Annotated in this window: 205 protein-coding genes and 1 pseudogene (1 of these 206 cut by a window edge); 154 read left to right on the top strand and 52 right to left on the bottom strand. The window is 53.4% G+C overall.

Annotated elements, in window-relative coordinates:
* Window positions 1-913, bottom strand: a 913-nt coding sequence (locus NXT00_RS00005; protein WP_310470050.1) for a biotin/lipoyl-containing protein, incomplete at its 3' end; no start/stop codon positions are given.
* Between the two features lie 142 nt (window positions 914-1,055).
* Here NXT00_RS00005 and NXT00_RS00010 point away from each other — a divergent pair.
* On the top strand, window positions 1,056-1,442 hold the full coding sequence (locus tag NXT00_RS00010) for an oxidoreductase (RefSeq protein ID WP_259075997.1): 387 nt from the start codon (window positions 1,056-1,058) through the stop codon (window positions 1,440-1,442).
* A gap of 36 nt (window positions 1,443-1,478) precedes the next feature.
* Here NXT00_RS00010 and NXT00_RS00015 read toward each other — a convergent pair whose 3' ends face one another.
* Window positions 1,479-2,972, bottom strand: coding sequence for a leucyl aminopeptidase (locus tag NXT00_RS00015; RefSeq protein ID WP_259076000.1), 1,494 nt, complete (start codon window positions 2,970-2,972; stop codon window positions 1,479-1,481).
* Between the two features lie 121 nt (window positions 2,973-3,093).
* Between NXT00_RS00015 and NXT00_RS00020 the strand changes: the two genes are divergently transcribed.
* The gene (locus NXT00_RS00020; protein ID WP_259157614.1) at window positions 3,094-4,203 is read left to right on the top strand and encodes a branched-chain amino acid aminotransferase; all 1,110 of its coding nucleotides are present in this window, start codon (window positions 3,094-3,096) and stop codon (window positions 4,201-4,203) included.
* Here NXT00_RS00020 and NXT00_RS00025 read toward each other — a convergent pair.
* The 4 genes from NXT00_RS00025 to NXT00_RS00040 are packed head-to-tail and all read right to left on the bottom strand — an operon-like array spanning window position 4,200 to window position 7,328.
* Window positions 4,200-5,000 (bottom strand): adenosylcobinamide-GDP ribazoletransferase, encoded by an 801-nt coding sequence (locus tag NXT00_RS00025; RefSeq protein WP_259157615.1) that lies wholly within the window; start codon window positions 4,998-5,000, stop codon window positions 4,200-4,202. The two genes, NXT00_RS00020 and NXT00_RS00025, sit on opposite strands and share 4 nt — an antisense overlap.
* Window positions 5,001-5,003: 3 nt before the next feature.
* A complete protein-coding gene (gene cobT, locus NXT00_RS00030) occupies window positions 5,004-6,077 on the bottom strand; it encodes a nicotinate-nucleotide--dimethylbenzimidazole phosphoribosyltransferase (RefSeq protein WP_259076018.1) in 1,074 nt (357 codons plus the stop codon).
* A gap of 13 nt (window positions 6,078-6,090) precedes the next feature.
* Window positions 6,091-6,660 carry a bifunctional adenosylcobinamide kinase/adenosylcobinamide-phosphate guanylyltransferase gene (locus tag NXT00_RS00035; protein ID WP_259076020.1) on the bottom strand — a complete coding sequence of 190 codons (570 nt, stop codon included), beginning with the start codon at window positions 6,658-6,660 and terminating at the stop codon, window positions 6,091-6,093.
* A 5-nt stretch (window positions 6,661-6,665) separates the two neighbouring features.
* Window positions 6,666-7,328, bottom strand: a complete 663-nt coding sequence (locus tag NXT00_RS00040) for a DUF3043 domain-containing protein (protein ID WP_259157616.1) — start codon at window positions 7,326-7,328, stop codon at window positions 6,666-6,668.
* Between the two features lie 217 nt (window positions 7,329-7,545).
* Between NXT00_RS00040 and NXT00_RS00045 the strand changes: the two genes are divergently transcribed.
* Window positions 7,546-7,896 carry an iron-sulfur cluster assembly accessory protein gene (locus tag NXT00_RS00045; protein WP_259076025.1) on the top strand — a complete coding sequence of 117 codons (351 nt, stop codon included), beginning with the start codon at window positions 7,546-7,548 and terminating at the stop codon, window positions 7,894-7,896.
* 79 nt (window positions 7,897-7,975) lie between these two features.
* Here the strand turns inward: NXT00_RS00045 and asnB are convergent, their stop codons facing one another.
* A complete protein-coding gene (gene asnB, locus NXT00_RS00050) occupies window positions 7,976-9,898 on the bottom strand; it encodes an asparagine synthase (glutamine-hydrolyzing) (protein ID WP_259157617.1) in 1,923 nt (640 codons plus the stop codon).
* 425 nt (window positions 9,899-10,323) lie between these two features.
* On the opposite strand from asnB, the gene NXT00_RS00055 reads away from it, so the two are divergent.
* The 15 genes from NXT00_RS00055 to NXT00_RS00125 all read left to right on the top strand — a co-directional run bounded on the left by NXT00_RS00055 (window position 10,324) and on the right by NXT00_RS00125 (window position 25,984).
* The gene (locus NXT00_RS00055) at window positions 10,324-11,409 is read left to right on the top strand and encodes a cytochrome c oxidase subunit II (protein ID WP_259157618.1); all 1,086 of its coding nucleotides are present in this window, start codon (window positions 10,324-10,326) and stop codon (window positions 11,407-11,409) included.
* Between the two features lie 19 nt (window positions 11,410-11,428).
* Entirely contained in the window at window positions 11,429-11,881 is a 453-nt protein-coding gene (locus NXT00_RS00060) for a cytochrome c oxidase subunit 4 (RefSeq protein ID WP_259076034.1), read from the top strand.
* 451 nt (window positions 11,882-12,332) lie between these two features.
* On the top strand, window positions 12,333-12,950 hold the full coding sequence (locus NXT00_RS00065) for a heme-copper oxidase subunit III (protein ID WP_259076036.1): 618 nt from the start codon (window positions 12,333-12,335) through the stop codon (window positions 12,948-12,950).
* A gap of 84 nt (window positions 12,951-13,034) precedes the next feature.
* Complete coding sequence (locus tag NXT00_RS00070) at window positions 13,035-13,931, top strand: c-type cytochrome (RefSeq protein WP_396124677.1); 897 nt, start codon at window positions 13,035-13,037, stop codon at window positions 13,929-13,931.
* Window positions 13,928-15,148 carry a ubiquinol-cytochrome c reductase iron-sulfur subunit gene (locus NXT00_RS00075; protein ID WP_259157619.1) on the top strand — a complete coding sequence of 407 codons (1,221 nt, stop codon included), beginning with the start codon at window positions 13,928-13,930 and terminating at the stop codon, window positions 15,146-15,148. The genes NXT00_RS00070 and NXT00_RS00075 overlap by 4 nt, the downstream gene beginning before the upstream one ends.
* Window positions 15,148-16,773: a cytochrome bc complex cytochrome b subunit gene (locus tag NXT00_RS00080; protein WP_259157620.1), complete on the top strand. Its 1,626-nt coding sequence runs from the start codon at window positions 15,148-15,150 to the stop codon at window positions 16,771-16,773. Before NXT00_RS00075 ends, NXT00_RS00080 begins: the two co-directional genes overlap by 1 nt.
* 1,305 nt (window positions 16,774-18,078) lie before the next feature.
* Complete coding sequence (locus NXT00_RS00085; RefSeq protein ID WP_259157621.1) at window positions 18,079-18,705, top strand: C40 family peptidase; 627 nt, start codon at window positions 18,079-18,081, stop codon at window positions 18,703-18,705.
* A 141-nt stretch (window positions 18,706-18,846) separates the two neighbouring features.
* A complete protein-coding gene (locus NXT00_RS00090) occupies window positions 18,847-19,869 on the top strand; it encodes a C40 family peptidase (protein ID WP_259157622.1) in 1,023 nt (340 codons plus the stop codon).
* Window positions 19,866-20,963 (top strand): glycosyltransferase family 4 protein, encoded by a 1,098-nt coding sequence (locus NXT00_RS00095; protein WP_259157842.1) that lies wholly within the window; start codon window positions 19,866-19,868, stop codon window positions 20,961-20,963. The genes NXT00_RS00090 and NXT00_RS00095 overlap by 4 nt, the downstream gene beginning before the upstream one ends.
* Before the next feature lie 80 nt (window positions 20,964-21,043).
* Window positions 21,044-21,994 carry an ROK family protein gene (locus NXT00_RS00100; RefSeq protein WP_259076051.1) on the top strand — a complete coding sequence of 317 codons (951 nt, stop codon included), beginning with the start codon at window positions 21,044-21,046 and terminating at the stop codon, window positions 21,992-21,994.
* 26 nt (window positions 21,995-22,020) lie between these two features.
* Window positions 22,021-22,761 carry a 1-acyl-sn-glycerol-3-phosphate acyltransferase gene (locus NXT00_RS00105; protein WP_259157623.1) on the top strand — a complete coding sequence of 247 codons (741 nt, stop codon included), beginning with the start codon at window positions 22,021-22,023 and terminating at the stop codon, window positions 22,759-22,761.
* Window positions 22,762-22,857: 96 nt separating this feature from the next.
* Entirely contained in the window at window positions 22,858-23,892 is a 1,035-nt protein-coding gene (locus tag NXT00_RS00110) for an acyltransferase family protein (protein WP_259157624.1), read from the top strand.
* Window positions 23,889-24,035 (top strand): hypothetical protein, encoded by a 147-nt coding sequence (locus tag NXT00_RS00115; protein ID WP_259076057.1) that lies wholly within the window; start codon window positions 23,889-23,891, stop codon window positions 24,033-24,035. The genes NXT00_RS00110 and NXT00_RS00115 overlap by 4 nt, the downstream gene beginning before the upstream one ends.
* Before the next feature lies 1 nt (window position 24,036).
* Complete coding sequence (locus NXT00_RS00120) at window positions 24,037-24,561, top strand: polyadenylate-specific 3'-exoribonuclease AS (protein ID WP_259157625.1); 525 nt, start codon at window positions 24,037-24,039, stop codon at window positions 24,559-24,561.
* Between the two features lie 34 nt (window positions 24,562-24,595).
* Window positions 24,596-25,984, top strand: coding sequence for a class II 3-deoxy-7-phosphoheptulonate synthase (locus NXT00_RS00125; RefSeq protein WP_259076062.1), 1,389 nt, complete (start codon window positions 24,596-24,598; stop codon window positions 25,982-25,984).
* Between the two features lie 34 nt (window positions 25,985-26,018).
* On the opposite strand, the gene pknB is transcribed toward NXT00_RS00125, so the two are convergent.
* Window positions 26,019-28,226 carry a Stk1 family PASTA domain-containing Ser/Thr kinase gene (gene pknB / locus NXT00_RS00130; RefSeq protein ID WP_259157626.1) on the bottom strand — a complete coding sequence of 736 codons (2,208 nt, stop codon included), beginning with the start codon at window positions 28,224-28,226 and terminating at the stop codon, window positions 26,019-26,021.
* A 74-nt stretch (window positions 28,227-28,300) separates the two neighbouring features.
* On the opposite strand from pknB, the gene NXT00_RS00135 reads away from it, so the two are divergent.
* On the top strand, window positions 28,301-28,669 hold the full coding sequence (locus tag NXT00_RS00135; RefSeq protein WP_259076066.1) for an Rv2175c family DNA-binding protein: 369 nt from the start codon (window positions 28,301-28,303) through the stop codon (window positions 28,667-28,669).
* Here the strand turns inward: NXT00_RS00135 and NXT00_RS00140 are convergent.
* The 3 genes from NXT00_RS00140 to NXT00_RS00150 form a co-directional block, all read right to left on the bottom strand.
* A complete protein-coding gene (locus NXT00_RS00140; RefSeq protein ID WP_259157627.1) occupies window positions 28,666-30,111 on the bottom strand; it encodes an alpha-(1->6)-mannopyranosyltransferase A in 1,446 nt (481 codons plus the stop codon). The two genes, NXT00_RS00135 and NXT00_RS00140, sit on opposite strands and share 4 nt — an antisense overlap.
* An 8-nt stretch (window positions 30,112-30,119) precedes the next feature.
* Entirely contained in the window at window positions 30,120-31,190 is a 1,071-nt protein-coding gene (locus tag NXT00_RS00145; protein WP_259076070.1) for a polyprenyl synthetase family protein, read from the bottom strand.
* A 158-nt stretch (window positions 31,191-31,348) separates the two neighbouring features.
* Window positions 31,349-31,894, bottom strand: coding sequence for a GNAT family N-acetyltransferase (locus NXT00_RS00150; RefSeq protein ID WP_259076073.1), 546 nt, complete (start codon window positions 31,892-31,894; stop codon window positions 31,349-31,351).
* Between the two features lie 207 nt (window positions 31,895-32,101).
* Between NXT00_RS00150 and NXT00_RS00155 the strand changes: the two genes are divergently transcribed.
* The 20 genes from NXT00_RS00155 (at window position 32,102) to ileS (ending at window position 55,998) form a co-directional block, all read left to right on the top strand.
* Complete coding sequence (locus NXT00_RS00155) at window positions 32,102-32,530, top strand: SAV_6107 family HEPN domain-containing protein (RefSeq protein ID WP_259076075.1); 429 nt, start codon at window positions 32,102-32,104, stop codon at window positions 32,528-32,530.
* A gap of 188 nt (window positions 32,531-32,718) precedes the next feature.
* Entirely contained in the window at window positions 32,719-33,093 is a 375-nt protein-coding gene (locus tag NXT00_RS00160; protein WP_259076077.1) for a DUF3040 domain-containing protein, read from the top strand.
* A 480-nt stretch (window positions 33,094-33,573) separates the two neighbouring features.
* Window positions 33,574-34,005 carry a division/cell wall cluster transcriptional repressor MraZ gene (gene mraZ, locus NXT00_RS00165; protein WP_259076079.1) on the top strand — a complete coding sequence of 144 codons (432 nt, stop codon included), beginning with the start codon at window positions 33,574-33,576 and terminating at the stop codon, window positions 34,003-34,005.
* 171 nt (window positions 34,006-34,176) lie between these two features.
* Window positions 34,177-35,199, top strand: a complete 1,023-nt coding sequence (gene rsmH / locus NXT00_RS00170) for a 16S rRNA (cytosine(1402)-N(4))-methyltransferase RsmH (RefSeq protein WP_259076081.1) — start codon at window positions 34,177-34,179, stop codon at window positions 35,197-35,199.
* A complete protein-coding gene (locus NXT00_RS00175) occupies window positions 35,196-35,870 on the top strand; it encodes a hypothetical protein (RefSeq protein WP_259076084.1) in 675 nt (224 codons plus the stop codon). Before rsmH ends, NXT00_RS00175 begins: the two co-directional genes overlap by 4 nt.
* A 146-nt stretch (window positions 35,871-36,016) precedes the next feature.
* A complete protein-coding gene (locus NXT00_RS00180) occupies window positions 36,017-37,882 on the top strand; it encodes a penicillin-binding protein 2 (protein ID WP_259076086.1) in 1,866 nt (621 codons plus the stop codon).
* Between the two features lie 69 nt (window positions 37,883-37,951).
* Entirely contained in the window at window positions 37,952-39,460 is a 1,509-nt protein-coding gene (locus NXT00_RS00185; RefSeq protein ID WP_259157628.1) for a UDP-N-acetylmuramoyl-L-alanyl-D-glutamate--2,6-diaminopimelate ligase, read from the top strand.
* Window positions 39,457-40,929 (top strand): UDP-N-acetylmuramoyl-tripeptide--D-alanyl-D-alanine ligase, encoded by a 1,473-nt coding sequence (murF, locus tag NXT00_RS00190; RefSeq protein ID WP_259157629.1) that lies wholly within the window; start codon window positions 39,457-39,459, stop codon window positions 40,927-40,929. Before NXT00_RS00185 ends, murF begins: the two co-directional genes overlap by 4 nt.
* Window positions 40,930-40,932: 3 nt before the next feature.
* Window positions 40,933-42,030, top strand: coding sequence for a phospho-N-acetylmuramoyl-pentapeptide-transferase (gene mraY, locus NXT00_RS00195; protein ID WP_259076093.1), 1,098 nt, complete (start codon window positions 40,933-40,935; stop codon window positions 42,028-42,030).
* Entirely contained in the window at window positions 42,031-43,404 is a 1,374-nt protein-coding gene (murD, locus tag NXT00_RS00200) for a UDP-N-acetylmuramoyl-L-alanine--D-glutamate ligase (protein ID WP_259157630.1), read from the top strand.
* Window positions 43,405-43,420: 16 nt separating this feature from the next.
* Window positions 43,421-44,875, top strand: a complete 1,455-nt coding sequence (locus tag NXT00_RS00205) for a putative peptidoglycan glycosyltransferase FtsW (RefSeq protein ID WP_259157631.1) — start codon at window positions 43,421-43,423, stop codon at window positions 44,873-44,875.
* Window positions 44,876-44,956: 81 nt separating this feature from the next.
* Window positions 44,957-46,033, top strand: a complete 1,077-nt coding sequence (gene murG, locus NXT00_RS00210) for an undecaprenyldiphospho-muramoylpentapeptide beta-N-acetylglucosaminyltransferase (protein ID WP_259157632.1) — start codon at window positions 44,957-44,959, stop codon at window positions 46,031-46,033.
* Window positions 46,034-46,059: 26 nt separating this feature from the next.
* On the top strand, window positions 46,060-47,481 hold the full coding sequence (murC, locus tag NXT00_RS00215) for a UDP-N-acetylmuramate--L-alanine ligase (RefSeq protein WP_259157633.1): 1,422 nt from the start codon (window positions 46,060-46,062) through the stop codon (window positions 47,479-47,481).
* Window positions 47,482-47,506: 25 nt separating this feature from the next.
* Window positions 47,507-48,163, top strand: coding sequence for a cell division protein FtsQ/DivIB (locus NXT00_RS00220; protein ID WP_259076126.1), 657 nt, complete (start codon window positions 47,507-47,509; stop codon window positions 48,161-48,163).
* Window positions 48,164-48,375: 212 nt separating this feature from the next.
* On the top strand, window positions 48,376-49,581 hold the full coding sequence (ftsZ, locus tag NXT00_RS00225) for a cell division protein FtsZ (RefSeq protein WP_259076128.1): 1,206 nt from the start codon (window positions 48,376-48,378) through the stop codon (window positions 49,579-49,581).
* Between the two features lie 5 nt (window positions 49,582-49,586).
* Complete coding sequence (gene pgeF, locus NXT00_RS00230) at window positions 49,587-50,333, top strand: peptidoglycan editing factor PgeF (RefSeq protein ID WP_259076130.1); 747 nt, start codon at window positions 49,587-49,589, stop codon at window positions 50,331-50,333.
* Window positions 50,334-50,466: 133 nt separating this feature from the next.
* Window positions 50,467-50,892, top strand: a complete 426-nt coding sequence (locus NXT00_RS00235) for a cell division protein SepF (RefSeq protein ID WP_259076131.1) — start codon at window positions 50,467-50,469, stop codon at window positions 50,890-50,892.
* 122 nt (window positions 50,893-51,014) lie between these two features.
* Window positions 51,015-51,302 carry a YggT family protein gene (locus NXT00_RS00240; protein ID WP_259076133.1) on the top strand — a complete coding sequence of 96 codons (288 nt, stop codon included), beginning with the start codon at window positions 51,015-51,017 and terminating at the stop codon, window positions 51,300-51,302.
* Between the two features lie 324 nt (window positions 51,303-51,626).
* Window positions 51,627-52,532, top strand: a complete 906-nt coding sequence (locus NXT00_RS00245; protein WP_259076135.1) for a DivIVA domain-containing protein — start codon at window positions 51,627-51,629, stop codon at window positions 52,530-52,532.
* A 307-nt stretch (window positions 52,533-52,839) separates the two neighbouring features.
* On the top strand, window positions 52,840-55,998 hold the full coding sequence (ileS, locus tag NXT00_RS00250; RefSeq protein ID WP_259076138.1) for an isoleucine--tRNA ligase: 3,159 nt from the start codon (window positions 52,840-52,842) through the stop codon (window positions 55,996-55,998).
* 46 nt (window positions 55,999-56,044) lie between these two features.
* Here the strand turns inward: ileS and NXT00_RS00255 are convergent, their stop codons facing one another.
* The gene (locus tag NXT00_RS00255; protein ID WP_259076139.1) at window positions 56,045-56,932 is read right to left on the bottom strand and encodes an SGNH/GDSL hydrolase family protein; all 888 of its coding nucleotides are present in this window, start codon (window positions 56,930-56,932) and stop codon (window positions 56,045-56,047) included.
* 98 nt (window positions 56,933-57,030) lie between these two features.
* Between NXT00_RS00255 and NXT00_RS00260 the strand changes: the two genes are divergently transcribed.
* Window positions 57,031-58,416, top strand: a complete 1,386-nt coding sequence (locus NXT00_RS00260) for a DNA polymerase IV (protein WP_259076142.1) — start codon at window positions 57,031-57,033, stop codon at window positions 58,414-58,416.
* Here NXT00_RS00260 and NXT00_RS00265 read toward each other — a convergent pair.
* Window positions 58,413-59,354: an asparaginase gene (locus NXT00_RS00265; protein WP_396124697.1), complete on the bottom strand. Its 942-nt coding sequence runs from the start codon at window positions 59,352-59,354 to the stop codon at window positions 58,413-58,415. The two genes, NXT00_RS00260 and NXT00_RS00265, sit on opposite strands and share 4 nt — an antisense overlap.
* A gap of 108 nt (window positions 59,355-59,462) precedes the next feature.
* Here NXT00_RS00265 and NXT00_RS00270 point away from each other — a divergent pair, with 108 nt between their 5' ends.
* Window positions 59,463-60,065 (top strand): hypothetical protein, encoded by a 603-nt coding sequence (locus NXT00_RS00270; RefSeq protein ID WP_259076146.1) that lies wholly within the window; start codon window positions 59,463-59,465, stop codon window positions 60,063-60,065.
* A 42-nt stretch (window positions 60,066-60,107) separates the two neighbouring features.
* Window positions 60,108-60,806, top strand: coding sequence for a peptidylprolyl isomerase (locus NXT00_RS00275; protein WP_259076148.1), 699 nt, complete (start codon window positions 60,108-60,110; stop codon window positions 60,804-60,806).
* Between the two features lie 580 nt (window positions 60,807-61,386).
* On the opposite strand, the gene NXT00_RS00280 is transcribed toward NXT00_RS00275, so the two are convergent.
* Window positions 61,387-62,316, bottom strand: coding sequence for a hypothetical protein (locus NXT00_RS00280; RefSeq protein WP_259076150.1), 930 nt, complete (start codon window positions 62,314-62,316; stop codon window positions 61,387-61,389).
* Window positions 62,317-62,418: 102 nt separating this feature from the next.
* Here NXT00_RS00280 and lspA point away from each other — a divergent pair, with 102 nt between their 5' ends.
* Genes lspA through NXT00_RS00295 form a run of 3 tightly spaced genes read left to right on the top strand, consistent with a single transcriptional unit; the run spans window position 62,419 to window position 64,333 of the window.
* Window positions 62,419-62,871 (top strand): signal peptidase II, encoded by a 453-nt coding sequence (gene lspA, locus NXT00_RS00285; protein ID WP_259157634.1) that lies wholly within the window; start codon window positions 62,419-62,421, stop codon window positions 62,869-62,871.
* A 41-nt stretch (window positions 62,872-62,912) separates the two neighbouring features.
* A complete protein-coding gene (locus NXT00_RS00290; protein WP_259077082.1) occupies window positions 62,913-63,800 on the top strand; it encodes an RluA family pseudouridine synthase in 888 nt (295 codons plus the stop codon).
* 5 nt (window positions 63,801-63,805) lie between these two features.
* Window positions 63,806-64,333, top strand: coding sequence for a hypothetical protein (locus NXT00_RS00295; RefSeq protein ID WP_259076154.1), 528 nt, complete (start codon window positions 63,806-63,808; stop codon window positions 64,331-64,333).
* On the opposite strand, the gene rarD is transcribed toward NXT00_RS00295, so the two are convergent.
* Complete coding sequence (gene rarD, locus NXT00_RS00300; protein ID WP_259076156.1) at window positions 64,308-65,207, bottom strand: EamA family transporter RarD; 900 nt, start codon at window positions 65,205-65,207, stop codon at window positions 64,308-64,310. The two genes, NXT00_RS00295 and rarD, sit on opposite strands and share 26 nt — an antisense overlap.
* Window positions 65,208-65,305: 98 nt before the next feature.
* Here rarD and dnaE point away from each other — a divergent pair, with 98 nt between their 5' ends.
* Window positions 65,306-68,869, top strand: coding sequence for a DNA polymerase III subunit alpha (gene dnaE, locus NXT00_RS00305; protein WP_259157636.1), 3,564 nt, complete (start codon window positions 65,306-65,308; stop codon window positions 68,867-68,869).
* Between the two features lie 37 nt (window positions 68,870-68,906).
* Here dnaE and NXT00_RS00310 read toward each other — a convergent pair whose 3' ends face one another.
* Together NXT00_RS00310 and NXT00_RS00315 are read right to left on the bottom strand one after the other, a co-directional pair.
* On the bottom strand, window positions 68,907-69,230 hold the full coding sequence (locus NXT00_RS00310) for a hypothetical protein (RefSeq protein ID WP_259157637.1): 324 nt from the start codon (window positions 69,228-69,230) through the stop codon (window positions 68,907-68,909).
* Between the two features lie 29 nt (window positions 69,231-69,259).
* Window positions 69,260-69,670, bottom strand: coding sequence for a hypothetical protein (locus NXT00_RS00315; RefSeq protein ID WP_259157638.1), 411 nt, complete (start codon window positions 69,668-69,670; stop codon window positions 69,260-69,262).
* A 206-nt stretch (window positions 69,671-69,876) separates the two neighbouring features.
* Between NXT00_RS00315 and ilvA the strand changes: the two genes are divergently transcribed.
* From ilvA to NXT00_RS00335, 4 genes are read left to right on the top strand one after another with little or no spacing between them, the layout of a single operon-like run.
* Window positions 69,877-71,175, top strand: a complete 1,299-nt coding sequence (ilvA, locus tag NXT00_RS00320) for a threonine ammonia-lyase IlvA (RefSeq protein ID WP_259076166.1) — start codon at window positions 69,877-69,879, stop codon at window positions 71,173-71,175.
* 3 nt (window positions 71,176-71,178) lie between these two features.
* Window positions 71,179-71,823, top strand: coding sequence for a YigZ family protein (locus NXT00_RS00325; RefSeq protein ID WP_259076169.1), 645 nt, complete (start codon window positions 71,179-71,181; stop codon window positions 71,821-71,823).
* Window positions 71,820-72,044 carry a hypothetical protein gene (locus NXT00_RS00330; protein ID WP_259076171.1) on the top strand — a complete coding sequence of 75 codons (225 nt, stop codon included), beginning with the start codon at window positions 71,820-71,822 and terminating at the stop codon, window positions 72,042-72,044. The genes NXT00_RS00325 and NXT00_RS00330 overlap by 4 nt, the downstream gene beginning before the upstream one ends.
* Window positions 72,038-72,412, top strand: coding sequence for an RNA-binding S4 domain-containing protein (locus tag NXT00_RS00335; protein WP_259157639.1), 375 nt, complete (start codon window positions 72,038-72,040; stop codon window positions 72,410-72,412). Before NXT00_RS00330 ends, NXT00_RS00335 begins: the two co-directional genes overlap by 7 nt.
* Here NXT00_RS00335 and NXT00_RS00340 read toward each other — a convergent pair.
* From NXT00_RS00340 to NXT00_RS00355, 4 genes are all read right to left on the bottom strand, one after another.
* Entirely contained in the window at window positions 72,409-73,398 is a 990-nt protein-coding gene (locus NXT00_RS00340; protein ID WP_259157640.1) for a GTP pyrophosphokinase family protein, read from the bottom strand. The two genes, NXT00_RS00335 and NXT00_RS00340, sit on opposite strands and share 4 nt — an antisense overlap.
* A 699-nt stretch (window positions 73,399-74,097) precedes the next feature.
* Window positions 74,098-75,357 (bottom strand): exonuclease domain-containing protein, encoded by a 1,260-nt coding sequence (locus tag NXT00_RS00345; protein ID WP_259157641.1) that lies wholly within the window; start codon window positions 75,355-75,357, stop codon window positions 74,098-74,100.
* Between the two features lie 70 nt (window positions 75,358-75,427).
* Window positions 75,428-77,671, bottom strand: coding sequence for a glycogen debranching protein GlgX (gene glgX / locus NXT00_RS00350; protein WP_259076185.1), 2,244 nt, complete (start codon window positions 77,669-77,671; stop codon window positions 75,428-75,430).
* A gap of 11 nt (window positions 77,672-77,682) precedes the next feature.
* Window positions 77,683-78,198, bottom strand: coding sequence for a TetR family transcriptional regulator (locus NXT00_RS00355; RefSeq protein WP_259157642.1), 516 nt, complete (start codon window positions 78,196-78,198; stop codon window positions 77,683-77,685).
* Window positions 78,199-78,382: 184 nt separating this feature from the next.
* Here NXT00_RS00355 and NXT00_RS00360 point away from each other — a divergent pair, with 184 nt between their 5' ends.
* From NXT00_RS00360 to pyk, 11 genes are all read left to right on the top strand, one after another.
* A complete protein-coding gene (locus tag NXT00_RS00360; RefSeq protein WP_259076200.1) occupies window positions 78,383-79,039 on the top strand; it encodes a nuclear transport factor 2 family protein in 657 nt (218 codons plus the stop codon).
* Window positions 79,040-79,106: 67 nt separating this feature from the next.
* Window positions 79,107-79,673 (top strand): hypothetical protein, encoded by a 567-nt coding sequence (locus NXT00_RS00365; RefSeq protein WP_259076203.1) that lies wholly within the window; start codon window positions 79,107-79,109, stop codon window positions 79,671-79,673.
* A 35-nt stretch (window positions 79,674-79,708) separates the two neighbouring features.
* Window positions 79,709-80,224 carry a hypothetical protein gene (locus tag NXT00_RS00370; protein ID WP_259157643.1) on the top strand — a complete coding sequence of 172 codons (516 nt, stop codon included), beginning with the start codon at window positions 79,709-79,711 and terminating at the stop codon, window positions 80,222-80,224.
* 86 nt (window positions 80,225-80,310) lie between these two features.
* On the top strand, window positions 80,311-81,507 hold the full coding sequence (locus NXT00_RS00375) for an MFS transporter (protein ID WP_259157644.1): 1,197 nt from the start codon (window positions 80,311-80,313) through the stop codon (window positions 81,505-81,507).
* Window positions 81,501-81,698, top strand: coding sequence for a hypothetical protein (locus NXT00_RS00380; RefSeq protein ID WP_259076209.1), 198 nt, complete (start codon window positions 81,501-81,503; stop codon window positions 81,696-81,698). Before NXT00_RS00375 ends, NXT00_RS00380 begins: the two co-directional genes overlap by 7 nt.
* Window positions 81,699-81,725: 27 nt before the next feature.
* Window positions 81,726-82,286, top strand: coding sequence for a hypothetical protein (locus NXT00_RS00385; protein ID WP_259076211.1), 561 nt, complete (start codon window positions 81,726-81,728; stop codon window positions 82,284-82,286).
* Window positions 82,283-83,062, top strand: a complete 780-nt coding sequence (locus tag NXT00_RS00390) for an inositol monophosphatase family protein (protein ID WP_259076213.1) — start codon at window positions 82,283-82,285, stop codon at window positions 83,060-83,062. The genes NXT00_RS00385 and NXT00_RS00390 overlap by 4 nt, the downstream gene beginning before the upstream one ends.
* Window position 83,063: 1 nt before the next feature.
* Window positions 83,064-83,522 (top strand): Trp biosynthesis-associated membrane protein, encoded by a 459-nt coding sequence (locus tag NXT00_RS00395; RefSeq protein ID WP_259076215.1) that lies wholly within the window; start codon window positions 83,064-83,066, stop codon window positions 83,520-83,522.
* 113 nt (window positions 83,523-83,635) lie between these two features.
* The gene (locus NXT00_RS00400) at window positions 83,636-84,448 is read left to right on the top strand and encodes an indole-3-glycerol-phosphate synthase (RefSeq protein ID WP_259076217.1); all 813 of its coding nucleotides are present in this window, start codon (window positions 83,636-83,638) and stop codon (window positions 84,446-84,448) included.
* A 61-nt stretch (window positions 84,449-84,509) separates the two neighbouring features.
* Window positions 84,510-85,379: a prolipoprotein diacylglyceryl transferase gene (gene lgt, locus NXT00_RS00405; RefSeq protein WP_396124680.1), complete on the top strand. Its 870-nt coding sequence runs from the start codon at window positions 84,510-84,512 to the stop codon at window positions 85,377-85,379.
* Window positions 85,380-85,517: 138 nt separating this feature from the next.
* Window positions 85,518-86,951 (top strand): pyruvate kinase, encoded by a 1,434-nt coding sequence (gene pyk, locus NXT00_RS00410; protein WP_259076221.1) that lies wholly within the window; start codon window positions 85,518-85,520, stop codon window positions 86,949-86,951.
* A 198-nt stretch (window positions 86,952-87,149) separates the two neighbouring features.
* Here the strand turns inward: pyk and NXT00_RS00415 are convergent, their stop codons facing one another.
* From NXT00_RS00415 to NXT00_RS00435, 5 genes are all read right to left on the bottom strand, one after another.
* Window positions 87,150-88,481, bottom strand: coding sequence for an ABC transporter substrate-binding protein (locus tag NXT00_RS00415; RefSeq protein ID WP_259076223.1), 1,332 nt, complete (start codon window positions 88,479-88,481; stop codon window positions 87,150-87,152).
* Window positions 88,482-88,870: 389 nt separating this feature from the next.
* Window positions 88,871-91,258, bottom strand: coding sequence for a glycogen/starch/alpha-glucan phosphorylase (locus NXT00_RS00420; protein WP_259157645.1), 2,388 nt, complete (start codon window positions 91,256-91,258; stop codon window positions 88,871-88,873).
* Between the two features lie 336 nt (window positions 91,259-91,594).
* The gene (locus NXT00_RS00425) at window positions 91,595-92,812 is read right to left on the bottom strand and encodes an amidohydrolase (RefSeq protein WP_259076228.1); all 1,218 of its coding nucleotides are present in this window, start codon (window positions 92,810-92,812) and stop codon (window positions 91,595-91,597) included.
* A gap of 39 nt (window positions 92,813-92,851) precedes the next feature.
* Complete coding sequence (locus tag NXT00_RS00430) at window positions 92,852-94,180, bottom strand: DUF4921 family protein (RefSeq protein ID WP_259157646.1); 1,329 nt, start codon at window positions 94,178-94,180, stop codon at window positions 92,852-92,854.
* A 63-nt stretch (window positions 94,181-94,243) separates the two neighbouring features.
* Window positions 94,244-95,362, bottom strand: coding sequence for a glycerate kinase (locus NXT00_RS00435; protein WP_259157647.1), 1,119 nt, complete (start codon window positions 95,360-95,362; stop codon window positions 94,244-94,246).
* 380 nt (window positions 95,363-95,742) lie between these two features.
* Here NXT00_RS00435 and gdhA point away from each other — a divergent pair, with 380 nt between their 5' ends.
* The 15 genes from gdhA to NXT00_RS00510 all read left to right on the top strand — a co-directional run bounded on the left by gdhA (window position 95,743) and on the right by NXT00_RS00510 (window position 118,916).
* Window positions 95,743-97,089, top strand: a complete 1,347-nt coding sequence (gdhA, locus tag NXT00_RS00440) for an NADP-specific glutamate dehydrogenase (protein WP_259076236.1) — start codon at window positions 95,743-95,745, stop codon at window positions 97,087-97,089.
* Between the two features lie 72 nt (window positions 97,090-97,161).
* Window positions 97,162-97,872, top strand: a complete 711-nt coding sequence (locus tag NXT00_RS00445; RefSeq protein ID WP_259076238.1) for a DivIVA domain-containing protein — start codon at window positions 97,162-97,164, stop codon at window positions 97,870-97,872.
* 100 nt (window positions 97,873-97,972) lie between these two features.
* Window positions 97,973-98,506 carry a DUF177 domain-containing protein gene (locus NXT00_RS00450; protein WP_259076240.1) on the top strand — a complete coding sequence of 178 codons (534 nt, stop codon included), beginning with the start codon at window positions 97,973-97,975 and terminating at the stop codon, window positions 98,504-98,506.
* Window positions 98,503-99,282 carry a ribonuclease III gene (rnc, locus tag NXT00_RS00455; RefSeq protein WP_259076243.1) on the top strand — a complete coding sequence of 260 codons (780 nt, stop codon included), beginning with the start codon at window positions 98,503-98,505 and terminating at the stop codon, window positions 99,280-99,282. Before NXT00_RS00450 ends, rnc begins: the two co-directional genes overlap by 4 nt.
* A complete protein-coding gene (mutM, locus tag NXT00_RS00460) occupies window positions 99,261-100,133 on the top strand; it encodes a bifunctional DNA-formamidopyrimidine glycosylase/DNA-(apurinic or apyrimidinic site) lyase (RefSeq protein WP_259157648.1) in 873 nt (290 codons plus the stop codon). Before rnc ends, mutM begins: the two co-directional genes overlap by 22 nt.
* Window positions 100,134-100,373: 240 nt before the next feature.
* Window positions 100,374-100,685, top strand: a complete 312-nt coding sequence (locus NXT00_RS00465) for a hypothetical protein (RefSeq protein ID WP_259076248.1) — start codon at window positions 100,374-100,376, stop codon at window positions 100,683-100,685.
* A 265-nt stretch (window positions 100,686-100,950) separates the two neighbouring features.
* On the top strand, window positions 100,951-102,411 hold the full coding sequence (locus tag NXT00_RS00470; RefSeq protein WP_259076251.1) for a sodium:alanine symporter family protein: 1,461 nt from the start codon (window positions 100,951-100,953) through the stop codon (window positions 102,409-102,411).
* Window positions 102,412-103,590: 1,179 nt separating this feature from the next.
* Entirely contained in the window at window positions 103,591-107,106 is a 3,516-nt protein-coding gene (gene smc / locus NXT00_RS00475) for a chromosome segregation protein SMC (RefSeq protein ID WP_259157649.1), read from the top strand.
* A 67-nt stretch (window positions 107,107-107,173) separates the two neighbouring features.
* The gene (locus NXT00_RS00480) at window positions 107,174-110,596 is read left to right on the top strand and encodes a hypothetical protein (protein ID WP_259076264.1); all 3,423 of its coding nucleotides are present in this window, start codon (window positions 107,174-107,176) and stop codon (window positions 110,594-110,596) included.
* A 106-nt stretch (window positions 110,597-110,702) separates the two neighbouring features.
* Window positions 110,703-112,295: a signal recognition particle-docking protein FtsY gene (ftsY, locus tag NXT00_RS00485; RefSeq protein WP_259157650.1), complete on the top strand. Its 1,593-nt coding sequence runs from the start codon at window positions 110,703-110,705 to the stop codon at window positions 112,293-112,295.
* A gap of 140 nt (window positions 112,296-112,435) precedes the next feature.
* Window positions 112,436-112,774 (top strand): P-II family nitrogen regulator, encoded by a 339-nt coding sequence (locus NXT00_RS00490; RefSeq protein WP_259076267.1) that lies wholly within the window; start codon window positions 112,436-112,438, stop codon window positions 112,772-112,774.
* On the top strand, window positions 112,728-114,872 hold the full coding sequence (locus NXT00_RS00495) for a [protein-PII] uridylyltransferase (RefSeq protein WP_259157651.1): 2,145 nt from the start codon (window positions 112,728-112,730) through the stop codon (window positions 114,870-114,872). Before NXT00_RS00490 ends, NXT00_RS00495 begins: the two co-directional genes overlap by 47 nt.
* A gap of 75 nt (window positions 114,873-114,947) precedes the next feature.
* On the top strand, window positions 114,948-116,507 hold the full coding sequence (ffh, locus tag NXT00_RS00500; protein WP_259077084.1) for a signal recognition particle protein: 1,560 nt from the start codon (window positions 114,948-114,950) through the stop codon (window positions 116,505-116,507).
* Between the two features lie 196 nt (window positions 116,508-116,703).
* Window positions 116,704-117,183, top strand: a complete 480-nt coding sequence (rpsP, locus tag NXT00_RS00505) for a 30S ribosomal protein S16 (RefSeq protein ID WP_259076271.1) — start codon at window positions 116,704-116,706, stop codon at window positions 117,181-117,183.
* A gap of 107 nt (window positions 117,184-117,290) precedes the next feature.
* Window positions 117,291-118,916: a hypothetical protein gene (locus tag NXT00_RS00510; RefSeq protein ID WP_259157652.1), complete on the top strand. Its 1,626-nt coding sequence runs from the start codon at window positions 117,291-117,293 to the stop codon at window positions 118,914-118,916.
* Here the strand turns inward: NXT00_RS00510 and NXT00_RS00515 are convergent, their stop codons facing one another.
* Window positions 118,917-119,309 (bottom strand): cupin domain-containing protein, encoded by a 393-nt coding sequence (locus tag NXT00_RS00515; protein WP_259157653.1) that lies wholly within the window; start codon window positions 119,307-119,309, stop codon window positions 118,917-118,919.
* Between the two features lie 78 nt (window positions 119,310-119,387).
* On the opposite strand from NXT00_RS00515, the gene rimM reads away from it, so the two are divergent.
* The 15 genes from rimM to NXT00_RS00590 all read left to right on the top strand — a co-directional run bounded on the left by rimM (window position 119,388) and on the right by NXT00_RS00590 (window position 132,678).
* Entirely contained in the window at window positions 119,388-119,903 is a 516-nt protein-coding gene (gene rimM / locus NXT00_RS00520) for a ribosome maturation factor RimM (protein WP_396124681.1), read from the top strand.
* A complete protein-coding gene (gene trmD, locus NXT00_RS00525; protein ID WP_259157654.1) occupies window positions 119,903-120,790 on the top strand; it encodes a tRNA (guanosine(37)-N1)-methyltransferase TrmD in 888 nt (295 codons plus the stop codon). Before rimM ends, trmD begins: the two co-directional genes overlap by 1 nt.
* On the top strand, window positions 120,783-121,163 hold the full coding sequence (locus NXT00_RS00530) for a hypothetical protein (protein ID WP_259157655.1): 381 nt from the start codon (window positions 120,783-120,785) through the stop codon (window positions 121,161-121,163). The genes trmD and NXT00_RS00530 overlap by 8 nt, the downstream gene beginning before the upstream one ends.
* 154 nt (window positions 121,164-121,317) lie before the next feature.
* Window positions 121,318-122,436, top strand: coding sequence for a CE1758 family FMN-dependent luciferase-like monooxygenase (locus NXT00_RS00535; RefSeq protein WP_259157656.1), 1,119 nt, complete (start codon window positions 121,318-121,320; stop codon window positions 122,434-122,436).
* A 6-nt stretch (window positions 122,437-122,442) separates the two neighbouring features.
* Window positions 122,443-123,093, top strand: coding sequence for an FMN reductase (locus tag NXT00_RS00540; protein WP_259157657.1), 651 nt, complete (start codon window positions 122,443-122,445; stop codon window positions 123,091-123,093).
* 93 nt (window positions 123,094-123,186) lie between these two features.
* Entirely contained in the window at window positions 123,187-125,460 is a 2,274-nt protein-coding gene (locus tag NXT00_RS00545; protein WP_259157659.1) for a Tex family protein, read from the top strand.
* Window positions 125,461-125,467: 7 nt separating this feature from the next.
* Window positions 125,468-126,031 carry a methylated-DNA--[protein]-cysteine S-methyltransferase gene (locus tag NXT00_RS00550; protein ID WP_259157660.1) on the top strand — a complete coding sequence of 188 codons (564 nt, stop codon included), beginning with the start codon at window positions 125,468-125,470 and terminating at the stop codon, window positions 126,029-126,031.
* 161 nt (window positions 126,032-126,192) lie between these two features.
* On the top strand, window positions 126,193-126,534 hold the full coding sequence (gene rplS / locus NXT00_RS00555) for a 50S ribosomal protein L19 (protein WP_259076284.1): 342 nt from the start codon (window positions 126,193-126,195) through the stop codon (window positions 126,532-126,534).
* A 123-nt stretch (window positions 126,535-126,657) separates the two neighbouring features.
* Entirely contained in the window at window positions 126,658-127,449 is a 792-nt protein-coding gene (gene lepB / locus NXT00_RS00560; RefSeq protein ID WP_396124884.1) for a signal peptidase I, read from the top strand.
* A 15-nt stretch (window positions 127,450-127,464) separates the two neighbouring features.
* Window positions 127,465-128,145, top strand: coding sequence for a ribonuclease HII (locus tag NXT00_RS00565; RefSeq protein ID WP_259157661.1), 681 nt, complete (start codon window positions 127,465-127,467; stop codon window positions 128,143-128,145).
* Entirely contained in the window at window positions 128,135-128,440 is a 306-nt protein-coding gene (locus NXT00_RS00570; protein WP_259076287.1) for a DUF2469 domain-containing protein, read from the top strand. The genes NXT00_RS00565 and NXT00_RS00570 overlap by 11 nt, the downstream gene beginning before the upstream one ends.
* A gap of 211 nt (window positions 128,441-128,651) precedes the next feature.
* Complete coding sequence (locus NXT00_RS00575; RefSeq protein ID WP_259157662.1) at window positions 128,652-129,050, top strand: YraN family protein; 399 nt, start codon at window positions 128,652-128,654, stop codon at window positions 129,048-129,050.
* Window positions 129,040-130,572 (top strand): YifB family Mg chelatase-like AAA ATPase, encoded by a 1,533-nt coding sequence (locus NXT00_RS00580; RefSeq protein ID WP_259076289.1) that lies wholly within the window; start codon window positions 129,040-129,042, stop codon window positions 130,570-130,572. The genes NXT00_RS00575 and NXT00_RS00580 overlap by 11 nt, the downstream gene beginning before the upstream one ends.
* Window positions 130,559-131,734 (top strand): DNA-processing protein DprA, encoded by a 1,176-nt coding sequence (locus tag NXT00_RS00585; RefSeq protein ID WP_259157663.1) that lies wholly within the window; start codon window positions 130,559-130,561, stop codon window positions 131,732-131,734. The genes NXT00_RS00580 and NXT00_RS00585 overlap by 14 nt, the downstream gene beginning before the upstream one ends.
* Window positions 131,735-131,778: 44 nt before the next feature.
* Window positions 131,779-132,678, top strand: a complete 900-nt coding sequence (locus tag NXT00_RS00590; protein WP_259076291.1) for a tyrosine recombinase XerC — start codon at window positions 131,779-131,781, stop codon at window positions 132,676-132,678.
* A gap of 42 nt (window positions 132,679-132,720) precedes the next feature.
* On the opposite strand, the gene NXT00_RS00595 is transcribed toward NXT00_RS00590, so the two are convergent.
* The gene (locus tag NXT00_RS00595; RefSeq protein ID WP_259076292.1) at window positions 132,721-133,260 is read right to left on the bottom strand and encodes a M23 family metallopeptidase; all 540 of its coding nucleotides are present in this window, start codon (window positions 133,258-133,260) and stop codon (window positions 132,721-132,723) included.
* Between the two features lie 413 nt (window positions 133,261-133,673).
* Between NXT00_RS00595 and rpsB the strand changes: the two genes are divergently transcribed.
* The 5 genes from rpsB (at window position 133,674) to NXT00_RS00620 (ending at window position 138,369) form a co-directional block, all read left to right on the top strand.
* Complete coding sequence (gene rpsB / locus NXT00_RS00600; protein WP_259157664.1) at window positions 133,674-134,498, top strand: 30S ribosomal protein S2; 825 nt, start codon at window positions 133,674-133,676, stop codon at window positions 134,496-134,498.
* Window positions 134,499-134,779: 281 nt separating this feature from the next.
* Window positions 134,780-135,607, top strand: a complete 828-nt coding sequence (gene tsf / locus NXT00_RS00605; protein ID WP_259076294.1) for a translation elongation factor Ts — start codon at window positions 134,780-134,782, stop codon at window positions 135,605-135,607.
* Between the two features lie 319 nt (window positions 135,608-135,926).
* The gene (gene pyrH / locus NXT00_RS00610) at window positions 135,927-136,661 is read left to right on the top strand and encodes a UMP kinase (RefSeq protein WP_259076295.1); all 735 of its coding nucleotides are present in this window, start codon (window positions 135,927-135,929) and stop codon (window positions 136,659-136,661) included.
* Between the two features lie 151 nt (window positions 136,662-136,812).
* Complete coding sequence (frr, locus tag NXT00_RS00615) at window positions 136,813-137,370, top strand: ribosome recycling factor (protein WP_259076296.1); 558 nt, start codon at window positions 136,813-136,815, stop codon at window positions 137,368-137,370.
* Window positions 137,371-137,499: 129 nt separating this feature from the next.
* Entirely contained in the window at window positions 137,500-138,369 is an 870-nt protein-coding gene (locus NXT00_RS00620; protein ID WP_259076297.1) for a phosphatidate cytidylyltransferase, read from the top strand.
* Window positions 138,370-138,436: 67 nt separating this feature from the next.
* Here the strand turns inward: NXT00_RS00620 and NXT00_RS00625 are convergent, their stop codons facing one another.
* Window positions 138,437-138,865 (bottom strand): lipopolysaccharide assembly LapA domain-containing protein, encoded by a 429-nt coding sequence (locus NXT00_RS00625; RefSeq protein ID WP_259076298.1) that lies wholly within the window; start codon window positions 138,863-138,865, stop codon window positions 138,437-138,439.
* 487 nt (window positions 138,866-139,352) lie between these two features.
* Between NXT00_RS00625 and rlmN the strand changes: the two genes are divergently transcribed.
* Entirely contained in the window at window positions 139,353-140,465 is a 1,113-nt protein-coding gene (gene rlmN, locus NXT00_RS00630) for a 23S rRNA (adenine(2503)-C(2))-methyltransferase RlmN (protein ID WP_259157665.1), read from the top strand.
* Between the two features lie 57 nt (window positions 140,466-140,522).
* Here rlmN and NXT00_RS00635 read toward each other — a convergent pair whose 3' ends face one another.
* Window positions 140,523-140,945, bottom strand: coding sequence for a DUF2631 domain-containing protein (locus NXT00_RS00635; protein ID WP_259157667.1), 423 nt, complete (start codon window positions 140,943-140,945; stop codon window positions 140,523-140,525).
* 338 nt (window positions 140,946-141,283) lie between these two features.
* Here NXT00_RS00635 and dxr point away from each other — a divergent pair, with 338 nt between their 5' ends.
* The 6 genes from dxr to NXT00_RS00665 all read left to right on the top strand — a co-directional run bounded on the left by dxr (window position 141,284) and on the right by NXT00_RS00665 (window position 149,383).
* Window positions 141,284-142,447 (top strand): 1-deoxy-D-xylulose-5-phosphate reductoisomerase, encoded by a 1,164-nt coding sequence (gene dxr, locus NXT00_RS00640; RefSeq protein WP_396124886.1) that lies wholly within the window; start codon window positions 141,284-141,286, stop codon window positions 142,445-142,447.
* Window positions 142,448-142,469: 22 nt separating this feature from the next.
* Window positions 142,470-143,675 (top strand): RIP metalloprotease, encoded by a 1,206-nt coding sequence (locus NXT00_RS00645; RefSeq protein WP_259157669.1) that lies wholly within the window; start codon window positions 142,470-142,472, stop codon window positions 143,673-143,675.
* Between the two features lie 165 nt (window positions 143,676-143,840).
* A complete protein-coding gene (gene ispG / locus NXT00_RS00650) occupies window positions 143,841-145,031 on the top strand; it encodes a flavodoxin-dependent (E)-4-hydroxy-3-methylbut-2-enyl-diphosphate synthase (protein WP_259076302.1) in 1,191 nt (396 codons plus the stop codon).
* A gap of 118 nt (window positions 145,032-145,149) precedes the next feature.
* Window positions 145,150-146,985, top strand: a complete 1,836-nt coding sequence (locus tag NXT00_RS00655; protein ID WP_259076304.1) for a penicillin-binding transpeptidase domain-containing protein — start codon at window positions 145,150-145,152, stop codon at window positions 146,983-146,985.
* A gap of 62 nt (window positions 146,986-147,047) precedes the next feature.
* Window positions 147,048-147,920, top strand: a complete 873-nt coding sequence (map, locus tag NXT00_RS00660; RefSeq protein WP_259076306.1) for a type I methionyl aminopeptidase — start codon at window positions 147,048-147,050, stop codon at window positions 147,918-147,920.
* 23 nt (window positions 147,921-147,943) lie between these two features.
* On the top strand, window positions 147,944-149,383 hold the full coding sequence (locus NXT00_RS00665) for a cobyric acid synthase (protein WP_259157671.1): 1,440 nt from the start codon (window positions 147,944-147,946) through the stop codon (window positions 149,381-149,383).
* A gap of 48 nt (window positions 149,384-149,431) precedes the next feature.
* Here NXT00_RS00665 and mtr read toward each other — a convergent pair whose 3' ends face one another.
* Together mtr and NXT00_RS00675 are read right to left on the bottom strand one after the other, a co-directional pair.
* Window positions 149,432-150,820 carry a mycothione reductase gene (gene mtr, locus NXT00_RS00670; protein WP_259157674.1) on the bottom strand — a complete coding sequence of 463 codons (1,389 nt, stop codon included), beginning with the start codon at window positions 150,818-150,820 and terminating at the stop codon, window positions 149,432-149,434.
* A 21-nt stretch (window positions 150,821-150,841) separates the two neighbouring features.
* On the bottom strand, window positions 150,842-151,900 hold the full coding sequence (locus tag NXT00_RS00675) for an alpha/beta hydrolase (RefSeq protein WP_259076312.1): 1,059 nt from the start codon (window positions 151,898-151,900) through the stop codon (window positions 150,842-150,844).
* Window positions 151,901-152,307: 407 nt separating this feature from the next.
* Here NXT00_RS00675 and mqo point away from each other — a divergent pair, with 407 nt between their 5' ends.
* The 5 genes from mqo (at window position 152,308) to NXT00_RS00700 (ending at window position 157,865) form a co-directional block, all read left to right on the top strand.
* Window positions 152,308-153,807, top strand: a complete 1,500-nt coding sequence (gene mqo, locus NXT00_RS00680) for a malate dehydrogenase (quinone) (RefSeq protein ID WP_259157848.1) — start codon at window positions 152,308-152,310, stop codon at window positions 153,805-153,807.
* A 137-nt stretch (window positions 153,808-153,944) separates the two neighbouring features.
* Window positions 153,945-155,027, top strand: coding sequence for an ATP-binding protein (locus NXT00_RS00685; protein WP_259157675.1), 1,083 nt, complete (start codon window positions 153,945-153,947; stop codon window positions 155,025-155,027).
* A 70-nt stretch (window positions 155,028-155,097) separates the two neighbouring features.
* Window positions 155,098-155,784, top strand: a complete 687-nt coding sequence (locus tag NXT00_RS00690; RefSeq protein WP_259157849.1) for a VWA domain-containing protein — start codon at window positions 155,098-155,100, stop codon at window positions 155,782-155,784.
* A gap of 78 nt (window positions 155,785-155,862) precedes the next feature.
* Entirely contained in the window at window positions 155,863-156,483 is a 621-nt protein-coding gene (gene cobO / locus NXT00_RS00695) for a cob(I)yrinic acid a,c-diamide adenosyltransferase (protein WP_259076315.1), read from the top strand.
* Window positions 156,477-157,865, top strand: a complete 1,389-nt coding sequence (locus NXT00_RS00700) for a cobyrinate a,c-diamide synthase (RefSeq protein WP_259157677.1) — start codon at window positions 156,477-156,479, stop codon at window positions 157,863-157,865. Before cobO ends, NXT00_RS00700 begins: the two co-directional genes overlap by 7 nt.
* On the opposite strand, the gene NXT00_RS00705 is transcribed toward NXT00_RS00700, so the two are convergent.
* Entirely contained in the window at window positions 157,862-159,232 is a 1,371-nt protein-coding gene (locus tag NXT00_RS00705) for a protein adenylyltransferase SelO family protein (RefSeq protein ID WP_259157678.1), read from the bottom strand. The two genes, NXT00_RS00700 and NXT00_RS00705, sit on opposite strands and share 4 nt — an antisense overlap.
* 35 nt (window positions 159,233-159,267) lie before the next feature.
* Between NXT00_RS00705 and cobA the strand changes: the two genes are divergently transcribed.
* Complete coding sequence (cobA, locus tag NXT00_RS00710; RefSeq protein WP_259076321.1) at window positions 159,268-160,005, top strand: uroporphyrinogen-III C-methyltransferase; 738 nt, start codon at window positions 159,268-159,270, stop codon at window positions 160,003-160,005.
* A 2-nt stretch (window positions 160,006-160,007) separates the two neighbouring features.
* On the opposite strand, the gene yaaA is transcribed toward cobA, so the two are convergent.
* Entirely contained in the window at window positions 160,008-160,772 is a 765-nt protein-coding gene (gene yaaA, locus NXT00_RS00715; protein WP_259076322.1) for a peroxide stress protein YaaA, read from the bottom strand.
* Between the two features lie 214 nt (window positions 160,773-160,986).
* Between yaaA and NXT00_RS00720 the strand changes: the two genes are divergently transcribed.
* From NXT00_RS00720 to NXT00_RS00730, 3 genes are all read left to right on the top strand, one after another.
* On the top strand, window positions 160,987-163,209 hold the full coding sequence (locus NXT00_RS00720) for an acyltransferase family protein (protein ID WP_259157679.1): 2,223 nt from the start codon (window positions 160,987-160,989) through the stop codon (window positions 163,207-163,209).
* An 87-nt stretch (window positions 163,210-163,296) separates the two neighbouring features.
* Window positions 163,297-164,010, top strand: a complete 714-nt coding sequence (locus NXT00_RS00725; protein ID WP_259076326.1) for a copper homeostasis protein CutC — start codon at window positions 163,297-163,299, stop codon at window positions 164,008-164,010.
* 11 nt (window positions 164,011-164,021) lie between these two features.
* Window positions 164,022-165,779, top strand: a complete 1,758-nt coding sequence (locus NXT00_RS00730; protein WP_259076328.1) for a proline--tRNA ligase — start codon at window positions 164,022-164,024, stop codon at window positions 165,777-165,779.
* Window positions 165,780-165,838: 59 nt separating this feature from the next.
* Here the strand turns inward: NXT00_RS00730 and NXT00_RS00735 are convergent, their stop codons facing one another.
* Window positions 165,839-166,681 carry a DUF4439 domain-containing protein gene (locus tag NXT00_RS00735; protein ID WP_259076329.1) on the bottom strand — a complete coding sequence of 281 codons (843 nt, stop codon included), beginning with the start codon at window positions 166,679-166,681 and terminating at the stop codon, window positions 165,839-165,841.
* A gap of 28 nt (window positions 166,682-166,709) precedes the next feature.
* Between NXT00_RS00735 and rimP the strand changes: the two genes are divergently transcribed.
* The 8 genes from rimP (at window position 166,710) to NXT00_RS00775 (ending at window position 175,486) form a co-directional block, all read left to right on the top strand.
* Window positions 166,710-167,249, top strand: a complete 540-nt coding sequence (gene rimP / locus NXT00_RS00740; RefSeq protein WP_259076337.1) for a ribosome maturation factor RimP — start codon at window positions 166,710-166,712, stop codon at window positions 167,247-167,249.
* A gap of 48 nt (window positions 167,250-167,297) precedes the next feature.
* Window positions 167,298-168,296, top strand: a complete 999-nt coding sequence (gene nusA / locus NXT00_RS00745; protein ID WP_259157682.1) for a transcription termination factor NusA — start codon at window positions 167,298-167,300, stop codon at window positions 168,294-168,296.
* Window positions 168,297-168,590: 294 nt separating this feature from the next.
* Complete coding sequence (locus NXT00_RS00750) at window positions 168,591-168,947, top strand: YlxR family protein (RefSeq protein ID WP_259076340.1); 357 nt, start codon at window positions 168,591-168,593, stop codon at window positions 168,945-168,947.
* Between the two features lie 121 nt (window positions 168,948-169,068).
* The gene (gene infB / locus NXT00_RS00755; RefSeq protein WP_259157685.1) at window positions 169,069-171,972 is read left to right on the top strand and encodes a translation initiation factor IF-2; all 2,904 of its coding nucleotides are present in this window, start codon (window positions 169,069-169,071) and stop codon (window positions 171,970-171,972) included.
* 187 nt (window positions 171,973-172,159) lie between these two features.
* Window positions 172,160-172,585: a 30S ribosome-binding factor RbfA gene (gene rbfA, locus NXT00_RS00760; protein WP_259076344.1), complete on the top strand. Its 426-nt coding sequence runs from the start codon at window positions 172,160-172,162 to the stop codon at window positions 172,583-172,585.
* 26 nt (window positions 172,586-172,611) lie between these two features.
* A complete protein-coding gene (locus NXT00_RS00765; protein ID WP_259157686.1) occupies window positions 172,612-173,976 on the top strand; it encodes an MATE family efflux transporter in 1,365 nt (454 codons plus the stop codon).
* A 40-nt stretch (window positions 173,977-174,016) separates the two neighbouring features.
* Window positions 174,017-174,814 carry a metallophosphoesterase gene (locus NXT00_RS00770; protein ID WP_259076349.1) on the top strand — a complete coding sequence of 266 codons (798 nt, stop codon included), beginning with the start codon at window positions 174,017-174,019 and terminating at the stop codon, window positions 174,812-174,814.
* Window positions 174,815-174,817: 3 nt separating this feature from the next.
* Window positions 174,818-175,486 carry a 4'-phosphopantetheinyl transferase gene (locus NXT00_RS00775; RefSeq protein WP_259157687.1) on the top strand — a complete coding sequence of 223 codons (669 nt, stop codon included), beginning with the start codon at window positions 174,818-174,820 and terminating at the stop codon, window positions 175,484-175,486.
* Here the strand turns inward: NXT00_RS00775 and truB are convergent.
* Window positions 175,483-176,400, bottom strand: coding sequence for a tRNA pseudouridine(55) synthase TruB (gene truB, locus NXT00_RS00780; protein WP_259157690.1), 918 nt, complete (start codon window positions 176,398-176,400; stop codon window positions 175,483-175,485). The genes NXT00_RS00775 and truB overlap by 4 nt on opposite strands.
* A gap of 59 nt (window positions 176,401-176,459) precedes the next feature.
* On the opposite strand from truB, the gene NXT00_RS00785 reads away from it, so the two are divergent.
* The 16 genes from NXT00_RS00785 to NXT00_RS00860 all read left to right on the top strand — a co-directional run bounded on the left by NXT00_RS00785 (window position 176,460) and on the right by NXT00_RS00860 (window position 196,830).
* A complete protein-coding gene (locus NXT00_RS00785; protein ID WP_259076367.1) occupies window positions 176,460-177,428 on the top strand; it encodes a bifunctional riboflavin kinase/FAD synthetase in 969 nt (322 codons plus the stop codon).
* 35 nt (window positions 177,429-177,463) lie between these two features.
* Window positions 177,464-178,423: a nucleoside hydrolase gene (locus tag NXT00_RS00790; protein WP_259157692.1), complete on the top strand. Its 960-nt coding sequence runs from the start codon at window positions 177,464-177,466 to the stop codon at window positions 178,421-178,423.
* A gap of 134 nt (window positions 178,424-178,557) precedes the next feature.
* A complete protein-coding gene (gene rpsO, locus NXT00_RS00795; protein WP_259076371.1) occupies window positions 178,558-178,827 on the top strand; it encodes a 30S ribosomal protein S15 in 270 nt (89 codons plus the stop codon).
* A 196-nt stretch (window positions 178,828-179,023) separates the two neighbouring features.
* Window positions 179,024-181,303 (top strand): polyribonucleotide nucleotidyltransferase, encoded by a 2,280-nt coding sequence (locus NXT00_RS00800; protein ID WP_259157693.1) that lies wholly within the window; start codon window positions 179,024-179,026, stop codon window positions 181,301-181,303.
* Between the two features lie 777 nt (window positions 181,304-182,080).
* On the top strand, window positions 182,081-183,037 hold the full coding sequence (locus NXT00_RS00805; RefSeq protein ID WP_259076383.1) for an aldose 1-epimerase family protein: 957 nt from the start codon (window positions 182,081-182,083) through the stop codon (window positions 183,035-183,037).
* Window positions 183,038-183,118: 81 nt separating this feature from the next.
* Entirely contained in the window at window positions 183,119-184,780 is a 1,662-nt protein-coding gene (locus NXT00_RS00810; RefSeq protein WP_259076385.1) for a sodium:solute symporter family protein, read from the top strand.
* A 22-nt stretch (window positions 184,781-184,802) separates the two neighbouring features.
* On the top strand, window positions 184,803-185,054 hold the full coding sequence (locus NXT00_RS00815; RefSeq protein ID WP_259157694.1) for a cell wall anchor protein: 252 nt from the start codon (window positions 184,803-184,805) through the stop codon (window positions 185,052-185,054).
* A gap of 5 nt (window positions 185,055-185,059) precedes the next feature.
* Window positions 185,060-186,205: a galactose-1-phosphate uridylyltransferase gene (gene galT, locus NXT00_RS00820; RefSeq protein WP_259076389.1), complete on the top strand. Its 1,146-nt coding sequence runs from the start codon at window positions 185,060-185,062 to the stop codon at window positions 186,203-186,205.
* Entirely contained in the window at window positions 186,195-187,436 is a 1,242-nt protein-coding gene (gene galK / locus NXT00_RS00825) for a galactokinase (RefSeq protein WP_259157696.1), read from the top strand. The genes galT and galK overlap by 11 nt, the downstream gene beginning before the upstream one ends.
* Window positions 187,437-187,533: 97 nt before the next feature.
* Complete coding sequence (gene dapB / locus NXT00_RS00830) at window positions 187,534-188,289, top strand: 4-hydroxy-tetrahydrodipicolinate reductase (RefSeq protein ID WP_259157697.1); 756 nt, start codon at window positions 187,534-187,536, stop codon at window positions 188,287-188,289.
* Window positions 188,282-189,040: an FAD-dependent thymidylate synthase gene (gene thyX, locus NXT00_RS00835; protein WP_259076395.1), complete on the top strand. Its 759-nt coding sequence runs from the start codon at window positions 188,282-188,284 to the stop codon at window positions 189,038-189,040. The genes dapB and thyX overlap by 8 nt, the downstream gene beginning before the upstream one ends.
* Window positions 189,041-189,108: 68 nt before the next feature.
* Window positions 189,109-190,023 (top strand): 4-hydroxy-tetrahydrodipicolinate synthase, encoded by a 915-nt coding sequence (gene dapA, locus NXT00_RS00840; protein ID WP_259157698.1) that lies wholly within the window; start codon window positions 189,109-189,111, stop codon window positions 190,021-190,023.
* Window positions 190,016-192,013, top strand: coding sequence for a ribonuclease J (locus NXT00_RS00845; protein ID WP_259076399.1), 1,998 nt, complete (start codon window positions 190,016-190,018; stop codon window positions 192,011-192,013). The genes dapA and NXT00_RS00845 overlap by 8 nt, the downstream gene beginning before the upstream one ends.
* 83 nt (window positions 192,014-192,096) lie before the next feature.
* Complete coding sequence (locus NXT00_RS00850; RefSeq protein ID WP_259076401.1) at window positions 192,097-192,729, top strand: TIGR03085 family metal-binding protein; 633 nt, start codon at window positions 192,097-192,099, stop codon at window positions 192,727-192,729.
* Between the two features lie 76 nt (window positions 192,730-192,805).
* Window positions 192,806-195,622, top strand: coding sequence for a DNA translocase FtsK (locus tag NXT00_RS00855; protein WP_259157700.1), 2,817 nt, complete (start codon window positions 192,806-192,808; stop codon window positions 195,620-195,622).
* A 212-nt stretch (window positions 195,623-195,834) separates the two neighbouring features.
* Window positions 195,835-196,830, top strand: a complete 996-nt coding sequence (locus NXT00_RS00860; protein WP_259076412.1) for a TerC family protein — start codon at window positions 195,835-195,837, stop codon at window positions 196,828-196,830.
* Between the two features lie 75 nt (window positions 196,831-196,905).
* Here NXT00_RS00860 and NXT00_RS00865 read toward each other — a convergent pair whose 3' ends face one another.
* Window positions 196,906-197,202, bottom strand: a complete 297-nt coding sequence (locus NXT00_RS00865) for a YciI family protein (RefSeq protein ID WP_259076414.1) — start codon at window positions 197,200-197,202, stop codon at window positions 196,906-196,908.
* A 61-nt stretch (window positions 197,203-197,263) separates the two neighbouring features.
* Here NXT00_RS00865 and pgsA point away from each other — a divergent pair, with 61 nt between their 5' ends.
* The 4 genes from pgsA to NXT00_RS00885 all read left to right on the top strand — a co-directional run bounded on the left by pgsA (window position 197,264) and on the right by NXT00_RS00885 (window position 199,561).
* Entirely contained in the window at window positions 197,264-197,845 is a 582-nt protein-coding gene (pgsA, locus tag NXT00_RS00870; RefSeq protein ID WP_259157701.1) for a CDP-diacylglycerol--glycerol-3-phosphate 3-phosphatidyltransferase, read from the top strand.
* A complete protein-coding gene (locus NXT00_RS00875; RefSeq protein WP_259157702.1) occupies window positions 197,842-198,372 on the top strand; it encodes a CinA family protein in 531 nt (176 codons plus the stop codon). Before pgsA ends, NXT00_RS00875 begins: the two co-directional genes overlap by 4 nt.
* Window positions 198,372-198,680 carry a helix-turn-helix domain-containing protein gene (locus NXT00_RS00880; RefSeq protein ID WP_259077089.1) on the top strand — a complete coding sequence of 103 codons (309 nt, stop codon included), beginning with the start codon at window positions 198,372-198,374 and terminating at the stop codon, window positions 198,678-198,680. Before NXT00_RS00875 ends, NXT00_RS00880 begins: the two co-directional genes overlap by 1 nt.
* A gap of 92 nt (window positions 198,681-198,772) precedes the next feature.
* Complete coding sequence (locus NXT00_RS00885) at window positions 198,773-199,561, top strand: PspA/IM30 family protein (protein WP_259076426.1); 789 nt, start codon at window positions 198,773-198,775, stop codon at window positions 199,559-199,561.
* A gap of 45 nt (window positions 199,562-199,606) precedes the next feature.
* Here NXT00_RS00885 and NXT00_RS00890 read toward each other — a convergent pair whose 3' ends face one another.
* The 3 genes from NXT00_RS00890 to NXT00_RS00900 all read right to left on the bottom strand — a co-directional run bounded on the left by NXT00_RS00890 (window position 199,607) and on the right by NXT00_RS00900 (window position 201,545).
* Window positions 199,607-200,221, bottom strand: a complete 615-nt coding sequence (locus NXT00_RS00890; protein WP_259076428.1) for an energy-coupling factor transporter transmembrane protein EcfT — start codon at window positions 200,219-200,221, stop codon at window positions 199,607-199,609.
* Window positions 200,218-200,910 (bottom strand): energy-coupling factor ABC transporter ATP-binding protein, encoded by a 693-nt coding sequence (locus NXT00_RS00895; protein ID WP_259157705.1) that lies wholly within the window; start codon window positions 200,908-200,910, stop codon window positions 200,218-200,220. Before NXT00_RS00895 ends, NXT00_RS00890 begins: the two co-directional genes overlap by 4 nt.
* Before the next feature lie 65 nt (window positions 200,911-200,975).
* Complete coding sequence (locus NXT00_RS00900; RefSeq protein WP_259077090.1) at window positions 200,976-201,545, bottom strand: biotin transporter BioY; 570 nt, start codon at window positions 201,543-201,545, stop codon at window positions 200,976-200,978.
* 68 nt (window positions 201,546-201,613) lie between these two features.
* Between NXT00_RS00900 and NXT00_RS00905 the strand changes: the two genes are divergently transcribed.
* The 3 genes from NXT00_RS00905 (at window position 201,614) to NXT00_RS00915 (ending at window position 203,731) form a co-directional block, all read left to right on the top strand.
* The gene (locus tag NXT00_RS00905) at window positions 201,614-201,820 is read left to right on the top strand and encodes a DUF3046 domain-containing protein (RefSeq protein ID WP_259157707.1); all 207 of its coding nucleotides are present in this window, start codon (window positions 201,614-201,616) and stop codon (window positions 201,818-201,820) included.
* Between the two features lie 195 nt (window positions 201,821-202,015).
* On the top strand, window positions 202,016-203,119 hold the full coding sequence (gene recA / locus NXT00_RS00910) for a recombinase RecA (RefSeq protein WP_259076434.1): 1,104 nt from the start codon (window positions 202,016-202,018) through the stop codon (window positions 203,117-203,119).
* Between the two features lie 12 nt (window positions 203,120-203,131).
* Complete coding sequence (locus NXT00_RS00915; protein ID WP_259157709.1) at window positions 203,132-203,731, top strand: regulatory protein RecX; 600 nt, start codon at window positions 203,132-203,134, stop codon at window positions 203,729-203,731.
* Between the two features lie 7 nt (window positions 203,732-203,738).
* Here the strand turns inward: NXT00_RS00915 and NXT00_RS00920 are convergent, their stop codons facing one another.
* From NXT00_RS00920 to NXT00_RS00935, 4 genes are all read right to left on the bottom strand, one after another.
* Window positions 203,739-204,680: an amino acid ABC transporter permease gene (locus NXT00_RS00920; RefSeq protein ID WP_259157712.1), complete on the bottom strand. Its 942-nt coding sequence runs from the start codon at window positions 204,678-204,680 to the stop codon at window positions 203,739-203,741.
* Complete coding sequence (locus NXT00_RS00925; RefSeq protein ID WP_259157713.1) at window positions 204,680-205,366, bottom strand: amino acid ABC transporter permease; 687 nt, start codon at window positions 205,364-205,366, stop codon at window positions 204,680-204,682. Before NXT00_RS00925 ends, NXT00_RS00920 begins: the two co-directional genes overlap by 1 nt.
* Before the next feature lie 97 nt (window positions 205,367-205,463).
* Window positions 205,464-206,345, bottom strand: a complete 882-nt coding sequence (locus NXT00_RS00930; RefSeq protein WP_259157715.1) for a glutamate ABC transporter substrate-binding protein — start codon at window positions 206,343-206,345, stop codon at window positions 205,464-205,466.
* Between the two features lie 31 nt (window positions 206,346-206,376).
* Window positions 206,377-207,105, bottom strand: coding sequence for an amino acid ABC transporter ATP-binding protein (locus NXT00_RS00935; RefSeq protein ID WP_259157850.1), 729 nt, complete (start codon window positions 207,103-207,105; stop codon window positions 206,377-206,379).
* 234 nt (window positions 207,106-207,339) lie between these two features.
* Between NXT00_RS00935 and miaB the strand changes: the two genes are divergently transcribed.
* Together miaB and NXT00_RS00945 are read left to right on the top strand one after the other, a co-directional pair.
* Window positions 207,340-208,890: a tRNA (N6-isopentenyl adenosine(37)-C2)-methylthiotransferase MiaB gene (miaB, locus tag NXT00_RS00940; RefSeq protein WP_259076443.1), complete on the top strand. Its 1,551-nt coding sequence runs from the start codon at window positions 207,340-207,342 to the stop codon at window positions 208,888-208,890.
* A gap of 51 nt (window positions 208,891-208,941) precedes the next feature.
* Window positions 208,942-209,586 (top strand): hypothetical protein, encoded by a 645-nt coding sequence (locus NXT00_RS00945; protein ID WP_259076445.1) that lies wholly within the window; start codon window positions 208,942-208,944, stop codon window positions 209,584-209,586.
* A gap of 37 nt (window positions 209,587-209,623) precedes the next feature.
* On the opposite strand, the gene NXT00_RS00950 is transcribed toward NXT00_RS00945, so the two are convergent.
* Window positions 209,624-210,934, bottom strand: a complete 1,311-nt coding sequence (locus tag NXT00_RS00950; protein ID WP_259076446.1) for a DUF349 domain-containing protein — start codon at window positions 210,932-210,934, stop codon at window positions 209,624-209,626.
* A 256-nt stretch (window positions 210,935-211,190) separates the two neighbouring features.
* On the opposite strand from NXT00_RS00950, the gene NXT00_RS00955 reads away from it, so the two are divergent.
* Genes NXT00_RS00955 through dapF form a run of 3 tightly spaced genes read left to right on the top strand, consistent with a single transcriptional unit; the run spans window position 211,191 to window position 213,686 of the window.
* Window positions 211,191-211,823: a hypothetical protein gene (locus NXT00_RS00955; protein WP_259076448.1), complete on the top strand. Its 633-nt coding sequence runs from the start codon at window positions 211,191-211,193 to the stop codon at window positions 211,821-211,823.
* A 30-nt stretch (window positions 211,824-211,853) separates the two neighbouring features.
* The gene (gene miaA, locus NXT00_RS00960; RefSeq protein WP_396124889.1) at window positions 211,854-212,783 is read left to right on the top strand and encodes a tRNA (adenosine(37)-N6)-dimethylallyltransferase MiaA; all 930 of its coding nucleotides are present in this window, start codon (window positions 211,854-211,856) and stop codon (window positions 212,781-212,783) included.
* Between the two features lie 18 nt (window positions 212,784-212,801).
* Window positions 212,802-213,686: a diaminopimelate epimerase gene (gene dapF, locus NXT00_RS00965; protein ID WP_259076450.1), complete on the top strand. Its 885-nt coding sequence runs from the start codon at window positions 212,802-212,804 to the stop codon at window positions 213,684-213,686.
* On the opposite strand, the gene NXT00_RS00970 is transcribed toward dapF, so the two are convergent.
* The gene (locus NXT00_RS00970) at window positions 213,683-214,219 is read right to left on the bottom strand and encodes a hypothetical protein (protein WP_259076452.1); all 537 of its coding nucleotides are present in this window, start codon (window positions 214,217-214,219) and stop codon (window positions 213,683-213,685) included. The genes dapF and NXT00_RS00970 overlap by 4 nt on opposite strands.
* A gap of 43 nt (window positions 214,220-214,262) precedes the next feature.
* Window positions 214,263-215,015 (bottom strand): hypothetical protein, encoded by a 753-nt coding sequence (locus NXT00_RS00975; RefSeq protein ID WP_259076454.1) that lies wholly within the window; start codon window positions 215,013-215,015, stop codon window positions 214,263-214,265.
* A 100-nt stretch (window positions 215,016-215,115) separates the two neighbouring features.
* Between NXT00_RS00975 and hflX the strand changes: the two genes are divergently transcribed.
* From hflX to NXT00_RS00990, 3 genes are all read left to right on the top strand, one after another.
* Entirely contained in the window at window positions 215,116-216,654 is a 1,539-nt protein-coding gene (gene hflX, locus NXT00_RS00980) for a GTPase HflX (protein WP_259157722.1), read from the top strand.
* Window positions 216,655-216,711: 57 nt separating this feature from the next.
* Window positions 216,712-217,998: a uracil-xanthine permease family protein gene (locus NXT00_RS00985; RefSeq protein WP_259157725.1), complete on the top strand. Its 1,287-nt coding sequence runs from the start codon at window positions 216,712-216,714 to the stop codon at window positions 217,996-217,998.
* A 632-nt stretch (window positions 217,999-218,630) separates the two neighbouring features.
* Window positions 218,631-220,379 (top strand): hypothetical protein, encoded by a 1,749-nt coding sequence (locus tag NXT00_RS00990; RefSeq protein WP_259157728.1) that lies wholly within the window; start codon window positions 218,631-218,633, stop codon window positions 220,377-220,379.
* A gap of 41 nt (window positions 220,380-220,420) precedes the next feature.
* On the opposite strand, the pseudogene NXT00_RS00995 reads toward NXT00_RS00990, so the two are convergent.
* Both NXT00_RS00995 and NXT00_RS01000 read right to left on the bottom strand, forming a co-directional pair.
* Window positions 220,421-220,683 (bottom strand): annotated as a pseudogene (locus tag NXT00_RS00995) (HPr family phosphocarrier protein).
* A 172-nt stretch (window positions 220,684-220,855) separates the two neighbouring features.
* A complete protein-coding gene (locus tag NXT00_RS01000) occupies window positions 220,856-221,821 on the bottom strand; it encodes a 1-phosphofructokinase family hexose kinase (protein ID WP_259076464.1) in 966 nt (321 codons plus the stop codon).
* 394 nt (window positions 221,822-222,215) lie between these two features.
* Between NXT00_RS01000 and ptsP the strand changes: the two genes are divergently transcribed.
* Complete coding sequence (gene ptsP, locus NXT00_RS01005) at window positions 222,216-223,901, top strand: phosphoenolpyruvate--protein phosphotransferase (RefSeq protein WP_396124890.1); 1,686 nt, start codon at window positions 222,216-222,218, stop codon at window positions 223,899-223,901.
* A 44-nt stretch (window positions 223,902-223,945) separates the two neighbouring features.
* Here the strand turns inward: ptsP and NXT00_RS01010 are convergent, their stop codons facing one another.
* Both NXT00_RS01010 and lexA read right to left on the bottom strand, forming a co-directional pair.
* A complete protein-coding gene (locus tag NXT00_RS01010; RefSeq protein ID WP_259157729.1) occupies window positions 223,946-224,725 on the bottom strand; it encodes a DeoR/GlpR family DNA-binding transcription regulator in 780 nt (259 codons plus the stop codon).
* Between the two features lie 333 nt (window positions 224,726-225,058).
* Window positions 225,059-225,772: a transcriptional repressor LexA gene (gene lexA / locus NXT00_RS01015; RefSeq protein ID WP_259076468.1), complete on the bottom strand. Its 714-nt coding sequence runs from the start codon at window positions 225,770-225,772 to the stop codon at window positions 225,059-225,061.
* 378 nt (window positions 225,773-226,150) lie between these two features.
* Between lexA and NXT00_RS01020 the strand changes: the two genes are divergently transcribed.
* A complete protein-coding gene (locus NXT00_RS01020) occupies window positions 226,151-226,516 on the top strand; it encodes a hypothetical protein (RefSeq protein ID WP_259076470.1) in 366 nt (121 codons plus the stop codon).
* 62 nt (window positions 226,517-226,578) lie between these two features.
* Entirely contained in the window at window positions 226,579-227,043 is a 465-nt protein-coding gene (nrdR, locus tag NXT00_RS01025; protein WP_259077094.1) for a transcriptional regulator NrdR, read from the top strand.
* A gap of 45 nt (window positions 227,044-227,088) precedes the next feature.
* Here nrdR and hrpA read toward each other — a convergent pair whose 3' ends face one another.
* On the bottom strand, window positions 227,089-230,686 hold the 3' portion of the coding sequence (hrpA, locus tag NXT00_RS01030) for an ATP-dependent RNA helicase HrpA (RefSeq protein ID WP_259157731.1). The gene runs 440 nt beyond the window's last position; the window shows 3,598 of its 4,038 coding nt (coding positions 441-4,038); its start codon lies off the right edge, out of view; it ends in the stop codon at window positions 227,089-227,091.

Genomic DNA, 230,686 nt, shown 5'->3' on the forward strand with positions numbered 1-230,686 from the left:
CCTGAACGGCATCGGGGTCGCCGATGCGCACAATGACGTCACCGACGTCAACGGTATCGTCTTCCTCGAACAGGATCTCCACGATCGTGCCGGCCACGGGGGAGGGGACCTCGGTGTCTACTTTGTCAGTGGAGACCTCGAGGAGGGCCTCGTCGACCTCGACGGTATCGCCTACGGCTTTCAGCCACTGGGTAATGGTGCCTTCGGAGACTGATTCTCCCAGTTCCGGCATCACCACATCAACGGCGCCAGCAGATGAGTGTGCTTGTGGCTTGGCTTCAGCTTTAGGCTCTGGTTTAGCCTCAGGCTCTGGCTCAGGCTTGGTCTCTTCCTGAACGGCATCGGGGTCGCCGATGCGCACAATGACGTCACCGACGTCAACGGTATCGTCTTCCTCGAACAGGATCTCCACGATCGTGCCGGCCACGGGGGAGGGGACCTCGGTGTCTACTTTGTCTGTGGAGACCTCGAGGAGGGCCTCGTCGACCTCGACGGTATCGCCGACGGCCTTGAGCCACTGGGTAATGGTGCCTTCGGAGACCGATTCTCCTAGTTCCGGCATCACCACATCAACGGCGCCAGCAGATGATGTCGCAGAGGAATCTTTTTGAGGAGCCTTTTCCGCTGCGGGGGCAGCTTCTTTTTCATCGTCTTGGTTGTCAGCTGGAGCTTCATCGGGGTCGCCGATGACGGCGATTACTTCACCGACGTCCACGGTATCGTCCTCGTTGACCTTGATCTCCAACAAGACACCAGCAACGGGGGAGGGGACCTCGGTGTCTACCTTGTCAGTGGAGACCTCGAGCAGGGCCTCATCGACCTCGACGGTATCGCCTACGGCCTTGAGCCACTGGGTAATCGTGCCTTCAGTTACTGATTCGCCCAGCTCGGGCATGATAACGGAGTGCGCCATGGTTAATTTAGCTCCTATGAATTTAACGTGTGATTGCAGTAGTCACAAAAGGTCTTAATACCCCTAGAGCGTACCCGTTTTATGGCAGAAATGTGACACGGATGTCCGCAAGTTCTTATTTTTCCCCCTACAATTGTTCCTTGTGTTCAATATATTTGGCCGCAAAGGCGCGAAATCAAATCTGAAGCCACCCCGCGCTCCCGGGGATACTATCCGCAGCAATGACCTGGCCTACCTCAAAGGGTGGGTGGCATCGCGGCTGTTAGTCGAGGGTTTTATCGAGCCAGAAACCCTGGTTAACGAAATGAGTGTGTGCCTTGTCGATGAATCGGGTGATTTTACCCGCCGTCGCATCGGCGGTCCTAAGGGTATTGATGTGGTGGCCAAAGAACTAGGTATTGCCCTCTATGATGTTGAGGAAACTGGTTACCCCCAACGCATGCGTGAGCGTATTGAGAGAGAGCGAATTTTGCGCAAGCGCCGCGAGCAAAAAGAACGCCGCGAACGTTTCGAACGCGGCGAGTATTAGGGTGCTGCAGGTACTTACGTGACCTGCAGCATCAGTTTAAGAAAGGCTATCGAGGAAGGCTAGGAAGGTGCGCACCGGCACTCCAGTGGCGCGCTTCGCGGTGAATCCATATGGGCTACCAGAATTAAATGATGGGCCAGCTATATCCACGTGAGCCCATGGAATATTGTCGCCGACAAATTCTCTTAGGAAACATCCGGCGGAAAGCATCCCGCCCGCCCGCGAATTAGTCACATTGCGCAGGTCTGCGACCTCTGATTTTACGGCTTCAGCCAACTCCTCCGGTAGAGGCATTGGCCAAGCCCCTTCGCCCACCACGTTGCCCAGCTCGGCGAGTGTCGTAATGAGCTCGGTATCTCCCATGATTCCCATGGTGCGATCGCCTAAGGCAACGATCTGGGCACCGGTGAGGGTAGCGGTATCGATGAGGTAATCGGGATTATCCTCGGAGGCTAAGACTATAGCGTCAGCCATGACGAGGCGGCCCTCAGCATCAGTATTGAGTACCTCAGTGGTTTTTCCGCCGTAGTGGGTAATCACATCACCGGGGCGGTAGGCATTGCCACCAGGCATATTTTCAGCCAAAGAGACAGTGGTTGTGATATTGACATTTAAGCCTAATCGAGCAGCAGCGATCGTTGTGGCGATAACGGCAGCAGAGCCACCCATATCGGTGATCATGAGATCCATATTGGCCCCGGGCTTGATGGAAATACCACCGGTATCGAATGTAATACCCTTGCCCACGAAGGAAATATGTTTAGTGTCTTCGTGCCCTTGAGGTGCGCGGTATTTCAATTGCACCAAGCGCGGCTTGCGGCTCGAACCCTGGCCCACGGCTAGGATGCCACCGAAGCCCTCTGCGGCGAGCTGGTGTTCATCGCGAATGCTCACCTCAAGACCGTAGCTCTGAGCCAGCGAGTCGATGATGTTCGCGTAGCTTTCGGGGAAGAGGTGTGAGGAAGGAGCATTGACGAGATCGCGGGCCAGAGTAACCGCCTGAGCGGCAATAAGGCCGCGGTCGAAGTCATCCCGTGCGTCCTCGCGGGTACTGATGATGGTGACATTTTCGACAGGGGTGGTGAGGGAGGACGTTTTAAGGCCGTCATAATGGTAAGCGCCTAGGACGATGCCCTCGACTGTTTCTCGAATTCCAAAGATGCCTAAGGTGGTGGCTACATATTCGAGCCCTTTGACCGAGCGAGCTGCGACTCCGGCCGCCTGCCGCAAAATATCCGCGTCAAAAGCGTCATTATCGCCAAGACCCACAGCCACCACGATATCGGCGGCGATACCTTCGATGGCGGGGATTTTAGTAATCTCCATCTTCTTGCCCGTCGCACCCAGCGCGGTGAGAAGTTCGAGAAGGTCTGCCTCGATCTCGTCGTCGAAAAGCCCAGATGCTGCTAACTCAAGACCGTCCTCACCAGCGAAAGCGGGGATGATCAAAGCCTCGGTATTATTGGGCAGTGAGTGTTCTAAATGCACGCGAGTCCGCGCACCAGTAATGAGCGACGATAATTCGTTCATCGATGACTCCTTTATTCAAGCACAATAGCTGAGATTTTCTCGGCCAATCCCCAACCTTAACCAAAATTCCGCTGGATTAGGTATTGAGCTGATCGTCGATGAAGCGGTGTACATTAAAAATATGAGTAGCCTAGAATTCCGCATCAATAAAACTTCCGAGCCAACCGCCGCAGAGCGCATCGCCGAAATCCACAAAAACCCCAGATTTGGTCAGTATTTCACCGACCACATGGTCACGATCTCCTGGACTGAGGAGGCCGGCTGGCATGACGCCACGGTGACCCCATACGCCCCTTTGCACCTCGACCCTTCGACGTCGGTTTTCCACTACGGTCAAGCCATTTTCGAGGGGATCAAGGCTTATCGGCATAAGGACGGCAGTATCAAAACCTTCCGCCCCGATGCCAATGCTGCCCGCTTCCAGTCCTCCGCCGCCCGACTGGCTATGCCGGAACTTCCCAAGGATCTTTTTATTGAAGCCCTCACTCAATTGGTCACGGTGGATCAGCAGTGGGTACCAGCCTACGAAGGTGAGGAATCGCTTTATCTGCGTCCCTTCCTCATAGCCACCGAATCCACCCTGGGCGTACATCCATCATCCTCCTATATCTTTGTGCTCATTGCTTCCCCCGCTGGCGCCTATTTTCAAGGCGGAATCAAACCAGTATCTGTTTGGTTATGCGAGGACTATGTGCGTGCCGTGAAAGGTGGCACCGGCTTTGCCAAATGTGCCGGCAACTATGCCGCTTCTTTGCTTGCCCAAGCTCAAGCAGCAGACAAGGGGTGCGACCAGGTGGTGTGGCTTGATGCTCACGAGCACCGATACGTTGAGGAGATGGGCGGAATGAACCTTTTCTTTGTCTACGACGGTGACAAGGCCCCGAAGATTGTCACTCCACAACTCACTGGCTCTTTATTGCCGGGTATTACTCGAGCTTCTTTGCTCGAACTCGCAAGCGATATGGGCTACGAGGTCGAAGAGCGCCTGATTAGCACCGATGAATGGGAGCGCGATGCAAAGAGCGGGATGATGACGGAAACCTTCGCCTGCGGAACCGCTGCGGTCATCACACCTGTGGGCACAGTGCGCTCCCGGCACGGAGATTTTGCCGTTAATGAAGGTCGGCCGGGTTCGATCACTATGAAGCTGCGTGAGCACCTCACGGGAATCCAGCGGGGCGATCTCACTGATACCCATCAGTGGCTGCACACACTCGTAGCCGCGCCTTAAATGAGGCTTAATCCCAGGCTCGTGATCAGGAGAAAACTTGCCTGGGATACCTGTTGGATAAAGCCGCACGCATCGCCATTGAGCCCAGCCAAACGATGGTCACAGTAGCGCGACAAAACGTAGCTGATTCCTATACTTCCTCCGTAAGCCAGCATAATAACCCAGCTCGGTTGGATACATAGTGCCACAAGAACAAAGATCAGTGACCATAACGCGAGGGCGAGTGGCTTAATCGTTCCAATTATCAGGCCACCGAAACCCGTGGGGCGAATCGGGCTGAACCTCGTCAAACAAGGCACCATGGTGCATATCCGGCTGGCCCACGGCGCTAATCCCAGTAGTAAAGGGTAGCTAAGTTCGAGCATCGTCGACATCGCTGCAACCTCGGTCATAAAGACCAACACAATCGCAGCAGCCCCCATGGAGCCGGTATGAGGGTCATCCAAGATCAAACGAGCTTTGGCGCTATCGGCATAGGAACCCAAAGCATCTGCCATATCGCTTAAACCATCGAGATGCATGAAGCGATTGGCTAATTCCCACCCCAATAGAATAATAACCGCGCCTAAAAGCGAGCTGACCCCCAGAGCTGAAAAGGCTAGAGCCAAAAGAGCCGAAATACACCCGAAAAGGGCTCCCACGAGAGGCAAACTCAGCATGACTCGAGTGCCTGTGACCCTGTCATAGACATCCGCACCGCGAATGGGGAGAACCGTCAGCCAGCTGAGGGCAGTAAGTGGGCCCTCGATGAGCGGGTGTTGATGCTCGCCTGAGGTGAAGTGAGCTTTTCCGGACATCTATCAGTGAGTGTTGGAGAAGCGATCGGCGGGGACGGCATCGGCGCCAGCAACATGGGACTGCTCGAAGGTCGCCATATCATTGAGAATATGACAGGCCATTTTGACCAGCGGGTAGGCGGCGGCCGCCCCAGACCCTTCACCTAGCCGCATACCTAGATTCACGAGAGGTGAAAGGCCCAGATATTTTAAGGCGAAGGTGTGGGCTGGCTCGGCGGATTGATGTCCAGCGAGCATCCATGCCCGAGCTCCAGGGGCGAGACGGTCAGCGAGGATGGCAGCAGAACCAACCACCACACCGTCGAGCAAGATAGGGGTGCGGCGCACCGCGGACTGAGCTATAAACGCTGCCATAGCTACCAGGTCGGGAGAGGTAACCTTACGCATAACGGTCAGAATATCGCCCTTGTCGCGCCGCGCACGGAACATGGCATCGCGCACGACGCTGACTTTATTCTTCCACGCTTCATCATCACAGCCGGCGCCACGGCCGGTAACTTCAACAGGCTCGTGATTAGTGAGTAAACCAATAATGGTAGAGGAGATCGTGGTATTTCCGATTCCAGCATCGCCAGCCATGATGAGGTCGCAACCGCTATCGATTTCCTGATCGGCAATACGCTTACCAATCTCGATGGCGCGCACTAATTGCTCTTCGCTCATCGCATCTTCGATATCGATCATTCCACTCGAGCGAGAGACTCGCTCCTCGCCCCACACATCATGGTTGAGCGAAATATCTACCACACGGATCCCGATACCGGAAGCATTAGCAATGGCATTGACCCCAGCACCACCATTGCGAATATTATCGGCAATCTGTGCGGAGGCCTCTTGCGGGTAGGCCGAGACATGACGAGCTGCGATACCGTGATCACCGGCGAAGACCACCAGCCGCGGTTGGATAAGGGGACGTGGAGGTAGCTGCGATTGACAGGCCGCAAGAAAAATCCCGATCTCTTCAAGTCGACCCAAAGATCCCGCAGGTTTAGTCAAGGCGAGCTGGTACTCCTCGGCCTGCCGCGCCACCTCGCTATCGGGGGCGTGAACTCGTGGGAAAAAATCAGTTGGATGCATAAGCCTTCAAACCTCAAGCCTTTCTCGGGTCTTTGTCGGTCAGCTGTTTCTTCAAGGGTAACGCTTGGCCTGCTACGACAAAGACTACTTCCTCGCAGATATCTGCTACGAGTTGATTGAGTCGGCCCAATTCATCGCGGAAAAGTCGCCCGGAGTGAAAGTGGGGGATGATCCCCATCCCCACTTCAGGGCTAACAATAACGAGTGGATAATAGTCGGGGAGATCGTCAATCAACGCGCATAATTCCTCAATCTCAGCGTCCACACAGCCACGCGGTGACTCCCAGGCCTCTTTGGCGTCGATAAGCGCACTCAGCCAGGTGCCGAGGTCATCAATAAGAATCGGGGTATGTGGCTTGATCCAGTCCTCGGGGCTGGCGAGAACGGATCGGATATCCGCGCGGTCCTCGGTTATCCAGGTCAAGGGGCGTCGGCGTTGATGCTCATAGATTCGGGCGCGAAAATCCTCGTCCCCATCAGCTCCACGAGCAGTCGCTATATACAGGCACGGGCCCGAACCAGCCAGGCCTTCAGCGAAAGCCGATTTACCGGAACGAGCCCCTCCCACTATTAGAGTACGCATGTGTACTACTTCTTCTTCTTGCCGCCAATATAATCGCCCGCTGCAACCTTAGGCTTCGGGGTGCGCCAGCGCCGAGGTTGAGAGGCGCGGCCGAAAGCATAGAAGCCCAAGGCGAGGCCAGATTCGGCGGTGGCTGGGAATTTATCGCGCACTGCAGCCACAGCGCCGCGGCCGAGCATGACTCCTTCAACGGCCAAGCCGATCATAACAGCCATGGCAAAGAGACTGATGAAATAGGAGATCTCAGGCCAAGAGGAGGATATCACCATGCCAATGAGCAGGATGAGAGCAAAAGGCATCATAAAAGAATTCATATAGCGGCGCGAGTCAATATAGTCGCGTACATAGGCTCGCTCTGGGCCCTTATCACGTTCGAGGAGGTAGCGTTCTTCGCCGCGATCCATGCCCTCTTTGGTGCGGCGGCTGCGCTCGAGGCGTGCTTCCTTCTCGGCCTTCTTATGAGCCTTCCACTCCTCTTTGGTCATGGAAGCTTTCAGCTCTTTCCGCATCTTGCGGTTGCGGAGGAAGGCTTCATCAGAGGCATAACGCGACTGGAACGTCCCCGGGTGCGCTTGAGCTTCTTTGCGCTTCGGCGTAGGGCGTCCCTTCTTGGGCGTATAAGCCTTGGAACGTGGGGCTTCGGCGGGCTGCTGTTTATCGGAATTCACGATATCAAGACTACTAATATTGCTCCGCTTTTACGAAAGCATCACAAAAAACTTTTGCACCGAGCCTCATTGGGAATCGTATCGGGACCAGAATTCGGCTAGCAGGCCAAAGGCTCAAGGAGGCATAATAGAGGTACGTACCAACAGTGCCGACACTTATGTGATGGCTGCGGTAGAGTTGTATCAGGAATTACCGCGTTAAGGAGTAAAGACTTTCATGACTGCCCCACAGACTCAAAGCAATACCGGAGTTATTTTAAGCGAAGCGGCTGCTGCTAAGGCTAAAGCGTTGCTCGAGCAAGAAAATCGAGATGATTTGGCGCTGCGGATTGCCGTCCAACCAGGCGGATGCGCCGGATTGCGCTACCAACTCTTTTTCGATGACCGTTCACTCGACGGTGACAAGGAAGACGTCATCGGCGGCGTCCGACTCGTGGTGGATAAGATGAGTGTGCCTTATCTTTCGGGAGCTACTATTGACTTCCAAGACACCATCGAGTCCCAGGGGTTCACCATCGATAACCCCAATGCTGGCGGCTCGTGTGCGTGTGGAGATTCTTTTAACTAACGAAAATCAGGCGCTTGGCAGGGTAAAAACCCTGACAGGCGCCCTTTTTGTCGCTCGAATGCCTATAGCTCGAGAATGCCTATAGCTCGACTGGGTATTCGCGCTGCTCGATACCAGGATCGATGCGCTTTTCCACGAAGATTCCATGCCAGACCATAAAGGCGAGGACCGTCCACAGGCGCCTAGAGTGATCGCTGTGACCGTTGCGGTGCTCTGTGAGCATGGCTAGAACCTCATTTTTATCAAATATCTCCGCCGTGTCGGATTCGCGGATGGTGTCCTGAGCCCAGCCAAAGAGCTCATCGCCAGCTAACCAGTGCCTCATAGGGACGGGGAAGCCTAACTTCTTACGGTGCAACACATGCGCTGGGACGATGGATTCCATCGCTTTACGGAGGGCGTATTTAGTGGTCCCATGGCTGATCTTGAGATCGTAGGGGATTGTTTCTGCCACGTGGAAAACTTCCTTATCGAGGAAAGGAACACGCAACTCGAGCGAGTGGGCCATATTGATTTTATCGGCTTTGACCAGAATATCGCCTCGCATCCACGTAAAGAGGTCAAGGTGTTGCATCCTGGCGACGGGGTCCATCTCCTGGGATTGAGCATAAATTCCAGCGGTGACCTCTCGGTGATCCCAGTCTTTGCGGGCCCACGGAATGATACGCTGCATCTGCTCAAAGTTAAAGGAGCGGGCATTACCGTAGTAGCGCTCCTCCATAGTTTGGGAGCCGCGCTCGAGTAGGGATTTACCCTTCATTCCCTCCGGAAGAATGCGCGAGAGCTGCCCCAGACCACGGCGCAGGGGACCCGGAATTTTCTCGAATGGTGCCAGCGAGAGCGGCTCTTTATAGATGGTGTAGCCGCCGAAAAGCTCGTCGGCGCCTTCCCCTGAGAGCACGACCTTGACGTGCTTGCGAGCTTCTTGGGCTACGAAGTAGAGCGGGACGAGGGAGGGGTCCGCCACGGGGTCGTCGAGGTACCACATGATCTTAGGAATGGCGTCGGCGTATTCCTCGGGTGAGACAATTTTGACGATATGCTCAACTCCAATAGCCTCTGCGGACTCTCTGGCCACATCGACTTCGGAATAACCCTCGCGCTCAAATCCAGTGGTAAAAGTGAGTAGATTAGGGTTGTGACGCTTGGCTAGAGCGGCGATAGCAGTGGAATCGATACCACCCGAGAGGAAGGATCCAACGGTGACGTCGGCACGCATATGCTTCTCTACGCTATCTTCCAGGGCGTGGGTGATGCGATCGAAGAGCTCCTGCTCACCAGCGGGACCTACTTTTCGGGCTGGGAATTGGGGACGGAAATAACGTGAGTGCACCAGCTTCTCCCCAGGGCGGACAGTAGCAGTACAACCCGATTCAAGTCGCCTTATCTCCTGATGCAGGCTCTCGGGTTCGGGGACGTATTGCAGGTCCACGTAGTGCTCGATGGCTCTGCGATCAAGGTCGAGACCTAGACCAAGTGCATCGGCCATATCAAGGATGCACTTCTTCTCGGATGCGAAGACGGTACCCTTCTCGGTTGTGGCATAGTAGAGCGGCTTGATTCCAAATTGATCGCGGGCGAGGAAGAGCTGATGGTCCACGCTGTCCCAGATTGCGATGCCAAACATGCCGCGGAGATGCTCAACCACCTTCTCTCCCCAGTGGTGGTAGCCCACTACGATTGGCTCCCCGTCACCAGAAGTATTGAAATGGTAACCGAGAGCTTGTAATTCCTCGCGTAATTCGAGGTAGTTATAGATCTCACCGTTGAAGGTCATGGCATAGCGATTTTCCTGACCTTCGGGCCCCCACTGCAGAGGCTGGTGGGAGTGCGCTAGATCAATAATAGAGAGTCTGTTGAAACCGAAGACGGCGTCATTATCGTGCCACGTACCAGCCTCGTCGGGCCCGCGGTGGTGCATGCACGGGAGCGCACTCTCGATCGCGGAGACAAAGGTCTGCGCTTGGCCGTGGGCGGAGAGGATTCCGAGTAAGCCGCACATAGAAAGTTAAGGACTCCTTCACTCTAAGTATCAGGGTTAGAAAATCTGGTCTCTAAGGTTACTCCATATATCCGGGCTTAGCTCGGTGCGCGTGGTGGGGCGGGCGCTGGCTAAAATGCGGGGGAGAGGTGTGGGGGTAGAGAGCTATCGGTTTAGTGGGCATTCAAAAGGTTGAGTGCGTCAACTGCAGAGTGTGATTCGAGTCACGTGTTTATCGAGGTTAACTAGCTAATTATCCACGTCAATGGGGTAATGAAAATGCCGCTCTCGGCCAAATAAGCAGCACAAATGGACTATGGGGTTCCTAACGGGCGCGCTGGATACGATATTCTGTCAAGATAGGCATAGGAATACTCTCGGCCGCTCGTGGGCGAATGGTACTCCTGCGATGAACTGAACGAATGTGAAAAGGAAGGCAGACACGCGTGGCTAATCAACACAAGCGTGGCTTTGGGCGGGTAGCACTTCTAGCAAGTGTACTGACCTTAGGTGCTGGAACCCTTGCGGGGTGCAATGTCGATGCTCCAGGTGGAGCTCTCGGCTGGTTCCTCGCTATGGGCTGGCCTAAGGGTATTACACCCGAAGCAACCGCAATGTATAACTTCTGGGTATGGGTATGGGTAGCTGCCTGGACGATCGGCGTCATTATGTGGGGCCTGTTCATCTACGGCATGTTCGCCTGGTCGGCAAAGAAGGCCGAAAAAGACGGTAAAGACGAGTTCCCACGTCAGACCCAATATAATATTCCGGTCGAGCTCTTTTTAACCATCGTCCCGGTGGTTATTGTTATGACGCTCTTCTTCTTCACCGTGCAAACCCAAGACAAGGTTACTGCACTGGATAAAGATCCTCAGGTTGTTGTCGATGTCACCGGCTACCAGTGGAACTGGAAGTTCGGCTACCGCGAGGTTGCTGCTGAACTCACCACCGACGGAAAGACTTACGACGGAATCGACACTGAGCGCCAAGAACTAGCCGAGGCTTCTAAGATCGACCCGAGTGGTCATAACCCAATCAACGGGCGCTCGAAGAGCGATATGTCTTATTTGCACTTTGACGAGATAGAGACTTTGGGTACGACCGACGAGGTCCCCGTGTTGGTCCTTCCGAGCAATACACCCATCGAGTTCCAACTCGCTTCCTCGGATGTGAGCCACTCATTCTGGGTTCCAGAGTTCCTCTTCAAGCGCGACGTATACTCCCATCCCGAGGAGAATAAGCAGGAGCGTCGTTTCCAGATCGAGAAGATTGAGAAGGAAGGTGCCTTCGTTGGCCGCTGCGCCGAAATGTGCGGCACCTACCATGCCATGATGAACTTTGAGCTTCGAGTGGTCACGCCTGAAAAGTTCGTTGACTATCTCGACTTCCGCCGCAGCAACCCTGAAGCTCCAAATTCAGCTGCATTAGAGGCAATTGGCGAACCAGGTTATGCAATCACCACGAGCCCATTCAACTCAGGGCGCACTGCAACCCGTGATGGCAATAATGTACGTGAGCTTACGGGCGAATAAAGGACCGAGGTAATACAAAATGCGCGGATCATCACGAATCATGTACTCCATAACCGTCTTCTTGGCGATTATGTCCGTACTTTACTTCCTGGCCACCATGTATGTCGACGATACTGGCAACCGTTTCGTTGCTGATGGAGGCGGCTATAACTTCGAATGGGCGGGTGGTGTCTCCCTGATTTTGGCCACCCTGCTAGCTCTCATGCTGGGTGCCTATCTGCACTTCACCGAAGTGCGCATGGATGTTGTTCCTGAAGACTGGGAGGAAGCTGAGATCTCCGACGGAGCGGGAACACTAGGATTCTTCTCCCCGTCCTCCATTTGGCCGGCTGCTATGTCCGGGGCCATTGCGCTGCTGGGCTTTGGCATCGTCTTTATGCACTACTGGCTCATTGCTTTAGGTGCCGTCGCGTTGATTTATACAACCACGATGTTGAACCTGCAATACGGTTTACCAAAGGAAAAGCACTAAAGATCTGATTCCTCTCCGTTCGTTCTTCTCTCAGACCCCCACCCGAAATAGTCGGGTGGGGGTCTGAGTGTTAGTGGGGTGGTTGTGGTCGGATGAAACTGAAAAAAGTTCCCGGAGATTTTTCAGGGGCAATAAAGGGGGGTAGTCCTTCGATAAAAGTGCAGGTAGGCGTGGGGCATACTTAAGTATGAGTTTTAAGACCCGATCTGAATGAAACATGTGTTTTAGCTCACAATAGTAACTTAGTGGCTATAGACCAGTCGGACGCCGTTGAGTGTTCCCTTGCGGGGGGTAACTGTGGTGACCTGCGCTTATGGCTATTTTTAAGCATAAGCGCATCGGCAAACACAGGGAAAATGCATGATGAGCTGTGTTGTAGAAGGCAATAGACGGAGAAACCGGTCATGCGCGCGAGGTGACGGGCTAACAGAAACAAGCCATACTTATAGATGTGACGAACGCAATTGGAAACCCAGACAAGGCAGCAACGCCGAGAGTAGCCGCACTGAATCGCCCTAATATGGTCAGTGTGGGCACGATCGTGTTCCTGTCTCAAGAGTTGATGTTCTTCGCCGGTTTGTTCGCGATGTATTTCACCTCGCGTGCGAACGGGATCGGTAACGGGTCCTGGCAAGAAGGTGCTGATCACCTTAATGTCCCCTATGCCCTAGCCATCTCGGCCATTCTGGTTTCGAGTTCGGTGACCGCCCAGTACGGCGTTTTTGCAGCAGAAAGGGGAGACGTATTCAAGTTGCGTCGGTGGTATGCACTGACCATCCTTTTAGGTACGATCTTCCTTCTCGGCCAGGCTTATGAGTACTACCACTTGGTAGAGCACGGCCTGACCATCCCTAGCAGTGTCTACGGTTCCGTATTCTTTATTACGACTGGCTTCCACGCAGCCCACGTGCTCGCTGGTGTTCTAGGCTTCGTTGTTATTCTGCTGCGCATCAAGATGTCAAAGTTTACCCCAGCCCAGGCAACTGCAGCGATGGTAGTGTCCTATTATTGGCACTTCGTCGACGTGGTCTGGATTGGATTGTTCATTACTATTTACGTCATTCAGTAGGCCGTAGCGGCCATCTATGGATGATCTGATCATCCACCCCCTGGCCTACAGCCATTCACTTTCCATAATCGAGACATAAGGAAAATGATGGAGACCAACCATACAAACTCCGAGACGGTGAGCTCAACCGACTTGGCCGCCCACGCGAAGAAGGTGCGTGGCAAGCGGAAATTGCGGCGCACCCTCGCTGGTGCCCTTGCACTTGCCTTCGGCCTCACCGGCACCGGCCTATTAGTAAACGCTGCCACCCCAGATCCGCAAGTTGCCACTGCGCAAGCCGATGAGCAGGCTTTGATCCAAGAGGGTAAAGACCTCTACGAGCTAGCCTGTGTGACTTGCCATGGCACCAATTTGCAGGGTGTGGAAGATCGTGGACCATCACTGATCGGTGCTGGATCAGGTGCGGTCTATTTCCAAGTGCACTCCGGCCGTATGCCGATGCTGCGCAATGAAGCCCAAGCCGCTCGCAAGACCCCTCGCTATAATGAAGCGCAATCGCTAGCGATCGCCGCTTATGTAGCCGCCAACGGTGGCGGACCCGAAATCGTCTATAACGAAGACGGTTCGGTAGCCCAAGAATCTCTTCGCGGGCACCAGTTCGACGGCAAAATCAATCCCGCCGACGTAGCGCGCGGATCTGATCTCTTCCGTCTCAACTGTGCATCCTGCCATAACTTCACTGGGCGCGGCGGGGCATTGTCTTCGGGCAAGTACGCTCCGTACCTTGACCCAGCAAATGAGCAAGAGATTTACCAAGCTATGCTCACTGGTCCACAAAATATGCCTAAATTCTCCGATCGGCAGCTATCGGCGGACGAGAAAAAAGACATTATTGCTTTCATTAAGTCTGCGAAGGAAACCCCATCTCCTGGTGGCTGGAGCTTAGGTGGCATCGGCCCCGTTGCTGAAGGCATGTTGATGTGGCTTGTAGGAATCGTGGTCCTCGTGGCCGCCGCTATGTGGATTGGATCGCGCTCATGAGCGAAAATACTTCAAAGAACTTCAGCGACAAAGAGCTCAACGCAATGACCAACGAGGAACTTGCGCGCCTTGGCACGGAGCTCGATGACGTCACCGTTGCCTACCGCAAGGAACGGTTCCCTATTAAAAACGACCCCGCCGAGAAGCGTGCTGTTCGTATTGTGGGCATCTGGCTTGGTCTAGGTATAGTAGCTGCTTTGGCCTTCCTGGCCGTTTATATCGCTTGGCCGTGGCAGTATAAGGGTCATGGCGATGACGGGCTGTGGATGTATACCCTCTTCACCCCGCTTCTTGGCCTCACCGCTGGTCTGGCCATTTTGTCCCTCGGCATGGGCGTGGTCATTTACGTGAAGACCATCGTTCCAGACGAAATCGCGGTGCAGCGCCGCCATGATGGCCCCTCAGATGAAGTCGATCGCCGCACCATCGTAGCCCTACTGAATGACTCATGGCATACCTCGACTCTAGGGCGCCGTAAGGTTATCCAAGGTCTCCTCGGTCTCGGTGGCGTGCTAGCTGGCTTAGTGATCATCGCCCCACTAGGCGGCATGATCAAGAACCCGTGGAAAGCCGGCAAACTCGGCATTCAGGGTGACGGTACACTCTGGACCTCCGGCTGGACACTCTCCGAGCAGGGAGTGAAGCTCTATCTTGGACGTGACACTGGTGCCCTCGCCGAAAGGCATGAAAGCTCCTCCGGTGAGCACTATACGACCCATGGCGTGACCCGCTTGGTTCGCATGCGCCCTGAGGATCTAGTGGCAGCTGGAATGGAGACCGTTTTCCCACTTCCTGCTGACCTCGTCAACGATGGGGACTTGTACGACCCCCAGGCGGACGTCTATGAGAATCAGATGCACTCCATTCATGGCCCTCGCAACGCGGTCATGCTCATTCGCTTGCGCTCCTCGGACGCTGAAAAGGTCATCGAGCGCGCTGGCCAAGAAGATTTCCACTATGGCGATTACTACGCCTATTCCAAGATCTGCACGCACATCGGTTGCCCAACCTCCCTCTACGAAGCGCAAACGAACCGAATCCTGTGCCCGTGCCACCAATCGCAGTTTGATGCTCTGCATTACGGAAAGCCTATTTTCGGGCCAGCCGCACGTGCTCTGCCACAGCTGCCGATTACCGTAGACGAAGAGGGTTACCTCATCGCCGCAGGCGACTTCATTGAGTCTGTCGGCCCGGCATTCTGGGAGCGTAAGTCATAATGACAAACAAACTCGCTGAAATAGGCAATAATATCGATTCCCGCTACACCCTCGCTGGTGGTATGCGGACCCAAATAAATAAGGTCTTCCCGACCCACTGGTCATTTATGCTCGGTGAGATCGCTCTCTACAGCTTTCTCATCCTGCTCCTGACTGGTGTCTATCTGACCCTCTTCTTCGATCCATCGATTACGAAGGTCATCTATGACGGCGCTTATCTCCCACTCAATGGTGTGGAAATGTCGCGCGCCTACGCCACCGCATTAAATATCTCCTTCGAGGTTCGCGGAGGGCTGTTCATTCGACAAATGCACCACTGGGCTGCGCTGATGTTCATGGTCTCAATGACCGTGCACATGCTGCGCATCTTCTTTACTGGTGCTTTCCGACGTCCCCGCGAGGCCAACTGGATCATTGGTTGTGTACTCCTGCTTCTCGGAATGGCCGAAGGTTTCATGGGTTACTCGCTACCTGATGATCTCCTCTCCGGTGTTGGTCTGCGTATTATGTCGGCCATCATTGTGGGACTCCCAATTATTGGAACCTGGTTGCACTGGCTGATCTTCGGAGGAGACTTCCCCTCCGACCTCATGCTCGATCGCTTCTATATCGCCCACGTTCTCATTATCCCTGGCATCCTCCTCGGCCTGATCGCTGCACACTTAGCGCTCGTGTGGTACCAGAAGCACACCCAATTCCCCGGACCAGGTCGTGCTGAAAATAACGTCGTGGGAATTCGTATCCTCCCACTCTTCGGTATCAAGGCAGCCGCCTTCGGCCTTATCACCGCTGGTGTTCTCGCCTTGCTCGCTGGATTGACCACGATCAATGCCATTTGGATGCTGGGCCCATATAATCCATCGCAGGTATCTGCTGGCTCCCAGCCCGATATCTATATGCTGTGGACCGACGGTTTGGCTCGCGTTATGCCGGCTTGGGAGCTGTATATTGGCAACCACACCATACCGAATGCCGTCTGGGTCGGACTCGTCGCGGGTCTAATGGTTGTTTTGCTCATCTCTTATCCATTCATCGAAGCAAAAGTGACAGGCGATAATGCCCATCACAACCTGCTGCAGCGTCCACGCGACGTCCCAGTGCGAACCTCCATCGGAGTTATGGGTATTACCTTCTTCGCGGTACTTACGCTCTCCGGCGGTAACGATCTCTTCGCCTTGCACTTCTATGTATCGCTGAATGCCATGACGTGGTTTGGTCGCATTGGACTTCTCGTATTGCCACCACTGGCCTACTTCATCACGTATCGTCTGTGTATAGCCCTGCAGCGCTCAGATCGTGAAGTTCTAGAGCATGGTATCGAGACCGGCGTTATCAAGCTCATGCCTAATGGCGCCTTTATCGAAGTTCACCAACCTCTAGGACCTGTGGACGAAAATGGACACCCCATCCCACTGCCTTATGCCGGTGCCGCTGTGCCGAAGCAGCTGAACCAGCTGGGATTCGCCGGCGAGCCCGGGCGTGGTAGCTTCTTTACTCCCGACGATGCAGAGATTGCTGCAAAGGCTCGAAAAATCGAAGAAGAAAACCACCACGAACAGGTCGAAATGCTGGAAAATCTCAATGAAGCAAATAGGGCAGAGGATATCGATAACAATCGAATCTAAATAGGCTCTATCAGGTGGTGTCTCCTTATATATAGGGAGACACCACTTTTTTGCTTGCTGTATCAACTTACCCGCAACTCACCAGCTGAGGTTGAATGGCTTTCAGTGGCCTCAATCAAGTGTTGCCGAACCGAAAGTTTGCTGCATCCAGGGGTAGTGGGGAATTGCCCGATGGAATATCCCTCGAAAGATTCGGCTAGCGCCCCGTCTAAGCCTAGTTACGGCGCAGTTGTGGCGCGGGTGAGCCAGATAGAAGGCGCGTTAATTATCTGCGTCAGTTTCTACTACACCCTTAGTAGATTTGGTCTAAATTTGAGTCCTGGTGAATACGATATAGATGCCCGCATGTGAACGAGCCGATCGTATGGGGAGTGCGAGCAGGAGCATGTCTAAAGAGTTGTGGTTGTGGGACCGTCACCACCACGCTATATCGAGGCCTAAGGACGAAGCTCAAGATGACCGTCCTACCTCCTGAGCTATTGGGAGGTAGTAATGGAGTTTGCGATCTAAACCAGCGCGATTTTCAAGTTGTGAATGCAACACGGCCCGGTGGGGATCGTTTAATTATCTCGTCATTTTTTTAACGCCCGAAGATCTCCTGGGAAGATACACCCCGCCCTGGGGCCGTGGAAACGATACGCGTGCTATCTGAGTAGGCCATTTGCGAGAGGTCTCTGGCAGTACCGTAGAGGGGATGTGGACAGCGCACAGTTTGGTGGCAGTGACATCTGTTTCCTGCCAACGATGTGGAAGATAGTGATAGGTAGAGATCTGTGCCGCTTTTTTGAGCAGAGCTGGGGGGATCTGAGGGGTTCTGAAGGGATATATGCTCGTGCGCCGTCTGTACATTTCTGTTACTCGAGTGAACTAGAGAAAAGGCGCGTCTAGCTGCCGTTTAGCGTGAGCATTTCGCACATTTTCGCCGATATACCCCTCAATTCCCGGAATGTGTTATAAATCACATTAACTTTTTACGTTGGTTTTATAACGGGATGACCTCAAAAGTGTAACGGTTTGATAACGCTCCTATGTGCAGGTAGACGGCCTTTCCGGAGAATATACCAACGTCTCATAAACATTCCCTTCATCCTTCTTTGTGCAGGGCACCCCTCCTGAATCCGCTGGTTTTTCACCCAAGGAGTAGACACGACTTGTAATCATTTCGTAACCTTATTGAGACAAATCAAAAAGCATGGGTTGAGAAATTCTTCCTACCTTTGGTCCCACTGAGATCTTCTCGAAGCGACCGCCAGTTTTTAAGGACACTCCTTGGCTGGTTGAGATTTAGTATTGGAGACTGAATTCGTGGCTAAGCACCGCCGTCAAACCAACTCGACTGCTCGCAACGCAGCGGCTGTAACCGCCGTCGCAGCGGCAGCAACCTTGGTTAACCCCGCCGCCCAGGCTGCGCAGGTCGTCGTCCCTGGAACTGATCTTGCAGTGGAAATTCCAGGCATCGAGAATATACCGGGAATCGCTAATATCCCCGGTGTTGAGCAGTGGATCCCATCGCTTGCCGGGCAAGCCTCTGTTCCTAACTACTCAGCCGTCGTCGGATTCCCTGGCGTCGAGCAGCTACAAACCCAAACCCTCGGACAGGCAGTAGTCGATGCAGCTCGCTCTCGTATCGGCTCCCCATATGTATGGGGCGCAACCGGGCCACATGCCTTTGATTGCTCAGGACTAACCACATGGGCCTATTCGCAGGTAGGTAAGAGCATCCCCCGGACGTCATATGCCCAGGCGTCCTCGGGCCAGCCGGTGTCTTACCAGGATCTACAGCCTGGAGATATCGTTGTCTTCTACTCAGGTGCATCCCACGTCGGTATCTACTCCGGCAACGGCATGGTAATACACGCACTCACCGAAGGTGTCCCACTCTCCGAGACTGCAATTTCTACGATGCCCTTCCACTCGGCAGTGCGGTACTAGTCTGTATGCTCCCATTCTCTAAGCCCTGAGCCCTAATAATCATAGGGGCTCGGGGTTTTTCGCTTTGTCCCATCTGGATGAGGGATGGGATAAAATGGCGGTTTAACTTTCATCTGATATGCCTAAAAGGGGTGGAGTATCGTGCACATTCGTGCCGTCGGCATAGTGACCGTGCTTGCTAGCGTGAGTTTGGGGTTGCCAATACTTAATGCCCAAGAACTTCCAGACCGTGATGTGGACAACCTCATCGCGCGTATGGGCGAGATCTCCGCAGAGGCTAATATAAAAAACGAGGAGGTCAAGCAATTAGCTGAGGACCTAAAAGCCGCCGAAGCAGGATTACCTGATTTCGAGCACCGCGCTACAGAGGCCACGGCGCTCGCCGATGACGCTCTGAGAAAGCAACGCGATTACCAACGGAGTGTTAATTCGATTGCTCAGGCGAAATATCGGGGCGCAGTAAAAGATCGAGTCACCCAGGTTATCGGATCGAACAATCCCCAAAACGCCATCGACCGCTCAGCCTATTTTGCAACGTTGACCCATACCACCGAGAAGGTAGTAGAAAGCCTGCAGCAGGCTACACGCGAGGCTAACGAGGCGCGTAACGAAGCCCGTCAGGCCCTGGAGGAAGCAAAATTTAAGCGTAATAACATCATCGCTCGACAAAAAGATCTGGAGCGAGAAAAAGAAGAGCTCAAGACTAGGATCACCGAGGTGATTAACCAGGTTGATGCCCTCAGTCCTGCAGAACGGGCTCGCTGGGTGGAGAAGAATGGTCCGGTAGATTACACATTAGCGGGTATCGAGGGCGATAATCCCTCCGGTATGCAAGCCCTTGAAGTGGGTTTGACTAAGCTCGGCTCTCCCTACGGGTGGGGTTCCGCCGGCCCCGACGCTTTCGACTGCTCGGGACTAGTGGTCTGGTCTTATGCTCAGCAAGGAAAAGTACTTCCCAGAACCTCCCAAGCCCAGATGTCGGGTGGTAAGCCAATTAGCCGAGCAGAATTGCAGCCCGGTGACGTGGTGGGCTTCTACCCAGGGGCCACTCACGTCGGCATCTACGCTGGTAATAACAAAGTCCTCCACGCCAGCGACTATGGTATCCCCGTTCAGGTAGTGAGCATGGACTCCATGCCGTTTTATGGGGCGCGTAGATACTGATGCGGATCCTACTCGTTACTAACGATTTCCCCCCTACCACAGGCGGTATCCAATCATATGTGCGCGATTTTGTAAATACCCTGCCTGCGGGCGATATCGTTGTCTACGCCTCTACCCAAGATCAACACGAAGCGGCACTCTATGACGCTACGGTTAATTACCCGATCATAAGAGACTCCGCGCGAGTGCTGCTTCCCACTCCTCGGGTGCGCCGAAAGATGCAGCAAATAATTCGCACATATTCAGTCGATACCGTGTGGTTCGGGGCAGCAGCTCCCCTCGGACTCTTGGCGGCAGCAGCAAAAGAAGCCGGCGCGACTCGCGTAGTGGCTACCACTCACGGGCATGAAGTGGGCTGGTCCATGCTGCCTGTTGCCCGCTCCCTCCTTGGCACTATAGGAAAACACTCTGACTGCGTCACCTATATCTCTGATTACACCCTGGATCGCTTTGCGTCTGCCTTCGAGCAAAAAGGTTCGTGTCACTTTGCGCATCTGCCTTCAGGCGTGGACCACGACGTATTTAGACCTCGACCCACCCAGCACAGTAAATCTCTGACGGTTGTGTGCATCTCTCGTCTGGTTCCGCGTAAAGGTCAAGATCAACTCATTCAGGTGTGGCCGGAATTTCTCCACGCATATCCTCATGCCCAACTTATTATTGCTGGTAGTGGGAGAGACGAGAAGAGGTTACGCCGGTTAGCAGGTGATGAACCAACTATTACCTTTTCGGGTCGGATCAGTGAAACCGAAAAGGTAGAGCTCATGCAGAGTGCGGATATTTTTGCCATGCCCTGCCGCACGAGGGGAGGCGGACTCGACGTCGAGGGCCTAGGGATTGTCTATCTTGAAGCGCAAGCTTGCCAAGTGCCGGTTATCGCTGGGAACTCAGGGGGTGCCCCGGAAACCATGACCGCTGATAGCGGTCTTGTAGTCCACGATTCGAAGGAGCTCCTTCGAGCCTTGTGCTACCTTGCTGAAGATGCTGAGAGACGTCGTGCCATGGGGGAGGCAGGCCGGAGGAATATCGAGGAAAATTGGACCTGGGATACCATGGGTCGGCGGCTGCGCACAGTTTTGGGTTATGCCGAGTAATTTAGAGCCAAGCTTCAAGACGTTATATCCTTGAATAATTAATCTACGTCAAAGAGTGGGTACAAAGGTTGTCTAAGGTCATGCATGAAATTCTCACCGTCGGTTTCGATATCGGGGGAACCAATCTGCGTGCCGGCGTGGTTGACCACGAGGGACATATCATCGATGCAGTAGCTACTCCCGTCCCGCGCAGTCCTGAAACCCTTGTGCGAGGTATTATCCAGGCGGTAGAGCATCTAAAATCCTCCCATGATATTGCTGCGGTGGGACTTGCAGTTGCGGGGTTCTTAGATCCTGAATGCGAAATCGTGCGCTTTGCTCCGCACCTTTCCTGGCGCGACTATCCTGCCAAGAGAGAACTTGAAAAGGCTCTGAGGTTGCCGGTTCGACTTGAACACGATGCCAATTCGGCAGCGTGGGGCGAAAACCAATTCGGTGCAGCCCGTGGTGTGGACAATTGGGTATTATTCGCCCTCGGCACCGGCATTGGGGCAACTTTGATGGATCGAAACACTATCTATCGCGGGGCCTTCGGCACCGCTCCGGAATTTGGGCACCTTACCGTCGTTCCCGATGGACGTGCCTGCGCCTGCGGGAAAAAGGGCTGTTTGGAGCGCTACTGTTCGGGATCGGCTTTAGAAGAAACCGCGCGAGAATACCTCAATCACCCCCACCATCTCCCCACAGCTTTAACACATAAGACAATCAGCGGCCGCCACATTATGCATCTGGCCCGTGAAGGCGATCCGCTAGCAACCGAGGTGCTCAAGGATTTTACTATCTGGCTGGGCAAGGGTCTGTCCATCGTCGGCGATGTCCTTGACCCCGGTCTTATTCTGCTGGGTGGGGGAGTCTCCCAAGATGCGGACCTTTATCTGGCTACTGCGAAAACGATTATGGCTGAGAATCTGGTGGGCGCCGGCCACCGCCCCGTGGCCGAGGTGAAATGCGCTGAATTGGGCGCTGATGCGGGTATGATAGGCGTAGCTGACTTGGCTCGGCGCTACGTTAACCCATCCCTGCCGGATTAAGACTATTCAGGAGCTTTCAAAGGATTATGACCAGCAAACAATGGTATTGGATATTCAAGTATATTGTGATGGGTCCTTTCCTGAAGCTTTATAACCGTCCCGAGATTACCGGCGCTGAAAATATTCCCCACACAGGTGGCGTCATACTAGCCTCCAATCACCAATCGGTGATGGATTCCTTCTACTTGCCACTGATGATTTCCCGCCATGTGACCTTCTTAGCCAAAAGTGAGTACTTCACCGGTACCGGCGTTATCGGGGCTATTCAGCGGTGGTTTTTTAATGCAGTAGGCCAGGTTCCACTTGATCGTACATCGTCAGACGCCAAGGCAGCTTTAGAGGAAGCCGCGGCGCGAATTCTCACCAATGGGGAAGTCCTGGGTATTTATCCAGAAGGCACTCGCTCTCCAGATGGCCGCATCTATCGCGGTAAGACAGGTATGGCACATATAGCTCTGAAGCTGGGAGTACCTGTGGTGCCGGTGGCTATGATCGGTGCTCGAAAGGCCAACCCCATTGGTTCCTGGATTCTTCGACCACATAAAGTAGGACTACGCATCGGCGAGCCTATTGACGCCCGCGCCTATATAACAGGTCTCGGCTTAGACCCCGAGACTCATGAAGCGAAGAGAGCCTTCACAGACTATTTTATGAAGACCCTGGTTGAGCTGGCACAGGCAGATTATGTCGATATATATGCCAGTACAGTCAAAGAATCCCTAGCCGCAGGAAAAGGTTATCCACGAGGGGCGGAACCGCAAGTTTAAATCCCGATTTTGGGGGCAGAACTACTACTTTGAGCCCGCCCCTTGTTATGCTTAGCCACTTGTAAAAACGATCCCCAGTGGCTGGAGAAAAAGACTGTGAGCACCCCATCGGATAAGGCCCGCCTACCGTGGCCTGATGTGGCGCGCGGCATCTCCATTATCGGCGTCGTAGCCCTCCACGCCACAATAGAGGTCCCCGGCGGGATAGATACCGGCTTAGCACGACTCAATGCCTTCATCGATCCCCTCAGAATGCCCCTTTTCTTCCTCGTTTCGGGCTTTTTTGCCCTGAAAGTCACTCGTTTTACAGCCAAAGAACTCTTCACCCACAGGCTGTGGTACCTATTTGTACCCTATATCCTCTGGACTCCCATATGGGTGCTGTTGACCGAGTACCTCCATCGCGGGCGGATAGTGGGGTTGCGAGAACTAACTGAGCTATTATTTGCTGCACATTCCATGTATTGGTTTTTGTATATGCTCATTCTCTTCACGTGTGTCTTGTGGCTGAGCCGCTCTTGGCGATTATCCCAACAGTTGCTCATCCCGAGTTTAATAATCGCTGTGACGCCACTACTGATCCAGCTCCCCATCCCAAATATTCACCGCTTTTTGTACTACCTACCCCCTTTTCTTCTAGGTGCCTACTTGCGCCCGTGGATAACGCACTTTGCCATGTCAGCTTTCAAGCCGGGCCATCTCCTTGGGGCTGGAGGTTTAGCGGTCGGAGCCTACCAGATTGAATTGATCGAATTCTCTGCCTTCTGGGAGCCGCTACAGTTCGTGGGAATCCGCTTAGCCTACCTACCTCTAGCAGTTATAGCCGCCATGGCACTGAGTAAAATCCCCCTGGTAGGTACTGTGCTCGCTAGTGTTGGGCAACATACTTTAGTGATCTATCTCGGTCACCCCATCGGGCTCAGTCTTGGTCTACTCATCCTGTTGCCATTCGAGCATTTCGGACATACTCACTTCATGGTTGGGGCAGCACTAGGGTGTTCCATTCTCGGGGCATGGGTGATTCATAGAGTGCATCAACTCCCAGGCCTTAGATGGTTGGTCACTCCACCGCCTATTTCGCTACCACTTTGGGGCACCCGCACCCAATCAGTACACTTGGCTTCACGATGAAGATCAAGATTATCGCGACCCTCCTGCTGCTGATCGGCTATGTGATCGTGGGGGCCTTGGATTTCCATAATTCGGTTATCGCCCCTATGGTGTGCGTTGCTGTGGCATTGATCTTTTTCTGGCCCAGTCGAAAGGACAGCTGAGATGAGATTTTTCTATGATACCGAGTTCATCGAGGACGGCACCTCAATTGATCTGGTCTCTATCGGCATTGTGGCGCAAACAGGAGAAGAATTCTATGCCGTATCCACTGATGCAGACCACCGCTTGGCCAATGCGTGGGTTAAAGAACATGTACTCAACCAGCTTCCCAACCCCGCTAGCTCGGTGTGGATGAATAATGAACGCATTGCTGCAGAAGCTTTGAAATTTATGAGCAGTTTCCCCGGATCAATCGAACTCTGGGCTTGGGTCGGGGCCTATGACCACGTGGTCTTTGCTCAATTATGGGGCGATATGCAGGGGATGCCGAAGAATCTGCCACGTTATACTCGAGAACTTAAGCAGTACTGGGAATTAGCTGGTAAACCACAACTTCCTCCTCTTCCAGCAGGAAACCACGATGCTTTAGTCGATGCCAGACATAATCTCGCCAAATTCCAGGTCTGCATGGCCGCTATGCCCCTCAATCAAAGGAATGCGGTCATGACATCGGGTGCTATGGATTAAGTCACTATGTGATTTTCGTGATAAACATAGAGGTGTGAGTTGGACAGTAGATATTCCTAAAGAAGCCCTCCCAGATTTACCGCCGCTACCTGATGGCATTCGCGAAATCTTCGACGACGTCATTGCGCGTCCCGCCCATCAGCAGCCAAACTGGGACCCGCACATCGCAGCGAATGTGCGCAAGATTCTGGAATCGGTGCCGCCGATCGTGGTTGCCCCCGAAATTAGAGAACTTGAAAGCAATCTCCGAGATGTGGCTTTAGGGCGAGCCTTCTTGCTTCAGGGTGGCGACTGCGCCGAAACCTTCGAGTCCAATACTGAACCCCATATTCGCGCCAATATCAAGACCTTGCTGCAAATGGCTGTCGTGCTCACCTACGGTGCGTCAACTCCAGTAGTGAAGGTTGCGCGCATTGCAGGCCAATATGCAAAGCCCCGTTCGAGCGATCTCGACGAAAATGGTCTACCCAACTACCGCGGCGATATTGTTAACGGCGTCGAAGCGCACGCCGAGTCACGCTATCATGATCCAGCTCGTATGATCCGTGCTTATGCAAACTCCTCGGCTGCCATGAATTTGGTTCGTGCCTTGACCGCCTCGGGTACCGCCGATCTCACCCGAGTGATGGAGTGGAATCGCGAATTCGTCTCCACATCTCGAGCCGGCGCCCGCTATGAGGCACTCGCTCAAGAAATCGAGCGCGGACTGGACTTTATGGGAGCGTGCGGAGTCAACGATGATTCACTCCGCCACGCTACGATCTTTGCTTCCCATGAGGCTCTCCTTGTCGATTATGAGCGCGCCCTCCTCCGCCTTGCAACCGATGAAGAGGGTCGTACCTCCTTATACGATCTGTCAGCGCACCAGCTGTGGATAGGCGAGCGTACCCGAGGTATCGATGATTTCCATGTGAACTTCGCCGCCATGATCTCTAATCCCATTGGTTTAAAAATCGGTCCGAGTGTTACCCCGGCTGAAGCTGTAGCCTATGCAGACAAGCTTGACCCGAACTTTAAGCCGGGTCGACTGACTCTGGTGGCGCGAATGGGACACGACAAAGTGCGCTCAGTTCTGCCAGGAATCGTCGAGGCTGTGGAGGAGTCAGGGCACAAGGTCATTTGGCAGTCTGACCCTATGCACGGCAATACCATTACATCGTCGAATGGCTATAAGACGCGTCACTTTGACAAGGTTATCGACGAGGTTCAGGGCTTCTTTGAAGTCCACCGCGAACTAGGCTCGCACCCCGGCGGAATTCATATCGAATTTACCGGAGAGAATGTCACTGAATGCCTAGGAGGTGCTGAGGATATCCAAGACTTGGATCTGCCCGGTCGCTATGAGTCAGCGTGTGATCCCCGTCTGAATACTCAACAGTCTCTTGAACTGGCATTCCTAGTCGCTGAGATGCTAAGAAATTAAAAAAAGAACCCGCCAGATGGCGGGTTCTTTTTTCCTAGGACACGGTGGCAGTTATGCGCTGGCCCGGTTTAACGGATTTACCCGCTTTCGGTGATTGCTTAGTCACAATTGCTCCGTCGTCCGCACTCGACGCTACAACTAAACTGAGTCCAGCGTCTCGAGCGGCGCGCGCGGCATCGGCAACGCTCAAGCCAACAAAATCGGGAACCGATATCCTCGACACTACAATGATGGTGACCTCCGCTGCGTCGGCGTCGATGAGTGTTCCAGGTGGCGGATCGAGTGTGGCTACCGCCTGATCAGAAAAGCCCGCAGCGGTGGCTGAAGATGCTCGTTTAGTGGCTTTAACCTTAACGCCCAGGTCCTCTAATTGGCTGCGAACCTCGGCAGCGTCAAGCCCGACAACCTCGGGCAGAACTACCGCCGTGGACACTGAGATTGTAATATCCTGACCTTTCGCCGCTTGTTCGCCAGCAGGCGGATCACTCTTGATCACTTTGCCATCTGTCATCGTCTCATCGTAGATTTTTTCAATAATGACATTGAAGCCAGCCTCTTCGAGGATGGTGCGCGCCTGTGGGCCTGTCTGGCCCTTAACCTCAGGTACTGTCACCGGCTCGGGCCCCTTGGAGCGATGCACTGTGACTACCGATTGGGTAAGCACCTCCGTGCCGGGTTCCGGTTCCACGCGGCTGATCTCACCCGCTGGGATATCGGAGGAGAATTCTGGTTCTCCCTCCTGAGCCGCCAATGTGTAATTGGCCAGAATCTGAGGGTAGTTAGCGATTCCCCGAAAATCAGGCACCCGTGGACGCCCCTTGGACACCAAAAGGGTGACAACGTCACCCTTAACCTGTCGTCCACCTGCTTGAGGATCGGTGCCAGCAGCAAAACCTACCGGAATATCGTTGGCATAGGCCTCCTGGCTGGTGGTTGAGAAACCGGCTTCACTCAGTACTCGTTCAGCAGCTACTCGCTCCATACCAATGACCTGTGGGATCTCCCCGTAGCGGCCGGAACCAAGCCACCACCCACCGATCGCTACCGCAATGGTGAGAATGAGGGCCAAAATTGTCCACGCAATCAGTCGCCCTTTGCCGCGGTTGTGAGCGGTCACTGGTGGGGTATATGGGATGGTTACTGGCTCCGGGATATAGCGTGGCGCGCTATTTACGGGAGCAAAGGTAGTGGTCTCGTTGAGAGCGTCAAAATCGGGGGCTGATTCTGTGGCAAGAATGGAAGTCTCTTCATTGCTGCCGATTACTGGCAGTACGGTGGTGCTATCCACCGGATTCTCGCTCATCTCTCCAGCAGTTAGCGCCGTTGTGAACATGGCAGAATTGTCGTCTTCGATTATGCCTTCAGCGGCACGCGAGGCCGCACCGTCGCGAGGCACGGGCACCGTGAAATCAGGAAGCTGCAATTCCTCAGCGACGTCTTCGAGTGCGAGTAGAAATTCCGATGCATTATTAAAGCGCTCGCTGGGACTAAAAGAGCACGACGACACTACCAATTCATCGATGAGCTTCGGAACCCCGCTGATTTGAGAGCTGGGAACAGGCACGTCGATATCGAGCCGCGCAAACGCTTTTTCCATATCGGATTCACCCGTAAAGGGTGTTTCTCCGGTGAGCAGTTCGAAGAGCACCAGACCTGCGGAGTACACATCAGACGCTGGGGTGATGGAGGCACCGGAAACCTGTTCTGGTGACAGATAGCTAACCGTACCGACAATTGAGTTCTGATCGCCGTCGTGGGCGGCGGCGCGCACGAGACCAAAGTCGGAGAGCTTAACCTGGTGATGGGACGAGATGAGAATATTATCTGGCTTCAGATCACGGTGGACGAGTCCGGTTTGATGGACGGCATCAAGACCCTTAAGGACCTCGCGCATCACCGCGACGGCGGCATGCGGTGGCATAGGACCGCGCTCAGCGAGTAATTCCCGCAACGTGCCGCCGGTGATCAACTCCATGATGAGGTAGAGGTGTTGCCCCTGCGAGGAGAAATCATAGACGCCGACAAGGTTAGGGTGGTTGATGCGCGCCATCGCCTGGGCTTCGCGGTGGAACCGCTGTCTAAAGACAGGGTCGTTAACGTAGCGTTCGTTCATGACCTTGGCGGCCACGCGCCGACCCAGGCGGGTATCGAGGCAGCGGTAAACCGTGGACATTCCACCTTTCGCAATCGGTGCTTCGATTTTGTACCGGTCTTCGAGGATATCGCCAACGTTTAACTGCATGCTTTCGATTATTCCCTAAAACCTCGGAGTTGCGGAAACTGCGTCAGTGAGAAAAGTCTTGGTATGTTAGCTGTGTGAGTAGTGAAAAAGTTTCAGCTTCGATAATCCCCGCCGATACCGAATTGCTAACAGTGGTTGAATATGCCCAGCGCTTGGGTGTTGCAGTGACCCGAGTATTCGATATGTTGGGCGAGCATAGGCTCATCTGTGTATACGATGGTGCGATCAAAAAAATTCCGGCCGATTTCCTTTCCGCGAAGGGAACAACCAATAAATTCGTCCCAGGTCTTATCGCCCTACTCTCGGACGGTGGCTATACCGATACCGAAATTTTTACCTATCTCTACACTGACGATGACTCCCTTCCTGGTCGTCCTATAGATGCCCTCCACGGGCATCTAGCGCGCGAAGTTATGCGGCGCGCACAGGCTATGGGTCTCTAGATTCTTATAAGCCGTGCTGCGCTGACGGCTACCAGGGCGCAACAGATGACCCAGATCGGATTATAGAGTTGGTGATTGCCCGAACCGTTAAAGCTGGCCGCAATGAAGATGCTGCAAGCTGCGAGCGCCCGGATGAGTAAAGGCCTCTCGCGTAGTCCAACTACCACCGCGCTCAATGGCAGAATACTGGCGTAGTACCACGGTAATACCACTGCATTAAAGCTCAAGACCACGATATACATGACAGCCATAGCGGCCACCGGTTTCGTGCGACCCCACCACCAACAGAGGAGATACCCTCCGACCATGATGACAACGCCCATCTGGCGCATCACTGCCAGAACCTCGTTATACGGGAAGGGCTCGATAAATAGTGACCCAATAACCGCGATCTGGTCACTGATAAGGGTAGGGACGGACAGCGGATTTATAACCTTGGAATTACCCGTGAGCGCTTGGATCCATCCATAGGAAGCACCCGAAGCGGTGGTGATTAACGCTAGAACGGCTACACTAAGAAGTGCTCCGATTGTTGCGTGCAAGAAAAAGGCGCGCACCCGAGCAGCTGTTGAGTTGTGGCGATTGACCGCGATCCAGATCACAAAAGGTAGGACAAAACCCGCCGTTGCCTTTAGCGACATCGCTAATGCAATGAGCACAATACCGCTATAGAATCCCCCAATATTGGGAAAGCGGTAGATGCTCACGAGGCCGACCATCACCAGACCTACCATGATGGCCTCATTATGCAGGCCACCAATAAGATGGATGAGCATGACAGGATTGAGCACGCCTATCCACAGCGCAAAACTTCTGTCTACACCGAATATCAGCGCCAGCCGAACCACACCATAAGCTATGAGTGCACACCCGATCAGCATGACGGCTTTTATGAGGTAGACACCTATGAGCACCTGATCGCCCGCTAGAATCGTGATTCCCTTGCTCAACCATAAATGCAATGGCCCATATGGGGTAGTGGTATTACGCCAATCATGGGAGACCTCGAAGAGGTAATTATTGGGATTAACAGCGGGGCCTTGGGTGTAGGCGTCGAAACCGTCGCGCAACAGAGTACCTTGCATGAGGTAGGAGTAGACATCACGCGACATAAGGGGAGCTGCTGGAATGAGAGGCACCACCCACCACAGCATAACCTTACGCATAAAGGGATAACTTGGTAGGCAGAGTCCGAGAAGAACCCACGCCGCTATCAGACCCATGGTGCCCACCCACACCGCGGTATTAGACAACGTTGCTCCGTGACCAAAGCTGAGAAATTCCCAACCGAGACGCTTGAGTAGCCCGTCGCGCCGCTGGGTTGCACCGCCACCAAAAGAACCTAGCGTAAGCAGGAGAGCAGAGACTGAGCCGAGGATGAGGCCAGCGCGGGCGGGGGAAAGCTGGGTGATGTGCGAATAAAAAGGTGAGCTGGCAGGCATATCAGTGGCTAAAGGGCGCGCGCCGTGGCCTGGGAGGCAATCTGCGAGAGTAACTCAAATACTTCTGGCTTCAGGTTAAGCTGCTCCAGATAGTGAAGTCCTTGTGAGACCATCGTGTCAATTCGCTCTTCGATTGCTTCATCGGCCCCTGTGCTTTTGATATCGGCCGTTAGCTGGCTAATAGCTGCAGCGTCCACGACGTTGCCTATACCAGCTCGAATCCGCTTTTTAGTTGCGGGATCAGCAAGTTTGAGCGCAGTGGCGAGAAGTACCGTTCGTTTACCCTCGCGCAGATCGTCGCCTGCTGGTTTGCCGGTAACCTCAGGATCCCCGAAGACCCCCAATTGATCGTCTCGGAGTTGGAAAGCTATACCGATTTCCCTACCAAAGTGTCGCAAACCGGTGATTCGTTCGGCCGAGGCATCACCGAGTGCAGCTCCGATATGTAAGGGGCGCTCGATGGTATAGGCGGCGGTTTTGAAACGATTGACATTATTGGCTAGGGCGAGATCTTCGCTTGAGCTAGCCTCTAGCGCGATATCAAGTAATTGGCCGCCGATAACCTCCGTTCGCATTCCGCGCCATGCCGGTAGGGCTCTGGTGATGGCAGCGGGGCTTAACCCAGAGGAGTGGAACATATCGTCGGCCCAAACGAGCCCGAGATCGCCCATGAGGATGGCGACTGATTCTCCAAAGTGAGCGCTATCGCGAGACCAGCCGCGCTGTCGGTGTGTGGATTCGATGAGGCGGTGAAAGGTGGGATTGCCGCGTCTCGTATCAGAAGAATCGATAATATCGTCGTGGATGAGAGCACAGGCCTGAATAAATTCGAGCGAAGATATGGCAGTGATAACAGCTTCGACGTCTTCACACTCATGACCAGCTGCCACATAACCTGCCCAGGCGCACAGAGGTCGCATCCTTTTCCCGCCGCTTAGGACAAATGTTTCCAGTTTCCCTACAGCCTCCGAGACAGGGTCTCCGATAGTAGCAATAGCTTCGCGCTGCTCGCTGAAGAAGCGGCGGAGCTTATCTTCAACACGAGCTGGTAGATCCTCGATTGCAGGGTACTGATTCATGATTCCTCGCGCGGGTGAATGAGTTCGAATTATTAACGTATTGCGGCGGATGTCACCAAGTCTTCCTGACTAGTTTACGGTATATCCGCTACCGCGCAGCATTTTTTTAAGCAGCGCACTCTCATCAGGTCTGTAGTGAGCTGAGCGCCTGCACTGGCTTAGGGGCGCAATTGCTTAGAGAGGATGGCAAAGGGGCGGGCATCGCCGCGAAAGTGAAAATCGCGAAGTACATCTTGAAAGCCAAAGTTCCTATACAGGTGGAAGGCTGCATTCTCTTCTGCGTTCACTTCGGGAGTAGATAGTATCGCGTACTCACAGTCCACCTTGTGCAGTAGCTGTTGGAGGAGGGAGTGGCCGATCCCCAGTCCTTGGAGTCGGGGTTCGACGTGAATTTCGGAAATAGTGAAATAATCTCCTAGCACCTCTAAGCGGTGTGACCCATGCTCACGCAAACCGCGCCGAATTTCTTGGTCCCACCACTGGTGGCGGGCTCCGCGGTGGCCAAAACAAAAGCCCAAAAGGTGGCTGGCATCATGCGCGATAACTGATTGAAAATCTTTTTCGAGGGAGGCAATCCGCCACGCTTTCATCGCTGTGTTGTGCACGTCTGTGCCATAACTCATCGCACGGATATAAATACTGACCAGTTGGGGACAGAGCACCGAGAATTCATAAGGGCTCAGGCGTGAGTAGAAGATAGGCACCCTTGTATGGAACCACGTTTTTAAGCAGATAACTTTGTTTAGCGGAAAATACCCCTTTTAATTTTAGAACATATGTTCTAAAATGAGGAGTGTGTAGTCCACCTCATTCGATAATCTGAGCTACAACAAGCAAATCTTCGTTCTAAAAAGGCATAAGCCCCCTGAGTCTCGTCGCTCGAAAGGCGTGAATGATTAAGGAGAAAGATAATGGGAGTCGTCGTTTCGGCTAGTACACGTTTTCAGGCTGGTCAGGGGAGTGCCGCGGGTTTCTTAAACCGTGCTCAGGTGCTCACCCGTGAGGCGGTGCAGGCTCGCGACCACGGTCGTCTCGATATCGCCTTAGAATATGCATACCTGGCATCCATTAAGGTTGCGGCTGCGTGGGTGTCCTGTACCGTCGTGGCGAAGCGTAAACGGAAGCCGCGTTCAGTTTTTGCTCAGTTAGCTATGGTGGGCGGCGAGGCTACGCAGTGGGCGCAGCGTATCGGAGCCTTTTCGCAATTGCGTAGCCGATCTCTATCGGGATTAGAGTGCCAGCTAACCGTGGAGGTCTTAGATGAGCTCATCGAGCTCGTGGCCGAGTTTTATAACGAGGTGGATCGGATTACCGTGGTCTCCTACCCAGCGGCTTCTTAGATGGGGGGGTGACGTGGCTAGAAAAGTGTTCGCTAAGGGAACTTTCGCTTCGGGGTGGCCGTTGTAGTACTAAGAAGGCATAATCTTTGCTATGTCGAGAGCGGTTTCATGCAGCTCCTCCCGATAAAAAGGCATTATGCTGGTTGTATTCACAATATATCGCTGCATTGCGTACCAAGGGAGGCGCCGTGTCACTTTCCGAGCACGAGCAAGAATTACTCAAGGAGATCGAACGGTCGTTGCTGGCGGAGGATCCACACTTCGGTAAGTCGGTCCCGCGAGGCGAAGCTCATAGCGCGCTGAGCTTCAGGGGCTTTGCAGTTATCGTCATTGGCCTTGTGATGTTGGTCGGTGGGGTAGCACTTAGTCAAATCTCCCTATGGCTGGTTGCCCTCAGTATTGTCGGCTTTGTGGTGATGGTGGCTGGCGCTATCTGGATGCTCAGTGGAGATGGTGCTTCTAGTGGTTTAACGAAGAGAGAGAAAACCCTACCACGGCCGGTCAAAGACGACGGCTTGGGGTCGCGTATGGAAGAGAATTTCCGCAAACGCTTCGAAAAATAAACGCTTTTTATCTCAGCCCTCAAGAGAAATCTTGGGGGTTTTTATTGTGCTCCCCACTTCCCCCCACCATCAATGGCTGGGTTTTAAATTTTTTGGATAGTGCTGGAATGGTTCTCGGTTAAGTTGTGGATGATGGTGCAGTTCGCCACAGAAATATGAGGTTTTTGAGGACTGCTGTTAAGTCTTGTGAATGATGGGTGTGTCTTATACTAGCGGTGTACAACGATACCAATGGGGGAGAATCCAGGGGTGAACTGGCTATAGCTAAAATTTTGCCCCACTCATATCTGCGCAGGTAAAAGCATTTTTTGCGCGCAAAAAAAGGGTGGATTCAATGTTTGGCTACAAAAAGTGGGGGATTGTGGGGTAGAGTGGGGCACGTAGTAAACGGGAAACCTTCGCAGATAAGTGGAGGACACACGATTACTGCCCCTTGATTGTCAACCGAGGCTTGGAAAAGAAAGGTGGGTGCCTGCATCCATGTTTCTGGGAACTTATACCCCCAAGCTGGACGATAAGGGCCGCCTGACTCTTCCGGCAAAATTTCGAGAGGAATTAGCCGGCGGTCTCATGGTGACCAAAGGGCAAGACCATTCCCTGGCGGTCTACCCGAAGGATGAATTTGTCAAACGCGCTCGCAAAGCGGCAGAAGTTTCGCGAACGAATCCTGAGGCACGCGCCTTTATCCGTAACCTCGCAGCAAGTGCGGATGAACAAAGGCCAGATGGTCAAGGACGCATCACTTTATCGGCTCCGCACCGTGAGTATGCGGGTCTTGTGAAGGAATGTGTGGTCATAGGATCCATGGATTTCCTTGAAATCTGGGACGCCGAGGCCTGGGCAACGTACCAAGAAGAAACTGAAGCAGCCTTCGCAGCTGCCGATGGTGATATCTTGGGCGGTTTGCTCTAACGCTGCATCGAGTACGCGGAGTGTACATATGAACTCCATTCTTGATCGTCGTTCTGGTGTACTTCCCCGACATCAGAGCCTGGATCTAATCCAGTGGATGAAGAATGGGGCTCTATGTATACCCCACCAACTCGACTGGCATGACGAAGAGTTCAAGGGAAAGAGACGCTTGTGGTTGACAGCACTACTCAGTTTGATCACACCGCGGCCAATCACGGCCACATACCGGTTATGCGAGACAGGATCGTTGAACTTCTCAGTCCCGCTGTCGAGCTCATGGGCGATAACGCCGTCATTATTGATGGCACCCTAGGTGCTGGAGGGCACAGCGAATCCCTTCTGAACACCTTTACAAGCGTGCATATTATCGGCCTCGACCGAGATGAGCGGGCCCTAGACCAGGCCCGTGAGCGTTTAAAACCCTTTGGCTCTAGGTTTATCGCCTTCAATACTCGCTTCGATCGCTTCCTGCCTCTCTTAAGAGCCTCCGATGCCCCTGGGTGTACCTTATTAAAAGAATTCGGACTCACGGGTGCTCTTTTTGACCTGGGAGTGTCATCGATGCAGCTTGATCAGATTGAGCGAGGCTTTGCCTACCGAGTCGATGCACCCCTCGATATGCGTATGGATGGCAATGACGGGCTCACCGCCGCCGATATTCTCAATACTTACTCCCACGGCGACTTGGCACGTCTGCTCAAGACCTACGGCGAAGAACGCTTCGCTGGAAAGATCGCTACGGCCATCGTGAAGGAACGCGAGAAAGCACCATTTGTTACCTCGGCGCGCCTAGTCGAACTTCTCTATGCCACTATTCCCGCCGCGACTCGCCGCACTGGTGGTCACCCCGCAAAAAGGACATTCCAGGCCCTACGCATTGAGGTGAACAAGGAGCTCGAAGCCATCGAGAATGTACTTCCCGTCATCACTGATCTTTTAGCTCCAGGCGGGCGATGTATCTTTATGGCCTATCAGTCTCTTGAGGACAAGATCGTGAAGAATTACTTCAAAAAAATTACGGCGGACACTACACCCTTGGGGCTACCGGTTCATTTGCCTGATGATTCTCCTCGCTTCAAACTTCTGACCCGGGGAGCGGAGAAAGCTTCTGCTACTGAAATTGATACCAATCCGCGTTCCGCCCCTGTTCGGGTTCGGGCTGTGCAAGCAATAAAAGAAGGCATAGGATCATGAATGCAACGACCATCGAGCCCCGCAAGCGCACTGGTCAGTCTCGCGACTTAAGCAAGGGGTCTATGCAGAGCTCTCGACTTAGCACGCTAGCACCTCCTCAGCGCCCCGTGGTTACCCGCACGGTGACTGCCCCTCAAAGGCGCTTCCAACATAAGAGTGGCTCAAAGCAACAGTTCACACACCGTGGTCGCCGAATCGAACGCCCGCAAGCTAATCGACGCGCGGTGTATACGGTTGTAGGCTTCACCCTCCTCATTCTGCTCGGTTTCCTGGCCGCCTCAATTGTCTCTGGTGTGACCACCCAACAAGCCTTCAGGATCACCGAGCTAAGGATCGCGCAGCAGACTTTGGATAACCAGCTCGAGACGCTCAATAGAGACGTGGAGCGAGCCGCAGCGACAGGTCAAATTGCCCGCCAAGCACAGCGCTATGGCATGGTGATTCCAGATCAGCCAGGTGTCTTAGTGCGCAATCCCGATGGCACCGTAGTCGAACAGCGACCCCCTAGTGATCGCACGCGCCCGATCACCGATATCAACGATGAGTATATGACGTCTAATATCCCCACCAGCGATCCGCTCCACACACAGGGTACGATGGATCAACAGACTACGGCGCCCATCGAGGGTCCCGTGGTGGCAGATATCGCTCCCTATACTGCAGGGAACTAGAGTATTTCGAGGTTCTATAAGCCGTGGATAAGCCGAGATCTCAGCGACCGGGACGAGAGGATAGCTCGTCCCGGCTTCGCGGTTACCCGAATCTAGCGCCCGAACGACCTCAGAAAGCGCCACAAAAGACTGCCCCACAAAAAGCAATGCGCCAGCGGATCGCTCTAGTGCGAGTATTAACCGTCGTGATCGCGGTCGTTCTTATCGGGCGAATGGCTTTTATCGATATCGCTTGGGGACCGGAACTAGCCGCCCGCGCCGAACAGCAGCGCACCCGAGTATTCGAGGATCATGCAAAGCGCGGGGAGATTGTTGATAGACAAGGTAAAAAACTCGCATTCACCATGCGATCGAGTATGTTAAGCGTTCACCCGAATCTATTGCGCGACGAGCTTCCCTATGTGATCAAAATGGATCTGATCAAAGAAGGCAAGTGGGGCAGCATAGCCGTTAAAGATCGCGATAGCGTCCTTGAGGGCCTCGTCGATACCTATCTGCGCAATTATGCAACAGAAATAGCTTCCATCATCACCGAGAACGCAGCCTCCCATCATGACGTCTCCGCCAAGGAGATCTATCAGACGCTGACTAGCGACAGTACCTACTCGGTTCTGGTCGCTCGGGTAGACCCAGATATAGCGCAGATGGTTGCCGATAAGTTCTTCGGCATTGTGGTGGAGAATAAATTTTTAAGGGAATACCCTAACGGTGCCATTGCCTCTAATGTCTTAGGCAAAGTAAGCCCCCAGGGTGCGGGGCAGTTCGGCTTCGAAGCCTCGCGAGATTTTCTTCTCGCTGGCCGCGATGGCCAGTACACGTACGATGTTTCAAATGGGGGACCCGTCATCCCGGGTACTCGTCGCGATAAGACCCTGCCCGTCGACGGAGGAAGCGTTACCCTCACCCTCGATTTGGATCTGCAAACCTATGTGCAACAACAACTAGAACAAGCCAAAGCAAATTCTTTAGCACAGAGCGCATCAGCAGTTGTTCTCGACGCCCACACCGGTGAAGTTCTGGCTATGGCTAATACGGACGCCGTTGATAACACCGGTGATCTGCAAAAGCAACTCGACGAAGGCAAGAATTTCGGAAATCCTACGATATCCGAGCCCTTTGAACCTGGATCGGTAGCTAAGATCATTACTGCCGCCGGCGTCATTGAGGATGGTGTGAGCACGCCCGATGAGGTGCTCACCGTCCCAGGATCCATCCACATGGCGGGAGTCAGCGTCAAAGATGCGTGGGACCATGGACCAGTGCCCTATACCACTACTGGGATTTTTGGAAAATCTTCCAATGTAGGAACCCTCATGCTAGCCCAACGTCTTGGCGAGCAGCGCTATGGGGATTTACTCAAGAAATTTGGCATTGGACATCCCACGGGCATTGAATTGCCTGCCGAGTCGGAGGGACTCTTACCGCCGATCGAACAGTGGTCGGGAGGAACCTTCGCTAATCTTCCCATCGGCCAAGGCATGAGCTGGACATTGCTTCAAATGGCTGGAGTTTATCAAACTCTCGCTAATGGCGGTGAGCGTATCGAACCTCGCATTATCGCTGAAGCCCGTGATACTTCAGGCACCGTTATTGAACAACCGGAACCTCGAAGAGTTCGGGTAGTGAGTAAGGAAACGGCGCAAACCGTGGTAGATATGTTCCGCTCTGTCACCCAATCCGATCCCAGTGGACTGCAACAAGGAACCGGTAGCACGGCAGCGATTGCGGGTTACCAAATCGCCGGAAAGACTGGTACCGCACAGCAGGTTGATCCCCTCACCCAGGCCTATTCCAATTCCGCATACTGGATCACTTTCGCCGGTATCGCTCCAGCGGATGACCCCCGCTTCGTTGTGGCCCTTATGTTAGATCGGCCGCAACGTGGTGTTCACGGTGAAGGCGGGCAATCAGCAGCGCCGCTCTTCCACGATATTGCGAGCTGGCTTCTCGATCGCGATAATATTCCGCTGAGTCCCCCCGATTCAGGTCCGATGATCCTGCAGGTTCCTTAGCAACCGGCGAATCCCCCTTATATAGGGCTACCGAGCAAAAAATACAATGTGGAGAGAAGGTTAGTGACAGTGCAGAATCAGCAGCAAGGAATCACCCTATCGATTCTTGCCGACATTGCAGGTGCGACTCTGGTGAACGCAGACGCAGCACGGGGAGGGATCACTGGCATTAGCCTCGACTCGGCGTCGGTGCAGGAAGGTGAAATCTTTGCCGCTTTACCAGGCACCCGTGTCCACGGCGCCCAGTTTGCAGGCTCCACCGCGGCAGCAGCTATTCTCACCGATCGCAAAGGATTGCTCATCCTTGAAGATGAAGGAGAACAGCGCCCCATTTTAGTGGTGGAGGATATTCGTTCCATTCTCGGCCCCGTCGCCAGTTATATATTTTCCGACCCTTCTGCTGATTTAACCGTTATTGGTATCACCGGCACATCTGGAAAGACCACCACAAGCTACCTATTAGAGGCTTGTCTCATGGCAGCGGGGAAAAAGGTTGGCATTATTGGCACCACGGGCACGAGGATTAATGGCGTGAAGGTGCCTACCTCACTTACCACCCCAGAGGCCCCAACTCTGCAAGCCCTTTTCCACCAAATGCTCGATAGCGGTGTGACCCACGTGGTTATGGAGGTATCCTCCCACGCTCTTATGCTAGGGCGTGTCAATGGGGTTCATTTTGATCTCGCAGGGTTTACTAACCTTTCTCAAGACCACCTTGATTTCCACCGCTCCATGGAAGAGTACTTCGAGGCTAAGGCCCTTTTATTCGATCCCCAATCAGCCATCCACGCATCTCGAGCCGTTATCAACACCGACGATGAATGGGGAAAGAAAATACTGCTCAGAGCGGGTTCGCTAGCCCGTGCTTTAAGGACTGTGGACAATTATACGAGCCAGAGCACTCACTATGAGGTCACCGGCATTCGCAGTGCCAAGGCGGGATCTCAGGAGTTTAGCTTTAATTCGGTACCAGTTGTCCTTCCTATGCCAGGGCGTTTTAATAGCGCGAATGCGGGCCTCGCCCTAGCCCTCGTCGATAGTCTCGGACTCGATATATCAGCGGCAGTCAAGGGCTTAGCTACCGTCGGGGTGCCCGGACGCATGGAACGTATCGACGGTGGTCAAGATTTTCTGGCTGTGGTTGATTATGCGCACAAACCAGCAGCAGTACAGGCCATATTAGAGACCGTGAGAGCACAAACTCAGGGTCGTGTGGGCATTGTTCTTGGCTGCGGCGGGGACCGCGATGAATCTAAGCGGGCAGTAATGGGTCAGATAGCTGCAGGGCTTAGCGATCTTTTGGTGGTCACCGATGACAATCCGCGCTCGGAGGATCCAGCACAGATCCGACAGGCCATGCTCACTGGGGCACGGGAAGAAAAGGAGAGCGGTGACGTCATAGAAATCGGGGATCGCAGAAACGCAATAGAATACGCAGTGAATTGGGCTCAGCCTGGTGACTCGATCATTATCGCTGGAAAAGGGCATGAAGTAGGACAGCTGGTCAACGGAGTCAATCACCACTTTGACGATAGGGAAGAACTAGCCCTGGCCATGGAAAAGAGATCCCGCAAATGATCGCCATGAGCTTAAATGAGATCGCCACCGCCGTGGGCGGAATTGTCGTGGACGCCACCGGCTCCGAAATCGTGGATGGGTCAGTGGAATTTGATTCGCGGGCAATCAAACCAGGCGATCTTTTTCTAGCAATACCAGGAGCCCGCGTAGATGGCCATGACTTCGCACAACAAGCACGGAAGCGGGGAGCCCAGGCCGTCATGGGCTTGCGGCCTACGGGCGTACCCACGGTCGTTGTCCCGCATATCGGCCCCGCAGATAGCAATTCATATGCCACAGAGCACGACCAGGACGGTTCGGTAAGCAGTGTGCTCGCCGCTTTAGCCACACTTGCTCACCACCTGATCACCCGTCTTGACCAACTCACCGTGATCGGCGTTACTGGCTCGGCCGGCAAAACAAGTACCAAAGATATCATCGCCAGTATTGCGCGACTCGCGGGAGAAACCGTCGCGCCACCGGGCTCCTTTAATAACGAAATTGGCCACCCCTATACCGCCTTACGCTGCACCGAAAGCACCCGGTATCTTGTCGCAGAACTTAGTGCGCGCGGACTCGGACACATCGCTCACCTAGCTCAGATCGCACCTCCACAGATTGGAGTGGTGCTCAATATAGGAAGCGCCCATATGGGGGAATTTGGGTCGAAAGAAATTATTGCTCGCGCCAAAGGAGAGTTGGTCGAAGCTCTCGACCCTCAAGGGGTAGCCGTGCTCAACGCGGACGACCCCTTAGTCATGCAGATGCGCCAAAGGACATCCGCGCGGATTCTCACCTTCTCCACGAAAAAGCCGGCCGATCTGTGGGCCAGTGATATCAGCCTTGATAAGCTCTCACGGGCCCGGTTCACGTTGCACTACGGTGGCGAAAACGCGGTTATCCACCTCAATATTTTCGGTGCTCATCAGGTTTCTAATGCTCTTGCCGCCGCGGCTGCGGCCGTGGGAGCGGGAATCGCCTTTGCAGATATCGTCGCGGGACTAAATTCTCACCAAGGGACATCAGCTAACCGTATGGATGTCAATATTCGCCCAACGGATAACCTAGTGGTCATCAACGATAGCTACAACGCCAACCCGGAATCTATGCGCTCAGGTATCGATGCAGCTATAACAATGCGCACTCATCGGGTAATCGCAGTGCTCGGGGCCATGGGGGAACTAGGCGATGAAGCACTTGCCGCCCACCGCGAGATTATCGACTACGCCGTCAATCAGGGGATCGATATCGTCATAGCGGTAGGTCAAGACCCAGCTGCGGCAACAATCTATTCTCATGCCCTCACCCGGGGAGTAGAAAGTTACCAAGAAATGACCCCGGACGCCGCGGCAGCACGAGTCGAAGATATCTGCCACGAGTCCGACGTGGTATTTATTAAGGCTTCACATGCATTGGGCCTCTGGGAGGTAGCAGATAGGCTGCTTCCTCATAACCGCATAACGATAAAAGATAACCAGGAAAGTACATAACCCATGACCCAGATTATTATTGCCGCGCTTAGTAGTTTTATCATCGCTATGAGCCTGACCGGGGTCTTAACAAGCAAATTTAGGGCCTCAGGGATCGGCCAAGAGATCCGGGAGGAAGGTCCAGAGTCCCACCAAACAAAGAGGGGTACGCCCACAATGGGTGGCCTTGCCATTGTGGTATCCATCGTACTCGCCTATGCTTTCGCCACGGTCTACGGGGCTCTGAACGGTCATGGCGGTCCGAGTGCCAGTGGCATCATCGCCCTCGCCTTAGTCCTTGCGCTCGGGGGACTGGGTTTTGCCGATGACTATATTAAAATCTTTCGTCAGCGCAATCTAGGTTTAACGAAGACACAAAAATTAGTGATCCAAGCTGTCATCGGAATCTGCTTCGGGATCGCCATCGTTTTGTTCCCTAATGAGGATGGGCTTAGTCCCGGAAGCACTCATCTCAGTTTTGTGCGTGATATAGACACCATCGATCTTGCCTTCGGTGGGGGCTTGGGCATGATCATTTTTGTGCCCTTCATCTACTTGGTGGTGGCCGCATGGTCGAATGCAGTGAATTTGACCGATGGCTTGGACGGGTTAGCGGCGGGCATCTCAGTGCTCGTCTTCTCAGCTTATGCCGTCATCACCTTTTGGCAATATCAAAACTCCTGTAGTGTCGCAGCCGTACCCGGCTGTTATGACGTACGAGACCCCCTCGATCTAGCCATCATCGCCGCCAGCGGCATTGGGGCGAGCCTCGGCTTCTTGTGGTGGAACCGCAACCCTGCCCGAATCTTCATGGGCGATACCGGATCCATGGCGCTCGGCGGCATGGTGATCGCACTTTCGGTTATGAGCCGCACCGAATTACTGGGCATCATCATCGCTTTGATCTGCGTTCTCGAAACCATCTCCGTCATCATTCAGGTCGCAGTTTTCCGCACCACGGGGAAGCGATTCTTCAGAATGTCCCCGCTGCACCATCACTTCGAAAAAGGGGGCTGGCGCGAAATCCATGTGGTGTGGGGCTTCTGGGCCTTCACTCTGCTCAGCGTCGGAGTAGGGCTAGCGATTTTCTTCAGCGAATCTCTCTCCTACGGAGTCAACTAAATGAATATCACTGGACCAATTCTCGTAACCGGAGCCGGCGTATCTGGTACCGCTATGGCACGCCTGCTCAGCAACCAAGGCCATGACGTAACCCTTGTAGACGCCAATGAGACCGCACTCGCCATCGCCCTGGAGCTCACCGGAGTCCCAGGTATTACTCCCGAACGGGCGCACCACGCACTAGCGGATACCGCCCTCATAGTAACGTCACCAGGGTGGCGCCCTGACACTCCACTTTTTGACGCTGCCGCTCAGCGCGGTGTCACAGTCATAGGCGATGTGGAGTTGTGCTTCCGCCTTGATCAGGCTGGCTTCTTTGGACCTCCTCGCACATGGATGGCAGTCACAGGAACTAATGGGAAAACCACCACGACCTCCATGCTCGCTGCAATGATGCGAGAGTCAGGGGCCAAGGCCCAAGCGGTGGGCAATATCGGGGTATCAATCGCGGAGGCCCTGGAGGCGAGCGAGCGAGTCGATATTGTGGTCGCCGAATTATCGAGTTTCCAACTGCACTGGGCTGAGGACCTGAGACCCCATGTGGGTGTATTGCTCAATCTTGCTGAAGATCACCTCGATTGGCATGGCTCCATGCAGGCCTATTGTGAGGATAAAGCCAAAATTCTCACCGCAGAGCACGCGATCGCGGGCGCCGATGACGTCGCTAGTCGTCCCTTCATCTCCAAGGCTACCGTAACCTTTACGGCGGAGGAGCCCCGCAAAGGTCAAATAGGTGTGCGTAATTCTAAGATTTGTGACCGAGCTTTTGCCGAAGAAGAGTATATCGCTCCCATAGCGGGGATTCAGCCACCGGGACCTGCCGGACTTTACGATGCTTTAGCTGCCACCGCCGCTGCACGCGCTGTGGGCGTTGAGCCCCAAGCCATCGCTCGCGCTCTAAAGAATTTTCAAAGCGCTGGCCACCGCGGCCAGGTCATCGCTTACGAGCGAGGCATCCAAGCGATCGATAATTCAAAAGCAACCAATCCTCACGCCGCAGACGCCGCCCTCGCCGGTCACGATTCCATCTTATGGGTTGCCGGTGGACAACTTAAGGGCGCCGATATTGACGGCTTGGTTAAGAAATATGCAGCTCAATTAAAGGCCGTAGCACTTCTTGGTGTCGATCGTGAGACCATCGCCCGTGCTGTGGCACATCATAGGCCTGATATAGAGGTCTATTCCATTGCAGAAAAAGATCCCGTTATCGCGATGGACGACGCTGTCGCCTGGTTAAGTGACAGAGCCTGCGCCGGCGATAGCCTGATTTTGGCGCCCGCCGCTGCAAGCCTAGATATGTACACCGGAATGGGCCAGCGAGGGGATATCTTTAGCCAAGCGGCAAAGAAGTACCTAGCAGAGCATCACCAATGAGAAGAGGGTTCAGACCATGACAGCGAAGTCCACAGCGCGCCCAGGCCTCTGGCACCAGCTCACGATGAGGCTAAAAGACAATAGCGCACGACCCTATTTCGACTATGTCAATATTTTAATAACGGTGGCGCTACTTGCCACCATAGGCCTCATCATGGTCTCAAGTGCGGCCGTGGCAAAATCCGAACGAGAAGCTAATAGCGTGTGGACTCTACCGCTGCACCAGCTCACCATGGTGTCCCTCGGCTTTGTAGCCCTGTGGGCAGCCTTAAAGATCCGCCCTCAGGTAGTAAGGCGACTCAGCTCAGCTATTCTCGCCGTTTCCATCTTGCTACTCATCCTCGTCCTCATTCCCCAGGTCGGAACGGGATTAGCGGAAACGGGCTCGCAGTCATGGATAACCCTAGGGCCGCTGACCATTCAGCCTTCGGAAATCGCTCGCGTTGCCATTGTTATGTGGGGCGCCGATAAACTAGCCGGAAAAAAATTGCGGATGACCTCTATGCACGAACCGCTAGTCCAGTACCTCGTGGTATCCGCAGTGATGGCGATGCTCATCGTCGCCGAGCACGACCTTGGGATGGCAATCAGCTTCATGCTCGTCGTTGTGGTTTTGCTATTCCTCGTGGGTGTGGACATCCGTTTCCTTGGTGCCATGGGGATGCTGTTGGTCATCGGAGTCATCGGACTCTCGCTGTTTTCTACCCAATTCAGAAAAGACCGCATTACGGTATTTCTCAATATCTTCTGGGGCAAATTTGAGGACTCTACCCATTCATCCTTCCAGTCCTATCAAGGTCTACTCTCCATAGCAGAAGGAGGGATCACGGGAGTAGGAATCGGGCAATCACGTGCTAAGTGGTTCTACCTCCCAGAGGCTCATAATGACTTCATCTTCGCCATAGTTGGTGAAGAGATCGGGCTGATCGGTGGAGTTCTTCTCATTTCCTTATTCGCTTGGTTGGGCTATATCGGGCTGCGTATCGCTCAGAAATCTTCCAGCCCTTATCTCAGCCTCCTGTCCTCCACACTTGTCATGGCTGTCGTGCTCCAAGCCTTCATTAATATCGCCTACGTAGTGGCCCTGCTCCCCGTGACGGGTATCCAATTGCCTATGATTTCATCGGGTGGAACCTCGGCGATCATTACTCTGGGCGCCATGGGCCTCGTTGCGAGCGCGGCGCGTCATGAAAGCGATGCAATCTCAGCGATGCAGGCAAATGGCCGGCCCTGGATCGACCGGGTATTGTTGCTCCCTGAACCCCACCTTGAGGGCCTCGACCGCCCAGGCGCTGCACGCCCTCGGACGGGAACAAGGGCAAGCCACACACCAATAACGCGGCAGCTACCTGCGCGCAATCAGCGTCGGACTCCGCCACAGCCAACTCAACCGCGACAGGCTCGTGGGCGCCGTCACATGAACGGGAACTCGCTCAGGCGATCACCGCGCCGAGAATATCCCCGCTCATAGTTCTGAGCAAAAGCCATTTCAGATCAACCTCGGAGCGCATACCAGCGGTTCGATGCGATGGAGACTAAACTGAGAACAATTATGACTACAAAGACAGTGAATATCCTCGTCGCTGGCGGTGGCACCGCCGGGCATATCGAACCGGCACTCGCAGTGGCGGGGGAGTTAAAAAGCCGCGGTTATAACGTCATAGCCTTAGGTAGTCCCAAAGGATTAGAGAAGAACCTCATACCGGCACGCGGCTTCGAGCTGCGCATGATTCCGCCGGTACCCGTACCGCGCCGGGTGAATAAAGACCTGATGAATCTCCCATTCAGGCTCCTGGATACCATTCGGCAGACTCGTCGTATCCTCACTGATAATGACATTGATGTAGTGGTGGGATTCGGGGGGTATGTAGCAGCGCCTGCATATTTAGCGGCGCGCAGTCTAGGTCTGCCCTTTGTGGTTCATGAAGCAAATGCACGGGCTGGCCTAGCCAATAAACTGGGCCAAAAAATTGGTGGCCTAGGGTTGAACGCCGTCGAAGGCTCTGGGATGCCCGGGCGTGTGGTCGGTATCCCTATTCGCTCATCACTTGGTAGTGATAGTGATATTCGTGCGGCTCGTGAGCGTGGACAGTCGCTGTGGAACCTCGATGAAACGCGCCATACTTTACTCGTCACCGGTGGCTCTCAGGGGGCGAAGTCGCTCAATGATGCCATTGAACAGCACGCCGATGAGCTTATCGCTCGCGGATATCAGATCCTCTTGGCACACGGGCCCAATAATCCCGCTCCCACTGCTCGGGAACACCTGGTGAGCGTGCCTTATATCGAAGATATGGCGGCTGCCTACCAGGTTGCAGATCTCATCGTGTGCCGCTCTGGAGCTATGACGGTGGCAGAAATTACCGCCGCAGGAGTCCCCGCGCTCTATGTACCGCTTCCTCATGGCAACGGAGAGCAAGGGCTTAATGCGCGAGCCGTGGTTGATGCAGGTGCTGCCCGCATTATTGCAGATCACGAACTATCCAACCGCCTGGTCGATACGGTGGACGCATTGCTGCGTGACCCCGATGCACTGCAGCGCATGCGTGAGGCCGCAAAGATCTCTGGGGTGGGTAATGCCAGCCATACGATCGCCGATATCGTGGCCGATATCGTTGCTCGATCATAGTCATAGTTAAAGAATTGGAAGATAGCATGGTCACCTCACATGATTTGTCCCGAGTTCACCTAGTGGGAATTGGAGGCGCCGGTATGTCAGGGCTTGCCAGTATCCTTCTTGAACGGGGGCTTGTGGTATCTGGATCGGACATCAAAGAATCTCCGGCTCTTGGTGATTTGCGTACCTTGGGCGCTCATATCGCTGTCGGACACGCCGCTGACAACCTCACCCTCTCAGGTCAGCTCCCTACTGTGGTTGTCACCTCATTCGCCGCGATCCCACCAGATAATCCAGAATTATCGCACGCCAACTCACTTGGTATTCCAGTGATTCGGCGCTCCGATCTCCTGGGAGAATTGATGGCCGATAAAACGCAAATCCTCATCGCCGGAACCCATGGCAAAACCTCGACCACCTCGATGGCCGTCGTAGCGATGCACCACGCGGACATGGATCCCAGCTATGCGATCGGTGGGCAACTCAGCGATTCAGGCAAGAATGCCCATCACGGTCTCAGCCAGTTCTTCATAGCTGAGGCGGATGAATCGGATGCGTCGCTGTTGCGGTATAGCCCCGATATTGCGGTAGTAACCAATATGGAGCCCGATCACCTCGACTATTACGGCTCCAATGATGCGTATATGCAGGTATTTTACGATTTCGCGGAGAGAATAGATTCCGGAGGTACGTTGATTGTCTGCCTCGATGATCCAGCTGCCGCACAGTTGGGAGAGGACTTTAAGGACTTCACGGTGGTATGGGGATATGGCACACCAGAGGCAGCCGCACAGCATCCCGACATTGCTCATACGATCGTTGAATCGATGAGCACCGGCACCGATAACACCACCGCCGTGCTGAAGATGGGGGAGCGGTCGATGCCTATCAGCCTGAGCATTCCAGGCCAGCACATGGTGCTAAATGCTGCGGCCGCCGTGACCGCAGGTGTGGCCGCTGGAGGGGACTTCGCTGCTTTGGTTCGCGGAATTTCTGCCTTCGGTGGGGTGCGCCGTCGTTTTGAATACCGTGGTAGTGCCAACGATATTGATCTCTACGACGATTATGCCCATCACCCCACGGAAGTTGCGGCCGTGCTGCAAGCCGCACGAGAGAGAATAGCCGCTCGAGGCCACGGACGCTTGGTTGCTGTGTTTCAACCCCACTTATATTCCCGTACTCTAGAATTTTCCTCGGAATTCGCCAGCGCCTTATCGCTTGCAGATCGTGCCTATGTCTTGGATATTTATGGCGCCCGCGAGGAAGCTGTAGAGGGAGTGGACTCACAGATTATCACCTCGGCTATGACTATCCCAGCTAGCTTTGTGCCAGATTTTTCCGCAGCCGCAGCCACTATCGCGCCACAGTTGCAACCAGGCGACCTGGTGATCACGATGGGGGCAGGAAGCGTGACCATGTTGGGAGCGTCCCTTTTACACGAGCTAACCACCGGTGCCTAGGACCTGGAAAGGATCGATTTATCTGATGATGGCGAAAAAGATATCACTGACCTTGGTAGGCATAGGGTCAATATGCCTCATTCTCTTCGCCATCGCCTTTTTCTTCCCCGTATTTACGGTTAAGGAGATTATCTCCCAAGGTAGCCAGCACACCCACGCCGAAGATATCCAGAACGTCACCGATCCGCTGATCGGTACGAATACGGTGCGAGTAGATACCCAGGATATTGCTCAGGATCTCGTTGCCTTGCCGTGGGTACTGACGGCCACAGTAAAAACCCAGCTTCCGAGCACCGTGGCAATCGAAATCGTTGAGCACGAGCCAGTGATGTACGAAGCTAAAGAGGACGGGGATCACCTCATCGACCGTCAAGGGCGGGTCTTTGTCGTCGAACCGCACCCCGAGGGGCTCATTGCAGTGACAGGGGTGACCGATGACCAGGGCTACCGCGATATCCTGGGGGTAATCGAGAGTATTGGCGTTGCGGAGCGGTCGGCGATTGCGGAGATCCAAGCACCGTCGGCAAGCAGTATGGCACTCCTTCTTAAGGATGGAAAGCGGGTTTTTTGGGGTAGCAATGAGAATAGTCATGATAAAGCAATCGCTTTGTCGGTAGCGGTGACTCGACCCGAGCAAACCATTGATATCTCAGGTGCGCCGATCGTTTCTGTCGTCCCTTAGAAATATCGAGCCGCAACGCTAAAATCGCATGTCAAAACTCTAAAGTTTAGGTTGAGGGTATCGACACGCCACGAAAATGTACCAAGAATTTTTGGGTTCGTCCGCGAAGATAGAAGCTACAAACCTTCACGCTTTCTGGTTGACCACAGCCCGAAAGGGTGACAGCTAGATTAATACGAGCACAAGAATTTCCAGAAAGGCGAGTCTTCTTTATGACTTCCCCAGATAACTACATCGCCGTAATGAAGGTCGTTGGTGTTGGCGGCGGTGGCGTCAATGCAGTCAACCGCATGATCGAAGAAGGTCTGAAGGGTGTTGAATTTATCGCCGTGAATACCGATTCGCAGGCACTGATGTTCACCGATGCGGACGTCAAGCTCGATATCGGACGCGAGGCCACCCGAGGCCTTGGCGCCGGAGCTAATCCTGAAGTTGGACGCCAATCTGCAGAAGATCACAAAAAAGAAATCGAAGAAACCCTCGAGGGTGCCGATATGGTCTTCGTAACCGCTGGTGAGGGTGGGGGAACCGGAACCGGTGCCGCCCCAGTGGTCGCCTCTATTGCGCGCAAGCAGGGAGCTCTGACAGTGGGTGTGGTGACCCGCCCCTTTAAATTCGAAGGTCGCCGCCGCACCAAGCAGGCCATCGAAGGTATTGAGAAGCTAGCTGAGGTCTGCGATACCCTCATCGTGATCCCTAATGATCGACTCCTCGAATTGGGAGACGAGAACCTCTCCATGATGGAAGCCTTCCGCGCCGCTGACCAAGTGCTCCACAACGGCGTCCAGGGCATCACCAAGCTCATCACTACTCCAGGCGTTATCAACCTTGACTTCAATGATGTCAAAACCGTGATGGCTAATGCGGGAACCGCCTTAATGGGCGTGGGCTCAGCCAGCGGTGAGAACCGTGTGATGGAAGCCGCCCAGCAAGCGATTAACTCCCCGCTGCTCGAATCCACCATGGAAGGCGCTAAGGGTGTGCTGATTTCAGTGGCAGGCGGATCTGATCTGGGACTTATGGAAGTGAATATGGCGGCGTCGATGGTTCAAGAAAAGGCCGACGAAGACGTCAACCTGATCTTCGGCACCATCTTCGATGACAACCTGGGAGACGAAGTTCGGGTAACCGTCATTGCGGCTGGTTTCGATAACACCGGGGACAACAATTCCACCGACTCTCAGCCTGCCATGGCTGCATCACCTACCCCAGAACCATCACCCACGTCTGGGATTATGGGCTCGGGTGAAAGCGGTGAAAGTCAAGAGAGCTATGATGCGCGCCATCGACGCTACGAATTCTCCTCGGATACCTCCAGTGGCAAAGGGGGTTTATTTACATCGCGTATAAGCGAACCGACCCCAAAGCGCCCCGAGGATGACGACGATCTCGACATCCCCGACTTCATGCGTTACTAGATCATATGCCCAAGCCTGAGGGGCCTCAGGGCCCCGATTTCCCTGCGCGCCCTGTGCGCCAGTTCTTCACGTCCAGGCGTGGAGGCGTTTCCCCAAGCCCCTATGATTCCTTCAACCTCGGAGATCACGTGGGTGACCATGAGGACAACGTGCGCGCGAACCGAGCGCGGCTCGCGCGATTAGTCGGGCTCGACGAACAAAATTTGGTGTGGATGGAGCAGATCCACTCACCCAATATCACCGTTGTCGAATATCCAACAGACCAACCTGTGCCGGCAACGGACGCTCTCATAACCGCGACACCGAAGCTGGGTATGTGTGTTCTCGTGGCTGATTGTGTTCCCGTTCTCTTGAGTGATCCGCAGGCTCCGCTCGTGGCCGCGGTACACGCCGGGCGCATGGGGGCTCGAAATGGCATTGTTCGCCGTACTGTCGAGCGCATGGTAGAACTTGGAGCAATTCCGTCTCGGATGCATGCCCTCATAGGCCCTGCGGCCTCGGGCGACTTCTATGAGGTGCCGGAGGCTATGGCTGCCGACGTGGAACGACATCTTAGCGGTGCGCGTACAACAACTCTTAAACAGACCCCGGGCCTGGACCTGCGTGCGGGGATCATAAACCAGTTATACGCTCTCGGAGTACGCTCGATTGACTGTGATCACCGATGCACCATCAGTGATCAACAATTCTTTTCTTATCGTCGGGACGGGAATACCGGACGTCAGGCGGGTGTTATTTATATCACTAGTTAATAGAGGCGCACAATTGGGCGTGTTTGTCTCCATGTCCAGCACTGTTACCCGATAATCTGAGTACTTGACAATACTTCCACCACCGCAGTAGCGCTCGAGAGATCGCGGCGCACACACCCGAAAGGTTCCCACTATGTCCTTGTTTAAATCCACCAAAGAATTCTTCTTCGGCGCTGACCCCGACTCCTTCCCATATGACTCTGAGGATGCCTATTTCGAGGAGCCTCAAAGCTATGATCGGACCCCAAGCTACGCTCGTGAGCGCGAGGATCACTATGCCACTCGTACCCGTGTCGAAGCGTCGGTAGTTTCCGTGAAAATCTACCGCAATAATGATGCCGTGAAGATCGGTGAGCCCTTCCGTGACGGGGATGCCGTCGTATTCGACCTCGCGGCCTTGGATGCCAAGGAAGCCAAAGGAATTGTCGATTTCGCCGCAGGTCTTTGCTATGCGCTGCGTGGTCGAATGGTTAAGCTAGAGAACCGTATTTTCGCTGTTATCCCTGAGCACTGCGATCTTGACAGCGAGCAGTTGAAGAAGGCTGCACATATCCACTAATTTCGGCGCTCGATGGTGGAAGTCATCTTTTTAAACCTTGTCACGGTGCACTAGGCTAACTAGTGTACCGAGACAAGGACTTTTTTTGTCCTGTTTATCTGTGAAAGGGCCCGAAGTTCTCCGTGGAAACTATCAAAATTATCCTGTTGTGGGCGATCGAACTTTATCTCTTCGTCCTTATCGCGCGCATCCTGGTTGAGATGATTGTGACATTCTCTCGAAACTACAGTGCGCCTAGCTGGTTCAACCGGCTCTCGGAGGCTGCCTTCGTGGTCACTGATCCGCCAGTCAAGGCGCTCAGACGAGTGGTTCCTCCGCTCCCACTCGGTGGCGTATCGCTCGACGTTTCCATCCTTATCCTTTTCTTCGCCCTCTCGTTTTCCAAGGTTTTAATAGCGGTTTTGCTCTAAACAGTATGTGAAGGTTCGCAAATCCCCCTCCTAGTCTTGACTTTCGTTGAGGCGCTGGGAGGGTTTTTTCTTGGTAATCGCTCATCATAAGTCACCGTTGGGCAGGCACGGGAGTGCACAAGCAATGGGGTAATAACCTGCAATTTACTTATAGAAATTGGTGCGCATATCAAAATAAGGGGCTAATATAAACGGGAGTCCACTTTTAATTAGTCGTGTCTTCATTACCTTTAGCGACTTTAGTGGGTTATTCTAGGTAAGAAATGTAAGTTCGGCGAGCGACAGAGCACGTCGAAATAGATTGAATCTCGAAGGGAAATTTCCATGCCGCTGACTCCAGCCGATGTGCATAATGTCGCATTCAGCAAGCCGCCGATTGGTAAGCGTGGCTACAACGAGGACGAGGTCGATCAGTTCTTGGATCTGGTTGAGGATACCCTCGCCGAGATTCAAGACGAGAACGACGATCTGCGTAAACAAATCGCCGACTTGCAATCGGGTATCGTTCCTCAGGCTGTACCAAGTGGAGCTAACGAGACAGCTATAAGAGCCGAGGTGGAAAACCAGCTCAAGGCCGAATACGAAAAGAAACTCGTCGAACTAGAGTCGGCTGTGCGCAAGGCTCAGACTGAGGCTCAGTCCGCAAAGGACGAACTTGCTGCCGCCCAGAAATCCGCACCTGCTACCATCGCAGCTCCAAGCGGAGAGGCAGCCTCCGCCGATACCCATATGCAAGCAGCCCGCGTACTTGGTATGGCTCAGGAGATGGCGGACCGCTTGACCTACGAGGCAAAGACCGAGTCCAAGTCGCTTCTTGACGACGCTCGCTCCGCGGCTGAGAAACAAGTAGCCGAAGCTGAGGCTTCCGCTAAGGCTACTTTGGATGACGCTCGCGAGCGCTCCGAAAAGCAGGTCCACGACGCTCATATCACCGCCGAGCGTCTCCTTGAGGAAGCGAAAACCAAGTCCTACCAAGCTCTATCCGAGGCCCAAGCTCAGGCAGATGCACAAATTAAGGCCGCTGAGGACAAGGCTAATGCTCTCCAAGCTGACGCAGAGCGTAAGCACACCGAGACCATGGCTACCATCAAGCAGCAGCAGAATGCTCTGGAAAACCGCATTGCTGAGCTGCGCACCTTCGAGCGCGAATACCGTACCCGCCTGAAGACCCTCCTTGAGTCGCAGCTTGCTGAGCTGGAGTCCCGAACCTCCGCTAAGCCAGCTGAGTAGTTCGGTTAGCTTAATGGCCAGTTTCCACCTCGTGGTGGGAACTGGTCTTTTTTTGTCAGGACGCGCTATAATTTATCTCACTATAGGCAACGATCTCGGCTATCACCGGGGGAGCTTCTCGGAAGAACGGAGAAAACCGCACCGAAGTGCGTTTCCTCTCAGTAGAACTGAGCGGGTGGGACCGTCATATCCTCGCAGCAAGAAAAACGAAGCGGAATGCTGATGGCATTCAAGCAGGGTGGTACCGCGCGACACTAGCGTCCCTGCATCTGGTGGAACCCACAAGTTTTTCTTGAAGGAGCGTTGAATGTCCGAATTCGGCAAAGTTTATCCCAAGGTCGATATGACAGGGGGGTCAACCAGATTCCCCGATATGGAAGAGGCAGTACTGAAATACTGGAAGGAAGATTCCACCTTCCAAGCTTCTATCGACCAGCGAGAGGGGCAGGAGGAATACGTCTTTTATGACGGTCCGCCCTTCGCGAATGGCTTGCCTCACTACGGGCATCTTCTGACAGGCTACGTCAAAGATATTATCCCTCGTTATCGCACCATGCAGGGCAATCTTGTCAGCCGTGTGTTCGGTTGGGACTGCCACGGACTGCCCGCAGAGCTGGAAGCTGAGAAGCAGCTGGGCATCAAGGACAAGGGCGAGATCGAGTCGATGGGCCTGGAAAAATTCAATAAGTTCTGCGCCACCTCGGTTCTTCGTTATACCGAAGAGTGGAAGGACTATGTAACCCGACAAGCCCGCTGGGTGGATTTTGCCAATGGGTATAAGACCATGGATCTCGGCTTTATGGAATCGGTCATGTGGGCTTTTAAGGCTCTCTACGACAAGGGCTTGATCTACCAGGGCTTTAGGGTACTGCCCTATTCCTGGGCCGAGCATACTCCTTTATCTAATCAGGAAACGCGTCTCGACGATTCCTATAAGATGCGCCAAGATCCCACATTAACGGTTACCCTGCCGATCACTGGGTTCCGAAAGGGAAGTAGTGCTAATCCCGATCTTGTTGGAGCGGCTGCGATTGCCTGGACCACCACGCCGTGGACCCTGCCCTCCAACTTGGCACTTGCGGTCAACCCCGACGTTGAATATGTGCGCGTCAAGGTGGGCCCATCGGGAGCAGCGGATTTTGTGGGTCAAGATTTCCTACTAGCCCGAGCCCTCGTGGACTCCTACGCGGCTGAGCTTGGGGACTTTGAGATTATCTCAGTTCACCCCGGTACCGACTTGATCGGACTGACCTATGAGCCGGTTTTCAATTATTTCCTTGACCACCCGCATGCCTTCCAGATCATCGGCGCTGACTATGTCACAACCGAAGACGGCACCGGCATCGTACACCAAGCTCCGGCCTTCGGTGAAGATGATATGATCGCCTGCCAGGCCCATGGAATCGATGTGGTGATTCCGGTGGATATGGATGGAAAATTCACCAGCCTCGTTCCTGAATATGAGGGTTTACTAGTCTTTGATGCCAACAAGGAGATCATCAAAGATCTTAAAAAAGCGCAACGGGTGGTGCGCCATCAAACTATTGAGCACTCCTATCCGCACTCGTGGCGCTCCGGTGAGCCGCTGATCTACATGGCTTTGCCGTCCTGGTTCGTGGCGGTCACTAAAGTCCGCGATCGCATGGTGGAACTCAACCATGAGCAGATCGAATGGATGCCTGCGCATATTCGCGACGGCCAATTCGGCAAATGGCTTGAAGGTGCGCGCGACTGGAATATCTCCCGCAACCGTTACTGGGGATCGCCTATCCCAGTGTGGGTCTCCGACGATGAAAACTATCCACGCATAGACGTCTACGGCTCCCTTGATGAACTTGAGCGCGATTTCGGAGTGCGGCCGACCTCCCTTCACCGCCCGTATATTGATGAGCTCGTGCGTCCGAATCCCGATGATCCGACAGGGGAGTCGATGATGCGGCGCGTTCCGGAGGTTCTTGACTGCTGGTTTGAATCTGGATCGATGCAATTTGCGCAGAAGCATTATCCCTTTGAGAACAAAGAGTGGTTCGACACCCACGCACCAGCAGATTTCATTGTGGAATACTCGGGGCAATCACGTGGCTGGTTCTACACTATGCACGTTCTGGCTACGGCTCTCTTCGACCGCCCAGCGTATAAGAAGGTAGTTGCTCACGGCATCGTACTCGGCGACGACGGTCTGAAGATGAGCAAGTCCAAGGGCAATTACCCGAATGTCAATGAGGTTTTCGATCGAGATGGGTCCGACGCTATGCGCTGGTTCCTCATGTCTTCACCGATCCTGCGTGGCGGCAACCTTATTGTCACCGAGCAAGGCATTCGCGAAGGTGTACGCCAAGCTTTGCTGCCCATGTGGAATGCTTATACTTTCCTCCAACTCTATTCCTCGAAGCCGGCCCAGTGGTCCCTAGATTCCGAGGACGTCCTCGACCGCTATATTCTGGCTAAGCTGCACGATTTGGTGCATAACATCACCACAGCGCTCGATGCAACCGACGTAGCACGGGCCTGTGATGAGGTGCGTTGGTTCTGTGATGCATTGACGAACTGGTATGTGCGTCGCTCCCGTGAGCGTTTCTGGGCGGGCGACGAAGAGCACCCCGAGGCCTTCAACACCCTCTACACCGTGCTTGAGACGCTCACCCGTCTAACCGCGCCACTACTGCCCATGATCTCGGAGGTTATCTGGAGGGCCTTAACCGGAGGTCGCTCTGTGCACTTAACGGACTATCCTCGGGCCAAAGATTTTGCGGCCAATGTGAACTTGGTCGGCGCCATGGATGATATCCGCGGGGTATGCTCGGCGAGCTCCTCTGTGCGAAAGGCTCATAAGCTACGTAATCGATTACCGCTGTCGAAGCTCACGGTGGCTCTTCCTGAGGCAGAACGGCTGGCGGAATTTACTTCGATCATTCGCGACGAAGTGAATGTAAAAAATGTAGAGCTAACTTCGAATGTTGATTCTGTGGGCCGCTTCGAGGCCGTCGTGAATGCCAAGGTAGCTGGTCCTCGCCTCGGCAGGGACGTACAACGGGTGATTAAGGCTGTGAAGGCTGGTAACTACGAAATTCTAGAGACCGGAACCCTGCTTGCCGACGGCATCGAATTGCAACCAGCAGAATTTAGCGAGCGGCTCGTCGCCGCCGATCCAGCCTCGACGGCAGCCATCGAGGGCGTCGGTGGACTGGTGGTATTGGATACGACGCTCTCGGAGGACCTTGAAGCCGAGGGATGGGCCGCTGATATTGTGCGCGGTCTTCAAGACGCCAGAAAGAATAGTGGCTTTGAGGTATCCGATCGCATCAGCGTGGTGCTGTCGGTGCCAGGTGAGAAGGTGGAATGGGCTCAACGCCACCGCGACTTTATCGCTGGCGAAGTATTAGCCACCGAATTCTCTATCGTGAGCAACGAAACCTTGGATCACGAGGTGCTCAGTGGAGTTAGTGCGCACCTGCAGCGCAGCTAGGTTATAAAAAGTTATAAAAAGGAGGCCTTATAGCGAGGCCTCTTTTTTACTGTAGATTCAAATACTCGGCAACCTTGCGAGCCTGGAATTCAGTACCTAATTCGGTGGGGTGTAGCGGCAACATCGGATCGCGCGCCGGAGTATCCACAATGGCTTTGATATAGCGCTGATTCTCAGGTGCACACAAACCGTGCCCAATCGAATCGGTATAGACATCGACGTACTCTACCCCTAAAAGTGGGGCGGCCTCCTGCATTGCGTGATTTAGAGCACGCACGTAGTCGTAGGCACCCACTACAGGTATGGATAGGTGGATCGGAAATCCAAAGCGATCACTACTGATCAAGCAGCCTTGATTATCGGGGCCGACAACTTCGGGATATCCCACCAATAAAATACGCGCCTGCGGAGCTAATTCTTTAATGCGGCTGATCGACTCTTTTATACGAATAATATAATTATCAGTGGTGACAAGGGGCGTTGATCCAGCAAGGCCGTAGTCACGGACACCATTCCAGGATTCATTTCCTCCGATAGTGATGGTGACAATCTGAGTATCGGGGCCGAGAGCTCGAGATGGGGCGGCATTGTTGAGAAGTGTCATCATCGTGGCTTTGACTGGCCGGCCGATATAATCGTCGCGGATGACAGCACCTGAACAGGTGAAATTAGCAAAACTGTTGAAGTATCGAGCAAGCGCTTCTGGGTATGAGATATCCCCATATCGGCAGAATTCATTGGGGTTAAGAATCTCGTAGTGTTCCGTGGTGCTAGGGTTCGCGGCGAAGGAGTCGCCGAGAGCCACGTACTCGGCGCCAGTTCCGGAGCCGATAAGCGTTGTGGAGTGGAGTTTTGCCTGCGCCGGGGTGCAAGTGATGGCGAGCAATATGATGAGTGTGAGGACGTATTTGGTCGATGTTTTTATCGCGTACACATTAATCATATTAGTTGTTTTGACTATCAAATAATAGCCATATTTTCCCTCAAATTTCCGCATTTGCACCTGATAGTGCTTTTAGTACACTTGTTCGCATGGATAAGAGGTGGGTACTGCACATTGATATGGATGCCTTCTTCGCCTCAGTGGAACAGCTCACCAAACCGACCCTCAAGGGACGCCCCGTCCTTGTGGGCGGCACCTCCGGGCGCGGAGTAGTAGCGGGCGCTAGCTATGAAGCGCGTGCCTTTGGTGCCCATTCAGCCATGCCCATGCACCAAGCAAAAAATCTCGTGGGATATAGTGCCGTAGTTATCTCACCCCGGAAAAACGTCTACTCACTAGTATCTCAGCGGGTCTTCCGTATTGTGAAAAATAAAGCGGGTCTCATCGAACAGCTCTCTATCGACGAGGCATTCCTAGAGCCGGAGAACCTACATGGTCAAGAGGCTGAAGAGGTGACAGCGTGGGCTGAAAACTTGCGACAAGCAATCCGCGAAGAAACAGGACTCACGTGCTCTATTGGGTGCGGAAGCGGAAAACAGGCCGCAAAAATCGGGTCTGGTTTGGCGAAACCGGACGGAGTAGCTGTTATTAATCACGAAGATGAGCGCGAAATTCTCGGTGCTCTGCCAGTAGGAAAACTATGGGGAGTCGGACCAGTGGCTTCCCGCCGATTGAAAGATCTAGGGGTTCATACGATTGCCGATTTTGCCGCGCTTGAAGAAAAAGAAGTGGAAATTGCCCTCGGTCGAGCCACAGGGCTAGCTTTGTGGGAGATTGCCCGGGGAAACGACAACCGTCCCGTAGCCCCCCGCGCTATTGCAAAATCTGTGGGCGCCGAATTTACCTACTCAGAAGATTTGATCGCAAAAGACGATGTGGACCAGGCTTTGCAGCGCGCTTTTCGCAGCGCTCACCAACGTTTGCTCAAAGATGGACGAGGAGCGCGCACTGTCAGTGTCAAACTTAAAATGGCCGATCACCACAACGAAACACGCTCCCACTCTTTCCTCTACGCCACCGACGACCAGCAATTATTAGAAAAGACAGCGGAATTGCTCCTCCGCTATCCGCAGGAAGTAGGACCTATTCGCCTCGTCGGCGTATCCTTTTCCAACCTCGAAATGCCGAGCCAGGAGATGCTATTCCCTGAATTGCTGCCCAGTAAACCAGTAGCGTCGGCAGAGTCTGACTACGAGGTCGGAGTCCGTAGCTCGACCCCAGAAATCAGCACCGAGGTTGATATTAGTTCCCACGATAATGGCGGATGGCGCCCCACCCAAGATATCTCCCATCCTGACTATGGTCATGGGTGGATCCAAGGATGTGGACACGGAGTGCTGACCGTCCGTTTTGAAACCCGCGCGACAGGCCCGGGATTTATTAAGACATTCTCAACCGACGATCCCCTCCTAGAGCCGGCTGATCCTATAGCGAGCCTGGCGTGGCCAGACAACCTAGCTGAGGAAGATTTCTAAAAGAGAGTTTCCGGCACACGGCCTGAGGCGATGGCAATCGCGAGGAGCACGCGAGCCTGGGCGCTGCGAAAATAGCGCGAGCCTACGACACCATGGGCCTTGAGAGTACTACCACCGCCCGCCCCGCCGTACAATGCATTCACTTCGCCTCTGGGCACACGCGTGCTTATCACAACGGGAATATTTTTCTCACGGGCGTCGATCAACGCCGCCGCCATCTCAGCACCAACATTTCCGGCCCCCATCGCCTCGACAACAAGACCGTTCGCTCCAGCTGCTAGAGCAGCATCGACAAGAGTGCGCGGAGCCCCAGGATAAGCATAAATAATGTCAACCCGAATATCTTCAAGTGGAACCACCGGCACCGGCTCTGCCCGCTCGGGTTCCTCGGGTGCATTCGTGGCAAAACCGAGGAAGTCTCTGGTATGCCATTTCATCATTCCGCGTGCGGCTAGGACCGCGCGACCGAAGGTGACCAGTACTCCTATATTACGAGCGCTTGAATCTAAAGCGACTATTACAGCATCAGCAAGATTATCGTAGCCGTCATAGTGCTCCGAATCGAACGGTTCCTGGGAGCCAGTAACAACAATCGGGCGAGCGTCGGTGTGGAAGGTATCGAGGGCGATCGCTGTCTCTTCCATCGAATCGGTTCCGTGCGTGACTATGACACCCGTTACCGTGGGATCGCGCAGGGCTTCGTGGCAGACAGTAACGATGGTGTCGATGGTGGCAAAGGTCATGGCGGACGAGTCAATGACGCCAACAGACCTGACCTCAAACGTGCACTGATCATGAAAACGCTGGCGAATCGGGGCGATGAGTTTTTCGCCAGTAATTTCTGGATGGCGAGCGCCGCCGGCATGTGCCACGGAAGCGATGGTTCCGCCGGTGGTCACGACAACAATCTTGGGCAAGGTAGGAGAGCTCATAGATATAGGGTGCCACAGTGGCTGGTGGTGCGAGAATTTTTCGCCCTGAGGATATTCCTGCGATAGTCTAGAGGGATTAGATCCGATCGTGAACCGATAAAGGAGATTTCTTTGATGACCTCGTCGAAAATCGCGGCCCTAGCGCTTGCTGCCACCACCGCATTCAGTTTGAGTGCCTGCTCGACCGATACCGATGCAACCACCGATACGGTGGCCCCTACAGAGACCACGATGAGTCCCACGGAGGCTATGGCCCCCAGTCTGCCTACTGCCGAGGAACTCAATGCACTCTTGGCTCTCGCAGCCGACCCCAACGTGCCAGTGGAAGAGAAGACCAAAACAGTCCAAGGTGGCGAAACTGTACCAGAGCTCTTCCAGGTCATGACCGATTCTAAGTTGGAATCAGGTGCAGAGTTCCAAGTGGTTCAGCCCATTCTTCCCGGTTATACCCCTGACTCAGTACTGGCAACGGTCAATTTCATGCTGCCGGATCGGGAACCTCAACCAGCGGAGAATGTAGAATTCATCTACGAAGATGGGCACTGGAAGCTATCCCAATCCTGGGCCTGTACCCTAATTACCAATACGGTCACTCCCGAACAGGTCCCACCGCTATGTAATGAGACCTTAGGTAATGAGCCTGCTGCTCCTGAGAACCCTGGGGTGCCAGCGTCCCCAGAAGATGCTGAGATGCCACCAGCCCCACCAGCAGCGTAGAAAATATTAACCAGAAAGATACAGGACGGCGACGAAGAATTGATGAAGAGCTTAGCCAAGATAGCCCTGATCACCTTAAGTAGTGGTGCTCTTATCGCAGGGTGCAGTACTGATAACTCATCGACGGCACCAAATGGCGAAGCAGCGCAAGACGCGACAGCGGTTTTCGCCGCTGAGTGTGGTATCACGGCAGAGGGATTCGGTGATATCTCCGAAAAACTCCCGGAAGACAAACTATCTGACCCGGTCTCCTTAGTCTTTGAAACTAACCGCGGCGATATCCCCTTAACCCTTGACCCGCACAAAGCTCCCTGTACCTCGGCGATTATCGCTCACCTGGCGAAGTCCGGCTTCTACACCAATACGGTGTGCCATCGTCTGACTACTGACGGGATCTATGTGCTCCAGTGCGGCGACCCAGAGGGAACCGGACGAGGTGGCCCCGGCTTCCGCTTTGCCGATGAATATCCGGTTGGAGAATCTGCGCAAGGACTCTATATGGCCGGCACTGTAGCCATGGCTAATGCGGGCCCTGATACCAACGGATCTCAGTTCTTCATCAACTACAAAGACTCCCCATTGCCCCCTAACTACACACTCTTTGGAACCGTGGAACCTGAAGGGATGGACGTTCTTAGGGATATCGCTGCTCATGGAGTCAAAGATGGCGCAGTCGATGGCCCACCCGCACAGAGTGTGGAGATCGAAAAAGTTAGCATATCAGCGCCGAAAAAGAAATAACCTAGCAAAGTCACACCCCTTGGGATTCCCAAGGGGTGTTGTGCATGTGGTATCTCGTGCTCGACGAGAAGATGCGCTTAGGCTATAGAGAGCGTTTCAGCAACTCACCACATAAAACCAGCTATACACCAGCGCTGATGGCGCGATCACCACCTATGCCTTACTGCTTTCCGTGCGAGCACGCACTCCAGCGGCCGCCCGGTGTCTCGAGTCCGGCACCCCGCGAAGCAGGGAATGCGGGGACCGCTTGATCCCCTCACCACAGCAGTGGGGGTATCCTATGCTCGATGAGATAGCGCGCTCACGGCGTCCACACCGCCTAGAGTCGTCGATAAGTGCATCATCAATCTGCCTGTGCGCACCGCGTACCTACGCTACACTCCAGAGCTGAAGGTTGCTTTCACTGGCATCTCTGCGAGCAAGCTGCACAATCTTCCCCCTATGATCTTGGCTCAAAGACTCTAATTGCTCAGTGCGACAGGACCTATATACATGTTCGTTCCTATAAATCTATTGACCTCATGACGCCTGTGTGGCCGTGGGCAGGGAGGTGGCTGCACCTAGTATCTCCACTACCTTTTTACTGCGGTGGAACGAACTCCACAACGGTGCTGTTATCTTGTACCACCCGCACCTCATTACCCGCGGCTGCATATATAACTCGCGCGATAACTTTTAAACTACCGGAAACAGGCAGCGGGTGGGAGGTATCAATGACTAACTCGCCTTCGCTTACACTCTCGGCGCTGATAACCTCTAGTTTTTCCCCTTGAGCCTCGATGGCTCCCTGCGAGGGACGTTGCTGAACACTCACTCCTAGTCGCACCACAGATCCAGATCGCTCGAGAAGCTCGAAGGTCATATCCTGTAAGTAGCTGGCGGAAGCACTAGTGATCCGTGATTCAACTGTCCATCTAGCGCCGACCCCAACGGGCTCTTGGGGGAAAATTACCGGTAGCCCCACCAGGGTCAGCAAACTGTCTTCTGTCTGGGCTCGAGCAGCATCTGTGGCCTGAGTGGGAGCAGCAAAATTAACGGAAGAGATCCTCCCGGAATCGTCAGCGAACCATCCAAAACCGAAGCCGCGGGCAGTATCGAGATCGGTATCGGAATTGGCGCTGCGGACCTTGAGAAAAACGCTTCGAGTGGACTCTTCGGATTGCTGAGCAGGGACGCTCTCCGCAGTGACCTTAAGCGTGGTCACCGCAGGTGACGCCGCGTCTAAGGAAGGCTGGGGGCTGAGCGTATCGCCGGTCGATATCTGCTGACTCAGCGAGGACCCGACCTTCACGGTCGCTGCTTGAGTGGGGGTGTTGTGATCCTGAAAGATCAGGGGGTTGCGGGGGCTTTCTCCTTTCTCAATAAGTCGAACTCGTGGGGGCTGTAGCGCTAGACCTACAGCCTGGTCAACCGGTACTTGATCGCGCTCACCGGTGACACTACATCCTGCAATACCTGTCAATATGATGGCTACCGAAAGACTGACAAGGGTACGAGAGAGAGAAAACATGTACGTAGCCTACCTGTTGGTAGCGGGGGCAAGGTAGCGAAAAGAGGGACCTTTTGCAAAGATAAGAGGGTGCAGAGATCGAAAAGCTTATATTTAACTGGCATGATCTGGGGGATCATCGTGATCTTGGCTCTCCTAGACCAAGGCATCAAAGAGTGGATCCTCGCCAATATCGCCCGCGGTGACAGATGGCCGATCGTGGGGGAGTGGCTGAGCATTCGTCTCGCCTTCAATTCTGGTGCCGCCTTCTCCCTGGGCTCGAGTGCGACGTGGCTATTTACGCTCATTAAAACGGTCGTGCTCATTGGCATTCTAGTTTTTTCGTTCCGTGTTAATACGGTGTGGGTCGGTATCGTCCTTGGTCTTGTCGGCGGTGGCACCCTGGGAAACCTTATTGACCGTTTGATACGACCTCCAGGATTCTTTTTTGGGCATGTTGTTGACTATATTTCGGTCTCACGGTTCGCGGTTTTCAACTTTGCCGACGCCTGCCTCACCATAGGAATCGCGATCTATGTGGTACGTTCGCTCCTCGCGGAGAGGAGTGCCCAGTGAGAGAACACCGCACCTTCTCAATCCCCGAAGGTTTAGATGGAATGCGTGTCGACGCTGCCATGTCCAAATTGCTTGGGATTTCACGCACCGTTGCCGCTGAGCTCGCCACTAATGGCGATATATCAGTCGATGGGAAAATCCTGGGAAAGGCAGATAAGATCACCCCAGGTGGCCTTCTCGAAGTGCTTCTTCCTGCGCCACAGGAGCCGCTAGAACCCAAAGCTGAACCTGTTGAGGGCCTCGACATCCTCTATGCTGACGAGGATGTGATAGCGGTAGATAAACCGGTAGGAGTAGCTGCCCACCCCACGGTGGGCTGGGAAGGTCCCACTGTTGTTGGGGGTTTAGCCGCTGCGGGTTTTCGAATATCTACCTCCGGCCCCCCAGAACGCAACGGAATCGTGCAACGTCTAGACGTTGGCACCTCAGGTGTCATGGTAGTGGCGGCGAGCGAGCGCGGTTATGCGATACTCAAGCGCGCCTTTAAGGAGCGGACCGTCAAGAAGACCTATCATGCGCTCGTGCAAGGTCATATGGATCCCTTCCAGGGGACAATTGAGGCCCCCATTGGCCGCCACCCAAGTTCGGGATGGAAGTTCGCGGTGACCACTGACGGTAAATATGCGGTTACCCACTATGAAACCCTAGAAGCTTTCGTGGAGGCTTCGCTTTTAGAAGTACACCTTGAAACTGGGCGGACGCACCAAATTCGCGTGCACACAGCTGCACTGCATCACCCGTGTTGCGGTGATCCGATGTACGGCTCCGATCCGGTTATGGCACAGCGCTTAGGCCTAGAGCGGCAATGGCTGCACGCGGTTAGACTCGGTTTCGAGCACCCCGCCTCGGGTAAATGGATGGAGATCTGCTCACCATATCCACCGGACCTCCGTCATGCGCTCGACGTAGTGCGCGCTGGCAATTCTTAGTAGCCATGGCGGCTGATACTATCCGCGTCGGCCTAGCTGTTGTATCGCTTGCCGTGATGGGCTTGGGTTATAGCTTCTTTGTTGCCGATACTGCCAAGGAACCACCCGTGATCTTTAACGGCGATGTACTAGGGCCAGAACGTGGGGAGACGCGCGCGGATTATCAGCAGCGATCACGTATGAGTAGGCGAGAGCATCATGCCCCCGCTTTTGCCTATATTAGTTTTGTGCGTCCCATCCCCGCCGACCTGGCCGGCGAGATCGTCTTAGCGGTCGAAAGAGTCAATGCGGTGGGGGTAGGCGAAGCTGCGGTCATTGGTATACCCGAAACTATTACTCAACCTCGGGGTGACCATCTAGAGGAACAAATTCGGCTGAAAGGCCTCGATCCCAATGCTGTGACGGGGCTTGTTGTCCACGCCTCACCGACAACTCTTGATCAGGTGGCACAAGCCTCAGAGGTACTCGCTATCGAGGTTCTCCCCTCCGATGCTCGCTGGGGACTGTTTAGCGTTCGACCCGTCTCCTATTAGTCCTATGTGACCGATGGGATCTATGGGATCTGGTGGCGCGAATGAGGGTATCGCTCATATAGATGGCAACAGCGATCCAGATGAGGATAAAACCCATCCACTTCCATGAATCGACGCTCTCGTTGACAACAAAAACTGCCCATAGCAGCTGCATAGTCGGGGTCATATACTGCAACATCCCCACCGTTGACAGTGGTATCATCCGCGCGCCCTTTCCAAAGAGGAGAAGAGGAACAGCAGTAATCACGCCTGTAGCGATCAGAAGGGCACTGTGATGAGGTCCCACGGAGGCGAAACTACCCTGACCGGAGTATTCGAGGTAACCTATCGCCGCTAGAGCGCAAGGAGTGAGCACCAAAGTTTCAGCCGTCAAGGTGAGCGAAGCTGGAAGATTGATTTTTTTCTTAATCAGACCATAGGTACCAAAACTAAATGCCAGACTTAAAGCAATAATTGGGGGCTCACCTGCGAGCACTGTCAGAAATACTACTGCGAGAACCGCAATGCCGATGCTTATAGTCTCGAGAAAACGCAAGCGCTCCTTAAGAAAGATAATTCCGAAAAGAACGTTGACAAGAGGGTTAATAAAATACCCGAGTGCGGCATCGGCCACATGCCCCGAATTAACAGCAATCACATAAATAAGCCAATTCAATGCAATAGCGATACTGGCAAACGACAACCACCCCCACGTTGTGCGGTCGATCTCGCGCAGTCTGCGTGCTGTGCCCGTAAGAGAAATGATGACCAGCATGATAACGGCGGTCCACACAATACGGTGGGCTATAATCTCATAAGGGGAAGCCGCAGCAAGCAGCGGAAAATAAGCAGGGAATAGACCCCACAGAAGATAAGCCGAAACGACATACAGCATAAGCGCTCATCATAGTGCCAGAAGCCTAAAAACCTCGAAAATCTCCCAGCCCACCAGACAGATGCACGGGTGAAGTAAACACACTAGACTCAACACCTATGGCAAAAAAATCTTCCTTCGTACACCTGCATAACCACACGGAATATTCCATGCTCGATGGGATGGCTAAGGTGAATATGCTGGCCGAGGAAGTCTCCCGCCAAGAGATGCCAGCAGTGGGAATTACCGATCACGGCAATATGTTTGGCGCGGACGCCTTTTACCGAGCAATGACCGGCGCCGGCATCAAGCCAATTATCGGCATCGAAGCATATCTAGCCCCCGGTTCTCGTTTCGATCTCAAGCGCCAGCGGTGGGGTGATGAAAGCCAAAAATCCGACGATGTCTCCGCGTCGGGAGCGTATCTACACCAAACAATGGTGGCAGAAACAGCTGAGGGGCTTAAAAACCTCTTTTATCTCTCGTCGATGGCCTCGTATGAAGGTCAACTGGGCAAGTGGCCACGTATGGATGCCGAACTCATTGCTGAGCACGCAACCGGCATTATTGCCACAACTGGGTGTCCCTCCGGCGACGTTCAAACGCGCCTGAGGCTCGGCCAATTTGATAAAGCCTTAGAAGCTGCCGCGATGTGGCAGGACATCTACGGACGAGACAATTATTTTCTCGAGCTCATGGACCACGGCCTCAATATTGAGAACAGAGTTCGCGGCGAATTGCTAGAGATCGGGAAGAAACTCAACCTTCCACCTCTAGTGACCAATGACTGCCATTATGTCTTGGAGTCTCAAGCTCATGCCCACGAAGTCATGCTGTGCGTGCAAACGGGTAAAACAATGCACGACCAAGATCGCTTCAAATTCGACGGCAGCGGCTACTATGTCAAATCTGCCGCACAAATGCGTGAATTATGGGATCATTTGGTTCCGGATGCGTGCGATAACACCCTCTGGATCGCCGAGCGTGTTCAAGACTATGGTCGCCTGTGGGAGCCACATCCCCATGACCGCATGCCCATTGCGGATGTACCGGAAGGACATACTCCGACCTCGTGGCTTCAGCACCAGGTCGCAGAAGGCCTCAAAGAGAGGTTCCCTGGCCAGGAGGTGCCCCAAGAATATCTCGACCGCGCACGATACGAAATCGAAGTAATCGATTTGAAGGGCTACCCCTCGTACTTTTTAATTGTCGCGGAGCTCATCAAATACGCACGTTCGGTGGGTATTCGTGTGGGACCAGGCCGAGGTTCGGCCGCAGGTGCACTCGTAGCCTACGCGCTCACTATCACCAATATCGACCCAATTGAGCATGGATTGCTCTTCGAGCGCTTCCTCAACCCGGAACGCCCCTCGGCCCCCGATATAGATATCGATTTCGATGATCGCCGCCGAGCGGAGATGATCCGCTACGCGGCCGAGCGCTGGGGTGAGGACAAGATCGCCCAAGTGATTACATTCGGCACCGTGAAAACGAAACAAGCGCTGAAAGACGCCGCTCGAACCTTGCACGGCCAGCCAGGATACCAAATTGCCGATCGCATCGCTAAAACCCTCCCGCCTGCGGTAATGGCCAAAGATATCCCGCTATCTGGCATTATGGACCCAGAGCACCCCCGCTACCAAGAAGCCGGTGAGGTTCGCAAACTCATCGAAGCCGACGCAGAAATAAAAAAGATCTACGATACTGCCCGAGGCCTTGAAGGAGTGGTACGGCAGGCGGGTGTTCACGCTTGTGCCGTGATTATGGCCTCAGTTCCACTGCTTGACTGTATTCCCATGTGGAAACGCCCAAATGACGGTGCACTGATCACAGGCTGGCCCTATCCAGCATGTGAAGCCATAGGCTTGTTGAAAATGGACTTCCTAGGGCTCCGCAACTTAACGGTTATCGGCGATGCTATCGAGAATATTAAGATCAATCGCGATACCACCGTGGATCTCGAGAGCCTCGACACCCATGATCCTGAAGTCTATAAATTGCTGAGCCGAGGAGATACCTTGGGTGTCTTCCAGCTCGACTCTGCTGGCATGCAAGAGTTGCTCAAGCGCATGCAGCCAACTGGCTTTAACGATATCGTGGCATCCTTGGCGCTCTACCGCCCAGGGCCTATGGCAGTGGGCGCGCACCATGAATACGCCGACCGGAAAAACGGACGGAAGCCCAAAGAACCCATCCACCCTGAGTTGGCGGATGTCCTTGAAGATATTCTCGCCGAAACTCATGGGCTGATTGTTTACCAAGAGCAAATCATGGCGATCTCTCGCAAGCTGGCCAACTACACCGCGGGTGAAGCAGATGGCTTCCGTAAAGCCATGGGTAAAAAGAAAAAAGAAGTCCTTGAAGCAGAATACGAGAAATTTTCCACTGGCTGCTTCAGCAATGGGTTTTCCAAGGAAGCGGTCGACGCATTGTGGAATGTGATTTTGCCCTTCGCCGGCTACGCTTTCAATAAGTCCCACGCCGCAGGCTATGGACTGGTCTCCTATTGGACCGCCTACCTGAAGGCTAATTTTACAGCTGAGTATATGGCGGCACTGTTAACATCGGTGGCGGACAAAAAAGATAAAATGGCGATCTATCTAGCGGATTGTCGTCACCTCGGGATTTCTGTGCTGTCCCCAGACGTGAATGAATCGCGATTCAACTTCCTCCCTGTGGGTTCCGATATCCGCTTCGGACTCGGAGCGGTGCGAAATGTCGGCGAGGACGTGGTGAATTCGATTGTCAAAGCGCGCGAAGACAAGGGCAGTTATAGAAACTTCTCTGACTATCTCGATAAAATTGACCTCACCGCCTGTAATAAGCGCGTCACAGAATCGCTGATCAAAGCGGGTGCCTTTGATTCTCTCGGACATCCGCGCCGGGGACTTTCACTTATCTCCGATGAGGCCGTTGATGCCGCCACCGGGCCGAAGAGGGCCATGGATAAGGGGCAATTTGATCTTTTCGCAGGTCTCGGCGCCGATTCGGACTCGAGTCCGGCGGAGATTTTCACTATCGACGTCCCTGATCAGGAGTGGGATAAGAAGCACCAATTGGCTCTCGAACGCGAGATGCTCGGCCTGTATGTATCTGCGCATCCTCTCGATGGCTACGAAGATGCCCTTGCCGCTCAAACCAAGACTCCGCTGTCGATCATCGCTTCACAGGACGTCAGTCATGGCCAAGAGGTCGAGATTGGTGGCATCATCTCAGCCGTTGATCGGAGAGTATCGAAAAAAGATGGTACACCGTGGGCCATTGTGACCGTGGAGGACCATGCTGGTGTGCAAGTTGAGGTCCTGGTTTTCTCGAAGACTTATGCCATTGTGGGTCCACATATCGTTGAAGACAATATTGTTCTCATCAAAGCCCATATCAGTATCCGGGAGGATCGGGTTGGAGTTTTCTGCGATGATCTGAAAATACCCGAATTGGGTATAGGAAATGGAACCGGGTTACCAGTTCGTTTGAACCTGCGCACCGATCAATGCACGATGGAGAATCTTGGCAAGCTCAAATCTGTCTTGCTGGCTAATAGCGGGGAATCGGATGTGTATCTCAACCTTGTCGACGGAGATGAATCGCACACAATGATCTTAGGTGAAAGCCTTCGAGTCGAACGGTCAGCTAGCCTTATGGGTGACCTTAAAGCGACCTTGGGCCCTGGGATTCTGGCTTAAAGAATAAAGGCGCTGCTTGGATATGCAGCGCCTTTATTCAGCCGACAAGCACGGTAGATAATTGCTGGGTTCGAGCGATGAAATCATCGATTTGCATACGAAGGCCCACAAGGAAATTATGTGGCCCCTCTGCAATGATGCGGTAGATCAGAGCTGCACCGCCCACTAAGGCCGCCGCAATCATAGTGAGATCGATAGGGGTACTGCCGGTTAAAGAGGAACCAGGTTTGAGCGCCTGCTCATAGAGTGACCCCTCCTGCTGTTCGACGTCGGTGGTCATGAGTTCCGCTGACTGCTGTTTCTGGTTAGTGGGCGCCTCTGCGGCCACTGCGTGCCCGGTTATGAGCGGAAGGGTGAGCATAACCGCTGCTACACTGTGGGTCACCCGCATTAAACGCGCACCCCAGCCTGCTTAAGAGCGTTGTTGAGCATCCCCTGTAGTTCAGGGAAAGCCCGGAATACCGAAGCCCCGAAAACGGCAATAGATGCTAAAAGACCGAATACTGCGCTAATAATGGGAAGGTGCTTTTCCTCGAGGTCGCCCATCCGGACAAGGGCTCCATTCTCGTTGAACTCGAAGAAATCATCCTCGGAAGAAGCTACGCCATCCGCACCCTTGTCACTGCCATAGTGGTCGGGTTTTTTCTCCTCAGTTGTGGGGGCTGCAGTTGTCCCGGTGGTGCCGGTGGTCTCAGTGGTCTCATTGGTTTGGGAACTTTCGGTGGCTCCAGCGGGCACGGCGATCAGAGCCGCGACAGTACCTAGGCTGACCACCAGGGTGCTAATAGAACGAGGGCGCATCGTTTGCTCCTTTATAAATGTAGTGAGTCTTGTAGTGAGCGTGATTCCTTGCGATAATAACGCATTGAAGCAGTGTGATCACCAATAGCAAAGACGTTAGCAGGTTTGACCGCACGGTGCGCGATACCAGATGCACACTAGCTGGTGAGAGCCCGCAGCCGAGGTGATTTTTTCGCTCGAAACCTAAAGCGCTAAGCTAGGTACTCATGAGTACCCCAGCAGATCATTCGCCAGCACAAACTCCGGTTAATATCCACGCAGCGGATATTCAAATTGCGCAGGCTCGAATTTCTGCAACAATCGGCACCACACCTTTACAATTCTGCCCCAGGCTCTCACAATTAACGGGCGCCGAGATCTACCTGAAGCGCGAAGATCTTCAAGATGTTCGTTCCTATAAGATTCGCGGGGCTGTTAACGCTATTTCACAGCTCAGTGATGAGCAGAAAAAGGCTGGAATTGTGGCAGCATCGGCTGGCAATCATGCCCAAGGCGTTGCTTTCGCGTGTCGGACTAAGGGAATCAACGGTCGTATTTTTGTACCCTCAGCTACCCCCAAACAGAAGCGGGATCGCATCATGGTGCACGGTGGCGAGAATATTACCTTGGAGGTCACTGGGGCAAATTTCGATGAGGCAAGTGCTGCAGCTCATCATTATGCCCTGGAGACAGGAGCGACGATCATCGAGCCCTTTGATGCCGCAAATACAGTGATCGGCCAAGGCACGGTGGCGGCAGAAATTCTCTCTCAGTTATCGGCCTTGGGTAAAACCCTTGACACAATTGTGGTCCCCGTGGGCGGGGGCGGATTGATCTCGGGAATCTTAAGTTATTTGGCTGATCTGTCGCCTCGTACCGCAGTGGTGGGGGTCGAACCCAAGGGAGCTCCATCTTTGGAGGCGGCCTTAAAAGCCAACGGCCCTGTGACGCTTCCAGCTGTCGATCCCTTCGTTGACGGAGCAGCTGTGAAGCGTATAGGGGATATTAACTACCAAGTAATTGAACAGAATCTCGGTCGGCTGCACCCGTTGACGGTCAGTGAGGGTGTGGTGTGTACCGAGATGATCGAGCTGTACCAGAACGAAGGAATTATAGCTGAGCCCGCGGGAGCTCTTTCCGTGGCGGCGCTGCGAGATCTGAAATTTGGTGCTGGTGATATCGTCGTGTGCGTGATTTCAGGCGGCAATAACGACGTCCTTCGTTATTCCGAGATCGTCGAGAGATCACTCGTGCAACGCGGACTTAAGCACTATTTCTTAGTCAGTTTCCCCCAGGAGCCCGGACAGCTGCGAAGCTTTCTTAACGACATCCTAGGGCCCGATGACGATATCACTCTATTCGAGTATCTCAAGCGCAATAACCGCGAAACTGGCACTGCATTGGTAGGTCTACAACTAGGGTCTGCTAGCGATATCGACGGGCTCAAAGCGCGGATGGATGCATCCCGAATTACCTGCCGACACCTTGAGCCTGGAACGCCAGAATACGAATTTGTGGTGAGTTAACCGTTGGCAAGAGCATATCGGCGCCCGAGAGCCCATCGAGAATTCTTTAACGAATTTGAGATCAAGCGCAGTAAATTTCTCACCTTCATCGCTCGGGTTGAAGATGAAGAGCAGGCACGCGCGTTTATTGCAGAGATTCGATCCCGTTACCCAGATGCTCGCCATCACTGCAGCGCCTACCTCTACCACGTCGACGGGTCGAACCCAATCGAGCGATCCTCAGATGATGGTGAGCCCTCTGGCACCGCTGGTACCCCGATGCTGGATGTGCTTCGAGGTTCCGGACTCCTAGATATCGCAGCGGTGACCGTACGATATTTTGGTGGCATCAAGTTGGGCGCTGGTGGTCTAGTACATGCCTATTCCGATTCTGTTATGCGCTGCCTTGATCAAGTCGAAAGTGTCAGTCGCGCACGTCAAGATCTTTTTCAAGCCGACTTCAACTACAGTGATGCAGGCAAGATAGAAGCCGAATTACGTGGACGCGGATTTCATGTGACTGAGGTGGAGTACAAGCATCGCGCACATTTTACAATCGCGGTAGACCCGGGTGGAAAAGCGGAGTTAGAAAGCTTTCTAGCGGCACTGACTGCAGGTGGGGCGCGGCTTACTGATGCCGGAAGTACGTGGGTAGAATCAAACCTATGACTCTTCAATCACCACATAGCACCGAACAAAGAAAAATAGCCGTGCGCAGTCACGCCCGCGCCGCCGTCGCTTGGGGCGGTGCTGGGTTGGCCGCTGCCGTGGGAGGGCTTTTAGTTTCGCAGATCGGCATCAGCATCATCGCCGCAGCCGTTAGCTTAGCTGGAGTGGGTGTGAACTACGGGCGAATTCGTGCGATTATCAACTACCGTGATCAATGGTGACCGATAACAGTCCCGTTCGAGTCGACTCCTGGGTATGGGCGGTACGGTTACTTAAGACACGCTCGAAAGCAGCTGATGCCTGCAAGGCAGGCCATATCAAGGTGAATGCGAAAGCAGTGAAGCCTTCGCACCTTGTCGTCCCTGGAGATCGGGTTAGTGTTTGGGCAGATCATCATTTCACCGATGTTGAAGTGACCAAAACCGTGAAAAAACGTGTGGGCGCCAGCATAGCTCGAACGTGCTATATCGATCATTCGCCGCCGCCTCCGCCAAGAGATTTAGGCATCCCACGACGAGATCGTGGTGCGGGCCGCCCGACGAAGAAGGAACGTCGACAGCTCGATCGTTTAATCGGGCGCGACCGTTAAAAGACGTGGGAAACTAACGGGAGACTCCGCTCGAGGCGATGAACGCGCTGTTTAGGGTGCTTTCCACTTGATCCGGTGAGGCGGATATGCTCGCGACCGTATTGTGCAAGGAGAAGATCGTCGATTACTCGCACGTGTCCAGGGCGGAATTTATAATTCATGGCTTCACGGATACGGGTGATATTCCGAGGGCTCAATAATGCTTCCAGTTGGCCAGCAGTACGAATTTCGTGAGCGTGGAGAAGCTCCTCAAGCCACTGGTAGCTGGAGATAGACGACTGAGGGATCTGGTTGCCGTTGATCATGGTGATAATCCCCGGCAAGGTTTCGGCAGTAAATTCCACCCCAGGATCGGCCGCGGAACTTTCGCGAGGTTCCTCGATAGCGGCAATCTGATCAAATTGTTGATCGGCTAGTTCGATCAAGCCTGCAGCAAGGGTAAAAGCCCGATCAACCTGAGGAGACAATTTACGCGATCGACGCTTGTATCGGATATCGTGCTCGAATTCGGCCCAGGCATGCTGCAGAACGGTACGAATCTGCACCTCAAATTCTTGGCCCATATAGTTAGACAACTCGCTGGTTCTACTATCAACTTCCACGATGAGATGGTGAGAACCGTAGCCAAAGGTTCCTGAAATGCGAGCCTGCTCCGCCTTATCCACACTTCGGCGCACCGTGAATTCATCGCTCAAAGCCTCAATGATCTGTGGAATCTCAGTCGAGTGGTAGGTGGTAATACGTACTCCGATGAGATCGTGGATATCACGAATCGGGTTGGGGTAAACAGGGGAGCCATCGGCGTGCTTCTTTTTGATCTTAGCGCGCAAGGAGCGCCACGATTTTATGCGTACGCTGACCCGATCGTAGGCTAAGCCAGCATCTGCTAGCACCCTCTCGATAGCATCACGGAACTCAGGTACAGCATCAGGGTGAGTTTTGATGAAGTCCTGGTGGAAATTATGAAGATCCGAGAGCGAATTCACGATTACCCATCATAGCGAGCGCCGTGCGGGAGCTACGAATTGATCGTGCATTATGGGTCGAGAACGCCGTATACGAGAATTCCATCGGTATTATTTTTTTTAACCACCATTCCTTGGGGCTATGAGGAGGCGAGACGCTGTGGTTCTCTCACTTTTACTCGTTGGGGTTGAGCAAGAGGAGCGCCTTGACTGGGTGAAAATCTAGGCAATAGTGAGATGATGCCTTCATTGAGCCACCGGCGTGTACATTAGCTGAGGACCTGCAGGGGGAGCAGGAAAACCACTACTAAGTATGGGGTATAGAGTCAGAGAGGTTTAGAATCGTTTGGCTTATTGATGGGGTAGCAGTTTAGGGATATCTAGCTTTCCCCGTCGCATCCAAGGAGCGGATGAAACGAGCTTTGTATACAACCTTCATCGCTGGGGTTTAGCGCGATTTGTGCGTTGGTTCTGACGCATACTCGTCGATGATCTCATGGATATGTCAATTTAATATGTGGAGCACACCGGGCACCGAGACAGGTTTTATTATTGCTTCGTCATAAGGGGCGGTATGGATATTTTAAGCTCTCCTTCATATTTCAACGGTGCGGCGAGGACGAGCGAGCCGAAGAAGGATGAGATCGCCCTGGATATAGAGCTGCTGACGTGTTAAGGGAGGCTATACTTCCTACTGCATGAGTCGCAATACCTTCTGGTTTAGAAAGGAGAATTGAGATTGGCGTCTAGGCCAAGAACGTCAAAAAGTTCTTGAGCTGTCCAGAAAGCTATGGCCTGACCCTTGTCGTTCAGATCTTCTGCACGTTTTTGCTTGGTGGTAATGCAGTTCCACGGCCCGATCACTAATAGAGTGGTTTTCTTGGTCACATTCTTGGCCACCGTAGCACCTGCAGCTGCAATTTTTTGCCACAAGAGACCTTTATCGAAGGGATCGAAATCACCGGTGAGGGTCACTACGTGCCCATAAAGAGGATTGCGGGGATCAGCCTCGGTATTAGTATCCGGGACCTTCTCCGGTGTGGCAACCTTAGCCCACGGCTGCGATTTCCTAGGCGTGCTTTCCTTTGGCACCGGTGCACTGGCGAGAGAGGCGCGCAGCACTGGGTAAACCCTATTGCTGTTGAGCGATCCGCGTTCGAAACCAAATGTCATAAAAACCTCCTCAAGGCTCCCACTGGTCCGCTTCAGGCGGGTAAGAGCAGCGAAGATTTCTGCGCAAGCCTTGGCATCGCAGAGAGCATCATGGTGGTGTTCAAGATCAACGTTGAGATGATCTGCGACGACATTAAGTTTATGCGAAGCTATAGGCAGGTGACAGGACCGGGCCGCGGCGAGCGAGCACGCGAAATTCCACTGCGGGGGATCAACCTGTGCTGCGGCTGCGGCTCGGAAGAAGGCTGTCATATCAAATTGAGCATTATGCGCCACTACGTCGTCGTCAGCGACCCACGCAATCACCTCGGGAAGGATCTCTGCAAACGGTGGGGCGGTAGCAACGGTTTTCTCAGTAATGCCGTGGAATTCTTTATTGAATTCGTCGAAACCTGCGATTGCAGGCTGGCACAACCAGGACTTAGTTTCGACCACCAGGCCGTCTCGCACCCGGGCTAAACCAACCTGGCAGATCGACCCCCAGTCACTATTGGCTGTTTCCACATCGATGCCACAGAAATCCAGATTGGCTATAGCGGCCAGTTCTCCCTTCTTAGCAGCCTCTAGAGCTTGGAAGAATAACTCGATCTGATGGTCCGAATTTGGGGGAAAAGTGATCGTGTGCTCGGGGTCATCTCCAATCTGGACGACACCTCCCAGGATCGAGCTGGGGGTGCGGGTAACCCGCGCTGGTCCGAGCGGAAGGGTGAGGGGATGGGCATCAAGTGAGGCGGTCAGGAGAGTGGGGTGAATGGTGATCTCCTGCGCGGTAATGGTGACTTCGCCGCCATGGATGGAAATAGTCATAGAAAGCCTCGTGTCTTGATGAACCCAGCGGGCGGTGCGCTACTCCAGATAGGCACCGCCCCTTTTTGTATTAGCTATCGTATTCTTCTCGCTCAGCATACTCATCGCCAGGGACACTAGCATTGACCGGCGGATCTACCTGCCGGAAGATGAGAATGGAGCGACCCTGAACGGTCATTGAACCCCCGGATTCGATGACCTTACCCTCCAGTGGGTACCCCGTGGGTTCCGTAGTGTCTACGACGAGCTTCCACGAAGACCCGAAGTTCTCTGGTGGCAAGGTAAATTCGATGACGTCATGATAGGCATTGAAGATCATGAGGAAGGATTCATCGATAATCGGGTGCCCGCGACGATCGGGCTCAGCAATAGATGCTCCATTGAGATAGACCATTAAAGCTTTGCCAAAAGCGAATTCCCAATCCGATTGGGTCATGAGCTTGCCGGATGGAACCATCCACGCAATATCGCGATCGGGGGCGTCCTCACCTAGTGGTCCGCCCGCGAGGAAATTACGGCGTCTGAAAACCGGGTGGTTGGCGCGGATACGAATGAGTCGCTTGGTAAAACCTAGTAACTCGTGGTTATCGGCCACCTGGTCCCAGTCCATCCACGCGAGCTCGTTATCCTGGCAGTAGACGTTATTATTGCCAGACTGAGTGCGCGCAATTTCGTCACCGTGAGCCAGCATGGGGGTGCCTTGGCTGAGTAAGAGCGTGGTGAGGAAGTTGCGACGCTGCTGAGCACGCAGTTGATTAATATCGGGATCATCTGTGGGACCCTCGGCGCCACAGTTCCACGAGCGGTTGTGGGACTCGCCATCGCGGTTACCCTCACCATTATCCTCATTGTGCTTTTCGTTGTAGCTGACGAGGTCATTAAGGGTAAAGCCGTCGTGGGCAGTAACGAAGTTGATGGAGGCCGTAGGCCGACGCCCATTATGTGCATAGAGATCCGAGGAACCTGTGAGTCGGGATGCGAACTCGCCCAGCGTGGAGGGCTCGCCTCGCCAGAAGTCCCGAACGGTGTCGCGGTATTTCCCGTTCCACTCGGCCCAGATGGCAGGGAAGTTACCTACCTGATAACCACCCTCGCCCACATCCCACGGTTCAGCAATGAGCTTAACGCGTGAGACTACTGGATCCTGCTGTACGAGATCGAAGAAAGTAGCGAGCTTATCCACGTCATGCAGCTCGCGCGCCAGGGTGGAGGCGAGGTCGAAGCGGAAACCGTCCACGTGCATTTCGGTGACCCAGTAGCGCAGTGAGTCCATGATGAGCTGCAGTGGGTGAGGGTCGCGAACATTAAGGGAGTTTCCGGTTCCCGTATAGTCCATATAGTGGCGTTTGTCGCCATCTACCAGGCGGTAGTAAGCCTCATTATCTATACCTCGGAAGGCGATCGTTGGGCCGAGATGATTTCCTTCGGCTGTATGGTTATAGACAACATCGAGAATCACCTCGATACCAGCTTCGTGGAAGGCGCGAACCATGCCCTTAAACTCGGATACGGCATCGCCTGGGGTCTTAGCGGCTGCATAATCCAGGTGCGGAGCAAAGAAGCCGAAGGTGTTATAGCCCCAGTAGTTGCGCAGTCCCAGATCACGCAACCGGTCATCCTGTAAGAACTGGTGTACTGGGAGCAGTTCAATGGCAGTGATGCCAAGATCCTTGAGATATTCAATAATGGCTGGGTGTGCTAGGCCAGCATAGGTTCCGCGGAGTTCTTCGGGAACGTCAGGGTGGGTCATAGTCATTCCCTTGACATGGGCCTCGTAAATCACCGTGTCATGATAGGGAACCTGGGGCGCGCGGTCTGAGCCCCAGTCGAAGAAGGGATTGACGACGACAGAGAGCATGGTATGCCCGAGGGAATCCTCGGTGTTGCGTGCCTCTGGTTTATCCGGCTGAGTGATGTCGTAGCTGAAGAGGGAAGCATCACCGTCAAATTCGCCATCGAAGGCGCGAGCATAGGGGTCCACGAGCAGCTTCGACGGATCGCAGCGTTTGCCGTCGGCGGGGTTATAGGGGCCATGGACACGGAACCCGTAGCGTTGACCTGGAAGTACGTTGGGTAGATAGCAATGCCAGATATGGGCGTCTACCTCAGTAAGAGAAATGCGCTCCTCGTTATTATCAGCATCGATGAGGCACAGCTCAACTTTTTCAGCAACATGAGAAAAGATAGCAAAATTGGTGCCAGCACCGTCGTATTTGGAGCCGAGTGGGAAAGGATCACCCGGCCAGACCTTGCGGGTGGGTTGATCGTTAACGCTGGAGGGTGAGTGCTCCTCCGCAATCGGTTCTGTAGTCATAGCCCAGTATCTTAGCCCGAAAGAGCTTGAATTCCATTTAAGATGATATCAACGCCGGCTAAAAACTGGTCACGGGCATTGTCCGCATCAAATGAGGCCCCTAGGCGTTGGGCCTGGTTTTGCTCAAATACGCTGGCGCCCACGACATAGTGGACTAGGGTCGCGGCGGCGATCTGTGGTGTGTCAGCAGTGGTGGCCTTACTGAAAATACCTTCAACCTCAGCACGCAGATCATTGCTGATAAGCGCCGTACCAACAAGCTCAGCGCCGTCGGTGATTCCTAGCATCGTGGTACGCAAAAAGAGGGCTGCTTCGCGCAGATCGTGATGGTCTAAAACTAGAAAATCTGTTAAAAGGGTTCGAGCGGTGGCGTCGATCAGAGCTTGTTTATTCTTGATATGCCAGTACAAGGCTCCAGGTGCAACAGCAAGGTGTGTGGCTACGCGTCGCATGGTCATATCCGCTAATCCATAGCTGCTGAGAATATCGATGCTGGCTTGAATGATCGCGCTCTTATTTAACTCCACGCCTAGTATCTTAATACCTCTGCCATAACGATGATGCGCGACCGACAAAGGCGTCGTGGGGAGCGAGGTTTGACAAAGGCTGGGAACTTTCTCATAAAACACTGGGAGGATCTTGATCTCAGTTGATGAGTGTTATAGTGGGTATTTAGACAAGAGATCAACCCTAATAAGGAGTTTTATTACCGTGAGTTTCGTTTATAAGAAGGCGGCAGTGGCCACCGTAGCAGCGAGTTCTCTGCTCTTAGTAGCATGTGGTTCTGACGAGGCGGAGTCTCCCACCACCTCGGTTGCAGTCTCGACCGTTACGAAGGCTCCGGTTACAACAACTGTTGAGAGCGCTGAACCAAGCGCTGCTCCTGAGGATGCTGAGAAGAAGCCAGAGCAGCCACCGCTTCCTCCCGCACCTCCAGCTCCTCCGGCTAATCCCCAAAACCCAGCGGTTCCGACAGAGGTTCCCTTCCCGGTAGCCGAGCATGCGCCTGTCTCTGATGGCGGCCCAGCGACCCCTGAACAGGCTGCTCAGATTGAGGGGCTGATCCGCGGTCTCCAGGATCAAAAGACTTTGCGTAGTTTTATGACCTACGTTCCTAATAATTCCTGCCAACATGTGCGTGACCGCATTTATGCTGAAGCTGGCAACCAATTTGACCTCGTACCTGATGTTCCGCTTAGCGAGGTTCCAGAATTTGCTAATGCCAACTCCCGTGTCGATGCCATTACGGACATCATGGTTAATGGCACCACAGCTTCTGCCAACGTAACCACGAGCTGGTCTGATGGAACATACACCGGTGTCCAGCGCTTTGTTAATGAGAATGGCCGCTGGGTTTTCTGCGACTAAAATATATGTCCAGCCCCCGTCGATTTTTGCGACGGGGGTATTTTTGGCTAGTGGGAGGCGAAGGGGATTGTCCCATCAAGACGCGGTGATTAACCACCACGGTGACGCGGCCGTAAAAGTTACGGTGGACTTGCATGACGGTGGAACATCTAAAGTGCACACCCATCTTAAGTTTTTCGATGAGCTATTACTCCTTTTCGCAGACAGCGCTCGAATCAGCCTTAAAGTGTTGGTGGAGCCCGATCCGCTGGGGGAGCCCCAAAACATCATCGAAGAGACTGGAGTAGCCCTGGGCCAAGCGATTCACACAGCAATCGGCCGTGCGGGCGATTTTCGGTCTTATGGGCATGCGGTCGTTGCCGCTTCCCGGGCGCTAGCGGAAGTAGCGATGGAATATCCTGCTGATCCAGTGAGCGTGGTCAGTGGGGAACCCGAACCGATGGTAACCGCTGTTGTTGATGACCATTATGCCACGATGATGAATGAATACTTCTTCGAAGCTTTTGCTGCGGGGGCACAGATGAATATGCACGTGATAGCCCGCTATGGGAGCAGTCCGCGAGAGATTACGCAGGCTGAATTTAAAGCGACAGGGGCAGCGCTGCAGTCGCTCCTGATGGAACTGTGTACCTAGGATTAATCGAACAAGTTTTCGAAAAACTGGGACGGGTGTCTACTTCCCTCACTACAGTGGGCGATATGAAAAAAATTCCCGATCCCCGTCAGCACCGTCCGATTGTTATGCACCCCACGACACTCGATGAGTTATACAACGATATATCGTCTATTTGGAGCATGATCAAGCATCCGAGATCTCTGGCTCGGGCCACTGGGGCGTGGCGACCTCCCCGAAAAATCGTTGGCGACTACCCAGCAGCCCCCACAGCTATCGTTGCGGTGCGCCGTTACCGGATAGGCGCGAAAGCGAGAGAGGACATTCGGCTATATTCCCCTGGCGCTTCCCCCGCCTATCTCATTAGTCTGCGCTTGAGCTCCCCGGAATCTAAATTTCTTCCCCATAGAAGTGCAGAATGGTGGATTACCCATATAGTAGGTGCGCGCCATCTAGAGTGCGTTCACGAACTCAGTGCCGAATACGCACCAACCTATTGCTGGGTAGTCAATGCCCAGATGGAACCGATCGCATCACCCGCTGCGCTCTTTGCGGAATCTCAGGTGGCTTAGGCGGAGAGAAGGGGACTATCCTTGATGCGGATTGTCGATAGCTGTAAAGGAGTGACGAGAAAGTCCACGCTGGCTTTAGCAACCGCATGAGTGTTGATAGTAATAAGACTTCGCTTTGTTCCATCACCGGATTCGTCCCTATCTTGATAGCAGTGGCGGGAGCCTTCGGAAATCTTTCTCTCCTTCTGCCGCTGATACCTTTAGCCGTGATCCAATCGGGTGGCAGCTTGAGTCTTGCCGGTGCGACGACTGGAGTCTTTATGGCAGCCACTGTCGGGGCGCAAATACTGACTCCTGCAGCCCTAAGGAGATGGGGCTTTACTACAGTCATCATCTTCTCTGCCCTCATGTTAGGGATCCCCTCCCTGGGCTATATATTTAGTGTTGAGACCACTTTTCTGCTTGTGATTTCTGCCGTGCGAGGAATCGGCTTTGGCGCTCTCACAGTCGCTCAAGCCGCGGTTTTAGCGGCCCTAGTCCCCGCGCGCTCCTTGGGAAAAGCGATGGGTCTCATGGGATTTTGGATCGGATTTGCCCAATTAATAATGCTGCCTGCGGGCGTCTACTTAGCCGATCTTTTGAGTTTCCGATGCGTATATATTCTCGCCGCCGCAGTGGCGCTTGCAGCTGCGGCGATGGGACTGCTTATTCCATCTGTGGCGGTGCCGCGCCCTCATCTTAAGGCCACTCGGAGCGATAATATTAGGCTGCTGCAGAAGGTATTCGAACCTGCCGTTGCCATGTCAGCGACTGCCATGGGGTTTGGTGCGCTCTCTGCGCTCCTTCCTGCGGCTATGGATAGGAGTGGGGCTTCGTTGACGCTGTCCACGTTTATGCTAGCTGGACTAGGCGGAGCTCAGATGTTGAGTCGTTATGGTGCTGGTCTTTATGCTGACAGTCGGGGTCGTGCTGGTTATTTGATCCTGCCAGCCTTGGGTCTTGCTGCCAGCGGCTTGGGGCTGGTAGCCGTGACCATATTAGGGCATTGGGATCCCATATTTTTCTTGGTTGCAGCCATTATTTTTGGGTGTGGCTATGGGGCTGTGCAGAACGAAAGCATGGTAAAAATGTTCCAGAGCACCCCTCCCTCGCGTCTGTCCACCGTATCCGCCTTGTGGAATATTAGTTTCGATGGCGGGACGGGTTTGGGTTCATTTATCCTGGGTTATACTGCAAGTATTTTCGCCTACCATGGTGCCTTTATTGCCGCAGTGATAATTATTCTAGGTGCTGGCGCAGTGAGCCTCTACCAAGTCCGACGGAAGAAGGTAAGAATTTGTTGATCACTACCCTCGCACAAGAATCAGAAACTAATTATGTCCTCATCTACGTCCTTATTATGGCGGGCGGTTTTATGCTCGGGGGAGCGTGGTCAGCTTATCGACAGGGCCTACGCATTGTGGCGGTTGCGCTGGCGATCCTGGCCCTTATGGCATTGGTGTCGGCCGGCCTATGGGCATACGGACTTTTTTAAGCTAGCACTACGGCTACACTCAATGACATGACTTTCAGCCTGATTCAACGGTTTGATCTTCCGCCAGCAGACGTAGGCGCAGTGCTCAACCAGGAAGCTGTCGATAACGAGATTTATATCCCGCGAGGCACGGATATTCCAGAGGAGCTCGCAACCTACCAGCACCTAATTTCTCGGGTTTTTGCGGAATACCGTGGCACCTCGGATCAGATGGGCTATATACCAGTTATTGCAGTCAACAGTTTGAGGGAACTTCACCCTTATACCTCTCTGGATCGCATGGCAGCCGAGATCACCGTGCACATGCACGGTGGGGAATGGCGCACTGCCGCCGACGCAGATTTCTGGGAACTCCTCGAAGAGCTCGACGCTCGAGGATTGCAGTGGCTCATTATCATGAGCGAATCACAGGAATCGTTCATCGATCTCATGCGCGATAGCGCGGCTGTGACGAACGCTAAAACTATAGCAGGCAGCGTTGACTCGTCCGCGATGCTAAGCGAACTAATTCGATATGAGTCAGAAGGCATTGCTGGCGCGATTATCCCCAGCACTATGCGTGCACGCATGGGAAAAAATACTTTATGATCAACCTCGAAAGCCTTTACGACCGCGCCGAAGGCGTGGTGAAGAGCGTCGAGCCTCTATTTACTGCAGGCCTTGGAGCAGCGCCGGAAATTGAGAAGTCTCGTGGTGATTTTGCCACTGCCATAGACCTAAAATTGGAAAGAATTATCAGCGCCGAACTTTCCGCCGCTACCGGAATTCCCGTCAGCGGGGAAGAATTTGGGGGACAACACACCGAGGTTTTCTGGATCGTCGATCCAATCGATGGCACCGCAAATTACGCCGCCGGAAATCCCACCTGCGCAATCCTCATGAGCCTCGTGGCATATGGGCGACCCGTTATTGGTTTCAGTAGCATCCCTTTTATGTCACGTAGATACGGTGCCTACGAGGGTTCCCCGCTTTTTATTAATGGCCGAGCGCAACCCCCACTAGAACCCCGCCCCAAAGTGCGTAGCCATATTGGTATCTCGTCCCTTTCTCGAACGGATGATAGTTACGCACGAACAGTCAGAGATATGTGTGCCGACTTCGGGTACAGCTCTCGCCTGATTGGTTCGGTCGGAGTTGATCTCGCTTTTGGGGCTGCTGGTATTTTCGCGGCAGGAGTCAGTCTCAGTCCGCACCTATGGGATAACGCAGCTGGTGTCGTACTCGCCCAAGCATCTGGTGCCATAGTCAGTGACCTCGTAGGCAACCCATGGACTGCAGATTCACACGGTCTTATTATTGGAAGTCAACCCTGTCACGAGCATTTGTGTACAGCGTTCGCAGATCTTAACCAAAAGGAGCGATAGAGTGACATACTCCTATAAGCTCTTTGGTCTCCTTATCGTTATGGCGACGATACTGATCGGTCTAGGTTCTCGGGCAACCGGGGAACCAGCGGCACTCTTGGCTACCTTCGCAGCGGGGCTAAGTGCCTTAGCGGTGCCTTTCACTCCAGCTTTGGGGCGTCGACTAGCGGGGGTAGGCGCCATAATCGCAGGCGTACTCGCTCTCATCTCTAGCAACTACGAACCGTTAGTGATCATCGGGGGACTCACAGCGATCGGTGGCGGTATAGGTATCGGTCTGAGACCGGGTTTGGTGCAGCGAAGCAGCGTATATCAGCGCAAAAGTCAGATCCGTGATCATCTTGTCACCGATCTCGAAGACGATCCCGAGTCTAGTCGGTTGATCTGGGATGCCCTCGATGCAGGTATCGACCCGACCGATGGAGATCAACCGAAAGGTGGAAAGTTCGAGGCTTCTTAGAGGGGGTACCCGTTCTTTTTGTTTTACTCATCAGCCCCATTAGCCTTAGACGTGCACCATGTGCTTTATGCTTGCCGGTATAAAGCTTCCTTTAAGTTAAGGATCGTCTTTCAGTGGCTTCGGTCTTAGAATCCATCATCGCTGGCGTTCGTGAGGATGTCCGCGCCCGTGAGGCTGTCATGTCTTTTCAACAAATGAAGCAACGGTCGCGACTTCATGCTCCCGATATCAGACCGGTGCGGCCGCTTTTTGAACAACGGGGCTGTCGCCTCATCGCTGAGATCAAAAGGGCAGCTCCCACCGTCGGTGAGATCGCTCATATTGATTCCGCCGTGGACTTGGCCCAGCAATTCGAACGTGGCGGTGCCGCCATCATCGCCTGCCATACCGAGCGTCGCCAATTTCATGGCTCCCTAGAAGAGATGGCCGAAGTGCGCAAAGCAGTGGCAACGCCCATTATGTGCCGCGACTTTATTATCGATCCCTACCAGATCCACGAAGCCCGCTACTATGGCGCTGATATGGTCCCTCTTCGGGTAGCCGCCCTCGACCAACCACATCTTGCCGCGCTCATCGACCGCGTTGAATCACTGGGAATGGCTGCGCTTGTAGAAGTGCGGAATCCGCAGGAGGCCTCTCGAGCCTTGGCTGCCGGCGCTAGCATAATCGGGGTTAATGCGAGGGATTTTGAGACAATGACCTTAAATCGTCGTGCCTTCGGTGATATTGCACCAGGCTTGCCGCACAGTATTATAAAAATTGCTTTGTCGGGGGTGCGCACCGCGGCCGAGCTTCTTGATTATGCGGCTTCGGGTGCGGACGCTGTAGTCATGGGACAATCCCTGGTGACTGCCGATTCACCGCAGGAATTTACTAAAAAGCTGGTCTCGGTGGGACTTCATCCCTCCTGTCCGGGGCGCGGTTAAAAGAATATCTTCACCGCACTATCTAAAACGTACCGTCATTATTGGGAGCATATTTGTGATTATGAGTACACTTGCCGCTATTCCGTCGCCTCCGCAAGGGGTGTGGTACTTAGGCTCCTTCCCCTTGCGTGGTTATGCCTTGAGTATCATAGTGGGGATTATTGTGGCGATATGGATCGGTCGCCGCCGATATCACGAGCGTGGTGGCGATCCAGAACTCGTCCTCGACGCGGCTATTATTGCCATTCCCGCTGGGATAATCGGCGGTCGTCTCTATCACGTGATTACCGATAACCATAAATACTTCTGTGATACCTGTAATCCAGTGGACGCACTAAAGATCACCAATGGAGGTCTCGGAATTTGGGGGGCTGTATTCCTTGGCGCAGTGGCAGTATGGGGTTATCTGCGGTGGCGAAAGATTCCCTTTGCGCCCTTTGCTGATGCCCTCATACCCGGCGTCATTTTGGCTCAGGGGATCGGACGACTGGGTAATTGGTTTAATCAAGAACTCTACGGTGCGGAAACTACAGTGCCGTGGGCACTCGAGATTTATTATCGAGTAGACGAGATGGGGCAATACGCGCCAATGACGGGGCGCTCGACGGGCGAAATTATTGCCACAGTGCACCCAACCTTCCTCTACGAGCTGGTGTGGAATGTCGCGGTATTCTTTTTTCTTATCTTTATGGACAGAAAACTCCGACTGGGTCATGGCCGAGTTTTTGCCCTCTATGTGATGAGCTATACCGCGGGTCGGTTCATTATCGAGAATATGCGCACCGATGAGGCCACGCTAATTGAGGGAATCAGGATCAATGCGATCGTCTCCATTGCGGCCTTTGTGATGGCTGGCATCGTTTTCTTTCTCTTGCCACGCGGGCGGGAGTCGGCCGGGGAGATCAGTCCTCACCGAGCGGCAGCCGAATAAGGTCAAAAGTTATTTCTATCACACCTTTTTTCTAGTGAGCTGCGTTTATGCCCGTTTGCATCTTATTTCCTTAGTCCGACGGTGTGACCTAGGGCGGCTTGTTAGCGCATTTGGCTTTGTGCGATTAGTGTTTAAGGCATGGAACGTCGCACTAAGATAGTTTGTACTCTGGGTCCTGCTGTTGCCAGCAAGGACGCTATTTTGAACCTTGTCCGTGATGGTATGAACGTGGCTCGCATGAACTTCTCCCATGGTGACCACGCCGACCATGAGCAAAACTACCGCTGGGTTCGCGAAGCAACCGATGAAACTGGTCGCGCTGTCGGTATTTTGGCCGACCTGCAGGGGCCCAAGATTCGCCTTGGTCGCTTCGCCACCGGCGCCACTGTGTGGGAGAACGGTGAAATCGTTCGGATCACCGTCGACGACGTCGAGGGTACCCACGACCGTGTATCCACCACCTACAAGAACCTAGCCAAGGACGCTAAGCCTGGCGATCGCCTCCTCGTTGATGATGGCAAGGTTGCACTTGTATGTAAGAGCGTCGAAGGCAATGACGTAGTCTGCGAAGTAGTGGAAGGTGGCCCAGTTTCCAATAACAAGGGCGTATCCCTGCCTGGTATGGACATTTCCGTCCCCGCCCTATCCGAAAAAGACATTCGTGACCTGCGTTTCGCCCTCAAACTAGGCGTGGATTTCATTGCTCTCTCCTTCGTCCGCTCAGCGGAAGACGTTGAACTCGTCCACCAGATCATGGACGAGGAAGGGCGCCGCGTCCCGGTCATTGCAAAGCTGGAGAAACCTGAAGCTATTGAAAGCCTCGAAGCTATCGTTCTCGCCTTCGACGGCATTATGGTCGCCCGCGGTGACCTCGGTGTTGAATGCCCACTCGAGCTGGTTCCGCATGTTCAAAAGCGCGCCGTGCAAATCGCGCGTGAGAATGCAAAGCCCGTCATCGTTGCAACTCAGATGCTGGACTCCATGATCACCAACTCCCGTCCGACTCGCGCTGAGGCTTCCGACGTGGCTAATGCTGTCCTCGACGGCGCTGATGCCGTGATGCTTTCCGGTGAGACCTCGGTTGGTGTAGATCCCCACAATACCGTGCGTACCATGGCTCGTATCGTTATGGCCGCTGAGCAAGATGGTGAGGTGCCTCCACTGGCCCATATCCCACGTACCAAGCGTGGCGTTATTTCCTACTCTGCGCGCGATATCGCCGAACGCTTGAATGCCAAGGCATTGGTTGCCTTTACCTCCTCCGGTGATACCGCAAAGCGTGTCGCTCGTTTGCGCACGGATTTACCGCTTCTCGTATTTACTCCGCATGTGGCGGTTCGCAGTGAACTTGCCCTGACCTGGGGCGCCGAGACCTTCCTCACTCCTGATCTGGCAAGCACCGATGAAATGATCGAAGAAATTGATAAGCAGCTGCTGTCCATGGATCGCTATTCTCGCGATGACATGGTAGTTATGGTAGCCGGCACCCCTCCAGGAGTATCTGGTAACACCAATATGATCCAGGTTCATCTCCTGGGTGAAGAGACCGTGGTTAAGCAAATCAAGGCCTAGGAAAAAAAAGAAGCTGTCCATGTAGTGGGCAGCTTCTTTTTTTTATGCACATAAGAAAGACAAAGAGTACTTGCGATATATTCATCTAATCATGGGCCTTGAGGAAGCTGTGAGAAACCGCGATTCCACTAGTTGGGGGCTACAACAACGCATAAACGAACCCGCGTTGGATTCAACTAGAAAAGTCGAGTCCGATGCCTAGGTATTCGCATTCTTTTCAGCTGCCCAGCTCTCGACGAATTGGGACACGACATCAGACCATTCCATTCTGCCAGTTGCATACTGGGTTAAAGCTAAGCCGAAGTCGTCCTTGAACTGTTGTGAAGGAAAATACTGAAAGACCCACGGAATAGTTATTCTGTGCGTATCGGAAAGAGCCACAGCAACTTCACGGGCTAGAGGATTATCGGGGGTATCGTCTTCAGCATATTGCTTGAAAGGGGCTATAAAACCAAGGTCGTCGATCACGTATTTTTTTCCGGCATCGCTGGTGAATAGCCAATTGATAAAATCAATCGACGCCTGCTGATCCTCTTTGGGGGCTTTCGCGTTAACGGCCAGATAGTTCTCAGTGCCAACAGCTAAGCCCTGGTGCGGGTCATCGGACATACCAGTATAAAGCGGTAAGAATTTGACTTTATCTGGCTTTATGATGCTGCCCTCCACCTCAGTGACTTGGCTCCATCCCCACGTACCGTTTTGCACCATAGCCGATTTTCCGAGCGCGAATTCCGTCATGGAATCCGAGACTTGCTGTGTCGGAGTCAAGGTTTTATCTACCGTGGAATTATTAAGGTATAGATCAAAAAGCTTTTTAAAATTCGCGTTGTATTTGAAGACCACGGTGTCGAGATTATGGCTTTGGGCGTCTCTAAACTCGTAATACATAGGGATATTGGCAAGGTGGGTTTGCCAACGCCAATCCTCCCCTGCTTTTAGCGATGTTGAGGAGAATACTCCGTCAATGCCAAGTGTTTCCTTCCTAGACTGCATATCGTCGGCAACCGCTTTGAGCGTCGTATAATCGCGAATATCCGCTGCTGACGTCGCTTGAGCTCCAGGCATAGCGAAGTATCGATCTAGGATTTCCTCGTTGTAGATAATTCCGTAGCCCTCTACTGCAAAGGGCACTCCGTAAACCTTGCCGTCATCACCCCTGAGAGCCTGATTGGGCTGTTTGAGCGCCGCCGTCAGTGCGATATCGGAGAGATCTGCGGTGTAGTGCTGCCACGTTTTCAAGCCTGTAGGGCCATTGAGCTGGAAAAGGGTAGGGGCATCTGGTTGGGACACCTCAGTTTTGAGAGCATTTTCGTAATTTCCTGAAGTAACAGTCTCGATTTTCACGGGAACACCAGTCTGAGCTGTATATGCTGCGGCGATTTTTTGGTAGGCAGACTCCTGCTCCGGTTTGAAATTCAGAAAGTAAACGGAAGGCTGCCCATCATCGCCGGTGCTGCACGCACTAAGACCCGTCAGAACCACGGTACTCACTACGGCGGCTGAGAGTATACGGCACACATGAATTGCCACGATGACCTCCTTCGATTCATATCTGCTTCAGCTACTAAACCTTGCTGCGGGGCTTCACGGAAAGCGAGAGATGGTGGTGGTAGATCACAGCAGTGTAGAGGTTCAATCTAGATCTCAACTCTCGCACCAAAATGAAGTCTACCGCTTCGTGATAGTTGTAGTAAGCATGTGCTCGGTTCAAACGGACTTTCACCACCATATCCTAGAGTGAAACCGCGTAGTTTTTTTAAAGTGTCGGATCTGTACTTGGGTAGAACCCGCCGCGCAAGCGACCCCATTACCGGTTGAACTGATCGGGCAGATACGGGCCCGAGGATGCTGCGAAGCTATGGCGAAAAAAATCCGCGATATGACGGTGGCGCCAAATCGCGGATCTCACTCAGAAGTGATTAGATTTTGGTTTCTTCTAGCTTCCACACTTCGCGAGCGTAGTCACCGATAGTGCGGTCGGAGGAGAAGCGGCCGGACTCGCAAATATTGACCCAGCACATGCGGGCCCAATGTAGGCGATCAGCGTAGAAATCTGCAGCCATCTTATCGCGGGTTTCGCGATAGGCGGCAAAATCGCCGAGAACGTAGTACACGTCTGGGGTCTCCCAGCCGCCCCCATCGAGGAGGGAGGCGCGCAGATCGTGGAAGAGACCAGACTGATTATCGTCCAGATTGCCATCCACGAAGGCATCGAGCACGCGCTTGAGGCCCGGAACGGTCTCGTAAACATGGTAGGGGCTGTAATTGGTCCGCAGTTCCGGCAGTTCCTCAACCTTGGCACCAAAGATATAGGCGTTGTCGTCGCCCACAGAATCCAGAATTTCCACATTGGCACCGTCAAGGGTACCGAGGGTGAGAGCACCGTTCATCATGAACTTCATATTTGAGGTGCCGGAAGCTTCCTTGCCTGCAGTGGAGATCTGCTCAGAGACATCAGAGGCTGGGATGATGTGCTCGGCCGGGGAAACATTGTAATTTTCCACGAAGACTACACGCAGCACCTTTGAGACCTCAGGGTCACTGTTGACGAGGCGACCGATCTCGTTGATGAGCTTAATAATGCCCTTGGCACGTACGTATCCGGGAGCCGCTTTAGCACCAAAGATAAAGGTCCGAGGAGGAACGTTGCTTTCTCCGTCGATCTTGATGCGGAAGTAGAGATCCAAAATATACAAAGCGTTCATAAGCTGGCGCTTGTATTCGTGCAGACGCTTAATCTGAACGTCGTAGATCGACTCTGGATCAATGGCAATGCCTTGGCGATCCTCGATCCACTGGGCGAAGTCGCGCTTATTAGCATCCTTAACATCGAGAAGTTCCTGCATGATGGCATCGTCTTCGCCGTATTTGCGCAGCTTCTTGAGTTCATCAAGGTCGGTGACCCAAGCATCGGAACCAAGCAGGCGAGTGAGGAGGTCAGCCAAGCGCGGGTTGCACATCTTCAACCAGCGGCGTGGGGTCACACCATTGGTCTTGTTATTGAATTTCGCAGGCCAGATCTCGTGCCATTCCTTTAGGGTCTCTGCCTTGATGATCTCGGTGTGGAGGGCAGCGACACCGTTGATGGAGTAAGCGGCATAGCAGGCGATCCACGCCATATGGACCACGCCGTCCTGGACAGGGGCCATATAGTTAATGCGCCCTGCGTCGAGGCCGCGCTGAGCCATATCTTCCCGGAAGCGGCGGTCAATTTCGACCACAATTTCAAAGACGCGGTAGAACAGCTGCTGGAAAATGGTGCACGACCATTGCTCGAGAGCCTCAGCAAGAACCGTGTGGTTAGTGTAGGCGAAGGTTTCGGTAACGATCTTCCATGCTGCATCCCAGCCCAGTCCGTGATCGTCCATGAGCAAACGCATGAGCTCAGGGATGGCGAGCACAGGGTGGGTATCGTTGAGCTGAATCGAGTTGTACTTGCCAAAATCGCTGAGATCCTTGCCGTGCTGTTCGATATAATTATCGATCATTGCCTGCAAGGACGCAGAGCAGAAGAAGTACTGCTGGCGTACGCGCAGGAGTTTGCCAGCGTAGGTGGTGTCGTTCGGGTACAGCACGCGGCATAGATCCATGACACGTTCGCGTTCTACGATCGCATCAGTAAATAGCTGGGAGTTGAAGGCCTCGTAGTCGAATTCCTCCAGTGGCTCTGCTTTCCATAACCGCAGCGTACCCACGTTTTTGGTGCCATAGCCGGTGATTGGCATATCAAAGGGGATTGCGCGAACGACCATATCGTCGAATTTTACGGTCCGCTGCTCTTCCTCGCGACGGACTACGAAGGGGTAGCCGTCTTCCTTCCACGCGTCAGGCTCCTCGGTCTGGAAGCCGTTGTCAAAAATCTGCTTGAACAAACCATAACGGTAGAGGATGCCGTAACCGGTTACTGGATAGTCGTGGGTGACGGCGGAGTCGAGGAAGCAGGCGGCGAGACGGCCGAGGCCGCCATTGCCTAGTGCAGCATCGTTTTCGGCTTCAAGAACATCCGAGAGCTCGTGGCCCAATTCCCTGGTGGCCTTTTCTGCATCCTCAACCAGATCGAGGTTGGTGAGATTATTCAGCAGTGCGCGACCCATAAGGAATTCAGCAGACAGGTAGTGCTGTTGGCGAGTAGCGTTATAGGCCTTGGTGGTCCTCTCCCAGTTATCGGAGAGCTGTTCCATAACGGAGTGCGATAGGCCGAACCAGAACTTGCGGTTGGTTGCGGTAGCTGGGGATGAGCCGGCTACGGCGCGGACGTGGCCTGCAACAGTAGCATCCAGCGCAGGGGTCTTCGTGGAATTCTTCATAATATAGAAGTTCTTCTCCTGTAATCATAGGGGATAGATCGATGGCGAAATGCATCTGAAGCCATCGATCTCTTCTTAGCGCCCCAGTCTAGTAGCCGCGTACTGAAAAGTACTATTGAAAATACCCACGAACCTGTTTTGCCCCCGTTTTTAGCGAAACTACAGCTGCGCTTTACACCGCCTAAATCATTTAATACCGTATCTAGCTGGTTAAATAAAGGTGATTAGCGGTTCAAATTTGGGTGATGTGAGTTTGGACTACATTTGCTGCTTTGAGATTTATCACATCTTAATGGAGATGGATGGGGTTATGGTGCCGTGCTAGTTATGAGCATTTTAATTTTTTGATGAGTGGCCCAGGTAGTGCAGCACCGCCAATAAGGAAGACTCAACGCAAGCAGAGAGTGTGGGAGCGAAATCGGGAAGGAAATCGGGCATGTGGTTTCCTGGCGCACTACTTGGATCGGCCTCCCACACGTATTTGGGCGTTGCTCCAACAAACCAGAAGAAATAGGGGCTGTCCCACGAGCGCGGAATATTCGAAAAATCTTCCGAAGCGGTCCACCGTTCGGCCACCTGTGAGTTGTCACCGAAGTGGGAGTCGAAAACTGGACGTAAATCCTGATAGATTTTCTCCGAGTTATCGGTGAGCGGGGCATGAGCATAGTAGCGAATACTAGGTTCTTCTATAATTCCAGATGCTTGGCACTCCGCTCGCACCACTCGTTCGATTGCGGCATAGAGTGTGTCGCGCACAGAGGAATCATAGCTACGGCAATTGAGCACCAGGCGCGCTGAACCTGGGATCGTATTCGAAGAATGACCGGATTCAAGAGTTCCTACTGAAATAACCGCAAAATCGTGTGGAGAAATTTCGCGACCTACTATGCCCTGTAGTCGCATCACAATGGCTGCAGCGGTAAAGGTGGGGTCGATCGACAAATGTGGCATTGAGCCGTGGGCGGATTTCCCTTCAATAGTGATCTCAATCGTGTCTGCAGTAGTGAGAATGGGGCCCGGGCGGGTGAATACTGTACCTGCAGAGCCGGCAATAATATGCAGTCCCAAGCAGAGATCGGGGCGCGGCAGGATGGCATGAAGCCCAGCGTCGACCATTTTTTGAGCCCCTCGACCGTTTTCTTCACTCGGTTGGAATAGCGCGATGAAGGTGCCCGACCACGCTTGACGGTTCGCATCCAAAATAGCTACGACTGAAAGTAACGAGGTTGCGTGCATATCGTGACCGCAGGCATGCATAACCCCAGGATTCTGTGAAGTGTAGCTCACCTGGGTCTCCTCCGTGACAGGCAGGCCGTCGAAATCCGCGCGCAATAAAACGCATGGTCCGTCGCCATTGCGCAGAGTAGCCACGATGCCAAAACCGCCTATATCTGTAATCACCTCCGCGTCAAAAGGTGCCAGCGCACCAATAATGCTCTTCGCGGTGAACTCCTCATGCTCAGATAGTTCAGGGTGCTGGTGAAGATATTCATAGAGTTCCCGCTGCCAGGAGAGATCTGTGTGGGAAATGAGTTCGTGGATGGAGTTAGTCATTCTTCATACTGTAGTGAGTGCGAACCTTAAGTGGGAGGCTTATAAAGGAAGTAGGCGATTGTATTTGAGACTGTTGCGCTCGATGGTGCATTCGGTAGCGATCCGAATATCTGAGGAGATACTGTTGCTATCTCTTAATTGGAACATCGATGACACCACTCGGTCACGGACATCCCAAGGACTGAGGGTGTTCAGATATACTTTTGTGCCACCTTCGAAACCTGCCAAGGTGGATACGCGCCACTTAATCATCACCCGCCAGGGCATGGGGATGTCTAGGTCAATAGGTTTATGATGCCACTCTTCATTGCTGGGCACATGGGGGCCAACCGCTGCGTGGCAGGCGTGGATCAAGTCACTCATTGAAGCTACTTCTGCTGGAGTTTGCAGCCAGGGCTCAGGGGTGGGGGACTTCGAATAAACCTCTAAGGTGGGGTAACGGTGACCGAAGCCAGCGAAGCAGATAGCATGCTCATTCTCGGCGATCACTAAATTCCGCATCGCGGCATAGTTGACGGCCCATTCGTTGTACATATTGGGATTCTGCCGTAGTTTGGCTACCTCGTTCTCGGCTGCCAGCCCGCGCTCATCGATGCTAACTAGTTGCTTGTGCAAATGATCGAAAGAGGCGCCGGCGGGTTTGAGCCAGTTCTGAAAAACGGCAACATAAGGGGTGTAGCGATTATTGGAGTATAAATCCTGCATGGTGTGGATAGTGAACTGGATAAAGGCTCGGTGCTCCACGACGCTTAAGCTGCCCGCGGAGGCTAGGCCCGTATGGTCATGTGCATGATCGGAAAAATGCCGTCGGCCGATAATGAGGTCATGGCCACCGCCAAAAAAGCTCTCAGCTTCCTTGACCAGGATCTGGCTAGGAAGTTCAGGGTCAAGTCCAGCGGCCTGGCGCTTGGTTTTTACCATCCGCAATATATGGTCGATGCCGCGTGGATCCGATTGGTACTGCTGCATCCATGATCGTTGCGCTGCATTCATTTCGAAGCCGTAGTTGGCCTGCCAGTAGGCGTAACTGACGATCTCGAATAGGTTTGATACCCGCCTAAACTCCGCCTCGGTGCCATCGATTTCGGCAAAGCTGGGTTTTTCTACAATTTCAAAATCGTTTTCGCCGTGACGGATAACCCGCGCCTTTTCTGGTGGTGTTTCGTCTAAGCGAGCACTGCAGAAAGCGCAATAGTTTTTCCGTTCTCCTGGTGTGATTGGGAGAGTATCGCGGGCTGGGTGATCAAGAGGGCGGTGCCCGCGTCCGGGTACCGTCCAAACCTCGGTACCCGAGAAAGGATTAATTTGCTTAATCGTGCCATCGGCCATGGTTTGGATCGGATTAACTCGCGAAAACAGGAAACTCATAGGCACTGATGATAGTCGGTATATCGGTGCCTATTGCCAAACTTTGGGCGAAGGAGGGGAAAATTATTTCCGAGGATCCTCCTGTAATGTCCTCAGAATTTCGTGGGCGATCTTTTTGCCGGCGTCGCGAAGCTGTTCTGGCAAGGGGGCATCGATGAGTGTGTAGGTCCAATCGGCCTGAGGAGTGCCCTCAATTTTCCCCGCCACCACTATCGTGCGCGCCGGGGAGTGTGAGGCTGTATCTAATACTTCAAGGACCACTTTCCCCGCCTCGGATTGGGAGTCAAACTGTCCCTCGCCGGTGATAATCCAGTCCGCTTCGTGGCTTAGATGCATGAGATCGAGGGAGTCGGCAACAACCTTGGCACCGGGGAGTAGATGGATATGATCGCTAGACCCATAGATAAGCCGTGACAGCCAGATGAGTCCTAGGGGTAGAGCACCTGCTGCCCCGAAGCCGACTGTTTGCGGGTCGAGGTCGACGAGACTCGCAAAATCGGTGATGCCGCGCTCGAGAATGTCCTGCTCAGCTGGGGTTGCTCCCTTCTGCGGAGCGAATTGACGGGCGGTGCCGTTTGGGCCCGTGGCTGGGTTGGAGACATCTCGTAGTAGAATCCACTCGAGTTGGGCAGCGCCGATATTGAGGGTGGCGGTATCAAGGCGGTCAATGGAGCTCAGAGAACCCCCACCGTGAGCGACTGGGCGACCGTGAGTATCGACTGGCACCACTCCTAGGGCCGCGAGAATACCCGTGCCCGCATCAGTGGTGGCTGTGCCACCTAATCCCAGGACTATGCGGGTGGCTCCGCGGGCATGAGCATCCGCAATGAGTACACCGGTTCCGAAAGTATCGGCATCAAGAGGTCGTGGATCATCTGCTACGAGTGGGAGGCCAGAGGCTTGAGCGAGATCGATATAGGCCGTGTGGATCTCGGAGTCGAAGGTGTAACTAGCCTCAATCAGGCGCCCATTAGCGTCGATAGACGGAAGAGTGATGCGCTCACCCGTGAAGACTTCACTGGTTCCCTCACCGCCATCGGCCATGGGGCATTGTACAATATCAATCTCCTCTGGAGCCATGTGGTGTAAGAGTTCCGTTTGTATGCTGTGAGCGAGCATGGCGGCGATTTCGGTGGCACTACCAGAGCCCTTGAAGGAGTCGGGGGCGATAACAATGCGCATCGAAGGAACTTCCTATCGTGTGGTACTCGGGGCTAGATTTCTAGCCCCATACTATAGCGAGCGAGGGGCCACGCTGGAGTAATTTACCCCCACGACGAGCCCTTAATGAAAACTATATATAGCGATCCTGACGGTCGGATAATCTGGAAAAACCTCAGATGACATGCATCTATCCCAAAAGGGGGTATTGAATTCGATAGCTGAATAGGTACTAATTTCTATAGCTGTGTAGAATTATGCTGCACACAATAGTCGCCCCGACTCTTCGGCTCGTGAATATAGAGTTTTTATAGGTTTTAATCATCTCTCACTACGGTCGTAGCGGTTGTAGCTCAAGAGTACAAGCGGGGTGCTTTATATGGACTAGGGAAGGAACCACTATGTCTGAAATCAAAAAAACCATCGATACTTATTACGAAACCCTGGTCAAGCGCAACGCCGGCGAGGCTGAATTTCATCAAGCTGTCGACGAGGTTTTTGAGTCCCTGAAAATCGTTGCAGAAAAAGATCCTCAATATCTAGAAGACGGCCTAATCGAGCGCATCTGCGAACCCGATCGGCAGGTTCTCTTCCGGGTGACATGGGTCGACGACCAGGGGCGAGTGCAGACAAACCGCGGTTTCCGTGTCCAATTCAATGCAGCACTGGGGCCCTATAAAGGCGGCCTGCGTTTTCACCCCTCGGTCAACTTGGGCATTGTAAAATTTCTAGGCTTCGAACAGATCTTTAAAAATGCTTTGACGGGCCAGGCCATTGGCGGTGGCAAGGGTGGATCGGACTTTGATCCAAAGGGTAAGTCTGACGCCGAAATCATGCGCTTCTGCCAGGCATTTATGACCGAACTGCGCCGCCATATCGGCCAGTTTACCGATGTGCCTGCCGGTGATATCGGGGTAGGCGGCCGGGAAATCGGTTATCTCTTTGGCCAATATCGACGCCTCGCTAATCAATACGAAGCTGGAGTGCTTACCGGTAAAGGTTTGGGTTGGGGCGGATCGCTGGTGCGAACCGAAGCCACAGGTTATGGTTGCGTCTACTTTACCCAAGAACTAATGAAAACCCACGGAGCCTCCTTCGATGGTGCCACAGTGGTGGTCTCCGGTTCTGGCAATGTCTCGATATATGCCATCGAAAAGGCCCAAGAACTGGGTGCAACGGTGGTTGGTTTTTCGGATTCATCAGGTTGGGTTCATACCCCAGAAGGAGTGGATGTAGAAAAGCTCAAGGAGATCAAGGAAGATCGACGCGAGCGCGTTTCGGTCTACGCCGATGAAGTTGCTGGAACAACCTTCCACCCTGAGGGGTCGATCTGGGATCTGCCATGTGATGTGGCCCTTCCGTGCGCAACCCAAAACGAGCTCGATGGCAATCATGCTCGCACCCTGGCTCAGAATGGCTGTAGATTCGTCGCCGAAGGCGCTAATATGCCGTCGACAGCTGAGGCTATCGATGTCTATCGGGAACTTGGTATCCACTTCGCACCTGGTAAGGCCGCTAATGCTGGTGGTGTAGCCACCTCTGCATTGGAAATGCAACAAAACGCCTCCCGCGAGTCGTGGACTTTTGACTACGCTGATCAGCGCCTGCAAGAAATTATGAGCGATATTTATCGCACCTGCGAGGAAACCGCCCGCGAATACGGTCACGAGGGAGACCTTGTCATCGGAGCAAATATTGCTGGATTTAAGAAGGTTGCCGACGCCATGTTGGCTCACGGAGTTTTCTAAGCAGAAAATTTTCGGGCGGGATGCGTTGTTGCAGACAGCGCATCTCGCTTTTGTGCAGGTATGCTTGGAACTATGTACCGCGTCTTCCAATCCCTTGATGAACTAGTCCGTAACGTTGAACAAGCTTACGGGGTGCCCATGACCGCCAACTGCATGGTGCCTCGCAACGAGATGCTTGCGCTTCTCGATGATTTACGCAATGCGCTACCGATAGAAATAGACGATGCCCAAGACGTCATCGACCAAAAAGATGAGATCATTGGACAGGCTCAGATTGAGGCTCAGAATTTAGTAGACGATGCCCGTGAAGAAGCTCATTCGATGATGAGTCATGCTCAAAGCGACTCTGAAGCTATGCTGGCCGATGCGGAAAACAGGGCTCATGCCACTGTGGCGCGCGCCCAGGATGAAGCTGACGCGCTTTTAGAATCGAGCCGTCGAGAAGCTGAGAGCACCGTTGAGCGCGCGGGGATTGAAGCCAAGCGCCTCATTGACTCCGGTAACGACCAATACCAGCGCAGCATCGACGAGGGGCTTGCTGAGCAGCAGCGGCTTGTCAGCGAATCCGAAGTGGTACGCCGTGCTAATGAAGAAGCCCACCGCATCGTCGACGCCGCACACGCTGATTCGAACCGCCTGCGAACTGAATGTGATCAGTTCGTGGATTCAAAATTAGCTGAATTCGAAGAGGCTCTCTCCGCTACGCTGCGGGTTGTTTCCAAAGATCGCAGCGCACTGCGTAGCGGTGCCGGAGCTTCGGGTGGCGCCCGTTATAGCAAGTAGTTACTGAAACCCTAGGCCCCGAGTAAGCACTCGGGGCTTTTACTTCTGTTGGAAGCCTTAGGCTGCTAGAAGAATAAAAAGGGAGTAGAGTTTCAAAGCGATGAATACCGTAAAGAATAGCGCGCAATCGCCATTTATTTTCAACCTGTCGGAAGTGCTTCGCACCGGCGAAACCACCTTTACCACCCAAACCGGGCCAAGTCCCGAGCGTATTGGCCCGGCCATGATCGCCATCGATAAAGGCACTGAGGTCACCGTCGAAGCCACCATCAGTTCACTCGGCGAGGGCATCATGGTTGACGCGACAGTAAACGCCACCCTTAATGGTCAATGCGTACGCTGCTTAAGCTCCCTGAATCCCGACGCACGAATCCGCATCACGCAAGTCTATGCACTCAGCGATGATTTTATCGGGGGAGAAGACGCTGATGGAGACGATGATGACATTGAAGTTCTCACCGATGATTATGTCGATATCCTGCAAGCCGTCATCGACGAAGCAGGCATCACCCTTCCCTTTAACCCGCAGTGCGCCGATGAGTGTGATACTGAAAACGTACCGGAGCCAGACGGTCTGGCCGATGGCCCCATCAAGGCCGATCCGCGCTGGGCAGGCTTGGAGAAATTCCTGTGAGTAGGAAATCAACCCGATTGAGCGGGGACCTTGCCCTCGACGCAGCGTTTAATGCTCTCGATCTGGAGCCCCTGACCTCGGCGCTTGGCGTCGACATTCCCGAGGAGCTCTTTAAACTAGCGCTCTCGCATCGCTCATTCGCCAACGAAAACGGCCATCTCGCCAATAATGAGCGCCTAGAATATCTGGGCGACGCAGTGCTGAGCCTGTCAGTTGCTGAGAAGCTATACGATATGTATTCTTCTCGTCCCGAAAGTGACTTATCCAAAATGCGAGCCAGCATCGTTTCTCGCTATGGCCTCGCCGATATTGCTCGCGACATTAATCTTGGCGCCTATGTCCTCCTTGGAAAGGGTGAACTGCATACGGATGGGCGTAATAAAGACTCCATTTTGGCCGATACTATGGAGGCTTTACTAGGAGCTATCTACCTCGCGCATGATTTTTATACCGCGCGCGGGGTGGTATGGCGGCTCTTCGCTGAGAAGATCGCGCGTGCAACTGCGGTCGGACTCCACCAAGATTGGAAAACTACATTGCAGGAGCGGCTTGCCGAATATAAACTGCCGATGGCTGATTACCAGTCCACCAGCGAAGGCCCTGAGCACGACCAACTTTTTACTGTTGTTGTTAAGGTTTTCGGGCGGATTATCGGAACGGGCCAAGGGCGCAATAAAAAGCAGGCTGAACAGCAGGCTGCTCATAACGCTTTGGATATTCTCAACGATACCGCAGCGCGAAACGAGCTTCTTTTATGCCGGAACTCCCAGAAGTAGAAGTTGTACGTCAGGGGCTCAACGAGCATATAACGGGCAAAAATATTCTCGAACTTAAGGCCTACCACTCGCGGGCTATCCGACATATAGCCGGTGGGGAAGCGCAGCTGCAGGCAGCCCTTATTGGTCGCCGCATCTCCGCGGTAAACCGACGCGGAAAATTCCTCTGGCTCAGCCTTGAGAATGCAAACCAACCGCTTAAGACCACTGTCATAGTGCACTTGGGTATGAGCGGACAAATGCTCGTCAAGAACAACGAACCTCAAGGTGTGCCCACGCACACGCATCTACGTATCCGCGTTCTCTTCAGCGATAACTCCGAACTCTGGTTTGTCGATCAGCGCACATTTGGATATTGGGATATTAGCACTCTTGAGATGGTGCACGGCCGTGAGGTCCCAGCCCGAATTCGCCATATTGCCCCTGACCTTATGGAAAAGTGCGTCGACCTCGACACGATAGCCGCCCGAATCAAGCACAAAGATATTGAGATTAAGCGTATCTTGCTCAACCAAGAAATTGTCTCCGGTATCGGCAATATATATGCCGACGAGATGCTGTGGCGGGCCCGCGTACACCCGCAGCAGCGCGCATCCAGACTGTCTATCAAACGCATTATCGAGCTTCTTCAAGCAGGGCGCGACGTAATGACGAGTGCGCTTCGAGAGGGCGGGACCAGTTTCGATTCCCAGTATGTGAATGTGAACGGTCAATCAGGGTATTTTTCGCGATCTCTCCACGCCTACGGTCAAACCGGCCTGCCTTGCCAGCGCTGTGGTCAGGTTCTTATCCGACTACACGTAGCAGGGAGATCCAGCCACCTGTGTCCCAACTGCCAGCGCCGGCACTAAAAACGAAGCTGTTCGGTACGCCGATCTGGGATGAGGTGCACATACCTTGAGAGCTAGGGCGGAGCCTTCTCAACTAGGCGTGCCGTTGGCCAGGTCCGTTTCTTGTGCGGGGATCCCTAATATCTTGTATAGTGATCATCTTCGTGGATATTTTCAAGGGTTTCTCGGTGCGCAACCTTCTCGTTTTGTTTGCTTTAAATATTCAAAGTAACGTGAATATAAAAGATCGGAGTTAGTATCATGAGCACAGTTAGCAAACGCATCCTCGCAATAGCTTTGAGTGCGTGCATGTTCAGCACCGCTCATGTGAACGCAACCGAGATGGGCACTTCAGATACCATCGATCAGCCGGGAGCTTCAGCAAGCAGTCTTAGTCAGCCAAGCGATTCCAGAAGGGTCGGTACTCTTGTTTTAGGAACTGGGGCTATTCTCATTGCGATTTCCGCGTTTATTGCAGCAGCATCTCATCTTTGGTCCTCGGTGACAGCCCACCCTTCCCCCGAGTATCCTCAGGTGCAGGGGCCAAAAGGAAAGGCTATCGCTAAATCTTAAGCACCGGAATGCCCAAAAACAAGCGATCTACTCTCATATCTACAGCCCTTTACCTGTTATTTAGTAGGTTCAGATCGTTGGTAGAGGGGCTAATAGCGGGGGGTATCCATGCCGCTATCTGTCATTCATCAATGCCAGCAAGAATTAAAATTTTCGCAGTTTATGTGGCTTTTTTCTCGGATAATAGGGCCTAAAGTCACTCAAATTTTCTCAGTTTTTAGTTGTGATGCGGACGTAGTTCTCTTGCGGCTGTAAGGTAACTCGCATGGGAACCTTCGAATCATTCGTAACCGAATCGGTCAACAATAATATCTGGAAAGTTATTCCTTACCTCCTGATCGCCGCTGGGCTTTATTTTGCAATAGCAACCATCGTGGTGCAGCTTCGGATGCTGCCGGAGATGTTCCGAGCGGTCGTCGACAAAGGAGGCGAAACCCGAGCCGACGCTGAAGGCATTTCCTCGTTTAAGGCCTTCACGATCTCGGCTGCTTCCCGGGTGGGTACCGGCAACGTCGCTGGTGTTGCCGTCGCTATCACCCTCGGCGGTCCGGGTGCAGTCTTCTGGATGTGGATTATCGCATTACTAGGCGGCGCTACCGCCTTTGTAGAAGCAACTCTCGCACAGCTTTGGAAAGAGCGAGAAGGCGATGGCACCTACCGCGGTGGCCCAGCCTACTACCTCACTCGAGGTCTCAATATGCGGTGGTTGGCTATGATCTTCGCAGTGGCCATCACCTTCACCTTTGGTTTTGTCTACAATGCCATTCAGTCCAATTCCATTGCCGAAGCTCTCTCTACTTCCTTTGAAACAGACTCGACCATCTTCAAAGGTGGTATTGGTTTGGTCCTGGCTATACTTACAGGTCTCATCATCTTTGGCGGAGTCAAGCGCATCGCCAACTTTACCCAGGTGGTTGTGCCATTTATGGCGCTGTTGTACTTGACGGTAGGCATAGTGGTTGTGCTCATCAATATCTCCGAAGTTCCCGCAATGGTTGAGAATATCGTCCTGCATGCCCTGGGCTTCCGCGAGATTGCCGGTGCGACTGTGGGTGCAGCCTTCATGAATGGTATGCGTCGCGGTCTTTTCTCCAATGAGGCGGGACAAGGTTCCGCTCCAAACGCCGCGGCCACCGCCACTGTTTCCCACCCAGTCAAGCAGGGTCTCGTTCAAACGCTCGGCGTCTACTTCGATACCCTCTTGGTGTGTTCGATTACCGCCTTCATCATTTTGCTTGGTAACCCCACGATTAGCGGGGAAGTTGAAGGCGCAGCACTGACCCAAGCCTCCTTGGCTAATGAGATTGGTAGCATTGGCATTCACTTTGTCACCTTGATCCTCTTCTTCCTCGCCTTCTCTTCGGTCATTGGAAACTACTATCTGGCCCAAGCCAATTTGGAATACTTCACTCAGTCGAAGCCGGCACTCAATATTTTCCGGGTGGCGGTTATGTGCTTCGTCTTCTTCGGCTCAATCGGATCTGTTCCACTGGTGTGGGCACTCGGCGATACTTTCGCCGCGTTGATGGTGCTTATTAACCTAGTAGCTATTGTCCCACTGGGTGGAGTAGCTGTGAAGTTGTTGAAGAACTACACCCAACAAAAGGCCAAAGGCCTCGATCCAATTTTCCACCGCGATATGCTGCCCGAGCTTAGAAATATCGAAGCGTGGGATGGCTCTGACGCCTGCACGCGACGGGCTGGCAAAGTAGTCACCAGCTTCTAGTCATGACTTACCGCACCGGCCACGCGCTGGTGCGGTTTCTTCGATGGTCAGTCAAACCCGACCAGAATTATCAACGTCTGATATCGGTTTCATATCCCCTGTATGAACGACATAAATAACAAATCTCATTAGTCGACGGATCCTCTGGACTGCCAAGGGAGTGGTTGTAAGATCCGATGGATGCGACCGTGAGCTACTGCAGGCATAGGTCCAAGTGAATACGTTCGCGTCGACCGAGCAAATTGTGCTACCGACAATACAGCCCCGGGTTGCCAGTAGGCACTGAGGCGATTCCTCATCGCGTATAGCTAGCTGCACGCGTTCTCGACGTTCACTAGAAAACTGCTCAGAATATAGCGACCTTAGACCATTAAGGCGGCGCTAAATCCCTACTAGTAGTTCTACCCGCCTCGACAGAGATAGGGCGGGCTGGGTTTCTGTCTCGACCCGGATTGCGACGAAGAACTACTCACACCCGAGCTGATTCACACTAATCCTTATGTGTGCCCATGAGCACCGTACAGAAGCGGACGCTCAATAGTTCTATGGTGACAGCTCAACCCAAATTCTTACCTATCGCATAAGTGAACCCACAACAGTTACAGCACCGCTAATATTGCTGAGCGCCTGCAGAGTCGATGAGGTTGCTGTGGAATAGATGGGTAGCCTGGGTACAAAACGGTGAGTCTTAAAAAATCGAGCGACAGTTCATTGATGGTATCAACTTAGCCTCCAGCCCGATCTCCGGCCGGAAGAACCAAGGTCTTGTACGAGATGATTTCTTCTTCATAGTCTGTCCTTCTGTTGGCATCTCATAGTTGATCGCTCATCGTTTTTACTGTTTGGGCTAACGTTTTATCGTATGCCAAGGGAAGTAGTATCCAAGGGTCCGATGAAATGGGAGGTCGGTAAATGAGAATCGCGCACAAGCATTCACCATGATTTTAGCTCCTAGTTAGGATATTGCGGTCGCGTAAACAGCCCATATCTCCGTGGCACGACTAGGAGTCTAGATTTATACTCAGAAAGCTCCCTGCCACCACGCTGCAGATATACTACCCACTTACCTAGGGTAAGAAAATGCTTGGCACTTTTTTGTCCCCTTCAGATTCAATGGTTTGAATGAGGAGCTAATACAATCAAGGTGCTAGATGCGTCTGATACTAAGGAATGGCTACCGTGCATTTAAAGTCACTGACTCTTAAGGGGTTTAAGTCCTTCGCGTCTGCAACAACTCTGAAATTCGAACCCGGTATATGTGCAGTAGTTGGCCCTAATGGCTCCGGAAAATCCAATGTCGTCGATGCCCTTGTCTGGGTGATGGGTGAGCAGGGTGCGAAGACTCTGCGTGGGGCGAAGATGGACGATGTCATCTTTGCCGGAGCAGGTGATCGTAAACCCTTAGGTCGAGCTGAAGTGACGCTGAGCATTGACAACTCTGACGGCGCACTGGATATAGCCTACTCCGAGGTATCTATCACCCGCCGAATGTTTAGAGACGGAGCTAGTGAGTACGAGATCAATGGTTCAAAGGCCCGTCTCATGGATATTCAGGAACTTCTCAGCGATTCCGGTATCGGGCGAGAAATGCATGTGGTGGTGGGCCAAGGAAGGCTAGCTCAAATTCTGGATTCCAAACCAGAAGATCGTCGCTCCTATATTGAGGAAGCTGCAGGCGTGCTGAAATACCGACGACGCAAAGAAAAAGCAGAGCGAAAAATAGTCCATATGCAGGCAAACCTGGACCGCCTCCAGGACCTCACAGACGAGTTGAAAAAGCAGCTCAAACCTCTAGCCCGTCAGGCCGCGACTGCGCAACGCGCCCGGACTGTCCAGGCAGAGGTCCGGCAGACTCGCCTTGATCTCGGCGTGTACCACATCCGCAGCCGAAGGCGCGCACTGGAAACGAGTGCGCATGCCCATCAGATAGCGGCTGCAGAAGTAGCCGCTATTAGCAACACGCTTGGCGAGGAACGCCAGCGCTTGACAATTATCGAAGAGGAAAATGCACAAGCAGAAGAAGCCGCCCGCCGCGCCCAAGAGATGTGGTTTCAATTCACCAGGTTAAAAGAGCAAGCTACAGCCACTGCGCGCATTGCCAATGATCGGCAACATTCTTTTCAACCCGCCCCTTATTCGGGACGGGACCCAGAGGAATTGAGTAGACGGGCGAATGAGATGGCAATCGAATGCGAGATTGCTGAAGAGAAGATCACCATCGCTACCGACACTCTCGAATCCATTCGCGAGGAAGTAGTCGATAAAGAAGACCAAGCCCGCGAGGCCGAGCACGAATACTACCGCCATGTGCAGGCGCAGGCGGATCGTCGCGAGGGGATTGTCAGACTTCAAGCCCAAGAGCAATCGCAGCGTACCGCTCTAGAAGCAGCTCGTGCTGAGCATGCTCGTATCGTGGAACTAAACACTGATTATGCAGCGCAACTGGATGAGGTTGTCAGCGCTCTCAAGGAAATATCTGACCAGTTACTCGTGGCGCGAGACGAATGCGAACTGCGAGAAGAAGCTCACCGCCAGGCCGAACAGGAACTAGTTGATGCAGAGCAGAGGCTCGATGACTTGCGTCTTAAACAACGCTTTGTAGAGAAGAAGATTGCAGCTTTGGACTCTCGCGTGGGCACGTTACGAGATACCCTGCCCACAGCGCCCGTAGAAGCCCTTTCGGTTATAGCACCTGATCGTGAGGGACTACAGACCTTGGCAGAATTCATTCAGGTGAAACCCGGCAAGGAAAAAGCTCTCGGGGTAGCCCTCGGCTTGTACCAAGAAAGTCTCGCCGGTGGTTTACCATCAGCTCCCGATATCATCGCAGCACTTGAAGGATCACATAACGAGGCTATCGAGCGCACCACAATAATGCTCGAACAACCTCAGCAACTATCCTGGCACCTTGATATATCCCTGTCCGGCGGGGCCTCGTGGTTGCTAGACGATATCACCGTCGCAGAGGAATTCCGAGCTAGTGTAAGCAGACTTCTGGCCGATGTCGTGTGTGTCAATGACCTGAAACAGGCGCACAAGCTAGTCGCCCAGGAACCTCGCCTCAGAGCGGTGACCGTAGATGGCGAAATGGTAGGGGAGGGGTGGATAATCTTCGGTCATCGGAGCGCCCCGAAAGCCATAGAAGTCCATAGCGCCATTGAGCAAGCCTTGGCCGAAAGAGATACCTATCAGGCTGAGCTCAACGAACTAGTGGGCACTCTTGAAGGCGCGCGCTTAAGTGCCGATGGGCGACGCGTCGAGCATGCTCGTCTTATTGCCCACTTTCGCGATAGTCTCGCTCACGTTCGAGAAATGGAGCAAAGCGCAGATAATTACAAGGCCAAAAAAGAGAAAATCCTGCTAGCGATGGAAACACACGGGCAACAGCGGAAAAAGGCCGAGCTCAGCCTCGCTGATTGTGAAGAGGCTATCACCGTCACTCGAGACCGTCTCGCACTGGTCGGGGAGATTGATCAAACACCTGATCTCAGCCCCATGCTCGAGCGCCGCGATCAAAGCCAATCTGCGCTCGCCCAGGTCAAGGCGATGGAGGTTGAAGCCCTCCTCCAGCTTCGCTCCCTGCAAGATGCCTTTCAGAGTAAAAGAGAGCGAGTGGAATCGCTTGAGCGTCAAGCCCGCAACGAGCGCGAACACAAGATACGCCATGAACGCACTCAAGCCCACCGCAAGGCCAAAGCAGACCTAGCGAGCACGGTGTCCTTCTTAGCTTCCACTATTAATCAGCGCCTCGATGCAGCCTTAGAAAAAGCCGCTGATGAGCGAGCACACTGCCAAGCAGATCTAGCAAGGAAGAAACTTATACGTGATCAGCTCAAGAAAGCAGTAAATAACTTAGACCGTGAACTTAAGGATAAAAGTGCTCGGGCCCATAGCGCTGAACTCGCCTACAGCGAGGAAGCAGTGCGCCTGAAGGAGACTGAGCGCCAAGTAGCCGAACAAATGGGTATGGCGATCGACGATTTGCTTACCACCCACCATATTCCTGAAGATTTCGATGCTCAGTCGGCCACTGCCAAGCTCGCCCAGGCCCAGCAGGATCTGAGTGCTCTGGGCAAGGTCAACCCCTTGGCCCTAGAAGAATATAAAGCTTTAGAAGAGCGCTATAATTTTTTGTCCTCTCAGCTTAACGACGTGGAGAAAGCTCGAAAAGACTTAGAGACTGTGATTAAAGATGTCAATCACAAGATCCTGCAACTGCTGACCGATGCCTGGCATGATGTCGAGCGAGAATTCCCCCGAGTGTTTGCTACTCTCTTCCCCGGAGGTGAGGGGAGGCTTTTTCTCACCGACCCCGAACATATTCTGACAACCGGCATAGAGGTTGAAGCGCGACCACCAGGAAAGAGAGTCAAACGACTCTCCCTATTATCTGGCGGGGAGAAATCTCTCACAGCTTTGGCAATACTGGTCGCTATTTTTAAAGCGCGACCCTCCCCGTTTTATGTAATGGATGAGGTGGAGGCCGCGCTCGATGATGTCAACCTGCGTCGCCTGATAGCGCTCTTTGAACAACTTAGAGAAGACTCACAGCTGATCGTCATTACTCACCAAAAACCTACTATGGATATAGCTAATGTGCTCTATGGTGTGACCATGCGCGGAGATGGTGTAACCAAGGTCATTTCGCAGCGAATGAACCCAGTGAGAACACATAAAAACCCCAGCTCCTTATGAGCGCTTAGGTTTCATTTAGAACATGGTAAACTCTGCTTTTTTAAAAAGAGAAAGGACGCAACTCTCTATGCCCGCTGAGGTTCAACCTATTGCCGATCCCACTGACTCCCTCCTCGGATGGGCATCGCAACACGACGTCGAGCTCACCGCCGACCTCGATGCGGCAACCTTGGTTGCTGATCTCGATCTCGCAACTGACGAACTGGAAAAGGTCAAAAAATTATACGGAATCTTCCTCAGTCGTCAGATCACAGCAGGCTCAACGCTCAAGGCGCTGCTAGAGATCAGTGAATCCACAGCGCTGATTACCTTGGTGCAACGTGCCCAGAAACTCGTTGATGCAGATAATTTTATCCACGAATACCTCAACGGTGTGGGCCTTGATATCACCCAGCAGACAGTTTCTGAGCTAGAGAAATTCCTCGAGGATGATCTAGAAGCCGCGTTGAAGCGTAGAGGTCTAGCAACATTTGATACCGATCCCATCTCTACCCTCTGCTTTCATGCTGGACTGATCAACACGGAAGTTCCTCTCTTGCTGGAAGCCCTCGATAGCAATCCAGACAAGCTACCTCCATATTTTTCTCGTTTTTCTGCCCATGCCCCCGAGCTTGCCCAGCGAATCCTTGACGGAGTTCTTACGGTGCGCGAATTCGCCCTCGCGCACCCACACTCGTGGGTGGATCGGGAAGATGAGGGCGTGAGAACATCTTTGGTGACTTCGATCAGGGAAGCGGTTATAGCAGAACTCCGAGAGCGTCCAGTGGGCACCGTAGACAGATTGGCTGCCGTAGGGGTGGCTAATCGCGAGATGCGACCACGCCTTATTCTTGATGCTAGGCGCAAAAAGGTGCTGCTGCGGCTGCCAGAACAAAAAGTGCCAGATTCGGGCGAGATCACTTGGCGAGTGAGTATCGATGGTTCCACCACGGTTTATCGCACAGGCCGTTCGTGGGGAGATGTCACAGGGTATTCCGATCCACTCGATATCAGCTTGCCCAAACCCGTTCGTGAAGTAACCGTCGAAGATTTAGCTAACTCAATCACGTGGAATGTGCCGGTGGTTGATGCTGCTGACCCCATACTCCTTTTTAATAAACGCGGCGGCACAGTAACCGATAAACGATCCTTGCACCATATGAAACTGCGAGCTCTGGTGCCAGAGGATTATAAGCTTATCGATCCTGTCACCGGCGCGCACAATGTTATTTCTGCGTCCTTTGCTATCGAAGGCTGGAGTGGGTGGACCTGCCATAACGTGGACCTTGCCGAGTCCCAAGCGATCGACGCGGTGGCGCCTGGTACCCACGCCGATTTAAAACGCGCTCGTTCCATTGACCCCCGGCAGCGTGTGAGCTTTTCGACACCCGATGACGCCTTGCCCGATATTTTTACGATGACTGGTCTGCGCGTCCATTCCACCAGTCTGCTAGCAGAATTTCCACCCACTAGCTCCGGTGTCAGCGAGATGTGGTACCTCTCTATTGCCTCGTTTTCCGGCGCGGGAACTCAAGGTGAGGAAGTCACCCAACCGGAGCCTTTGGAAGTTCCCGCTGAAGGAGGCGTTTTTGAGGTCTTTGATCCAGAATTGTACGACGCACCCTGGGTCGGTGAATATCTGGTGCGACTTCGAGGACCACGTAATGAATCCTTTCGCCATGAATTCGCCATAGTGGAGGGAGCCTTAGCTCGCAGCACTTTCCAAGGAGGCTGCGGCTCCTTCAGGATACCGTCCCAAGGAGGTCTCTCAGAAGCAACTCTCATCATTAAGCCTGGTGACAAATCCTTCGAGGTGCAGCCGGCTCATCCTGCCGTGGGGCCGCTTGACCCAGGATCAGACTTCGTCATAAGTACCGACGAGGGCGACGCTCTCCCGCTGAGATTTTCGCCTCCGCGGCTCATCTTTGAACTCCCCACCATTAACGAACCCGCGATGTGGCGAGCGTCACGGATGTCCGTGCACCCGCACCATATCGATCTCGCGGGAGAGATTCGAGTGCGCGGTACGCGCTCTATGAACGATCCCAAGATCTCCGTAATCAACCGTCACGGACAGCCGGTTAAAACCACGACTATGGCCACCACCGACGGTGGTTATACCTATACAGCGCATATGTCGAAGATTGTCGGGGCCACCCACATGCTTCCTACGGGTCGAGTCAATCTAGAATGGACTGATCCCGCAACCGACCGTCGTATCTCGGTGGTATTAGCTGATAGCGAAATCGCAGACCTACCTCATATAAAACTGGACGGCTCCACGATCACCTCCGATGCATTGGGCCCCTACTGGGGGGTGTGGGTCTGGCCAGAAACTGCGCCGTGGGAGCCAGCCGAGCGTCTGGAATTCAGTGAGGGTAGAGCTGAATTACCGGTGCGCTATATCGGATCTGGCAACCTTATCGTGCAAGTTAATCGCCGCGATCCTTTTACAGCCCTCCGCACCCCGGTGGCACCAGGGCCGCAAGCTCAAACCCTTGAGCAACAGGGTTTCTATGGGGAATTAGACGGCGGACTGGGGACTCTGAGTGCTTTCCTCTCGGGGGAAACCGATCAGGTTCCCACCCAAGCAGCAGTGATGCCAGTACTGTGGGATATATTGGCAACTGGGGGGCGTCGGGAGGAACTCCGCAAGGCGGTGCGCACTGTGTTTAGTGCGCAACCGAATGCCGCTATCCGTGGTTTGGCACACTCACTCGTTACCTCTGAACAGCAACCAGGGCGCTTTATCGAAACCGGCCTTGTGCGAAGCATCTTCGATAAAAGCGCCGGATCCGATGAATCCCATCATCGCGCTGCTTGGATCGGGGCGCTCGAGCTGATGGGTACTCTCTCGAACCTTTATGGAACCGAGGGGATTACAGCCGAGCAGCGGAGCGCCGCTCGGCAGCTCTACCGCGAATTACAAGCAGTGGCGGGCGAGAATGTCGTGGAAATTCTAAAGACCGGGCGTGATCAGACTCTTGACTCTGCCTGCATTGATCGCTCTACAGTGATGATTGCGGGTCTTGACCCAGCGCAACAGCGGGCAATTTTGCAGCAACTTTTCGACGACGCTCATATTGTCCCGGGCGCAGTCTTAGACGACGGCTCACGGTTACTGGCAGTGTTCGAAACCTTTAATAAGCGCACAGAGCTGAACCAACTGCTCGCTGGTGAAAAGCTTATCGCCGCCGCCGTGACCATTTTGCGAACACTACGCAGCACCAACAAGACTGTTTACGCCCTTGCTCGGATCCGCTTCGATAAGCTCGATGGAGTAGATACCAATAATCAAGAACATTTATGGGCGCTGAGCCCAGTGGTTTCTTTCGTATTAGCTTTGGCATCAAGGTTATCGGCACACGGACTCATTACGTCAAATAAAACTCTTGATGCGGCCACCGATGGGTGGGCGCGCATGGCCGATATAGTCCCCGATCTAGTGACCAGCGATCTGGTCTCAGCAGAGGCGATAGTTTTAGCTCTATCGAAACCCGGAATTGCCTAATAAAGTGTGGCCGCCACATGAGCGGCCACACTTTATTAGGCAATAAGAGTTGATGCATGGCGCGGTTCAAGGTGTGAAAAGCCTCTAAATTTGCCAAGATGGGAGCATGACTATCGAACCGCTCTATGGGATCATCCTAGCTGCCGTCGTGGTGGCAATCATTGTTGCCATCCTGATCGTTATTGGCTTAAAACGTAGAAAAACCAAAACAATCGCGTTCCAGAAACCCGATGATGATCAACCCAAAGAACTAACTCAAGAGCAAAAATCTGGAAATTATCAGGCTCATGGAGGCTTTCAATTCGCCCCAGCCGAGAAACACCCTGAGCTGCTCGATCCACCGCAACCTCCTGGAGCCGATCAAACACCGATCTCCACGGTGGAGCCACTAGCCCCCATACCGCCGTCGGACGGTGCCAAGGATCTCAAGCCGGATATCTCGAGCGATTTTAAGCCGGAAGCTGAGCTTGTCACAGCGGCCGACGAGGCACTACCAGACAACGGGTCGGTAGATGCTGATACAGAGGGCGTAGCCGATGATTTAGATGATAATTTCGTCGAGCTCGTTGATTTCGAAGATATCGCAGCCTTGGAAGAAAATGACGGTGATGACAAAGCCGAGGACGCTGCTGACACTTCAGACACCGCACCAACCGGGCTAGTGGAACCCGCTAATATCTCCGCTCACGGAGAAGTAAGCACGAGCTCTGAAAGGCTCGATGGGCTTGTTGATCGCTACCCAGAAAGCGCTCGAGTGGAAGACACCATCGACGATATAGCTCCCGCAGCCGGTCGCATGGGTCGACTGCGCGGTCGACTGGCGCGCTCGCAGAATGTTTTTGGACAATCTGTGCTGGGAATACTCTCTGCCGGCGATCTCAATGAAGAAGCGTGGGAGGATATTGAAGCTGAGCTCATTCAAGCTGACCTCGGGGTGGCGATCACCATGACTGTGGTGGAAGAGCTACGGGATATGATCGCGGTCCGTGGAGTGGAATCTGAAGCTCAAGCGCGTTCTATGCTTCGAGAATGCCTTATTAAAGCATGCAAGCCCGACATGGATCGTTCCCTTAAGGCTATCCCTTATGGAGGTAAACCGGCGATTATCTTGATGGTCGGCGTCAATGGGACGGGTAAGACAACAACCACCGGTAAATTAGCGCGCGTACTGGTATCGATGGGGCATAAGGTGCTTCTCGGTGCCGCCGACACCTTCCGTGCCGCAGCAGCTGATCAGCTCGAAGCTTGGGGGCGTCGGGTTGGAGCAGAGGTCGTTCGCGGTGCAGAGGCTGCCGATCCGGCATCCGTAGCTTTCGATGCTGTCTCACGTGGAGTGGACCACAAAGCCGATGTGGTGGTCATCGACACCGCTGGGCGACTTCACAATTCCGCCAATCTGATGGATCAGCTTGCCAAAGTCAAACGAGTTGTGGAAAAGAAGACTAACGTCGATGAAGTGCTGCTTGTTCTCGATGCTACGACGGGTCAAAACGGTTTAAATCAGGCCAAGGTTTTCGGTGAAGTGGTTAATATCACTGGTGTGGTGCTGACCAAGCTCGATGGCACAGCCAAAGGTGGGATAGTTTTCCAAGTCCAAGAGAACCTAGGTGTTCCAGTCAAGCTTGTGGGCTTGGGTGAAGGTGCCGACGACCTCGCTCCATTCGAAGTAGAAAGTTTCGTTGATGCGCTCCTCGGCTGAGGTCGCTATGACTAGTAGTTAGTAAAAGGTCATTCTTGACACCTAGCCAGCCTCCCCGCCAGGAGGCTGGCTAGGCTACTATTTTGGGGAGTACCCAAAAGATTTTCAGTGGGCTTAACGGAGCCTAGCAAGGACAAATAATGAAGCTCGTCACTGCCATTGTTAAACCATTTACATTGATGGATATCAAGGATGCGCTTGAGCAGGTGGGAGTTCACGCTATGACTGTCACCGAGGCTCAAGGATTCGGTCAGCAAAAAGGCCACAACGAGGTTTACCGAGGTGCCGAATATGCTATTGACTTCGTACCCAAGGTAAAAATCGAAGTCGTTGTTGAGGATCCCATCATTGACGATGTCGTCACAGCCATCGTCGACGCAGCCCATACCGGTAAGATTGGTGACGGTAAAGTCTGGGTCACCAACGTGCTGGATGTCGTTCGCGTGCGTACTGGTGAGCGCGGCTCCGCGGCAATTTAGCTCTGTGCGTGCTCACGATATCCGTGACCGCGCGAGAGCCCGTGCCGCACACGTCCTCGCCAATATCCGCCTCCCGAAAGGGAGCGCACTCGCTGCCACCGGCTCGCTGGCACGCGGTGAACTGCAGCCGCAATCAGATCTGGACCTGGTGCTTATTTATGATGGCACCATTGCCGCTGAGAATCTTCAGGACCTGTGGTATCCAGTATGGGATGCATCCTTCCGCCTCGATCACGCGGTGCGCACCAGAGATGAGTGTGTCTCATTAGTCAACTCCGATCCCACCGCGGCATTGGCTCTATTAGAACTCAAGCATATTCGCGGCGATAAAGAATTAACGTCGGCCACCAGGGACGCTGTGCTGCGTAGGTGGCGAGTCCATCTCAACCGGAACTTTAATGCTTTTGTCGACCTTGCCATCGCACGGTGGCGACGTTCTGGCTCTGTCGTTGCGATGACGCGACCGGATCTAAAACATGGACGTGGGGGTCTGCGCGATCACGAATTTTTGCGTGCTCTAGCCCTTGGCCATATGGTCGATATCCCCGATCTATCCAAAGAACGTGCTTTATTAGTGGATTCGCGCACCCTCTTGCATTACCATGCCCGGCGCGCACGCGATGTGCTGGATCCGGAATTCGCTGTGGATGTCGCAGAAGATCTGGGCTACTCAGACCGGTATGCGCTCTCTCGGGATCTCGCTCACGCAGCCCACCGCATCGATGGTGCTCTGACTACCGCTCTAGCGTCGACGAGGCATCTGCTGCGCCGTAATTCCCCTGCGCGAAGTGCCCAGCGTCGCCCTCTCGATATCGACGTTGTTGAGGAGAATGGCGAGATTACACTCGCCCGGCAACCGAATCTCGGCGACCCAGGGCTGGTGCTTCGCGTAGCTGCGGCTGGCGCACGAACTGGAATGCCCATTCGACGCTCGGTCTGGCGTCAGCTCATCACCGTCCCCAGGGCGAATCGCCATGAATGGACGAAAACGATGACAGGGGATTTCTTTGCTCTTCTTTCCTCACCAGATCATAGCGCTCGGGTGATTCTGGAGCTCGACGAATACGGGTTATGGGAAAATATTTGCCCTGGTTGGGGGCGTATTCGGGGAATGTTGCCCAGAGAACCTACCCACATCCACACCGTGGATCGACATAGCCTTAAGGTCCTAGAGTTTTGTGCTCGGTCTCGGGGCCGTGTCTCCCGTCCTGACCTCCTTTTCCTATCTGCCCTCTACCATGATATTGGCAAAGGTCACCACCGAAGTCATCAGGAGGTTGGGGCGCAGATGGTTGTCGAGATGGCCCAGACTTTAAAGCTCTCAGCTCAAGATCAAGCGGTGGTCCACGCCGTTGTTCTGCATCACACTCTTATTCCAAGGCTCATCGCAACCCAGGACATTGAATCCGATAATATCCGCGACACGCTTTTAGACACCCTTGGATACAATTTCCTTGTTCTCGAGTTATTAGAGGTCTTAGTAGCCGCAGATGCCCAAGCTACCGGTCCTGGTGTGTGGTCCCCAGCTCTGCAATCGGGCTCGAGGCTGCTCATTTCCAAAGCTCGTGCTCAGTTGCACAGCCATCAACCACGGCCTCCGGTTATTCGCTATCGCGCGGGTTTGGACCTGTTAGGAGGAGAAGAATCCCAAGCCAGAATCTGCTGGGAAGGGGAGTACTGGCGAGAGAGTATTAGGCTTTTTGCCCTCATCGCAGCTAAAGGATGGACAATTACTGAAGCAGACTTTATCGACGATGGATCACGGGGGAAGATCATCGCTGAATTGACCGTCTACAACACGCTAGGCACTGGTTTCGATAAGGGAGAATTCATCCAAGCCTATAAATCAGGAGTTTATTCGGCGCTGCCACCTGTTACGCGCTCCGACCCAGTCACCTACTGGCACGGAGATATATTAGAAATTCGTACCAGTGATCGGCGCGCCGCACTGGGGACCCTCATGGGGGTTCTGCCCGATCTACACTGGCTGAGCATCTCTACTCCAGGGGCAACCATTATTGTGGTGTGCTCGCTCAAACCGGGATATGAGCGAGCTGCCGTAGACCGTGACGTGACCCGAGTGTTAAGCAGAGGTTAGTATAGGTGGGAAGAGAACTGTGCGGAGACCTCGGAGCGAGGCTGAGCATAAGATATTAAGGAGATGAGTAGTAACGTGTTTGAATCTCTATCAGACCGCCTCGGCAAAGCCCTCACGGGGCTGCGATCAAAAGGTCGCGTCTCAGAAGCTGACGTCAATGCGGTGGCTCGCGAGATTCGACTCGCCCTCCTCGAAGCCGATGTTTCTCTCCCCGTCGTGCGTGGCTTTATCTCTCGAATCAAAGACCGCGCGCTTGGGGCCGAAGTTTCCAAGGCTCTCAATCCAGCTGAGCAAGTCATTAAGATCGTCGACCAAGAACTCACAGGCATACTTGGTGGGGAAACCCGCCGTCTCAGCCTAGCCAAAACTCCTCCCACGGTTATCATGCTCGCTGGTCTTCAAGGAGCGGGTAAGACTACTCTCGCCGGCAAACTTGCAAAATACCTGAAAGATCAAGGTCACACTCCAGTTTTAGTGGCCTGCGACCTACAGCGCCCTGGTGCAGTGCAGCAGCTTGAAATCGTCGGCGACCGCGCTGGGGTTCCGACCTTCGCTCCAGATCCAGGAACCTCCATTGATACCGTCGATCATGAAATGGGCACCTCCCATGCGGATCCGATCGAGGTGGCCGCCGCTGGTATCGCCCATGCCAAAACCAAAATGCACGACGTGGTGATAGTCGATACTGCTGGACGCCTTGGTATCGATGAGACTCTCATGGACCAAGCACGCGGGATCCGTGATGCTATCAACCCTGATGAGGTGCTCTTTGTCATCGATGCCATGATTGGCCAGGACGCGGTGCATACCGCGCAGGCCTTCCGTGACGGCGTTGATTTCACGGGCGTAGTGCTCACCAAGCTCGATGGTGATGCCCGAGGTGGTGCAGCGCTTTCGATTCGCGAAGTCACCGGCAAACCGATTATGTTCGCTTCCACAGGTGAGAAGCTCGAAGATTTCGACGTTTTCCACCCTGATCGCATGTCCAGCCGAATCCTCGGCATGGGCGATGTGCTTTCCTTGATCGAACAGGCCGAAAAGTCCATCGACCAAGAACAAGCTATGGATGCTGCGGGCAAGCTCGCTTCGGGTGAGCTCACGCTCGAGGACTTCCTTAATCAAATGCTGATGATCCGCAAGATGGGGCCAATAGGCAATCTTCTGAAGATGCTGCCTGGGGGCTCGCAGATGGCCAAGGTCGCGGATATGGTCGATGAGAAACAGCTCGATCGCATCCAAGCAATTATTCGTGGTATGACCCCCGCTGAGCGTGAAAACCCCAAAATTCTGAATGCTTCCCGCCGCAAGCGAATTGCACGTGGCTCCGGAGTGAGTGTGAGCGACGTCAATCAGCTGATTGACCGTTTCTTCGAAGCCAAAAAGATGATGGGAAAGATGGCTGGCTCCATGGGTATGCCAGGAGGCTTTCCTAATCGAAGCGCCACCAAGAAGCAAGCTAAGGGTCGTCGGAAGAAGAACGGGAAGCGGAAGGCCCCGAAGCGTCAAGGTCAGGGTATGCCTGATCTTGCGGAATTACAAAGAATGCAGCAGCAAATGGGCGGCGGTTTTCCCCAGATGCCCAAGGGTATGGAAAATATCGATCTGAATAATCTCGACTTTGGCAAAGGGCGCTAGTTTGACCCGAATACAGGAGGTGTACTAGTCTTGGCGGGGTTATCTACGATTTTAGATAACCCCGCAACCTGCAGATTACACCGCCTCCGGCTCCGGCCGAACGGTACGTCACATCGCAGGATAAATACGAAAGGGTCGCAACCGGCCGGTATATTTTCCGGTGTCTGAACGGCCCAGTGACTGAAAGGAAGCCTTCATGGCTGTCAAGATTAAGCTCCAGCGTCTCGGTAAGATTCGCACTCCTCAATACCGCGTGGTTGTGGCTGATGCTCGCACTCGACGCGATGGTAAGGTCATTGAGAACCTTGGCATTTACCAACCCAAAGAAGACCCATCTGTCATCCAGATCGACTCTGAGCGTGCTCAGTACTGGTTGAGCGTGGGTGCTCAACCTACCGAGCCTGTTCTCGCTCTGCTAAAGGTGACAGGCGATTGGCAGAAGTTTAAGGGACTACCTGGTGCTGAAGGTACCTTGAAGGTGGCAGAAGAGAAGCCTTCCAAGCTCGAGCTCTTCAACAAGGCACTCGCTGAGGCTAATGAGGGCCCTACTGCTGAGGCTATTACGGAAAAGAAGCGTAAGGCTAAGGAAGAAGCTGACGCTAAGGCTAAGGCAGAAGCAGAAGCTAAAGCTAAGGAAGAAGCTAAAGCTGAGGAATCAGTCGAGGATTCAGAGTAATTCTTCCTAATTTTTTCGCAGCCCTTTTCGGTGTGCATCCGTGATCTAGAATGATGGCGAGGCACTGAAAAGGGCTTTGTTAACCCTTGGGAAGGGAGAACTTGAGAGTGGATCCCATAGAGGAATGTCTGCATCTCGCTGCCAGCGGTCTCGATCGTGATATCGAGGATGCGATCGAGAAACTAGAGAAATTACTTGCTACGGTCGACGATGCGCAACAGGGTCGTATTCACATCTATCTGTGTGAGATGCACGCCGAATTTAATCGATGGGACAGGGTAAAAGAGCACGCCCTGAAGGCCTCTTCTCTCCCTTTTTCCGGCAATAGTGGGTGGTGCTGGCTCGAATATGCGCGCCTACAGACGGAGCCTGGCTATACCACTCCCGTCGCCCAGTTACTGCAGCGACTGAACTCGATCGCTTTAGAACCAGCTCACGAGTTCACTGGTTTGCAGCTTTTAACTATGTTGGAAAATACGTGGCAAGGTCGCAAATTTTTGCGAGTTTTTATACCGTGGTTGGGCGAACGTCGCGATGTGCTCTTTTCCATGGTTCCTGATTCTATTGTGGCTATCTTAGAAAGAAATCTCGCGCTTCTTGATGGCTTGGAACGGATCCACTGTTATGAGCGTGTCCTCTCCTGGCCAGAAGTTCGGAATACGAGCGCGCGTCTTGACTTCTATATCGAGTTTCTCGATAGCGTGGAATCGTCAGGTGCCATACAGGATCCCGTTATCCTCCCCGTGCTCCAGGAGCACACGCGGACTCTTGCCGATTTAGCGCTCATGCAGGATAGTCCCGGGGTCGAATTCATTGCGCGCAAGAAGTATGCTCTCTATCTCATGGCTGGGGCGCGTTACCCAGAGGCATTGATTGAGATTGATCGATTAATGGAATTCTACGATTGGGACGCGCGTCCGGAGCAGGAGCGCGACGACGCTAAAGTCGGCCAAGAGTTTCTGTCTCTGACAACCCACCACGAACTCCAAGCCATGCGCATCGAGTGTTTGGTCACTGTCGAACCTGGTGTAGCCACAGAGGAAGCTTTAGATATTCTCGCTGACTATGAAAAGCGCGCCCCTGTCAGCGATTACGGAGTTATTCTAGCTCTCTATTTACATGCCGAAGCGCTGAAGACGGGAGATAACGCCACCGCCACCACGTTTCTTGGGGAACGAGCCGCTCATTTTGCAGCAGATTCGTACGAGGAGTCTCATCGTGGGCGTTCTCTATTAGCCTTGGTTCTTGCCGAACGAGCCCAACGCTTATATCAGGATGGTCACTGTGAAGAAGCTATGAGCGATATCTACCGGGCGCTGAAAATCGAGCAGATTAACGAAGCGGTAGAATTTCTCGTTCGAAATATTTGGGAGCACGTGGAACTGGATCGCCACGGTCTCGACATGGTGTCATCGGTTACCGAAGCGGTAAGGTACCTATACGATTGTGGAATATTTGCGCAGAGCGAAGGGGATTGGTCCAGTGCCATTTACTACTTAGGTCGCTGTGTCGAGATTGCCGAGCATTCCCCCGATCCCGCCCACCGGACGCCACTGATTTATGCCACCTACGAGATGGGTGCTGTGCGCGAGGAACTAGGGGAGAACGAATCGGCAGCTCTGTGCTATCGCAATGTTATCGATATGGTGGAAAATGGAGAATTCAATGATCCGATTATCAATGAGCTCTACGAGGCTGCTGCCGAAAATCTCAGTGCTTTGCAAGGGCGCTAGCTAAACCTTAACCGGTGTGAGCATGGTGAGAAGCAGAATATTCTCAGCTGCGGCATCGGTCGGACAACTCACGCGGTGGACCGTATGCGCATCCAAGTGAATAACACGTCCAGGGGTTAGGACGATATTATCGCCATGACAGCCGAAGACAAGTGAGCCGGCTAAACATTGCACTGTGATGGGGTGCGCTGCCTTGTGATCTTTGAGCTCTTGGCCTGGGGCGAAATTAAAGAGAATGATATTCGCGCCATTTGCTCGAGCTACCCTTTGCACCCCGGGTTTATCCCCGTGCGGTTGTGGTGCTGCCTGCGGGGCGTCGATGACGGTGAGACCGCTGTCGGTGCGGTCGAGGTTGCCGAAAGTCTCTGGGGTATGTACGGGCTCAGTATTCATACCCGCCACTATAGTTCAGTCCCGATAGTTCTGCGCCAAAATTTATGCCCAGGGATTATGCTCTAAGCAGTGTTTGCTATGGTATTGACCATGGAATTGATGATTGGCAAGGTAGTAAAATCCCACGGGATCAAGGGCGAAGTGGCTGTAGAGATAACCACTGATGATCCGGAGCTTCGGTTTCGGGTCGGTGAGCCCCTGAAGGCTCGTCAGGGCCGCAAGGATAGCGTATTAACTATTGAGAGTCTCAGGCCACATCAGCATCGGTTATTAATTAAATTTGAAGAAATTGCTGACCGCACTCAAGCGGATAGTTTGCGCGGCACTCACTTTTATGCCGAGCCCCTTGATGCTGAGGATGACGAAGAGGCCTTTTATGACCACGAATTGGAAGGTCTGGAGGTCCACCATAACGGTCTACATATTGGCGAGGTTATCGGAGTAAGCCACGGACCAGCAGGTGAACTACTTGAAGTACGGTTGCGTTCGGGCAAAGAGGCGCTGATACCTTTTGTGCACGCCATCGTGCCAGATATTAACCTCGAATCTGGCTTCCTGGTTATTACCCCTCCCGAAGGGCTCCTGGATCTGTAATGCGTCTTGATATCATCACAATATTCCCCGAATATCTTGAGCCACTACGCCATGCACTCCTCGGGAAGGCTATTGAGCAGAAAATTCTTGAAGTTGGCGTGCATGATTTACGCCAGTGGGCTCATGATGTGCATAAATCGGTCGATGATACTCCCTATGGTGGAGGACCTGGTATGGTCATGAAACCGACGGTGTGGGGGCCAGCCCTCGACGATATAGCTACGCGAGATGGACTATTCTCCACTGCTCAGGATCTTAGCTCCGCCACGGCGCACCGTCACAGGTCCAGCGATAATTCCTCCACCCTTGATGAAGCCCGTGCGGATTGTCGAGATCCTCGACCCCTGCTTGTGGTTCCCACCCCGTCGGGTAAACCCTTTAGCCAGCGGGATGCAGAGGAATTTGCGGTGGAAGATCATATCGTCTTTGCCTGCGGGCGTTATGAGGGTATTGATCAGCGAGTCATCGATGACGCTCACAAACGTTATCGGGTGCGTGAGGTCTCCATTGGTGATTATGTTCTCATCGGTGGGGAAGTAGCTACTTTAGTCATTGCCGAAGCCGTGGTGAGATTGATTCCTGGCGTCTTAGGCAATCAGCTCAGCCATGAGGACGATAGTTTTTCCACTGGTTTGCTTGAGGGGCCAAGTTATACCAAGCCGCGGCAGTGGCGTAATCTTGATGTCCCGGAGGTACTTTTCTCCGGTAATCACCAAAAAGTGGCGCGGTGGCGTCGCGATCAAGCTCTTTTAAGAACTTATCTCGTACGCCCGGATCTCTTGGACGCAGTAGAGTTGAGTGCTCGAGATATGCAGGCTTTACGTGAATGCACCTTCTTCGCCGACCAACCTACAAAGAAAGAGCGAGGAACGGAATTCGATGACTAATCGAGCTGTGACAACTGATCTTTCCGTATTGATGGATCCGTTGGCACTCGATCAACTCGTGGCCGATTTACCGGTAGCTCTTAAATCGCACGGTTATACAGTGCGTGCGATTCATAGTGAGGCGGTAACCATGAGCTGCGAGCCGGAAAATATGCTGGTTTCGGAATATGAACAGCGTGAGGGCCGCGTTCCTTTGGTTGAAGTCCTATTTAGGGTACTGATCCACGGATCAACCAAGTTGGACTTGAAGGCGGCTACCCAGGCTGTAAGCTCCTCGTTTCCCCCTCAAACCTACTGGTATGGCACCAGTGTGGAGGGAAGTGTAAATCCCCACATCGATGCTATCTGCCAATTTAAAACTGAGGAGAGCTGATTCGCTAGATATGAGCGGTGCTTAACCTCTGTGTAGGCACAACAAGCGGTCGAGGTAGAACATTAAGCTGCAAATTTTGTGGTGGTGAGCCGGGGATGAGGGTTGAGAGTCCCTAGTTGTTGACACGTCTACAACTTTTATTTATTCTATGGTTATGCAAATCGGAATTTTCTCAATCGGCGACGTAACCAAAGACCCAACGACAGGTACAACCCCAACCGAACACGAGCGCATTAAGGCCACCGTAGACATAGCCAAGAAGGCCGAAGAAGTAGGCCTCGACGTTTTCGGTACAGGGCAACACCACAACCCGCCTTTCGTGGCTCCGGCGAATCCGCCCATCTTAATGGCTCACTTAGCGGCTCAAACTCGTCATATCCAGTTCACCACAGCTACGACTCTGATTACCACCACCGACCCCGTTCGAATCGCTGAAGATTATGCGTATGTCCAGCATCTAGCGGAAGGCCGGGTGGACCTGATGATGGGCCGTGGTAATACCGGCCCCGTTTATCCTTGGTTTGGTAAAGATATCCGCAAAGGCATTGAATTAGCAGTAGAAAATTACCACCTTTTACGTCGATTGTGGCGTGAGGAAAAGGTCAACTGGAAGGGGGAATTCCGCACCCCACTACAACAGTTCACAGCCGTTCCGCGGCCCCTCGACGACGTAGCCCCCTTTGTCTGGCACGGCTCCATCCGCTCCACCGAGATTGCCGAGCAAGCAGCTTATTATGGTGATGGGTTTTTCCATAACAATATATTTTGGAATATCGAACATACCGCCAGCATGGTGAATCTCTATCGCCAGCGTTTCGAGCACTACGGACACGGTGCCGCCGATCAAGCAATAGTCGGTCTCGGGGGACAATTCTTCGCTGCCGAAACCGAGCGTAAGGCTCAGGAGTTTTTCCGCCCTTATTTCGACGAGGCGCCAGTATATGGACACGGGCCTTCTATGGAAGATTTCACTCGCATGACCCCACTGACGGTGGGGACCCCAGAACAGATCATTGAACGGTACCTCGGCTATGCCGATGCGGTAGGCGACTTCCAGCGTTTGATGTTCCTAATCGACCATGCCGGTCTTCCTCAGGAGGTTGTGCTCGAGCAGATCGAGATTCTGGGTAAGGAAATCGCCCCAGTACTACGACAAGAATTCGAAGCTCGTCGCCCCGCCCACGTACCAAGCGATCCTCCAACCCACGCGAGCTTGGTTGCTGAAGGTGAGAACTCGTACCATCGCCTCGTTATTCCGGCTGAAGGAAAGTAGATAGAGATGAAGAAACTATTAGTGCTTAACGCTGGAATGTCTAGCCCCTCGAGTACCAGGCTTTTGGCCGAACGTATTGCGCAATCGGTGGTGGCCCAGGTTTCTAAGCGGGGTGAGGGACTTGAGGTTGAGTATGTGAACCTCACCGAATACGCAACTGATCTTGCCACGGTGATGACCACAGGTATCTATACCGATAAACTGCGTGAGGCTATGGACAACGTCACCGACGCTCACGCTGTGGTGGCGGCAACCCCCATCTTTGCGGCAAGTTACTCAGGGCTATTTAAGATGTTCATTGACACTCTCGATCCGCAGGCATTAACTCGGATGCCTGTCTTGATCGCAGCTACCGCGGGAACCCCACGGCATTCGCTCGCTCTCGAATATGCGATGCGCCCGCTATTTGCCTATATGAGAGCTGTGGTTGTGCCAACTGCGGTCTTCGTGGCCACCGATGATTTCGGTTCCGACAGCGAGATCGAACACCGCGTCAACCGTGCTGCTACCGAACTTGCAGAGCATATTGTGAGCACCAACTCCGGAGTTGTTGGATTCGGTCCCGATTACGATTCACTACCGCAGCGTAGCTCCAATACCACCATTAATCCCGAAGTCAGAAGCTTTGCAGACCTCCTGAAAGGGCATACTGGCTAGAACCTTCCTCCTATACTACCGTCGTCGAAGTCCATGATGGCGGTAGTATTTTCCTTTTCACAATCGATTTCTGGCCTGACTACAATAACGCTCATGAGTGAGTCAGCAGCGTTTCATGTCGAGACCATTGCCACGGAACTCAGTGTCGACCCCGATCAAGTTCGCCGTGCCCTGGCGCTAATCGACGCTGGAAATACCGTTCCCTTTATCGCCCGTTATCGCAAGGAACACACCGGTGGACTTGACGATTCCCAACTGCGTCATATTCACCAACGCAGCCAATATTTAGAGGAATTTCAGGCCCGTAAGCACGTTGTCCTCAGTGCCATCGACGAGCAGGGCAAACTTACCCCCACACTGCGTGAGCTCATTGCGGGATGCGAGAATAAAGCCCGCCTAGAAGATCTCTACGCACCCTATAAAAAGCGCCGGAAAACCAAGGCTGATACCGCACGCGAAGCAGGTCTCGAAGCCCTCCTCGACGAGCTCATGACCGATAAACCCCATGACCCAGATGAGTATGCAGCGCGATTTATCCACGCCGATTTCCCTGATATCAAGGCTGTGCATAAAGGTGCGCTTGCCATTTTTGTTGACCGGTTGACATTCTACCCGGATCTGCTCACTGAGATCCGCGAGGCCATGTTTAGAAATGGAGTACTATCTTCACAATTAATTGATGGTAAAGCTGAGGAAGGGGCGAAATACGCCGACTACTTCGATTTCTGCCAACCCTTCCATAGCCTCCCTTCCCATCGCATTCTGGCGATCATGAGAGGAGAGAAAGAAGGGATTCTTAAGCTCGAATTAAACCCGGGGGATGATGAATTCTATATCGGACTGGTCATGAAGCATCTGGGGCTCACCGCTGGGTATCCATGGCTCGACCACGCGGTGCGATGGGGCTGGAAAACCAAGCTTTATGTCGGTGCGAGCCTCGATACGCGGATGCGCTTAAATGAGAAGGCCGAAGCAGGCGCCCTCGATGTTTTTGCCCGCAATCTCAAAGATGTCCTGCTTGCAGCGCCCGCGGGTCAACGCACCACTTTAGGTTTGGATCCGGGCTATCGCCACGGAGTGAAATGTGCGGTGATCGACGGCACCGGAAAAGTTCTCGATACCGCTGTGGTCTATCCCCATCAGCCTCACAACCAGTGGGACAAGACGTGCCAGCACCTCACTCACCTGTGCCAACACTATGCAGTGGAACTAATCGCAATCGGCAACGGAACGGCCTCGAGAGAAACGGAGAAACTAGCAACAGAAATTGCCGCTGCTACCTCACAATCCGGCGCAGCCCGCCCGATCCCAGTGGTCGTGAGCGAGTCTGGTGCCTCGGTGTATTCTGCGTCCGAACTAGCAGCGCAGGAATTTCCCGATATGGATGTCTCCCTGCGCGGCGCTGTCTCCATTGCTCGGCGCTTGCAGGATCCCCTCGCCGAATTGGTCAAGATCGATCCGAAGGCAATTGGGGTGGGCCAGTATCAGCATGATGTCAACCAGGCAAAGTTAGCGTCAACTCTTGATGCCGTCGTTGAAGATGCCGTCAACGGGGTCGGCGTAGATCTCAACACCGCCTCCCATCCTTTGCTCACCAAGGTGGCTGGTATCACCCCAACGATCGCCAGCCACATCATTTCTTACCGCAATGAGCATGGTTCTTTCAGCTCTCGAGCTGCACTCAAGAACGTACCCCGTCTGGGGCCGCGGGCCTTCGAACAGTGCGCTGGATTTTTAAGAGTCACCGGTGCCGCAGATCCCCTCGACGCTTCCGCCGTGCACCCAGAGGCTTATCCGGTCGTGCGCGCGATTGCACGCAGCGCCAACCTCGACGTTGCTGACCTCATAGGTAATACCAGGCTTCTCAGCTCCCTCAATCCAGCTGACTTCGCAGACGATATGTTCGGTGTTCCCACCGTGGTAGATATTCTGGCTGAATTAGATAAGCCTGGTCGAGATCCTCGCCCAGAATTCAAAACGGCGGTCTTTAAGGAAGGCGTGACCTCGATTGGTGACGTCCAGCCAGGCATGATTCTAGAGGGAACTGTGACCAACGTTGCCCAATTTGGTGCATTTGTTGATATTGGGGTTCATCAAGACGGATTAGTGCATATTTCCGCTATGAGTGAGAAATTTATCTCTGATCCCCACGAGGTTGTCCGTTCGGGCCAAGTCGTGCGCGTGAAGGTTCTCGACGTGGATCCCCAGCGCCATCGAATTAGTCTCAGCATGCGCCTTCGAGATGAAAAAGCGACGCGGTCTCCTAATAAGAAACAGCCGCAGAGGAAACAGCAAGCGTCGGCCTCCGGCTCTCTAGCTGATGCCATGCGACGCGCCGGCCTGGAGAATAACCTGGAACAAAACTAGTCTCGCCATGGCGCGCCTACCAAACTATGCGAGCATCGATATCGACTCTCCAGTAGGACAATTGCGGGCCCGTTTCTGCGGAACGCATATTGTGGGTTTGTGGCACCGCGAACAGCGCGGCTTCCCCGACGAGAATGAGATCTCGAATGATACCGTTCCAGCTCATGCTGCGGCTGGATTACGACAGTGGTTAGCTCAGTATTTTGCCGGAGACGAACCTGACGAAGGTCTCATCACGCCTGAGATTCAGGGAACCGACTTTGCGATGCGTGTATACCGAGCCCTTCAAACCCTTCCGAGGGGGGAGATGATCACCTACGGAGGATTAGCTCGTGCTATTGGAAAACCAAGAACCGCCCGAGCGGTGGGACGCGCACTTGGAGCCAATCCACTCCTGCTCATCGTCCCATGTCACCGCGTCGTAGCGGCGCACTCACTCGGCGGGTTCGCAGCCCCCATGGTCATCAAGGAATTTCTCCTCACGCTCGAAGGAGCAGATCTCTGCGCGGTGAAAAGGAGGGAGCTGAAGAGACCGCAAGCGACGGATGGTGGCCTCCCTGAGCTAACTTGATGTTCCTAGCTAACAACGGTAATATTCCCACAGTTGTCTGGTTTCTTGCCAGCCTTCAATACTCTGTAGTGGATATGAACCAGCACGAGCGCCCAAAAGTTTTTTAGAAGGAAGTGCCGCTAGGTTCCTCTTTCCTATAAAAGAAAAGGATTGGTTTAACTGTGAACCTTCTTGACAAAGTTGATGCAGCTTCATTGCGCGACGATATCCCAGATTTCCGCGCCGGCGATACTCTTGACGTCCACGTTAAGGTTATTGAGGGCAGCAAGTCTCGTGTGCAGATTTTCAAAGGTGTCGTAATCCGCCGCCAGGGATCCGGCATCCGTGAGACTTTCACCGTCCGCAAGGTGTCCTTCGGTATCGGTGTGGAGCGTACGTTCCCAGTGCACACCCCCAATATTGAAAAGATCGACGTGATCACTCGGGGCCGTGTTCGCCGAGCTAAGCTGTACTACCTGCGTGATCTACGTGGTAAGGCTGCCAAGATTCGCGAAAAGCGCTAATTTTTCTGGCGTAAAAAGAATTCATCCTGTGGGTACGGAGACCATCCGCCCATAGGATTTTTGTTGGTGCCAGCTCAGCTTAGTCATCCGATATCTAGCAATAGGAATCAGACGCTGCACGAGATGCTGCTAAGATTCCACAGTGTGAATCAGCATCCAGAATATGACGCATCGGGCGCGAAAGATCCCGACGATAAGAAGCCGAAAGAGAAGAAGGAAAAGCCCTGGTATATCGAGATACCGCTGGTTGTTCTCCTCACCATTATCTTCATTTCGATTCTACAAGTATTCGTCGGCCGCATCTATCTCATACCCTCGCAATCGATGGAACCCACTTTGCATGGATGCGCGGGTTGCTTCGGCGACCGCATCTTTGTAGAGAAAATAACCTACGCATTCGATGACCCTCAGCCAGGCGATGTAGTGGTATTTAAGGGTACCGATTCATGGAACACGAATTTCGTATCTTCGCGCTCCACCAATCCTCTTATCTCTGGTCTCCAGGAGGCAGGAGCCTTCATCGGATTCGTCGCTCCAGATGAAAACGATCTAGTCAAGCGCGTCATTGCTACGGGAGGACAAACCGTGCAGTGTTTGCCGGGTGATTCCGGCGTCATGGTTGACGGGAAGCGAACAAACGATTCCTTTATCAATACCCCACCTCAATACCCAATTTCGCCTGACACTGGTTCCGATGCATGCGGGGGCCCATATTTCGGCCCGGTTAAAGTACCCGACCAACACCTCTTCATGATGGGAGATAACCGAACCAACTCAGCCGATTCGCGCTACCACTTGGGGGACAACACCCAAGGAACCATCCCCGTAGATAATGTGAAAGGTAAAGTATCCTTTATTCTCTTCCCCCTACCGCGCACTGGTTTTATTGAGCACGTAGACCTAGGCACCAATTAGTAAACCATATTATCCATGCGCACCCTGAAATATCTTCGCACCTTCGAAGTCGCCCTAGACAAAGCAGGTCTAGGGCCCGTTGCGGGGGTCGACGAAGCAGGGCGGGGGAGTTGCGCTGGCCCTATTACAATCGCCGCGTGCATATTACCCTCTCATCCCATTGCCGAACTCGCGGAATTAACCGATTCCAAAAAACTCACACCGGTAAAAAGAGCCCAGTTATACCCACTGATCCTCCGCTACGCACTCGCAAGCGCAATTGTTCATATCAGCGCCCCAGAAATTGATATCCGCGGAATTCAGAATGCGAATACTTCTGGTATGCGTCGAGCGGTGGCTCAATTAAAACTAAGCCCGCAATATATTCTGACTGATGCCCTGCGCATTGAAGGTTTTTCCGCGCCCTCCTTGCCGATTATCGGCGGCGATAGCCAAGCGCGGTGCATTGCAGCCGCGTCGGTTCTGGCTAAATACGCGCGGGATACGGTGATGGAGGAATTCCATGAGAAATACCCTGTCTATAATTTCGCCCGACATAAAGGGTATGGCACCCGTGAGCATATCCACGCGGTGCGCCTCCATGGAGCCAGCCCTATTCATCGTTATAGTTATGCAAATATAGCCGCAGCGCATAAGCAGTGGCTGGCACAAGAAAATTTCCCACATCAAAGGGAGGAACAGATTGATGAGCGCTGAAGATCTAGAGAATTATGAGGCTGATGTCGAACTAGCCCTATACCGCGAGTATCGGGATGTGGTTAGTCAATTCTCCTATGTGATAGAAACTGATCGGCGCTTTTATCTTGCTAATGCGGTGGAGCTCATCCCGCATACCAACGGCGCTGATGTTTACTATGAAGTTCGGATGTCCGACGCCTGGGTGTGGGATATGTACCGAGCCGCACGCTTTGTTCGCTACGTGAGAGTTATAACGTACAAAGATGTCAATATTGAAGAACTAGATAAACCTGAGTTAGTCATCCCTGACTAGAGGCAACGCAACTCGATCTTTTACGGGTCCATTTAGACCAATGATAGCTATGGTCCATATGGACCCTTTAAGCAGAATCCCACAGAATCTGTTTGCCAGCATATTTTACCTTTGCCACGGTGCCCGTTCTCGTCAACGCTAAGAAGTGAGCGCAGAAAAATCTGCGTCCAATCACTTTAAGTTTTATGCCTTGCTAGAGAAGAGCACCCCAATGTCTATAACCTCTTTATCTTCTTCAACTCAGCAACTGCCACCTCCAATACTCGCCACCGTCGGCGAGAACGCAGCCGTCTATTTTCTGCGGCGGCGAGGTCTTAAGATCCTTGGTCGCAATATCGCCTATCCATGCGGAGAGATCGATATTATCGCCTACGATCCCCTCCACCGCATACGTGTGGTGGTAGAAGTGAAAACTCGAAGCTCCTACACCTATGGAGCCGCTGAAGCAGTAGATCAGAAGAAACTACGGCGGATGCGGGCCACCGCGATTTTATGGGCGAAAACGCGAATTTTCCTGCCCATGCGATTTGACGTTATCACTGTGGTCACACGCGATGGTCGCTTCGCTGAGATCACCTGGTATCGAGGGGTGGACTCGGGTGCTCGCTAAAACTTATTCAGTAGCCTTTGATGGGATCAACTCCATACCCGTAGAAGTGGAAGCAAATATAGGGCCGGGTCTGCCTGGAACCTATATCGTAGGGATGGCGTCGGCCGCAGTTATCGAGGCTAAAGATCGCATAAAAACAGCCGCCCACAATCGCAACCTTCCTTGGCCGAAGACTAAGATCACGGTGAACCTCCTGCCCGGGGATATCAGCAAAACGGGCAACCACTTCGATGCCGCTATAGCCACCGCCATCTTAGTTGCGCAATCGGGAGACACAGATCTTCATAGGCGCGCCGCTCGCACCTTGATTGTGGGAGAAATCGGTTTAGATGGTCGCCTCCGCGGGGTTCGTGGGACCTTACCTGGAATACTGTGCGCTCATCGTAATAAAATACCAACAGCGATCATTCCTCATGCCAATATCGAAGAAGCTCAAGTAGCCGCCGGTATCGGCGTTGAGATCAGGGCGGCGAAGACTGTCGGCGATATCGTGGCTTGGCTACGAGGGGATATAGTCCTCCCAACCGTATCGAGTTGCCCCAACCCACAGACACCACCACAGGGTGTCGTTGATATGAACCAGATCATGGATCAATCAGTAGCGAAAGAGGCAGCCGAAATTGCGGCTGCTGGCGGTCACTCACTCTTTTTAACCGGGCCTAGGGGAAGTGGAAAATCCATGATCGCCGAGCGAATCCCCACTATTCTTCCCCCTTTGAATCAAGCGGAAGCCATTGAAACCGCAGCGATCTATGCTCGTGCAGGGCAGCGAATGAGCCATGAGGCATATCGTGCCCCCTTCGTAGCCCCACATCACAGCGTGAGCGCGGCGGCACTCATCGGAGGAGGACATGGGCACCCTAAGCCCGGTGCGGCATCGCTGGCACATCACGGAGTCCTCTTCCTCGATGAGGTTTCGGAGATCCCCGCTAGGGTGCTCGATCATCTTCGCGTCCCCCTTGAACAAGGATGCGTGCGCTTGCAGCGCCGCCACCGCATCATCGAATTACCAGCACAGTTTCTGCTCATTATGGCCGCCAACCTGTGCCGCTGTGCAGCACATGAAGTTAGTGAATGTACCTGCTCCGCCACTACGCGGGCCAAGTACCTGGCTAATATTTCTGGACCGCTGCGGGATCGGATCGATATCTATGCCAAGACTCATAGCCGCGGAACCGTCACCCCAGCGACTACTGTCGAGTCTTCTGCCAATATTGCCCAACGGGTGAGCCAAGCACGAAGTCGAGCGCGTTATCGTTGGGAAAAAGCGGGCTTCGGCCCAATGATCAATGCCACATTGGAGCCAGCGGTAGTGCGCCGAAACCACCCCGCAGACGACGAAGCCATGGCGATGATGAGTAGTTTTCTAGCCCGCGGACTCATCACACAACGAGGAGTTGATCGAATCTTAAAAATCGCTTGGACCCTCGCCGACCTCGAAGGTGCGCCGCAGCCTGGGGTAGATCATATCGCGCGTGCCAGTAAACTGCGCGGATCGGAGAGATCTTATGCCAATATCTGACTCAAGAATCGAAGCGTGGGCCTATCTATCGCGCGTCATCGAAGGTCCCAGCCGGCATCTCCAAGCCCTGATCGATCAAGGCCATGATATTGAGGAGATTGCGTGTGGAGTCAAAAAGCGGGCTCCGTGGATCGGCTCCTTAGCGGCTGCAACGGCCGCTCGCTATCATATTGATCGGGCGAAAGAGGACCTAGACAAAGCCCATGACTGCGGCGCTAGATTAATAACACCCGAGGACAAGGAATGGCCAGGTGAGCTTTTTGATTCGGGCTTCGGGTTCGCTGAGCGTGGCATGAGCCAGTCCCCAAAAGGTCAGCAACCTGACGCAGCGAGGCCCCATGCACTGTGGGTCAAGGGGGCAAATATTCGTGCTCTAACCGCTCAATCACTGACAGTGGTAGGAACTCGCGCTGTTTCCGCATACGGACGCGATGTCACTGAACTCATGGTTGCAGGGCTCGTCAAACACCAATGGACCATTATTTCCGGGGGAGCACTCGGCGTGGACACCATCGCACACGCTACAGCTCTCAACGCGGGTGGAGCGACCGTGGTCGTTCAGGCATGCGGAATCAATCGAAGCTATCCAGCGGCAAATAGGGCACTGTTTCGGTCCATAGCGAAATCCCCTGGTGGGGCACTCATCAGCGAATACCCTCCAGATGCGCCGCCGTATCGGCACCGCTTCCTCACGCGCAACCGGCTCGCGGCAGTTCTTGGGCAAGGAACCGTTGTCACTCAAGCCGCATGGCGTTCCGGGGCTCTCAATACCCTGCAGTGGGCGGCAAGTCTCGGCCGCCAGCCCATGGCAGTTCCAGGCCCTATCACGGATATCAATTCCTTTGGGTGCTTGGAGAAAATAAAAACTGGTGAAGCGCAGATGGTTCGATCCCCGAACGAGGTCAGAGAACTCGTACAACCTCTGGGTACCATCGACCCCGAAGCACAATACGAGCTCGATTTTGCACCCACAGCGGTCCAAAGACTTTCTCGGAACGAATTGCGGGTCTACGATTCCACACATACGCAGCCATTAAGCGCAACTGATATAGCCGAACGTGCAGGATTACCCGTGGGATTAACCATGCACCTCCTTATTGAATTGCACGGGAAAAATATGGTGAGCCGGAAGCGCAATTATTGGATTCGCGGCGAAAGCTAACGGTGCTCTAGACCTTTAGGCTCACATCCGCCTACGCTAGAGATATGACGGGTTCAGATAAGGAATACGGCCAACTCGAGACCGCAATAGCAGATTATCTCACCCACCTCGAAGTTGTGGTGGGGCGTTCACCGGCGACCGTAAGAGGTTACCGCGCCGATCTGCGCGATTTTGCAGCCACCTACCGCAACTTCACGGACTTCAGTCTCAAAAATTTACGGGCATGGCTTGCGGGTGCGGTTGAATCTGGAAAATCCCGGGCCACCATGGCAAGACGAATCGCTGCAATCCGTAGTTTTTCTACCTGGGCTTTTAAAAAAGGTTATATCCAAGGCGATATTGCCCAACGCCTGCAAAGCCCCACCCCGGCGCGCAATCTCCCCCACGTCGTACCCGCACCTAAGATTAATCAACTCATGACAGCCTCCGCAGCCACCCGCGAGCCGGAGTACCTGCGCGATCACGCAATCTTGGAACTTCTTTATGCCACGGGAATCCGCGTATCCGAACTCTGCGGTATCGACTTGGGAGACTTCGACTTCACCAGAATGGTCGTTACAGTCACCGGCAAGGGCAATAAGCAGCGCGTCGTTCCCTTCGGAGACCCGTGCCGAACAAGCCTTATAACCTACCGCGATCAAGCCCGAGCAGAGTTAATCAAAGAATCCACTCCCGCCTTCTTCCTCGGTTCCAGAGGCGCACGTATTAATCCGCGTGTGGTACGGCGGTTAGTTGAGCGCGCCGGGCTGGAATTGCGCATCGCGGGGCTAGGGCCACACGCTGTCCGCCATAGTGCAGCCACCCATATGTTGGACGGTGGTGCAGACCTGCGAATGGTGCAGGAACTCTTAGGTCATTCATCGTTAAACACAACGCAAATCTATACCCATGTCTCTTCCCAACGGCTCTATGAGGCCTACAAGCAATCGCATCCCCGAGCCTAGTAGTCACGAGGGTATTGATGTTGTACGGGTCGACGGTGGATTTCAGATTTTCATGTGATTCCATGGTTTGAGGCGGATATCTATATCCGCAAGAAGAGAAAGTGGATCAATATAGCGATCGGAGGCTATTTTGGCACCCCAGTGCAATCCGTCATGGTCTCGCCCCGAATTTCCTAAGGTTCCTAGGACCTGACCTTTATACACCGGATCTCCGTTAGAGAGGGTACTGTCGACAGGCGTATAGGTGGTGCGTACCCCGTTCGGATGCTGGATAGAGATTGACGGCACTCCGGCAACTGAGCCCGAAAAATATACCTCCCCCTCACCGGCAGCTACAACCGGTGCTCCGCGACTGGCGCGAAGATCCACCCCGCGGTGCCCAGCGTGCCAGTTGTGTTCGAGATCATCGAAGCCGTGGATGACAAAGGAGACGGTTGAAGTGCCAGTGATCGGGTCTATGAACGCCGCTTGGCTAGATGAATAGAGTTCATTCGGAGTCGCGGCGACGACGCCGTCGATAGAGAGAACACTCAATCCCGCCGATATTATGACGATCAATTTGATGTTTGTGAGCATAGCCATAATGACAGTGCACCACTACGGCCGCCTCTGCGCCTGTGCTCGTAACTGCTGTGAGCCACAAATGTGGATAACTGTGTCCTTTCAAAAAGATTAAGTCGACCGACTATATGGCGGGTTTTCGACTTGATTAGCTTACTTAGCTCCGCTAGAATTCACCAACGGCAGTGTGTGCTTTGGATACGTCTTGGATATGTCCTAGCATTCACGTGCTTAAATTTCGCGCAGTCACGTGTACTCCAGTCGTATCAAACGCACTTTGTGTGGGGATGTGCCAGGAATACGCCGGTGATCAGTGACATGGTCCGTGAATCCTAATATTTCAGGGTGTAACGGTGTTACTGTCGGTGCTGGCTGCTAGGAACTGGGGAAAGCCCAGTGATATATAACCAAAATTACTAGAGAAAGGAAGCACCATGGCAGTTGTATCCATGCGCGAGCTTCTCGATTCTGGTGTGCACTTCGGCCACCAGACTCGTCGTTGGAACCCAAAGATGCGTCGCTTTATCTTCACCGAGCGCAATGGCATCTATATCATCGACTTACAGCAAACCCTGACGTTCATCGATGAGGCTTATGAGTTCGTCAAAGAGACCGTCGCTCACGGCGGCACCATCCTCTACGTTGGAACCAAAAAGCAGGCTCAAGAGCCCATTGCTAACGAAGCCGAGCGCGTTAGGATGCCCTATGTGAACCACCGCTGGTTGGGTGGCATGCTCACCAACTTCCAGACTGTTTCCAAGCGTCTGCACCGCATGAAGGAATTGCAGGCCATGGATGCCGCTGAGAACGGCTACGAAGGCCGCACGAAGAAGGAAGTCCTCATGCTCACCCGTGAGCGGACCAAGCTTGAGCGCGTACTTGGTGGCATTGCCGATATGACCAAAGTTCCTTCCGCCTTGTGGGTAGTTGACACCAACAAGGAGCATATTGCCGTAGCCGAGGCACATAAGCTCAATATTCCAGTGGTTGCCATTCTTGACACCAACTGTGACCCTGACGTTGTGAACTTCCCAGTTCCTGGCAACGACGATGCTATCCGTTCCATTGCAGTTTTGACCCGGGTCATTTCTCACGCCGTTATTGAAGGCAAGAAAGCCCGCGAAGAGCGCGCTCTGGCAGCTGCTAAAGACGCAGCTGGCGAGAAGGAGGACAAGGTAGAGGTAGCCGCTAAGGTGGAGGCCCCTGCCGAGGTTGCTGAGGAAGCTAAAGAGGCGCAGCAGGAAGCTGAAGCCAAATAAGTACTTCCCACCATCAAGCCTCCGAGCTCCTACTCGATAACAGCCAAGCCCCGAGGGGATAACGAGACTATAGATGCAGCGCCTCACCGGTTCAGCCACGAAAACTTTGGCGGCTATATATATTGGTGGGGCGCTCATTCTTTTCCTTTCGCTTAAAACGCGGAACAGAGAAAGAATCACAAACAAATACATCGTATTTCAGTGCGAGTCTGCTCCATGATGAGTACTCTAGGCACAGAGATATTAGTAAAAATTCCAACAACTGAGGAGGATCGCCCCCTATGGCGAACTACACCGCTGCAGACGTAAAGAAGCTGCGCGAAATCACCGGATCCGGCATGCTGGCCTGCAAGAATGCGTTGGCTGAAACCGACGGTGACTTTGAGAAGGCCGTCGAAATTCTGCGCATTAAAGGCGCTAAAGATGTCGGAAAGCGTGCAGAGCGCAACGCATCCGAAGGTCTCATCGCGGTCTCTGGCAATACAATGGTTGAGGTTAACGCCGAGACCGACTTCGTGGCAAAGAACGCTGAATTCAAAGAATTTGGCCAGAGTGTTGCCGATGCCGCTGCTCGCGTGAATGCTAATACCCCCGAGGAGCTGGCTGCTGCACCTCTCGGTGATAAGACTGCTGGTGAGGCAATCCTGGAACTCTCGGCAAAAATCGGCGAGAAGCTCGAACTCCGCCGCGCCGTTACCCTCGCCGGTGAGAAGGTTTCCGTTTATCTGCACCACCGTTCCGCTGACCTGCCACCATCAGTCGGTGTCATGGTTGCCTACACCGGTGAAGGAGAGGCCGCTGAAGAGGCTGCTCACTCCGCCGCGATGCAAATTGCTGCACTCAAGGCTCAGTACCTAACTCGCGAAGATATCCCAGAAGATGTTTTGGATAAGGAGCGCCACGTCGCTGAAGAGATCACTCGCGCCGAAGGTAAGCCAGAGGCTGCAATCGCCAAAATTGTAGAAGGCCGTCTTGGCGGCTTCTACAAGGACGTCGTTCTTCTCGAGCAGCCTTCTGTTGCGGATAGCAAGAAGACTGTCAAGGCACTGATGGACGCCGCTGGCGTTACCATTACCGCTTTTGCCCGCTTCGAGGTTGGCCAGCACTAAAAGTAATTCACTGACCAATCTGCGACTTCGCTTCCTCCCCTCCGCACGGAGATAGAGGGAGCGAAGTCGCTTTTTACCGCCTGATACAGCTATATCGGTTGGGTAGGTGAGGGGTCCATAGGAACGATTGTGTCCTCGAGGGAACCAAGGTTTTATCAGGGATAAGGTAAAATAAAGAATTTGAGACTGCTGTCTCATCCTCACCGCGGTCAATTGGTGGCGAGGACGAGATGAACTCCACAAAGCGGTTTGTCTTCCCTCTTAAAGAGAAGTGCAGGATAACCGCGATCGTTGAATATGAGGAAAGGCGCTGTGGACTATGACAATAACTGAATTTGAGGAACCTCGTACTGGCTATAAGCGGGTCATGCTTAAGCTGGGTGGTGAAATGTTCGGCGGGGGAGCAGTGGGTATCGATCCAGACGTTGTTTCCAATGTGGCACGTCAAATCGCTGGGGTTGCCCGCTCCGGAGCACAAATCGCAGTAGTCATTGGCGGCGGCAATTTTTTCCGGGGCGCCCAATTACAGCAGCGAGGCCTCGACCGTAATCGCTCCGATTATATGGGAATGCTGGGGACCGTCATGAACTGTCTCGCACTGCAAGATTTTCTGGAACGAGAAGGTATTGAATGCCGCGTACAAACGTCCATCAATATGGCTCAAATAGCGGAACCGTACCTGCCCCTGCGTGCCAAGCGCCATCTGGAAAAAGGGCGAGTGGTTATCTTCGGGGCGGGGATGGGTATGCCCTATTTCTCAACGGATACCACAGCTGCACAGCGCGCACTCGAGATCGACTGCGAGGTGCTCCTGATGGCTAAGGGCGTGGATGGGGTCTATTCTGATGATCCCCGCCAGAATCCTAACGCTGTGCTGTATGAGTCTATAACCCCTCGTGAGGTACTAGAAAAGAGCCTCAAAGTAGCCGATACTACCGCCTTCTCCCTCTGCATGGACAATAATATGCCGATCCTCGTCTTCAATCTCCTCACCGAAGGCAATATTGCCCGTGCTATTGCTGGCGAGAAAATTGGAACCTTGGTGAAATCCTAGGCCCTGGGCTCAGACTCTCAACCAGTAGCTAGATTTAAAAGTCGGCATCGACCATTGCACCCGGTCGGGCCACAGTACCCAAAAGATTGTTATGGGAGAAAAGAATTTCCCCCATAACGCATACCATTACCAACACATAGAAGAAGGAAAAATGTTAGACGATATTCTCCTCGAGTGCGAAGAACGCATGAGCAACTCCGTCGAGCACACCCGAGAGGATTTGGTGACCATTCGAACCGGTCGCGCTAATCCCGCCATGTTCAATGGAGTCATCGCAGACTACTACGGTGTGCCCACTCCGATCACCCAAATGTCGACCATTTCGGTGCCAGAAGCAAGAATGCTCCTGATCAAGCCTTATGAAATGTCCATGATGGGCGAAATAGAGAATGCGATCCGCAACTCCGATCTTGGTGTTAATCCGACCAACGACGGACAAGTGCTGCGAGTGACCATCCCACAGCTCACCGAAGAGCGTCGCAAGGATATGGTTAAATTAGCTAAATCCAAAGGCGAGGATGGCAAGATTGCCATCCGTAATATTCGTCGCAAGGGGATGGATCAGTTTAAGAAGATCCAAAAAGACGGCGACGCCGGTGAGGACGAAGTCAACTCTGCCGAAAAGGAACTTGATAAGCTCACAGCTAAATATGTTGCCGCTGTTGATGAAGTAGTAGGCAAAAAAGAATCCGAACTCATGGAAGTTTAATCCACATATCACCGACCCCGAATTCGGCCGTTATCGATATGAGGAAAACGGCTCGGCCCGCACAAGCCTTCTGATCCTCTCATATTCTCTGAGGATCTATGGCGCGTGCGTGATTGAAGGAAATGATTAATGCCGTCCACACCTCGCCGCTTACCTAGGCCTAGGAATTCTGCGGGGCGCGATCTCAAACAAGCGATTCTGATTGGAGTCGCCCTCTTTGTGCTCGCTGCCCTCGCAATGTTCTCGGGACCTCATGGTTGGTACCTCTTCGTCTCCATCGCCATCTCCATTGCTATGTGGGAAGTGATGTCGCGGTTGAATGAAAAGGGCTATATCGTCCAACGCTGGTGGCTGCAAATTGGGGGCCAACTGATGCTGTGGCTCAGTCTCTTCTTTGGCCCCAAGGGGTTAGTCTCCGGATTTGTCACGGCCGTGTTATTACTAATGTTCTCTAGACTCTTCCACCACGGACGCCACGCCCCGCCACAAAACTATTTGCGTGATACCGCTATGGGAATCTTTGTCCTTACGTGGGTCCCGTTATTTGGTAGCTTTGCTGCGATGATGTCTTTGCTTGAGGGCGACGGCGGAATAAGCGGGACGATGTTTATTGCTACCTTCGCGCTGTGCGTGATTGCCTCCGACACGGGTGGATATATCGTCGGGGTGCTCATCGGCTCTCACCCCATGGCTCCGGCCGTTAGCCCCAAAAAGAGCTGGGAGGGCTTTGCAGGCTCCGTAATTTTTGGGGTAGCTACTGGAGCCATGAGTGTGCACTTTCTCCTCGGCTACGAATGGTTCTGGGGGATAGCTCTGGGGATTGGTCTTGTTATTTGTGCCACTCTGGGTGATCTCGTTGAATCCCAATTTAAGCGCGAATTAGGAATTAAGGATATGTCGGACTTGCTCCCTGGCCATGGTGGCGTCATGGATCGCTTTGACGGCATGCTGCCCGCAGCCATGGTGACGTGGTTAGTCTTGAGTTTTATTGCAAGCTAAATATCAAATGAGAAAACCGTAGCGCCGAGGGAGCTACGGTTTTTTCGATCTTTTTTAAAGCGAAGAACTAGATGTGGTGAGCAGCTTTCTTCACTTGACTGCGCAATTGTAGAATGCGTACACCGCCGACCAAAGCCATAATAAGTGCGCCTGCAATAGCTGCGAGAAGGAAGCCAACCCCAGCTGGGAACGTAAAGTTCCAAGCGAATAAGACCAGTTCAATTTGTTGCTGATTTTGCAGGATGAAGACCAAAAGAACAATAAGAAGCAGCGCCCCTAGGATCAAGGCCACCCACGTGCCACCGGCAATAGAGCTTTTTACCTCGGATGTGGAAGATGTCGCGCTCGCTTTATCCTCGTTGACCGCGGTGGCAGGCGTCACAGCTGCACCTTCATGGACAACAGGGGTGATTGAAGTCGCGGGATTTGCATCGCCAGGGTTGACCACGACCGGATCGGCGTCTAGGGGATGAGATTCGGGATTAAGTTGATTCATATTATTAATTCAACGTTAAGCAGCGGAACAACGCAACTATTTTTCACAGCTAAACCACCACAATCCCCCAATCGTATAAAGCTGGCCCCAAGGGGTATTGCCCGCGACCTTCTCAAGGTTCTCCCAACCCAAGTGGCAACTGTCAGTTTTAAAAGTTTAAGATATGGACTCTATCGAAGGGAGAGGGCTCATACTAAGGGAAATATCGCCTGGACGCACAGCCTACTAGCAGCCCTGATATATATACCATCACCATCGCGTGCAATGCCCCTAAATATTTGCGGAAGTTCAGAGTGATCGTTACCGGCGCCTGCTATATACAGGGTGAGCATTAGAACGAAAAATATAACCGTCCGATAGCTCCATCGCAACGGTGTTGGAGCTCGCGGCGGCAGATGGAATCTGGAGCACGCCTGGCACGGCTGGGTAGAACGAGAATCTGTGCTTAATCGACCTTTGCATCAAAACATGAAAAGATGGAGTGACTATGGCTACTGCAATTCCTCTCAATTTCTCCACCCCACGGCGATCCATGCCACCTACTCACTTTGCTGACTTAAGCACCGCGGAGCGTCAGGCTGCAGCCGAAGCGATGGGGCTGCCCAGGTTTCGGATCAATCAGCTAGCCAAACATTATTACGGGCGTCTCGAATCCGACCCGCGCACCATGACCGATCTACCTGCGAAGGATCGTGAACGTGTGGCGGAAAAGCTTTTTCCACCGTTGATGAGGCAGGTGCGGGTAGTCGAGGCTGATGATGGGGAGACCCAAAAAACCTTATGGCGACTGCACGACGGGACTCTCCTGGAGTCAGTATTAATGCGCTATCCACAACGCGCAACCTTGTGTATCTCCTCTCAGGCGGGCTGTGGAATGGCATGTCCGTTCTGCGCGACTGGGCAGGGAGGGCTGGATCGCAATTTATCCACCGGAGAAATCGTCGATCAGGTGCGCGCCGCGGCCGCAACGATGGCTAGTGAGGGTGGACGCCTCTCCAATATCGTATTTATGGGAATGGGAGAACCGCTAGCGAACTATAAGCGTGTGGTTTCTGCAGTGCGCCAAATTACGCAACCCGTTCCCGAGGGTTTTGGAATATCGCAGCGAAATGTAACCGTCTCGACGGTGGGTCTCGCACCTGCGATTCGCAAGTTAGCGGACGAAGATCTCTCCGTTACACTAGCCGTTTCACTGCATACCCCCGACGATGAGTTGCGCGATAGCTTAGTCCCCGTCAATAACCGTTGGGCGGTAGAGGAGGTCCTCGACGCCGCCGCTTATTATGCGGATCGGTCCGGACGGCGCGTTTCCATCGAATATGCACTCATCAGAGATATCAACGATCAAGGGTGGCGCGCTGATCTTCTAGGCAAACGATTACACAAGGCGCTCGGATCCAAGGCGCATGTGAATCTCATTCCCCTCAATCCGACCCCCGGGTCTCAATGGGACGCATCGCCTGTAGAACGCCAGGAAGAGTTTGTACGCCGTGTTATCGCTCAGGGCGTTACGTGCACAGTTCGCAATACCAAGGGCCAGGAGATAGCCGCCGCCTGTGGGCAGCTTGCCGCCGATGAACTGAGCCAATCATCGCAGTAGAATTATAAAAAAAGGAACGGCCAAATCGGCCGTTCCTTTTTTTAAGATGCGTAGCGCTTAGTTGTCGAGGGCACGCAAGTGTGCCACACGCGAAGGCTCGATATTGAGAGCGCGCAACTCAGAGTCTTTCAGCTGAGCATAAGGGCCAGAGACCGTGGCTTGAAGATAGGCCCAGTCTGGTTCCTCATAGCCTAAGGGCTTATTGCGCGCGGTGAGAGTCCGCGTTTGTTTACCCTGGGGCTCGAAGATCTGCCACAGCAGTCCGACGGCAATAAGAGCCGCGAAAGTAAAGAGATAAAAGGTTTCTACATGTCCGGTATGATTACCAAAATTGTAGGCCAACAGGATAAATACAGTGGTCCATCCAGATAGCTGGACAGCGTGGCGGCCTAGATGGTGCCACCCCCATGCAGCCGAAGGCTCATCCAAAGTGGACACACCATTATGAACTTCCGGGGTGATTTCGTGTGAACCTGCCACGCTAGTCTCCTTATATTACTTACTGATACTTCGCTACTAATAATACTGGTTATACGTCACCATTTTGGCATATCGGTACCGCAAATGCGAGGTGGGTCTAAACCCCATGCGCTGCAGAAGGATCCAGCACATACCGTATATGCGCTTTATTGTGCTCGAAGCCTTGGTGGCACCATCATGAATCCTGATGACGTCACTTAGTGCGATCACATCCATCCACCAAAAGTACAGCCACTATAGGGGGATGGTGGCTATTATCGATAGGATTGAGATCCGCATTTTACCCAGTTACAGGCAACTATTCTCCAGTTGGGCACATTAGTGGAACAATAGAAAAGATGAGCAAGCGAATTTTAATTTTGGGCAGTACGGGCTCGATCGGCACCCAGGCCCTCGAGGTGATCGCCGATAACCCCGATAAATTCACGGTATGTGGCATAGCTGCCGGTGGTCGCAACCCAGAACTTATCATCTCTCAGGCTCGTGCTCTCGGTTTGACCCCCGATCACATAGCTGTCGCTGACCCCGCAGCGGCCGCGGTAGTCTCTCAAGCTCTCGGTGGAGCAGTACTCCAAGGATCCGATTCTGCGAAGGAACTTGTGGAGGCAGTACCCGCCGATACCGTTTTGAACGCGCTGGTAGGCTCCATGGGCTTGGCTGCAACGATGGCCACGCTAGCCAGCGGTGCTTATTTGGCTTTGGCTAATAAAGAATCCCTTGTCGCAGGTGGACGTTTGGCCATAGCAGCAGCTGAGCCGGGTCAGATCATCCCTGTAGACTCCGAACACTCCGCCATGGCACAGTGTCTTCTAGCTGGACACCGCGAAGAAGTAGCGCGCATCGTACTTACGGCCTCAGGGGGTCCCTTCCGTGGTTGGACACGACAGCAAATGTGGGATGTCAGCCCTCAGCAGGCGGCCAATCATCCCACGTGGTCCATGGGGCAGATGAATACCCTAAATTCAGCTTCGATGGTGAATAAGGGGCTAGAGCTAATCGAAGCCACCTTGCTTTTCGATATCGCTCCGGATCTCATTGAAGTCACCGTGCACCCGCAATCTATAGTGCATTCCATGATCACCTTCCACGACGGGGCAACTATTGCTCAGGCTTCGCCCCCTTCGATGAAACTGCCTATTTCTCTGGCACTCAACTGGCCTCACCGCGTGAAGGAGGCTCAACCAGCCCTCCAATTTTCCCACCAGCATATGTGGGAATTTGAGCCCCTCGATGATGAGGCATTTCCTGCCGTGCGTCTTGCTCGACTAGCAGCTGGCGAAGGTGGAACCTATCCAGCAGTGTATAACGCAGCCAATGAACAAGCGGCTGCTGCCTATTTGAAAGGGTCCATTAAATTCCCGCAGATCGTCGACACCGTGGATGAGATACTCTCCCAAGCCCCAGCTTTTGCCGAACCCGCCACCACAATCGACGAGGTCCTCGCCGTTGAGCGAGAGGCGAGGCTGCGCACGGACCAATTCCTCAGGACCATAACTAGGTAATTTTGCGGAGAAAGATAATTAGATGAGCTATATAGCAGGAGTTATACTGTTCGCCCTAGGAATTGCACTCACAATCGCTTTGCACGAGTGGGGGCACTATTTTGCGGCTCGGTCTTTTCATATGAAGGTGCGGCGCTATTTCATCGGATTCGGACCCACCCTCTTTTCCGTGCATCGCGGGCACACAGAATACGGCTTGAAGATGATCCCTCTCGGTGGTTTCTGCGAGATTGCTGGGATGACCAATCAGGACGAGGTCACCGCGGAGGAGGCCCCCTATGCGATGCGTAATCGGCCGTGGTGGCAGCGTGTCATCGTCATGATGGGAGGAATCGCGATGAACCTCCTGATTGCCGTCACAATCCTCTATGGCATAGCTGTATCTTCTGGCTTGCCCGACCCACGTGCAGATGTGCGTGCCACTGTGGCGAGCACTGGGTGCGTCGCTGAAATACAGCGAGCGGATGGATCCCTCAGTGAATGTTCCGGCCTCGGGCCCGCGGGGGAGGCGGGGATTCAGCCAGGTGATAAGATCATCGCCGCAAACGGCAATCCCCTCGGAAATTTCGGTGAGCTGCGACAGTATATTCTCGACAAACCGGGTAAAGTGATCGAGCTCAGTATAGAACGAGCTGGAGAGGTGCAGGATATAACGGTGCAGGTGGCCGCGGCTCGCAGGATTACCACCACGGGTGAATCCGTGACGGTTGGAGCTATTGGAATTAGCAGCGCCCCGCTTGATTATATCAAGCGATTTGGCCCCATCGAAGCAGTATCGGCCACGGCCTCCTTCACCAATACCGCAGTCAAGGAAACCGCTCGCGGACTTGCACAGTTCCCAGCGAAGATCCCCGGCGTCGTAGCCTCTATTTTTGGCGCAGAGCGTGCTCAAGATGGTCCTATTAGTGTGGTGGGAGCTTCGAGAGTAGGCGGCGAATTAGTAGAGCGATCTTTATGGGCTATGTTTTTTATGATGCTTGCCAGCCTTAATCTTTTCCTCGCATTTTTTAATCTCGTACCATTACCGCCTCTCGATGGCGGACATATTATTGTGGTGCTCTACGAGAAAGTGCGAGATTTCTTCCGCGCCCTCCGCGGCCTAGCCCCAGCCGGACCAGCCGATTACACCAAACTCATTCCGGTCACCTTATTTTTTGCAGGTTTACTGACTATTGTCGGAGTGCTTGTTATCGTGGCCGATATAGTGAACCCAGTTCGGTTATTCTAATGCTGAGCTTTAGCTATCGCTCGCTTATATCTTAGGGAAACCTAAGGTATAGGCACTGCCAAGCGCTGCCCACGTCGGTGGTAGGCTATGAAAAAGAAGCACCGGTTTACTAACTCATTAAGTCCGATTTGAGGCTTCGCACATTTTTCATTTCCCCCTTGGGGAATGACGGATAAAGGAGTAACTGTTTCAGTGTCTACCTCGATAGGTTTAGGTCTTCCCTCAACTCCGCCCCGAGTTTTGGCCCCACGGCGCACCACCCGTCAACTGCAGGTTGGTAGCGTAGGCGTCGGTTCCGAATATCCCATCTCAGTTCAATCAATGACAACCACCAAGACGCACGATATCAATGCCACCCTGCAGCAAATTGCGCAGCTTACGGCATCAGGCTGCGATATCGTACGCGTTGCCTGCCCCAAACCCATCGACGCTGAAGCGCTGCCGATTATTGCGAAGAAATCGCCCATTCCAGTGATTGCCGATATTCACTTTCAGCCGAAATATATTTTCGCAGCTATCGAAGCAGGCTGTGCGGCAGTGCGTGTTAATCCAGGAAATATCAAGGAATTCGACGGCCGAGTTAAAGAGGTGGCCCTAGCGGCCGGTGAAGCTGGGGTTCCCATTCGGATCGGTGTTAACGCTGGATCCCTCGATAAGCGCCAACTAGAGAAATATGGGAAAGCCACGCCTGAGGCCCTCGTGGAATCTGCGCTGTGGGAGGCTTCTCTATTTGAAGAACACGGATTCGGCGACATTAAGATCTCTGTCAAACACAACGACCCAGTCATCATGGTGGAAGCCTACCGCCAACTAGCTGCGCAGTGTGATTACCCGCTTCATCTTGGCGTGACCGAGGCCGGCCCAGCCTTCCAAGGCACGATCAAGTCTGCTGTTGCCTTTGGTGCACTCTTATCCGAGGGAATCGGCGATACGATTAGGGTGTCACTGTCGGCGGATCCAAAAGAAGAAGTCAAAGTTGGCGACCAAATCCTGCAATCGCTGGGACTTCGTGAACGTGGCCTCGAAATTGTTTCATGCCCATCCTGCGGACGTGCTCAAGTTGACGTGTATACCCTAGCCGAAGAAGTATCGGCTGCTCTTGACGGCATGAATATTCCACTGCGAGTCGCTGTTATGGGTTGCGTGGTCAATGGACCTGGGGAAGCCCGAGACGCCGATCTGGGAGTAGCTTCCGGTAATGGCAAGGGGCAAATCTTTGTCAAGGGAGAAGTTATAAAGACGGTTCCGGAATCCCAGATAGTGGAAACTTTGATCGAAGAAGCTATGAAGATTGCTGAGGCTGAGGGCCTCGAAATCAAAGAGGGTGGAACCACTAAAGTTTCCATCACATCCTAAAGATTTCCTCCACGCATATAACCCGACGGTCCCGCTTCAAGACCGTCGGGTTTTGTCTCGATCAAAGAAATAGGTGCGCCATCGCAATAAGCACATGGCTGAGTGCTAAAATTTTCCCATGATCAGAGCTTTATTGCGGTCACCGCAGGCCCTTGTATGCGCCGTTTTCCTCATCGCTTCGCTTACGGCCTGTACCCCTAAACCAGCCGCAGTAAAGCCAATAGCGCAAGAATTTCTCTCCCATTTTATCGACCAAGATTTCGCCGCAGCCGCTGCTCTTACCGATATACCGAAAGACGCGGAAAATGTCCTCGCGGAAACTTTCCAAGGGCTGCAAGCCGACGCTCTCGAGGCTACTATCACGAAGGTCGAGGCGCGTGAAACTCTAGCTACAGTCTACTACCAGCTCACATGGATTATCCCGCGCGAGCGCACTTTGGAATATGAGAGCTCTCTGGTTTTAAATAAATTCAACGATCAGTGGGTGATCCGTTGGCAGCCCTCGATAATTCACCCGCGCTTAGGGGCCAATCAGCACCTAGAGTTACGTGCCATTAATGCCCAACGGGCAAGCATCATTTCCTCTGATGGGGCAGCAGTACTCGTTCCGGGAGTTGTGGATCGGATCCTGGTCGATCTCGATCAAGTAGGGGATCGACGAGCAATGGCACGGGCCATTGCGGCAGCATTCGCCGAGATTCACCGCACTGATCCCAACGCTCTCCTTATCGATGAGGCCACTCTAGCCGCTAATCTACAAGAAGCCAGCGGAGTTTACTCGGTGACCACCGCGCGCAAGGAAATATCAGCTCAGATCAAGGCTATTTTGGGAGGAAAACCGGGAATAATTTTCCACGAAGAAGCAGCGATGGTGTCAACAGATCCGGGATTTGCGCCCGAGATCGTGTCCCGTGTGGCCCACCTCGTCAACGATCGTCTCGACGGAGTCAACGGCTGGCGTATCGTGGTGGTGACCCACGATGGAGCGGTGATTGATACCATCGAGCACCACGAACCAGATACTGCTCCCGCCATCGAGATTAGTTTGGATCATCTTGTGCAACGGGCTGCGGAGGAAGCCGTGGCGATGCGCAGTGAGCAACAAGCCATAATTCTCGCACTACGCCCCACAACGGGAGAGATTTTGGCGGTGGCTCAAACAAAAGAAGCAGATAAACAAGGTGCCCTCGGCCTGACGGGCCTATTCCCACCTGGTTCGACATTTAAAATTATCACCGCTGCAGCGGGTATCGAACAAGGGGGCCTTCACCCCGACACTGTGGTCCCTTGCCCTGGTTCGATGAATATCTATGGACGCATAGTCAATAACTATAATGGCTTCAGCCTCGGAAATGTTCCCTTAGAAACCGCGTTTGCGCGTTCCTGCAACACGACATTCGCACAGATATCAACCGACTTGCACGCAGGAGAACTGCAGGCTGTCGCTAAGGAATTCGGCCTCGGAGTGGACTATGAGATCCCGGGACTCGCCACCGTGACTGGCTCGGTCCCCACAGGGGAGAAGCCCCTTGAACGTACAGAGTCCGGCTACGGCCAAGGAGAGGTTTTAGTCAGTCCATTTGGGCTTGCTTTGGCCTCGTCGACCGCCGCAACCGGAAAAACTCCACTCCCGTGGCTGATCTCTGGGTTTGACACCAAGGTAACAGGAAAGAAGAAAGATCCCGATCCAGCTACTATCGAACAATTGCGGGCTCTAATGGGTGCCGTGACCGAACCAGGGGGCACGGCCGCCGGAATGCGCGCTGGTGGAAAGATTTTCGCGAAGACAGGCGAGGCCGAAATTAACTCAGGATCCCACTCATGGTTTACAGGGTATCGTGATGATATCGCATTTGCCACGCTCATCGTCCTCGGTGGGGGTTCAGAATCGGCTGTAGCGATGACCGATCGCTTCTTTAGTCGTCTCGATGAGCTAAGAGAGGGCGGGCAATAGGAAGATGATCTGGTCGGGTAGAAAATCGCGACCTGAAGCGGGGGCGTACTACGATAGAACTCATGCAGAAAAGAAGTCCCATTAAGCCTGGAAAACCCACTCCGATTCGCACCGTCCCGGATAGCATAGAACGACCAGAGTATGTGTGGAAGAAAAAGGTTCGTGAAAATATGGGCGAGCCTTTTATCCAGACCCCCGAGGTCATCGAAGCTATGAGGGAGTCATCCGCCATTGCCGCCAGCGCCCTACAGGAAGCTGGTAAGGCAGTCGCCCCAGGAGTGACTACCGACGAGCTCGACCGTATTGCTCACGAGTATATGCTCGATCACGGCGCTTACCCATCGACCCTAGGTTATCTTGGTTTTCCCAAGTCCTGTTGCGTATCGCTTAACGAGATCGTATGCCACGGAATTCCCGATTCCACGGTGATTCAGGACGGGGATATAGTCAATATAGACGTCACGGCTTACAAAAATGGAGTGCATGGCGACACTAACGCTACTTTTCTCGCTGGCAACGTCTCGGAGGAACACCGCCTCCTCGTCGAGCGCACGCACGAGGCAACAATGCGAGGGATTCGCGCGGCCAAACCAGGCCGTAAAATCAATGTGATTGGTCGCGTGATCGAATCATATGCCAAGCGGTTTGGCTATAACGTAGTACGGGATTTCACTGGCCACGGAGTGGGGCCCACCTTCCATAACGGACTCGTGGTTCTCCACTATGATTCCGACGCCTATACGGATACCCTACAACCAGGAATGACCTTAACCGTCGAACCCATGATTAATCTGGGATCCCTAGACTACCGGATCTGGAAAGACGGGTGGACCGTGCAAAATACCGATCACAAATTCACCGCACAATTCGAACATACCTTCGTGATCACAGACGACGGGAATGAAATTCTCACTATTCCCAGCTCCGGCTCATAGCCTATTCACGGGTAACGAATAATATGGTGAGTTTCTTAGTAGCAGGATGTACTTCCGACGCGGGTAAATCCGTGGTCGTAGCCGGACTTTGCCGCGCTTTCTATCGCCGCGGCGTCGCAGTAGCACCCTTCAAAGCCCAAAATATGTCCAATAATTCTGACGTCACCCCTGATGGTGGTGAGATCGGACGGGCACAGGCATTCCAGGCCCTTGCTGCAGGTCTTGAGCCGGAGACAAAATTCAATCCAGTTCTGCTCAAACCCGGCAGCGATCGCACTAGCCAGCTTGTCGTGCGAGGCCAAGCGATGGGAGTAGTAAGCGCCCACGATTATTTTCACCACCGTAGCCATATTCGCGATGTAGCGGTGACAGCGTTGAAAGAACTTGAACAGGAATTTGACCTCGTCATCTGTGAGGGGGCGGGATCTCCCGCCGAGATCAATCTCCGTCACACTGATATAGCGAACTTCGGTCTTGCAGAGAAAGCGAATTTGCCCGTTTATCTTGTCGGAGATATCGACCGTGGTGGGGTCTTAGCCCATTTTTACGGCACACACCAGATCGTTAGTCCCGCAGACCGAGCTCGCATTCAAGGTTTTGTAGTGAACAAATTCCGTGGAACACAATCACTACTCGAGCCGGGATTGGCAGAATTAGAGCGACTCACCGGTGTGGCAACAAAAGCCGTCTTGCCCTTTATCGAGGGCTTGTGGATCGATGCAGAAGATTCCCTGCAGTCCCAACCTGGAGCTACCATCGGCCCGCACCAGCAGGCCCTCGGCTCACAGCGCATTAACGTTGCAGCTATCAGGCTGCCGCGTATCTCTAACGCCACCGATATCGAGGCACTCGCCACCGAACCTGGGATAAATGCAAGTTTCAGTGTCGATCCCGACTATATCGCCGAAGCTGATCTAGTTGTCATCCCTGGGAGTAAATCCACTCTCTCGGATCTACAATGGCTGCATGATACTCACATCGCCGCAGCCCTCGAGCACCGTCGCATCAATAATCTACCGACGCTTGGAATTTGCGGGGGATTTCAAATGATGTGCAAGACCATCGTCGATACAGTCGAATCTAGTGATCAGACCTCAGCTCAGGGCCTAAATTTCTTCGATGCCGATATAGAATTCGCCGACACCAAAACCCTGATCCGTCATGACCACGGGGCCTATGAAGTGCACTATGGCCAGCTGGTGCGAGCACACGATGACCCGTGGATTTCAGGCGAGGGATTAAGGCGCGGAAACTTCTTTGGCACTCATCGGCACGGGCAAATGGAAAATAACAACTTCCGGCGTGAATTCCTCGGAGACATCGCAGGTGCGCTAGGAAAAAACGATTTTGTTATCAGCCCCACTACCGATTTCGCAGCTGAACGGTTGACACAACTCGATATGATCGCGGACCATATTGAAGACCATTGGGATCTCGATCAGCTTCTTCAGGAAATATCCTAAAATATCCCCGCGATCGCTACGTAGAGATCGCGGGGGTACGTGCAGATTTTAGGCCGACGCAAACTCCAGTCCTAAGAGAGCATTTTCCACAACTTCCGGCAGAGCTGGGTGAATCCAGTACTGCTTGCGGGCAAATTCTTTGATATTAAGATCATAAGACATCGCAGTGATCAGCGGCTGGATCAGGGTGGAAGCTTGGGGGCCAACTATATGGGCTCCCAAAAGTTTCTCACTGTCCCTATCTGCAATAAGTTTGACAAAGCCCGTGGTGTCCTCCATAGCCCATCCGTAGGCTACATCTTTGTAGTCTTGGATTTTCACGGTTAGCTCATGACCCTGCTGGCGTGCGGCAGCCTCCGTGAGACCTATACTAGCAATCTGAGGATGGGTGAAAATGGCAAAAGGCACGTTGTCATGGGGCATGGGAACGAGATCATGAGGGTGGAGGAGATTGTGGCTAATCGCCCGGGACTCTGCGTTAGCAACGTGCTTGAGCTGGAATGGTGAGGATATATCTCCCAGAGCCCATACGCCCTCAGCCGTAGTGCGCCCGAAATCATCGACCTTGATCCGACCTGCATCGAGTTCGATGCCAGCCTTCTCTAGATCCATCAAATCTCCATTAGGGATGCGCCCGGTTGCTACTAGCAACATATCTGCATGCACGGTGTGACCATTGTCGAGAACGAGATCCACGGCTCCTGTTTCTTTTGACTGCTCAGCTTTAACAATCTCGACACCCACGTGGGTATCCATCTGCTGCGCTGTAAGTGTCGTGATCCGCTCGGCGATATCAGCATCCAATCGCCGCAAGAGAAGATCCGAACGGTTAATGATGGTTACTTTTACTCCCAGCTGATGGAAGATATGGGCAAATTCGAGAGCGATAAAGCCGCCACCCCACACCGCCATCGTCTCAGGAAGGCGCTCGATGCGCATGATATTTTCGTTAGTAAAAAAATCAATATCCCGGACTACTTCGGGGATTCTTGGCCGAGCGCCAGCAGCGATGACGATGTCCTCAGCGGTAATTTCCCATTCCTCTGCACCCTGAGCGGTGCGAATAGTGCGGGGGCCGGTGAAACGAGCGTGCTGATCAAAAACCTCGATATTAGGCGTCTGAGGACCGCGTCGGTATTCCTCGCCGCCCGCTGAGATGGGGTCAATGCGTTCCTCGAATACGCGTTTTTGAATGCTGTTCCAATCAATCTCGCCGCGCTCGGAGGCGATGCCGTACTTCTCAGATTCGGCTATCATGCCCGCCACCTCGGAGGCGTAGACAAACATTTTAGTAGGAATGCATCCTACATTCAGGCAGGTGCCGCCAAACGCGCCCTTTTCTACGATAGCGATGGATTTATCGCGGAAGTCCTCGCCTGGAATCATATTTCCAGAACCGGCGCCTATAACGATGAGGTCAAAATGAGCAGTTTTCATAAAATTCCTTATAACGAGGGATTACTGAAGGTGTTGCAGCCACGTCGTCGAGGCCTGGAGAGCTCGGTCGCGGACGGGCCGCGGAGATAGATATAGATCGTGCATACCATCCTCGATCTCCACGATGGTCGAGTGTGAGGAAACAAAGGGCGCCCATTGTTTTATCTGATCAACATCGAGCACAGTATCACTCCGATGAGAATAATCGTCGATGACCATGGACGTGTGCGACCTCGAGGAACACAGAGTAAGGACCGGAACTCCTGTGTTGATGGTGCGGCGACGCAGTTTGAGCTGCGCCCTCATCACTGCACGCATCCACCCAAAGTACTTCTGGCACCCCCCAATCGGTTTCATCCGTGTATCAAAATCCCATTCCCCAGAGTAATCCTTGTGCACGGACTCTCCGTAAGTACCTAAATTCCCGAGCGTAAACGGGGTGAAAGGCTTGAAATAGCCTACGGTTCCGATCAACAGGTAAGCAAAAGGATACAATGCCTTCGGGAGTGGGACATCAAACCACGGGGAATTGAGAATAGCGGCTGTGACCACGGAGTGAAGGGTCGGGTTTGTACGCCTAATATGATCAAGCCAGTCGACGACAACGAGTCCGCCAGTCGAGTGACCGATGAGCACAATGGAGTCGTATTTCGAGCTGAGGAAATCCACCGCGGTACTCAAATCCGGGTAGTAGTGATCCATATGCGAGGTATAGTGCCACGTTTGACCCGCCTGTCGAGAGCGCCCACATTTACGCAAATCAAGAGCAAAGAAGTCAAAACTGTTGTGGGAAAAGTGCTCGGCTAAATGTGTCTGAAAAAAGTAGTCGGTCATACCGTGGATATAGAGGACGGCCGTTTGGGCTGGCTCTGTGCGGTGACTTTGGTGCCGGATGAGGGTGGTACTCACCCGTCCTTCCTCGTCCGGGTCAGACCCCAGATCAAAAGTAAGCTGCCGGAATTCCGAGCCTAGAATATCGTCCTCCCACTGAGCCGTATCCCAAGTCGGAGGTGCAGGCGGCACCTTTTTTCGGGGAAGATCTGGGCTATAGGAGCGTTCGGAATGCGTCGGTGATTTCATACTTCGTAGTGTAGCCCGAGTTTTATATCAGTGGCTTGAGGGATAGATGTAGGTCACGGTAATGGGCCAGCCAACTGCTGGAAAAGGCCTCAGAAGTATCAAGGTGTAACTCAATAAAGGATGGATGGATAGGGGTAGCAGATGAATGGGACACCTAAAAAGGGGTGGGCATATGAGGCCTTTACGCACAGCCTCAGTGCAAGGATCGAGTCTATGATGGCGAGTAGGTACCATTTGTCTTGGGTCACACTCACTAGGGTGGAGTGGCGTACACTTATTCTTATCATTTTCTCACAAGGATAGTTGTCAGCACGCTACGGGCAACGAGATAGCTACTAGACCGTTTCAAGCTAGATATGCTTTCAGAAACAGATCTAACCAAGGAAGTTCTTACTATGAATAATGGCATAAATGACTCGATGACCGCGGGAAAAACAGTGGAGGATGATGTAGACGTCATCCTCATCGGCGCTGGGATTATGAGCGCTACCCTAGGCGCTATGCTGCGCACATTAGAGCCGCAGTGGTCGCAGCTCATCTTCGAACGCCTCGATGGTGCGGCGCTGGAATCATCGTCGCCCTGGAATAACGCAGGCACGGGTCACTCAGCACTGTGCGAGTTGAACTACACACCGGAAGTCAACGGGCGCATTGATATCTCCACCGCTCTTCAGACCAATGAGCGCTTCCAATTATCAAGGGAATTCTTGGCCTTCCAAGTCAACCAAGGAGTTTTACCCAATCCGCGGCAATTCATTCACCCGGTGCCTCATATCTCTTTTGGCAGAGGCCCCGATCAGGTGTCGTATTTGCGTAAGCGTTATGAAGCGCTTGCCCAGCATCCGCTATTCACAGGACTGAAATACTCCGATGACCGCGAAGTTTTCAATACCAAGCTGCCGCTGATGGCCGAGGGTCGAGATGCCAACGAAAAAGTGGCTATCTCCTGGTTCGATGGCGGGACCGATATCAACTATGGTGCATTAACTCGGCAGTTTTTGAAAAACGCCGCCGAGGAGGGTACCGAAATCCGCTACGGACATGAGGTAACCGACATCAAACGAGAGGGCAAGAAGTGGAAGGTCACAGTACGCAACGTTCACACCCGTGAAGAGTCGACCTATCGCGCCAATTTCGTATTCGTTGGCGCGGGCGGCATGGCTCTCCCACTTCTGCAGAAATCCAAAATCCCAGAGATCCGCGGTTACGGCGGATTCCCCGTGGCGGGGCAATGGTTGCGGTGTACAAATCCAGAGATCATCTCACGGCATCATGCCAAGGTCTATGGCAAAGCCGATATTGGGGCGCCTCCGATGTCGGTACCCCACCTCGACACGAGAATGATCGACGGTGAGAGGGGACTTCTATTTGGCCCCTATGCAGGATGGACGCCAAAATTCCTCAAGAATGGTTCCTGGTTTGATCTCTTGCACTCAGTCAAGCCAACGAACCTTCCTTCCTTATTGTCTGTCGGAATCCGCGAATTAGGATTGACGAAATACCTCATTCAGGAATTGCTGAAAGACCGTTCCGCGAAAATGGAGTCGCTGCGCGCATATATGCCACTCGCCGAGGAAGATGACTGGGAGGTTGTGGTCGCAGGGCAGCGAGTTCAGGTCATCAAGCCGGTGGTTGGCCCGTCATTCGGCTCCCTCGAGTTTGGTACCACCCTGATCTCCCACCGCGATGGCTCGATCGCTGGGCTGCTCGGCGCCTCTCCCGGAGCTTCAATTGCTCCAGCAGCAATGGTCGAGGTTCTGGAACACTGCTTTGGAGAGCGCATGGTCTTGTGGGGCGACAAAATCAAGGAAATGATGCCATCCTATGGAGTGAAACTCGGAACTGACCGGGAACTCTTCAACAAGATGTGGGCCTATACCCAGCAGACTCTGCAATTAGAAGAGTAACGGCTGCGAAAAATAGTGTAGCTTTTCACTCGGGCCTTATTTGTGGTTAAAGTAGACCACAATGAGGCCCGCATGCGGTCTGGTACTAGTAGTCCTCCGAGGCCTTTATGCTTGAGGCTAAGAAAGTTTGGGTTGATATGAGCGCTCAGATCCCTCCACTATATCCCTTCTCCGCCGTAGTCGGCCATGAAAAACTACAGGTGGCTCTCCTTCTAAACGCCATTAGTCCCCAAATTGGCGGGGTTGTCATTCGCGGCGAAAAAGGTACAGCTAAAACCACGACAGTTCGCGCCTTCGCTGGGTTATTAGAAGGCGCGCCCTTGATCAATCTACCGATTGGGGCTACCGAAGATCGAGTAGTAGGCGCGCTCGACCTGGAAACCATCCTGCACAGCGGTAGAGCTGAATACCGCCCAGGTTTGCTGGCTGCCGCCAACGGGGGCGTGCTCTATGTTGATGAGGTCAACTTACTGGCCGACCACATCGTTGATGCGCTTCTCGACGCAGCCGCAACAGGGATAGTCACCGTCGAACGCGATGGAATCTCTCACTCTGCTGCCGCTAAATTTGTTCTAGTGGGCACCATGAATCCCGAGGAGGGAGAGTTGCGCCCTCAATTACTCGATCGCTTCGGCCTCTCGGTCGCAGTAGAGGCTTCTCGGGACGTGGCGGTGCGCACCGAAATTATGCGCCGCCGCCTGGAATTTGATCGAAACCCCAGAATGTTCTGCGAGAAGTGGCGCGCGCAGGAATTAGAGCTTGAGCGTACGATCGCTGAGGCCAAACAATTGGTGGGATCGATCGAACTCAGCGATACCAATTTGGAGCGTATTGGCTTTATTTGCGCAAGTTTCGATGTCGACGGAATGCGTGCTGACCTCGTCATAGCTCGAACAGCCATCGCCCACGCAGCCCTCAAGGGTCGCGTGGAGGTAACAGACGAAGATATACGCGTTGCCGCCGAATTAGCTCTTGCGCACCGCAAGCGTCGCAATCCATTCGACGAGCCAGGTCTCGACGAATCACAGCTCGATGAGGTCATGGATCAGGCCCAACAATCCCACCCCGATGAAGATCCCTTTGAGAGCTCTGAGCAGCACAATCGCGATCAGCCACCCGCATCGCAAGACGATGACTCTAATACTCCTGATATGAGTGAAACCGAGGAGGTAAGCGCCGATCAGGGCGCTACCTTTCGCGGTCCGACAGCTACGCCGTAAGCGGAGAAAGACCGAAAACGAGGCAACTCCAGGACGACGGCAAGCAGCACATACCAGAGAAGGGTCCGTGGTGCGCGCCAGCGCGACGGGACGCGGAGTAAATATGGTAGCAACGATTCGCAATGCAGCCGAACGGGGGGCGCGCATAGATGGTGGGCGCCTCGAATTCATCCCCGATGACCTCGTGGGATCAACCCTGCGCTCAAAGGAATCTAATCTCATTGTCTTCTTAGTCGACGCTTCAGGATCAATGGCAGCGCGCGATCGCCTTGCTGCCGTAACAGGTGCGGTGACATCCCTTCTGGGAGATGCCTACCAGCGCCGCGATAAAGTCGCTGTCATTAGCGTGAGAGGCACGAATCCTAAAATCGTCCTACCACCCACCGGCTCCATCGACATAGCCCTCAAACGACTAGCAGATGTTAAAACGGGAGGACGCACCCCGCTCGCTGAAGGACTCAGCCTTGCATCGGAGCTCATCGAGCGGGAATTACGCCGCGAGCCAGGACGCCCAGCAATACTAGTGATTCTTTCTGATGGACGCGCCACCGGCCCTGATGGTTTGCAGCGACTACGCACCATCAGCGAAGTCATCGCGCGTCGAAAAGCGTGGGCAAATATAGTGATCGATTGCGAGAAACCGGGACGTATCCAACTCGGTTTAGCTCGTGAATTGGCTGAAAATATACACGGAGCACTCATTAAAGTCGACGAATTAAACGCTGATTCGGTTACAGGTATTATTGACGCATTCTAAACACTATTGCCCATCCAGCTTTCCCAAGAGCCCGTAAAGTGAAAACGTAACAACTTATTATTTTAAGGAGCACCCGAGATGGCCCGCGGACAACTAGACCCACTTTCAATTCCCGACGACGGTTTAACAACCCGGCAACGTCGTATGCTCCCCGTCACGGCGGTCCACACGGGCACCGGTAAAGGAAAATCCACCGCTGCCTTTGGCATGGCCATGCGCGCGTGGAACCAAGGCATGAATATCGGAGTTTTTCAATTCGTCAAATCTGCCAAATGGCGAGTCGGCGAAGAATCAGTCTTCAAAAAACTCGGCCAGCTCCACCTCGACGAGGGCATCGGGGGCGCAGTGGAGTGGCACAAAATGGGAGAAGGATGGTCCTGGTCGAAAAAGCGAGGAAACGAGGCTGACCATGCTCGGCAAGCCCTCGAGGGATGGGAGGAAATTAAGCATCGCCTGTCTCATCAACACCACGACTTCTATGTGCTCGATGAATTCACCTATCCCGTTAGCTGGGGATGGATCGATATCGACGATGTTATCACGACCCTCTCCAACCGCCCCGGTGTCCAGCACATAGTTATGACAGGACGCAATGCTCACCCCCGACTCATTGAACTCGCCGATCTTGTGACCGACATGCACAAGGTTAAGCATCCCATGGACCTTGGTCGTAAAGGGCAAAAAGGAATCGAATGGTAGATAGAGCTCAGTCGCAGAGATCCCGGGATCGGGAGCCAACAACACCGGGGATTTTAATCGCTGCCCCCGCCTCTGGGACAGGAAAAACGACCATAACCACCGGCCTCATCGCGGCCCTCAGCGCCCGCATGTCCGTCGCGCCCTTCAAGGTCGGTCCTGACTATATTGATCCTGGTTATCACGGACTGGCCGCGGGACGCACCGGGCGCAACCTTGACATGGTGATGTGTGGCGCGGATCTGATAGGGCCATTGTATCGACATGGTTCCAGCGGATGCGATATTGCCGTCGTGGAGGGCGTGATGGGACTGTTTGATGGCCGCATCCCTGATGGACTCGGATCCTCAGCCGATATTGCCCGACTACTCGGGCTACCCGTTATTCTGGTCGTTGATATTCGCGGTATGAGCCAGTCAGTAGGAGCCCTCGTACGTGGTTTCGCCACCGCAGATAAAAATGTTCGCATTGCAGGTGTCATCCTTAATATGGTTGGTAGCGAACGCCACCGCGATATTTGTACACAGGCGGTCGAATACGAAGGTATCCCCGTGGTGGGCGCCATACCTCGCCAAGATGCGGTGGCCGTACCATCACGACATCTCGGGCTAGTCACCGCCACAGAACACGGTCACCAGGCGGCCGAAGCCATCGCCCACATGGCTGATTTAGTAGACCGCTACTGCGATACCGATGCCATCGCTGCGCTCGCCTCCACTAGTTATTCCGGCCCCAGCTGGAACCCCGCTGCCCTCATGGAACGCGGGAATGCTGTTACCGTGGCGATTGCTAGTGGTCCTGCCTTCAATTTTTCCTATGCCGAGCATCGTGAGCTGCTGGCGGCTGCTGGAGCGCGAGTCGTGGAATTCGACCCCCTCGTCGACGAACTTCCTTCATGCGAGGGAATTATCATCCCAGGAGGTTTCCCTGAAGAGTATGCCGATATCCTCGCCTCCCGCGACAGCTTAAGGGAGGATATCAGAAGACATATCGCCGCGAAAAAGCCAGTACATGGGGAATGTGCGGGGCTTTTATGGCTTGTCGATCGCCTCGATGAGCGGCATATGCTTGGAGCGATCCCGGTATCAGCGAGTATGAAAAAGCGTCTCACCTTGGGTTACCGAAGCGCTGTGGCACTGGGCGATAATTTGCTATGCCGTGCCGGACAGCGCATTACCGGCCACGAATTTCACCACAGCGGTGTGGATCAGGAAACCGCCGAGGGCTTCGACCCCGCATGGGCGTGGCAAGACTACTACGGTAATACCAAGAGCGAGGGCTTCACCACGGCGACCGTCCACGCTTCCTATCTACACACTCATCCAGCCGCTTATCCTGAGATGGTGCAGCGCTTTATTCAAGCGTGCCAACGAGTAACCTCCTAGGTGCCACAAACCGTGTGGTAGGGTCCAAAGTCCCGGGGAGCGAGCTGCTCCAAGAACGCATAGTCTTGCCCAGTTCTGCGCCTAAAAGGATCCCCCAAAACGTCAAGGAGGAGGGTGCGCACCCGCGGGTCCTCGCTACTTGCCGCCACGAGGTGATTACGGGCGATATAAACGGGGTTCACCTTCAGCATCGCCGCGAAGTTTGGATCCATTTTTCGCCACCTAGCCATCCAAGACGCCCATGCCCCCGAATCTACGAGGTCGCCCACCTGTGGTAGAGCGCGCTGCTCGCTGAGTGCTCGAAGGACGAGCGTGCGATCGAGCTGATCATTTTTCATCAACTCCATAAACTCCTCGATCGTACTCTCCAGGTATGACCGCTCGAGGTGGGAGATCCCGAGCGCACGACCCATATACTTGAGCCACTGGCGGTAATACACCTCACCAAAGGTGGCCATGGTTTCCTGGGCCCACTCGAGTCCAACCAACGGAACAAGGCATTCAGCCAGGCGCGCTAAATTCCAGCCAAGAATCGATGGCTGGTAACCGTAGCGATAACGTCCATGCGTATCAATCGACGAATAGCAGGCATCATCGTTATAGGTATCGCTAAAGGCTGCTGGCCCAAAATCAATACTTTCCCCACTTAATGTGGTGTTATCAGTATTCATCACTCCGTGCACGAAACCGTGGCGCATCCACAGCGCCACCGTCTGAGCTTGACGCTCTACTACTGAGGAGAAAAAATCCCGGTAACGCTCGGGCCCGCGGGCGAGAGGATAGTGACGAGCGATCGTATAATCACACAAGGTCTGCACGACGTTATCTCCCAGCGTCGCAGCGTATTGAAAAGTTCCTACGCGGATATGACTTGAGGCTGCTCGAATGATGAGCGCGCCGGGTACCAGTTGCTCTCTTTTTATCATTTCACCCGTGGTAAAAGCCGCAAGAATGCGAGAGCTGGGAATTTTTAGACCAGTAAGTGCTCGGGAGTAGATAATTTCCTTCCACGCTGCATCAACCGGCATTTTTCCGTCACCTCCGCGTGCGAAAACGGTCGGGCCACTGCCTTTTAGATGAAGATCCACCACGTCCTCGCCCTTTGTGAGTTCACCGAGGAGCAAAGCTCGCCCGTCTCCTAAGCGCGGAGAGAAGTGACCGAATTGGTGGCCCGCATAAGCCATGGCGGGATAATTATTTTCCAGCAGGCTAGCAAGCCTATCTGCGCTGAGATCAGCCGGATTTAAGAGCAGGGAAGTCGCCACGTCGGTATTGCAATAAATTTGTTGCAAGCTGGGAAAATGAGGTGGTGTGGCGGGATGAACCAGTTCGGGAAGGGCGGCGGCGAAGTCCTGGTGCAGATGCATGGAGATTACTTTATCTATGACTATGCTTATTTACCATGACTGAAATCAAGACCCACCCAGTTGTGCTCCTCGGTGGAGGGCCGGGCGCCTGGGATCTCATGACCATTCGCGGAATGAACAGACTCCAAGCTGCCGATATAGTACTCGTCGATCACCTCGGCCCCACCCAAGAACTCGACCGACTCTGCAATGTTGACAGCAAAGAAATTATCGATGTGTCCAAGCTGCCATACGGTCATCAAGTGGCTCAGTCAAAGATCAACGAACTACTCGTCGAGCACGCTCGCGCTGGTAAGAAAGTTGTTCGCCTCAAGGGAGGAGATCCGTATGTTTTTGGGCGCGGTTTTGAAGAGCTTGAATATCTCTCCGCCCATGGCCTCACAGTCGAGGTTGTACCAGGGGTGACAAGTGCAATCTCAGTTCCTGCTCTCGCAGGAATCCCCATTACCCAACGGGGAGTTGTACACAGCTTTACGGTTATCTCTGGACATCTGCCGCCAGAGCATCCTCAGAGTCTGATCGACTGGGATGCTCTGGCTCAATCTGGGGGAACTTTGGCGGTCATCATGGGTGTTAAGAATGCTCCCCGAATCGCTGAACGCCTCATTCATGCTGGGATGCGACCAACGATGCCAGCAGCGGTTATAGAAAATGGAGCCACCAGCGAGCAGCGTTCGTACCGCTGTACCCTCGAATCCCTCGCCGAGACCTTCAGTACTCACCACATTAAGCCGCCCGCTGTATATGTGATCGGCGAGGTAGCGGGACTGTAGCCTTAGGGATGAGGTTGTGAGGGGCGAACTACAAGGATCATGTCCCGCCCGCCACCGTGTTCAACATCGAAGCCGGCCTGAGTTGCGGTCTTTAATACATCCTGCACGCACGTCGGCTCCGTGTCAGTGATAGCCAACGCTCGTGCGAGGAGCCCCTTATAATGCTTATTGAAGTGGCTGACAACTGACCGACTCCCGTCAGCCTTGACGCTTTCAACTCGAACAGTTATTGCCTGTTTGTCTGGGCCTAATTGTCTATAAGCTCCTGAGCGCATATCTATAATCAGTTCATCGAGTTTCGCCAGTTCCGCTGAGATGGCCGCACCCCATCTTTTTTTCATCGTCGGTGCCGGAGAAATATTGCGATCCTCTCGGTAAGGCACCTTCGCATGAGCTGATAAGCGGTAGTGGGGAATGAGGTCATCTGCCTTGACCAGACCGAATAGTGCATCCCCAACAGCTAGGCGCTCTCGAGCGAATACGGGCAAAGTATCGGCGGAGAGGGCATCGAAAAGCACACCTTGAAAGCGTTCAATGGCGGGCATAGTCGGGGAGTGGAGAAGGTGTGTATTCGAGACGGCTTCTGTTCTCAAGTTTTCCGAAATTTTGAGTACCTGCAAAGCCTCATCAGGATGGAGGGCACCAAGATCCCGGGCGATGCTGCGGCGGATGGGATTGAGCACGGGGAAAGAGAGAGTGTCCCAAGAAAGCCGCGCTCCACTGCCACCTCGAGCTTTGGTCTCGGATGGGGGAAGTATGATCAACATAGTTTTTCACCGTACACTTCTCATCCCCGCCGAGGTGGAGCTCGGCTAATTTTTCGGCCGTGAACGCAGTGAATACTGAAGGTTGGGGTGATGCGTTAAGATGACTACTTTGTAAGGCCCTTTCGCCCCTTCCTTTTTAATAGCGGTGGATGAGGGACGGTCGTGGACTAAGTGAGTCCGCGATAGGCGCGAGTAACGAGGACAAAGTGGACACGTGTTGGCAGGACCATTAAATCGCAAGGGATCCGGTTCAAACCGTCGCGTCACCCGCTTTATCACAGCGGTCACGCGGCGAGTGATACGGGCAGTCCCTTGGTTAGCTGCCCTCGTGCGCTACCTAATGCTTAGCCTCCTTTTAGCACTGCTGAGGTTGCTAACGGGGCATACGATAACAACTGTCCGCAAACCCGTTCGACCGGATTTCGCGGCCGATCTCGAAGCGGCCATCGCCAAGGGCAGCCGTGGAAGGATCGGGGAAGAAAACCTTAAAAAGACCCCAGAGCCGCCTGCTCCGCACCCCGTGGCAAAGAGAGTGGGGGACCGCAACCACCTGGCAGCCAGCTCCCAGCAGCACGATGATTCCAAGAAAACCGTGACCTATCGAATTCGTCGAGTCCCTGGCATCGATGGGCTGCGCGGAATCGCGGTGATGGCAGTGGTCTTTTACCACTTCTTCCGCTCGGCCATGCCCGGGGGGTTTATGGGCGTGGATATGTTTTTTGTGCTGTCGGGATTCTTGATCACCTCACTTTTAGTTCGAGAGTATTCGGTCCTGGGAAGGATTGATCTAAAGAAATTTTGGATTCGCCGCGCACGACGCATCCTCCCGGCAGCTTTTATCGTCTTAATCATCACCACCGCTCTTGCAGGACTCGTCGGTGGTGACCCCAGTGTCAAACTAGGTGAGCAGTTTGCGGGCACACTGATTTTTGCCAACAACTGGACTCAAATTGCCGCAAGTGCCAGCTACTTTGCCGATTCAGGGGTGCAGATTTTAGCCCACTACTGGTCGCTTGCCGTGGAGGAGCAGTTCTATCTCATCTGGCCACTAATCTTCGTGGCCCTTATGAGGATGTTTAAGAAAATAGGGTGTGCGATCCTTGCGACGGTCTTAGTACTTGGCACTGCATCATTTGCCGCGATGCTCGCTCTCTATGATCCAGCAGCCGATCCCACCCGCGTGTATTACGGAACGGATACCCACAGCTTCGGGCTGTTAATGGGGGTATTTTTAGCTCTGATCATGACCTCGACCTCTGCAGACCCTCATGCGGATTCCTGGCCTCGCAACCGAAACCTCTTAGCTGGTTTACCTGGTGTTGTGGTCGGGGTGCTCAGTGTGATCGGACTAACGACTCTCTTCTTTGTCGTATCCGATACGGCTGCCTTCACATACCGCGGAGGCCTGGTTTTAGCCTCACTGTTCACTGTTTTGATTCTGGCGCAAGTAAGTTCCGAGGTAGGAATACTCTCCCGTGTGATGGGGACCTCGGTGCTGAGGTGGCTCGGTGAACGTTCCTTCTCCCTATACTTATGGCACTGGCCAATCGTTGTTCTCCTGCAAGAACTCAACCACCAACAGATGTGGGCACAGCATTCGGAGGTCATTGGTCTGCTCGCGCTGATCACCAGCCTAGTTATCAGCCATCTCAGTTATGTCTTTGTGGAAACCCCCGTACGCCGGCGCGGATATCGGCACCTATGGCGTAGCTCTGACCCTCGAGTTCGTGCTGTGGTGGCGGGAACGCTTATAACCCTCTTAGCGGCTGCTGCGCTGGCCATCGTGCGCTCTCCGCAACAAACTGAACTTCAATCCCAGTTAGAGCGGCTGGCTCACAATCAGACAGCGCCGCGTGAGATCACAGCAATTCCAGCTGCAGAGGCAACAGACGTTGCCACCCCCTTATATGGACCGCAGCTTCCTCCCACAGGGGATCGAATGACGGCTGTGGGAGATTCCGTTATGCTCGGGTCCGTACCTGCCCTGGAGAAGAACTTTCCGGGCATGTATATCGATGCCGAAGTGTCGCGGTCGCTCGTGGCAGCACCAAGTATCCTCCAGTCATTAGCTGATGCGGGGCGCCTTGATCCCTTTGTCGTTCTAGGTTTTGGAACCAACGGAGCACTAAGCGAGGAGGCATTGAAACAGGTCATGGATATAATCGGCCAGCAGCGCGTGGTCATTATGGTGATGCCTTATGGCGAGCGCACCTGGATTCCCATCTCTCAAGAACGTATCGCCCGTGCTCAAGACACCTATGAGAATCTCTATATTGCTCCCTGGTGCCAACTGGCTCAGGCGAACCCCGACAAGCTTTATTCCGACAGAATTCATCCCAATGAGCAAGGTCGCGAGCTATATAGCCAAGCGATCAGCGATGCTCTATCCCAATGGGCCAATCACCGCAAGAATCCAACAACCGGTTGTGGAGTTTAGCTGGACTTAGGCCATATACTTAGGGTGTCACTTGCACATGAAGCATCTAAATATCCCGACTCCTAACGTCAGCAAAGAGGATTCTTTATGAGATACCCGGCCATTGAAATCGCAGTGCAAGACCCGGTAGGAGCAGCCCAGGCTGCCCACGCAGGAGCCGACCGCATCGAGTTATGCGTGGGACTATCCGCAACCGGTGGGCTTACTCCCACCATTGGCAATATCCAGGCGTGCTCCACAATCATATCCACCCACGTCCTCATCAGGGTGCGGCCCGGCGGTTTCGTTTATAGCGAGGCTGAGATCGAAGTGATGGCTACTGATATTTCACAGGCCATTAGCGCCGGCGCCGACGGAGTTGTTATTGGGGCTGCTCGATCAGACGGCACTCTAGACATACCTGCGCTGCGTTATTTAATCGATCATGCTCACGGCGCGGAGGTGACCCTGCACCGTGTATTCGATACAGTACCCTCGCGAATAGATGCCTGCCACAGCATCAAGGACCTCGGAATCAAGCGCATCCTTAGTTCCGGTGGACAATCTAGTGCCCCTGCTGGAGCCCAGGAATTGGCGATGCTCGTAGCCCACGTACCGGAGATCGAAATTATGGCTGGAGGAGGCATCCGCCCAGATAATATTGATGCTCTGGCGACCACCGGAGTAGCCGCCATTCATAGTTCAGCTTCGACATTTGTTGAGCGAGGACCCGCCGGGCCGGGTGGGGGAGCAGCACCAGTTCAGGTCACAGATGAGCAAGCTATTAGAGCCTTGGTCAGTAAGGTACAAAGCTGGTGCTAAACTAACCAACCATGATTACTCGTCTTTCCACACTCTTCTTACGTACCCTGCGTGAAGACCCAGCAGATGCTGAAGTACCTAGTCACAAACTTCTTGTGCGCGCCGGCTATATTCGCCGCGCTGCCCCGGGAGTGTATACCTGGCTTCCGCTCGGGCTACGCACCTTGAAAAAGATCGAAAATATCGTTCGCGAAGAGATGGACGCTATCGGTGGCCAAGAATTGTTATTTCCAGCACTCCTTCCGCGCGACCCTTATGAACAAACTGGCCGCTGGACAGAGTACGGGGACTCACTCTTCCGACTCAAGGACCGCAAGGGTCAAGATATGTTATTGGGGCCCACCCATGAGGAGCTTTTCACGGCTCAGGTTAAGGATCTTTATAACTCCTATAAAGACTTCCCTGTGACGCTGTATCAAATCCAAATTAAATATCGTGACGAAGAACGCCCTCGCGCGGGTATCCTCAGGGGCCGCGAATTCGTTATGAAGGATTCCTACTCCTTTGACATGACTGACGCTGGTCTGGAGGAATCCTATGCTCGCCACCGTCAGGCTTATCAGAATATCTTCGACCGTCTCGGCGTTGAATACGCGATCTGTAAAGCAACCTCGGGTGCGATGGGCGGATCGGCTTCGGAGGAATTTCTTGCTATTTCTCCTCATGGTGAAGACACCTTCGTGCGTGCCACGAAGGGAGACTATGCTGCCAATGTCGAGGCTGTAACAACTCAACCAGGTACACCCCGGGAAATCGCCGGCCAAGCTCCCCTCGAGGTTCATGACACCCCAGGCGCTGAAACTATAGACAACCTGGTGGAGTGGGCACGCCGCAGTGGTCTTAGTATCGATGGGCGGGAATGTGGCGCTAGTGATACGCTCAAATGCCTCATGGTCAAGGTGCACACGCCGGGCGCCCAGGACGATGAGCTTATTGGTATTTTGTTGCCCGGTGATCGCGAAGTCGATGAGAAGCGTCTCGAGGCCTCTTTCGAGCCAGCTGAAGTGGAATTGGCCTCTGAGGAGGATTTCGCCGCTCGTCCGTTCCTTGTCAAGGGTTATATCGGCCCTCAGGCGCTCAATGAGCACGGCATTAGAGTTCTCGCTGACCCTCGGGTGGCAGAGGGAACAGCCTGGCTAACTGGTGCCAATGCTTTCGAGAAACATGCCAACAACGTTGTTGCTGGCCGCGACTTTACTATTGATGGATATATTGAGGCGGCCGAGGTACGCGAAGGTGACCCAGCGCCTGACGGTCAAGGCTCCCTTACCTTGGCTCGTGGTATCGAGATCGGTCATATTTTCCAGCTGGGGCGGAAGTACACCGAGGCTTTCGATGTGCAGATCTTGGATGAAAACGGCAAGCGAGTCATCCCCACCATGGGTTCCTACGGAATTGGTGTATCGCGGCTCATGGCTGTCCTGGCTGAGCAGCGTCATGATGACAGAGGTCTGAATTGGCCACTTGAGGTGGCCCCTTATCACGTTCACGTTGTTGTGGCTAATAAGGACGAAAAAGCCTTAGCTGCCGGTGATCGCCTCGTTGCAGAACTAGATCATAAAGGTGTCGAGGTCCTGTTCGACGATCGCACTAAGGTGTCCCCAGGAGTTAAGTTCAAGGATGCGGAGCTCCTCGGTATCCCGTATGTAGTGGTGCTGGGGCGCTCATTTAATGAAGGCAAGGTCGAGCTACGCCGTCGGGGTCACGACATTGTAGAAGTCGACGCCGCTGATATCGTCTCTACTATCCTCGACACGGTCACCGCATAACTTCGAGTATCAAGGGCCACGGGACTATCTAGCGTCCGTGGCCCTTTTCTGCTGCGTGCCTATTGTGGATTCGTCAGGTAACCTAAGGTGCTCAGTGAAGTCGTGCGCCATGGCGCATGATGCGCCTGGGAAGCGAAGGCTTGCCAGTCCCGTTCGTTACTTGCAACTAGCTCGTCCACAAATGCGGCTGCACTTCTATCATCGTAAGGAAGCTCGAGATCATCGAAGCTATATCCGGCCGCTGGCACCGGGATAAAAGCATCCTCGTTGAGGGCGAACTCCAGACTATCCGCAATTCGCTGATGGACTTTTTCCAGCTGCGCTATTCTCTGGTCCTGCATATCGTCAGCAAATGCAGTTGCCATGCCAAGGGCGTAGAGAAAACCGTATTCGCGGCGTAGCGCTTCCCTGGCCGCAACGAGATCAACAAAAGCAGCATTATGAGAGTGGGTCTCGGGATCTGGTTCCTGTTGGGGAGCCGTACCGTCTGGATTGCGTTGTGCGGCAGCGGGAATATCCAACTTAACCACTACTTGGGAAATAGGTTCGGCATTTGTTGTGGCATAGAAGAGATATTGGTCAACGATAAGAGGCAGAGACTCTTGAGGGATATCAGCGATAATATTGAGGATGCCCGCTGTATCGGCGGAAAAATCCTGTGTCGAGGATTCTGTCAGGAATGTATCAGTTCCCTCAGGAGTGCAACTGGCCGGGACCTCGCCATCCCTGAGGTGACCGCACAACCTGGCGATCTCGGCACCCAGTTCTTGCTGTTGCTCCCCCTCGCTGACCCGGTAAAGCCCAGCCAAGGTGGGGTGGGGTGATGGGGCTGCGCAGCCACCGAGGATAAGACCGAGGACGAGAGCGCATAGGGGCAGGAATGAGATGCGAAATCGTGTCATAGTCGGTCATTGTACTACCATCGCCCTTATGGCTTTTCCTAGCAAAGAAACTCTCCTGATAACTCTAGAACCCCTAGCTTCGCAGTATGGTGTAGATATTGAAGATATCCGTATTGCTCTCGCTGGCAAGAAAACCACCGTAGCCATTGCCATTGACTCTGATGAGCACCCACATTCAGACCAGCTTGAGGCTTTGTCGTTGGAAATTTCTGCGCTTTTCGATGCCGAGGAGGAGGCCCGGAGGCTCAACTTTGGTGCCGGTTATACCCTCGAAGTTGGTACACCGGGTCTGGATCTGCCGTTAACCCTACCGCGTCACTGGCGCCGTGCCCGTGGCCGCCTGGTGACGGTGGTCGTCCATGATAAAAAGGAGCGGTTTCGTGTTGGTCCCCTGAATGAGGATCACACTCACGTCATGCTCATTAGCAGTACAAAAGGGATAGCTCGCGCAGCAGCTTTCGAGATTGAACAGATCCTGCACGCACACCAGGAAGTTGAGTTTTCTGACGCACCTCAGTCCGAACTCGAGCTTGTGTCCATGTCTTTTGACGAGCTGGCCACTGTGTAGTTAGCTAAAACAGTCAGATTTAATCTCCACGAAGGGACTTTATTAAAAGTGAATATTGATGTTGCGGCACTCAAAGCAATTGAATCGGAAAAAGGTATCCCGGTGCGAGACTTGGTCGATACCATTGCCACCGCTTTGATGTTCGCCTACCGCGAGTATAAAGATGTCCCTCCACAGGACAATACGCGTACCCGGGTGGATATCGATATTCAAACAGGTTCCGTCGCGGTCATCGTCTCCAGCCTCGATGCCGAGGGCAACGTGGAATCGGAATACGATGATACCCCAAGCCACTTCGATCGACTCGGCGCCCACGCTGTGCGAGACGCAATCGTTAAAAGGCTCCGCGAGGCTGAAGCTCGGCAGGCGTATGTAGCATATTCGGATTATGAGGGCACTGTTGTTACTGGTGTCGTTCAAGCCGATGCTATGGCCAACGAGCGCGGCATGGTAGTGGTCCACCTTGGTACCGAGATGGACGGCCAAGACGGCGTGCTTCTTCCAGCTGAACAGATTCCAGGAGAAAAGCTGCACCACGGAGACCGCGTCAAGAGCTTTGTCGTGGGGGTTAGTCAGAATCAACGCTCGCTCAGCATTAATCTCTCGCGTACCCACCCAGAGCTCGTGCGTCGGCTATTTGAGCTAGAAATCCCTGAAGTTGCCGATTCCTCGGTAGAGATCGTTTCCATTGCGCGCGAAGCAGGCCATCGCTCCAAGGTTGCTGTGAAAGCTAATGTCAAAGGGCTTAACGCAAAAGGTGCATGCATCGGGCCGCGTGGACAACGAGTCAGTAATATCATGCAGGAATTGGGAGGGGAGAAAATCGACATTATCGACTTTTCCGACGATCCTGCAACCTATGTAGGAAATGCGCTCGCTCCGTCGAAAGTAGTCAATGTTACTATTACGGACCCCGAGCAGCAGATCGCCCAAGTGACAGTTCCTGATTATCAGCTCTCCTTAGCTATTGGCAAAGAGGGACAGAATGCTCGTTTGGCCGCTCGCCTGACTGGCTGGAAAATCGATATTCGCTCCGACGCGGAGTAGATCATTAGTCCGACGACCGTGTTGAGCCGACATCTATATAGACAGCGATGCACGGTCTCTTAGGGGGAAAGAACTTAACTTTTTCTGTTCCGTCGACTACTATGGGTTTAGGCCCTGTTGATTGTGGAATTTGCAGTCACGCAGAGCTGTTTCATTTTTACTGCCAGTATTATCAAGATGTCGATAATATCTAAGCGCGGGAAAAGATCAAACGCTACCGCTTAAACTACGCAGACTTGATATTGGAATCAATAGTGCGAGTGGCCTGTGAAGGTCGAAGATAAGGAATAGTACGTGAGCTCGAGCTTTATGCAGTCGTCGCCAGGCGACGGCGCTAATGCACCGACTATCCGTATTCGCACCTGTATCGCCTTCCGTACCCGGGCTCATGACAGCACGCTTTTGCGCGTTGTTCTCAGTTCGAATAAAGATGCACTCGTGCCCGATCCGCACCGCCGGCTTCCAGGTCGTGGATGTTGGATTACCCCAAATCTTGAAGCAGTGGAATTAGCGGAAAAACAGCGGGCGTTTACCCGGTCGCTGCGCGTGTCGGGACCACTCGATACCCGTTCGTTGCGCCAACATATTCAGGCGAGCCACGAACACACCAAGGAAATAGAAAGAGACCGAACACTGATGAGCACATCATGAAGCATCAGCGATGAACGTCAATGACATTCGGCTAGAAAACTGCATATAGGCTGTACTCCGCGGGTATTTTCCAGGACTTCAGGCTATCTGCTTGTTTTCTATCCATAACACAAGGAGAAAAGTGCCCGGAAAATTACGTGTACATGAGCTCGCTAAACAGCTCGGTATCACCAGCAAGGAGTTACTTGCCACACTCAGAGATAAAGGCGAGTTTGTCAAAACTGCTTCCTCAACCATAGAACCACCGGTAGTCAAGCGCATGAAGGCGCATTATGCCGCGCAGGCGGAAGCTGCACCTGCCGCCGCAGAAACACCTCAAGCTGATACCCAAAAAGCTGAGCAGACTACCAAACCCGCAGCAAAGCCTGCTAAACCTGCAGCCCAAGCGGCTAAACCCGCAGCTCAGGTCGCAAAGCCAGCCGCTCCAGCCGCTCAGCCAGCAGCTCAGACTGCAAAACCGGCTTCTCCCAAGCCAAGTGCGCCTGCCGCCACCCCTGCGAAACCTGTGGAGCAAAAAGCAAAACCAGCTGCACCCAAAGCGAAGCCCACTGAGCAAGTAGCGAAGCCTGTCAATCCAGCAGCCCAAACTGCCAAGCCGGCAAGCCCAACTTTCTCAGAGCCTGCTAGTGCAAGCTCTGATAAGCCTGCTCCAGCTGCTAAGCTAGCGGGACCCACCCCAGGGACAATGCCAAAGCCACAAGCGAAGCCTGCTCCAAAGCCAGGCGCACGTCGAGTGGCAAATAACCCATTCTCTACCGGAGGCCAAGACCGACCAGGTCCGCGTCCAGGAGGGCGCCCCGGTCCGCGCCCAGGAGGATCCACCGGCGACCGCCCAGCTCGCGGTGCTCGCGGAGGTCAGGGTGGCAATCGCCCTCAAGGTGATCGTCAGCGCCCAGGCGGACAAGATCGTCCGAATAACCAAGAGCGTCAAGGAGGAGGACGTCGTCCTTCGCCAGCTATGATGCCGAACCATCCATCACCAGGAGCTATGCCAGAGCGCGCAGCTTCTGGGGGTCGAGGTGGCCGAGGTGGCAATAATCAGGGCGGCGGCTTTGGACCGAATCGACCAGGCGGCGCAGGTCGCGGTGGTCGACGCGGAGGAACCGCGGGTGCTTTCGGACGCCCAGGTGGCGCCCCTCGCCGCGGACGCAAGTCGAAACGGCAGAAGCGTAACGAGTACGAGTCCATGCAGGTGCCAAATGTCATTGGTGGCGTCGCGCTGCCCAATGGCGCTGGCGCTACCGTGCGGCTCGCTCGCGGAGCTTCTCTCTCCGACTTTGCTGACAAGATTGATACCGATGCATCGGCATTGGTGCAAGCACTGTTCAACTTGGGCGAGATGGTAACAGCCACGGCTTCCGTTTCCGAGGAAACCCTCCAGCTTTTGGGCGAAGAAATGAACTACGTCGTTGAGGTCGTTTCCCCAGAAGATGAAGATCGTGAGCTACTGGAGACCTTCGATCTGCAGTTTGGCGAAGACGCCGGAACCGAAGACGATCTAGAATTTAGGCCTCCAGTTGTGACCGTAATGGGCCACGTCGACCATGGTAAAACTCGACTACTGGATACCATCAGGAAGGCTAACGTCGGTTCCGGCGAGGCAGGTGGAATCACCCAGGGGATCGGTGCCTACCAGGTTCAGGTTGATATCGAGGGCCGCGATCGAAAGATCACCTTCCTAGATACGCCAGGACACGAGGCCTTCACCGCCATGCGTGCCCGTGGTGCCAAATCCACTGATATCGCCGTACTCGTGGTGGCCGCAGATGACGGAGTGATGCCCCAGACCATCGAGGCGATCAACCATGCCAAGGCAGCAGATGTGCCAGTAGTTGTGGCTGTGAACAAGATTGATAAGCCGGGGGCTTCTCCTGATCGTATCCGTGGTCAACTTTCCGAATATGGACTGATCCCGGAGGAATATGGTGGCGACACCATGTTCGTTGATATTTCCGCTAAGGAAAATATCAATATCGATAACCTCCTCGAATCGGTTCTGCTCACCGCGGATGCTTCATTGGATCTGCGTGCTAACCCCGAGATGGATGCCCAAGGCGTTGCTATTGAAGCACACCTGGATCGCGGCCGTGGCCCGGTGGCCACCGTAATTGTGCAGCGAGGCACCCTGCGCGTCGGCGATTCGATCGTAGCCGGCGACGCATATGGTCGTGTTCGCCGCATGGTCGACGAGCACGGCAATGACGTGGAGGAAGCTGGTCCATCGCGTCCAGTCCAGGTACAGGGCCTCAACGGAGTTCCAGGCGCTGGTGATAACCTACTGGTTGTTGAGGATGATCGCGTCGCTCGCCAGATTGCAAATCAGCGAAATGCCCGCAAGCGCAACGCATTGGCTGCGAAGACTCGCAAGCGCGTTTCTCTCGAGGATCTGGATGCAGTATTGCGCGAGCACTCCACGCTCAACCTCATCCTTAAGGGCGATAACGCCGGTTCGGTGGAAGCTTTGGAGGAAGCCCTCCTACAGATCGATATGGACGACGAAGTCGAGCTCAATATCATCGACCGCGGCGTGGGTGCAGTAACCCAGACCAACGTATCGCTTGCTGCCGCTTCCGATGCCGTCATCATCGCCTTCAACGTGCGTTCCGAAGGTAAGGCAACCGAGGAAGCAAACGCTGAGGGTGTAGATATCCGCTACTACACGGTTATCTACCGCGCGATTGAGGAAGTTGAGTCCGCTCTGCGCGGCATGCTCAAGCCGGTCTACGAAGACCGCGATGTCGGACGCGCTGAAATTCGCGCCATCTTTAAGGCCTCCTCTGTCGGCCTTATCGCGGGCTGCAAGGTCGAAGATGGCAAGATGCGCCGTGGTGCATCGATCCGCTTGATCCGAGATGGCAACGTAGTAACCAGTGATGCCACAATCAGCTCGTTACGTCGAGAAAAAGACGACGTGACCGAGGTGGCTGCAGGTTATGAGTGCGGTATGGTGCTCAGCTACCCGAATATCGAGGTGGGCGACATAATCGAAGCCTACGAGAAGGTCGAAGTACCTCGCGATAAATAGGCTGACTATCCCGCTGTGAGAAGAATATCCCTCTCACAGCGGGATTTTTCTGCGCTATATAGCTTTCTCGCCTCGGATCGTTAATTGAGCACTAAACCGATACTATTTAAGAGAGGTTCAGGTGCACCGAAAAGTGAGCGCCCCCGCACCTCGTGATAAAAAAATATTATTCAAGGAGTGAGTTTTCATGGCAGATAATTCTCGCGCACAGCGTCTGGCAAAAAGGATCCTACAAATTGTTGCTACCGCCATCGAACGGGAGATCAAAGATCCGCGTTTGGAATTTGTTACGATCACCGACGCTCGAGTAACCGGTGACCTCCACGATGCGACTCTCTACTACACCGTGCGTGGAGCTAGCATCGACCAGCCAGCAGACCACGAACGAGCCGCTGAAGGGCTGGAAAAAGCTCGTGGTTCACTACGCAAGATAGTAGGTGAAGCGCTCTCAGTGCGTTTTACACCTACCCTGAAATTCGAACTCGATACCGTCCCGGAGACCTCTGCCCGCATGGAGGATCTCTTAGCGCGGGCTCGTGAGCGCGATGCAGAATTGGCGGAGTTGCGGAAGAATGCCCGGCCCGCTGGCGACGAGAATCCCTACAAGAACTAGAGCTAGGCGCTCGCAGCCGATAGGCTATGAATAATTCGATGATTACTGAGCAGTCCCACTCGGATACGTATGAGTTGCCTAGTGCTCGATCAATTCTCGCGCTGGCGCTTCCTGCCCTTGGCGTCCTCATTGCTACTCCGCTCTTCCTGCTACTCGATACTGCAGCAGTCGGACGGTTTGGAGGAGGAGAGTTCTTAGCGGCTTTAGCAACAGGAACGACATTGTTCTCTATTGTGACCACGCAGCTGACTTTTCTTTCTTATGGAACCACTGCCCGTTCTGCACGATATTTCGGAGCGGGGGATCGAAGCAGCGCTATCGCCGAAGGGGTACAGGCAACTTGGGTGGGGATCGCCGTGGGAATCGTGCTCGCACTGATTATGTGGTTTGGGGCTCCATGGTTTAGCCTGTGGATCTCCGCTAATTCAGAGGTAAGCGAGCTCGCGACCACCTGGTTGCGAATCACTTCTTTCGCGATCCCGATGGTGCTATGTTCCATGGCGGGTAACGGCTGGCTGCGCGGGATTCAAAATACGAAGCTACCGCTCATTTTCACGCTGCTGGGCCTAGGTCCAGGCGCGGTTCTCATTCTGGTATTGGTTCACCGCTACGGAATCGTCGGGTCGGCGTGGGCGACTCTGGCTGCCGAAGCCATTATGGCTGGTCTGTTTGTAGGAGCCCTGGTGCTTATGCATAAGGGGAGCTGGGCTCCCGACGCGCGGATCATTAAGGATCAGTTAATTCTGGGTCGAGATCTCATTGTTCGTTCTCTCGCCTTCCAGGTGGCTTTTTTGTCTGCAGCCGCGGTAGCTGGACGCATCAGTGCGCAAGCTTTGGGCGCGCACCAGGTACTTCTTCAACTGTGGAATTTCTTTAGCCTGCTCCTCGATTCTCTGGCTATTGCTGCCCAGACCCTCGTGGGTGCAGCGTTAGGGGCGCAGAGTTTGAAGGCTGCTAGGCAAGTAGGTCAGCGAATTTTGCTCTATTCTCTGGGATTTTCTGTGCTGCTCGCGGCAGTGCTCGCAGCCAGTTACCGGATGGTTCCTCCTCTGTTTACCACCGATCAGTCGGTTCTTAAAGAGATCGCGGGCCCATGGTGGCAGCTCGTATTTATGATTATCGTAGCTGGTGTGGTATTCGCCCTTGACGGAGTTTTATTGGGCGCAGCCGATGCGGCATACCTGCGAACCACGACGCTTATCGGTGTCCTCGGCGGATTCCTGCCGGGAGTGTGGATTGCCAACTACTTTGGCTTAGGCCTGCAAGGGGTCTGGTGGGGGATTCTCGCTTTTATGATGATCCGATTCTTCAGCGTTGTGGGGCGCTTCTATTCCATGAAATGGGCCAGCCGGGCCCTCGCTTCCAACTACGCAACCTATACTGAAAGATAGTGCGTTCCAGCTTCTGCGTACCCACTTCGAAGGAGTGAATATGACCCAAACGCTGTGGGCGGTCGCCGACTTGCATGGAGCGGTTAAGCACAACCGGGAGATGATCGAATCCATCAAGGCTCGTGATCCGTCCGATTGGTTGATTGTCGCTGGCGATGTGGCTGAGCGCACCGAAGTGGTCATTAAAATTCTTGGCAAGCTACGCCGCACATTTTCCACAGTAATCTGGGTACCAGGCAACCACGAGTTATTTATGCGCACCGGCGATACCTTTCTGGGCCGGGCGAAATACGAAGAATTAGTGCGACGTTGCCGGCAAATTGATGTCCTAACCCCTGAAGATCCGTATCCTGTATTCCACGGCCGTACGGTTGTGCCGTTATTTACGCTCTATGACTACTCCTTTAGGCAACCCGATCTTAGCGTCGAGCAAGCAGTGCAAGCCGCTCGCGATAAGGGCATTATGCTAACCGACGAATTCGCTATAGCTCCCTTTGTCGATATTCGCGCGTGGTGCTGGGACAGGCTCGCGTACTCGGTCAAACGGTTGAGTAGAATCTCCGGCCCCACTATTTTGGTTAATCACTGGCCGCTCGTGGTAGAGCCGGTGAACCAGCTCACATATAAAGAGATCGGCCTCTGGTGCGGAACTCGTCATACGCGTACCTGGGCGCAACGATATCAGGCCGAAGCGGTAGTGTATGGTCACCTCCACAATCCTGGGTGCCTAAAGGTGGAGGGTATCAATCACCTCGAGGTCTCTTTGGGCTATCCGCGAGAGTGGCAAGCCACTATCAATAGTCGACAGTGGCCCTACCCAGTCGTGGAGGCATCATAGCGCATGGTAGAGGCTAATTTATTCCCTGAGTCCGCTCGCTTCCATGTCCTCAAAGTGGATCCTCAATCCGTTGATCTTCGGCATTTCAGGCAATTGCACCCCACGGAACAAGCAGCGGTGCACCATGCGGTTGATAAACGAAAGGCCGAGTTCGGCGACGGTCGCTTTTGTGCCCACCAAGCCTTACGGGCACTCGGGTGCGAATCAGGGCACCCCATTGTGCGTGGAGAACGCGGAATGCCGGTATGGCCAGAGGCAGTTTCCGGCTCCCTCACTCATACCGACGGTCTGCGAGCTGCGGTGGTGGCACCACGATCGCGGGTGCGCTCAATGGGACTCGATGCAGAGATAGCTGAGCATTTACCAGAGGGGATCCTGGGGTCGATTGCCCGGCGAGGGGAACTCGCCCAACTCGAGCAATTACGCAAACAAGGTATCACGTGTGCAGATCGCTTGCTGTTCTGTGCCAAAGAAGCCACGTATAAAGCGTGGTTCCCACTGACCCATCGATGGCTCGGTTTCGAACAGGCCGAAATCGATATTCGCCTAGATGGAAACTTCGTCTCCTACCTTCTGGTCCGGCCCACCCCCGTCCCTTTTATCGAGGGACGGTGGATGATTGCAGATGGCTATATTATTGCGGCAACTGCGGTGCTGAGCGAGAGCGCCTAGTTCAAAGTGTTGGGTCGTGCCACGAAGATGCTGGCCAGCCTCTTGCCCTGCTGTTTAACGAGGGCAATAGCTCGGCCATCTGGGTCTACCGCGGCAAATGGTCCCTCCTGCGCCACTGGTTGGAGCCATTTGCCCATCGACAGATCCCGAGCTTGGTCTGCAGTAATATCGAGAACAGGGTAGCAATGGGGGAGGGCTTGGTCTAGGCTCATGGATAGTTGTGGTGCCTTCTCGAGTTCCTCAAGGGTTCGAGCGTCCTCCAGAGAAAAGTGGCCGAGCACGGTACGGCGCAGATAAATAAGATGACCGCCGATGCCTAGAGCCTCTCCCAAATCGCGTGCCAGAGAACGGATATAAGTCCCTGAAGAGCACTGCACCCGAATATCTACGTCAATATGATCGCTGTGAGGGCGAATATCTGAGACAGAGTAGGAGAAAATTGTTACTGGCCGAGCAGGAATCTCTATATCCTCGCCATCACGGACTCGCTGATAGGCTCTCTTGCCGTCGATTTTAACAGCTGAAACTCGGGCTGGGCGCTGCATGATATCGCCACGAAATGGTCCGATGGCAGCGTTGATCGTTTCCACACTCACCTCAGCAAGCTCAGCTGCGCTAGCCCGTGAGATTTCCTCACCTTCGGCATCATCGGTGGTCGTTGCCGATCCAAGGCGGATTATCGCCTCATAAGTCTTTGTGGCATGGACTAAATGTGCTAAAAATTTAGTGCCGCGCTCAACCCCTAAAACTAAGACACCAGTAGCCATCGGGTCGAGCGTCCCGGCATGACCGACTGCGCGTGTATGAAAGGCGCGACGGACGCGCGCCACTACATCGTGAGAGCTCAGCCCAGCAGGCTTATCCACGATAACGAGGCCAGAACGGTCGAGTAGGGAAGAGGGCTTGTCAGTCATAAATCCCAAGTCTATGAGCTGCTATCACCTTTTGCCCATTTTCCCGTAAACTAAGCGGCGTGAATATATGGCGTGGACTCGACAATATACCGGCAGATCTCACATCTAGTGTGGTGAGTATCGGCGTCTTCGACGGCATGCACCGAGGTCACAAGACGCTACTCGATGCCGCCGTTAAACGAGCAGATGAGCTCGAGGTACCCAGTATCCTTCTCACTTTCGACCCACACCCGCTGGCAATCCTGCGCCCGGACCGAATGCCTCCGCTGCTAGCTAGCGTGGAAAGGCGGGCTGAGTTGGCGGCTCAGGAGGGAATAGACTTCATCCTCGCGATGACCTTCAGCGTAGACAAAGCGCAATTGAGCCCTGAGGATTTTTTCACAGAGGTTCTCGTCAATTCCTTACACGCCCGCGCTGTAGTCGTGGGTGAAAACTTCACCTTTGGTCACAATGCCGAGGGCACCACGAAAATATTGCAGGACTTAGGCAAAAAGTACGGGGTTGAGATTTATATTAAGGATCTCCTTGGCGACGACGGGGAGACCATATGTTCCACTTCGATCCGTCGGTATCTCAGTTGCGGTGAGATTCGCCTAGCTAACCACGCTTTGGGTCGCGAGTTCGAGGTGTGTGGCGAAGTGGTCCGCGGTGCTGGACGCGGCGGAAGAGAATTGGGCTATCCCACCGCCAACCTGTACTTTCCTGATTCGGTAGCCTTGCCAAAAGACGCCGTATATGCCGGATGGTTACGAGTGATCTCCGAAGCCCCAATAGATGGGGATATGGAGCATAATACTCGCTACCCAGCAGCGATCTCGGTGGGCCACAACCCCACATTCGGCGATAAACGCCGCAGTGTTGAGAGTTTTGTTATTGGGCGCGATGCCGATCTGTACGGACATACCGTGGTAGTGGAATTCGTAGATTTCGTTCGTGACATGGAAACGTTCAGCGGCATCGATGAACTAGTTGCCACCATTGACAAGGACGTGGCACATACCTTAGATATACTCAACCATTCCTCATAAGGCTAGGCGAGGACATTTACTGATCGGAGAGTGACATGTACACCAAGATCATTCTTGACCTCGATACAGGCATCGACGACGCGCTGGCAATCGCTTATACCCTCGGCTACTGCGCGGCCCATCCCGAGGTCGAACTCGTCGGGATCACCTCCACCTACGGGAACGTCGATATTGCCACCAGCGTGCGCAATAATCTAGCGGTGACGCAACTTTTTAAACGCTCCGATATCAAAGTCTATGCCGGCCCGCCTAAGGCTCTTGGTGCTTCAGATTTTAAAGTCCTTGAAATCTCGTCGTTTATTCATGGGGCAAATGGGATTGCAAATATGATAATCCCTGAACCGCATAAAAGTGGAGAGAACCGAGATGCCGCAGATTTCCTGATCACCTCCGTGCATACCTTCGGCGATGATCTCGTTATTATTCCCACCGGGCCCTTGACCACCATTGCTACGGCAATAGCGAAAGATCCCACCTTTGCACATAAGGCTCATATTGTCTTCATGGGAGGGGCACTAACCGTACCGGGCAACGTGAAGCCGTGGGCAGAGGCGAATATCCATCAGGATCCCGAGGCCGCTGATCGAGTGCTTCGTGAAGTCGAAGATATCACCATGGTGGGGCTCGACATCACCTTACAAACGCTATTGACTCCCGATGATCTCGCGATCTGGCGGGAGCTTGAGAATTCACGGGCGGAATTTATTACCGCACTCGCAGAATACTATATCGATGCCTATGCCGAATTTGATCCCACGCTTGGTGGGTGTGGGCTCCACGATCCGCTTGCTGTGGCTATTGCACTCAACCCGGATCTTGCTGTCTATCACAACATGAACCTCATGGTCGACACAGCGGAACCGCTGCGTGGGCGGACCACGGGCGACACCACACGTTTGGGGAATCACAGGAAAAATGTCAAGGTAGCCCTCGGGGTGGATGTGCAGCGTTTTAAGCAGCTCTTTATGCATTACACCACACTCGCTGCGAGCTAAGTGCACGAAAAGTCAACGCTCGTGCTATAGTCGTTGAAGTTTCTCTTACTGTGGTTCACAGCAGTTTGAAAAACCACCGTTTATAAGGCGGTGATGACGTTTAATGTGGACTGGAAATTTCAAGGAGTAACCCCATGGCTCTTAATGCAGAGCAGAAGAAGGCCATTCTCGCTGAGTTTGGTTTGCACGAGACTGATACCGGTTCGACCGAGGCACAGGTTGCCTTGCTCACTCACCGCATCAATACCTTGACCGAACACCTCAAGTCCCACAAACATGACCACCACTCTCGTCGTGGTCTGCTCTTGATGGTGGGTCGTCGTCGTGGTCTTCTGAAGTATCTGGCAGCCAATAACGTTGACCGTTACCGCGATCTCATCGCTCGTTTGGGTCTGCGTCGTTAAGCTCTAAGAAAAAAGAATCCCTCCCCTTGTGGGAGGGATTTTTGTTTGGGGCTAAAGACTGGGTGAAGTTGTGTTAAAGTCGTTCTTGTTGCGTTTTTTGGATATCCGAAAACAAAAATACCGAAGATATAAATCATGGTAGAAAGACGGCACCGATGATCGTCGAAAAGCACGCACAATAAAGAGGAGAACGTGCATGAGCAGTGCAAAAAAATTAGTTACTTTTACTGAGGATCCCGAAGTTGGCATTACCGAAGCAATAGCCACCATCGATAACGGCGATTTTGGAACCCGAACCATCCGCTTCGAAACCGGGCAACTAGCCCGCCAAGCGGGTGGTTCTGTTACTACCTATCTCGACGACGATAATATGCTGCTGTCAACGGTGACAGCATCCTCGCAGCCCCGCGAAAACTTTGACTTCTTCCCCCTGACCGTCGATGTTGAAGAACGGATGTACGCCGCGGGACGCATCCCAGGTTCCTTCTTCCGCCGTGAAGGCCGCCCCTCCACCGAAGCGATCCTCGCGTGCCGTCTTATCGACCGTCCTTTGCGCCCTACCTTTGTGAAGGGGCTGCGCAACGAAGTGCAGGTCGTGGTGACCGTTTTATCAGTCGATCCAGAAGATATGTACGACGTCGTAGCCATCAACGGCGCCTCCGCTGCAACCCAGCTCTCGGGACTACCCGTATCTGGTCCTGTAGGCGGCGTGCGCATGGCGCTTGTCGCAGATGAGAAACACCCCAAGGGGCAGTGGATTGCTTTCCCCACTCACGCCCAGCATCAGGAGGCTCTGTTCGAGCTCGTTGTGGCTGGCCGCATCATTACTAAGCGGCAGGGAAGGAAGACCGTCGAAGACGTCGCCATTATGATGGTGGAAGCGGGGGCCACCGAGTCCGTTGTAGACAAGATCAGGGATGGCAAACCAGCTCCAACGGAAGATGTTGTAGCGGCAGGTTTGGAAGCAGCCAAGCCTTTTATCGAGGTGCTCTGCCGAGCCCAGCTTGGTCTTGCCGAGCGAGCTGCAAAGGAGACCCAAGAGTTTCCTCTCTTCCCTCCCTATTCAGATGATATTTTCGCCGCGGTGGAGAAGCAGGCAACCAAAAAACTGGGCTCCCTGCTCACTATCAAGGCAAAGCAAGAGCGCGATGATGCCACCAATGAATATATGGAGCACGTCGAGGCCCAACTGGTCAAGCGTTTTACTACGGACGAGAGAAGCGAGGAGACCGCTGCTAAGGAAATCCGTGCCGCATATAACGCTGTGATGAAGAAGGTTGTGCGTCGCATGATCCTCACCGATCACTTCCGTATCGATGGCCGTGGTGTCACCGATGTGCGCGACCTGGGCGTAGAAGTAGATCTCATTCCGCGGGCACATGGCTCCTCGCTCTTTGAGCGAGGAGAAACTCAGATCATGGGTGTGACCACGCTTGATATGCTCAAGATGGCGCAACAGATTGATTCGCTGTCGCCAACAACGTCGAAGACATATTTCCACCATTACAACTTCCCGCCATATTCGGTGGGTGAAACTGGCCGTGTGGGTTCACCGAAACGCCGCGAAATAGGTCACGGTGCTCTTGCTGAGCGTGCGCTTATTCCAGTGATCCCGTCCCGGGAAGAATTCCCGTACACGATTCGTCAAGTTTCCGAAGCCTTAGGCTCCAATGGTTCTACCTCGATGGGCTCGGTATGCGCCTCAACGCTTTCGCTTTATAATGCCGGGGTGCCACTGAAGGCTCCCGTTGCGGGTATTGCTATGGGCCTAGTTTCCGATGAGGTCGATGGGGAGACCGCCTATGTGGCGCTGACCGATATCTTGGGTGCTGAGGATGCCTTTGGCGATATGGACTTTAAGGTTGCCGGTACAGCAGATTTCATCACCGCCTTGCAGCTCGATACCAAGCTCGACGGTATCCCCTCTGAGGTACTCGCAGCAGCCCTATCTCAAGCTCGCGATGCTCGTCTGTATATCTTGGATACAATGGCTGAGGTCATTGATGGACCCGATGCTATGAGTGAATACGCTCCGCGAATCACCTCGGTTAAGGTTCCTGTGTCAAAGATCGGTGAGGTGATCGGGCCGAAGGGTAAGACCATCAATGAAATCACCGAGGCGACTGGTGCCGATATTTCCATCGAAGACGATGGAACCGTCTATGTTTCCGCAACCGGCGGCAAGGCTGCAGATGCTGCCATCGAGCGCATTAATGCCATCGCTAATCCGCAGTTGCCTAAGGTAGGCGAGCAATTCCTTGGTACCGTGGTCAAGACTACTGCTTTTGGTGCGTTTGTTTCCTTGGTACCTGGTCGCGACGGTCTGGTACATATTTCGAAGCTCGGGAATGGCAAGCGCATTAGTAAAGTCGAAGATGTCGTAAACGTGGGCGAGAAAATCGAGGTTGAAATCCTCGATATCGATAACCGCGGCAAGATTTCCTTAGGCCTAGTTAGTCACGAGGAAGAAAGCTAAGCAGAAACTCCGATATGAGCCACCACACCCCACATACTGGGGTGTGGTGGTCATTGTGATTTTTAGGGCGCTGATAACGCTCCATCACGCTTCAAGGGAGTAGCGTTGTCGAGCTCAGCGGAGCTCACGCCATGTCAGGCGCTCGAACCTATTTAATTTTTTTTATCCCACCGATGGTTTTGATGAGAAATCTACGCCGGTTTCCCATCAGTACCGGGTATTAAAATCACGGGGCAGAGCAAGCGGATAGCTAGAAAAAATTACCGAGGACTTTGGTCAGATTCTGATGTGCTCCCTCTGGTAAAGGCATCTGCTGTTACCGGGCGCGAGCAGGTGTAGACCAACCGCTTAGCGTGAATACCAGTACAGGGTAGTAGACTCCGTGCATAATCAGATATCTAAGGCTATCCCTAATTACATGGGGCGCAGAGTAGGCACGGAGTTGGCGCAGAGATATAGGACCCCAAGCAAGACAAGCCTACCTAGGTGGTCCCCGAATCCGACATCGCGCACGATATAAGGGACGCGCGAACTGCATGCTTGTGCATCCTATTGGCTTTGCCCAAGTGGGGGTAAAGATAATGTGAATTAGTTCACGCTGCAACTGCGATGTCGAATAAAACACAACGCTTACACATCAGGTGTGTACTTACTCAACTAAAGGACCTCATCTTTTATGGCGATAATCGTTAACAACTCTTTATCTAAAAGCTAATATAACTTTTGGATGATGATCACCATGTGTGTGGAGCGGTAATAACTCGAAAGGCTACCGTTATGGGTAAGAATTTTCAGGAGCTCGTACTGGAGGCATCGGACTACCGCGCTGTCATAACCTGTAGGGGCGCCGGTCTGCGCGAGCTCAGTTATCGCGGGCGACCACTCATTCAGTCTTATAACCCAGGCGAGCCAGCTCCCTTAGGTGCCCACCAACTCTTGGCCCCCTGGCCCAACCGGACCGCGGACGGGCGCTTCATATGTGCTGGGCGCACCTTTGAACTCGAGCGCAGCGAGGCGGCCCGCCACAATGCGATTCATGGATTTATTCGTCGCCAAGAATTCGAGGTTATTAGCCTCTCTCCACACTCCGCAACCCTACGCCTTCGAGATCAACCACATCCCGGGTGGCCGTGGGCAGTGACCTATACCGTGGTGTGGTCACTTGGAGCTGAAACCGGCCTGAGTCTAGATTTCCAGGCCCACAATACATCAGATACTGCCATGCCTTTTGGGTTCGGTTTCCACCCGTATATATGTGCCCAAGGGGCGCCGGTAGATCGAAGTCTATTGGCTCTTCACTCGGTTTCATCGTATCTCCCACTCGAAACTTCCCGGAATCTCCCAGCCGGCCCTGTCTCTCCACTGCACACTCTGGAGAACGAAGGCACTGTTACGACACACCAGCTCGAGATGCTAGGAGAGGGGATGCCACTTGAAGGAGTATTCTTTGACCATTGCTTCGGGCCTGGAGTTAATGAGGCAACTCTCATCGACCCCCGGAGCGGACGTGGAGTGAGGATTACAGGCGACGAGTCAATTTCCTGGATGCAGGTTTTCACCCCAGACCCTGCTCGTGGCTGCGGCTTCCCAGGGGTAGGGCGAGCAGTGGCTGTGGAGCCAATGACATGCCCGCCCGATGCTTTACGTTCCGGCACCGACCTTATGACCATCGCCCCGAATGAGGTGAAAAAAGTCAGTGTGAGTATAGGCGCCTACCAACGTACAACAACTTAATAAAACCGCCCAGTCTGACAATATTCCACCCAGGCTGCGGCTTTGTCCTTCCTTCGTTCCTACTCTTTAAAGGAGGCAGCCATGCCCATGGCTGAATCTGCGCTGAAACTTGATGCTTCATGGGTCGATTATGCGCTTGTGGCACTCTATTTTGCATTCGTTCTCGGAATCGGCTGGGCGGCTCGCTCAAAAGTTTCAAGTTCGATTGACTTCTTTCTCTCCGGACGTTCCCTGCCCGCATGGGTGACTGGCCTCGCGTTCATTTCTGCGAACTTAGGTGCCGTGGAGATTGTGGGTATGTCAGCCAACGGTGTGCAGTACGGATTCCAAACGATGCACTATTTCTGGATCGGCGCCATCCCCGCCATGGTCTTCCTCGGCATCGTGATGATGCCCTTCTACTACGGATCGAAAGTACGCTCAGTACCCGAGTTTATGCTGCGGCGTTTTGGCCCCGGAGCGCACCTTGTTAACGCTATCTCTTTTGCCGTTGCCCAACTTTTGATCGCTGGTATCAACCTGCTCCTGCTGGCAAAGGTGGTTAACTCCCTACTCGGGTGGCCACTATGGCTGACCCTCATCATTGCCGCGGTTATTGTGCTCTCTTATATCACTCTCGGTGGTCTTTCTGCTGCTATCTATAACGAGGTCTTGCAATTCTTCGTGATCATTGCTGCGCTGCTGCCGCTGACTATTATCGGCCTGCACAATGTTGGCGGATGGTCGGGATTGAAAGAGAGAGTGGCAGAGGAAAGCCACTTCCACACCTGGCCTGGCACCGATATCTCGGGTTTTGATAATCCAATTATTTCCGTGATTGGGCTGGTTTTTGGCCTCGGCTTCGTGCTGTCTTTCGGTTATTGGACTACCAACTTCGTTGAAGTACAGCGCTCCATGGCAGCAGATTCCTTGTCCGCAGCGCGACGGACTCCGATTATCGGCGCCTTCCCCAAGATGTTCGTGCCCTTCATAGTGGTCATCCCCGGCATGATTGCCGGTGCTACAGTAGCCCCCATTATGGACGGCAGTGCCAAGCCAAATGATGCCATGTTGTACCTCATGCGCGATCTCCTCCCTAGCGGTCTACTCGGGGTGGCTCTCGCTGGTCTCTTGGCCGCATTTATGGCTGGAATGGCTGCCAATATTTCCGCGTTCAACACCGTGATCTCCTACGATATTTGGCAAACATACGTAGTCAAAGACCGAGAGGATAGTTATTATTTAGGCTTTGGTCGTCTTGCTACTGTAGCCGCAACAGTAATCGCGATTTTCACCGCCCTGATCGCGCAGAACTTCGGCAACGTGATGGATTATCTCCAGACTCTCTTTGGGTTCTTCAACGCTCCGCTCTTTGCCACCTTCATACTCGGTATGTTCTGGAAGCGAATGACCCCCACCGCCGGCTGGGTGGGCCTGGTCTGCGGTACTCTTTCTGCCATTATTTACTGGGTTCTAGCCACGTTCTCCGGCTCAGAGGCGGCTCTGTTCAATCTTCCGGGTCAGGGCACAGCCTTTGTTGCCGCATCCCTAGCTTTCGCTGTCGATATCGCCATCTCCATTGCTGTCTCTGCTCTTACGGTACCTAAAGCCGATCATGAGATGGTGGGCTTCGTACGCTCGGTAACCCCTAAGGAGGACTTGAGCGATGCTGCCGAGGTAGGTGTGGCCTGGTATAAGCGCACAGTTCCACTGGGTGCCCTATGCATGGCTATGGTCATCGTTCTTAATATCGTCTTCGCTTAAACCACAGTAAAGGACCAGCACAATGGCTCATCCACGTTCAATCAAAGCGCGTGCCTTTGATATCCGAAACGTAATCGGCGCCCTCATCGGCATCTATGGCGTCATCCTTGTTTTCGCTTACCTCGCCATCGACCCAGGTATCGACCCCAGCACCGGTATGCCCAAAGATGCCGGTTATAACCTCTGGGTTGGTCTCGCGATGGTGGGCTGCGCCGCAGTATTTTTCCTGTGGGCAAAACTGAACCCGGTCATACCGGAAGTCAAAGAGCACTAAGACTCATGACTGATATACGGGTAACCCGCACAACGCTTGCCGACGGCCGCGAACTGATATATTTCGACGACGATCCCAGCTATACGACCGGCGAGAAAACGCGTGAGCTTACCGACCCTCGCGATTTACCCGCGGCGACCACCGAATCAGAGATGCGCTGTGACCCCCTCACTGGGGACTGGGTAGTGTATGCCGCGCATCGCATGAATCGGACTTTTATGCCGCCGGCGGACCTCAACCCCCTCGCCCCCTCGCACCCGGGTAAACACCCCACCGAAATCCCTGCTCGAGACTACAACGTCGTGGTCTTTGAAAACCGATTCCCGTCTTTGTCTACCCATATGCATATTCCCGATGATTTCGCCCACCTGGTCGACGGTATCGAGTTGGTGCCGCGCCAGCCGGCATATGCCCGCTGCGAGGTCGTATGTTTTACACCTGAAGCGTCCCAATCATTTAAGGACCTCAGCCTGACTAGGGCGCGCACAGTGATAGAAGCGTGGGCGCATCGGACAGCTGAACTCTCTCGTATTAAGGGGGTGAGACTGGTATTTCCCTTCGAAAATAGGGGAGAGGAGATCGGGGTCACTCTCCAGCATCCCCACGGCCAGATCTATTCCTATCCCTTCCTCCCCGCCCGCGCTCAAGCGATTGTCAATCGCGCCCGGGCGCACCAAGAACGCACTGGTCGAGATCTTTTTGATGATTACCTCACTGCCGAGCTAGAGGCAGGGACACGAATTGTGGTAGCGGGAAAACAGTGGGTGGTATTTGTCCCCGCAGCAGCTAAGTGGCCAGTCGAACTGATGGTCATGCCGCGTCGACACGTGGCAGACTTTGCGGAGTTGAGCAATCCCGAAAAAGATGAGCTCGCTCGTATCTATCTCACCGTATTACAAGCTCTCGATCATTTCTTTGAGGGCGTCGACAAAACTCCTTATATCGCTGGATGGAACCAAGCGCCAGTTGGTGCGGATCGAACATTCGGCAGGCTACACCTGCAGTTATTTTCCCTTATGCGATCACCACACCGCTTGAAATACTTAGCGGGGTCAGAGTCAGCTCAGGGCGCTTGGATCTCCGATACAACACCTGAGCGGATCGCTCAACGCTTCCGAGATCTTTTAGAGGGGAAGATTGATGTCTTATAGCCCACGTTGGATGCAGACACACGGCGACGGTGCCGGTGCTAGCCTGGCACGAGAGTTATTTGTTCGCACATTCAACCGAGCCCCAGAAATCACTGTTGCCGCGCCGGGGCGAGTCAATTTGATCGGGGAACACGTAGATTATGCTGGCGGTATATGTCTTCCCTTCGCGCTGGGTCAGCGCAGCTATGTAGCGATCGCACGTAGAGATGACCGGAAACTCGCCGTCGTCTCGGATTGGCCTAATTCTGAGATCGAGTCTATAGATCTTCGCGATATTGGCCCCCAACATCCCGCTTCTTGGGCTGGTTATGTCGTTGGTTCAATTTGGGCCGCGTACCAAGCGGGAGTCATTGACGAGCAAGGTTTCGATATTGCGGTCGTCTCCGATGTGCCCGTGGGAGCTGGATTATCCAGTTCGGCTGCGATCGAGTGTTCGGCCGCCCTAGCCGCGGTGGAATTAATCCACCCAGGAAATCTCAACGATGAGATTCGCGAGCACCTTGTCGTAGCCACCATGCGAGCGGAAAACGAGATCGTAGGAGCCTCGACCGGCGGGCTGGATCAAAAGATTTCGCTCTTTGCGCGTCCCGGACACGCTCTTGCAATAGACTTCGGTGATAACAGCAGTCAGCACGTTCCTTTTGATATCGAGTCGGCGGGCTTAAGCCTACTGATTTGTAATACTAACGCCCCTCATTTCCTCGGCGATGGGCAGTATGCTTCACGGCGAGCGGTTATCGATGGGGTTGCCCACGCGGCGGGAGTTTCCACACTTCGCCAGGTGGAGGATCCTTTCGAGGTGGCGGCAAGCTGGGCAGCTAAGAACCAGCCCGCTAGCCAAAGCGCACAACAGTGGCAAGAGGTGGTGTATCGCAGGGTCAGGCACGTCGTTTCGGAGATAGACCGTACTGCTGAGGCCATCAATAGACTCAAAGCCAACGATATCGCTGGTTTTGGCACGTTAATGTGGCAGTCGCACGCTTCATTGCGTGATGATTATGAGGTATCTACTCCAGAACTCGACCTCGTTGTCGAAGAAGCGCGAGCCATAGGCGCCCTCGGAGCGCGCATGACCGGGGGAGGCTTTGGCGGAAGTGCCATCGCTCTTGTGCGAACCCACGACGCTACCGAGTTAGCTCGCCGGATAGACACCAAGGCTAGGGATCAGGGGTTCCCGATACCGGAATTCCTCCTCGCAACGCCAAGCTACGGGGCTCGTCGACTCGACTAGATCCTACGGTCCGATCCTTCTGAGAAGGATCGGACCTTTTTAGCGCTTCCGCATTTGCTCTACACTATTAGACAGCAAACGCGAGAAAGAGGTTTTCATGACAATCAAAGTGGGTGTGCTGGGCGCACACGGACGCGTCGGACAAGCAATCGTCGACGGCATCAAATCTCAGGAGGATCTGGAGCTCTCAGCCGCTCTTGATCGCGGTGATGACCTGGCACAATTAGTTCAGACAGGAACCGAAGTCATTGTGGACTTCACCACACCGTCATCGGTGATGGACAATCTCGAATTTTGCCTACGTCATGGCATTCACTGTGTGGTCGGGACTACTGGTTTTACCCAGGAGCGCCTCGACCAGGTGCACAGGTGGTGTGATGAGGGCAAGGCTCACTGCCTCATCGCCCCTAACTTTGCCATCTCAGCTGTGCTGACCATGCATTTTGCTAGGATAGCGGCGCGTTTTTTCGAATCCGCCGAAGTCGTGGAATATCACCATCCTAAAAAACTCGATGCCCCGTCAGGAACTGCTATTCATACTGCGGAAATGATCGCTCAGGCGCGCGCTGCCGCTGGAATGGAAGCGATGCCAGATGCGACAGAGCAAAGCCTGGAAGGAGCACGGGGGGCGCTCGTCGATGGGGTACCAGTGCATGCGGTGAGAATGACGGGCATGGTTGCGCACGAAGAGGTTATCTTTGGCACCCAAGGACAGTCCCTGACTATTCGCCAGGATTCTTATGATCGGTCTTCTTTTTGGCCAGGAGTCTATGAGGGCATCCAACAGATTGGGAAGCACCCGGGTCTAACCGTAGGCCTCGAGCACTACCTGGGTATTGGTAGCAATGGCTAAGACTGCCCACTTACGCGTCGAGTTAATTGCGTGTAGTTCCTTCTATGCACCCTCAGATATCGAGTGGGATACTCCCCCAGAAACCCCAGATTCGGAGGCTCTCATCGAGTTTGCGGGGCGTGCTTGTTATGAAACCTTTGATAAACCGAATCCTCGCACCGCAGATAATTCCGCCTATATCCGCCACATCATGGAGGTCGGTCACCTCGCATTGTTGGAGCATCCGACTGCGACCCTCTATATACGAGGTTTATCTCGTGCCGCTACACATGAATTAACCCGCCATAGGCATTTCAGTTTCTCGCAGCTGTCGCAGCGATTTGTCCATGCCGAGCATGCTGAGGTTGTCGTTCCTCCATTGATTGATCGGAACGAAGAACTTCGACGCCTGTTTATGGAAGCCGTCGATGAGACTCGATTCGTCTACAACGAGCTTGTTGATGCGCTCGAGCAACAACTCGATGGTGAATCCAACGCACTGCTGCGGAGAAAGCAGGCTCGACAGGCTGCTCGTGCTATTTTGCCCAATGCGACGGAATCGCGAATCGTTGTTTCTGGCAATTTTCGCAATTGGCGCCACTTTATCGGAATGCGCGCGAGTGAGCACGCCGATAATGAAATCCGGGAGGTCGCTGTGCGGTGTGCGGAGGTCTTAAGAAGTGCCGCTCCTGCGGTTTTTTCAGACTTTGAGGTCACCACTTTAAGCGACGGTTCACGTATGGCATCAAGCCCATTTGTTAGCGACTTTTAAGGAATTATTTCCAACCCCTGGGCGGTGGATGCCAAACTTATGCTCAAAAGAAGGTAACGTTGAAGGTCATGAGCAAAGGTTTAGTAGCGCTAACGGGGGCCGAGTATTTCGGCTCGATTTCCGTTGCTATGGTTACCCCCTTTAACGAAAATGGTGAACTTGATCTCGGCGCAGCTGCTAAGCTGGCCCGCCACCTCGTTGATAACGGAGTAGATTCGCTCGTTCTCTCGGGAACGACCGGCGAAGCTCCGACCACCACGCTTACTGAAAAGATCGACCTGCTCACCGCCGTCCGTGAGGAAATAGGAGCAGCGGCCAGAATAATTGCTGGTGCTGGTACTAATAACACACGATCCACGGTGGAAGCATCAAAAGCCTGCGCCGACGCTGGCGCAGATGGGCTTTTAATTGTCACGCCGTATTACTCCAAACCGAGTCAAGAAGGCATTTACCAACATTTCTCCACAGTCGCGAAAGCAACCGAGCTCCCCATCTGTGTTTATGACATACCAGGGCGCACGGGAGTAGCGATCGAGGCGCACACCCTGAGTCGGATAGCGGAACTTCCAACAGTTGCGGCTGTCAAGGACGCCAAGGGAAATATCGCCCTGTCGACTGCACTAATCGATGCGCTCAATCTGGCATGGTATTCCGGTGACGACCCTCTCAATCTTCCTTGGTTGAGTGTAGGCGCCGTCGGGTTTATATCGGTGATCGGGCATCTAGCTCCGCGGCAATTGCGAGAAATGTACGAAAATTTTAACAACGGCAATCTCGCGGAAGCTCGTGAGATTAACGCTTCATTAGCTCCACTCGTGCGTGCCCAAGCGCGCTTGGGTGGAGTGGCCTTTGCCAAAGCTGGTTTAAGGCTGCAGGGCATAGATGTGGGCGAACCCCGCCTACCCAACCTTGCTCCCTCAGTAGAGGAATATGAAGCTCTCAGCCACGATATGAAAATAGCTGGAGTATTAACTAATGAGTGAAACCCGTAGTCGCAACCGACGAGCTGTGCGAAAAGCTGGCTCGCCAGAGACTGCAGACGCCCCAACCTTCATCTCGCCCGAAGGAAGCCCTGATACATCGGGCGCGCCAAGCGAAAAACGCAAGAATGCCACGCAGGGACGTGGCAGAAATAATCGCGGCCCTCAGAAAAATAAAAAGGGTCATGGCCAAGAAAGTGGTCAGCGCGACAGTCGCCGTAATGTGGTGAAATCAATGCAAGGTGCGGATCTTACTGGTCGCCTACCGTTGCCCGGTAAGCCGAAGCGGAACGGTTTGCGCATTTATGCCTTAGGTGGCATTTCGGAAATCGGACGAAATATGACCGTTTTTGAGTACAACAATAAGTTGCTTATTGTCGACTGTGGTGTACTTTTCCCGTCATCAGGCGAACCCGGCGTTGATTTGATCCTCCCAGATTTCGCGCCCATCGAAGACAAATTAGACCAGGTTGAAGCACTGGTGATCACACATGGACACGAGGACCATATCGGCGCCATTCCATGGCTGCTAAAGCTGCGCCCCGATCTCCCCATATTCGCCTCGCGTTTCACGACTGCTCTCATCATGGCAAAATGTCGCGAACATCGAATTCGCCCGAAGATCACGGAGGTAGATAAAGATTCCAACCTCGATCGCGGACCGTTCAATATTCGTTTCTGGCATGTCAATCACTCCATACCCGATTGCTTAGGTGTAGCAATCAAGACTGGAGCTGGCATGGTCGTGATGACCGGCGATATTAAGCTCGATCAAACCCCTCCCAATGGAAAGCCCACCGACCTGCCTGCACTCTCGAGGCTCGGGGATGAGGGGATTGACCTATTCCTGTGTGATTCCACAAACGCCACCACTCCTGGTGTATCTGAATCCGAATCTAATATTGCCCCTGCATTGCGACGTATCATCACCGATGCGAAGCAGCGGGTCATTCTAGCGTGTTTCGCGTCCAACGTTGACAGAGTCCAGGCGGCAATTGACGCCGCTGCGGAGTGCGGACGTAAGGTGGCATTCAACGGCCGCTCCATGATTCGTAATATGGAAATTGCCGAGAAGCTCGGCTATCTCAAGGCCCCGCGTGGAACTATTGTGTCCATGGACGATGCCGGCAAAATGGCCCCATCGAAGGTTCTCCTTATTACTACCGGTACCCAGGGTGAACCGATGGCCGCTCTGTCGAGGATGGCTCGTCGCGAGCACCGCCAGGTTACTGTTCGCGATGGAGACGTTATAATTTTCTCGTCTTCTTTGGTCCCCGGTAACGAAGAGGCTGTATTTGGCGTGATGAATATGTTGGCTCAAATCGGAGCCACCGTGATCACCGGTCGAGATGCCAAAGTACACACCTCTGGCCACGGTTATTCGGGCGAGCTATTATTCCTCTACAACGCTGCGCGTCCACGCCACGCGATGCCTGTACACGGTGAATGGCGACACTTGCGCGCCAACAAGGAACTTGCCATTGCCACAGGTGTGCCGCGGGAAAATACTGTACTAGCGCAAAACGGTGTGGTCGTTGATATGGTCGACGGCAAGGTAGAGATCGCGGGTCAAATCCCTATTGGGCACCTCTATGTGGATGGCGTCACCATGGGCGATATCGATCAAGAAGTGCTTGATGATCGCACGGCCCTTGGCGAGGGAGGTCTTATCTCTATCACTGCTGTGATTGATAATCGCACAGGCCGTCTCCTCGAAGCCCCCACAGTGCAAGCTAAGGGCTTCTCTGAGGATGCTATAGCGATGATGCCCGAGGTCAAAGATCTAGTTTCCACCACCATGAATGATCTCGCGGCGGAAGGGGAGAACGATCCCTATCGTATGGTGCAACAACTGCGGCGAAAAGTCTCCCGCTACGTGGAGCAGACATGGCGTCGTAAGCCAATGATTATGCCCACGGTGGTGCCAATGTCTTCAGATAACAGCACTCCGATACCCGATGAGGATGTGCGTCGCTCGCGTCCGAGTTGGTAACTAAAAAATCCCCGCCTCATTCAGACGGGGATTTTTTATGTCGAGCTTATGCCAAAGCAAAAGAAGATCGGTAGGCTAAATATATGACTCTTTCATCTTCCGAACGTTCCCGCTTGGCTGCCCTTTTTCGAGATACTGACCCCTCGGCGCCTACACTGTGTGGCCAGTGGAACGCCAAAGATCTTCTTGTTCACCTGGTGGTGCGTGAAAATGAGTTTCCAGCCGCTTTGGGTATTGTGAGCTCCCGATTTGAAGGTAGCTTGAAAAAACAGTCCGAGAAGGCGGCGAACCGTGACTACCAGGAACTTATCGATTGCTTTGAACAAGGTCCAGGTGCTTTGAGCCCGTTTCGATACCTTGATCGTTTCGTTAATGCTGCAGAGTTCTTTGTTCACCACGAGGATTTACGTCGTGGATCGGAGCCGGACTCGGTGGCACCCCGCAACTTTACCGATGCGGAAAACAAAGAACTGTATACTTTGCTGAAGTGGCTCGCACCGATGATGTTGCGGAGTTCACGTGTGCCCGTCGTCATCGAACCTCACGGTTTCCAACGGTTTGTGGGAAAAAACAAGCGTGGAGTCGCCACTAAAGGGGACCAGGTGGCAAGGATTCGGGGTGATGTGGGTGAAATCCTGCTCTATCTCTACGGCCGCGATTGGGCTCATGTCGATATCGTCGATGATTATGACGGAATCGATCGATCAAGTCTCTGAGGTTGATCGAGGGAAAATACGGTTCGAAAGTGTTTCAAATGTGAATAGTGTGATTTTTGAGGTTAAGCTTTAAGACATGACTGCCAAAAGCACTTCCTCCAGCCGCGGAGGGGCCGGATCTAAACGTCCCCCCTCACGTTCTGGTGACAGATCATCTCGCAGAGCACCAGAAAGACGAGTGAGCACAACGGCATTTGCCGCCTCGGGCAATTACGCTCGTTCGGCCAGACGTGCGGCTGAATCATCCGAGGAACGCACAGGCTCCGCCCTGAAGGCGGTGGGTGGGGGACTGGGCACCCTCTTTTCAGCAGCAGCCCACGGCGTGGGTACTCTGACACGATCCGTAGCTGGTCAAGAAGACGACCTCTATCCTCTGGACGAAGACCACCCCAACGAGAACCAGGAATTCGAAGAAGATACACGTGATGCTGAGAAGGAATCTCACCGAGACAGCTTCGGACTCGTCCTTATTGGTTTAGTCATCGTTCTCGGGGCTTCTGAATGGTTAAGCATCGCAGGTCCCATTGGGCAGTGGATTTCCACGGTGGCACACCTTCTCGTTGGTGCTGGCGCGTATATCCTCCCGATTATTCTTCTCGTTGTTGCCGTATTAGTCATGCTTGAGAAGCAGCCCAGCCTTAATATGAAGGGTTCCATGGTGCTTGGCGGTGGCTTGATAGTGCTATCAATGTTGGGACTATGCCATATTTTCGCCGGTCTTCCTGACAAGTGGTCGCAGCGCCAGTTGGCCGGTGGCGCCTTGGGTGCTTATATCGGTGGGCCTTTGGCGCAGGGCTTTAGCGGCTTTATCGCCGTGCCCCTGCTATTTATCATCATCATCTACGGCGCGCTCAAGCTCACAGGTATCAGCATCAGAGATTGCATCGACGCCGCAACAGAATTTGTCGAGCAGCGCCGCAATCAGAACGACGAACTCAACGGGGATGATGAGGACGAATATTCCGAGGCCGAGGAAGACACAACTATCGCTCGCCGAACTCGCCCAGCGCCCGCGGAGATCCGACCACCGTATCAACGTGTGCGCCGTATAGAAAATAATCCGCAGCCGCTCTTTGGGGGCGGCCCGATGGATAACTACCCCGTCAATGAAGCATCGGAAACCGATGAATTCCCAGTGGTCTCGGAGCAAACAGTTATTCTGCCCCGGCCAACGGAAGAACGGACCGAGTCCGCGGCACCCGTGGTTGCTTCACAACCAATGGCAGAACCGACTGAGGCCGCAGCGCCCGCGTCTGATTCGCGACCAACTCTCATAGGTCCCGTGGATGAGCATACAGACCCCGCGCCGGTCGAAGAGGACGTGGAGCCCGCCTCAGCGCCACAGATTATTCACTCTGATTACGAAGTACCCTCAACCAAACTTCTAGTGAACGGGGCGCCGCCTAAGGGGCACTCGGCGGCTAACGACCGCATGATTGAGGCCATCAGTGCGGTCTTCGAGGAATTTAAGGTGGACGCCCATGTGGTGGGACTGAGCCGAGGGCCTACAGTGACTCGATATGAGGTCGAATTGGGCCCGGGCGTTAAGGTTTCGAAGATCACAAACCTGCAGTCTAATTTAGCCTATGCAGTGGCCACTGATAACGTACGGCTGCTCACCCCAATTCCTGGCAAATCTTTGGTAGGTATCGAAGTCCCCAATGCGGATAGGGAAGTAGTTCGCCTGGCTGATGTCCTCAACGCACCTGCCATCCATGGCGATCATGATCCGATGCTGGTGGGACTAGGCAAGGATATCGAGGGCGAATTTGTGGCACATTCGGTCCAGAAGATGCCCCATCTACTCGTGGCCGGTTCCACAGGTTCGGGTAAGTCTGCTTTTGTAAATTCACTTCTAGTATCGCTGCTGACCAGGGCGCGGCCGGAAGAAGTCCGCCTGATTTTGGTGGATCCGAAGATGGTGGAGCTTACGCCCTATGAAGGTATTCCGCACTTAATCACCCCCATCATTACCCAGCCAAAGAAAGCCGCTGCTGCACTGCAATGGTTGGTCGAAGAAATGGAACAGCGATATATGGATATGAAATCCACTCGCGTGCGTCATATCAAGGACTTCAACCGTAAAGTAGAAAATGGCGAAATTCAGACTCCACTGGGTTCACAGCGTGAATATAAACCGTATCCCTATATCGTGTGCATCGTCGATGAGCTAGCCGATCTCATGATGACCGCGCCGAAGGAAATCGAAGAGTCCATCGTGCGCATTACCCAAAAGGCGCGTGCCGCAGGTATTCACCTCGTCCTTGCTACGCAGCGACCCTCCGTAGATGTGGTGACTGGGCTCATCAAGACAAATGTGCCGTCCCGCCTGGCTTTTGCTACCTCATCCCTGACCGATTCTCGTGTGATTTTAGATCAGGCAGGCGCTGAAAAACTCATCGGCATGGGCGACGGTCTGTTCATCCCACAAGGCGGCCGGGCGAAACGAATTCAAGGTGCGTATGTAACCGATGAAGAAGTACAAGCAGTAGTCGACGCCGCTAAATCCCAAGGTGAGCCAGAATATACTGAGGGCGTAACCGAGGACAAAGCCGCCGAGGCGAAGAAGAATATAGACGAAGATATCGGAGGCGATCTGGATGATCTGCTGCAAGCAGTGGAGCTAGTAGTAACCTCTCAGCTGGGATCCACCTCGATGCTGCAGCGCAAGATGCGCATCGGTTTTGCCAAGGCAGGCCGGCTGATGGATCTTATGGAATCGCGCGATATCGTCGGCCCTTCGGAAGGATCGAAAGCTCGGGAAGTTATTGCCAAACCAGAGGAATTAGAATCAATCTTGTGGCTGCTAAAAGGAGCAGATCCCGAGCAAGCGCCGCGTGAGGAAGACGACACAAATATTGTGACCTACAACCCCACAGGCAACGCCTTCTAGGGCGCGGATCCTAGGCCGCTGCATGGCTGTGCTAGCATCGTAGATCGTTGGAGGGGAGTACCCCGGTGACAACGTGAATCGTCAGCACGTGATTTATAAAGCACGCTTTATAGGGATCCGGTTCCGTTGGGCTAGTACCTGGTGCTGGCTGGGAGAGACCTCTGGCTTATTCGGAAAAATATTGTCCTCGAATGAGACCGGAGGTCTTTTTAATGGAAGTCAATCTTCTAACATGGGTTATTACCTGTGCTGTAGTGAGCGGATTTTTTATCTTCGATTTCTACTCCCACGTTCGCACCCCCCACGAACCGACCCTCAAAGAAGCAGCGTGGTGGTCTGCCTTCTATGTTGCACTAGCTGTTGCCTTCGGAGGTTTTCTGTGGCTGACCTGGGGCGAACCGGGTAATCCCCACCAACACGGAATCGAATTCTTCACTGGTTATATCACCGAAAAAGCGCTGAGCGTTGATAACCTATTTGTTTTCGCGCTGATCTTGGGATCCTTTAAGGTACCACGCAAATACCAGCAGAAAGTCTTGCTCATCGGGATAGCCTTGGCACTCATTCTGAGACTGATTTTCATCCTGGCGGGCGCAGCCTTAATCAGCCTGTGGTCAGATGTCTTCTATATCTTCGGCATCTTCTTGCTGTATACCGCGATCAAGCTCATTGTGGATGAGGTTCGCGATGCTCCCGAGACTGCCCCTGACGATATGTGGGTCATTCGGATGTTACGAAAAGTCGTGCCTGTTACGAGTGGCTATGAAGGTGACCACCTCTTCGTGCACAAGAAGGGTAAATTCGCGGTCACTACTCTTTTCGTCGCGCTCTTAGCCATTGGATTGATCGATGTTATGTTTGCTCTCGATTCAATCCCTGCCATCTATGGAATTACTACTGAACCTTATATTGTCTTTACCACCAATGCGCTGGCTTTATTGGGCTTGCGTCAGATGTACTTCCTCCTCGACGGCCTCCTCGATCGCTTGGTTTATCTCTCCTACGGACTAGGGGCGGTCTTGTCCTTTATCGGCGTCAAGCTTATCTTGCACGCGCTACACGAGAATAGTGTGCCCTTTATCAACGGCGGTGAACCTGTCAGTGTTGTGGAAGTGGATACGCTGACATCCCTTTTCATCATCGTGGGAATTTTGGCGGTGGCAATTATCGCCTCGCTGATCAAATCGAAGAAAAACTCCCCAGCATAACTAACTAGTGAGAGAGGGCCTGACGGTGAACGTCGGGCCCTCTCTCACGTTCATATCTTCTCTATTCAAATATATTTAAGCACTACCAAAGATATTGAGCACCGGATTCCAGGTATGGAAGTGCCGTTTCTCCAGAGCACCTGAGGTGAAGAAGGGATCATGATCGAGAAGTTCTCGAGCTTGATTGAGATCGGCTCCATCTGCTAACTGGATGATAATAAGTGCACCGCCCTTCCCATCCGTATACGGGCCTGAGCCGATGAGAATTCCTTGTTCCTTGAGCTTGGCTAGAAAACTGCGATGCTGAGGACGGATCTCGGCAATGGTTGGACTAGTAGGGGAGTAGCTGTATTCAACTGCGAAAACTGTCATATTTAATAGTCTAGTCTCCAGCAATTTCGAGAGCTGAAAGAGGCTGCTAAAATCGGGAAATATGAATGCTCCCAGCCCCGATCAACTCAAGCCAAGTAACCTCAATATTCCCAATATTCTTACTAGTTTAAGGATTATTGTTGTTCCGCTCTTCGTCTGGCTGGTCCTCACCAGTGAGAGTACGCGGCCTGGATGGATGTGGGCCTCTTTTGTGGTTTTTGCGGCGCTGATGATCACCGATAAATTAGATGGCGATATCGCTCGCTCGCGTAACCTCATCACCGATTTTGGTAAGATCGCCGATCCCATAGCTGACAAGACATTAATGGCGGGCGCGTTTATTTCTCTTAATATTACAGGCGCTCTCCCTATCTGGGTCACCGTTATTATTCTCGTCAGGGAAGTTGGCATCACGGTGTGGCGGATGGTGGAGCTACGCAAGGGTCGCATCGTCCCTGCTTCGAAGGGTGGAAAATTCAAAACGGTTTTGCAGACAGTGGCGGTGGCGCTCTACTTGATTCCGCTACCAGACTATATGAGCTTCATTGTCTCATTATTTATGTATATAACTGTGGCAGTAACAGCGCTAACGGGTGTGCAGTATCTTATCGACGCCGCTGCGGTGAAGAAGGCTAGGGGGTGAACACCGACCTCGCTATCCGCGTTGTTGCACGTTTGCGCGCCAATTCGCAAACGTTGAGTGTGTGTGAATCACTGAGTGCGGGGCTGCTGGGAGCCACGATTACCGGGGTTGCCGGGGCAAGTCAGGTATTTCGCGGGGGCCTGATAACGTATGCCACTGATACTAAACACCAGTTGGCTCATGTCCCGCAGCATATTCTCGAGGATTTCGGGCCGGTGAGTCCGCATACCGCACGAGCTATGGCACAGGGTGCTCGGAATGTAGTGGGAAGCGATTGGGCAGTGGCGCTCACCGGAGTGGCAGGCCCTGATGAGCAAGACGGTCACCCCGTAGGTGAAGTATGGGTGGGTTTAGCTACCCCAGAAGGTCAGGTATCCGCATATTCTGCGGCTCAGATTCTCGGTAGTGCTTCATATCTTTGCGGCGACCGCGACGCCATCCGGTATTTAGCTGTTAGGGCTGCCTTGAGGATTTTCCTGGAATCTAGTTCGGGAACTTCTGCGATAGCTAGAACGTTAGCTGAGTGATGATGAAATATACTGCAGTTATTGAAAAGCCCAAGCCAAAGGCTTCGGAGCCGCTGCTGCGGCAAGCTCTTGGTGCAGCACTACGTGCCTTTCGCGCCGAGCGAGGTGTCACGCTGCGAGAACTCGCAGAAATATCACGAGTATCGCCCGGGTACCTCTCAGAGCTTGAGCGTGGACGCAAAGAGGTGTCCTCAGAACTATTGGCTAGTGTCTGTCATGCGCTGGGAACCAGTGTTGCCGATGTTTTAATTGAGGCTGCTGGGTCCATGGCGCTCAGTAACGCTGAGCCGGAGCTCGTTGGCGTCTAAAGGCTTTCTAGGTAGGAGAGCGTGCGATCGTCTAAGATGGACGTGCAGATCTTTATCACTAATACTCGTTCCTGAAAGGGGCTTAATTCCCGATGGCTAACCCGTTTACTAAAGGCTGGAAATATCTCATGGCTCTCTTCGATAGCAAAATCGAAGAGCATGCCGATCCGAAGGTTCAAATTCAGCAAGCTATTGAGGATGCCCAGCGCCAGCACCAGGAACTCTCGCAACAAGCTGCGGCAGTGATCGGAAATCAGCGTCAATTGGAAATGCAATTGAATCGGCGTCTTGCTGAAATTGAAAAACTTCAGGCTAATACGCGTCAGGCACTGCAGTTAGCAGATAAGTCTCGCGCTGCTGGCGACGATCAGAAGGCGCAGGAATACGAAAACGCTGCCGAGGCTTTTGCTGCCCAGCTCGTAACCGCAGAGCAATCTGTAGAGGATACTAAGCAGCTACATGATCAAGCTCTGCAGCAAGCAACGGCAGCGAAAAAAGCAGTAGAACGCAACTCCATGGCCCTGCAGCAGAGGGTAGCTGAGCGGACGAAGCTGCTTTCCCAATTAGAGCAAGCGAAGATGCAGGAGAAGGTGGCTGATTCCATCACCTCGATGAATTCGATTACCGCGCGTAATACCCCTAATTTGGATCAGGTGCGCGAGAAAATCGAGCGTCGTTATGCCAATGCGCTGGGGACCGCTGAGCTTGCCGAGAACTCGGTTGGTGGTCGCATGGTCGAAATCGAGCAGGCCGGAGTGCAGCTTGCTGGACATTCTCGTCTCGAGCAGATACGCGCAGAGATGGCTACTAGCGAGAAAAAGGCAATTAGCGGAGACGACCCCGTGACCCGCCGTCTTGATGAACTCCGCGACGAATCTTAGATAATAGTCTGCAGAAGAAAAGGTGTCCTTTCAAGGGCACCTTTTCTAGTCTCCAACTCCTCGTGCCCACAAAGCATCAGCAATACCGCGGGCACGGCGAATAGCCCGGATGATCACAGGGGTTCCAAAAGCTAAGACCGAGAAATCGGCGCCGCGTGCTTTGCGAGCATCGAGGACCTCATTGACGGTACTCAGCATCACCGGAATCAGACGTAAGGTCAGTGAGATGGCTAGCACAATGGCATCTACATTCATCCCATATCTAGCTAGTGGTCTGAGATAAAACTCTAGAGAATCCATGAGATCCTCGAGCCGAGTGGTGAGAGTAAAAAGCGTAGCGAGCACTAGTGCCGAAAAAATAACCAGCACCAATCTGGCCCCCTCGGCAATCCCAAGCTGCCACGCCTGAAAGAGACCGAGCATGATGAGCACAGGAAGGGCCGGCCATAGTTGGCCCCAAGCCACCTGAAGAGGGATTCTAGCGAGAGCATGAAGGGCCAGACCCGCCCCTACCAAAACCAGAGCTAGATAGACGCTATGCACCCAGATTGTTGTGGTCACAACGAAAATAAAAAGAAAGAGAAATTTCCAGATGGGAGCCAAGCGATGTATGACCGTGTCTCGGTCGATATAAACCCCGAGGGGAACAGAACGAATCATGCCGTCATCTCCTGCATGAGAGTCTCATAGCTCGCAATGACGTCCTCGGGTTTGCCGTCAGCATATATTCGATGATCATGAATGAGCAGCACGCGATCGAAATCGCGAATGAAATCTAGGTCGTGGGTAACCACGATCAGTTGCTGGGGGAGACGAGCAAAAGTCTTCTTTATCTCGAGCCTATTGCGCATATCGAGCAAGGTTGTAGGCTCGTCGGCAATTATGATATCTGGTTCGACCATCATGACACTAGCTAAAGCGAGGAGCTGTTTTTGGCCGCCGGATAGAAGATGCGGCGAGTGATCGTGGTGGGAAGCCAGGCCAAATTGCTCGAGTATGTCCTTTACCCGTTTTTGACGGTCGCTTTTGGGAAGCTTGAGGCGGCGCAGAGAAAAAGCAAGATCCTCGGCAACAGTAGGCATCACAATCTGATTATCGGCATCCGAAAAGACAAAACCTACTTTTCTGCGAATCTCTTTGCCCTTTTTGGCTACATCGATCCCATCCACGGTGACAGTACCGGTCGAGGCTTCGCTGAGACCGTTGATCAGCCGGATTAGAGTGGATTTACCACCGCCATTTGCCCCTATGATACCGATGCGCGACTCAGTGAGCTCGGTGGAAATATTACTAAGCACGAGCCGATCATCGTAGTTGACGGTTACCTTCTCGAATGCGATGACGCTCATGGGGATACTTTCGTTAAAAGCGCTGCACAGGGCTGTCCCCGTAGCAGCGCTAATGAATGCTTGTTTTATCGACGCTTGAGGTCTGGGAAAGCAGCATGAACTGCGAGGGCGATGAAGATGATGAACACAACCTTGGCAATATCAGGAAGAATGAACGGTCCTTGAGCCACTACCGCAGCAGTCAAATCCATGTTAGCGCGCAGCATTAACCCGACAACGCCGAAGAAATACTGCAGTAATAGGCCGGCGAAACCACCCAGAGTGATGAAGAGTGTGCTGCGTGCGCGGTCTGAATTGGGGGCACGATAGGCAATGAGACCTGCCACGAATGCAGCGCATACATAACCTACAAGATAGCCCACTGTGGGGCCAGCGAGGGCGGCGAAAAGAGTGCGTCCCCCCGCTAGGATTGGGAGGTTCAGTAGACCGATGCCCAAGAAAAGCAGAGCTACGCTAAGTCCGCGCTTCGGACCAAGAACGAGCCCAGCGAGAATTATGGCAGCGTTTTGCAATACAATAGGCACACCGGCTGTACCGATGGGGATGGCAACGAAGCCTAGAACAATGATCAGAGCTGTAAATACAGCAATATAGGCAAGATCTTGGACGCCTGCGCGTGAAGAGGACGAATTCATATTCATAACCATAGTATTTAACGCCGTTCAAGAAAAGCAGCCGCTCAATATATGGCTAAACTATCCCTATGCGATTGACGGAATTTCACCAATTGGTTAATGAAGAATTCGGCTCGGCTCAAGGTGCCTGGCTGGTCGATAGTCATGTTATCGAAAAATTTGGCAAAACTGCTCGGCAGTTACTAGCCGAGGGTACCGAAGTGCGAGAAATCTGGTGGGGGCTTTGTCACGATTTCCGCATTCCAGAGGAACGCTGGCTCGGTCAAGATCTTTAGAGTTGACAGAGCGCTAAGATTTCTTTTCGAACATATGTTCCTGTAAACTAACGGTTCGAACCATCTCATTTATTATGATTACACACAGATCGTTAAGGAACTGCAACTAATACAGAGCAGTCTTATAGAAGATGAATGCGGAGTGTTCGTTATAGCATCCCGCCTAAGACTGCCGACAAGAAAGAAGAATGCCCTATGGCTCCGAAGAAAACCACTAAATCTAAAGCGCCAGCTGGAAGCGACCGGACTAAAGCTCTAGATGCAGCGCTCGCTCTTATTGAAAAGGAGATTGGCAAAGGTGCTGTGATGCGTCTGGGTGACGAGAAACGTCCACCTATTAGTGCGATATCCTCTGGCAATACCGCAATCAATATCGCCCTTGGTATCGGTGGTTTTCCCCGCGGGCGCGTGGTAGAGATTTACGGTCCAGAATCTTCCGGTAAAACCACGGTAGCTCTGCACGCCATTGCAGAGGCGCAGAAGGCTGGCGGAATAGCGGCATTTATCGACGCTGAGCATGCTTTAGATCCTGAATATGCGCGTAAACTCGGTGTTGATACTGATGCGCTGTTAGTCTCGCAACCAGATCACGGTGAGCAGGCACTTGAGATTGCCGATATGCTAGTGCGCTCCGGTGCCATCGATATTATTGTCATCGACTCTGTCGCTGCTTTGACACCAAAAGCTGAAGTGGAGGGGGAGATGGGCGATTCTCACGTGGGACTGCAAGCCCGTTTGATGAGCCAGGCGCTGCGCAAAATGACTAGTGCTCTTTACAATTCAGGGACTACGGCGATTTTTATTAATCAGCTTCGAGAAAAAATTGGAGTGATGTTCGGTTCTCCCGAGACCACTACAGGTGGAAAAGCGCTCAAATTCTACGCTTCAGTACGCTGTGACGTGCGTCGTATCCAAACCCTGAAGGATGGCCAAGATGCCATTGGTAACCGGACTCGGTTGAAGGTGGTCAAGAATAAGGTTTCGCCTCCCTTTAAGGTTGCCGAATTCGACATCATGTACGGGGAGGGTATTTCTCGTGAATCTTCATTGATCGATCTGGGCGTTGATAACGGCATCATTAAAAAATCCGGTTCCTGGTTTACTTACGAGGGAGATCAGCTGGGACAGGGCAAGGAAAAAGTGCGGATTAATCTCCGCAATAGTCCAGAGTTGGCTGATGAGATCGAGCAAAAAATCCTACAAAAGCTTAAAGTGGGCGAGTATGCCGATACTGACGATGAACTCAGCGATGAGCCAGTAGATCTCGTGCCCAATGTTGATTTTGATGACGAGGACTAAAAAACTTCCACAATGACGTCGCACGCGCAAACACTCGCCGAACTGAAGAAAGCTCTTAACAATTACGCCGGAGATGGCAGCTCCCTATTCGACAAGGAAAAGGACAAACTTAAACAGCAAATCCGTAGGCGCGCCTTGTTGCTCCTCGATCAGCGGCCACGCTCCGAAGCGGAACTGCGATCGCGGTTGATGGATATGGAGTTCGCGGAAGCACTTATCGAGGAAGTCATTCACGATTTTCGCTCTTCGCGCCTTCTCGATGACGAGAGTTTCGCTTTTGAGTGGGTGCGACAGCGTCATGAGAAGAGGGGTAAGTCGAAACAGGCCCTAGACCACGAGCTTCGCGACAAAGGAATTGTTAAGGACCTCAGGCTAAAAGCACTCGCTCAAATCGACGAAAACGACGAGTATCGCGCCGCTCTAGCTCTTGCTGAGAAAAAGGCTCGGAGTGTACATACAGCCCCCTCTGATTACCAGGATTACCAAAAATTTCTGCGTCGTATTGTCGGCGTATTAGCGCGGCGCGGGTACTCAGATTCTCTAAGCCTAAACATCGGACGATCAGTGCTGGATGAGCGAATCAGTGAACTAAGCTCAGCGCGTAAGTTATAAAAGCACTCTAAAATCGCCCAGGGTCGCGCAGATCCTTGTGGTTTGGATCGTGCCAATCAACTATAACGGAATCCTTGGTATCGATTCCAGGATCGGGTTGATAGGGGACCGTGGCGAAAATATTCCGCCGAGCGCGCCCGGCGCGCAATTGGCGTTCCACCCTTTCCGCGAACACGGTGAGGGTGTAGTTGATGAGAATCATAATGGCTGCCACCACGACAAGTGAGGCTAGATAATTTCGGTTGAAAGCCGATGATTGAATACCCTGTCTGACTACCTCTACGAAACCAATCTGATAACCTAGCGCCGAATCTTTAATAGCGATCACCGCCTGAGCGATCAACGCCGGCAACATAGCGGCAATGGCCTGAGGGAGCATAACTGACCTCATCGTTTGTCCATGACTGAGGCCGAGAGCCGCAGCCGCCTCGTACTGTCCCCTGGGTAAATTCTTCATACCAGAGCGCAAAATTTCGGCTATGACCGAACCGTTGTACAAGGTGAGGGCGATTACGACCGCTGTGAAAGCTAGGTAACGAGGAAACACGATATTGTATACCGCGAGAAGCTGATAAGCGAAGATAATCAGAAGCAGGACGGGAATTGCGCGAAAAAACTCCACGAAGGCAGCGCAACACACAGAGATGATTCGCCATTGCGATAATTTTCCGAGCCCAAGGAGCACTCCGATGGCGATAGCTAGGATGATCGATGCAAAAGCCGACTGCAGGGTACCCAGGAGACCAGGAAGAAGGTAGGTCGTCCACGTATTAGCACGAAGAAAAGGGGTCCACTTATCGGCCTCGAGTTGTCCCTCTCTTCCCAGGATGGTGAAGATCCATCCAGCTATAGCGAGAGCCATAACCAAGGTAGCAAAGGTGTAGATGCGATTGAAGAGACGGCCGCGGGCGCCCGGAGTGTCGTAGAGAACTGTGGCACGAGTAGACATTATTTACTAACCGCCACTTTCTGCGAGACGCGGCCTACGATAAGCCCCATAGGGATCGTAAGAATCATGAAGCCAAGAGCAAAACATCCGGAAATGATCCACAGTTGGTTGGCATTCTTCTCAATAACCTCTTTCATCAAAAGAGATGCCTCAGCTACTCCTATAACCGAAGCTACGGTAGTGTTTTTGGTCAGGGCAATAAGGGTATTGCCGAGAGGGACAACAGCGGCTCTGAATGCTTGGGGGAATACTATAGCGATGAAGGTCTGCCGGAAATTAAGGCCCAAAGATCTCGCCGCTTCCGCCTGGCCGAAGTCCACGGTATTAATCCCAGCCCGCAAGCATTCTGCTACGAAAGCAGAGGTATAGATGGTGAATCCAATCACGGCGAGACGGAAGTTATTATCTACGAGATAAGATGTAGAGTCGCGCTGGGCTAATTGCAATCCGAGGGTTTGGTAGAGGCCGAAGGAACAGAACAGCACGACCAGGGTGAGCGGAGTATTTCTTATTGTATTGATATAGAAGGTGGCTAGCGTGCGCAGGATCCCAATCGGGGACACCCGCATAGATACCAGGATGGTCCCGATGGCCAGCGCCCCTAGTGCAGAAAGGATAGTCAGTTTAATGGTGGTCCAAAAAGCCGGAAGGATAGCTGGCCCGAGTTGTGCCCATAGTGCATCCATATAGTTCCTTCTCAATAGTTACCTCTACAATAAAGAGGCAAAAACTGCCATCTTCGATGGAAAGCATCTCAAAAATCAGCTGGGCTGATTGAGTGATCTAACCAATAAAGGCAAGGTCTCCTGGGACGTCAGTGGAGACACCAGTGGCATTTTTACCGAGGTTTTTGGTGATGAGCGCTGCAAAATCACCGGAGTCGTACATTTCTTGTAGTGCCTTGTTAACAGCGTCAGTAGCCTCTTGATCATCCTTGGCCAGGCCAATGCCATAATGTTCATCAGTGAAAGGCATACCGTCCTTAGTCATCTCGATCACTGTGAAGGCGCCTTCTTCCTGAGCTGCGTAGCCATTGAGAATAGTGGCGTCGGTGGTCATGGCATCGACATTGCCCTGGCGCAGCGCCTCCACGCATGAAGAGTAGGTGTCATATTCTTGAAGTTGCACGTCTGGAAGCGAGTCTTTGACCTTTTGGGCGGGGGTGGAGCCCGATACCGAACATAAAATCTTGCCAGCACCAAGATCTTCTAGCCTCGTGATTTGGTCATCATCTAAGCGCACGAGTAGTGCCTGATGAGTAAGCAGGTAGGGGCCACCAAAGTTGACAGCTTCAGTGCGCGATTTGTTGATCGAATAGGTGGCCGCGATGAGATCGACTTCGCCGTTTTGGATCAATGTTTCGCGTTGCGAAGAAGGACACTCGCGCCATGTTATTTCCGGCTCCTCCCAGCCGTTATCGGCAGCGATTCGGTTGACGATATGGGTGGCAACATCAACGTCAAGTCCGGTGAGTTCCCCCGAGGCTTCTTTGAGGCCGAGTCCAGGTTGATTGAATTTAGTTCCTACTGTGACTGATCCTGCTTCAATATGTGCGATTAGTCCTGCGCCAGACTCCTCGGTAGAACCGCAGCTGGTAAGGGTAGCTAATCCGGCAATTGCGAGGGTGGTCATAGAAGCAATAGAGGTGGAGTGAGAGTTTTTCATAAGTGGTTCTCCTAGAGATTTGTAAAGGGATTTAATTGGATAGGATTTTGCTGAGGAAATCTTGAGATCGCTCGTGCTGCGGATTATCGAAGAAGGACTGAGGATCGCTGTCTTCGATGATTTCACCGTCGGCCATGAAAAGAACTCGGTGCGCAGCCTTGCGTGCGAATCCCATTTCGTGAGTGACGCAGACCATAGTCATACCTTCGTGGGCAAGGTCTGTCATCACGTCGAGAACTTCGTTAACCATTTCAGGGTCTAAAGCAGAGGTCGGTTCGTCGAATAGCATCACCTTGGGTTGCATTGCCAGAGCACGGGCTATAGCAACTCGCTGCTGTTGGCCACCTGAGAGTTGAGCTGGATACTTTTTCGCTTGATTTCCAATTCCACCCCTGTCGAGCAAATCGAGGGCGAGGGCCTGAGCTGTGTTTTTAGGCATACCCCGCACCTTGATGGGGCCGAGCGTGACGTTGTCACGGATGGTCATATGAGGGAATAGGTTGAATGATTGGAAAACAATGCCCACCTCGCTGCGAAGCCGCGCGAGATCTTTTCCTTCTTCAGGTAGACGCTCACCGTCAATATAGATGGTGCCTTGTTCGATGGTTTCTAGTCTGTTAATCGCGCGACACAGCGTGGACTTGCCCGAGCCCGATGGCCCAATGACGACGACCACTTGACCGCGCGGTATATCGAGGTTGATATTTTTCAGAGCGTGGAAGTCATCGAAATACTTGTTGACGCCATCGAACCTGATAATAGGGAACCAATCAGAGGAGGGGCTCCCATGCCCGTATGTGTTTTGTGTCATAGTTCTAGCCTGGTGATGCCTATGTCACTGCAGTAAGGCGGGTGTGGGAAAAGTAGAAAAAGTGCTGCACGATCACGTGTGGCGGGGGTGAGGTATAAACGGCAGGGTAGTCTGATTAATTCTAAGAACGAAAGTTCTCGATGCAGTTCGTCAAAAATTAAGGCAAGCGCTAGAATCACCCAAGTGTCTGCCACCAATAATCCTTCAGCCCTTACCGATTCATCGCGGTCTCCACTTAGCTACGAGGTTCGCACCTTTGGCTGTCAGATGAATGTCCACGACTCAGAGCGCCTTTCGGGCCTGCTTGAGGAAGCCGGATATCAGCACGTCGCCGAAGGAAGAGACCCTGACCTTATAGTCTTTAATACATGCGCAGTTCGCGAAAATGCCGATATGCGACTGTATGGCACTCTTGGCAATCTGCGTGCACTCAAAGAGCAAAGACCACATATGCAAATAGCGGTGGGGGGTTGCCTGGCGCAAAAAGACAAAGATGTGGTGCTGAAAAAGGCTCCGTGGGTAGACGTAGTATTCGGAACCCACAATATCGGATCACTTCCGGCGCTTCTAGATCGGGCGCGGCACAACAACAAGGCCCAGGTAGAAATCCTTGACGCGCTTGAACAGTTCCCCTCCGTGCTCCCCGCCAAGCGTGAGTCGGCTTATGCGGGCTGGGTATCGGTATCGGTGGGATGTAATAATACCTGTACCTTCTGCATCGTTCCATCTCTCAGAGGCAAGGAAACAGACCGCCGCCCAGGTGATATTCTCAGCGAGGTACAGGCCTTGGTAGATCAAGGCGTTAGTGAGGTGACGTTGCTCGGGCAGAATGTTAATGCCTATGGTGTCCACTTTGCGGATCCAGATTTACCTCGCGATCGTTTCGCTTTTTCCAAGCTGCTGCGTGCCTGCGGGACAATAGACGGTTTGGAGCGATTGCGTTTTACTTCGCCTCACCCTGCTGAATTCACCTCAGATGTCATCGATGCGATGGCTGAGACACCCAATATCTGTCCCCAATTGCATATGCCTCTGCAATCGGGATCCGACAAGGTTCTCAAAGAGATGCGTCGCAGTTATCGGTCAAAGAAGTTCCTCAAAATATTGGAGGAAGTGCGGCACAAGATTCCACACGCTGCCATTACTACCGATATTATCGTGGGCTTTCCAGGCGAAACCGAGGAAGATTTCCAAGCAACTCTTGCTGTGGTAGAACAATCACGTTTCTCTTCTGCCTATACCTTCCAATACTCACCGCGGCCTGGAACTCCAGCAGCCGAGTATGAGAACCAGATACCCAAAGACGTTGTGCAAGAGCGGTACGAACGATTGATAGCACTGCAAGAGCAGATCAGCTTCGAAGAAAACTATAAGCTTATCGGCCGCCAAGTCGAGTTATTAGTGCAAGAAGCAGCAGGACGCAAAAATGAGCTCACCCACCGGCTCTCAGGGCGAGCTCGAGATGGTCGACTCGTTCACTTCGCACCACAAATGCACGCTGACGGTTCTTCGATCGATATTCGCCCCGGCGATATAGTCACCGTGGAAATCACTGGTGCGAAGTCCTATTATGTGACAGCTGACCACGGGGTATTGACCTACCGTGCGACAAAGGCCGGTGATATGAGCGCGCAAGGACAACTACCAACTACCCCGCCAGTTGGCGTGCGCCTGGGCCTGCCTCCCATCGGCCGGCCAGCTCGAGTACCGGACGAACAAGGTGGCTGTTGTTAGGGTGTAGAATGATGCTGCAACAAGCAATATGTTGATGGCGAGGAGAAATAGGTGTCAGCAAAGCTAGAGAATCTTAGCCCAGCACAATTAGCACTTGAGGAGCGGGAGGCATCACGCATCATCTCCTACCGCCCCTATGGGCCCTACCTCCGGCTTGCCCAATTATTCTTCGCGGTGGGCCTGCTCATACCGCATGCGGGTGATATGCGCGGTTGGCAGGTACTCTTCCTTCGCGCACCATCGGAGGGAATCCGCATCGGGATCGCGGAGCAGGTATTTGTTATTGTCTCCGCCCTCGGTGTGCTCGTCATGGGAGGTCTTCTGTTGACGACGTCTCGCACCATATTCGGCTGGGTGGCCTGGCTGCTGAGCGGAGTCGGTCTTGTTAGTTCCGTCTTCGCCTTGTGGATGCGATTGCAGGATAAAGAAGTAGGAGCGGCTCCAGGGATAGGTCCCGGATTTTATCTAGAGGTCGGATCCGTTATCTTTGCGGTAGTAGTGCTGAGCCTGATTGTGTGGCAGCGTACAGATCGGCAAAAGGAGATCGCCCAGATGCGAGCTGCCCGAGAAAACCTGGATGAAGTGGGATACGCCCAGCGCCAGGCGAGGGTAAATCCAGAGACGAATCCACTGCTTATTGATGACAGACGACAGCGAGCATCACGCAAACGAAAAATAAGACCGGTAGACGATTAGAAAAGCGGCCAAGATGGGTATCTTGGCCGCTTATTATTTAGCGATTTTCAACTGCGCTCAACGCAGCATCTGCCCATTCCTGCCACTGCTGAGCTTGCTCACGCAGTGACTGAGCTTTTTTGGCCTGCCCTTTTTCTTCGGCAGCAGTAGCCTGAGCATTAAGCTCCGTAACTTTGGCACTAAACTGAGCGGCGCGCGCCTGCGCCGCGGGATCGGTGCGCCGCCACTGCTCATCGGCAGCCTGAGTCACGCGCTTTTCCAGCTTGCCGATCTTCTGCTCGAATTCGCGCACCCTATCGCGAGGAACAAATCCGATGGCTTCCCACTTTTCCTGCAATTCTCGCAAGTGAGCTCGAGCCTTATCCAGCCCATTCTCGGGGTTGATCAGCGCATCATACTGATCGAGAAGCTCCTGCTTAGCCTGGGCGTTGTGCTCAAATTCCACATCACGCTCATGGGCCTGGGCATTACGTGCCTCGAAAAAGTGATCCTGGGCGCTCTTAAAAGCCTCCCACAATTTATCGTCAACGTCACGAGGTGCACGCCCAGCAGACTTCCACTCTTTCATCAAATCGCGGAAAGCTCGGGCGGTTTCGCCCCAATCCGTCGAGTCTTTTAATTCCTCTGCACGAGCGACAAGATCTTCTTTGACACGACGAGCTGCAGCGCGTCCTCGATCGAGTTCGGCAAAGTGAGCCCCCCGGCGCCGGTTGAAAGAATCTCGGGCCCGGGAATAGCGTTTCCACAAAGCGTCATCAGTCTTCCTATCGATGCCGCGAATGGTCTTCCACTCATCGAGGATTTCCCGAATCCGGTCACCCGCCTGTTTCCAGTCGGTGGACTTCTCCGCGAGATCCTCCGCCTCCAGGGCGAGCGCCTCCTTGCGCTTGATATTCTCTTCGCGGCGCCGTGCCTTTTCTTCCTTAGCCTTATGTCCTACTTCATCGGCATTTGCAATGGTAGATTTCAGACGATCTTCAAGGGCTGCAAGATCACCGATAACTGCAGCATCTGCGAGACTGGCAAAAAGTTCGTTAGCCTTAGTCTTGATATGCGATGCCTCATTAGGGTGACTGACGAGGCGGTTTTCCAGGTATGCGACCTCAGTTGCAAGATCATCGTATCGCGCCCCATAATGTGCGAGACCCTCAGCAGGAGTACCAGCCTGCCATGAGCCAATAAGACGATCCCCGTGAGCGGTGGTGACATAGGCGCTGCCGTCTTCCTCTACACGACCCCACTGAGTTGGATCGCTCACCGGTGTAGCGGTAACTATTGGTGCCACCGTGGCGGGCTTAGCACCAGCAAGAGTGCCAGGGCGGGGTACGGGTTTAGGGATACTGGTCATGGTCGGTGCCATCCTTTACTTCATGCGATCGTGCCGCGCGACGCGGCTGCCTCAACGGGAAACAACTAGAGAGAGCATCTCCCACTTCACAGAGCGGAGAGATGAAAATGCTCCTGTGATAAACATACCGCTGCAGCCAATGAATGTCATTGCTTGATGATCCCCCAGCTAACCAAGCGGGGGTAGAGAATCTAGCCACTCAGACACGCTAGAATGGTGTGGGAGAAATTTCAACGATCAGTCTCGAGGAAACTCTATGGCAAGCGATTTGATTCTCATTCCGCCTTCTCCGGCCATTATCCCCGGGATCGGTCGCGGTGATGAGCAAGGAGCCTTACTGTACCAGCGGGCGAGGGCAAAGCTCACCGAGCTAGTGACAGGGAAGGCCGCCTCAACTCGCATTGTGTACCGCAAGTGTAGACGTGACTTTACTCGTCACACCGGCAGCTTGCAGGCGTGGGCACCCACCTCGTATCGGGTCAGTTCAGGCCACTATCTACCAGAGATTATCGCTCGACACCTACTTCCATACGAAGAGGCTTCCATCACTCACACGAGTGAGTCTATAGGCCCCCTTTGCGATGGGGAGGTCATTATCCTCATGCTCGACGGAAGCGCCGGCATGACCGAACGCGCTCCTTTAAGTCTGCTACCGCAATCTAGCGCAAGTGATCGCTGGTGCCTCGATCTTCTCCAGGGAAGAAATTTTCGAAGGATCTCGTACAATTTTCTTCTCGAGGCCGGTGTGGAAAACCCCGACCTATGGTTAGAACTGGCCAACTACCGACAGGAATTCCTCAAATCTGAACTCATTCACGTCGACTCCAGCCTGGGAGTAGCGCGCTATGTTGCACATATCAATATCCGTGTGGATACTGCTCTACACTAGGACCTCAAGTATGCAACACGAAGGGATATTATGGCTGCCACTTTGCCTCATCCAGTGGCGATAATCGGGCCTACAGCCTCTGGAAAGTCCAGCCTGAGCATCGCACTTGCCCACCACCTTAATGCAGAGATTGTCAATACTGATTCCATGCAACTCTACCGGGGCATGGATATAGGGACCGCCAAACTCACCGTCGGTGAGCGCGAGGGAATACCGCATCACCTACTTGATATCCTCGATGTCACCGAACGGGCATCGGTTGCGAATTATCAAGCGCGAGCTATCGCCTGTGTAGAAGATATCCAACGACGCGGAAAAACCCCTCTACTCGTTGGTGGGTCCATGCTTTACGTACAATCGCTAATCGACGACTGGCAATTCCCTCCAACCGATCCTGGAGTAAGAGCCTATTGGGAACAGCGCCTCGAAACAGATGGCATTGACCAACTCCACGCCTATCTGCATCACCTCGACCCTGTCGCTGCAGAAATCATCGAAGATAAAGATCCTCGTAGGACCGTTCGCGCCCTTGAAGTCATTGAATTAACTGGTCAACCGTATAAAGCCTCGCAGCCAGATAAAAGCGCCGCGCCGCGCTGGAATACAACCATCATTGGTTTGGCTACCACACCTGAGTGGCTGAACCCACGAATCGAACAGCGCACCCACCTGATGTTCGATCGCGGCTTTGCAGCAGAAGTGGAAAATCTCTACCGCAACCATGGGTTACGAGCTGATTCGACTGCGGGCAGCGCCATAGGTTACTCCCAAATGCTGGAGGTACTCACCGGAAATATGGATCTTGAAGAGGCATGGGAGAAAACTGTGATAGGGACACGGCGATACGTCCGCCGCCAGCGATCGTGGTTCCGTAGAGATCCGCGGGTGCAGTGGATCAAGGCCAGCGGCGATACCCTATCTCAAACCATGGATATCCTAGAAACTATAAGTGCCCCTTAACCGAGAAAGGATCGATCAGTGAATACCTCAGCCCATCTCGTACCTTTTATAAAAGGTCATGGTACGGAAAATGACTTCATAATCGTTGTCGATCCAGCTGCCAGCTTAGATTTAGCCCCCGAGATCATCCAGGCCCTCTGCAACCGGCATTCCGGTATCGGTGCCGACGGGTTGCTGCGCGTTGCTCATGCCGGGGCGCTACAGGAAGGAGGCTATATCTCTGAGCTCGCCGAGGGCATTAACGCAACACACTGGTTTATGGACTACTACAACGCAGATGGATCAGTGGCCGAGATGTGCGGGAATGGACTACGAGTATTCGCCCACGTGCTCAGCGTGGAAGGCCTCGTGGGTACAACCGAATTTACGGTAGGAACACGCGCAGGGGCGCGTCGGGTGCGGGTTTTAGCCGCCGATCCTCACCGTGCGATGGTCAGCGTTGATATGGGATCGGTTCAGGTCCGCGGTCTATCCACGTGTACCGTAGCGGGACAAGCCTTTGCTGGATTAGCAGTGAGCACAGGTAACCCCCATCTTGCCTGTGTGGTACCTGGAATGACGGCAGAGCACCTTAATTCTCTGGAGATGGCGCCACCGGTCTTTGATCGTGATTTTTTCCCCTCTGGTGTGAATGTGGAGATCATTGCGCTCAAACCCGGTGGAGATATCTATATGCGTGTATATGAGCGCGGAGTAGGTGAGACCCGTTCCTGTGGAACGGGAACCGTAGCTGCGGCCGTGGCTGCTCTTGCAGATCGGGGGGATACCACTGGGACGCTGCACGTAGGGGTTCTCGGCGGCGAGGTGACTGTGGAAATTACCGAAGACAGGGCAATTTTGAGTGGCCCTTCGCAGATCGTAGCGCGGGGAACGATCGATCTTAAAGCCTATACTGATCGCTAGGAAGATTTGTAATCAGTGCCGAGCCGTTGGGCAGCGCGGCGTGCCCGTATCCACGACTCTTGCAGTTCGAGGGCTCGGGCATCGGTGATCTTGAGAAGTTCTTCTAGTTGGGTTACCGAGAGGTTGCGGCGCAAACGTGAATCGAGGCGGGAGACGAAGCGCTTGGACGTCTTAGACAAGAAGATAAACTCTGAAATATCGGGCTCCGTACAATCCGAGTCAGCTAGGGCTGGTCTTATGATTGTGCGATCAGCTAGATCGTCTGCCTCCATACCATGTAAGAATTTGTCGTACTCGGCCAATACGTCCTCAATATCCTCTTTCGACAGAGTGATCGAGGACTTCAGGGCCGAGCCCTCCTGATAATTTGGTTGGAATTTAGTAATGAGAAAGACCCCCGCCAGGATGAAGACAGACAGTAAGACTCCCTCGATTTTGAAAAAGAAGATCAACAGTGCACAGCACACCAGCACCACGGGCCACGGCCACGTTGGCTGGGGGTTCCCACCGTCGATTGCTTCTAATTCGCTCATAAGGCCTTCAGATTACAAGATCTCGTCTCTTAGCGTCTAATTATTAATGGCTGCCGCAACCACCGGAGCCGCAGCCGCAACCCCCCGAACTACAGCCCTGAGGAGCGACTACAGATCCCACCAAGAGAGCTTCGCCCGTGATGACGCTGCCCTTCACAGGCAGCTCTGTTTGGTATGGCATGCATAGGTCCAATGCTATCGAAGCATCGATAGTGCAGTGTATGAACTGCTGACCATTGAGGGCGTTACGGCGATACTCGGCTTGCAAGACGCGCGCGCTAAATTTAACAGCGGCTGTTGGAGCAGAGGCAGCTGAGCCAGCGTTAATTACTTCGGCTCCTGGAGATTCGATGTACCCCGATTCACGACCGGAGGCATCGCGATATCTTTGTTCATCTGGGTGTATGACGAGTGTGTGCTCGTCAACCAGCGCCGTGATACCCACTTGTTGCCAGCGCTGTTGTGACTCATCGACCAACAACGGACCTTGAGCGAGATTAACTGTCAGGGTCGTGATCGGAGCGCCGTGGCAATCAACAACCTCCACAAGTGCGAGCACATCATTGATCATCGCGATATGCCCAAAATTCGTGGTCTCGGCTTCAAACCCCGCGAATGTTGCGAAGGGTTCCACAGCTAGGATATTGATCTGAGCCCCAGAGGGGTCGGCGTATTGGATTAATTGTCCGCCGCGAACCTCGCCTGTGACAGAGAGATTATTAGTAGCAATAGCTGCCTCCACGGCATCTTGCCAGTGCTCGTAGTTCAAGCCTAGGGCTTCCAAATCATGACTCATAGGACCCATACTATCCAGTGGGATCGGTCTTTACCATTTTATGAATACCAGTTAAATATTGGCCAAGACTGCCTAGGAAGTGAGACAATGAGTAGTAACGATGAACAATAATAAGAAAAATAACGAAATCGACCACGACGCACTACTCGCCCAAGCTTTCAGCGACCACCAGCAGACAGTACCCACCGAGCCTTCCGGCCACGACCTCACCGGCCTAGTGAGCGCTCAACCTACGGTCGGTGAACTCGATTTGGAACAGCGTAGTTCCTTAAGGCGAATCGGCGGTGAGTCCGAACTCCATGCGACCGACCAAGAAGACGGTTATGACGTCGAGTATCGGAAGCTCCGTCTCGAGCGAGTCATCCTCGTGGGCGTGTGGACCGAGGGCACTACCGCCGAGATCGAAGCAACAATGCAGGAATTGGCAGCTCTCGCAGAGACTGCAGGCTCGCATATCACCGATATGTTCTACCAAAAGCGAGACCGTCCCGACCCCAGTACCTATATCGGCTCCGGTAAAGTTAAAGAACTCAAAGAGATCGTTAATGACACCGGAGTAGATACTGTTATCTGCGATGGTGAGCTAAGTCCCAGCCAGATGATTGCACTAGAGAAAGCTCTCGATGTCAAAGTTATCGACCGCACCATGCTGATTCTCGATATCTTTGCGCAACATGCGAAGAGTAAAGAAGGAAAAGCACAGGTCTCGCTTGCACAAATGGAATATCTGATTACTCGCGTTCGTGGGTGGGGTGGGGCACTATCACGCCAAGCGGGTGGACGTGCAGGCTCCAATGGTGGTGTCGGTCTGCGTGGTCCTGGCGAAACTAAAATTGAAGCCGATCGCCGCCGACTTCGTTCTGATATGGCGAAGCTACGTCGAGAGATCTCTGGGATGAAGACCGCCCGTGACGTTAAGCGCTCACAGCGCCGCGATTCCTCGATCCCCCAGATAGCCATCGCGGGCTATACCAATGCTGGAAAATCCTCGTTGATCAATGCCATGACAGGGGCCGGGGTATTGGTGGAGAACGCCCTCTTCGCCACCCTTGATCCCACCACGAGAAAAGCAGAACTTGGCGATGGTCGCCACGTGGTCTTCACCGACACGGTCGGCTTTGTGCGCCACCTTCCCACGCAGTTGGTCGAGGCCTTCCGATCAACCCTTGAAGAGGTTGTGGAGGCAGATCTGGTCCTCCATGTTGTCGACGGTTCGGATCCCTTTCCGCTCAAGCAAATCGCTGCTGTTAACGAGGTGATCGGTGAAATCGTGCGTGAGCAAAAAGCCGACGCTCCCCCGGAGATCATCGTGGTGAACAAGATTGATCAGGCTGATCCGTTGGTTCTCGCTGAATTGCGACATGCGCTCGACGATGTTGTCTTCGTCTCTGCCAAAACTGGTGAGGGTATTCCAGCGTTAGAAGCTCGAGTTGAGCTTTTCCTCAACTCCCTCGATGCCCATGCCGAGCTGCTCATCCCCTATACCCGTGGCGATATCGTCTCTAAGCTGCACCACCTGGGAACAGTGCTGCAGGAATCCCACACCGAAGAGGGAACGAGGATGGACGTTCGCTTACCTCAGTTTATGGCCAACCAGTTGGCGGAGTTCCAGATCGCCTCTGCGGAAGGTCATGCCTAGAGCCTGGTTGGGGGAGAAATTTACAAAACGTCATATGCCGTTGGATAATAAGCCTTTGTGAGTAAATCTACCCTGGGCTGGGCCCTCCACGGAGACGGCAAGACAATTCAACCTAGTGCAGTTGTAGCACCTGAAGAGCGACTTAGTTGGGGTCGCACCATCGGGATCGGTATGCAGCATGTGATCGCCATGTTTGGCGCTACGCTCTTGGTGCCTACCCTTACTGGTTTCCCCGTTAATACCACTTTATTGTTCTCAGGTTTGGGGACAATGATCTTCCTTTTGGTCACCAGGAATCGCCTGCCTTCCTATTTAGGCTCGTCGTTTGGCTTTATCGCGCCCCTCATGGCGAGCCAATCCGAGGGGATCGCAGTGCAGTTAGGTGGCGTATTCGCTGCCGGTATCGCCCTCATCGCGGTGGGTTTTATTGTTAAGGCGATGGGTAAGCGGGTCATCGATATGGTGATGCCGCCGGCTGTCACGGGAGCGATCGTGGCTCTCATAGGTCTCAATCTTTCACCAGCAGCCGTCAATAATTTCCAAGAGCAGCCAGTGGTGGCATCAGTCACCCTGGCTGCAATTTTATTTTGCACGGTTGCTGGTCGCGGAATGATCGCGCGGTTGGGAATCCTTCTAGGTGTCATTATCGGCTGGTTATTTGCAGCCATAAGTGGCAATCTTTCGGAGGGGGCCCGCGAGACTATAGCTGCGGCACCATGGGTTGGTTTGCCACAATTTCATACGCCGCAGTTTACCGCTTCCGCAATCCTTATTACCCTACCGGTGGTCATTGTCCTCATCGCTGAGAATGTCGGTCATGTTAAAGCAGTCAGTGAAATGACTGGACGCGACCTCGACGACCTTGCGGGTGATGCTCTTATTGCTGACGGAATTGGTACCACCCTAGCTGGCGGCTTCGGTGGTTCCGGTACTACTACTTATGCCGAAAATATTGGTGTTATGGCTGCTACCAGGGTGTATTCAACAGCTGCGTATTGGATTGCGGCACTGACTGCCGTGATTCTAGCCTTCATTCCAAAATTTGGTGCTTTAATCTTCACGATTCCTGTCGGTGTTCTCGGTGGGGCAGCATTGGTGCTCTACGGTCTCATCGGCATGTTAGGCGTGCGAATTTGGCAAGACAATCATGTTAACTTTAACAATCCGGTTAATCTAACCGCCGCCGCTATCGCCTTGGTCGCAGGCATTGGTAATCTCACCCTTCCGATATTTGGAGTAGAACTAGAAGGCATAGCGTTGGGTTCTGTTGGCATTATTATCATCTACCCGCTATTGAAACGGGTGTATACTACCCTGGGCGAAGGCCAGAACGCACAGTTCTGAGCTGTGTTTTGATATTAGTCTTCCAACTTCTAACCCCTTGAGCTTACCCTTGGGGTCTTCCTGTCCTATACCCCGAGCCTGCTGTCGCGGCTGATTTTATTCCTCGATCCTGAGATAAATCCTGGACCCAATCGTGATCATGGTGGATATCTTTAGGGGCGGCGCATGTGTAGGTGGAGTTTTGTCTCTCTTTTCTCTTGAAAAATAGGCCTTGGATAGAGGGATCGATGCGATCGTGTTGGTATATGCTGTGCTCCGCCGGCTAGTTGTCGGCTATCTACGAAAGTGGTCGCGCATATTTAGGCATGGGGTGACCCAGGATAAGTCGCACCTATTTTTCCATGCTCTATTTCTGCTGGTTACCACGGCAGATCTGGCTGTTATAGTTGGCAGGGGACTAAGTGGATCATCAGGATTAGCAAGGCCGAATGCACCGATAGGCGCCCTAGGGACTTTATAGAAGTTCGGGATATTTAAGGCAGGGTGTGCTGGAGCGTCCCTTGTATAGTCTGTTGACAATAGGCGAGGGGAGAGGTGCCAGCGCTCATATTCTATGTGCCAGATATTGTGCATCTCGTTCCTTGGGCAGCCTCCTTTAATATCGCAGTGAAAATCTTGCTACCTTATACGATATGAGCGAAAACTATCTCGAGAAAATCCACCAATTGGTTGCTGATGCTCAGGACTCCACCCGGGCGCTGGAAACCTCCAACGAGGAACAGGTTTTCGCGGAAGAATCTAAGGACGCGCAACTGCGTCGCCAACAAGCAGTGGAGGCCTGGCATCTGGTTGTTGACGCTTGTACGATCGCACTCAGCGATGACGAATATTTCGGGGAGCACAGTGGCTACGGATTCGAGGTGCCAGAGCCCACTCTGCAGGTACTGAAGATGCGCAATATGGCCTTCATACATATCCAACACCTCAAACAGCAGGAATTTGAGGTCACGGTGGATATCGCACTCATGCGTAGTCTGCTCGATGCCGCCGTGGAGCTATACAACAATTATCACCAAACGGAGCAGTTTGAGTTACGCATGATCCTCGTAGAGTTGGAATTGATGTTGTGGCGGCTAGCAGAAGTGGATCTTATTCGCACTGTCCTCGACGAACACGCTCATGGTCTAGAGCAGCAATGGAATGGCGAACCTGAGCAATTTTTTATCCATGTGGACTTTTTCCGAGCCCTCAAACTGTCCTCGGGGCGCTCTATTGAGCGGGCGCGAGCGTTGGCTATTTTTGCCCGGAGATATCCCGAATTTGGAAATGAAACGGGTCTCGATCTCGTATTCGCAGCATTCCAAATCAGTATCAGTGATTTTATGGCACAACCCACCAAGGAAACAGCGGAGATCCTGTTACTGTGTTCCGAAGCTATCGCCCTGTGGGACACACTTTCGCAAGAATTCGCGCAATCTTTGGCGATCCGCAATTCCGTGGCGACAATCGCCAAAATGAGAACTCAGCTCTTCCTTGAGGAATTTCTTGAGGCTCAAGACGAGGAGATGATTGCCGAAAACCACATAGAGATTTCGGTCCTCAGACTGCATATGATGATCAGCGAAGCTGCGGAAATTGAGCTCGAGGCCAGCAATGAGTCTAATGCTTTAGTCGACGCCACGGATGAGTTCATTGGACTTATTGAGGAGACTGAAGTCTACGAGCCACTTATGATCAAAGTTCTCTACGACGTGAGTAACAAACTCATGAGCGAGGGATTCCTGCGCGCTGGGGCGCGCCTGGGAGCAGCGATTGAACCTTTACTCCGCGGTCATATGGATCTCATTCCGCCCATTTTCCATGCCCCCCTGCGGATGCTAATGATAAACAGTGCAATCATCTCCCGCGTCGACCTTCAACGCGCCTTAGGATTAATTGGGGAGATGCGTCTGGAATTAGAGATGGCAGAGTTCTCAGACGAGTTCTATTCCACATCCACTAATTTGGCAACCACTCAAGCCACCGAAATCCTCGATGATCTTGAGCTCGCTGTTTACTATCTGCTGATTAACACCGAAAACGAAGACGCGGTGACCGCCCAGGGCGTTAGCGCTGCAGAAATTCAGGTGATCAAAGGCCTCGACACAAAGCTTTCCAGCCTTGAGGAAGCACAACGTTTAAGAGACCGCGGAGCTTTTGAACCAGCCTTAGAAATCCTAGAACAGGGTGGGGCTCTCATGGGCGAGCAACGCATAGGCGGTTTGCAAACCTTGGGCGCGCAAGCGACCCAACTTCAAGGTGAGCTGCAAAAGGCTCGTGTCAGTCAAGGGAAAAAGGTACCGAAGGTCGCAAAAAATACAATAACCGAGGGGGTAAAACGGAACTTCTTCAATAGGGAGCCTGCACTGCAGCTCTTGAGGAAATTCCTCAGGCGCAAATAAAAAACGCGGGCTCATAGTGACCCGCGTTTGTTCGATTTGCCCTAGGCGTCGAGATCTTTTTCGATCAAGGCAGCGATTTTCTCTACGGCTTCAGGGTTTTCCGAAACAACCGTAACTTTGTCCCCTTCTCTGCGCCGAGGGCCATAATCATCAACGAGGACGCAGCGTCAGTTTCGTCATCGTCTTCGCCTTCAATGCTTAGGAAGATGTCCTCATCAAATTCACCAGCAGCCTCGGCAATGATGGAAGCAGGGCGGGCATGTAGGCCGACTGCGGAGCCGACAACAACGGTCTTAGAAGCCATAGGAATGGATCCTTTCAGTAAAAGTGGACGCATAAAGTGCCCACCGGGTCATTAAACTCATTCTCTTGTATTAACTCAGAGCTATACGTAGCTGCGACGTTAGAAGTCGCAATTCAAGAGTCAAACTTGATTCTAGGCAATTATCGACGCTTGTGCTACCTAAGTGGGTCTTTTAAGTCCATTGGCTAATCTTTATGCGCTCCGGATGTACTCCAGCGGGGTCTGGTATCTCGGTCCCTGGCAAAGAAGCGGCGGCGCAGCCATAAGCGGTCGCCAAAGCTAGAGAGTCGGGGTAAGACAGCCCCCTAGTACGCCCCATGAGATAACCCGCCAGAGCGCAGTCACCCGCGCCGACCGTCGAGCGCACATTGATATGTGGCGCCTTAGCGAAAAATATGCCGCTTTCTGTAGCCAATATTGCTCCTGCTGCTCCGAGAGTGATCAATAGTTCCTTGACGCCGCGCTTGAGAATCTTCTGTGAAGACAAGATGATAGGTTCGATATTGTCGTCGAAGGCCTTTTTTTCCAGCATTTCCCCGGGTATTCCGATAATCTGGCCGAGTTCGAAACTATTGGGGGTGAGAAGGTCAGGCGCCGCTATCAGGAGGTTGTCGCTAACCGACTGCAAGGGAGCATCCGACGTATCAACAGCGATGTTGAGATGAGGGAATTCACCTTTGATAAGGGTGATGAGCTCCGTATAGAAAGACGGCGAGGTCCCAGGCGGCAGCGATCCGGCCAGTACCACCCAACTCGCATGATCAAGGGTGTTCAGCAGCAGGTCTACCAGTCGCAGTTGATCTCGCCTATTGAGGGATGCACCCTGGCCATTCAGCTTTGTCGTTATGCCCTTCGGGGAAGAAAGCGTGGTATTAACTCGTGTAGAACCTAAAGTTTCGAGGTTTCGGTAGGGGATCCCGGTCTGCCTGATGAGGGGGAGGAGCGGGTCAGATTTCGAACAAGGGAAAACTGCCAGAGTTCGGCGATCGGCCTTGAAGATAGCGTGGGATACGTTAATCCCCTTGCCTCCAGCTGAACTGAGTGACGTTTCCATGCGGTGCACTCCACCTGGACGCAGCTCGTCGTTTAGCAGAAAAGTTGTATCTATGCTCGGGTTGGTAGTGAGGGTGACGATCACAAAAATTACTGGCTTTCATCGAAGGCACCATGGCACAAAGCCGGGTTGCGCGTATGAAGAACAGGACAAAACGCTTTCCGTGTGGTGCTATGAGGGGCACCTGAACCGTTGCGGATCCCGCAACCTAGCTCATGGCTGAAATATCTCATAGTTGATACGGAGTTGATATCCAGCCATCGAAGCTAAGGTGCAGCTCAGTGACGCGCTGCTGAGAGGATAACAGGATCTTCCTTGAAGAGTAAGCCTTATTATTTTTAGATGTCAATTAAAACCCAACAAAGAGGGTGAGTTTTGAAGCCCGAATGTGTGAATCGTATTGCTTTTTTGGGATTTTTGTGGTGTTCTGGGTTTGTTAGCTATGTAAAAGTGAGGATGAATTATATTGACAAGCGATGTGACTGGTAACACGAAATATAAAGGTACTGGTGTGGTAGGGGGTGTCCGCTACGCGAAGGCTGTATGGATCAGCGCCCGCCCCGAGCTGCCCAAAGAGTCTCCCCAGCTTGCCGAAGATCTTCGGGCGCCAGAGGTAGAGCGCTTCGCTGGAGCTGCCGATATTGTGGCCGGACGCCTACTCAGGCGCTCGGAGCATGCCGTGGGCGACGCCGCTGCTGTACTGAAGGCTACCGCAGGTATGGTAAACGACCGTGGCTGGCGCAAGCTAGTGACCAAGGGAATCAAGGGTGGACACACCGCGGAGTACGCTGTGATGGCTGCTACCGATAAATTTGTGTCCATGTTTGAAGCCGCTGGTGGTCTTATGGCCGAGCGCACCACGGACCTGAAGGACATTCGCGATCGTGTAATCGCGGAGCTTCGCGGTGAACCAGAGCCTGGGCTCCCCGATGTCGATGAGCGCGTAGTGCTATTCGCCGATGATCTTTCTCCAGCAGATACCGCGGCGCTTGATACTAAATATTTCGTCGGTTTAGTCACGGAATTAGGCGGTCCTACCTCTCATACTGCCATCATTGCACGCCAGCTCAACGTGCCGTGCATTGTCGCAGCTGGATCAGAAATCACCGATATCAAAGCCGGAACGCACGTACTGGTGGACGGTTACCTGGGAACTATCGAGGTAGAGCCTCATCCGGAGACTGCTCAAGCAGCAGAGCGCAAGTCGAATGAATTAGCTGAGTGGGTCTCCAAGTGGCGAGGTCCGGCACAAACCAAGGACGGCTATGCTGTTCAGCTGTTGGCCAATGTGCAAGACGGTAAAGCCGCTCGCATTGCAGCTGAGGAATCACAAGCTGAGGGAGTCGGTCTATTCCGAACTGAGTTGTGTTTCCTGAATGCCACCGAAGAACCAAGTGTTGATGAGCAAGCCGACATTTACCGAAAGGTCCTCGAACAGTTCCCGGACTCCAAAGTAGTTGTACGCACCTTGGATGCTGGTTCTGATAAGCCTATAGCTTTTGCATCCCTTATTGACGAGACTAACCCAGCTCTGGGCGTTCGTGGTTTGCGCATCGCCTTGTCTAATGAATCACTGATGACCCGTCAGCTCGACGCTATTGCACAAGCTGCTCGTGAACTAGGCCGTGACGAGTCCGCTCCGACGTGGGTAATGGCTCCAATGGTAGCCACAACTCGAGAGGCCAAGTGGTTCTCAGATTTGTGCCGCGAGCGTGGCCTCGTCGCAGGTGCCATGATTGAGGTTCCGGCGGCTGCCCTTATGGCAGATAAAATCATGCAGTATCTAGACTTCGTCTCCATTGGCACCAATGATCTGACACAGTATACGATGGCCGCCGACAGGTTGTCTCCTCAGCTCGCCTATCTCACGGATCCATGGCAGCCAGCCGTGCTGCGTTTGATCGATCTCACGTGCAAGGAAGGCCAGCGGACGAATACCGCTGTTGGCGTTTGCGGTGAGGCAGCAGCAGATCCCATGCTTGCATGCGTGCTCACCGGTTTAGGTGTGAACTCGCTATCAACCGCTGCGACAGCTATCGCCGGAGTGGGTGCACAGCTAGCAGCCGTTGATTTTGAGACCTGCCAGAGAGCTGCTCAGGCTGCTCTCCACGCAGACGGTGCTAAGGATGCCCGCGCCAAGGTGCGTGAGATCCTCGAAGGTTAGAACTAATCCCGCTAGTAGCTATGACTAGCGGGATATTTTTGTGCCTAGTCTGCGATTACTACCTCTATATTGTTTTCCTTCAGTGCTTTTACAAAGGATTCGGGGGCATTGGAATCAGTGATGATAACATCGATATCTGCAATCGAACCAAAGCTCACGAGATAATCTGTACCCATTTTAGTCGAGTCGCACAGGACGACGATCTTGCGTGCATTGGTGATCATGGCGGATTTAATAGCAGCCTCTTGCGCGTCCGCTGTCGAGAGACCGTGATCAAGCGTGAGGGCATTAGTCCCTATAAACGCAACCTCAGCACGCAGCAGTGCGAGGGTTCTTAGTGCGGTATCACCGACAACTGCCTGGGTAATTGAGCGAACGCTGCCTCCGAGTAGCTGGATTTCGTCGAGACCTGAATTGGCCAAATTAAGAGCAATGGACAAAGAATTAGTGACGATCGCCCATTGCTTGGCTTGGGGTTGTAGCGCGATGATATCTGCCAGGGCTGCTGTTGTTGTACCGGCATCAAGGAATATTCCTCCCTGTGAAGGCGGAAGGAATCTGACCGCTGCTTGTGCGATGGAATTTTTTGCCCCCGAGGCGGAACGGGCTCGGGTATCGAGGGGATATTCAGTGGTTTGAAAAGTCTGGTTCGCCACCGCGCCTTCGTGGACCCGGTGGACGACACCCTCGCGATCTAAAACCGCAAGATCACGTCTGATTGTCTCGGCAGTGACATTAAAGCGTGCGGCTAATTCGGTGACGTTAACTCGTCCTTCCACAGCGGTAAGAGAAGCAATTTGGCGGCGGCGTTCTTCTGAATACATGGTCTCAATCACTCCTCATATTGCCCCGAGCATGTGCGGCGGGTGCCCTAGAAACGGGCATAGGCCTGCGAGAAATAATGCCCGTTTTCTTTTTGTTTGGAAAATTCCTCCCTTTATTCTTGCATGTTTATGTGGGGAAAATCAGAAGTGGCCGTGCGATCACGACCTAAAAACCACACCTATACCTCTACGAGGCCGCTCAAATTGACTCATCTAGCTGGGGAAAAACTGATAAACACACTAGTTCTTTGTTTATGTTGTTTCCTGTGATTTCACTGACAATTCCGTTTCGGGGGTAATGTTTGTACCCCCGCAGGGTTCGGGCGGCAGTTCCTAAAAGGTGCGAAATACCGAGACGACCTTTCCCAAGATTTCGGTTTCGGGAGTTGCGGGGATGGGGTCGAAGACTGGGTTGTGTGGCAGCAGCCAGATGCCGGTTCGATCTTTTCTGAACTCCTTGACCGTAGCTTCCCCATCGATCATAGCCGCCACAAACTCGCCGTTATTGGCAACAGGCTGAGATCGGATGATGATATAGTCGCCGTCCAGTATTCCGGCGTCTTGCATGGACTCGCCAACGACCTGGAGCATGAAGAGGTCGCCATCACCTACAAAATCTTTGGGGACAGGGTAGTAGGTGTCGATATTTTCCTCGGCTAGAATCGGGTTGCCTGCCGCAATCGCCCCGACGAGCGGTATATAGGAAGTATGTGCACGATCACTCTCGTCTTGAACACTGATGGGTTGAGAATCCTTCTTGGCGGCAGTGCGCTGTGGAGAGAGGTTAACCTTGATATCAACAGCACGCGGCTTATTTGCATCCCTTTTTATATAGCCCTTGCGCTCGAGCTCTCTGAGTTGATAGGCAACAGAGGAAGTGGACTGCAAGCCAGTGGCATCCCCAATTTCTCGGATGCTGGGCGGGTAGCCGCGCAGAACCAGAGCGTCGTTGATGACTTGGAGGATGGTCTCCTGGCGCTTTGATAATTTCTCCCGAGCTAGAGTGCCAGAAATTTTGGTTGCGTCGGAGGTCTTCTTGGAGGCCATAATGCGCTTTCCTTGAGTGGGTTGGTCCTCGCGAGTTGACTCGCCAAGGTATTCGATTATTTAGTTTAAGGCACCGTGTTCGATTGTGCGAGTTTAGATGTAAAGAACTCCGAATTATTAGAACGCACTTACTATTTGCGCGATAGTGTTCGAAAAATCTTCGCCCACCCAAGGCGTTCCTGAGCAGCAAAAAAATGAGATTTCACACTTGTATATTGACATATCTCTCGAACATGAGCATAATTCGAACATAGTTGCTAAATGGATAGTATTGAGCCCCGCTTTGGATCTGTGGGGACGTTAAATTCGAACATAACTGTTAGAAATAGATCATGAGTCCAGACCCGGTGATTTTAGCGAGATATAAGGAGCCACACCATGACGATATTAGAACCATTGAACAAGGCAGATGCTGTTATGGTTCCTCCGGCTGAGGTTTGGGATGGAGGAGCTATTCGATCGCTCACGCATAGTAGTAGCGGACCTCGTTATATACGCACGTTGTCTTATTCGCTCGTATCCAACCCCTTCGAGCATGAGCCGCAGCGCGGTACAACCTATCCGGAGATAGTTTCTCACGACGAAGGTGATAGCGCTTGGAAAAATTATATTGCGGGTGGCATCTTTGGTCTTTTCATATTCTTCGGACTGCTCGTCGCTAACGACGAGGGGGCTAGTAGCCAACCCGACGGGGAAAGTGCATATGCCGTCGCTTCCTATTCCTCGATTCCGCTGGGTGGTTAAATCGGGGCGGTCTATGATGTAGGTAAATATCGCTTTTTATCCGAAAAGGTATGAGTACGACTATGCACTGCCCCTTCTGTCAATATGAGCAATCAAAAGTGATCGACTCTCGGGTCGCCGAATCTGGTGCGGCGATTCGACGCCGGCGCGAGTGCATGTCGTGTGGCGGGCGCTTTACCACGGTAGAAAAAGCTCAACTACTCGTGATGAAGCGGAACGGCCTCACTGAACCCTTTAGTAGGGAAAAGGTGATTGTTGGAGTTCGAAGAGCATGCCAGGGGCGCGATGTGGGCGATGATGCTTTGAAGCTTCTTGCGCAGCAAGTGGAGGCCACTGTCCGGTCGCACGGTTCCTCGCAGATTCACGCCAATGATATTGGTTTGGCTATTCTCGATCCACTGCGAGAACTCGATGAGGTGGCCTATCTTCGATTTGCTTCGGTTTATAAATCGTTCGAATCAGCTGCCGACTTTGAGGCTGAGATTCGCCTGATGCATCGCCGCGAGCGCGAGGCTGAAAACAACTAAAAAGATCCAAGGGATGGAGGGAGTATGCCCCCATCCCTTTTAAATTTATGTCAGGCGAGTGATAGCTTTACTAATTTTTGCTTCTGAGACCTTTTCCGCTGTGCCTAATCGCTGAGCAAAGAAACTGACGCGTAACTCCTGGATGAGCCACTGAATATCTTTGACCTCACGTGACCGTCGCCGCGCTGGGGGGAGGTTCTCGATGCGAAGTGATAACTGATCTTCAAGCTTTTCAATTCGATGCTGATACTCTGCATCTCGATCGGGGTTGGCCGCCATATCATCGAGCCGATATTGCATGGCTTTGAGATACCGGGGAAGGTGTCGCAGACGTCTTATCCCATAAATCGTTAGCGCTTGTGCTGGTAGCAAGAACGCTAATTGCTTCCTCATATCCTCGATGGCCTCGCCGGTCCAGTTGTGTAGCTCTGCAGAAACAGCCAAGTATTCGACCAGTCCTGGTGCAATATCTACAATCATCCTGCGCACCCTAGACGGAGCATCATTTCTGATGAGAGCCTCTAATTGCTGGTATCTCTCTGGGTCTCGCACCGGGCCACCGTGATCGATAAGTGCATCTCGAATTGCTGCGATACGAGCATCGTTGACGAGTCCGTGCGAACCTCCATGGGGATAATTCTCCACCGCTACCCGTTGCTTGAGACTAAGTCCATTAAGCATCCTTTGATCGTTGACGTTAATGGCCCGCATCAACAGGGTCATCGTACTGGTCATCATCGCCTGCTCAGCTTCGGCCCGGGTGCCCATCGCCTGAATAGCTACGCCCTTTTCAGTAACTACTAATGCGGGATAGGTGGTCACGGGCAGTCCGTCGACCGTGGCAGCCGCTTCCTCGGCGATAGTTCCTAAAGTGTCGGCAGCCCACGTCTGTGAAATGCGGGTATTGACGTTTTGGGAAATATTTGCCACGGAGGACTTGATTTGATCCGAACGCCGCTTTTTTAGACGAGTGAGATTGCGGTCGTGATCAATGACCTTCCCGCGACGATCGATCGCGGCGTAATTCACTTTGAGGTGATCAGGAACTTTTTCCCAATCAAATGCGCTAGGGCTTAAACCTTGGGCACCTAACTTTCCTAGTTGCTCTGATAACTGTGCGGTTAACGGAGTAGAAAGTCTGGCATCGAGGAGGGGGAGAACTTTTTTCGCAAACTCTGGAGCTGGAACGATTTGTCGCCGCAGAGGTTTGGGTAGCGATCTGATTAATTCAGTGATGAGCTCTTCGCGTAGACCAGGAACAAGCCACTGAAATGGATCTGGGTCGAGTCCAGCCAGCAGCGGCACCGGGACATAAACCGTGAGGCCATCATTATGGCTGCCGGGATCGAACTCGTAACTGAGTTCCAGCTTCATATCTTTAAGGTGCCAGAAGCTTGGGTAAAGGTCCTCGGTGATATCGCGGGCTTGTTCGTTGACCAAATTCTCGGGATTGAAGTCTAAAAGATGCGGATTTTTCGCCCGATTCCGCTTCCACCAATTATCAAAAGAGCGCCCCGAAGCAATATGTTCAGGGATTCGTTGCTCGTAGAAATCGAAGAGCGTGTCTTCGTCCACGACGATATCGCGTCGGCGAGCGCGGCTTTCGATGTCCTGTGCGCGGTCAAGTTTTTCCCTATTCTCGTGGAAGAAAGAATGGTGAGTGGTCCATTCGCCCTGTACCAGAGCGTGGCGAATGAAGATATCCCGGGCAGCTCGCAGATCAACTCGGTGATAGGGGACAAGCCGGTCGATGACAACAGGAACTCCGTAGAGAGTGGACTTTTGGTACGCCATCGCTGCCGTCTTTTTTGCCGACCAGTGCGGCTCCGAATACTGATGCTTGAGAAGCGGGCCACCTAATTTTTCCACCCACCGTGGATCTATTTCCGCAACATCGCGGGCCCAGAGACGCGACGTTTCTACGAGTTCGCCAGCCATCACGCACGGCGCCTTCGAAGAACTGAGCGCGGATCCGGGGAAAATCATGAACCGAGTATTGCGGGAGCCTCGGTATTCTTTGCTGTCCAGCTCTCGTATACCGATATGGGAGAGAAGACCCGATAATAGAGATTGGTGCAAGGCATCAGTCTGATTTTGGTCTATGAGCAAGTCGTGTGACTGAGAAAGTCCCTGCTTTTTTCCCCGAACAAAATCACTGAGCTCCTGCACAGTAGAAAGGTTCCACCCTAATTGGGAGCAGATATTTATCAGCTGGTGAACTAAGTCAAACCATTCTCTAATGCGCATATAGTTGAGATATTCTCGGGATACACGCTTGCGGAATTGGTTGCCAGATAATTCTTGGCGAATCGTTGCCAGATATTCCCACAGATTGAGATAGGTCGAGAAGTCGGATTTCTTATCTTTAAATCGGGCATGGAGTTGATCCGCCTGAGCTTGGCTGTCGAGGGGACGCTCGCGAATTTCTTGGATACTCATGGCGGCTACGACGATCAGGGCCTCTTTCAGGCACCCCAGTTTATACGCTTCAACGAGCATACGGGCCATACGTGGGTCGAGCGGGATGCGAGCCACGTCTCGACCAATTGGGGTAAGTTTATAGCTCCCATTTGCTGTTTCCGTCTGTTCGAGGGCGTTGAGTTCATGCAGCAGCAATACTCCGTCCCGGATGGCCTTGGTATCGGGGGCTTCGATAAAAGGGAAGTCCTCGATATCGCCAAGGTTGAGAGCTGACATTTGGAGAATAACGCTGGCTAGATTCGTTCTCAGAATTTCAGGATCGGTAAATTCGGGGCGAGATTGGAAATCTTGCTCCGAGTACAGCCGTATAGCTACACCGTCGGCTACACGTCCACATCGGCCGGATCGTTGGTTAGCGGAAGCCTGGGATATCGGTTCTATAGGCAGCCGCTGGACTTTGGTGCGAACCGAATATCGCGAGATTCGTGCTGTGCCAGTGTCAATCACGTAGTGAATCCCTGGAACTGTGAGGGATGTTTCGGCGATATTGGTTGCTAAGACTATGCGCCTGATGGAATGTGGGCTAAAGACCTTGTGTTGCTCATTATTAGATAGGCGTCCGAAGAGCGGAACGACCTCTACACGTGGCCACCCTCGGCCCTCAATTGCCTCGAGTGCTTCTCGGATTTCGGCCTCGCCGGCGAAGAAACATAGGATATCGCCCTCACCGTAGCTCATAAGTTCCTCGATAGCGAGAAGAAGCCCATCGAGAGGATCCACTTCTACCGTTCGATCTGCTTCGACCAATTCCAAGGGGCGGTAGAGAATGTCCACGGGGTAGATTCGCCCCGATACCTCAATAATGGGTGCGGGCTTATCAGGCGAGGGTCCAAAATGACGCGCGAAGCGTTCGGGATCAATGGTTGCGGAGGTGATAATCACCTTAAGGTCTGGGCGCTTAGGCAAAAGCTGTTTGAGATAGCCGAGCAGGAAGTCAATATTGAGACTCCGCTCGTGTGCCTCGTCGATAATGATGGTGTCGTAGTTGTTGAGATAGCGGTCTCGTTGCATTTCGGCCAGCAAGATACCGTCCGTCATCAGTTTGACAGCGGTCGCTGGCCCAACCGAATCGTCGTAGCGGATGGCATAACCCACGGTTTCGCCTACACGTTGGCCGAGTTCTTGGGCTATTCGTTCCGCTACGGTTCGTGCTGCTAGTCGA

The sequence above is a fragment of the Corynebacterium sp. ES2715-CONJ3 genome (assembly GCF_024814365.1).
In the GTDB taxonomy this organism is placed as follows: Bacteria; Actinomycetota; Actinomycetes; order Mycobacteriales; family Mycobacteriaceae; genus Corynebacterium.

Excerpts from the sequence above, each read along its gene's own strand:
- NXT00_RS00015 (WP_259076000.1), bottom strand. The coding sequence starts at position 2,972 with ATGAACGAATTATCGTCGCTCATTACTGGTGCGCGGACTCGCGTGCAT.
- NXT00_RS00020 (WP_259157614.1), top strand. The coding sequence starts at position 3,094 with ATGAGTAGCCTAGAATTCCGCATCAATAAAACTTCCGAGCCAACCGCC.
- NXT00_RS00025 (WP_259157615.1), bottom strand. The coding sequence starts at position 5,000 with ATGTCCGGAAAAGCTCACTTCACCTCAGGCGAGCATCAACACCCGCTC.
- cobT (WP_259076018.1), bottom strand. The coding sequence starts at position 6,077 with ATGCATCCAACTGATTTTTTCCCACGAGTTCACGCCCCCGATAGCGAG.
- NXT00_RS00035 (WP_259076020.1), bottom strand. The coding sequence starts at position 6,660 with ATGCGTACTCTAATAGTGGGAGGGGCTCGTTCCGGTAAATCGGCTTTC.
- NXT00_RS00045 (WP_259076025.1), top strand. The coding sequence starts at position 7,546 with ATGACTGCCCCACAGACTCAAAGCAATACCGGAGTTATTTTAAGCGAA.
- asnB (WP_259157617.1), bottom strand. The coding sequence starts at position 9,898 with ATGTGCGGCTTACTCGGAATCCTCTCCGCCCACGGCCAAGCGCAGACC.
- NXT00_RS00060 (WP_259076034.1), top strand. The coding sequence starts at position 11,429 with ATGCGCGGATCATCACGAATCATGTACTCCATAACCGTCTTCTTGGCG.
- NXT00_RS00070 (WP_396124677.1), top strand. The coding sequence starts at position 13,035 with ATGATGGAGACCAACCATACAAACTCCGAGACGGTGAGCTCAACCGAC.
- NXT00_RS00075 (WP_259157619.1), top strand. The coding sequence starts at position 13,928 with ATGAGCGAAAATACTTCAAAGAACTTCAGCGACAAAGAGCTCAACGCA.
- NXT00_RS00080 (WP_259157620.1), top strand. The coding sequence starts at position 15,148 with ATGACAAACAAACTCGCTGAAATAGGCAATAATATCGATTCCCGCTAC.
- NXT00_RS00100 (WP_259076051.1), top strand. The coding sequence starts at position 21,044 with ATGCATGAAATTCTCACCGTCGGTTTCGATATCGGGGGAACCAATCTG.
- NXT00_RS00105 (WP_259157623.1), top strand. The coding sequence starts at position 22,021 with ATGACCAGCAAACAATGGTATTGGATATTCAAGTATATTGTGATGGGT.
- NXT00_RS00115 (WP_259076057.1), top strand. The coding sequence starts at position 23,889 with ATGAAGATCAAGATTATCGCGACCCTCCTGCTGCTGATCGGCTATGTG.
- NXT00_RS00120 (WP_259157625.1), top strand. The coding sequence starts at position 24,037 with ATGAGATTTTTCTATGATACCGAGTTCATCGAGGACGGCACCTCAATT.
- pknB (WP_259157626.1), bottom strand. The coding sequence starts at position 28,226 with ATGCAGTTAAACGTTGGCGATATCCTCGAAGACCGGTACAAAATCGAA.
- NXT00_RS00140 (WP_259157627.1), bottom strand. The coding sequence starts at position 30,111 with ATGCCTGCCAGCTCACCTTTTTATTCGCACATCACCCAGCTTTCCCCC.
- NXT00_RS00145 (WP_259076070.1), bottom strand. The coding sequence starts at position 31,190 with ATGAATCAGTACCCTGCAATCGAGGATCTACCAGCTCGTGTTGAAGAT.
- NXT00_RS00155 (WP_259076075.1), top strand. The coding sequence starts at position 32,102 with ATGGGAGTCGTCGTTTCGGCTAGTACACGTTTTCAGGCTGGTCAGGGG.
- mraZ (WP_259076079.1), top strand. The coding sequence starts at position 33,574 with ATGTTTCTGGGAACTTATACCCCCAAGCTGGACGATAAGGGCCGCCTG.
- NXT00_RS00175 (WP_259076084.1), top strand. The coding sequence starts at position 35,196 with ATGAATGCAACGACCATCGAGCCCCGCAAGCGCACTGGTCAGTCTCGC.
- NXT00_RS00180 (WP_259076086.1), top strand. The coding sequence starts at position 36,017 with ATGCGCCAGCGGATCGCTCTAGTGCGAGTATTAACCGTCGTGATCGCG.
- murF (WP_259157629.1), top strand. The coding sequence starts at position 39,457 with ATGATCGCCATGAGCTTAAATGAGATCGCCACCGCCGTGGGCGGAATT.
- mraY (WP_259076093.1), top strand. The coding sequence starts at position 40,933 with ATGACCCAGATTATTATTGCCGCGCTTAGTAGTTTTATCATCGCTATG.
- murD (WP_259157630.1), top strand. The coding sequence starts at position 42,031 with ATGAATATCACTGGACCAATTCTCGTAACCGGAGCCGGCGTATCTGGT.
- NXT00_RS00205 (WP_259157631.1), top strand. The coding sequence starts at position 43,421 with ATGACAGCGAAGTCCACAGCGCGCCCAGGCCTCTGGCACCAGCTCACG.
- murG (WP_259157632.1), top strand. The coding sequence starts at position 44,957 with ATGACTACAAAGACAGTGAATATCCTCGTCGCTGGCGGTGGCACCGCC.
- murC (WP_259157633.1), top strand. The coding sequence starts at position 46,060 with ATGGTCACCTCACATGATTTGTCCCGAGTTCACCTAGTGGGAATTGGA.
- NXT00_RS00220 (WP_259076126.1), top strand. The coding sequence starts at position 47,507 with ATGATGGCGAAAAAGATATCACTGACCTTGGTAGGCATAGGGTCAATA.
- ftsZ (WP_259076128.1), top strand. The coding sequence starts at position 48,376 with ATGACTTCCCCAGATAACTACATCGCCGTAATGAAGGTCGTTGGTGTT.
- pgeF (WP_259076130.1), top strand. The coding sequence starts at position 49,587 with ATGCCCAAGCCTGAGGGGCCTCAGGGCCCCGATTTCCCTGCGCGCCCT.
- NXT00_RS00235 (WP_259076131.1), top strand. The coding sequence starts at position 50,467 with ATGTCCTTGTTTAAATCCACCAAAGAATTCTTCTTCGGCGCTGACCCC.
- NXT00_RS00245 (WP_259076135.1), top strand. The coding sequence starts at position 51,627 with ATGCCGCTGACTCCAGCCGATGTGCATAATGTCGCATTCAGCAAGCCG.
- ileS (WP_259076138.1), top strand. The coding sequence starts at position 52,840 with ATGTCCGAATTCGGCAAAGTTTATCCCAAGGTCGATATGACAGGGGGG.
- NXT00_RS00260 (WP_259076142.1), top strand. The coding sequence starts at position 57,031 with ATGGATAAGAGGTGGGTACTGCACATTGATATGGATGCCTTCTTCGCC.
- NXT00_RS00270 (WP_259076146.1), top strand. The coding sequence starts at position 59,463 with ATGACCTCGTCGAAAATCGCGGCCCTAGCGCTTGCTGCCACCACCGCA.
- NXT00_RS00275 (WP_259076148.1), top strand. The coding sequence starts at position 60,108 with ATGAAGAGCTTAGCCAAGATAGCCCTGATCACCTTAAGTAGTGGTGCT.
- NXT00_RS00280 (WP_259076150.1), bottom strand. The coding sequence starts at position 62,316 with ATGTTTTCTCTCTCTCGTACCCTTGTCAGTCTTTCGGTAGCCATCATA.
- lspA (WP_259157634.1), top strand. The coding sequence starts at position 62,419 with ATGATCTGGGGGATCATCGTGATCTTGGCTCTCCTAGACCAAGGCATC.
- NXT00_RS00290 (WP_259077082.1), top strand. The coding sequence starts at position 62,913 with ATGCGTGTCGACGCTGCCATGTCCAAATTGCTTGGGATTTCACGCACC.
- NXT00_RS00295 (WP_259076154.1), top strand. The coding sequence starts at position 63,806 with ATGGCGGCTGATACTATCCGCGTCGGCCTAGCTGTTGTATCGCTTGCC.
- rarD (WP_259076156.1), bottom strand. The coding sequence starts at position 65,207 with ATGCTGTATGTCGTTTCGGCTTATCTTCTGTGGGGTCTATTCCCTGCT.
- dnaE (WP_259157636.1), top strand. The coding sequence starts at position 65,306 with ATGGCAAAAAAATCTTCCTTCGTACACCTGCATAACCACACGGAATAT.
- NXT00_RS00310 (WP_259157637.1), bottom strand. The coding sequence starts at position 69,230 with ATGCTCACCCTTCCGCTCATAACCGGGCACGCAGTGGCCGCAGAGGCG.
- NXT00_RS00315 (WP_259157638.1), bottom strand. The coding sequence starts at position 69,670 with ATGCGCCCTCGTTCTATTAGCACCCTGGTGGTCAGCCTAGGTACTGTC.
- ilvA (WP_259076166.1), top strand. The coding sequence starts at position 69,877 with ATGAGTACCCCAGCAGATCATTCGCCAGCACAAACTCCGGTTAATATC.
- NXT00_RS00330 (WP_259076171.1), top strand. The coding sequence starts at position 71,820 with ATGACTCTTCAATCACCACATAGCACCGAACAAAGAAAAATAGCCGTG.
- NXT00_RS00335 (WP_259157639.1), top strand. The coding sequence starts at position 72,038 with ATGGTGACCGATAACAGTCCCGTTCGAGTCGACTCCTGGGTATGGGCG.
- NXT00_RS00345 (WP_259157641.1), bottom strand. The coding sequence starts at position 75,357 with ATGACTATTTCCATCCATGGCGGCGAAGTCACCATTACCGCGCAGGAG.
- glgX (WP_259076185.1), bottom strand. The coding sequence starts at position 77,671 with ATGACTACAGAACCGATTGCGGAGGAGCACTCACCCTCCAGCGTTAAC.
- NXT00_RS00375 (WP_259157644.1), top strand. The coding sequence starts at position 80,311 with ATGAGTGTTGATAGTAATAAGACTTCGCTTTGTTCCATCACCGGATTC.
- NXT00_RS00385 (WP_259076211.1), top strand. The coding sequence starts at position 81,726 with ATGACTTTCAGCCTGATTCAACGGTTTGATCTTCCGCCAGCAGACGTA.
- NXT00_RS00390 (WP_259076213.1), top strand. The coding sequence starts at position 82,283 with ATGATCAACCTCGAAAGCCTTTACGACCGCGCCGAAGGCGTGGTGAAG.
- lgt (WP_396124680.1), top strand. The coding sequence starts at position 84,510 with ATGAGTACACTTGCCGCTATTCCGTCGCCTCCGCAAGGGGTGTGGTAC.
- pyk (WP_259076221.1), top strand. The coding sequence starts at position 85,518 with ATGGAACGTCGCACTAAGATAGTTTGTACTCTGGGTCCTGCTGTTGCC.
- NXT00_RS00420 (WP_259157645.1), bottom strand. The coding sequence starts at position 91,258 with ATGAAGAATTCCACGAAGACCCCTGCGCTGGATGCTACTGTTGCAGGC.
- NXT00_RS00425 (WP_259076228.1), bottom strand. The coding sequence starts at position 92,812 with ATGACTAACTCCATCCACGAACTCATTTCCCACACAGATCTCTCCTGG.
- NXT00_RS00430 (WP_259157646.1), bottom strand. The coding sequence starts at position 94,180 with ATGAGTTTCCTGTTTTCGCGAGTTAATCCGATCCAAACCATGGCCGAT.
- NXT00_RS00435 (WP_259157647.1), bottom strand. The coding sequence starts at position 95,362 with ATGCGCATTGTTATCGCCCCCGACTCCTTCAAGGGCTCTGGTAGTGCC.
- gdhA (WP_259076236.1), top strand. The coding sequence starts at position 95,743 with ATGTCTGAAATCAAAAAAACCATCGATACTTATTACGAAACCCTGGTC.
- NXT00_RS00445 (WP_259076238.1), top strand. The coding sequence starts at position 97,162 with ATGTACCGCGTCTTCCAATCCCTTGATGAACTAGTCCGTAACGTTGAA.
- NXT00_RS00450 (WP_259076240.1), top strand. The coding sequence starts at position 97,973 with ATGAATACCGTAAAGAATAGCGCGCAATCGCCATTTATTTTCAACCTG.
- mutM (WP_259157648.1), top strand. The coding sequence starts at position 99,261 with ATGCCGGAACTCCCAGAAGTAGAAGTTGTACGTCAGGGGCTCAACGAG.
- NXT00_RS00465 (WP_259076248.1), top strand. The coding sequence starts at position 100,374 with ATGAGCACAGTTAGCAAACGCATCCTCGCAATAGCTTTGAGTGCGTGC.
- NXT00_RS00470 (WP_259076251.1), top strand. The coding sequence starts at position 100,951 with ATGGGAACCTTCGAATCATTCGTAACCGAATCGGTCAACAATAATATC.
- NXT00_RS00480 (WP_259076264.1), top strand. The coding sequence starts at position 107,174 with ATGCCCGCTGAGGTTCAACCTATTGCCGATCCCACTGACTCCCTCCTC.
- ftsY (WP_259157650.1), top strand. The coding sequence starts at position 110,703 with ATGACTATCGAACCGCTCTATGGGATCATCCTAGCTGCCGTCGTGGTG.
- NXT00_RS00490 (WP_259076267.1), top strand. The coding sequence starts at position 112,436 with ATGAAGCTCGTCACTGCCATTGTTAAACCATTTACATTGATGGATATC.
- NXT00_RS00495 (WP_259157651.1), top strand. The coding sequence starts at position 112,728 with ATGTCGTTCGCGTGCGTACTGGTGAGCGCGGCTCCGCGGCAATTTAGC.
- rpsP (WP_259076271.1), top strand. The coding sequence starts at position 116,704 with ATGGCTGTCAAGATTAAGCTCCAGCGTCTCGGTAAGATTCGCACTCCT.
- NXT00_RS00515 (WP_259157653.1), bottom strand. The coding sequence starts at position 119,309 with ATGAATACTGAGCCCGTACATACCCCAGAGACTTTCGGCAACCTCGAC.
- rimM (WP_396124681.1), top strand. The coding sequence starts at position 119,388 with ATGGTATTGACCATGGAATTGATGATTGGCAAGGTAGTAAAATCCCAC.
- trmD (WP_259157654.1), top strand. The coding sequence starts at position 119,903 with ATGCGTCTTGATATCATCACAATATTCCCCGAATATCTTGAGCCACTA.
- NXT00_RS00530 (WP_259157655.1), top strand. The coding sequence starts at position 120,783 with ATGACTAATCGAGCTGTGACAACTGATCTTTCCGTATTGATGGATCCG.
- NXT00_RS00535 (WP_259157656.1), top strand. The coding sequence starts at position 121,318 with ATGCAAATCGGAATTTTCTCAATCGGCGACGTAACCAAAGACCCAACG.
- NXT00_RS00540 (WP_259157657.1), top strand. The coding sequence starts at position 122,443 with ATGAAGAAACTATTAGTGCTTAACGCTGGAATGTCTAGCCCCTCGAGT.
- NXT00_RS00545 (WP_259157659.1), top strand. The coding sequence starts at position 123,187 with ATGAGTGAGTCAGCAGCGTTTCATGTCGAGACCATTGCCACGGAACTC.
- NXT00_RS00550 (WP_259157660.1), top strand. The coding sequence starts at position 125,468 with ATGGCGCGCCTACCAAACTATGCGAGCATCGATATCGACTCTCCAGTA.
- lepB (WP_396124884.1), top strand. The coding sequence starts at position 126,658 with ATGCTGCTAAGATTCCACAGTGTGAATCAGCATCCAGAATATGACGCA.
- NXT00_RS00565 (WP_259157661.1), top strand. The coding sequence starts at position 127,465 with ATGCGCACCCTGAAATATCTTCGCACCTTCGAAGTCGCCCTAGACAAA.
- NXT00_RS00570 (WP_259076287.1), top strand. The coding sequence starts at position 128,135 with ATGAGCGCTGAAGATCTAGAGAATTATGAGGCTGATGTCGAACTAGCC.
- NXT00_RS00575 (WP_259157662.1), top strand. The coding sequence starts at position 128,652 with ATGTCTATAACCTCTTTATCTTCTTCAACTCAGCAACTGCCACCTCCA.
- NXT00_RS00585 (WP_259157663.1), top strand. The coding sequence starts at position 130,559 with ATGCCAATATCTGACTCAAGAATCGAAGCGTGGGCCTATCTATCGCGC.
- NXT00_RS00590 (WP_259076291.1), top strand. The coding sequence starts at position 131,779 with ATGACGGGTTCAGATAAGGAATACGGCCAACTCGAGACCGCAATAGCA.
- NXT00_RS00595 (WP_259076292.1), bottom strand. The coding sequence starts at position 133,260 with ATGGCTATGCTCACAAACATCAAATTGATCGTCATAATATCGGCGGGA.
- rpsB (WP_259157664.1), top strand. The coding sequence starts at position 133,674 with ATGGCAGTTGTATCCATGCGCGAGCTTCTCGATTCTGGTGTGCACTTC.
- tsf (WP_259076294.1), top strand. The coding sequence starts at position 134,780 with ATGGCGAACTACACCGCTGCAGACGTAAAGAAGCTGCGCGAAATCACC.
- pyrH (WP_259076295.1), top strand. The coding sequence starts at position 135,927 with ATGACAATAACTGAATTTGAGGAACCTCGTACTGGCTATAAGCGGGTC.
- frr (WP_259076296.1), top strand. The coding sequence starts at position 136,813 with ATGTTAGACGATATTCTCCTCGAGTGCGAAGAACGCATGAGCAACTCC.
- NXT00_RS00620 (WP_259076297.1), top strand. The coding sequence starts at position 137,500 with ATGCCGTCCACACCTCGCCGCTTACCTAGGCCTAGGAATTCTGCGGGG.
- NXT00_RS00625 (WP_259076298.1), bottom strand. The coding sequence starts at position 138,865 with ATGAATCAACTTAATCCCGAATCTCATCCCCTAGACGCCGATCCGGTC.
- rlmN (WP_259157665.1), top strand. The coding sequence starts at position 139,353 with ATGGCTACTGCAATTCCTCTCAATTTCTCCACCCCACGGCGATCCATG.
- dxr (WP_396124886.1), top strand. The coding sequence starts at position 141,284 with ATGAGCAAGCGAATTTTAATTTTGGGCAGTACGGGCTCGATCGGCACC.
- NXT00_RS00645 (WP_259157669.1), top strand. The coding sequence starts at position 142,470 with ATGAGCTATATAGCAGGAGTTATACTGTTCGCCCTAGGAATTGCACTC.
- ispG (WP_259076302.1), top strand. The coding sequence starts at position 143,841 with ATGACGGATAAAGGAGTAACTGTTTCAGTGTCTACCTCGATAGGTTTA.
- NXT00_RS00655 (WP_259076304.1), top strand. The coding sequence starts at position 145,150 with ATGATCAGAGCTTTATTGCGGTCACCGCAGGCCCTTGTATGCGCCGTT.
- map (WP_259076306.1), top strand. The coding sequence starts at position 147,048 with ATGCAGAAAAGAAGTCCCATTAAGCCTGGAAAACCCACTCCGATTCGC.
- NXT00_RS00665 (WP_259157671.1), top strand. The coding sequence starts at position 147,944 with ATGGTGAGTTTCTTAGTAGCAGGATGTACTTCCGACGCGGGTAAATCC.
- mtr (WP_259157674.1), bottom strand. The coding sequence starts at position 150,820 with ATGAAAACTGCTCATTTTGACCTCATCGTTATAGGCGCCGGTTCTGGA.
- NXT00_RS00675 (WP_259076312.1), bottom strand. The coding sequence starts at position 151,900 with ATGAAATCACCGACGCATTCCGAACGCTCCTATAGCCCAGATCTTCCC.
- NXT00_RS00685 (WP_259157675.1), top strand. The coding sequence starts at position 153,945 with ATGAGCGCTCAGATCCCTCCACTATATCCCTTCTCCGCCGTAGTCGGC.
- cobO (WP_259076315.1), top strand. The coding sequence starts at position 155,863 with ATGGCCCGCGGACAACTAGACCCACTTTCAATTCCCGACGACGGTTTA.
- NXT00_RS00700 (WP_259157677.1), top strand. The coding sequence starts at position 156,477 with ATGGTAGATAGAGCTCAGTCGCAGAGATCCCGGGATCGGGAGCCAACA.
- NXT00_RS00705 (WP_259157678.1), bottom strand. The coding sequence starts at position 159,232 with ATGCATCTGCACCAGGACTTCGCCGCCGCCCTTCCCGAACTGGTTCAT.
- cobA (WP_259076321.1), top strand. The coding sequence starts at position 159,268 with ATGACTGAAATCAAGACCCACCCAGTTGTGCTCCTCGGTGGAGGGCCG.
- yaaA (WP_259076322.1), bottom strand. The coding sequence starts at position 160,772 with ATGTTGATCATACTTCCCCCATCCGAGACCAAAGCTCGAGGTGGCAGT.
- NXT00_RS00725 (WP_259076326.1), top strand. The coding sequence starts at position 163,297 with ATGAGATACCCGGCCATTGAAATCGCAGTGCAAGACCCGGTAGGAGCA.
- NXT00_RS00730 (WP_259076328.1), top strand. The coding sequence starts at position 164,022 with ATGATTACTCGTCTTTCCACACTCTTCTTACGTACCCTGCGTGAAGAC.
- NXT00_RS00735 (WP_259076329.1), bottom strand. The coding sequence starts at position 166,681 with ATGACACGATTTCGCATCTCATTCCTGCCCCTATGCGCTCTCGTCCTC.
- rimP (WP_259076337.1), top strand. The coding sequence starts at position 166,710 with ATGGCTTTTCCTAGCAAAGAAACTCTCCTGATAACTCTAGAACCCCTA.
- rbfA (WP_259076344.1), top strand. The coding sequence starts at position 172,160 with ATGGCAGATAATTCTCGCGCACAGCGTCTGGCAAAAAGGATCCTACAA.
- NXT00_RS00765 (WP_259157686.1), top strand. The coding sequence starts at position 172,612 with ATGAATAATTCGATGATTACTGAGCAGTCCCACTCGGATACGTATGAG.
- NXT00_RS00770 (WP_259076349.1), top strand. The coding sequence starts at position 174,017 with ATGACCCAAACGCTGTGGGCGGTCGCCGACTTGCATGGAGCGGTTAAG.
- NXT00_RS00775 (WP_259157687.1), top strand. The coding sequence starts at position 174,818 with ATGGTAGAGGCTAATTTATTCCCTGAGTCCGCTCGCTTCCATGTCCTC.
- truB (WP_259157690.1), bottom strand. The coding sequence starts at position 176,400 with ATGACTGACAAGCCCTCTTCCCTACTCGACCGTTCTGGCCTCGTTATC.
- NXT00_RS00790 (WP_259157692.1), top strand. The coding sequence starts at position 177,464 with ATGTACACCAAGATCATTCTTGACCTCGATACAGGCATCGACGACGCG.
- rpsO (WP_259076371.1), top strand. The coding sequence starts at position 178,558 with ATGGCTCTTAATGCAGAGCAGAAGAAGGCCATTCTCGCTGAGTTTGGT.
- NXT00_RS00800 (WP_259157693.1), top strand. The coding sequence starts at position 179,024 with ATGAGCAGTGCAAAAAAATTAGTTACTTTTACTGAGGATCCCGAAGTT.
- NXT00_RS00805 (WP_259076383.1), top strand. The coding sequence starts at position 182,081 with ATGGGTAAGAATTTTCAGGAGCTCGTACTGGAGGCATCGGACTACCGC.
- NXT00_RS00810 (WP_259076385.1), top strand. The coding sequence starts at position 183,119 with ATGCCCATGGCTGAATCTGCGCTGAAACTTGATGCTTCATGGGTCGAT.
- NXT00_RS00815 (WP_259157694.1), top strand. The coding sequence starts at position 184,803 with ATGGCTCATCCACGTTCAATCAAAGCGCGTGCCTTTGATATCCGAAAC.
- galT (WP_259076389.1), top strand. The coding sequence starts at position 185,060 with ATGACTGATATACGGGTAACCCGCACAACGCTTGCCGACGGCCGCGAA.
- galK (WP_259157696.1), top strand. The coding sequence starts at position 186,195 with ATGTCTTATAGCCCACGTTGGATGCAGACACACGGCGACGGTGCCGGT.
- dapB (WP_259157697.1), top strand. The coding sequence starts at position 187,534 with ATGACAATCAAAGTGGGTGTGCTGGGCGCACACGGACGCGTCGGACAA.
- thyX (WP_259076395.1), top strand. The coding sequence starts at position 188,282 with ATGGCTAAGACTGCCCACTTACGCGTCGAGTTAATTGCGTGTAGTTCC.
- dapA (WP_259157698.1), top strand. The coding sequence starts at position 189,109 with ATGAGCAAAGGTTTAGTAGCGCTAACGGGGGCCGAGTATTTCGGCTCG.
- NXT00_RS00845 (WP_259076399.1), top strand. The coding sequence starts at position 190,016 with ATGAGTGAAACCCGTAGTCGCAACCGACGAGCTGTGCGAAAAGCTGGC.
- NXT00_RS00850 (WP_259076401.1), top strand. The coding sequence starts at position 192,097 with ATGACTCTTTCATCTTCCGAACGTTCCCGCTTGGCTGCCCTTTTTCGA.
- NXT00_RS00855 (WP_259157700.1), top strand. The coding sequence starts at position 192,806 with ATGACTGCCAAAAGCACTTCCTCCAGCCGCGGAGGGGCCGGATCTAAA.
- NXT00_RS00860 (WP_259076412.1), top strand. The coding sequence starts at position 195,835 with ATGGAAGTCAATCTTCTAACATGGGTTATTACCTGTGCTGTAGTGAGC.
- NXT00_RS00865 (WP_259076414.1), bottom strand. The coding sequence starts at position 197,202 with ATGACAGTTTTCGCAGTTGAATACAGCTACTCCCCTACTAGTCCAACC.
- pgsA (WP_259157701.1), top strand. The coding sequence starts at position 197,264 with ATGAATGCTCCCAGCCCCGATCAACTCAAGCCAAGTAACCTCAATATT.
- NXT00_RS00880 (WP_259077089.1), top strand. The coding sequence starts at position 198,372 with ATGATGAAATATACTGCAGTTATTGAAAAGCCCAAGCCAAAGGCTTCG.
- NXT00_RS00885 (WP_259076426.1), top strand. The coding sequence starts at position 198,773 with ATGGCTAACCCGTTTACTAAAGGCTGGAAATATCTCATGGCTCTCTTC.
- NXT00_RS00890 (WP_259076428.1), bottom strand. The coding sequence starts at position 200,221 with ATGATTCGTTCTGTTCCCCTCGGGGTTTATATCGACCGAGACACGGTC.
- NXT00_RS00895 (WP_259157705.1), bottom strand. The coding sequence starts at position 200,910 with ATGAGCGTCATCGCATTCGAGAAGGTAACCGTCAACTACGATGATCGG.
- NXT00_RS00900 (WP_259077090.1), bottom strand. The coding sequence starts at position 201,545 with ATGAATTCGTCCTCTTCACGCGCAGGCGTCCAAGATCTTGCCTATATT.
- NXT00_RS00905 (WP_259157707.1), top strand. The coding sequence starts at position 201,614 with ATGCGATTGACGGAATTTCACCAATTGGTTAATGAAGAATTCGGCTCG.
- recA (WP_259076434.1), top strand. The coding sequence starts at position 202,016 with ATGGCTCCGAAGAAAACCACTAAATCTAAAGCGCCAGCTGGAAGCGAC.
- NXT00_RS00915 (WP_259157709.1), top strand. The coding sequence starts at position 203,132 with ATGACGTCGCACGCGCAAACACTCGCCGAACTGAAGAAAGCTCTTAAC.
- NXT00_RS00920 (WP_259157712.1), bottom strand. The coding sequence starts at position 204,680 with ATGTCTACTCGTGCCACAGTTCTCTACGACACTCCGGGCGCCCGCGGC.
- NXT00_RS00925 (WP_259157713.1), bottom strand. The coding sequence starts at position 205,366 with ATGGATGCACTATGGGCACAACTCGGGCCAGCTATCCTTCCGGCTTTT.
- NXT00_RS00930 (WP_259157715.1), bottom strand. The coding sequence starts at position 206,345 with ATGAAAAACTCTCACTCCACCTCTATTGCTTCTATGACCACCCTCGCA.
- NXT00_RS00950 (WP_259076446.1), bottom strand. The coding sequence starts at position 210,934 with ATGACCAGTATCCCTAAACCCGTACCCCGCCCTGGCACTCTTGCTGGT.
- NXT00_RS00955 (WP_259076448.1), top strand. The coding sequence starts at position 211,191 with ATGGCAAGCGATTTGATTCTCATTCCGCCTTCTCCGGCCATTATCCCC.
- miaA (WP_396124889.1), top strand. The coding sequence starts at position 211,854 with ATGGCTGCCACTTTGCCTCATCCAGTGGCGATAATCGGGCCTACAGCC.
- NXT00_RS00970 (WP_259076452.1), bottom strand. The coding sequence starts at position 214,219 with ATGAGCGAATTAGAAGCAATCGACGGTGGGAACCCCCAGCCAACGTGG.
- NXT00_RS00975 (WP_259076454.1), bottom strand. The coding sequence starts at position 215,015 with ATGAGTCATGATTTGGAAGCCCTAGGCTTGAACTACGAGCACTGGCAA.
- hflX (WP_259157722.1), top strand. The coding sequence starts at position 215,116 with ATGAACAATAATAAGAAAAATAACGAAATCGACCACGACGCACTACTC.
- NXT00_RS00990 (WP_259157728.1), top strand. The coding sequence starts at position 218,631 with ATGAGCGAAAACTATCTCGAGAAAATCCACCAATTGGTTGCTGATGCT.
- NXT00_RS01010 (WP_259157729.1), bottom strand. The coding sequence starts at position 224,725 with ATGTATTCAGAAGAACGCCGCCGCCAAATTGCTTCTCTTACCGCTGTG.
- lexA (WP_259076468.1), bottom strand. The coding sequence starts at position 225,772 with ATGGCCTCCAAGAAGACCTCCGACGCAACCAAAATTTCTGGCACTCTA.
- NXT00_RS01020 (WP_259076470.1), top strand. The coding sequence starts at position 226,151 with ATGACGATATTAGAACCATTGAACAAGGCAGATGCTGTTATGGTTCCT.
- nrdR (WP_259077094.1), top strand. The coding sequence starts at position 226,579 with ATGCACTGCCCCTTCTGTCAATATGAGCAATCAAAAGTGATCGACTCT.